The following is a 230,686-nucleotide window of genomic DNA, read 5'->3' as shown; positions in this document are numbered from 1 at the left end:
AGCTTCTGGCGGTGATTATCCTCCGGCAGCATGTCGAGGGTTAGCACGTCGGGCAGGCCGTCGTTGTTAAAATCGGCCACGTCGGCACCCATCGAGAACTTGGAAACGTGGGTAAAAGACTTTCGCAGCGACTCCGTGAATGTGCCGTTGCGGTTATTGACATAGTAGCAATCCACCTCCGTGTAATCGCTCGTCGTGTAAAGGTCCGGCCAGCCGTCCTGGTTGATATCCGCCACGATCACGCTCAGCCCGAAATTCAGCGCATTGTTGATAATCCCCGATTGCTTCGTCACGTCCCGGAATTTCAGCTTGCCCTTTTCACTCACATTTTCGAACAGCCTGTTGCCGAAATACGGGTTCGGCGTCGCGCGCATTTCCCTTGTATTGAGGAACGGGTTGACGGTGTGGTTGGAATGGTTCAACAGGAACATATCCAGGTCGCCGTCTTTGTCATAATCAAAAAAAGCAGCCTGCGTCGATTGCGAACCGATCGCATTCAGGCCTGCTTCCACGGCCATTTCTTTGAAAACCGGCACGCCGTTCTTAACGCCTTGATTAATAAAAAGCTCATTATTCTTGTCCGAAAGCTTGCGGTAGAACCCCGAGTGGCAAACGTAAATGTCCACCAGGCCATCGCCATTCACATCCGCGACGCTCACGCCCGTGGCCCATTTGCCGTTCCCCTCGACTTTCGCCTTCCGGCTCACATCCTCGAAAGCGATCTGCGTGTCTTTGGAGCGATTGAGATACAATTTGTTAGGAACCGTATTGCCGGAAATGAACAGGTCGGGCTTGCCGTCCCCGTCAAAATCGCCCACGCCGATCCCGTTTCCGTTGTACAGATACTCATACCGGAAAATGTGCAGCGAATCGTTCTCCTCGATCCTGTTCACAAAGCCGGCACCGGTTTCGCGGGCGGGCAGTTTTTTGAAAACGGTTTGAGAAAAAACGGGAAATGGCAGCAAAAACAACAGATAATAGAGTTTACCCATGCAATTCCTTTTATGGACCAGTCAATATCAATTCCACTTGAAAACAAGCTCGTCGTCGCCGGGAAGCCTGTCGACGTACATCAGGATGAGCGTCATCATCTCCTGATCGCTCCGCATATTACCCGTCGACATTACCAGTTGCGGCGGATTATGGGGGTTGGCCGGGTTACTGGCGGTATTGTCATAAGTAGCCTCCACCGTTACCACGGCGCCTTTGGGCAGCAATACCGGTTTTTTGTACTTATAAATCTCCTGCCAGCGGAAATCCCACGCGGGCACATGCACAAGGCGGATCGTATCACCTGCGGCCGTGGTCGCGTACGCCTTGAACTCCTTGCCCAGGTAATGCATATGCGGCCATGCGTACAGCAGCGAAACGTCGGGCTGATTATTACCGATGCGCAGTTTGAAACTGTTTACCTCGTTGGCAAAAATCATCAGCGGCGGCGTGATTTCCTTCTCGCCGATTCCGCCCGAACCCAGGCTGATTACCTTTACTTTTCGTTTGATAGGGGTGTTTTTGAAGAAAATATTGATCCCGTCGATACTCTGCGCGTCCACCGAGCTAGGTCCGAAATGCACCGTGAGCAGTACCACGCCCCGTTTAGGCATCACCCAGCCCATGTCTTCGGGGTAAGCCTCGACCGTCGTGCCGGGGATCCAGCCGCCGTAATAGGTCATTTCCTTTTTGTACTTGACCCACTCATAATACTTGTCGCCATCCGGCCCGCTGAGGTCGGCAAAATCGACGGTGTTGTGCAAATCGACCGACGGATCAGGTACGGGGTGGATCGCGAAATTGGCGTGGTGGATAAGCTTTTTATTATTGGAAGTAAACTCAATGGCCTCGACATTAGCCTCCTGCGCCATTTCGAACGGGATTTTGAACATGACGAAGCGTTCTTTTGCGTCACCTTTCAGTGTGAACGCTTCCTTCATGCTCAGGCGGAGGTCGGGTTTGCGTTTATAAGAAGTACCGGCGTCGAGGCGCGACTGCAACTCCTGCTCGGCCTTGGTGTTGGCCTTGCCTTTGGGCGTGCCGCCGTCGATCCATGCGACGATCGTTTTAATATCCTTATCGCTCAGCGAGCGGTCGTTTGCGAATGAATTGTAGTGATTATCGGCCTTCCAGGGCGGCATATACCGTGAACTGACGACCTGTTTAATGAACTTGGAACGCTTGGTTACGTCTTCGAAAGTGACGAGCGGAAAAGGGGCTGCTTCGCCCGCGCGGTGGCACGGCACGCAATTGGCGTGAATAATGGGTTGCACATCCTTATAGAACTCGGGAGCCTGGCCTGCACACCAATCACACAAAAGCAAAAAAACCAGAACGAGGCCTTTTCGAAACAGCATGGTAATGAGTGGGTTTAACTCATGCAATTTAATAACTTTAAATTAAATTTTAAGAAAATTTAATAATTAGACAATAAAATTACATGTGTACGCCAGTCACATCACTGTTAACCTGTATTTCCAGGAACTGACTTTCCAATCTTACATCGTTAAGCCATTACAATCGCCGTCCCTGCGCCGCCTGAAACCGCATTCGCCAACTCGTCGGCGTGGCAGATTGTCACCTGCTTAACGCCCGCATTTAATGCCGCGAATGCATTGTCCAGTTTGGGGATCATTCCCTTATTAATAACACCCGTCGATTTGTATTCTTCATAAGTAGCCGGTACGAGTTTGGCGATTACCGCGTCGTCGTTGTCGGGGTCGGAAAGCACGCCTTTCTTTTCGAAACAATAAATGAGGTTTACTTCAAATGCTTCCGACATGGCCACAGCAGTCGCGGAGGCCATCGTATCGGCATTCGTATTGAGGAGCAGGCCTTCGGCGCTGTATGTCAATGGGGCGATGATCGGCGTGAGACCGCTGGACAGGATCGCGTCGATTTGATCGCCGTTTACAGCCTCGATGTCGCCCACGAAACCGTAGTCGATCGTTTTGACGGGGCGTTTGACGGAGCGGATAATGCCGCCGTCGGCGCCGGTAAGACCGATGGCGTTGCAATTTTCCGCTTGGAGCTGCGCCACGAGGTTTTTGTTAACAAGTCCGCCATATACCATCGTCACCACGTCGAGCATGGGCTTGTCGGTAATGCGGCGGCCGTCGACCATCTGCGTTTCGATCTGCAACTTCGCGGCGATTTGGGTAGCTACTTTTCCGCCGCCGTGGACGAGGATTTTGGGGGCATCGAGCTGCGCAAAGGCTTTGAGAAAACGGGAACAGGCTTCGGGATTATCGATCACATTACCGCCGATCTTGACAACGTATAAGGTCTGGGACATGTTAATAACTGTTAACTGGACTGAATTTGAGGCGACAAAGGTAGCCAAAACGCGAATCGGTCGAAAGGGAATTTCAAATGATGAATTTTTTTGTGAAAATTACGTTCGATAAGAAAGCTCTATCAAAATTATAGATTGATCGCCCACCTTAATACACTGGCCAGGCAGATTACCCCAAACAGCATCATGAAACGCGGTATCATACTCATTGTCAGCATTTGCCTCTTCATAACCGGCTTCGCGCAGGCACAGGTCCAGAAGGCCAAGGCCCATTGGACTTATTCTTTCTCCAAACCCGAGGTCAAAAAAGGTGAGACCGTCGACCTGGTTTTTACCGCGATCATCGACAAGGACTGGTACATGTATTCTTCCGACTTCGACCCGGACCTGGGGCCGATGCTGACCACATTTACTTTCGAAAAAAACAACACTTTCGAAATAGTCGGCAAGCTGAAACCGCAGAACCCGAAGACTAAATTTGAAGAAGTATGGCAGGGGAATGTTCGTTATTTTGAAGGAAAAGGGGTTTTTAAACAAACCGTCAAAATCCTGGCCGACAATCCGGTGATCAAGGGCGCTTCCGAATATCAGACTTGCAGCCACATCAACGGACTTTGCATTCCCGGAGGCGAAGATTTTGAGTTTAAAGGGTTGAAAGTTGCCGCAGCCGCCTCTTCCGTGAGCGCACAGCCGGCAGTAGGCGCAACTACGCCCGCATCTACCCCCGCGACTTCGCCTGCCGAAGCGAATGAAACTTCCGCAGCTGCCACGCAATCCACCGACACGACTGCTGCATTGACCGCCACCCCGAACCCGGATACCGGTTCAACAACCGCCGCGAAAACTGCGGAAATCGCCGCCCCATCTACTACCGAAGACCCGGCTGCCGATAAATCGCTGCTTGGCTTTGCATTGGCAGCATTCCTATCCGGCCTGGTCGCATTGCTTACCCCATGCGTTTTTCCCATCATCCCGATGACCGTGAGCTTTTTCACGAACCAGGAAAAGGGCAAATTCAAGGCATTTGTATATGGTATCTCCATTATCCTGATCTACACATTAATAGGTACCCTGGTTTCACGACTGAACGGACCGGCATTTGCTAACTTCCTCAGCACGCACTGGCTCCCGAACCTGCTGTTTTTTGCGATTTTCATCACATTCGGGCTTTCGTTCCTGGGCCTTTTCGAAATCGTGTTACCAAGTGGTTTTGTAAATAAAATGGACCAGAAAGCCGATCAGGGCGGCTATGCGGGTGTTTTCTTTATGGCATTCACATTAGTACTCGTCTCCTTCTCCTGCACCGGCCCGATCGTCGGCAGCTTGCTCGTTGCATCTGCGGGTGGTGAAGTAGTGAAGCCTATTGTGGGTATGGCGGCCTTTTCGGCGGCATTTGCCATTCCATTCACCTCATTTGCATTGTTCCCGCAATGGTTGAAATCGCTGCCCAAATCCGGCGGCTGGCTGAACACCGTGAAAGTGGTGCTGGGCTTCCTGGAATTGGCGTTGGCGTTGAAGTTTTTCAGCATTGCCGATCAGGTTTACCACTGGCATTTGCTCGACCGCGAAGTTTACCTGGCATTCTGGATCGTCATTTTCGCATTGCTGGGTTTCTACCTGCTGGGCAAAATCCGCACGCCGCACGATTCACCCATTGAAAAAATAAGCGTTCCGCGCCTGCTGCTCGCCATTATCACCTTTACATTCGTCGTATACATGCTCCCGGGCATGTGGGGCGCGCCGCTGAAAGCATTGGCCGGTTACCTGCCTCCCCAATCGACATTGGATTTTGATCTAAATAAAAGAAGCGCGGCAGCAGCGCCAAACGCCGTTTCAGGCGAGACCCGCAAGTATGCCGATCTTTTCCATTTACCCCACGAACTGGAAGGCTTCTTCGACTACCAGGAAGCACTGGCCTACGCCAAAAAAGTCAACAAACCGGTTTTCATCGATTTTACCGGCCACGGCTGCGTCAACTGCCGCGAAATGGAAGCCCGCGTGTGGGTCGATCCGGCGGTATTGCAGCGTTTGAACAATGACTACGTGATCGTCGCATTGTACGTCGATGACAAAACCGAATTGCCGGAAGCGCAATGGTACACTTCGAAATACGATAACAAAGTAAAGAAAACCATCGGCGCACAGAATGCGGATCTGCAAATCGTGAAATACAACAACAATGCACAGCCGCATTACTGCCTCGTAGATCACGAAGGCAAGCTGCTGGTGGCTCCCAAAAACTACGATCTGGATCCGGCGAAGTTCGCGGCGTTCCTGGATAGCGGGAAGGCAGCGTTTGGGAAGAAATAAGTGTCAGACTGTTCATTACTGAACTTATCCCCTATCATTACAGGGATTTTGTAACACTATTTCCGTAAAACCGACCGAAACTATGCTCAAACGCTGCCTTACCGCGCTGATGCTATTTACCACCTCAACGATTTTTGCCCAGTCCATCCGTCCGCCGGCCACGCCGCTGGTGACTATCGATCCCTATACAAGCGTTTGGTCCTTTGGCGACCAGCTGGCTGGCTCCATCACCAAACATTGGACCGGCAAGCCGCATCCGATGGACGGCCTCATCCGCGTCGACGGCAAAGCTTACCGCTTCATGGGTGCCGCTACGGCCGACATGAAGACCATCCTGCCGACGGCCAAGCAGGAGGCCTATACCGCAAAATTTACCACCACAAAGCCCGATCCGAAATGGTGGTTCAAAGACGGCTACAATATCAGCACCTGGAAACAGGGCCCCGCGCCGTTCGGCACGCACGAACGCAACGACGCCATGCTCAAAGGCGGCACGGAGTTCGCTCAGGAGCTCTGGTACCGGCGTGATTTCAACCTTACCAATGTCGATTTTGAAAAACCTGTATTGAATATCTTCCATGACGACGACGTGCAGGTGTTTATCAACGGCGTGCCCGCCTATGACTGCGCGCCTTGCTTTACGAGCGATTATGAGTTCAAACCGATTAGTCCGGCCGCTGCGAAGGCATTGAAAAAAGGCAAAAACACGCTGGCCGCTTATGTCAAAAACGGCGCCGGGCCGGGTTATATTGATGTGGGTCTGGCCGACGAAATCGCGCCGAAAGGGGCTGATGCGGTGGCGCCAGCGAAGCAAACCGGCTTTGAAATGACGGCTACGCAATCCATTTACCAATTCGAAGCGGGCCCTGTCCAGCTGACGGTCCAGTTTGTGGCCCCGCTGATCATGAAAGACCTCGACCTGATTTCCCGGCCGGTAAATTACATGGTATATGAAGTGAAATCCGCCGACGGTAAGCAGCATGATGTGAGCATTCTGAACACGGTTTCCGGGCTTTGGGCCACCCATGACGCCAGCCAGTCCGTGACCGGCAAGGAGGCGAACCAGGATGGTTTGACCACTTTATCACTCGGCAATACGGTTCAAAACCTCCTGGCCAGAAAAGGCGACGATGTCCGTATCGACTGGGGCCAGGCCTACCTCGCCGCTCCGCAGGGCATGGTGAAAGCCTCCGCCATCGGCGTTCCGACGGATATTTTGAAAGAATTCGCGTCCAAAGGCACGCTCAGTGTCGACCAGGCCGGCGCGGCGTTGGCAGACGCCAAGTCAATGGGATTGATATTGAATGCAGGAAAAGTAGGCGCCGAGAGCAAGCAGCTGCATGCATTGGTGGGTTATGACGATGGTTATTCGGTTCAATATTTTAGTCAAAACCTGCGCCCCTGGTGGAACCGGGAAGGCAATAAAACGATTGCCGGAGAGCTGAAAAGCGCAGAAACCGATTTTACCAAAATCCTGCAAACCTGCGAAGAAACCGACAAAACCATTTACGACGACGCATTCAAAGCGGGCGGCAAGCAATACGCCGAGCTTTGTGTGCTGGCCTACCGTCAGGCTATTTCCGCGCACAAACTGGTAGCCGATCCCACCGGCACGCCATTGTTTTTCTCCAAAGAGAATTTCAGCAATGGCTCCATCGGAACGGTCGATATCACTTACCCATCGGCGCCATTGTTTCTCCTCTACAATCCGACATTGCTCAAAGGCATGATGGAACCCATTTTCTATTATTCGGAGAGTGGCAAATGGACCAAACCTTTCGCCGCGCACGATGTAGGTACCTACCCCCTCGCGAACGGGCAGACGTACGGCGAGGACATGCCTGTGGAAGAAGCCGGTAACATGCTCATTCTCACCTACGCCATCACCAAAGCCGAAGGCAATACGGATTTCGCCAAAAAGCATTGGAAAACGCTCAGCGTCTGGGCCAACTACCTGAAAAAAGAAGGTTTCGACCCCGCAAACCAGCTCTGTACCGACGATTTCGCGGGGCATTTGGCACGTAACACCAACCTGTCCATCAAAGCCATTATGGGCCTGGCATCCTACGCCAAACTCGCCGAACAACTTGGCAACACCCAGGAAGCCACCGAAGTGAATGCATTAACCAAAGACTTCGCCCAGAAATGGATGCAAATGGCCGCCGACGGCGATCATTACGCATTGACTTTCGACAAAAAAGCCACGTGGAGCCAGAAATACAACCTCGTGTGGGACAAGCTCCTCGGTCTGAATGTGTTTCCGAAAACGGTAGCCCAAAAAGAAATCGCTTACTACCTCACCAAACAGCAGCCTTTCGGTCTTCCGCTGGACAGCCGTAAAACTTATACGAAATCCGATTGGATCGTCTGGACTGCCACCCTCGCCGAGAAGCCGGAGGATTTCCAGGCGTTGATCCAGCCGATTTACAAATATGCCAACGGCACTACGGACCGCATTCCACTATCGGACTGGCATGAGACTACTAATGGAAAGTCCGTCGGTTTCCGCGCACGGTCGGTGGTTGGGGGATATTGGATGAAGGTGCTTGGGGAGAAGTGGAAGTAGGCTGTCAGGTATAGTCATTGAGTCATGGGGTCAGGATTGCTACTGAGGCAGTTTCTGACCTCTTCTCTTGTTGTCCCTAATATGGCTCAAAAATCATAGCTAACTCCCTCTGGCAGCGCCTCCACGGCCACTTTCATCCATTTTCCTTTGATTTTGATCACCACAATGTCACGGTCTTTATCGTAAAAGATCGTCCCGTCGCCACCATTTTTCAGTTCCTTGTAATTGACATATTTCGCATCCTTTTCTGCATTTTGCTCGTCGTCACCGTCAGGTTTCGTAGTTGAAATATCCTCCTTACCAACAGCACCGAGGGTCAATGCATTTGTCAGTTTGAGCGAGCCGTAAAACAACGCCTTATCACGCCCGAACATAAATGAATGCTGCCGAACGTCCGACCCGATTTTAAACCAGTTATAGGCCGTCTCGTCGTGGTTATAAACCGTGGAGTAATAGTAAAGCTCTGCCACCGGTCGCTCAGCCTCGATATGTTTGTTGACAAGCATGGTGATGCGCGACTTATCGTCTTTGGCATACCCCTCGAATACATGATAACCCCAGCGTTTCTTGTTCCGCTCCTCTGCATTACCGCGTACCTGGATCATGTACGGCGTGCTCAGAATACCATCCACCGTCGTGTACATTGGCGTTTTACCAGGTGCAAACCCGAAGCTATACCCCCTCTCCTTCCACCGGAACCAGGTGGTGTCGATATCCGACCGCAGCTCTACCCGTTTGAAAGCCGACTGTTGGCTTCCGTTCACAAGCTGGATGTAGGAGTTTGGGGAACCGGCTTCCTGCCGTTGCTGGGCCTGGGCGAACATGCCGGGAAACAGGATCAGGATTGAGAAAATGTGGTTTTTCATATTTATATATAAGTCATTAGCTGAACCTCCGCGATTTCTGGTCACCGTGCAGGCATGCAGGCATAACACCCGCTGACCGAAGACTGTTTCAGGTGCGCGGTCCTTGTAAATTTAACGCTCGATGTTAAATGTGCAAGGATGATTTCCGTTCGCTCAATGAAATGAACCCAATGCTGGTTGGGTGTAAAAAGAAGATTATGTCGGAGTTGAGCAGGTCTTTTCTTAAAACTGGTCACTATTGAGCCGGAAAATTGAAAGACTAAAACAATGCTCATGAAAGAACGCGAACAACTCCTGAGAAGCCCAATTTATTGGTTGACCCACCTGCAAATTGAAATTTTCAATCTGCTGAATACATACATGGAAGAAAATAATCTGACCCCGGAGCAGGTATCAGAGAAGTTAGATGTACCGCCGTTTTATGTGTCTCAAATTCTGAATGGAAATTTCAATTTCAAACTGTCCAAACTGGTAGAACTATCTCTGTTAGTTGGCAAGGCACCTATTATTCGGTTTGAAACAATTGAACACATTATGGAGAACGAGAAAAAAATCAGACGCGATGAACTTGCCCGGAACGTATTGGATTGCAGCGAGGCATTTGATTCAGACCCACTAGAATAGACTTAACTGAGCCTCCGGCTTGGGGTGGAAAGTACCGATGATTACAAATGGATTCGGTGCCATTAAGTGGAACTCCCGGGTAGTTCCCAGAAACAAGTAAAGATCTTTGGTCCTTGCAAAGTCATCGAAATATTTCTTTCGCACATCTTCACAAGCTTTGAACTCGTCACCTTCGTGTCGTTTGAGGCAATTCCAATAAAGCGCCCCGATCTCCCAATCCTCAATCATCAATGTACGTTCGAGGCCGTCTTCGCTGGTAAACCTGTAAGAAAACTTATAGGGTAATTTATCCACCACTTCAAACGGGTTCTCCGAATTTTTGAAAAGATCCATTTGAAGTGCCTGCGCTTTTAATGTAGCTAACTTCTTCGCATCCCATTTACGGTCAACCTGCTCGATGAGGAAATCCAGGATCTGTCTGGGTTTGAATACGGCGAGAGAAATCAGTTTCTTAGGATCTTTTGCTGAGGCGATTAGCTCCGCCATATTCGTATGAACATTTTTCAGTACAATCTCCTTTCTTTTCCGCCAAGTTCCGCCTTCCGTGTCGATGTTACCCAACCGGACCATCGGGCAATCAATAGATTTCGGCTTGTAGCTCTCTTTGCGAGGATCTGATGTATTCCTTACAAGGTCGATCTCAATCCAGTCATACTTACTGAACTGCTTGTCGTATTCTAATTTCCGGAAGGGGATCGGGTATATTCTGATCCAACTCCCATCTTCGAGAAAACCTGCCGTACAAACTAGCTCATTATACTTAATTGAAAGAGTTGGGTAGGTTTTTACTGCAATTAAAACCTTTGTCAGGGCCACATTAAATATGTTTTAGTTCATATTCCCATTCCGGTATGTTTGCAATTGCCTCTGCCAAATGTTTGCGGTGGCATTGACATATATTTGCTTCGAAGCAAGTCAATGCAATTCTATTTTTACTCTTTAAAATGTCAAGAATTATTTGCTGGTAATTTTTCGTGTTTTTTAGGTTAACATTCTTATATACATCAAAAAGCCTATCGTAATCTTCCTGATCCAGAAGCTCCTTACGCTGATCCGATTGAATGCCGACTTCCGGAATGTGTAAATATTCTATTCCCAACCCTTCTACAAATTCCTTCAATTGTTTTTTGGAAAAACCATACTTCATACTAATTGGGTTATTACGCACATCAATCAGCACTTTAACGTCGTTTCTGATGAGTCGGTTTAAATACTCCTCCAACGATATACCCTCATAACCAATAGTATATAAAGTGGTATGATTCTTTATCGGCCTCGCAGCCACAACATCCGCGTACTGCTCGGGCGATAAAACATCAAATGCTTTCACACTATTAATGGCGTAGTACTTATAGTTCAGGTACGTTAATTTCATCAACGAGCTGGCTGATAAACTCGCGTAGGAATTTCTAACGCCCACAAGAATTTTCTTATCCCCTTCGTTTAGCATTTTCGCATAATCATTCATATCGACCTTTGAATAATTAGTTTGATCCTCTGATAACTGGCCGTGTTTTACCATTGCAGATAAATCAGCACTTGCAGAAAATGAATAACAACCATATTTATAGGGCACGAAATCGTATTCCGGCTTCGATTGCCTTTGTGTAAAAAGAAAAAGCAGCTTTTGCAGGGAAGTTTTAGACACCTCCCCACCGAAAGTCTGCAATAATGCCAGTATTATTTTTCTTCTGTAAAACATATTGCAAAGATACACAATTCAGAAAGGCGCATTCAGCCTTCTTGCATTTCCGACTTCATTTCCGCAACTTACGCCTTCCTACAAAACAGTAAAACACATGAAAAATCTCAGACGATCTGCCCTGTTATGGTGCGGGAGCGGCGAAAGCCACCCGGATGCCTTTACTGTGCATTAGGACACCTAAAACAGGGCTTTTTTTACATCCTAAACAAACAGTAAAATGACAACTTCATCACACACTACCGAATCCGAGGATTCGGTATGCCTCGCTTACGGCAGGCAAGTAAAAGAACTATTAAACGCAGGCAGCCCCGCTGAAATGCTCGACCATCTTTGGTGCATTTACAGCGATGCCATGGCATTTCAGCAGGAAGCGGGCTACAACCCGCGCGTTAGTGACATTTTTATGACTTTCAGAGAGCTGGTCTTCTTTATTCAGCGGATTGACTGTGTGAAAGCATGATTGTAAGTAAAAGGACCAGAGGTTGCGAGATTCGCGATTTCTGGCCCTTTTAATAGTTGATTTCTAGCCTTCTGCTCATTCAGGGCATTATATCTCGCTGGATTTGGTTAAATTGTAATTACAACTGACGACGCGATTATGAAAATCGAAAGACAAAACGAGGACATCGTCATACGGCTCAACGCTTCTCTCATCAATATGGAGGAAGTACAAAAGCTTACCAGCTATTTCCGCTTCATCGAATCCAATTCCCGAAATACAGGGAATGAGGAAGAGGCCGCGGAACTCGCACGTGAAGTGCATAGTGCATGGTGGGCGGAGAACCGTAGCCGTTTTATCACGTGATCATAGTTGTAGACGTAAACATCATTTTCAGTGCCCTCGTCACGCCAGATGGTAAACTGGCGAAAATTCTCACCCATCCCGATTTGCCTGCGAGACGCATAAGCTGCTATTATGCGATCGTAGAACTCTTTAAGCACCAATCTAAAATTGTAAAGTATTCAAAGAAGTCGGTGAATGAAGTCATCGATGACCTGTTCGATGTGCTAACCAGCATGCACCTTTACAATGAAACATTGATCGAGCCAGAGCATTGGAAAAAAGCGGAGCGGCTTACGGCGGATATTGATTCATTTGACATTAGTTATGTGGCACTTGCTTTGCAAACGGGCGGCGTGCTTTGGACCGGCGACAAAAAGCTGGTCGAGCACCTTCATAAAATGGGTTTCACACGAACGATCACTACCGCCGAATTGTACGAAGCATTAAAATAACAACGCCCCGCTATCAACTGACAGCGGGGCGTTGCTTTTATTCAAAAACCCATCAGAGTATTGTTTCAAAGCGCTTTCATGCCTCCAAAAGCTCCGCTTCCTTCACCTTCCGCTTCTTACGCTTCGCAAACCGCTCCTTAATCCTATCCACCACATAATATGCACTAGGCACCAGGAACAGCGTCAGCAGCAATGAGCTCGTGAGGCCACCAATAATCACCCACGCCATGCCATTCTTCACCTCAGCCCCGTCGCCGGATGCGAGGGCGATGGGGAGCATACCGGCTACCATCGCGATGGTCGTCATCAGGATTGGACGGAGACGTTCTTTGCCGGCTTCGATAAGGGCTTCTTTCAGGCCGTGGCCTTCCTCTTTGAGCTGGTTGGCGAAGTCGACGATCAGGATCGCGTTTTTAGCCACCAGGCCCAGGAGCATGATCATACCGACGATCGAGAAGATCGTGAGGCTTTCCATCGTGAGCGCGAGGGCGGTGAGGGCACCTACCAATGCGACCGGGATCGAGAAGAGTACCACAAATGGGTAAATGGTACTTTCGTAGAGCGCGACCATGATCAGGTAAATGAGCACGATACCGAGCAACAGCGCGGCGCCGAGGCTGCCGAATGCATCGGCCTGGTTTTTCAGGTCACCGCGGTATTCGATGCTGATGCCTTCGGGGAGCTTCACGTTCGCCATTTTGGCCTGAATGTCGGCACCAATGGAGCCCGATGGGCGGCCTACCACCTGTGAGTTAATGGTGATTGACGACAGGCGGTCGATGCGTTGCAACACGCTTTCACCCATTCCTTCTTTCACCGTCGCGAATTGGGAGAGCTCGAAGGTCTGGCCCTGATTGTTCACGAAAGTTAGCTGGCGGATGTCGTCGGCTTTCGAGCGGTCGAACTGGTCGAGGTTGACCATAATGTCATACTCTTTGCCATTCTGCTTGAACTTCGAACGGTCGTCGCCGCGGAATGCGGTTTGCAATGTGGCACCTACTTCGGCTGCATTAATGCCGAGTTGCGCCATTTTCTCACGATCGAGGGTTACGCCTACCTCCGGTTTCGGGTCGTCCACGGAATAATCGACGTTGGACGTACCAGGGACGGAGGAAACGATGTCCTTCACCTGCTCGGCGGTTTTACGGATCACAGCCATGTCGGTACCTTTTACGGCCACCTGGATCGGCGCCTGGTTGGCATTACCCGTGATCGAGGTCGGTGCGACGGTTACTTTCACGCCCGGGATTTGCAGGATCTCTTTTTGAATACCCTGACCAAATTCCTCGGACGATACCGTACGCTCTTTCTTATCAACCAATTGAACAGTCAAATCGGCAATATTGCTATTCGAAGTCGTTCCCAAACCGGTGCTGCTGTAACCGACGTTGGTAAATACCTTGGTTACTTCCGGTTTGCCCAAAAGGATTTTCTCCACCCGCTGCGCTACCTGGTTGGTCTGGTACACCGATGCCGTAGGCGCCAGCTCAATGGATACATTCAGCTCCCCGCGGTCGCTTTGCTGCATGAATGCGGCCCCTACGAATCCGCCCGGCACCAATGCGATGGAACCGACGATCAATACAATCGAAAGCAGGAAAATGTAGCGTTTGTGGCCTAGTACCCACGTCAGGATACGACCGTATTCTTCTTTTACATTATCCAGAAACTTTTCAAAACCTAGGTTCAGACGGCCCCAAAGGCTCCTCTTATCCAAAACTTCCACTTTACCGAAACGCGATGCAAGCAATGGGGTCAGGGTAAATGACACGAGCAAACTCATCAATGTCGAGAACACGACCACGAGCGAGAACTCACGGAGGATGTTACCGATCAAACCCTGCGTCAATGCGAGCGGCACGAATACCACGACGTCCACGAGTGTAATCGCCAATGCAGTGAAACCGATCTCGGCCCGACCGTCCAATGCGGCCTGCCAGCGGCTTTTGCCCATTTCCATGTGGCGGTTGATGTTTTCCAACACCACAATCGAGTCATCGACGAGGATACCCACCACGAGCGAGAGCGCCATGAGGGTCATCAGGTTCAGCGAGAAGCCCATTACGCTCATTAATATGAATGTCGGGATCATCGACGATGGCAATGCCACGAGGATGAACATCGAGCTCCGGAAGCTGTGGAGGAACAAAAGCATGACCACGGATACGATCAGTACCGCGAGGCCCAGGTCAAATACCACTGCATCCGCGGAAGCCAATGTGTAAATGGATTGGTCGGAAGCGATGTTGAATTTCAGCCCTTTCGACTCGTATTGCTTTTCGAGGCTCGTTAAACGCTCGCGGGTGAGCTTGCTCACGTCCACCGCATTCGCGTCGGATTGTTTTTGTATTTGCAAGGCCACCGACGGACGGCCATTGATGTGGTTCACCGCCGTAGCGTCCGCCACACCGTCGTATACTTCGGCAATGTCTTTCAAAAAGATCTGACCGCCGTTGGAGGATTTACCAATAATCACATTCCGAAGGTTCGCAACGGTGGTCAGTTTCGCATCGAAACGAATGGACAACTGGTCGCCCTGGGTTTTCACCTGACCGGCCGGGTACGATGTATTCGCATTGTTGATCGCAGCCGAAACCTGGCTGATCGACAAATGATAAGCCTTCAATTTATCCTGACTGATATTGACCTGGATCTGGCGCTCGGTACCACCGATAATGGTCACCTGGCCCACGCCGGCCACGTTCGAAAGCTGCGGTTTCAGCTTGTCGTCGATCAAATCGTACAGTTCGGACGGCGACAGGTTCGCGGTTACACCCATTCTCAAAACCGGGATTTCGTCGGTCGAGAACTTATTGATCACCGGACGGTCCGCATCATCGGGCAGGAGCGAAATCACCTGTTCCACTTTCCGTTGTGCCTCCTGCTGCGCCAGATCGACGCTGATGCCTTGTTTCAGCTGGATAATCACGGACGACACGCCTTCCTGCGAAGTCGAGTTGATCTGGTCCAGCCCTTCAATGGCCGATACCGCGTCCTCGATATGCTTCGTCACGTTCGTTTCGACTTCGTCCGCGGACGCTCCGCGGTAAGTCGTCATGACGCTCACAACATTCGCCTCGAATTTGGGCAACAAGTTGTAAGACAATTGGTTGTAGCTGATCAACCCGAATAGTACCAGTACTACGAATACTACGGTGATGAAGAGCGGTCTCTTTACGGCTACTTCGGTAATTGACATAATTCTTTCAGTTTGCTGATGAAACTTATTTTGTAACGGTAACCGCCGCGCCTTCGCTCAGGTTGATCTGCCCGGTCGTAACCACCGTCTCGCCTGCTTTCAGGCCGCCGAGGACTTCTACATTGTCTCCCACTTCGCGGCCTACTTCGATTTTACGTTGCTTTGCCACGCCGCCTTCGATTACGTACACATACGGGTTACGCACGCTTTCTACGAGTGCGCTACGCGGGATCAGCAACGATTGCGTGCTGCTTTTTTGCTGGAATTCCACGGTTACGAAGGTACCGGCTTTCAGTTCGGTCGAATTCTTCACGGTAATTTCCACCGGGTAGTTGTGCGACTCGTCGCCTTGCGGGGCGATGTAGGAAATCACGCCGTCGATCTTTTTACCTGGGAAAATGCTGGTGCTCACCTGCACGTGCTGGCCTTCTTTAAGTTTATACACATCATTTTCGTTGATCATCACCTGCACTTTCAGGCGAGATACGTCGAGGATCGTCCCCAGCGAAGTACCCACGTTCACAAACTCGCCCGGCTCGATGTTCTTCTTCACAATCCGGCCGCTGATCGGCGCCTGAATGGACGCGTCGCTGATCTGCTGTTTGATCTGCTCGGCCTGGTTCAATGCATTGTCGTAGTTGTATTTGGTATCGTTCACCTGAACCTCGGTGGCCGCATTGCCGGCCAGCAGCTTCGAGTAGCGGTCCGTGTCTTTTTTCAGCTTGTTGATATTCAATTCGGTAGCTTCGAGCGAGAGCTCTTTGAGCTTGCTGTCCACTTTCACGATCGTCGCGCCTTGCGATACGTGCGTGCCGAGTTCGTATTTAACAGACAATACCTTACCCGCCGCAGTTGCCATAATTTCCGCTTCCCTGTAAGGAATGAGACTACCGGTGCGGATCAGTTGCTGATCAGCGCTTCCTTCGGCAACCGGCACCGCTGTTACCGGAATGGTCACGTTTTTATTGTCCGGCATTTTCTTCTTTTCGTCGATCTTGGCCTTATTGGCGACCAATCTTACGCCGATCAAAACGCCGATGATGACGATGGAACCGATGATAATGAGTTTTCTTTTCATGGGAATTCAATGAGTGAATAAGTCAATGAGTGAATGTTGATGAAGTATATTATGGTAATGCAGTGTAAAAATCATTGAGGCTGCCGGTCGACTGTTCGAGGCCGAGTTTTGCCTGATAGTAGCTCAGCATGGAGTTGATATAGTTGCTTTGCGATTCTTTGTATGAAGTTTCTGCATTAAGCAAATCGGTCAGGGGCACGGTACCTTCGCGGTATTGAAGCGTCGTCACGTCGTAGACTTCTTTCGCCAATGCCACATTATTTTCGTCGCTCGCCAGGCTCGATTTCGCTTTTTGGAGCTGGGTCAATGCATTGCTGTTTTGCAATTCGTAGTTCTGCACATTGAGTTTCAGCTGCTCTTTCTGCGTCATCAGGTTCAGGTCGGCCTGTTTGTATTGCGCGTCGCGGCGGAAGCTGTCGAAAATGGGGATATTCAGTTTCAAACCGATGGCCCCGTAGCTGAACCAGTTGCCCCACGAAGTACCAAGGTCGTTACCCAATGCCTGTACGCCATATCGGCCGTAAACCGACACTTTGGGCAGATAACCTGCCTTAATGCGTGCCTTTTCAAGCTGTTGCAGTTCCATATTCAGGTTCTGGATTTTGAAATCCGTCAGGTTCGACGCGTCAAACTTGCCTGGCTCTACCAATTTGAATGGCTGTTCCAACGGATTGTCCGCCAAAACCAGTTGCTCCGTGAGCGGCATGCCCATCTGGAACTTCAATTGGTTTTCAGAAAGTGTCAGGTTACTCTCGGCCAATGTGAGCTGCGATTTGATATTGTTCAGATTCACCTGTGTGCGGTCGTAATCCACCTTTTTGATTACGCCATTATCGAGTTGCAGCTTCAATGTGCTCAATATCTGGCTGGTTTTGTCCAGGTTATCCTTCAAAAGCGCGATCTGCTGCTGGGTCACAAACACCTGGTAATAGGCATTCGCCACATTATAAATGATGTTCTCCTTCGTCTTGCGCGAGTTCAGCACCGAGTTTTCCTGGTTCGGCTTGTTGGCCTTGATACCGATCAGCATTGCCTGGTCGAAAACCACCTGATCCACCTGGGCCGAAGCATTGCTCTGGTATTTGGTACCTAATGCTACCCGGCGATCTTCCCCGCCGAACAACGCGCCCGGCAAAACCGTCGACTGCAGTTTGAGGTTATCGTCGAGCGAGCCCGTTCCCGCCACCTGCGGCAGGTAACCCGCCAGCGCCTCGCGCCCTTGCTGCACAGCGGTACTTTCCTTATACTGTGCTATTTTCACATTCCCGTTATTCTTGATCCCGTAGGCAATGCAATCTTTCAGCGTAAGGGTCGTCTGAGCCCAGCCCGGCGCCACCGAGGCGGCCGCTAGCACGATTGCTGTGATCCATTTACTTTTCATTTGACCTGTTGTTGATTATTTGTGGCTAATGGTAGATAGTTGACACCTCTACTGGTGATATATCAACTATTTATTGAAAAAAAATTATTTGTCTACTACTTTGACGACGCGGTCCAGATATCCCAGGAAAGTCGTCCATTCCTGCTCTGTAAAATGCTCCATAATCTGGTTATTGAAAGCAATCGCAAGCGACTGGATTTGCTCGCACACGAACTTCCCGCTCGGTGTAAGCGAAATGAGGTTCTTTCTTTTGTCCTCAATGTCACTTTCAATTTTCAGGAATCCATCCTTGTGCAATGTCTGCACAGAACGCTGGATACCTGCTTTATCTTTTTGCAAAATATTGGCAATGTCCTGCTGCGTGCGTGCCTGTTCCTGGAAATATACAACCATCAGGATCGGCAGCTGCTCGGCCAGAACGGGAATGCCCTCATTGACCAGCTCCGCATTCATTTTCTTAAAAACGGTTTTCGTCACTGCCCCCAGCTTAAACTGCAAGGAGTTCTTCAACTCGTCCCGAAGATTTTGCCAACTGTCTATATTCGTGCTCATGGTGTTACAAAAGTAAATTGTGTTGATATGTCAACCAAATTTTAAAGTAAAAAGTTTCTGATCTGGGGGATCAATGGCCGCAAGGCCGTGATGAACGGTTAGCAAAAAGAGCGGCGACACCGATCCGTGCCGCCGCTCTCCTAATTTTCGAAGTAAGTTACTTACCGAATGTTTTGAAAAGCATGCCCTTGGTCACCTTGTCTGTCAACGCCATGCCGTTCAGGATCGCCAGGTCGTCCAGCTTGTTGTCAGGCTGGTTGGCATCTTTCAGCGCGTCACGCAAAGTCGCGTCGCGCTGCGCAGTTTTGATACGGATACGTTCCGGCTGGCGGTTGAGGATATTCGGGTCAGAAACTGATTTGAAACCCTGCGCCACCGAGCGAAACTGGCCAGCATTGGCTGCATAGTTGCCTGCCGCTGCCACGCCGTGAATCGCGTAAATATTGCCGCCATACTGGATCAGCCACGTGCCCACCTGAATCGTATTTGCCGTTGCAGCCGCAGCCTGGCCATTTGCCCCCTGCTCTACTTGTTGCGACACCATTACCAATGCCGGGTTGCCGTTAATGGTCGCCTTTTCATTTTCCACCACTTTCAGGCCATACGCCTTCACCACCGCTTGTGCGGCCTCGTCCAATGTTTTCCCCTGCGCTAATGTGAACAGCATCATCGATTTGCCGTCCTTGGCCGCCATCTGGAATTGCGCGGGCGAGTTTTCGTACTGCCAGCCACTCGGTACCGGGAACTGGAATTTCAGCGACGGGTGGTAAAAATTGTTGTTTTCTACAAAGCCTTGCTGCGGATCGTTACCATATATAATGCCGTCGATTTTGCGCAGGTACGCGTCGCGATTTACATTATATTTACCCGGATGCGCGGTCTGGTATTCGGTTGCGAGCTTGCCCACTTTTGTCATACGGTCGCCCGGATCGGGGTGCGTGGATTGAAATGTCGGGATCGATTGTCCTGCTTTCTCGCTGATCTTTTTCAGTGTGCCAAAAAAATCGGCCATCTCTTTAGCATCATAGCCTATTTTGCTGGAATAATCGACCCCAATTTTATCAGATTCGGTTTCGTGATCGCGGCTGTAACTTAAAAACAGCAAGCCCAACGCCTGCTGCGCCTGCTCGCCCATCGCGCGCACCTGCGGGGAAAGGATCATCCCCGCCGCCAAACCTACTTGTCCAAAGATCTGCGAAGTCTGCTGCCGGGCCGAGTGACGAGCCGTAATGTGCCCGATTTCGTGGCCCAGTACCCCGGCGAATTCGGCCTCATTATTGAAATGCGCCATAATTCCCCTTGTAAAATATACGTAACCACCAGGCACCGCAAAAGCATTCACGACTGGCGAGTCGACGATGAAGAACTTGTAGGGCAAATCGGGTCTGTGGGAGATTTTCGCCATGGCCATACCCTTTTCGTTGATGAAGGATTGCAGGTTCTTATCGTCATAAATGCCCATTGTGGCCACAATAGACGGGTGCGATTCAGCCCCGAGCGCGATCTCTTTTTCCTGCGACATGAAGACGATCTCTTTCTTGCCCGTCACCGGATTTTTAGAACAACCTGCGAGCATTCCAGCCGCCACAACCGCCGGCAGAATGCGAAATGCGTATTTCATTTTCATAAAATTCGAAAAATGACTTGTTAGAAGGAGTTGTCAAAATTAACGTTGTTGGGAAATTTAAGCAAAGAATCATGCCAAAAGTGACTTCTGCCCGCCGACCGCTGACCGCCGCTACGTACCGGCATCAGCTATCGGCGGCCTGCGGACGGCAGTCGGCCGGCATAAAAAAATTTTCCTTAACCCCGCCATATTCTCTAAATTACCACTTCGTCCGGAAGCGGCATTGCCCCCTGGAACAACCTTTGAATATAACCAGCTCTGAGCCAGCCCCGTATGCCGCTATTTACATTACTATGAGTTTTAAGAAAATCACATACAGCGCCCTCCCCTCCTGGCTCGCCCGGCTGGATTTTCTCGGGCTGTTCGAGAAGGATCCGTTCGGCAATTATCTGGTTATCAAACGGATATTGATATTTATCCTCGGCTGGTTTACCTATTATCGCTATACGGCGGTGAATAAGATCCGCATTACCGGCACCGAACACCTGGCCGATCTGCCGGACCAGGGCGTGCTTTTTCTTTCCAACCATCAGACTTATTTCGCGGACGTCATCGCATTTTTCCACATTTTTTGTGCCGTTAAATGGGGCTATAAGGACACTATTTCGCCACCGTTTTACCTCTTTTCCCCGCGCGCGCGGATGTATTACGTGGCCGCCGCCGAGACGATGAAAGGGGGACTTTTACCCAAAATATTCAGCATGGGTGGTGCGATTACCATCGAACGTTCCTGGCGGGCCAACGGCGAGGACGTCAAACGCCAGCTCGACACTTCCGCGCAAGACCGGATCGGTGAGGGCCTGCACCACGGCTGGGTGGTGAGCTTTCCGCAGGGGACCACCAAACCGTACGCCCCTGTACGCAAAGGCACGGCACATTTGATCAACGACCAGCATCCGATCGTGATACCGGTCGTCATCAACGGTTTCCGGCGCGCATTCGACAAAAAAGGGCTGCGGTTTAAAAAACGGAACACCAAACTCACCGTACAGTTCAAGCCGCCAATGCATTTCGGGCAGGACGAGTCCGTCGAAGAAATGGTCGCACGCGTCACGCGGGCGATCGAACAGGAAGCGCCCGGCGTGGATACGCCCGGCGTGGATACGCCCGGCGTGGATACGCCCCGCGTGGATACGCCCCGCGTGGATACGCCCCGCGTGGATACGCCCCGCGTGGATACGCCCCGCGTGGATACGCCCCGCGTGGATACGCCCCGCGTGGATACGCCCGGCGTGGATACGCCCGGCGAATCCATTAACCCCGAAATCTGACGTGGTATGCTTTTTTCAAACCGTTATTTATGGAAAAAAAAGTATTGATCACCGGCGGTACGGGCCTGATCGGCAAGCGCCTGACTGAAATGCTGCTCGAAAAAGGTTACACGGTAGCTTATCTAAGCCGGAAGAAAGTTAATATTCCGTCCGTACAGGTTTTTGAATGGGATATTCAAAAAGGGTACATCGAAGACGGCGCCCTCGATAACCTGCATTTCCTCGTGCACCTGGCCGGCACCAATGTAGGCGAAGGCCGCTGGACGGAGGAACGCAAAAAATCCATTCTCGCAAGCCGCACGGAATCTATCCGGCTTATTGCCCGCAAACTGTCGGAACGCAACGAAAAGCCCGTCGCATTTGCTTCGGCGTCCGGCATCAGCTATTATGGCCAGGACACGGGCGACCAGCAAAACACCGAAACTACGCCAGCCGGTCACGATTTCCTCTCGCAAGTCAGCATTGAATGGGAAAAAGCGGCCGATACAATCGCCGCATTGGGTATCCGGACCGTAAAGCTCCGTACTGGCATTGTGATCAGTAAAACAGGCGGCGCCATCCCCAAAATGGCATTACCCGCGCGCTTCGGCGTAGGCGCGCCGCTGGGCTCGGGACAGCAGTGGATTTCCTGGATCCACCTCGACGATATGTGCAGAATGTACCTCGAAGCACTGGAAAATGAAGCCTGGCGAGGCGCCTACAATGCCGTAGCGGCTCCGCCAGTTACGAACGAAGGTCTTACAAAAGCCATTTGTACAGTCCTCCGCCGCCCGCAATGGTTCCCGAATGTGCCCGCGTTCGCATTAAAACTCGTCTTAGGAGAAATGGCAGCCGTGGTACTCGGCGGCAATTATGTGATCAATGAAAGGATTGAACGCGAAACGGCATTCCGTTACCAGTATGGGGATTTGGAAAGTGCATTGAAAGCGGAGCTTGTCTGAGTTGAGGGCCGACCCCGGACCGCCGGTCAAGTCGCATTATCGATTACCAATCACGAAACACCTGTCGGCGGTCAGCCGACGGCGGTCCCTATTCCTCCTCCTCCCCTTCCAGCTCTTCTTCCTCGATCGTCAGAACCTGCACCGTTTCGAGCCATTTTTCCCGCTGCATTTGCGCCTTAAAATCATCCAGGACGTTAAGCTGCACATTACCATTGCTGAAAACCGACATTTGCATGCCTACAAATGCGAGCGCTTCGTTCAGTCGTTCTTCCAGCGGGGTGACACTGAAAATACATTCGTTCCAGTACCATCCGAGCGATTCGCCGGCCACTTCTTCTACTATATTGATATAGTCTTGAAGCGTATATCCGACAAACGGCTTGCCGAAACGCACCCATAGCAACTTCATCACGTCGTCCAGCGACTGCGCGTGATTGGTTTTCTTCCTCAGATACAAATCGAGGATCAGCGCTACCAGGGCACCTTTGTGGTAGACCGACACTTTCCGGTTAGGGATGCCCTTTTCATAGCCATCCAGCCAGAGATCGAACGAGGATTCCGCCAGCGACTGCGCGGCATGTGCGCTGCTTTCGAAATGCCGCTTCATATATACCTGCAATTCTTTGGCGTAGGTTTCGTCGTTGAAAACGCCGGCGCGCCGCAGGAAAAGATCGCCGTAGTAGGTCGTGCAGCCCTCCGCTACGAAGCAGGTTTGGAAGTAATTTTCTTTGGTAAAATCATAGGGCAGCAGTTCCGTCGGGCGGATTCGGATGATATTCCAGGCATGAAAAAGCTCGTGTGAGCTCACACCCAGGAGGTCCGAATAAAGCCCTTCCCCTTCATCGTCGGGACCGAGGACGATCATCGTCGAGTTCTGGTGCTCTACACCGTGGTAGAATGCGGTGGGCAGGATCAGGTTAAGGAAATGGTAGTCTTTTTCGGGAAATTCCTGCATCATCGCGATCTGCTCGCGTGAGAACCGGCGGAAATCGCGCTCGATGCGCCGCCAATTGGGTTTCAGGTTACCATGCATCCAGATTTTGAAATGCACCCCTCGCACCTCGTATTCGCATTTTTGCAGACTTTCCGAGGCAAGCATCGGGCTATCCACCAATTGATAAAAGTCCCTTGCCGATAATACATTCTTACCCGCCAATGGCAATCCGCAGGCGATCTGGTAACCTTCGGGCAATGCGAGTTCCACATGATACGGTTCCGTGATGCGCCCTTCCGTATACATACAGAAGTTGATAAAATTCAGGTACCACAGCTCCTCGTCCACATAGCTGCTCCCCGCATTCTGAATGGAGGCATAATAGGTATAATGTATCCGCACCTTCGTTTCGCCCGCAGTTCCAACCCGCCAGCGGTCTTTTGTTACCTTATTCAGCGGCAGTTTGTGACCAGCGGCTGATATCGCTTCGATAAATTGAATATTTTTGGCAAAATTTTGAAGCTCGTATCTCCCGGGCCGCCAAGCGGGCAGCTGGATCTCGATTTGATCGCTGTTGATTTCGGGGATGGTGTAGGTGATGTCGAGAAAACGGGATTGTGGGTCAGGTACGGAAACGTAATAATGCATAGACAAAACGCGTGGGTGTTAAGAGGGGCCGGAAGCGCAGTTTGGAAGCAGACCAAAAACAGAAGTTCCTACGTTACCAGTTACAATATTATAAAATAAACGATTTTCAGATGAAAAGTAAAATCCTCCTGCCAGTCGTGCTCCTGCTGGCGGTTTTGACCGGTCCTTCACTCCTGGCCCAAGACGAATACTACCGCCCGGATTCGCTTCGGAAGGAACAGCCGGAAAGGAAGGAAGTGCCTCCTGTCGAAAGAAACCCGCAGCAGAAACCCGTCCTGGCAGAGAAAAAGAAGCTGTCCGATTTTAAAAACAAATCGTTTATCGATCGTTTGCGGCTCGGTGGAAGCTTCGGATTGAGCCTTGGGACTTATACGAATGTGAACCTTTCGCCGATGGCCGGATATGAATTGGCCGAAAACCTCGTGGCAGGTGTGGGCGTGACGGGGATGTATTTTAAATCGAACCTCGCAGGTGTCAATTCCATCTATTATGGCGGCCGGGCATTTCTGATGTACGCCGTGATCCCGGAGATCAATATCATCGGCGAAGTGGAAGCATTGAACGTGGAAGCCGATACCTATAAGAAATATGATGCCCGGAAATGGATCACTTCGCCCATGCTCGGAGCTGCTTACAGCCAGCCTTTGGGCGGCAAGTTCATCAAGGCCGTGCATTTGACGGCATTATATAATTTTAATTACGACAACCAGGTCGACGATTACGGGAACAACATTTCCCCATACGGCCTGTTTTGGGGGCAGCCGATCGTCATCCGCGTGACGTTCCTGTAAACGCGGCCCCTTGGCCAGGTTTTTGAGTCTTCATTTGAACTAACTGCTCGAATGAAGACTTTTTATTCAATACCAATAGCAACTATGGAAAACCCCGTATTAATTTTTGGAGCCGGCGACCTCGGGATGCAGGCCCTCGATATTTTCAGAAGAAATAATGTACTCGTGTATGGCTTCCTCGACGACCACGCGGAGCTGCACGGCAAAGAATTTGGCGAGGTAACCGTACTCGGCAACACCGACGACACAAGCTACCTCAGCATCATCGGTTCCAAATGCGAGGTGTTTATCGCTATCGGTGAGAAATCGGTGCGGGAGCGGCTCGTGGAAACGATCAACGAAGAGTATAAGAATATGCCTGTGAATGCAGTCCACGATACTGCGGTCATTTCAGGCATGGCGGCAATCGGCCACGGCAACCTCATTGCGGCGCGGGCTGCGATCGGAGCGCGCACCGTGATCGGCCATCATTGCCTGGTGCAAACCGGCGCGATCATCGATACCTCGGCCATCGTAGGCGATTTCGTGACCATCGGCGCAGGCGCCATCGTGAACGACCGCGTGAAACTGGCCGACGGTGTTTTTATCGGTTCCGGCGCGGTGATCGTCGCGGGAATTGAGGTGGGTAAGAATGCGCGCATTGGCGCAGGCTCGGTGGTGGTAGAGAATGTTCCCGCCGGCGCGACCTATTTCGGCAATCCGGCGCGGAAAATCTGACGAAGCACAGCATTAGTGCCGGATGGTCAACAAATTTCCGGCCCAATGTTTTTTATTAAACTGAAACACATTACCTTTGCACTCCTTTTGACAGAAAAAGTGAAAGAGCTAAGTAAATACAACATAGACATTTACGGTTTGGAAGACAAACAGTATGACTATGATATGGAGTCTGGCGACGCTTTTTTTGAGGAAATGGAACAGGATCTGATCGAGCAGGGGCACTTCAAAACGCACGTTGTGCTGAACAAATCGGCGACGATGATCCAGCTCCGTTTTCAAACGAAAGGAAGCGTAACCCTGACTTGCGACCGCAGCCTGGAAACGTTCGAGGAGCCGATTGATTCCGACGAGCGCATTATCCTGAAATTCGGCGATCACAACGAGGAACTGACGGATGAGATCGAGATCATCAACCGTAATACCAACAGGATCAACGTAGCGCGTTACGTTTTCGATTTTATCGCGCTGTCATTGCCTGTAAAGAAGCTCCACCCGAGCCTGCGCACTGAGGAAGATGATTTCGACCTCGAAAATGATGAGGAGGAAGGAACGTTGGTTTATACCTCGGGGGGAAAAACGGAGGAAGGGGACGAAAGGGAGGATGAAGAGAAAATCGATCCTCGCTGGGAAGCCTTGAAGAATTTGAAAAAGTAACAACAGCCAGGGATTTGAACCCCTGGGACATAAATAGTAAATAACAATAGACCAAAAATATCATGGCACATCCTAAGCGGAGACATTCCAGCACCCGTCGCGATTCACGCAGAGCGCACGATTTCCTTACCGGAAAGCAGTTGGGAACTGATGCTACAACCGGAGAAATCCACCAATTGCACCGTGCACACGTACACGAAGGCAACCTGGTTTACAGAGGAAAGGTTGTAGTTGAAAACTATACTAAAACGGTTTAGTTTCAGTCGATGAGCAATTCAATTTCGCAGCAGCCCTATAAAAGTTGTTGCGAAATTCTTTTTTACTGCGGCACATCTGCTAAATTTACACCTTCGGTTTCTAACTTATTTGTCAAAATAACAGCGTGTAAATGAAAATTGCGGTAGATGCTATGGGGGGAGATTTAGCTCCGCAAGCAATTGTTGAAGGGGTGATCCAAGCCTCTTCTGAGCTACCATCCGAGGCGAGAATCGTTTTAATTGGCCGTGAAAACGTGATCTGGGATATTTTCAACCAGCACAGCTTCACGCCTACTAATGTTGACGTCGTTCACGCAGAAGATGTGATCGAGATGGGGGAACATCCTACCAAAGCCCTTTCTCAAAAACCCAATTCCAGCATTGGCGTGGGTTTCAAACTTCTGAAAGAAAAAGAGGTAGACATATTCTGCAGTGCAGGAAACACTGGTGCCATGCACGTGGGCGCCCTTTTCAGCATTAAGGCTATCGAAGGCATCCTGCGCCCCGCCATCGCCGGGCTCGTTCCGCAGGTAGGCGGGGGCTACGCGGTCATGCTCGATATCGGTGCCAATGCCGATTGTAAGCCGGAAGTCCTTTCCCAATTCGGTGAGATAGGCTCCATCTTCGCCCAGCACACGTTTCAGATCGAAAAACCGCGGGTTGCATTGATGAATATCGGGGAAGAAGAGCAAAAAGGCTCCCTCACTTCACAAGCCACCTACCCGCTCCTGAAACAAAACAAGCGCATCAATTTCATCGGAAATATCGAAGGGAAAGATCTCTTCACCAATAAGGCCGACGTCATCGTAACCGACGGTTTTACGGGTAATATTTTGTTTAAACTTGGGGAGTCGTTGTACGAAATCTCCAAGAAGAGAGGTTTTCAGGACGATTTTATCGACCAGACAAACTACGAGTCCATCGGAGGCAGTCCCATTATCGGGGTGAATGGAAATGTGATGATCGCACACGGGGTGTCAACGCCTCTGGCTATCAAAAATATGGTAGGTTGGGCCTATAAGCAGGTAAAATCCAAAGCTTATCAGCACATCGCGCAGGCATTGAACTAACAACGGATGCTGACAACCACATGACTATGAAAAAACAGAAACTGTCCTATTTTACCAAATCTATTCGGATTTTGAATAGTTGATTTATCATGACCCATATTAAAGCCTCTATAACAGGAATACAAGGGTATGTGCCTGATTACGTTTTGACGAATGCAGAGTTGGAAACAATGGTTGCAACGAATGACGAGTGGATCGTCAGCCGTACAGGTATCAAGGAAAGGCGTATTCTCAAAGGCGAAGGTTTAGGAAGTTCACATATGGGTGCGGAGGCGGTAAAAGGATTGCTGGCCAAAACCAATACACGTCCCGAAGAGATCGATCTGCTGATCTGCGCTACTACCACACCCGATTTTGTTTTCCCCTGCACAGCCAACCTTATCTGCGACATGGCAGGCATCCGCAATATCGGAAGCTTCGATATCCAGGCGGCTTGTTCAGGCTTTATTTACGCATTGACGCTCGGCTCGCAGTTTATCGAGACCGGAAAATATAAAAAAATCATCGTCGTAGGTTCGGATAAAATGTCCGCGATTGTCGATTATACCGACCGCAAGACCTGCGTACTCTTCGGAGACGGCGCCGGCGCCGTACTGCTCGAACCCGACACCGAAGGCAACGGAATTCTCGACTCGATCATCAAATCGGATGGCGCCGGGTATCCTTACCTCAACCAGAAAGCCGGTGGAAGCCGCTACCCGCCTACCCACGAAACGGTAGAAAACAGGCTGCATTACGTTTACCAGGATGGTGCGCAGGTATTCAAGTTTGCCGTGACCAACATGGCCGACATTGCGGCCGATATCATGGATCGCAACGGGCTTACCAGCGAAAACACAGCGTGGCTCGTCCCTCACCAGGCCAACCGCCGGATCATCGAGGCAACCGCCAACCGGATGGGCGTAGGCATGGAAAAGGTGATGATGAATATTCACAAATACGGAAACACCACGGCAGCAACCATCCCCTTGTGCCTGTGGGATTACGAATCACAACTCAAAAAAGGGGATAACCTGATACTCGCCGCATTCGGCGGAGGCTTTACCTGGGGCGCCATGTACCTCAAATGGGCATACGACGCGCAAGTGTGATTTCATTAAAGCATTATTATACAATTCATTAGCATAAAAATGGCAACTACTGCAGATTTGCGTAACGGTTTGGTAATCCATTTCAACCATGATCTTTTTCAGGTGATTGAATTCCAGCACGTGAAACCCGGAAAAGGCAATGCGTTCGTACGTACCAAACTGAAAAGCCTCACAAGCGGTAAAGTTCTGGACAACACGTTCTCGTCAGGCGCCGGCATTACGCCCGTGCGTGTGGAAAGACACAAATTCCAATTCCTATATAAAGACGAAGTTGGCTACAACTTCATGAACTCCGAGACGTTCGACCAGGTGTTGATCGACGAAAAACTGGTGACAGCCGCCGACCTGATGAAAGAAGGCCAGGAAGTTGAGATCCTGATCAATACCGAAACGGAAGCTCCTTTGACCTGCGAACTCCCTCCTTTCGTAGAATTAACCGTAACTTACTCCGAGCCGGGCTTGAAAGGCGATACCGCCAACTCTCCTAAAAAGGCGATCGAGGTGGAAACCGGTGCGCGCATTATGGTGCCTCTTTTTATCGACGAAGGTGAAAAAATCAAAGTAGACACACGCACATACGAATACGTAGAAAGAGTTAAATCTTAATTAAATGGAAACCAAAGAAATCCAAAAACTGATTGACTTCATTGCCCAGTCGGGACTTGATGAAGTGAATATCGAAACGACCGATCTGAAAATCAAGGTAAAACGCTACGGCGCTGCACCGGTGGTATCCTACACCGCGGCACCTGTTGCGGCACCAGCACCTGCAATCGCTCCTGCGGCTCCGGCAGCAGCGGCACCGGCAGCTTCGGCAGAACCAGCGGTTTCCAAAGAACCGGCTTCATCCAACCTGATCACCATTAAATCGCCGATGATCGGTACATTCTACCGCGCATCCAGCCCCGAAACACCCGCTTTCGCGAACATTGGTGACGAAATCAAGCCTGGAAAAGTTGTTTGCGTAATCGAGGCGATGAAACTGTTCAACGAAATTGAATCCGAAGTATCAGGTAAAATCGTAAAAATCCTCGTTGAAAACGCAACTCCGGTGGAATTTGACCAGCCATTGTTCCTGGTTGAACCTGCATAAGCAGCGGACAAAAACTCACTGAATTACATGTTTAAAAAGATACTCATTGCTAACCGGGGCGAGATCGCCCTGCGTGTGATCAGGACCTGTCGTGAAATGGGCATCAAGACTGTCGCGGTTTACTCGACAGCCGATCGCGACAGCCTTCACGTACGGTTTGCCGACGAGGCCGTTTGTATCGGTCCTCCGCCCAGCAGGCAATCCTACCTGAGCATCCAGAATATCATTTCGGCAGCGGAAGTAACCGGCGCGGATGCGATCCACCCGGGTTACGGATTCTTGTCCGAAAACGCCGAATTCTCACAAATCTGTGCAGATTACGGCATCAAATTCATTGGAGCCACCGCCGCTCAGATCAACGGAATGGGCGACAAGGCTACCGCGAAAGCGACGATGATCGCAGCCGGCGTGCCGGTTGTACCAGGCTCGGAAGGTTTGCTCGAATCATTGGAGCAAGGCAAAGAACTCGCAGAAGGCATCGGCTACCCCGTGATCGTGAAAGCGACGGCAGGTGGTGGCGGACGCGGAATGCGGGTGATCAACAAACCCGAAGAGTTCGAAAAAGCATGGAACGATGCCCGTACGGAGTCTGCCGCTGCATTCGGAAACGACGGTTTGTACCTCGAAAAATTCGTGGAAGAGCCCCGTCACATCGAAATCCAGATCATCGGCGACCAGTTCGGTAAGGTATGCCACCTTTCGGAACGCGACTGCTCGATCCAGCGTCGTCACCAGAAGCTGGTAGAAGAAACGCCCTCCCCGATCATCACGCCCGAATTGCGGGAGAAAATGGGTGCGGCGGCCATCAAAGGTGCGCAGGCGATCGGCTATGAAGGAGCTGGTACCATCGAGTTCCTCGTCGACAAGCACGGCGATTTCTACTTCATGGAAATGAACACGCGGATCCAGGTAGAGCACCCGATTACCGAAGAAGTTACTGATTTTGACCTGATTAAGGAGCAGATCAAAGTAGCGGCGGGCGAGCCTATCACCGGAACGAACTATACGCCGAAGCTTTACGCCATGGAATGCCGCATCAATGCGGAAGATCCGGCAAACGGCTTCCGTCCTGCACCAGGAAAAATTACCAACCTGCATTTCCCCGGTGGTCACGGCGTGCGCATCGACAGCCACGTGTACAGCGGCTACACCATCCCGCCAAACTACGACTCCATGATTGCGAAACTGATCGTAAGCGGCCAGTCACGCGAGGAGGTGCTCACGCGTATGAAGCGGGCATTGCAGGAGTTTGTGATCGAAGGTATCAAAACTACGATCCCATTCCACATTAAGCTGATGGATGATCCGGGCTTCAAATCCGGTAATTTCACTACCAAATATTTGGAGTCATTTGATTTCTCTGCGTTGAAATAATTCAGAAGTCAGGTGATCTCTCATTTCTCCGAAGAGAAAGGGGATAGATACGCAAACGGCCGGCGGTTAAACTGCCGGCCGTTTTTTTGTTTGAATTCAATTCTAATTAAGGATCAATGCAAGCATTTTTTGTGTGGCTTCCATTCCTTGCTTGATTGTTCCAACAGAAGGAGTGCCATGGTAGTACCCGGCGAGGTGCAGCATATCATAAGCTTTGTTCAAATAGGCCATCAAAGTCTTGTTATGCCGGTTAAGACGAATCCGATATTCGTCAATACTATTAGGTTTTGTAAATTTTGCGCCCTCTTTCTTCCTCAAATACTCATCAGCAATCATCAATGCTGCGCTGTAAGCTGTTCCCGAGGCCATTTGGACATATTTGATATCCTTATAGACTTGTCCTTGCTTATTTGCCTTGGTACTGAGAATTTCCCGCGCGTTGTCGAGATAGCGTGTGATTTCCTGGTAGTTGTTCATAAAAAGTGTGGTTAATGTGATTACAATCTTACGGCTACGAAAGTACAGTCTCCGGTACTACGGCATCCTCCTCTTCCTCCATCATTCTTTCACCTTCTAAACGGTAAGGCCGGTTGAACGCCTCCTGCCGCATCGCAAAACGCGTGGCCAGTTTGCGGATCACCTCTTTCGACATTCCTTTTTTGTAGTTTAAAATTTCGGATACATAGCTTTTACTGACGTTCAGCAGCCCGGCAATATCCTTCGCCTTCATCTTATGATCCTTCATGAGTGATTTGAGCAGCTCCACGGGATCAAACTCGCCCTGAAAAATGCTATGCTCAGCGTCGTAATGTTCGATCAGGACCGTAAGCAGGTCAATTTCCTCTTCATATTGGTCAGAGTTCGCCGACTCCAACATCTGGATGAGCTCATTACAGTAATTGTTGTACTGCTCCGAATTCCTGATCACCTTATACCTCAACGTTTCCATACTAGTATATGTAAATTGAATATTGCAGCCCTCGCTTGCATAAATGTGTGTACTCTGCATGCGTTCCAATCCAGCATATCGACAAATGCACGCGGTTGGGTCCGAAATAATACTTGCAGATCATACGGTAGTTATTTCCACCGATATCATATACAACCCGCTCGGAACCATTGCCTAGAAAATCGGTGGTCGGATAGCTTTCCCTTATATCAATAGGCGATTGCCATCTGGCTGTTTTCAACTTTTTCAGCCATTCATCAAAGGATGATTTACTTCTGGCATGATCCGACACAAACCTTTCGATCGTGGATTCTTTAATCAGATGTACCCTCACTAAAGTGTGTGAATATAAGAAAAGTTCTCATAAAGAGAACTTTTCAGTTAACAATTTACATCAACTATTCTTGCAGCCCTACACCACCTGCGGCAGCGCATAAGGCGAACGATACTTCCTCGCCAGCAGTTTGTTAGCCTCCTCGTCCCCCACAAACTTTTCTGTCTTGTTATCAAATGTCAACGCACGACCTACCCGGTAGGCGATATTACCCAAATGCGCCAGGCCCGATGACAAATGCGCCGTTTCGACCGGGCCGTTGAGCATCTTCGGGTCTTTGGCGATAACCGCATCGATGAAGTTCTTATAGTGGTCACCGCCGGCTTTGCGGGATGGCCCGGCCTTTTTGTCCTTTCCAAGGAAAGTCTCGTAGTAGTCATACCCTTTTACCACCATATAGCCTTCCGAGCCGTAGAAGATGTTGCCGATGCCTACGCCGCCTTCGTCGTTGGTCATCCACGGGCGTACCTCGAACTCAATGATCTTCTTTTCTTTGGTATACACATAAGAAGAACTGAGCACTTCCGGAGTTTCCTTGGCGTCGTTCCAGAGGAATTTACCGCCGGAAGATGTGATTTTGTCCGGAAACGTGTCCACGCCGAGACCCCACATACACATATCGGTTTCGTGAATGCCCTGGTTGCCGATGTCGCCGTTGCCGTAGTTCCAATGCCAGTGCCAGTCGTAATGCACGTAATTGCGGGAGAATGGCTTCATTTCCGCCGGACCCGTCCACAGATCGTAATTGAGGCCTGCGGGAATGGGTTCGGTACCTTTGTCGCCGATATCGGGGCGCCATTTGTACACGAGCCCGCGCGCCATGTACACGTTTCCGATAAGACCGTCGCGGAGATGTTTCACGGCTTCTTTCAATGCCTCCGAACTGCGTAGCTGTACGCCGTGCTGCACCACTCTTTTGTATTTTTGCGCGGCTTCCACGAGTTTGCGGCCTTCGTGGAGGTTGTGTGAGCCGGGCTTTTCAACATACACATCTTTACCGGCCTGGCAAGCCCAGATCGCCGCTAGTGCGTGCCAGTGGTTGGGCGTGGCGATACTCACGGCGTCGATCGTTTTGTCATCAAAAACTTTACGCAGGTCGTTTTCGGTTTTGACCTTCTTGCCGGTCTTCTGCTCGAACTCCTGTGCACGCTTTTGCAGGATATTGTTGTCGGGATCGCAGAGCGTGGCTACTTCCACGTTACTCAGCGCATTAAAGCCTGAAATATGGCTCTGCCCGCGCCCGTTCACACCCAGCACGGCCACACGCACGCGATCGTTCGCGCCGAATGCGCTCGCGGGGATTACCGTCGGGATGGAAAGCGCCACAGCGGCGCCTGTCGTATTCCGGATAAAATTTCTTCTCGATAATTCGGCTGATTTGTACATAGGAAAGATTTTAGGATTTCGGAAAGCATATGGGCCCAAACGGAACTGACCCGCAACCAGTTAGACGAGTTTAAGAAGTAACTCCCTTATTCGTTGTCTATGAAAAAGTACTACGCATTTCGATGTAAGTACTATTCAACGCTACATAATTTGAACGATCCCGTAGCCGCTCACAAACAGGATCGACAGCACGCTGATCCAGAAGAATACATCATAAGCCGTAGAGGGCTTCAAGGTAACCGGCAGCTCGCGGTACCGGAACACCAGCGACACATATACTACCAGCAACAGCAATACGGAAGTGGCAATGCCACCCAGAATGACCATCATCACCGGGGCTTGAAAAAACAAAAACAACAGGCACCATGCAATCGGCAGCACCCATGAGAAGATAGCAATGCTTTTCCGCTGCGCCGCCGACGAGTCGAATGGCACCCAGCCGATCTGCCCGAATGCGTCCGCCCAGACCCGCGCCCAGCTGGCCGCCGCCGTAAATAAAGTGGAATACAACACGAAGAATGCGCCGATCAGGAAGATGTTTTTTGCCCAGGGGCCTAATGAGGCCGTGAATATCCGTGACAGCGTCTCCACCATCTCATATCCTTCCGGCACCGTACCGCCGGAATGCAGTACCGCCGCCCCAAGCAGATAAAATGCGGCTGTAACGATCGTGTACACGACCATCGACAACACCGCGTCGAGGTACATTACCCGGAACCAGCCTTTCGCCCGCTCAGACCATTCTTCCGAACCGTCGTTGGGGCCCGTGTAGGCCGCATAACCCTTTTCAATGCACCAGTAATTGTAGTACATGATTTCATCCCCGCCTACACCCGTGATGCCGAACGCCCCGAATGCCGTCGCTACCAGCGCCGTCGGCAGCGAAAATTGCAAGCCGCTTTCGATTTGCGGCCAATGAATGGCGTAAGGCGTCCATTGCAGGGAAAACAGGGATATGAGAATGACAACCGTGAATAAAATGATCATTACCAGCGAGCCTTTTTCAACGGGGCCATAATTGCCTTTATACACCCAGAAAGAAGTGATCAGCACGGAAATTATCGCCCAGAAATTGACCGAGATAATCGGGAACGCCATATTGAGCACAATGGCCACACCGCCTACTATGCCGCCAACCTGCAACAGTTTCAGGCCCTGCAGCGAAAGCCACAGCCAGATGCTCCAATGCGCCTTGCCCAGCCTGAGGCCGGGCAGATGATTGAAGTTATGCATGATGAATGTGCCCGTGTAAATGGCATTCTTCCCGAATTCCAGCTGTAACGCTACCTTGACCAGGCAACTCAGAATGATCAGCCAGAACACGACAAACCCCGCTTTGGCACCTAATGCCGTGGTAGCGATGAGCTCGCCGGAGCCGACGATGGCGGCGGAGAGAATAAAACCGGGACCGAGGTATTTGAGCCTGCCGAAGAAAGTAGTTGGCGGGGATAAAAGTTTGGACATAAACGAGAATTTATGTCCAAAAGCTAAGATTAGTCGTTATTTAATGCTGTACCTACAAATTCCCGACAGCCTGGTGAATCTGCTTCACCGTATCGACGTAATTATTCTCGCTCGGAAGCCCGAAAAGTGATTTTTCCTTGATAATCTGAGCTACATTCTCCGGCACCAGCTTCTCCCAACCCGGCTCGCCCCGCTTGATCATTTCAAGCACGAAATCCGTGGTGATATGCATATGCTCGGTGTTGTAGTTCTTGATGTCCTCGATCTTATCGTTCACGATCAGGTACTGGAACAATGGCCGCAAATGTTCGGGAACACGGAAATTCTCGCAGCTGTACACCGAGCCGTCGGGCTGTAATGTCGGGTAGATGTACAACTTCACCTTCCGGCTGAACAGCGTCGCGAAAGATTCCAGAATGCCCCCTTGCAGGAACTGATAATGCTTTTCCTCGAAAATATCCTGCAAGTTCGGGCTACCGAGCAGCAAGCCTGATTTCAGTTTCGTCAGTCGCGACAGATAGGCTACCAGGCGGTAATATTCATGGTGGTTCGAAATCATCACCATATGCCCCAGCGAGCAGAGAATGTCCACGCGGTCGAGGAAATCTTTCTCGTCGATATCGCGGTCGCCGGCTTTGAGGTTATGCAGCGTGAGCTCGGAAATGAGTACCACTTTCGATTCATCCACATCTTCTTCGGCCAGAAATTGCTTCTGACCATTGCTGATCAGGTCGATATGCACATTTGTAATCGGGCGCAGGCGGCCGCGCATCATAAGGATATGCTTTTTATACAACGCTTCCGAAGGCTGCAATACCCCGCCGTCGCTGCCGAACAACGCCGCATCGGTAAAGCCATTCTTCACCAGCCGAAGGCTCATCAGCCGGTTATCGACCTTGGCAAAATCGGGCCCGCTGAAACGCACCATGTCGATCTCGATCCGGTCGGTCGTGAGGTCGTCCATAAGCGACATCAGGAGGATTTCCGGCGATTTGTAATAGTAATAACAACCGTAAATCAGGTTCACACCGATAATGCCGAGTGCCTGCTGTTGCAGGATATTCTCATCGTCGCGCATGCGCACGTGGATCACGACGTAGTTTGTCGGACCCATGGGCGTGAGCTGAAATTGCAGGCCGATCCAGCCGTGCGATTCGTTCGTTTTCTGAAAGTTAAGGGCAACTACCGTATTGGCAAAGGCAAAAAACGTACTGTCTACACCCCGCTTTTCCGACAAGCGCTTTTCCACGAGATTATACTCGCGGTTGAGCATTTTCATCAGGCGCGATTCCACCACATATCGTCCGCCTTCCTCTGTCCCATATATTGCGTCGCTGAAAGTCATGTCGTAGGCCGACATTGTTTTCGCGATGGTTCCGGATGCGCCGCCGGCTTTGAAGAAGTAAGCCGCCGTTTCCTGACCCGCCCCGATTTCCGCAAATGAACCATAAATCCGGCGGTCGAGGTTGATCCTTAGTGCTTTTTGTTTTGTACCAAGATTCTTTTCGTACATAACGGTATATTAGTATAATGAAGAAGCTTACATGTAAATATAAGAAAAATACAGTTCAGGACTAAGCCGAATTTCTGATCTTCTGGCAGCAGAATGGAAAAGTTATATAATTTATTCACTTACGGCACTTTGATGCAGGCATTCGACAACCCCTTTGCGCGCAGGCTCAGGTTGTCATCCGACTATATAGGAAAAGGCTATTTCAGCGGTAAATTGTTCCGTGTGGAGTGGTACCCGGGCGCGCTGTACGAGCCCGACGCGCCTACGCGTGTACACGGGGAAATTTACCAGCTCAAAACACTAGAAATATTGAAGGAACTCGATGAATATGAGGATGTTCTCGAAGACGAGGCGGCAAGTTTGTATGTAAGGAAAGTTATTCCTGTCAGGGATAGCCGGGAAGTGGTCAGGGATTGTTGGGTGTATTTGTACAACCGATCCGTAGAAGAGCTGCCATTGCTCCCGGATGGCTGTTTCAAACACTAAGCCCTGAGACTCTCACCGATCACGCGGAGGCCGTCCAGTGTTAAGTTTCTGTCAATTTCCGCAAACTCGTCGCGGAGGGTGTCGATAATGGACGACAGCCCACCCGTGGCAACGGCAATGCATTCACCGCCCAGCTCCGCGCGAATGCGGCCCAGCAGCGACTTTACCAGCCCTTCATAACCCAGCAGAATGCCCGCCTGAATGGCTTCAACCGTATTTTTACCGATGGCCGACGGCGGCAATTGCAGCGGTACCTCGGGCAGCTGCGCCGTGTTGGCAAACAACGCCTTCACAGCAGTAACAAGCCCCGGCAGAATAGCCACACCCAGGATTTTGCTGTCCTTGGAAACAGTCGTAAACGTTAGCGCCGTACCGAAATCCACCACCACGCAATTCTCCCGGTAGCGCGTCGAAACCGCTACGGCATTGGCAATGAGGTCCGCGCCGATTTCGTGCGGGTGGTCGATTTCGATGGATAATGCAGGGTAAATGTCCGGGCCGACGACAATCACGGCATCGCCGAACAGCGAACGCAGCATGCGCAATATCGTGGGTGTCAAAGCTGGCACCACGCTGCTCAGCACCACCGTTTCCACATCCCCGAACCACAGGCCGGCTTCCAGGAAATGCAGCCGCAGCTTCGACTCGTAATGCGCTTCATTCTCCTGCACCAGCGATCGCATGCGCCAGATGTGCTCCCAGTTTTCGTATTCGTAGAGCCCGAAAACGGTGTCGGTATTACCAAGGTCGACGGCTAAAAGCATAGCAGAGAATTTACATGTGAGGGCAAAATAAGGGCATTCTTCAAATAAAACTTCATGGTGACCCGCTTTTGCCTCCGTTTCTTTTTGATTATACCTAATTTTAACCCCCGAAATAAAACGCGTGCTTTCCCTCGTGTAATCGAAGCACCGTCAGAATGTTACCACAGGAAGTGATATGCAATTTTTTACTCGCCGCGGATTTCCGGTACTGCTTTTTTTAACACAAATACTGAACCACGCCGTTCACGCACAAACCATTCCCGAATGGCAGGATCCGCAGGTTACCAGCATTAATACCGAGAAGCCGAGGGCCGATTTCTTCCCCTATCCTACCGAAAAGGCCGCATTGGCGATGGACAAAAAAAGCCCGTTCGTGCAATCGCTGAATGGCAGCTGGAAGTTCAAATGGGCGCAGCACCCTTCCAAAGCGCAGCTGAACTTTTACGACCCCAAAGTATCGGATGCCGGCTGGGACAATATCCCCGTGCCGTCCAACTGGCAGGTGGTAGGCGCCCGCGAAGGCCGCAAATACGACCGTCCCATTTTTAGCAATATCAAACACCCTTTCAAAGCCACGCCGCCGCGCATTACCGCCGATACCAACGCGGTGGGCATGTATCGTACCACGTTCACGGTGGCGGATGTGAAGGATAAGCAGGTGTTCCTGCATTTCGGCGGGGTGCAATCGGCCTGCTATGTATGGCTGAACGGCGTCGCGATCGGTTACCATGAGGACGGTATGACGCCTTTCGAATTCGATGTGACGGAAGATGTGAAGGCCGGCGTGAACAACCTCGCCGTGGAGGTGATCAACTGGTCGGATGGCAGCTACCTCGAAGACCAGGATTACTGGCGGCTTTCGGGCATTTTCCGGGATGTGAACCTGCTGCTTTTACCCAAAGTGGTCCTCACCGATTACGCCGTGCGCACCGTGCTCGACGCCGGTCACGAGCATGCGACATTGAAGCTCAATGCGTATGTCAAAAACTACGGCGAGCAGCCCATTCATGCGCACCAGGTGCTTTTTACCTTGTATGATGCTTCCAAAAACGTAGTCACCACACCCGTCAGCCAAATGGTCGGTACGCTCGAAACGGGCCGGGAAGGTGCCATCCGCGCTGAAATGCCTGTGCCTAACCCCGCCAAATGGAGCGCAGAAACGCCGCATTTGTACACATTGAGCGTGCAATTAATGAACTCAGACGGCAAAGTGCTCGAAGCGACGAGCCAGCGGATAGGTTTCAGGGATGTAAAAATCAAAGGCGGGCAGTTGCTCGTCAATGGCAAAGCCGTCACAATCAAGGGTGTAAACCGCCACGAGTTCGACCCGGAAACAGGCCGTGTGATCAGCCGCGAGTCGATGATCAGGGATATTACCCTCATGAAGCAGCATAATATCAATGCCGTGCGGACGTCGCATTACCCCAATGCGCCGGAATGGTACGACCTGTGCGACCAGTACGGCCTGTACGTCATGGACGAGGCCAATATCGAAAGCCATGAATTGTGGGGTAAAAATATCATCCTTGCCGATAATCCCCAATGGCGCGCCGCATTTCTCGCACGCGGCAATGCAATGGTGGAGCGCGACAAAAACCATCCGTCGGTGATCATCTGGTCGCTGGGCAACGAGTCGGGAATGGGGCAGAATTTCGTGGATATGAGCGATTTCATCAAGCTGGCCGACCCTACCCGGCCGATCCACTACGAGGGCAGAAAAGATTACAAACCCACAACGCTGAGCAGTTTCGACATCATATCCGTCATGTACCCCTCTACGCAGGATATGATCGACCTGGTCAAAAAAGACAGGTCCCGCCCGCTGATCGTCTGTGAATACGCGCACGGAATGGGCAACAGCATTGGTAACCTCAAAGAATACTGGGACCTGATCGAAAAATACCCGACGATGCAGGGCGGCTTCATTTGGGACTGGGTTGACCAGGGCCTGAAACTGAAACGTCCCGACGGTACGGATTACTGGGATTATTTCAACTACCTCGACGGCGCTAATGCCGGCGACGGCCTCGTCAACCCTGACGGCACGCCCCAGCCCGAGCTGAACGAGGTCAAAAAGGTATATCAATCCGTCAAGTTTGAAATGCCGGATACGCTGAAAGCCGGCGAAAGGACCGTTATCCTGCACAATACCTACGATTTCCAGCCGCTGAATGCATACGAGCTCGTGTGGTCGGTGATCGAGAACGGAAAAGTGGTAGGCAAAGGCGGCAACATTACCAACTTGCAGGCATTGCCCCGCCAGAAGCAGCAAATCAGCATTCCTTACGAGCTGCCCGCTGCCGCCAAACCCAACGCGGAGTACTTCCTGAACCTGAGCCTGCGCTTGAAAGAAGCGACATTGTGGGCACCCAAAGGTCATGAAGTAGCCTGGCACCAGGTACCGGTTGTGAAACCCGCCGCACCAAGGCCCAATCTCAGCCTGTACGGCGAACGACCGCTCCGCATTGCCCAGATTACAGCCGCAAGGGTGCAGGTTTCAGGCCAGGACTTTACGGTGGTTTTCGACAAGAACGAAGGCCGGATGATTTCTTTCAAAAACAAAAGGGAAGAAATGCTCGAAAGCGGCCCGTACGCCAATCTCTGGCGCGTGCCGACGGATAACGACGAAGGCGGCGGGGCCAAAAGCTATGCTTCGCACTGGCGGAGTTTTGGTCTGGATACGTTGGAACGCATTTCGTCCGACATGAAAACCCAAAAGCTGACTGCGCAGATTTACAAGGTCACATTAACGCAGACCTTGAAACAATCCAAAGGCGAAATGGATGTACAATCGGTGTACATGGTTTACGCATCGGGCGATATTCATGTACAAAACACATTCACTCCCCGCGGCGAATGGCCCCCGCTCGCAAAAGTAGGCATGCAGCTACGAATGCCCGCCACTTTTACCAAAACACAGTGGTACGGCAACGGCCCGCACGAAACCTATGCCGACCGTAAAACCAGCGGAAAAGTAGGTATTTACGCCGGAACGGTGGCAGAACAGCATTTTCCATACATTACCCCCCAGGAAAACGGCAACAAAACCCAAGTTCGCTGGGCAGCCGTCACCAACGCGGAAGGCGTCGGCATCCTGGTGGTAAGCGATACGGCATTCAATTTCAACGTGCATGATTATACGGACAAAGACCTGCTCGCTGCCAAACGCCGCGCCGCAGTCCTGAACCGCGGATCTGCCACGGTCGTCCATATCGACCTCGCGCAAATGGGCCTCGGCGGGGACGATAGCTGGTCGCCGCGTGTGCATGAGGCATACCTGCTGCCCGCAAAAAACTACGCCTATTCGTACCGGATGAGACCGATCGAAAACAATGCGAATGTCGATCAGATCGCCGCGGTACGTTTGCCTTACATTGACAAGAAAGAAACCAATGAAGCCGTATCGGCTGCTGAAACCGAAACCGCTGCCGCTAACACGGACCCGTCGGTAGGCGAAGATGAGGAAGAGGACGAAGAGGAAGTTGCCGCCGCGCCTGTACTTAAGACGAGCGTGCGCAAAGCGCCCGTACGGAAGAAAGTCGTTCGGAAAAAGAAACCCGCCCGCCGGCGCCGGAGAAGATAAAAATAAAAAGACTTGGCAAGTTCAAGAAAGGCCTGCCAAGTCTGCAATACCCCACAGTTAATAATAAAGACCCGGTGTTCCGGCGCCCCGGCGTTCCGGCGTTCCGGCGTCCCGGCGGTTGGAAATTCCGTTTGGCCCGCCGGGTCTTTATCACTTCTTAGGTGCCAGTACATATTGCGCTTTCACTTTGATGACCTGCGCGATTTTTACAAAAACCACCTGCGGCACTTCGATTTTATGGTCGACCAGCGCTACCTCGAAATCGGAATTGATCGTGATCTTACCTCCCTCGATCTTCATCTTTCCCTTGATCGTCCGTTCCTTGGTAACGCCGTGAACCGTAAACTTCCCGGTGGCCGACACATCGTAATCCCCGTCTTTGGCAAAATCCGGCCCCTTATCGACCTTCCCGGAGAAGGTTGCCGTCGGATATTTTTCCGATTCGATGTAGTTTTCGTTGAAATGCTCCTGCATGAGCTTGTTCGGGAAAGCAAACTCCCGCATGGTCATCCGGATTGCGATATCGCCGGTGGCCGTATTCAGGATCGCCTGCGACTTTTTATTCTCCGCTTCGATATTTTCCAAAGGGGTCGTCGCCGAGAACTTCGTGTTGCCGGCCGCCGTCGAGAACATTTGCGCAAATGCGTTCACGGAAAACAATGCGGTACTGAACATGGCCAGGCAGGCCACGCGAAAAAATTGCAGTTTCATAGTTTGGATCAGTTTGGCTGCCTTTTGTTCTTCTTGTCGAAACTGAATGTACGGGAAATGTTGAATCCGTAATGGATATCTCCTTTGCCCCAGCTACCGGCGGTTTCGCCGATAAACTGCTTCTCGATCATGCCCAGGGAATTGGTAAAATGCAGCTGAAAAACGTGGCCACCGGTTTCGATATCCACACCGAACGACATCGAATCGTGATAGGGCGCGGTAACCGTGTTTTTTTCGCGGGCGGTGTAAAAATACTCTCCGTTCAGCGACACCCGTTTCGAGAGCTTGAAACGACCGCCGATACCCAGCGCCAGCACGATTTTTTCGTCGCCCGTTATATCCGGCATGGTGCGGTACAGGTAAGTGGGTGATAATTGCAGCGATAACCGCTCCCCGAACTTCCGCGCTACCAGCACCTGGGCCGTGTAGTACAGCTTATCCTGAAACTCGCGCTCCTTGTCCACCGTAGCCACGCCCGTTCCGCCGAACAATGTGATCGAAACCGGGATATTCCGCGCGCCGGAGGTTTGTTTCAGCACTTTATATTTGGCGAAAAAATCATACACTTTCTGCGACGTGCTGCGCCCGACACCGATTTCGAGATCGTCCGTGAGCCCGTACTCGAAACCCAGCCGCATGGTCGCCTGATCGAGCCCGAAGAACTGGTAGGCACCCGAATTCAGCTTCCCGAAACGGTGCGAAATGCGGAAATCGAGGTGCTTCTTTTTCATCGTTTCCACCGACTGGCCATTCACCACCCGGGTCGATTTGAAGGTAGCAGTTACCGGGACCGTCTGTGCGCTATCCTGTTTGGAGAGCTCATTCAGCAGGTCGTCCTGTGCATATAACACTGTTGATGCAGACATCAACATCACGAGTAGGCGGAGTACTTTCATGTTTTAAACGGGTTAAGCTTTCACGGTTAAAGTGTTGCCGTCAGTAGAAACGGTCACTGTATACGTTTTGAGCGCCGAGACGGCTGGTCCGTTCGTCACGGCACCGGCAATGCTGAATGTGGAGCCGTGCGACTGGCAAAAGATATCGTTGGACGACGACCTGTATTGAACCGGGTTACCTTCGTGTGTACAGATTTTGCTCAAAGCGACATAAGCGCCCGCAGTGGTCCTTGCTACCAGTACATCCCCAGTGATAATGTAATTGCCGTTGGTTTTCAGCTTTGTATTGTTCGAATTGGCCATATCTACGGTAAAATTGATCGCCGTGCCGGTTGTTGTACCTGTTATTCCGGTACCAGATCCGCTGCCGGGGTTCGGGTCTGGGTCCGGTGTAGGATCGTCGTCACTGGAACCGCAGGCTGTCATGGCAGTGCCCAGGCACCAGTAAGCCATCAACGTTGAGGTGCTAAGCCCGAGGCTTTTCAGGAATTCGCCTCTCTTCATGTTTCCTTGGTCAATTGAGTTCATAGTGAATAAATTAATTAGTAGATATAATTCAATGATAATGTGGGCATAGTGCTCACTTGAAAACGGGGGTGTAGCGCACCGATAGCCAGAGGCCGGTAGTAATGAGGTTCACTTTTCCATAGCCGACGCGTTTGAGCGGCACCCGGATGGATGGTTCGGCAAGCAGGGATAGCTTCCGGGAAATTCTGTATTCGTAGCCGGCTGAAACGTTGGCGTGGCTGAACAAATACCAACCGGTGTTCCCCTTCCAGCCACGATATTTGATATTAGGGTCGTTTTCGTTCACGAAATAATATTTATATCGCTCGCTATTCATGTGGTAAGAGGAAAAACCACCGCTTGCAAACCAACGCGACCGCTCGCCCTGGGCGACGTCGTAGCGCAGGTTTAAAGGCACTTCCAGCACATTACAAATGCCATCCACACCTGTCATTTCAGGCGGGTAGTAATGTGGAATTTTCGGCAATTCGTAGGCATCGGCGGCGGCATAATAGTCTTTCCTGCTCCAAACAGCGCCGCTCTGCAAGTAAAACCTCGGCAAAAACGAATACTCTGCCAACAGCGAAACCGCCGTCCCCGGCTTAGAAAAATTCTTTAATCCTACCGTACTCAAATCCGGCGAATACCCGAAGCGGAATGCGACCAGCGGCTTGTCGTCGGCAGATCTGTTCGATTGCTTCGACGGGCGCGTCTCTTCGGGCTCTTCCAGTGGCGCGATCTGCACGGGTGCGAAGATTCCGGGCAGTTGCAATGCATTCCATTTCAGCCCTTCGCTGCTCAATGCGGAAGCAGAAATCAACGTGCGGCCCTGCTCGCCAGCCGTTGTCAATGGTTCGCCGGCAGATACGGGTTCCTGGCTGGTTGTTTGCGGCAGAGGCCTCTCGTTACCCGACGCATTTTTATTGGTTTTAAAAGAAAATGCCCCGTCGCCTCCTTCCACTTTTGAGCGGATCGGCTCTAAGTACACTCCGCCTGCCTTAGATCGGCTCCGGGGCAATGTTTTGCTGCTTTTGGCCGAAGCAGCATTCAAATCTGATATGGAGGAAGATTTACCAGCCTCTTTTTCACTGGCTTTCAGTTTATTCCCAATCTCTTTTTTGGTATCGGCATTCTTGATTTTTTCGGCAACAGGCTCAGCTCCAACAGCCGCAACCTCCGCAGTACCCGCTTTTTCACCTATTTTCTCAGCATGCTCACGAGGCTCCCGGACAACAGCCGCTTTGCCCGCAACACCTGGCTCCTGGCCAACAGCCTCTTTGCCCGCAACAGCTGGCTCGCCGACCACACCTGACGAATCTGGAATGGCATTCCGCAAAGCGCCCCTTCCTCCTTCCTCCGTTTCGCCACTATCCTTCACGCCAACCGTTACCTTGCCTACCGCCGCCTCTTTGCTGCCATACCACGAATACAGGGCAATTCCCGCCGGTATCAGCAGCGCCAGTATGCCCAGCGGCCACCATTTCCGCCACCATCCGGCCGGAGTTCTTCCATCCTGCTGATCGAGTCGCTTCCGCAGGTCGTTCCAGTCATCGGGTTCGTATGTCGGATCAAGCTCTTCTGATGACTTTCTGAAGAGCTTGTCCAGTTCGTCATCTGGTAACTCTATCATAATCGTCAATATTAATCTTGGATAACATCTCTCTCAACTTTTCCCTTGCACGCGACAAATTCGACTTTGACGCCCCAACCGAAATATTCAGCTGATCTGCAATTTCTTCGTGTGTATAGCCGTCTATGACCGACAAGCTGAAAACCAGCCGGTACGCGGGCGTCAGGCGCTGGATCAGTCCGACCAGCTCGTCGTGGGAAAGCTTGCTGATAACCGTTTCGTCGACGGACACCTGTTCCGCCACCTCCACGTCGTCAAAAACATCTCTGCGAACTTCCTGCCTGTAATGATCGAGGGCTGTATTAATCATGATTCTGCTCAACCAGGTTTTAAATGGCCGGCTCGCATCGAAACTTTCCAGCTTCGTGAAAACCTTTAAGAATCCGTCGTTGAGTATTTCTTTCGCCTCTTCCCGGCTGCGTGTATAGCGTAAACATATGCTCATAGCATAGCCGTAAAACTGCTTGTACAACAGCTCCTGACTGCGGCGGTTTCTTTTTAAACAGCCGTCGAGTAGTTCTTGAAGAACGGCGGAGTTATACTCGGGCATGCTATTCGCTTTTTTCAACCTATACGTGGAAACCGGAAACAGGGTTGCCTGGGGTTTGCCAATTTTTTTGCATTTAATCACCGGCAAAAGGACGAAATGCCCGTTCGTCGAAAAAATATGCCCTTTTTGCCGCCGCTACTCGTTAAATTGACCGTCTGACAGTTTCAAAATGCCTTTTGAATTATTGCTTAATTTTGTGGCCTGACTGTCAATTTTCTATCACGCCGGGTCAGCAATAGCCCGGTGTACCTAATCAAATCTAATGGCCAAAGATGAAAACAGCAAGGAGCTGACAGATAAAGACATACCTTCTCCTTTTGCGGTAAAAAAAATCAAATGGGAAGGGCTTAAAATTACGCTCGCGCTGCTGCGCTACCTGCGGCCATACCGGCTCACATTTGCGGCCGGGATGCTGTTCCTCGCATTATCGACGGGGACCTCGCTGGCATTCCCGAAGCTCGTCGGAAGCATTATCGAGGTCATCGAGGGAAAGTCGTCTTTCACGATCAATCAAATTACATTGCTACTGTTCGTAGTGCTGCTGGGGCAGGCCATCTTCTCGTTTTTCCGCATTTATTTGTTTTCAAAAGTCAGTGAGAAGGCCGTGAACAATATCCGGCTGGATGTTTTCAGCAAGATCATCACATTACCCGTGCCATTTCTCGAAGAACGCCGCGTGGGAGAGCTCACAAGCCGCATTACCTCGGATGTATCGCAGCTGGCCGGTTTGTTATCATTCACATTGGCCGAGCTATTCCGGCAGGCGGCGACGCTGATCGTCGGCATGTCCATCCTGTTTTATACCTCCTGGAAACTGACGCTTTTCATGCTGGCCACCGTGCCGGTACTGGGCGTGGCGTCGGTTTTTTTCGGGCGGCACACGCGCAGGCTCTCGCGTAAGGCGCAGGACCAGCTCGCGGCTGCGAATGTGGTCGTGGAAGAAACACTGCAATCGGTCAATGTGGTGAAGGCATTTACGAACGAGCCGCTGGAAATCAACCGGTACCGCACCATTCTCGGTCGCGTGGTGGATCTTACCCTGTATGCGGCCCGGTTCCGGGGCGGCTTTGCCTCGTTCATCATTTTCGCCATGTTCGGCGGGATCGTGGGCGTGATCTGGTACGGCGCGGCGCTCGTGCAGGCGGGCGAGTTCGGGCTGTCGGATTTGTTTACCTTCATTCTCTATACCACATTCATCGGCGCGTCGATCAGCGGAATGGGCGATTTGTACGCGCAGATAAACAGGACGGTCGGTGCTTCGGAACGCATTTTCGAAATCCTCGGCGAAACGGCCGAAGTGAGCGTGGAAGACGCACAAACGGCCGCCGCCGGTCATATCGAAGGCCGAGTTACTTACCAGGATGTGCATTTCGCTTATCCATCGCGGGCAGACTTGCCGGTGCTGAAAGGCGTATCACTGGATGTGCAGGCGGGCGAGAAAATAGCATTGGTAGGATACAGCGGCGCCGGGAAATCGACCATTGTGCAGCTGCTCATGCGTTTTTACGACCATCAATCGGGCGAAATCCTCGTCGACGGCAAGCCTGTGCGTGATTACGGCATTTCGGCATTACGGAAAAACATTGCGATCGTTCCACAGGAAGTGATGCTTTTCGGCGGGACTATTTATGAAAATATCGCTTACGGAAAGCCCTCGGCGTCCCGGGAGGCCATTATCGATGCGGCTCGTCGCGCACACGCGCTGGAATTCATCGAATCGTTCCCGGAAAGTTTTGAAACCATCGTCGGCGAAAGGGGCATTAAGCTTTCCGGCGGGCAGCGCCAGCGCATTGCCATCGCACGGGCCATTTTGAAAGACCCTAAAATCCTCATCCTCGACGAGGCCACCAGCTCGCTCGACGCGGAATCCGAAAAACTGGTGCAGATTGCACTGGACGAGCTGATGCAGAACCGCACGACGATCGTCATCGCACACCGGCTCGCCACGATCCGCAAGGTGGATATGATTTACGTCCTGCGCGACGGGCGCATTGCCGAGTCGGGCACGCACCAGGCATTGAGCACCGTGCCCAACGGCGTGTATGCCAATCTCATCAAATTACAATTTGAAACCGCTGAAAACCTTTCATGAAAAACGCTGAGCCAAATATCACCGCCTTGCGCGAATATTTTCAAACGGAAAAAAACAAAGCGGCTGCCGCGGAACAACGGGAGCATGAACGGTTCAAAAGCATTGCATTGCTGCGGCTCGCGACGTTCACCGGAATGGTGGTACTCGCGGTGATTTGGAACAAAACGGGCGTCGGTTACTGGGGCATCGGCATTCTCGTGCTGCTCGCCGTGTTCCTGATCCTCATGCGCAGGCAGCAGGATGCACGCCGCAGCAGGGATTACGAGAAAAACCTCGGCAGGATCAACGAAGACGAGCTCGCGCGGCTGAACCTCCAATTCAAACGCCCGGAAACCGGCACCGAATTCCGCGAAAGGGACCACGCCTATTCCGACGATCTCGACGTCTTCGGAGAATATTCGCTTTTCAAGCTCCTGAACCGCACCCGCACCGCCGAGGGCGCACGCCGGCTGGGCAACTGGCTCAAAAACCCTGCAAATGTCGAAGAAGTAAACCTCCGGCAGGCTGCTTCTGCCGATTTCAGCCGCCATCCTGAACGCATTCAGCAATGGGAGGCGACGGCATTGCTCCACGAACACGCGGCCAAACACGTGGGAGAGATCCAGGCGTGGTCTGCCGAAGCATTTCCCGCGCCGATGCGCTCTGCATTACCATTGCGCTGGTATCCTTTGATCACATTGTTAATTGCCATTTTGTATGCGGCGAGCGTCGTACCGGGCATTGTGCTCGTCGGCAGCCTCGCGGTGCATTTGTTCATATTAGGTCGCTACAACGAATTCGTACAGGTGCTCGCCAACCGCACGACGGCGATGGGTCAGACGCTCACCGCCTATGCCGAACTGCTGAAACTGGCGGAAACGGCACCTTACCAATCGCGTTGGTGGGCGGCGCGCAAGGAGCGGATCGATGGGTCTGCCACCGCGCTGGCGCAGCTGGGTAACTTGTTCGAGAAACTGGATTACCGTACCAATGCATATTTCGCCCTCTTCGTGGGCATTCCTACGCTTTGGGACATGCACATTCTGAACAGCCTGGAAAACTGGAAAGCGACGCATCGCGAACACCTCACCGACTGGCTCGACGTCCTTGCCGATACCGAAGCGATGAACAGTCTGGCCGGCCACGCATTGGCCAACCCGCATTATGTAGCGCCTCAGTTCAGCGATGCCGCCGAAGTAACCATAACGGCTACGGCCCTCGGCCACCCGCTGATACCGGTAGAGAAGCGCATCAGCAACGATTTCGCGATGGAAGGCACAGGCAAAACAATACTGGTTACCGGATCGAACATGTCGGGAAAAAGTACATTCCTGCGCACCATCGGCCTGAATCTCGTACTCGCGCAAACGGGCGCGGTCGTGAGCGCGGGTGCTTTCGCATGCTCGCCCGTGCGGGTGTTCAGCAGCATGCGTACGCAGGATTCGCTCGAAGAAAGTACTTCGTCGTTCTACGCCGAGCTCAAACGCCTTCGGAAACTACTCGAACTGGCGGATGAACAGGCCCATGCGCCGGTATTTTACCTGCTCGACGAGATATTGAAAGGCACGAACTCGGCCGACCGCCACAAAGGCGCCGAAGCGCTGATCCGCCAGCTGCATACCAAAAAAGCATCCGGTATGGTGTCCACCCACGACCTCGAACTCGGCGAATGGGGCGCGACTGAAAGCTACATCCACAACTTCCATTTCCGGTCGGATGTGGAGGACGGAAAGCTGCATTTCGACTACCGGCTGCACGAAGGAATATGCCGGAGTTTCAATGCATCGGAACTGATGCGAATGATGGGCATCGCGATCGGGCCGGACAAATCCCCGGTCGTACATCCATAAGGGGCATTTGCACGGTAATGCTGGGATTTACGTAACTTTACTGTTTACATTTACGTTTAGAGAACTGATCCGGCATCGGAGGCCGAACTTTTGATTTTAAAAAATTAACCCGTAACGATTACAAAACCTGAATGGAATTACAGAAAGCATTGGAAATACTGATCATGGCAGGGCAGCTTATTTTAGGCCTGTCGATCCTGGTGGGGTTACATGAGTGGGGGCATATGGCTGCCGCAAAATTGTTCGGAATGAGGGTAGAGAAATACTTTATAGGCTTTCCTCCTAAAATTTTCAGTTTTCAGAAAGGTGAAACAGAATACGGAATAGGTGCGATCCCGCTCGGCGGATTTGTCAAAATTTCCGGGATGATCGACGAGTCGATGGATACCGAAACAATGAGTCAGGAGCCGCAGCCGTGGGAATTCCGCTCGAAACCTGCCTGGCAGCGGCTGATTGTGATGCTCGGCGGTATTATCGTGAACGTGATCGTGGGTATTATCATTTTCATCGCCATCGCCTACCACGAAGGCAACCAGTTCCTTTCGATCGACGAAGTCAATAGATATGGTATCGTAGCAGGCGAGCTTGCGCAGGAAATCGGCTTGAAAACCGGCGATAAGGTGATCCGCATCAACGGCAAGCCATTCAAGGATTCCGACGACCTTATCAGCACCGACCTGTTCCTGGGCAGCAACAGCTCCTACACCGTTCTCCGGAACGGCCAGGAAGTCCAGATCGATATTCCGAACAACTTTATCGAAAAACTCTCAGATCCCGACGAGAAACGCAATTTCATTTACCCGTTGCAGCCATTCAAGGTCGCTGAGGTGATCCCCGGCATGCCGGCGGCGAAGTCGGGATTGCAGGCGGGTGACAAGATCGTGGCGCTTAATGGCAAGCCCATTCAGTTCTTCCACGAAATCCAGGAACAGCTCAGCACCCTCGCCAACAAACAGGCGTCGGTGGTCGTGGAACGTGACGGCGTGCGGAAGACGCTGGATATGAAAGTGAGCGAGGACGGTACCCTCGGTTTCTATCCTGAAATCCTGCTCAATTTCACCACCATTCAATATACGTTGGGTGAAGCGATGGCGATTGGCACGGAAAATGCGTTCAAGGTGGTGTACAACAATATCAAAGGTTTCGGTAAAATATTCCGCGGGGAAGTCTCCGCTTCCAAAGCATTAAGCGGCCCGATCGGCATTGCGCGTATGTTCGGCGGCGTTTGGGATTGGGGCCGTTTCTGGAAGCTGACCGGCCTTCTCTCGATGGTACTCGCGTTCATGAATGCACTGCCCATTCCGGCACTGGACGGGGGCCACGCCGTGATCCTTTCTTACGAGATCATTTCAGGCCGCAAGCCTTCCGACAAATTCCTCGAAAACGCACAGAAAGTGGGCATGGTGCTCCTGCTGGGCCTGATGGCATTCGCCATTTTCAACGACGTATGGAAAGCATTTTTCTGAAAAAAGGGAGGAAGGAGGAAGGGGAAGAAGGGGTTTTCTCCCGTTCCTCCCTCCTCCCCTTCCTCCTTTTCCTCCCCTTACTCCTTTCTTTCAAGCCGAAGCACGACTACCACGTTTCGGTTACACAAATGCAATACAATGCATCTTCACGTGTATTCGAAGTAAGCATCCGCATTTTCACCGACGACCTTGAAAAAGCATTGTCGCAAAGCCATTCCAAACAACGTTTTGTGATCAGGGACAATGATCAAAATGACCGCTTCGTTGAAGAATACATTCGTAAATCTTTTGTATTGACAGATAGTCAGAAAAATAATGCGGCTATCAAATACGTAGGAAAAGAACAGGAAGCGGACGCGACGTGGGTTTACCTCGAAATACCTTTTCAGGGCACTTTGAACGGCTGCAAGCTCCTTAATGTTACACTGATGGAAGCTTTTGACGATCAGGTGAATATGACCAATGTCAAATTCCAGTCCGAAAAAAAGACGTTTTTATTTAAAAAAGGCCAGACCACTCACCTCTTGTAATTACTTGGTGACCACTCATAAAATTGCATGACATAATGCGTAGTGGCACGGCTATTTTGTTTTTATAATGCCTTTCATATGAAAGTCATTATTTATATATTGGGAAAAGATTATCTGTCAATTTGACAGAATGCCTATGAAATTTGAACCTTCTGATCTATATAGCCGGCTGCTGATGTCCGACTCGGACATGGATAGCCTTGAAATCGTTCCACTTGGCGGCCCCGATGGCTCTGACGAGCCTTTTGAACTTCCCAACGAGTTAGCGATACTCCCGATCAGGCAAACGGTGCTGTTCCCCGGAATGGTTATCCCTGTTACCGTTGTGCGCCAGAAGGCGATCAGGCTTGTTAAGAAAATATACCGCAATTCCGACATCAATCAGCGTATTCTCGGTGCCGTTACGCAGGCAATCCCCAACAAGGAGGATCCCACGGCCGAGGACCTTTACAATATCGGTACCGTTGCACAGATTCTGAAAATGATCACCCTGCCCGACGGCAATGTGACGATCATCGTTCAGGGCAGGCAGCGTTTCGAGATCAAAGCGATTGTCAACGAAGAGCCCTACCTGACGGCGGAAGTACGGGCAATCGAGGATTCGTTTGTAGGACCTACCAAGAAAGAGGCTAAGGCACTGCTGCAATCCCTGCGTGACGGCGCGCATAAGATCATGCGCCTCAATCCCGAGATCCCTCAGGAAGCACGCATTGCGCTCGATAACATCGAAAGCCCGATTTTCCTCATTCATTTCCTGTCGTCGAATATCAATGTAGAGGTCGCCGACAAGCAGAAATTGCTCGAAGAGCGCAACGGCCATAAGCAGGCGACGCTTTTGCTGCAATACATGATGCGGGAAATTGAAATGCTGGAACTGAAACGCGAGATACAGACCAAGGCCAGCTCAGATATCGACCAGCAGCAGCGCGACTACTTCCTGCGCCAGCAGATTAAAGTATTGCACGACGAGCTGGGCATGGACAGCCCCGAGCGCGACCTGGACGAAATCCGTCTGAAAGCCAGCCAGAAAAAATGGGCAGGCTCGGTAAAAGCGCATTTCGACAAGGAACTGAGCAAGCTGCAACGCATTAACCCGATGGCGCCCGAATACCCGGTAACGATGAATTACCTGGAAACACTCGTGGATTTGCCGTGGGGACAGTATACCAAGGACAATTTCGACCTTGTAAGGGCGCAAAAAATCCTCGACGCCGATCATTTCGGCCTCGAAAAGGTGAAAGAACGCATTATCGAATACCTGGCGGTGCTGAAACTGAAAGGTAACCTGAAAGCACCGATCCTTTGCCTGTACGGCCCTCCGGGAGTGGGTAAAACCTCGCTTGGAAAGTCGATCGCCAAGGCGCTGAACCGGGAATATATCCGCATGGCGCTGGGTGGTGTGCACGACGAAGCCGAAATCCGCGGGCACCGCAAGACTTATATCGGCGCTATGCCTGGAAAAATCATTCAGAACATCAAAAAAGCGGGTTCCGCCAACCCGGTGTTCATTCTGGATGAAATCGACAAGGTGAGCTCCGACTACCGCGGCGATCCTTCTTCCGCATTGCTGGAAGTGCTCGACCCGGAACAAAACTCGTCGTTCACCGACAACTACCTCGAAGTAGAATATGACCTTTCGAAAGTACTGTTCGTAGCCACTGCCAACTCGCTTGATACCATTCACCCCGCCCTGCGCGACCGGATGGAGATCATCGAAATGACCGGCTACACGATCGAAGAGAAGTTGCAGATCGCAAAACGCTACCTGGTACCGAAGCAGCGCAAAGACCACGGCCTGAAAGCGACGGACGTAAAAGTGGACGATTCGGCATTGCTGAAACTGATCGAAGGCTATACCCGCGAATCGGGCGTACGTAACCTCGAACAAAAAGTAGGCACGGTGATACGGAAAATCGCAAAATCGGTAGCGATGGAGCAGGATTACCCAAAAACCGTTAAATCGGACCAGGTGGAGAAATACCTTGGTGCCGAGATCTTTGATAAAGATTTGTATCAGGGCAATGATTTCGCCGGCGTGGTAACGGGCCTTGCCTGGACTTCGGTAGGCGGTGAAATCCTGTTCATCGAAACGAGCCTCAGCCGCGGCAAAGGCGGATTGACCTTGTCGGGCCAGCTGGGCGATGTAATGAAGGAATCGGCCGTAGCCGCATTGTCATACCTCAAAGCCAACGCGGAACGCCTGGGAATCGATTACCGGATATTCAACCATTACGACCTGCACGTACACGTACCTGCGGGCGCGGTGCCCAAGGACGGGCCTAGCGCGGGCGTGACGATGGTCACTTCCATGGCTTCGATATTCACGCAGCGACGTGTGAAACCGTTCATCGCGATGACCGGCGAAATTACCCTGCGCGGAAAAGTGCTTCCGGTGGGTGGCGTGAAGGAAAAAATCCTCGCCGCGCGCCGTGCGGGCGTGAAGGAGATCATTCTTTGTGTCAAAAATCGCAAGGACGTGGAAGAGGTACCGGCGAATTACATCAAGGACCTCTCGTTCCATTATGTGGACCAGATCGATGAGGTGCTGAACATCGCCCTGCTTCCCGAGAAGGTCAACAACCCGATGAATTTCGTATTCCCCGATGAAAAGCGGGAAAGAGAAGAAAGCGGGTTCGCGACGATGACCGTTTAGTTTCAGGAAATTACTTTGAAAAAAATATGCATGAGAGGCATCCGAAAGGTGCCTCTTTTTGTTTAGGGGTTACGCTTTCCAAACGGCGTCATACAGTCGAACCATTTATTGTACCAGAAAATGTCGTTACCGCAGCTTTCCCCTCAACTGCTCGACCAGCAGCCCGAACTTCTCCACGATCACCGGAAACTTCTTGCATTGCCTGAAAAAATCATCCAGTTCGGCACCGGCGTGCTCCTGCGCGGCCTGCCCGATTATTTCGTCAACAAGGCCAATGCACAGGGTGTTTTCAACGGACGGATCGTGGTGGTGAAATCTACCAGCACCGGCGGGACCGACGCATTTTCGGAGCAGCAGAATGTATTTTCCCACAGCATCCGCGGGATCGAAAATGGCAACCAGATCGACGAGTCGGTCATCAACACGAGCATCAGCCGCACATTGGCTGCCGCTACCGAATGGGCCGACGTGCTCGAATGCGCCCATAATTCGGCACTCAATATTGTTATTTCCAACACGACGGAGGTAGGTATACAGCTTACCGACGACGATATTTTCGCCAATCCGCCGGCCTCTTTTCCCGGCAAACTGACCGCCTACCTGCTGGAACGCTACAAGGCTTACAACGGCACGCCAGAATCGGGCATGGTGATCGTGCCGACTGAACTGATCGTGGGCAACGGCCCGAAACTGAAAGCCATCGTGCTCGAACAGGCACGCCGGCACGACCTGGGCGACAGCTTCATCGAATGGATCGAAAAGCATAACCATTTTTGCAGCTCGCTCGTGGACCGCATTGTACCGGGCAAGCCGGACGCGGAGACGATCGAAGCATTGTCTCAAAAACAAGGTTTCCGCGACGATCTGCTGATCGTTTCAGAAGTGTACCGTCTCTGGGCCATCGAAGGCGGACAGCATGTGCGCGATGTGCTGAGCTTCGCTCAGGCCGACAAGGGGGTGGTCATCGAACCGAACATTGACCTTTTCCGGGAATTGAAACTGCGCTTGCTGAATGGCACCCATACGCTGTCTTCAGGGCTTGCATTCCTGCATGGCCTGGATACCGTGCGCGAGGCGATGGAAAACGCGGATACGGCACAATTTATCGAACGGCTAATGCTCAATGAGCTGGCGCCCGCCATACCGTACGATGTCGACCCCGCGCAGGCCCGGGAATTCGGTCGCCAGGTGCTCGATCGCTTCCGGAACCCGTTTATCCGCCACCAGTTGATCGACATTACGGTGCAATACACGGCGAAGATGAAAATGCGCAACATTCCCACGCTTTTGAGGCATTACGAGCAATCGGAAGAAGTACCCGCGCTGTTTGCCAAAGGATTTGCTGCATTCCTGAAATTCATGAAGCCGGTCGTGCACAAAGACGGCGCTTACTATGGCGAGCGCGACGGCCAGCCGTACTCCATCCGCTGCGATTCGGCGGCTTATTTCGATGAGAAATGGCAGAATGCGGCATCGCCGGTCGATCTGGCACAGCAGGTGCTGAGCGATGTGTCGCTTTGGGACACGGACCTTACATTGCTACCGGGTTTTGCGGATGCCGTGAAAGGCTACATGGCCGAGCCGGTCGCTACCGGGACTTCCACACTTTGAGCTGATTGTAAAGTTCCAAAGCCGATATTTTGTCGGAACTAAAATAGATCTCATCCCCGCCAGCATTTATTAAAAGGTAGGGATGAGTTTTTTTATTGATATACAATCTGACGTACCGGCCGTCATTTGTCCGGAACAATCCTTTCGAATATTCCCCGGCCGAAAAGCCGTTGGCCCGGCTGGCAATGTCGGGAATCGTATCGACGATGGTGAAATTCGTCAGCTCTTTTTTGCCGATCTTAATGCCATCCATTCCTTTGATTTCCAATGCATTATCAGTCAAAAAAACCTCGCTGCTGCGCATTCCCGAGAAGAGCATGAACCCTACTCCGAGCGTCACCACGAGCAGTATTGCCATCGCTACGTACGTCCCGACGCGCTGTCCGCTGGTTCCGGTGTAAAACCGGTTGCCGATCGCGAGCATATACACATACCCGAGCAGCGGGTACATGACGAGAAAGATCGTCGCCCAGTTGGCGCTGAACAAGTTTAGTATCAGCACACCTACCAGCAGGCTAATGCCCAAAAAGATGTGAAAACGGTTGAAAAACTTCAAATACGCCCCAATATCGAACTTGGCACGGTCGGCCTCGGACATCATATTGTACCCCGAAAGCAGGTACCGGGCGTTGTTGGGTGTTACGATAAAACCCAATGTCAAAGTGATCAACGAAAGCAATAATGCGGCGATAAGCATAATTTGTCACGGCTAAATGCCTTATAAGTTACAAAATTATGCGGGAGAAAGTCAATGGGTCAGGCGGATGGTGATCAAGTCCATCCGCCTGGCAATATGTCAGCTGTTCGCGCGGAACTCTTTCACGAGCGCGATGCTTTCGGCTACTTTTTGCTCGATCCAGGGGTAGTTACCTTCTGCAACGACGTCTTTCGGGAAGAGGTTGGAACCCAATCCTACGGCGTAAGCACCGGCACCGAACCATTCGTTAATGCTCTCTTTGGTGGGCTGCACACCGCCTGTTACCATGATTTTTACCTTTGGCATAGGCCCGCGGATGGCGCGCACGAATGCGGAGCCTACCACTTCGCCCGGGAAGAGTTTCACCACTTCCGCGCCAGCTTGCTGTGCATTGTAAATTTCGGTCAACGTGGAAACGCCGGGAATCCACGGGATGCCTGCTTTTACGCAAGCCGCGCCTACGGCCGGATTCAGACAGGGCGTCACGATGAAATCCGTGCCTGCATCAATGAACTTCTGAGCCGTTTCTGCATCGTAAATGGTGCCGATACCGAGCGAGAGGCCAGGCAGACTTTCCTTTGTATAAGCCAGCAGCTCCGTAAATACATTAAAAGCGTTATCGCCGCGGTTGGTAAACTCGAATGCGCGTGCACCTCCGCGGTAAGCGGCATTGATCACCTCTTTGGCTATTTCAATATCGGCATGATAGAACAGGGGCAATACGCCCACTTCGTTCAAAAGTATCAGTGTTGTTTCTTTATCCATGATTGTTGGCAGATGACTGCTTAGCGTTTGATTCTTCCTGAGGTCTCTCCCTGACGAATGGCTTCCACTTCTTCCACCGTCGAAATCAATGCGTCGCCTTCGATGGTATGTTTCAATGCGGATGCCGCCACGCCGAATTCGAGCGCCTTCTGCTGATCGTCGAAGCTGATAAGCCCGTGGATCAGGCCGGCGATGAATGCGTCGCCGCCACCTACGCGGTCGATGATCGGATTGATTTCTATGTCTTCCGTTTCCAGCACCTCGCTGCCGTTCCACAAAAATGCCCGGAGCAGGTTGTGCGAAGCGCTGATCGACGTTCTTTTCGTATCCACCACCGTTTTCACCTGCGGGAAAGCCTTCTGTAAATTGACGCAGGATTCGACAAAATCGTTTCCGTCAATGCCGAAAATCTCCTTGATATTGATGCTGTTGGCGATCACGATGTCCGTTCCGGCCGTGAGTTCAGGCAGAATGTCGGATGGCTTTTTACCATATTTCCACAAATTGGCGCGGTAGAAAATGTCCCCGGAAACGGTAATGTTGCGTCTGCGGGCCGCTTTAATGCCGTCGAGCAATGCGTCGGCGGCTTCCTGCGACAGGGCCGGCGTGATACCCGCCCAGTGAAACCATTTCGCGTCTTTCAGGATATTATCCCAATCCAGTTCCTTTGGATCGATCGTCGCGAGGGATGAATTGGCCCGGTCGTAGACGATCTGGCTGCCGCGCATCGCCGCGCCGGTTTCGAGAAAATAAACGGCCATCCGCGGACCGCCGTAAATGATGTGCGACGTGTCTACACCATGAAAATGCAGGTACTGAGCCGCTGCGCGTCCGATGGGCGAGTCAGGGAAACGGGTAACGTGCGCCGTGCTGTGCCCCCAATATGCCAGGGCGGTCGAAACATTCGCTTCGCCTCCGGCATACGTAACATTCATTTGACGGGCTTGTTCAAAACGGGAAAAACCAGGGGTGGAAAGCCGCATAAGGACTTCTCCGAAGGAAACAATCTGAGCCATATTTTAAGCTATTGCCCGTTTGCCAAAAAATGAGCTTCCTGACGGGCCATTGGAAAAATGATTACGGGCTAAAATTACGTATTAACATTAAAATAGCCCACAACAAATGTCTGGGCTATTCTTTTTATGAGTGTATTTAAATTCGAATTTTCGTCAAAAGCCAAAATATTTGTTGGCATTATGGTAAGAAATATCCTCCACCATTTTTCCCAGCCACGGAATATCGTTCGGCAGCTCGCCGTTTTCTACGTCCTGGCCGATAAGGTTGCAGAGAATTCGGCGGAAATATTCGTGGCGCGGGTACGAAAGGAAGCTGCGCGAATCGGTGAGCATTCCTACGAAACGGCTCAACAGGCCCATATTCGATAGCGCATTCATCTGCCGCTCCATCCCATCCTTCTGGTCGAGGAACCACCAGCCCGAGCCGAACTGCATTTTACCGGCCACGCTGCCGTCGTTATAATTACCGATCATCGTCGCGATCACCTCGTTGTCCGACGGGTTGAGGTTATACAAAATCGTTTTCGCCAGCTGGTCCGTCGAATCCAGTTTGTTCAGGAATTTCGAGAGCGCCTGCGCCTGGCTGTAATCGCCGATGGAATCCCAGCCGGTATCGGGGCCCAGCTCGCGGAGCATCCGCGCATTGTTGTTACGCAGCGCACCGAGGTGGAACTGCTGCGTCCAGCCCTTTGCGTGGTCCAGTTTCGCCAGATCATACAGCAGCACCGATTTGAACGCCAATGCCTGCCCGGCCGAAGGTTTTTCGCCTCTCAATGCCGCCGCAAATGCCTCGCGCGCCGCCGCTTCGTCAAATTCCGAATAAATATGCTCCAAACCATGATCAGACAATCGCCCGCCCATCGACGCGAAAAAGTCGTGGCGGTTCTGCATGGCAGCCAGCAATGCTTCATAGCTCGTAATCTCGCCGATACCCGCCGCCTTCGCCAGTTTAGACAAATATTGCTTAAAATCTTCCGGCGAATCGATCAGCAGCATGGCTTTATCGGGCCTGAATGTCGGCAGCACGCGGATATTGAAACCGCTGTCACTGATCTCGCTATGGTAATTCAGCGCGTCCGTTGGATCATCGGTAGTGCAAATTACCTTTACATTCATCCGGTTCAGCAGGCTTTTCACCGAGTAATCGGGTTGGCGCAGCTTAGCCGAGCATTCGTCGTAAATTTCCCTTGCCGTATCTTTATTTAAGAGAATGTCAATATCGAAATAGCGCAACAGTTCCAGGTGCGTCCAGTGGTAGAGCGGGTTACGCATCGTGTATGGTACGGTTGCGGCCCATTGCTCAAATTTCTCCCAGTCGCTCGCGTCGCCGGTACAGTATCTTTCATGGATACCGTTCGAGCGCATGGCGCGCCATTTGTAGTGGTCGCCATACAGCCATATCTGCGTCAGGTTCTCAAACTGCCTGTCCTCCGCGATCTGATCGGGCGGCAGGTGGCAGTGGTAATCGATGATCGGCATTTCCTTCGCATAATCATGATAAAGGATGCGCGCAGTTTCCGAACGGAGGAGGAAGTCTTCGGAAATGAAGGTTTTTTGTACGGCTGTGCTAATCGTTTCCATTCTTTCTTGTCTTACAATCACAAACTTCTTTCTATCCCGTATTCGAGCCCACGCAATTCCGCGAGCCCGCGCAGGCGGCCAATAGCCGTATAACCGGGGTTGGTCCGCTTCGTGGCCGACAGGTCGTCGAGCATACGGTGGCCATGATCAGGACGGAAAGGCATTCTCAAATCGGTTCTACCTTCATTTTCCCGCCTTTTCTGCTCGGTTATCAAAGCTTTCATGACGCCGTACATATCCACGTCCCCATCCAGGTGATCGGCCTCGAAAAAGCTGCCGTCGTGCTCGCGCTTGGTGGCGCGCAGGTGGATGAAATGGATGCGGGTTCCTAGCCTCTCTGCCATTCCGGCGAGATCGTTATCCGGCCTTACGCCGTAGGATCCTGTGCAAAAACAGATGCCGTTGGCCTGGTTATCGTAGGCTTTCAAAAGCATTTCCGCATCGTTTTCCGTGCTCACCACACGCGGCAGGCCCAGGATCGGATACGGAGGATCGTCCGGGTGGATCGCCAGCCTGATACCCACTTCTTCGGCCACCGGCCCGATGGCCTGGATAAACTGGTACAAATGCGTACGCAGTTCAAGGTCGCCGATATGCTCGTAGGTCTTTAAAACCTTCCTGAATTCTTCCACGGTAAAGCTTTCCTCGGAACCCGGCAGACCTGCGATGATATTGCGGACGAGTTTTTCCTTCTCTTGCTCCGACGCCATTTCGAGCCAGATTTTGGCAGCGCGTTTTTGTTCGTCGGTATACAGCTCGCCAGCCTCCGGCCTTTCTAAAAGATAAAGATCGAATGCCGCGAACTGCGTCGCGTCGAACCGCAGCCCGGTGGAACCATCCTTCATCGGCGCGTCCAGATCGGTGCGCGTCCAGTCGAGAATGGGCATGAAATTGTAGCAAACGGTATCGATACCGCATTGCCCCAGGTTTCGGAGCGACTGCTGATAATTGCGTATATGGCTTTCAAAATCGCCGGTCCGCGTTTTAATCGACTCGTGCACGGGTACGCTTTCCACGACCGACCATGTAAGGCCTGCGTCTTCGATCAACTGTTTACGCGCCTGAATTTCTGATACTTCCCAAACTTGCCCATTGGGAATGTGATGTAATGCGGTGACGATTCCGGTTGCCCCGGCCTGCCGGATATCCTGCAACGAAACAGGATCGTTAGGTCCGAACCAACGCCAGGTTTGTTCTAATGCCATTTGATAATGCCTTGCGGCGCGATAAGCTGTAAGCTGTAAGCATTAGGCGCCGGTTATTATTTTTATAATTAGTTCAGTTATGGTTTGTCGCAAACTTAAAGCATACAGCTTACAGCCTAATGCTTATAGCTTACAGCCCCTAAGCTACCAGCCGATGCTCCGGCACGCGCTCGCGCAGGACTTTTAATGCCCGGCTCATTTGGGTTTCCACCGTTTTAACCGAGATTTCGAGGCGTTCCGCAATGTCACGGTAACGCAGGCCCTCCTCGCGGCTGAGACGGAAAATGAGCTGGCACTGGCGCGGCAATGCCTGGATGCAATCTTCTATATGCGAATAAAATTCGTTGTACGACAACTCCTCCGCCGGTGAAAAGTGGTCGGCGTGGCTCATGTTCCACTGCACCGATTCCAGCGAATCGCGCTCATTCTGACGATGGATGCGCAATTTCAGGTAGTCGAGCGCCTGGTTGCGCACAGCCCTGTAAATGTAAGCCTGAAAGGAAGTATGCACTTCAATCTGCTCACGATTTTTCCAAAGTTTCACAAATACATCGGATACCACTTCCTCCGCGATCTCCCGCGTTACCACCACGCGCATCGCATAATTGCAAAGCGACCGGTAATGACGTGTGAACAACTCGCGGAAGGCATTATAATCACCGTTAGTCACCACTCTGCCAAACAGGGCTTCCAGAATGCTTTTCTGGGAACAGGCCGATGGTAATGCACTGGTAAGTGAGTTTGTCTCCATGTAAACTGAGCTAGGTTAATTATAGAAAATTTCCTGGAATTGTAGTGGTATTTAGCCCCTTGTATTCGTCGATGATTTACCTAGTTTACACACTCGCTCGTTGATACACAAAAATAAATCTTGAAAAAAAGCAATAAATTTACGCAACCGTTCCCGGAACCGTTCCCGTTCCCGCAATTTTTCCCGGAACTTTGTGCGCTATTCGCCGGTTTGCGCAACAATTGACCGCCGGTGTATTTCAGGGAATTTTAAGCAGGATTGTACTATTTCTATATAACCCTATGAAGAAGGTTTCTATCACCATCAAAGAGATTGCCAGGCAGCTCGGCATTTCCAAATCTACCGTGTCGCGGGCACTGCGCGACAGCAGTGAAATCAGTGAAGAAACCAAACAGAAGGTGATAGACCTCGCCGAGCAGCTCAACTATTACCCTAACCCGATCGCGATCAGCCTGCTTAAAAACCGCACGCAGACGATCGGCGTCATTGTGCCGGACATTGCCAACCGTTTTTACTCTTCGGCCATCGGCGGCGTCGAGGACATTGCGTACAGCCGCGGCTACCATACGATGATCTATCAGAGCCACGAGCTGCTCGAACGCGAGCGCTCCGCCACCCGGCACATTGCCTCCCGGCGTGTGGATGGCCTGGTAGTAGCCATTTCGAGCCAGTCGGAGAATATCGACCACTTCGCCTCATTGCAGGAGCAGGGCATTCCCGTCGTGTTTTTCGATCGCGTGAGCGACGCCATGCACACGCACAAGGTGCGCGTGGACGACTACAAGGGCGCCTTCGACGCCACGGAACATTTGATCAAGCGGGGTTGCCGGCGCATTGCGCATATTGCAGGCCCGAAACCGGTATCCATTACGCGGTTCCGCCTGGAAGGATATAAGGATGCATTGCGGAAATACGGGATCGATTTCCAGGAAGAATGGGTACTCCACAGCGAAATTACCCAGGCGGGCGGCACCGAGCGTACCTACCAGCTCATGGCGCTGCGCGAACGCCCCGATGCCATTTTCGGCGCCAGCGACCGCATTACCATGGGTATTCACTGGGCGCTGCGGCAACTCGGCTACAATATGCCGGAAGACGTGGCCGTGGTCGGCTTTTGCGACATCGCGATGTCGTCCCTTCTCGATCCTCCCGTGAGCTCCGTCACGCAGCCGTCGTTCGAGATGGGCCAGCAGGCTACTTCGCTTTTGCTGGATTTGATCGAAAGCAAAAATACCCCGGCCGAATTCGAGACCAGGGTATTGCAATCCAATTTGGTAATTAACAAGTCTTCTATGCGCTGAGCGTCAGGCGCTGAGCATCAGCCGGTAATCGCTTTCAGTTTTCTTTCGAATTCGATCAGGATGCGCTCTTTCATCTGAACTTTGCGTTTCTGGATGTTGATACGCCCTGCGGCTTGCTTGTCTATTTCAGGGTCACCGGTAGCGGTGCGGTCAAATTCCAGCTGGGCAAATTCCAGGTCGCTTTTCTCGCGTTTGGTAAGCCATTCGAGCTCGCGGTATTTGGTACGCAGCTGCTCTTCGGGGCTTTTCAGGTCGAAAGCCGGGTATTTCCGGCTGATCACGCGCGCCAGGTAGCTCAACTCGAAAATTTTGTCGCAAATCATCCGGAACCGTTCGGACAGCTCTTTGTCGGCCAGCTTGAACGGGATTTTGATCTCCTTCCATTTGCTGAGCAACGCTTTCGCTTCCTGCGATGCTTCGATAATGTCCGGCGATTTCAGCAAAGCTTCGGCCTGGGCCAGCAATTTTTGCTGCTCGAGCACGCGTGGGTCAACCCGTACTTTCGGTTCGATGCCCTTCGCTGCATTGTATTTGTCATAGAACAGTTTCAGGAAGTGACGGTACGCCTTGTTCACTTTGAAGAAGCGCTTCGGCGGAACCTCTCCGATATTGTTCCATGCATTGCGGACATCCCTTGCTTTCGCATAAGCCTCATCCAGATCTTTCGCATAACTAAGCGTTTTCGTGATCTTGATTAGCTTTTCGTATTCCTCAATACGGTGCTGGTTCAATTTGTTTTGCTCGTCGAAATAATCGCGACGGCGCTGGAAGAAGTCGTCCAGGATTTGCTGGAAAGTCGTTTCGATTTCTTCCTGGTATTCTTTGTCAACCGGCCCGGTACGAATCCATTTGGCTTTGATTTCCTGAATCTGGTCCGTAGCTGCGGCGTAATCGGTAACAGCGGCGGCAACTTTCACATCCTCGATCAGCGCGCGTTTAATTTCAAGGTTTTTCAGCTGGTTGACCTCGATCAGGCCTTTGAGATATTCCTCTTTCCCTTCCAGCCTGTTCAGCAGGGGAACGAAATCGCCCAATGCGTCAAAACCTTTCAATTTGCGCTGCAACTGGATCAGCTTGGTCAGATAGGAGCCCTTGTTAAGTGCTTCATCTATTTCACGTTCCAGCTGTTCTACTTTGTTCAGGACAATGTTAAAACGATTCTTGAAATAGTCAATCGCTTCCTGCTCAGTCCTTTTTACTTCTCCAATTTGCCGGTCGGGGAAATCCAGATACCCCTTTAAAAATACTTTGCTGTCCTTAACGTAGCCGTATTCATCATTCAATGTGGCATTTTCCATTCTTTCAATTTTTTTTATCTGCTAAGTGTAGGGATATATAACGATATTTGTTACGCACAAATTAAACAAAAAATGAGTAACGAAACCATTATTTTCTCAATGTCGGGGGTTAACAAAATCATTCCCCCCAACAGACATATTATTAAAAACATCTATTTATCCTTTTTCTATGGTGCTAAAATCGGCGTACTCGGTCTGAACGGCTCTGGTAAGTCGACGCTCCTCCGCGTCATCGCAGGCATCGACAAGGATATTCAGGGTGAGGTGGTTTTCTCTCCGGGCTACTCCGTGGGAATGCTCGAACAGGAACCTAAACTCGATCCTACCAAGACCGTCAGAGAGGTCGTAGAAGAAGGTGTACAAGAAATCGTGAACCTACTGAAAGAATTCGACGAAATCAATGAGGCTTTCGGTGCGGAAGACGCGGATTTCGACAAATTGCTCGAAAGACAAGGCGAAGTGCAGGAAAAACTCGACGCAGCGGATGCCTGGAATCTCGACAACCGCCTCGAAATTGCCATGGACGCGCTCCGTACCCCGCCTTCCGACGCATTGATATCAACACTTTCGGGTGGTGAAAAGCGCAGGGTCGCGTTGTGCCGCCTCCTGCTACGCCAGCCCGACGTGCTCCTGCTCGACGAACCTACCAACCACCTCGATGCCGAATCGGTACTTTGGCTCGAAGAACATTTGAGACAATATAAGGGAACCGTCATTGCCGTTACGCACGACCGCTACTTCCTCGACAACGTGGCCGGCTGGATTCTCGAACTCGACCGCGGAGAAGGTATTCCGTGGAAAGGCAACTATACGTCCTGGCTGGAACAAAAGCAGGAACGCCTGAAAAAAGAAGAAAAAACCGAATCCAAACGCCAGAAAACACTGCAGCGCGAGCTCGAATGGGTTCGTCTGGCACCGAAAGCGCGACAGGCCAAATCCAAAGCGAGGTTGGGTGCTTACGAGAAACTGCTCAGCGAGGAAGGCCGCGAGAAGGAAGAAAAACTGGAAATCTTCATCCCGTCGGGCCCGCGGCTCGGTAACAAGGTCATCGAGGCGCACGATGTGTCGATGGCTTTCGGGGACCGGTTGCTCTATGAAAACCTCAATTTCGCATTGCCTCCGAATGGCATTGTAGGCATTATCGGACCGAACGGTGCCGGTAAAACGACGCTTTTCAAACTCATTACCGGCCAGCTGAAACCGTTGGGCGGGCATTTCGAGGTCGGCGAAACCGTGCAGCTCGCCTACGTGGACCAGGAGCACGACAACCTCGATCCTGCCAAAACCGTTTACCAAAGCATCTCCGACGGCAACGACTGGGTTATGCTCGGCGGCAAGCAGGCGAATGCGCGTGCCTATGTGAGCCGGTTCAATTTCGGCGGCGGCGACCAGGAGAAAAAGGTCGGAACGCTGTCGGGTGGAGAACGTAACCGCGTGCATCTGGCCATGACATTGAAGGAAGGTGGTAACCTGCTCCTGCTCGATGAACCGACCAACGACCTTGACGTTAACACGCTCCGCGCATTGGAAGAAGGCCTCGAAAACTTCGCAGGCTGCGCGGTGATCATTTCCCACGACCGCTGGTTCCTCGACCGCGTCGCGACGCACATTCTGGCGTTTGAAGGCGATTCGCAGGTGTACTGGTTCGAGGGTAATTTCTCCGAATACGAAGAAAACCGACGCAAACGGCTCGGCGGCGACGCAACGCCCAAGCGTATCAAATACAAGAAGCTGGCATAGTTTCAATTAGCTATTGCAGGATCGGGCGCTCACCATACCAGGTGGGCGCTTTTTTTGTGACCGATTGTAGAATTTATTAACTAATTCGCTTGCATTGTAGTTTTAAAATTCTACCTTTCTATCAAATTCATACCATCCTTTATCAAGTATTCATTACAAAAAACCTTAGACTGAGGGCCATTAAGGCCGAAAATTAGAATTCCTCTTCTACCCAATCCCTATCCACATCCATAAATCGTCAAGCACTGCTTCATCAATGCAGCGACTCGACAGTAAACAAATTTCTATAATCATTATAGAACAAATTCGTGCTATATAATAGATTTTGAGAATTCCATAACCGCCCACTGAACCATAAGTATATGTATTCCAAACGTCTGTCGCCGTCGACCGTTCACTCACGTTTAGTAACCATCGCATTCTTCCTTTCCCTGCTGATTTGCCGGCCGGACGCCTCGCTGGCCCAGCGGGAATTGATCCTCAACACAACCGGCTACGGCTTCGACCGGACGGCACCCAACGGCATCAATACGGAACAATGGGCCTACATCCTGAAATTTGCCAATTTAAAATACAACGGAAAAGACGCCAGCCCGACGGCGATACGACTCCACGTACAATGGGAACATTACGAGCCGACATTAGGCAACTACCAGCGCCAGAAAATCGCGCAAGCGGTAAAAGCCATCCTGGACATTAACCCCAATATGAAGGTAGCACTGCACTTTTCCTACCTACGGCCGGGCTACTGGAACGACAGCTTCCTCTCCACCGTGGACGTAGCGCAGCTCTCGACCGGCGCCCTGATGCGCGACAACATTGCCCATACCTACCCGTCGGTGTTCTCGGAATATGCCACGGGGCGCTTCCTGGCATTCGTGGACGATGCATTGGCACAGGTACAGAACTATTCGTCACGGATTTTGTACGTGGCAATGGGCAACAATGGCTCGGAAGAGTTTTATATGCCCAACAAGAATGTCAATTCGGTCAATTATGCGGGTATGTTTGAAGGCAAGGCGTTGCAGGCCTGGCGCACGAAGTTTCTGCCCGCACGGTTTCCGGGGCAGACCAATGCTACCTGGGGCCGCAGCTCCTACCCGATCGCCACCGCACCGCAGCCGACCGATGGTAATTATAATTCCGAAATGGGCCGCGACCTGCACCGTTTTGCAGGATGGGGTTTGCTGAAACTTTTCAAAGGGTTTTACGAAACGGTCAAAAACCGCAACTCCTCTATTAAAGTCCTCCACTTCGTCTCCGACTTCGGATCGGTGCAGGGTAATAACTGGCACTTGCACAGCAGCACGCTGCTGCTCGCACTGGAATTGTCGGACGGCATTTACCATACCGACGGGACCAATCAGTGGGACCTTTGGAAGAAAATCATGGGGATAGACGTCATCAAAGGCACTTATCCCAACAAAATCGCCGGCGTGGAATTCGACCCGATCGACCTCGCCCAGCCCGACGGCGGATCGGGTATCAACGGCGGCATTCCCTACGAATGGTTTCCCCGCGCCTACAAGCATGGTGCCGATTACGTACACATTGCCATGCATTACAACGACATTGAAATGGCCCAGCTAGCGCCCACGCTCGCGTTATGCCGCGAGCAGTATGTGAAGCCTTCCTACCAGCCGCCGGCACGCGCAGAGGCGTCGACCATCAACATATTCCCGAATGTATTCACCGGCAACTTCCTCTTCGACGAATGGAACCGCATCGGCGGCCAGAACTTCGGGCAAACCGACCTGCAACCGAAATCTATCAGAATGACGGATACCGGCTATTGGGAAAACATCTGGGACGGCGGCAACTACCTGCCGTGCTCGTTTTCGGTGAATGTAAATACTTCGGAACCCAAGCCGGTCGTAGGCGCGACGGTCACCCTGAGCATCAACTGCTCCGGGCCGGAATGTAATACGGCCAATTACGTATGGAGCGGCGAGGGCGCCAACAACCGCACCGGCACGTCCGTTACATTCGCCGCGCCCAGCACGCCGGGCAACTACAACTATTCCGCCAAATCGACGCGCAGCGGCTGCGGTGCCAAGAGTACATCGCTCGTACTGCCCGTGGCGCGTGCATTACCGGTGAAGCTTATCGCATTCAATGCAGTCAAAGAAGGCCAGGAGGCACGGCTCACCTGGTCGACCTCGGAGGAAGTAAATAGCGAGAAATTCGATGTGGAAAGGAGCGCGGATGGTAAAAGATGGATTAAAATAGGGTCCGTCGCGGCCGCAGGCGATGTTTTGAACACGGTCACCCGCTATTCGTTCGACGATACCAATCCGCTCACGGGAGAGAACCTTTACCGTCTTAAAATGGTGGACCGCGACGAGACATTTACGTACAGCCGCATTGTCAGCCTCCATTTCAAGACTTCGGTCACGGCTACCATTTACCCAAACCCGACGGTGGATAAGGTGACGATCTCCGCAAAAAGCTGGGACAATGTAAAAGCGGTGACAATTATCAACCAGGCCGGGCAGGTGGTGTATAAATCAGAAAAACCACAGCGGGAAATCGACGTGCACGCACTGGCGGCGGGCTCCTACATTATCGGCCTGGTCCATGCCGACGGCGCGCAGGAAAATGTAAAATTCGTCAAGGATGCAGGGAAATAGGTATCGGGCAGGAGTTGCCCGAATATCAATTTTGGCTAACTTTCGAACGGAATCAGTTTTTTAGCATTGTCAATGAGTCAAACTTCGTCTTTACATAAAATACATTTCATATCGATCGGTGGCAGCGTGATGCACAATCTGGCCATTGAACTACATTTAAAGGGATATCTCGTCACGGGATCGGACGACGAGATCTACGAACCGTCATCGAGCCGCCTGGCGCAGTACGACCTGCTGCCGCCGGTTACGGGCTGGTTTCCCGAAAAGATCACGGCCGATCTGGACGCGGTGATACTTGGCATGCACGCCCGGCAGGACAATCCCGAACTCGCGAAAGCGAAAGAGCTGGGCATTAAGGTATATTCCTATCCCGAATACATTTTCGAGCAAAGCCAGAGCAAGCAACGCGTGGTAATCGCCGGCAGCCACGGCAAAACGACGATTACTTCCATGGTGCTCCATGTTTTGAAATACAATAACAGGAATTTCAACTACCTGGTGGGTGCGCAGATCGAGGGCTTCGACAACATGGTAAAGCTCTCGGAAAACGCCCCTCTGATCGTGATCGAAGGAGACGAGTATTTCACCTCTCCGCTTGATCCTACCCCGAAATTCATCCATTACCAGCCGCATATTGCACTGATCAGCGGCATTGCCTGGGATCATTTCAATGTATTCCCAACCTGGGAATCGTATGTGAAGCAGTTTGAACTGCTGGCGGATTCGTTACCGAAAGCAGGTGCCATCATATTTGACGAAACGGACGACATGCTCGACGTAATCGGCCAGAAAGGCCGTCCCGACGTCGCCAGCATTTCCTATAATGTACATCCGCACCGCATCGAGGACAACCAAACCGTGCTCATTACCGCCGAACAGGGCGAAGTGCCGGTACTCGTTTTCGGAAGCCACAACATGAAAAACATCAGCGGCGCGCGCGAGGTTTGCGAGCGCCTGGGCGTGACGGACGAGCAGTTCTACCAGGCCATTGCCACATTTAAAGGCGCTTCCAAACGGCTGGAATTGCTCGGCAGCAATGATTCGGTGAAAATTTACCGCGATTTTGCCCACGCGCCGTCCAAAGTGGAAGCCACGACGAACGCCTTGAAAGAGCAGTTTCCGGAGCGCTCGCTCGTAGCCGTCGCCGAACTGCACACATTCAGCAGCCTGAATAAAGGATTTTTGTCGCAATACCGGCGCAAAATGAAAGCCGCGGATGTGGCGGTCGTATATTACAATCCGCTCACGCTGGAACACAAGCGGTTGGAGAGCCTTTCGGAAGAAGAAATCCGCACGGCATTCAAGCGCGATGATTTGAAAATTTTCACCGATTCGGCCGAGCTGGAAGCTTTCCTGCGCTCGCTGACGTGGAAAGACGCCAATCTGCTGCTGATGAGCTCAGGTACATTCGGCGATATCGACTTGAAAAAACTGGCCCAGGACGTGTTGGCTTGAACACGTCCGGCCCAAATAGCAAATCCCATGCAATCCATCGTTGTTTACTGCGGCTCGAACCCGGGAAAGAAGACATTGTACGCCGAAGCCGCCTATGCGCTCGGTGCGGAACTCGCCAAACGGCATATCAAACTCATCTACGGCGGGGGCAATATGGGCTTGATGGGCCGTGTAGCCGACGGCGCCATGGACAATGCCGGGTTTGTAACGGGCATTATCCCCAACTTCCTGGCAAAACTGGAAGTGGCGCACAAGACATTGTCTGAGCTGCATTTTGTAGACACGATGCACGAGCGTAAGGCCAAAATGGTGTCGCTGTCCGACGGTGTTGTCGCATTGCCGGGCGGCTACGGCACTTTCGACGAGCTTTTTGAGATCCTGACATGGGCGCAGCTCCGCATTTTCCACGGACCGGTGGGGTTGTTGAACGTAAACGGATTTTACGATTTGCTGCTTCTGCAACTCGATAAAATGGTGGAAGAAGGCTTTTTACGGCCCGATAACCGCCGGCTGCTGGTCGTTGCCGCAGACCCCGCAACGCTCCTGGAAAAAATGGAAGCCTACCGTTTGGAAAATGCGGAAAATAAGCCGCTGGACGGGTCGTTGTATGTAGATAAAAACTAGCCATCCTGCTGAACAATGCGTGCTTTCTGCCTATTAGCTTTTACGGTCGCTACTTCCTTCTGTGCCCACGCTCAGCTGGAAAACCTCGGGAAATCGGTTAACACTGAATATAACGAGATCAGCCCGATCATCTCCCCCGATGGTAAAACGATCTATTTTTCCCGGGTAAGCCACCCGCAGAACACACATGGCCCGAAAGGCAGCCAGGATATCTGGTTTTCGGAGTTGAAAAGCGATAAATGGACGCCCGCCAGAAGGCTTCCCTCGCCGCTCAATAAGGAGGACTACAATAGTCTTTACAGCATTACGCCTGATGGCAACACCCTGTTAATCAAGGGTTCGTATAAAAATGGAACCTACGAAACAAGGGGTTTTTCCACCAGTAAAAAAACAGCGAGAGGCTGGTCGGCCCCCAACAAGCTCGACATTCCCGGTTATACCAAACTGAGCAAAGGCCAGTTCGACTGCGGGTATTTGTCCAATGACGGCAAGACGCTGGTCATGTCGTTCAGCGAGAAGAAAAACAGCAAAGTGGACGATTTGTACGTCAGCTTTAAACAAAAAGACGGCACCTGGACCAAGCCATTGAACCTCGGCCCGGAGATCAATACCGGCGATTTCACCGAAACAACGCCATTCCTCGCACCCGACGGCGTGACACTCTATTTTTCGAGCGACCGCAAGGGCGGGCAAGGCAGCAACGACATCTATTACAGCAAGCGCATCGACAAATCCTGGAAAAGATGGAGCCGGCCCGTCAACCTCGGCCCGGCCATCAATACCGACGGCTATGATGCCTATTATACCATCTCCGCATTAGGCGACTTCGCCTATATGGTTTCTTTCAAAGACACCGAGGGCAAGGGCGACATCGTACGCTATAATTTGCAGCCAAAACCGTCTCCGGCCGATTCAACGGCAGAAACGCCGATAGCCGCCGTTCCGCCGGCCGATCCGGTAGTGATGATCAGCGGCAAGGTGATCGATTCCAAAACCGGCAAGCCCGTCGAAGCGACCATTATTTACGAAGACCTGGCAACCGGCGAGGAAGTAGGGACCGCCACAACCAACCCCACCACCGGTGAATACAAACTGGTGCTACCTTACGGCCAGAAATACGCCATGCGTGCCGTAGCGCCCAATTTCATTGCCGAAGGCGAAAATATAGACCTCACCGACTCGACCGGAAACGGTAAGGAGAAAGGCTTCAAGGAAATTGCCAACAAATCCCTGAAACTCATCCCAATCGAAGAGGGCCAGATCGTGCGTTTGAACAACATTTTCTTCGCCACCGGAAAGGCCACGCTGCGCGACGAATCGTTTCCGGAGCTGAACCGCATTGCCATTTCTATGGATGAGAACAAAACCCTTTCCATTGAGCTCGGCGGGCACACCGACAACACCGGTAGCGCGGAATTCAACATCGATCTTTCACAGAAACGGGCCGACGCCGTTCGCGAATACCTGATCGGCAAAGGCATCGAACCCGACCGCATTGCCAGCAAGGGTTACGGTGAAACAAAGCCCGTGGCTAAAAACGACACGCCCGAAGGCCAGCAGCAAAACCGCCGCGTGGAATTCAAGATATTGAAGAAATAGGCTCCACCGAAGCGTTGATCCGCCGGCGCTTTTCGGTTTTCAAACCGAATAATACCCGCAACACATTACTCCGCCTGATCGCGAAATGGTACAGGCCGAGACAGATCACGAATGTGGCCACGCAGAGGTAAATGAATTTTACGAGCCAATGCGCGGAAGCATGGATAATCGGGTATGCCAGGCAAATGATCACGGTCTGATGCAAAATGTAAAAGGGGTACACCGCTTCATTGGCATATTTCAGAAACGGGTTGCTGAATTGCAAATAAGTATATGCATAGCCGAAGATCGATAGCAGTATACACCACGCATTCAACGTTTTGATCGTATCGTAGACGAACCATTCCGTCGCATTCATATCCCGCTCCACCGTCCAGTAGAATGCATACAGCGCGATCGTCAGCGTGATCCAGATGCCCAGCGACAGCCGGCGGTACTTTTGGAGTGTATCCCAAAAGCGCGTTTGCGTACACAGCACGAAGCCCGTTACGAACAATGTGAGATCGTGAAAATGCTCGTTCCAGTCGCGTACCAGGTTGTGTGTCGTAGGAAAATGCTCCGCAAGCAATGTGCTGCCACTCACATGCCACAGCACCGGCACGGCGATAAGCGTCCAGGGATTGGAAAAGAATACGGCTATACGTGCCGTGAGAAGGGTATTTCGACGCAAAAAAAGCAAGAGCGGAAGCGCCAGCAACGAATAGCAGAAAATATACACCAGGTACCACAAATGGTGCCAGCTGAAACTGCCCTGTGGGTAGGGGACGAATTGAAATACGGTTTTATAAAATTCCCCGTATCCATATGTGTGCCCTTGCGTGAGCCTTTCGAAAAAGATCTGCGGCGGCACAATCACGAACATCCCGAAAACAAGCGGTATGAAAATGCGGACCATGCGCTCTTGCAAAAAAGCTGCCGGTCCGCGGCTACCCAATGCGAAATACACGCCGGCTCCGGAAATCATGAACAGCAGCGACATCCGCCACTGGCTGCTGAACCGCATCGGCCATTCGACGGCCTGTGTGATGACGTTGTTTTTGATATGCCAGTCCCAATGGTTGAAGAACATGCCCACGTGGAAAAAGATGAGGATACCGAACGCGATGACGCGGAGCCAGTCGAGGTCGTAACGGCGGGAAATGGGTGATGTGGAATGTAATCGGCCGGATGTTGTTTCCATGACAAATAGTTTTGAGTGATACCCAAAACTAGGCCCTGGAATAGCGTCAAAACGACCGTTCTGATCCGTTCGAAGTTCTTCCCGATAAGTCAGTACTTCTGATTGACGCTTTTTTTACGGTATTCTGAGGGTGTCGAACCGGCAATTTTGCGAAAAGCGGTATTGAACGCCGACTTCGAGTTGTACCCGACCATCTGCCCGATCTCTTCGATTTTAATGTAGGCATTGCGCTCGTCGCCCAGCAGCCGCTGCGCTTCCTGAATGCGGTATGCGCCCAGGAAGTCGAAGAAGCTTTGTTTCAATTCTTCGTTCAGGATCTGGGACAGGTGGTGCGTGGAAACGCCCAGCCGTCTGGCGAGCAACGGCAATGAAAATCCGGGATCGAGAAACGGCTTTTCCGAAACCATCAGCGCTTGCAGTTTCCCCAGCGTCGCCGACTGTATTTCGGGTGTCAGCGACGACTTTTCATATTTCCGCACGGCTTTTTCACCCGATTCATGGAAAAACAATGACCTGCGCAACACCGCGAAACTGGTGAGGTAGATGATGAGGGCAATGAATGCGGCGATAATGTGATCGCCCAGGTCGTGCCGGAAACTGATCCGCACGATAAAGAATACCAGCACCAGGAAAGCCAATTGCAGGAAAAAGTCCCGGAACCATGTGAGCGAATTCTTTTCTCCCGTGAAAAAGGAAATGCCGCGCTTTTTGAATGCATTTTTCAGGAAAACAACGCTTGCCACCTGGTAGATCACCATGCTGATGAATGTGAGGTCGTTGATATGCCATTTGGTAAAAAACATCCATGCGCTTCCGTAGGCGGTGCCTGCAAGGCGCTGCATTTCCGGATGGAAGGAGCCGATATTGGCATTGTACTTGAATGCGAAGCCTTGCGGGTACACGAGCGCGCACATGTACAGGAAGTATACGATCGCGGGGAGGAAATGCAGCCAGCTCCGCTTTCCCGGTTGCTGGTTTACGCCGGCCTTAATGTATAAAAATGTCGCCGGGGCAATGAGCAGGTTCAGCGGCTCACTGAAATCGACCAGCCAAATCAGCCGGAACATGTAATTGGTGTATCCGAGCCACACATCGCCGATGATGAGCACCATCGACAGGATAATGATGCCCAGCAGTAAATTGGATTGCCGGTTACTCCCTTTGGCGTGCGAAAAGAATACGTAAGACAATATCAGCCCTTGCACACAGCCCAGGAGAATGAATAGGGAAAAGAGGTCAGCACGAATGGGAGGTGAAGCGGGGATCATGGTAGCATGGCTCGGATTTCAAATATACGAAATCCCGCATGTAACCCGGAAGGCCACATTGCGACGTCAGTAAAGTACGATCAGGAAAATGAACACCACCAGCCAGAGTGCGCCGGTGAAATGCCAGTAGCGGGTGAAAAGTTTGATCCGGAGCCGGTTCGGCGGATTGACGCTGTACACGAACGAATCGACGTAACTGCTGTTTTTAACGGCTTTTCTGAACAAGTAACTCAGGTACAGCACCCCGCCGATCATATGGAGAAGGTGTAGGCCGGTAAGGAGGTAAATGAACCCTTCGGAAGTATTAACCCCGCTGAAAACACCGGAATTGACCATCTCCATCCAGCCGCCCGCTTGCAGCAGAATGAATATGAACCCGAGCAGCAAAGTAGCCCCGAGAAATACCCGGTAATGTAGGAAGCGCTCGTTGGTGAATGCCAGATTGGCTTCGTGCAGCGTGATACTGCTGAAAAGGATAACCAGCGTGCTCAGCCAGAACATGTCGGGCAATGCTACCAGGTGCCCGGTTTCGTGATGTGCGCGCAGGAGAAAAATAACAAAGATCGATGTAAAGAGCACGGAGCTACCGGCAACGCCCAACCATAGCATAAAGCCAAGCGGCTCACGGCGTTTGGTGAACGGGTTTTCGGTTTGCTTAGTTGTGTGCTTCGGACTCATCTCCCAATCTTTGATTTCTAACAAAGCGCAATTCAAGGTGAATATAACGACTAATTTACACCTTAATACACATCATAATGGTTAATTTTATTTAAGAATACCCTGCCACAAGCGAAAATCCGGGAAATGCGGTTTGGCATTCAGCTCGCCTTCAAAAATCCCGAAAAGCGTCGATCCCGACCCGCTCATCGCCGCATATTCCGCTCCCAGCGAATACAGCTTTTCTTTTGTTTCTGCTAAGAGAGGATATTTTGCAAAAAGCGTTGCTTCAAAATCATTCTTCACATGACCTTTCCATTCAGAGATCGGCTGGCTAAGTATAGTACGTAAATCTTCCGCACTTCGTTTCGCGACTACGCCGGAATATGCTTCGACAGTCGAAATATGAATGCCGGGGTTCACGAGCACGATCCATTTGCCTGAAATGCTGATATCGATCGTGTCAAACTGATCGCCTTTTTCGAAGCAGTACACGGGTTTATTCCGGATAAAAAAAGCGCAGTCACTGCCGATCCGGCGGGCATATTGTTCCTGCTCATCCACGGAAATGCCGAGGTCAAAGAGCTGGTTCAATGCCTTGATCGTGAAAGCAGCATCCGCCGAACCGCCTCCGAGCCCGGCACCGATAGGTACCGTTTTCAGCAAATGTATTTTGACAGGCGACAGGTGATAATCCTTCGCCAGCATTTCATAGGCCCTGATGCAGAGGTTATCCGACGCGTTTCCAGGGATCGAGATGCCGTCTGCGTGAAAGGAAAATGTCTCTGCCAGTGTAACTTCCAATGCATCCGACCAGCCTACGGGATAGAAACATGATTCGATGTTATGGAAACCATCCGGGCGTTTCTCAACAATATTTAAACCGATATTGATCTTGGCGTTGGGGAATAGAAGCATTGTTACGGGATTTGCGGGTGCAAATATCAGCAATTTGCCCTTTGATCAGACATTTTTACCGACTGATAAATGATGATTTTGGCGGCGCAAATGCACCAGATATTCCGTCGCCGATTGTTTATATTTGAATATGACAAAAGCAGCCGCAACCATGGACATGGAAAGCATCATCCATTCACCATCCAAAAAGATCAAGCTTACGAGCACCCCATTTGTGTATGAGATTGATCTCACCGGAGAAGATTTCGGTATGAAAGAACTCTATATCCTCTGCCAGAACAATCCCGATCTGCGGATTGAGAAGGACATTCATAACACACTAACCATCATGACGCCTACCTTCACAAAAACCGGCTTAATCAACAGCGAGCTGGTGGTGCAACTTGGCATTTGGAATAAAGCATCCGGCCTAGGTTATGTTTTCGACTCCAGCACGGGTTACGAACCAATGCCCGGCACATTGTATTCTCCGGACGCCAGCTGGATTCAAAAGCACCGGTGGAATGCATTGTCGGAAGCTGACAAAATGAGTTTTGCGCCTATCTGTCCTGATTTTGTAATTGAGTTGAGGTCTAAATCCGATCGTCTCAAAAAGCTGCAAAGAAAAATGCAGGACTGGATTCTTCTGGGCGTGCAGCTCGCATGGCTGGTAGATCCATTTAAAGAAGAGTTTCGCATCTTTGCGCCGGGACAGGCTGAAATTACCCTTCCACTCCGCTCTGTGGTTTCGGGCGGCGATGTACTTCCGGGATTTACACTGGATCTGCGCGAATTGCAATAGTTATTGTTCCCAGCGCCACTCCTGGCCGATGATCAATTCTTCTTTCAATCCCTGAGAAATCAGAAATTCCTTTGTTTTCTGATCGGTCAGCTTCTTCACGGCGATCGATTCCGCATTGGACAATGCATACAGGTACATAGAGGCAATGCGTACCGTATTTTCCAGCTGTTCTTTGTTTACGAGGCTGAAATCGTCGCAATCTGCGTGGTAGCATTGCAATACGCCTGGGTCCAGATGCCCGGATAGTCCAGCGATGGGAATACCTTCAAGCATGAACGGCTGATGATCGCTGTGCAGACCGGCACGGTTCGCCGTTTCATTTTTGTACTCGCTATCCACGGAATGTATGGCCTGCCCGATAGTGGCAAAGAATTCACCCATTTCGTCGCGACCAAAGGTATTTGCACCTTTCGGATCGTTGGTCATATCGAGGTTCATCATGTATGAAACCTTGTCGATACCACCCGACTTTTTCAACTCATTCACAAAATGCTTCGAGCCCAGCAAGCCTTGTTCCTCTCCCATGAAGAGGATAAACTGCACGGTGCGCTCCGGCTTTATTTTCAGTGCCTTAAATGCCCGCGCCACGTCCATTACTGCAAACGAACCGATTCCATTGTCGATCGCCCCGGTAGCCAGGTCCCAGGAATCGAGGTGGCCGCCGATGATCACTTTCTCGTCCGATTTGCCTTTCAGCGTCGCGATCACATTCCGCGCCCGGATGGGTTTCGAAATGTTATGCATATCAATATGCGCCTCGAGTGGTCCTTCCTCTTTCATCCATTTACGGATTTCAAAACCGCTTTCATTGGATATACAAACCGCCGGGATGGAAATAATAGCGCCTGTGACCGACGCCGTACCGGTCAGCAAAATCTTACCCGGTGCGCCATTGACCATGATCACACCTTTGGCTCCATACTTGATCGCCAATGCGGTTTTTTCAGACCGGTGCAGGTTCTTTTTGCCAGTTACACCCACGAGGTTGATATTGGCGAGAACTACTTTACCTTTAACCTTATCTTTCAAGGCGACAAAATCCTCTTCCAGCCCGTTGCCTACATCGACGATTTCACCTTGCAAATTGGCTTCCACCGGCGAATGCGCGAGGGAAACTACCGGAACATCGCGGAAATTATCACTGCTACCGGGTGCTATGGATAATGTAACGGTATCCCGCATCCAGGCCTCTACTTCAAAGGGTTGGTATACTACATCCGTAAAACCATAGCTTTTTAACAGTTTGAAGGCGTACTCTTCGGCTTTTTCTCCATTCACACTTCCCGTGAGCCGGTGGCCGATAGACTTGGTAGCATCCCCCAGCGTTGTGTATGCTTTGCTATTCTCCCTCACTTCGCGATCGATGCGCGAGAAATGTTTCTCCCACCGCTTGTCGGCAGGGCGAAATTCCGAGAACAACAAAACCAACCCACCAATGAGAACGACTTGTACAACTTTCTTCATAATTCCCGATAAAGGATGTCCGCAACTTGAATTTTCTCTCAAATATCGCATAGATAATTGAGCTCTCGCAAGATAAACACAAAGGAGACTCCAAAATCCGCCCTTAAGTTTCATCTTTTGACCAATATACTGAATTTCAAGACCGATTTTTCCTCATGCCAATCGAGAACGTGTCGTCTCTAAATTTAAGTGTAAAAATTACACTTAATACATTTCTTTTCTTAGTGTAATTTGAACATTTTTGTATTTTTTAGCACTTATATTTAAACATCGAAGCTCTTTACGTCAAAATAATCATATTCCGCAATGTATTTCCTTGGATTCGATTTGGGCAGTTCGTCCGTTAAAGCTTGTTTAATTCATGCAGATACCGGGGCAGTTGCCGCCTCCGCATTCTATCCCGAAAGAGAAATGACCATTGCTGCCCCCAAACCCGGCTTTGCTGAACAGCAGCCGCAAATGTGGTGGGAAAATGCATGTCTGGCTTCTCAGGCTGTCATCAAAAAGGCAAATGTTTCCTCCGATGAGGTCGCCGCCATCGGTATATCATATCAAATGCACGGGCTTGTCGTGGTCGATGAGCACCTGAATGTCCTTCGTCCATCCATTATCTGGTGCGACAGCCGTGCCGTGGAAGTCGGTAACCAGGCAATGGAAGCATTAGGCGAGGAATACGTATTACCGCATTTGCTCAATTCGCCGGGCAATTTCACCGCATCGAAACTGGGCTGGGTGAAGCAGAACGAACCGGAAGTTTTTGCCAAAGTCCACAAATTCATGCTCCCGGGCGACTACCTGGCCGCGCGCATGACGGGCGAGGTCGTGACCACGCCATCCGGCTTGTCGGAAGGCATTTTCTGGGACTTCGTCAACCAGCGTCCGGCAGATTTCCTGTTCGACCATTTCGGTTTCAGTCATGAAATCCTGCCTACCGTGCTCCCTACCTTCGCGGAACAAGGACGCGTAATCGCCGCAGCTGCCGCCGAACTCGGGCTTCGTGCGGGAATACCTGTCACCTACCGTGCCGGTGATCAGCCGAATAATGCATTTTCGCTCAACGTACTCGAACCGGGCGAAGTGGCCGCTACGGCAGGCACTTCCGGCGTTGTATACGGTGTCAGCGATCAGATCAAATTCGACCCGAAATCGCGGGTGAACACATTTCTGCACGTCAACCCGGTGAGTTCCGCTTCCCGCTACGGCGTGCTCCTGTGTGTAAACGGAACCGGAAGCCTCAATGGCTGGCTCCGCAATGCATTATTCCAGGGTAGTATTTCCTATCCCGAAATGAATGCCCTCGCCGCGCAGGCTCCTGTTGGCTCGGATGGCTTGTTCTGTCTGCCGTTTGGGAATGGTGCCGAGCGGATGCTCGAAAACCAGGATCCTGGCAACACGTTCAAAGGACTCCAATTCAGCCGCCACGGCATCAGCCATTTCACACGCGCAGCGCAGGAAGGCATTGTTTTCGCGTTGTACTACGGCATGGAAATCATGGAAACCGTTGGCGTTTCACTGAAAAACATCCGCGCGGGCGAGGCCAATATGTTCCTCAGCCCTGTTTTCCGGGACACTTTCGCCAATGTGTCCGGCGCTACCGTTGAACTGTACAATACCGACGGCGCCCAGGGTGCAGCCCGCGCAGCAGGTTTTGGACTTGGCCACTACAACAGCCGTGACGAGGCATTTGTGGGTCTCACCGCATTGCGCACGATCGAGCCGGATCAGCAGCTGGCAGAAGCTACAAAAGATGCTTATGCCAACTGGAAAGCAGCACTTGAAAAGAGCCTTTCGTAACCTTCCGTAGTTCCGAAAAAATAGTATCCATCAAAGTGGCCTCGTTTCTTCCGGACCGAGGCCACTTTTATTCCTGCCCGACCGCCTCTTGTTTCCTGGCGATTTCCTCCACTTTATAAGCCGTCACCTCTGTTTTCCTGACCGTCTTATTGTCTTTGTTGATATACTGCCGGTATGACAGCCGCCCTTCAATCGACACCATCTTGCCCGTCGTGAGGAGAGTTTCGCAGCGCTCCGCCAACTCACGCCAGACGACGATTTGGTGCCAGACGGTGTTCTTCACTTCCTCGTTGTGTTTGTTTGTATAACCTTCGTCTGTCGCCAGGGAAAAGGTCAGCATTTTACCGCTTTCAAATTCCCGCATATTGATTTCGCGTCCCACGTTTCCAATCAGTTTTACCGAATTCATAATCTTGCTGTTTAAGTGATGGACAATTGTTTCAACGCCGCACCGGACTTGATCGGAGCGACCATGCAAAAGTGTGGTGGCGGGCAAAAATTAATCGGTTGGCAAGCGTTTATAGTCGGATGTAAGCGTTTGTAGTCGTTTGCAAACGGATAAACTAGGTCGCGGACAGGGCTGATGAATTTTACTATATTGCATTCAAAGTACATCTATGCACACAGACCGGGCTTTTGGAACCGGCGAACAGATAAGCTTATGATAAATTGCCAGGAATGCGGTATGCCCGTTGCAGGCAGGGTCGACAAGAAATTTTGCTGCGATATGTGCCGGAATGCTTTCAATAACCGGCTCAATGCGGATGGCTATAATATGGTACGGAGAATCAACAACACACTCCGCAAAAACCGCCGGATACTGGAAGAGCTTTGCCCGGAGGATAAATGCAAGACCACCAAAAAGGTCTTGTTAGCGAAAGGCTTCGACTTTAACTTCCTGACGAACATCCGCCCTACCCTCAAAGGAAGCGTTTACCACTTCGTTTACGATTACGGCTATCTGGAACTGGACCACGATTTTTATCTGATCGTAAGGGATAAACGATCCGAGAAATAAATATTTTTGCAGGAATTCAAACTACCACCGATGAAAAAAGTAAGCCTCAGCGACTCCGGCCCGAAAGTTTCGGAAGCAATTTATGGTTTCTGGAGATGGACCGACGAAGGAGCCGTTACCACCACACAAATCGAGAAAACGGTTAACCTTTGCCTCGACCTGGGCATCAATACCTTCGACCACGCGGATGTGTACGGCGACCATACCATCGAAGAACATTTCGGCAAGATCATCCGCAACAAATCTTTCAAACGGGAGGATATCGTGCTGTTCAGCAAATGCGGCATCCGGCGATCGGAGGATAAATACCTCACCTACTACGATAATTCCCGCGAGCACATTATCAACAGTGTGAATGCCTCGCTGAAAAGGCTTAAAACCGACTACCTGGATATTTTCCTGCTGAACCAGAGCGACCTGCTGGCCGATCCCGAGGAAACGGCGGGGGCACTGGCCGAAGTGGTGACGTCTGGCAAGGCAAAACACATCGGAGTAGCCAATTTCACGGTTTTTCAGCATCAGCTGCTGGCCTCATACCTGCGCATTCCGATCGTGACCAATCACATCGAACTCAACCTCATGAACACGACGGCGATCGAAGACGGGCGGATCGATTTCATCAAACAGAGTTTCAGCAAACCACTCGCCTGGGCGCCATTAGCCGGCGGCAAAATCCTGAATGGCACCGACGAAAAAGCTGTTCGCCTTCGTGCCAAACTGGACGAAGTAGGCAAAAAATACGACGCCAATATTGAACAAACGGCCGTTGCATGGCTCATGAAACTGGGTACTTTGCCCATCATCGGCTCGCTCTCGGAAGCACGTATCCGCAACGGCGCGAGCGCTTCGGATATCAAGCTCAGCCGCGAAGACTGGTACGATATCTACCAGGTGGTTGGGAAATAAAAGTAAAAGAGCATCGCTAGCATTAGCAATGCTCTTTTTTTGCGCGATAAAGACGACAAATCAATCCTTCAACTGCTTGGCATCCAGCTTCCTGATGATCTCTTTCTTGTTGAAGAGCAACCGCCAGACGGCGAATGCGGTGTCCTGACCGGTCATGCATTTTTTGCAAATGATGCTTTCGGGTGAGACAGGCGCATTGTAGACGAGCAGCGTGTCGTCGAGCTGCTGCAGATTGTCGCCGGCCAGCGTGCCGCTTTTGGCGCTGTACGCGTAGGCATCGAGCAATTCGCGTTCCTTGGGGTTGAGGGACGGGTTTTTCAGGTCCTTCGTACCTAACAGCTCCACTTTTACACCGTATTCCTTTTGCAATGCAGCCACTACCGGGATGCTGCCGACGTCGCTGCAATGCGCCTGGCCGATGCCCGGATTCTTTTCCAGCTCTCCCTTTAATGCTTTTTCCGCTATCTGGGCAATTTTCTTGCCCCATTCATCGGCCGATGACACGAGTTGCACGTTTGTGACGCGCTTGATTTGCGATGCCTTGATTTCGCGGTTTAATTCTTTCGTATTTTCTATACGGCCGCTTTTGAAGTCGCAGCCGGTGAAAATACCTGCCAGCATGGCGATGCATATGATGTTTTTCATTGTCCCAAGTGTTAATCTGATCCAACAAACGGTGACTCGCCCGAAAGCAGTCCTAGCGTCTTGAAACCATTCATTTAGCTAAAATGCGTATCTTTGTGCCCCGAATGCGTCGTGCCAAAGATATTCAATAAAGATGATCGATAAATTAGAAGCTATAAAAGAACGGTTTGAAGAGGTTTCTCAGCAAATCATTCAACCGGAAGTTGTTTCCGACTCTACCCGTTATTCCAAGATCAGCAAGGAGTATAAAGACCTTGGTAAAATCGTGGAGCAATATGCGCTTTACCAGAAGCTGCAAAAGGATATTGCCGGTACCAAAGAACTCATAGCGACTGAAAAAGATGAAGATCTGCGCGAAATGGCGAAAGAGGAGCTCGACGACCTCGTGCCGAAGCTCGAAGAGCTTGAACAGAACATTAAAGAGCTCCTGATCCCGAAAGATCCGAACGACAGCCGTAACATCATCCTCGAAATCCGGGGTGGAACAGGCGGCGACGAAGCAGCGATTTTCGCGGGCGACCTGTTCCGTATGTACCAGCGTTTCTTTGAAAAAATGGGCTGGCGCTCATCCGTGATGGATTATACCGAAGGCACCAATGGCGGTTATAAAGAGATCATTTGCAAGGTGGAAGGTGAGGATGCATACGGCAAAATGAAGTTCGAATCAGGTGTGCACCGTGTCCAGCGTGTACCTCAAACCGAATCGCAAGGCCGTATTCATACTTCTGCGGCTTCCGTGGCGGTACTTCCCGAGGCAGAAGAGGTCGATGTGCAGATCAATATGAATGATGTCCGTGTCGACACTTTCCAATCGTCCGGCGCGGGTGGACAATCGGTTAATACGACTTATTCCGCGGTACGTCTTACGCACATTCCTTCGGGGTTGGTGGTAAGCTGCCAGGACGAGCGTTCACAGTTGAAAAACAAGGACCGCGCATTGAGCGTACTGCGCTCACGCCTGTACGAAATCGAGCTGAAAAAGCATAACGACGCCATCAGTTCCCAGCGTAAATCCATGGTGGGAAGCGGCGACCGTTCCGATAAAATCCGCACCTACAACTACCCGCAAAGCCGCATTACCGATCACCGGATCGGCTATACCGTATATAACCTGCCCGCCGTCATGGAAGGCGACATCGCTGAACTGATTGAAAAACTGCGCATTGCAGAGAACGCGGAACGCATGCAGGAAGGAGAAGCGGTTTAAGCGCTGAATTGCAAGAAATTAGTGCAGGTTGCGTTCAGGTTTTACGTTCAAATGCCTTAGTTCGATCTCGTCCAAAGTATAGTTGTAACCATCCCCGGAGAAAGCCAGATTGACTGCTTCGAGGATGTTTTGTTTCAACTCGCCTTCCGTATCTCCCTGGATACCAATAAATTTGCCTGCAATATCACCCGTTGCGCTGTAACCCTCTTCTTCGGATATAATGTCCAATGCTATTTTCGGCTTATTCATTTCTTATTCGTTTTAATTTCCGCTGCTTTCAATAAAGCTGCTAACAACCCCTTTTTCACCTCTTTCGATCCGTGATTGGGGACCCCAACTGGCCTTTCTTAACTGGATGTCTCATCGTCACATGGCTTCCTTCCTGCCTTACTATAAACCACCCATCGCTTTTCAGCAGGCGCACGAATTCACTGGACTTCATATAAAGTAATTAATAATGCCGGAGACGCATTGATTGGCGCAATGCAAAGTCCTGACGGTAAATACTTTCAATATGGAAGTTGAGTGAACTGAAATATTACTTCGCCGGATACAACTCCGCGTAAGTTTTCGCTTTGAACGTTTCGAAATCCTGCTTTTTGTGGTAATCGTCGCCGAAGAAGGTGATGATCTGGTGGAATTCTTTGGCTTTCAGATAGCCCGGCAGGGGTTGGATCATATTGAAATGATCGTCCAGGAACACCGTGGTAGGGTAGCTGGGCTGGTTGTTTGTTAATGCCAATGCGATTTCGTTGATGCCCCGGCCGCCCTGGGCGAGGTATTTAAACTCTTTGTCGCCGAGTTTGATCGTTCCCTTTTGCTCCGCGTCGAGTTTAACGGCATAGTACTTCTTATTGATGTAGTCGGTGACGGCCTTGTCCTTGAACGTTTCGCGGTCCATGACCTTGCACCAGCCGCACCAGTCGGTGTAGACGTCGATCAGCACCTTGCGCGGTTCTTGCTGTATTTTGGCATATGCTTCCTCTATCGTCAGCCATTGGATTCCTTCCGCGGGCTTTTTATCCGAATCCGCTTTAAAACCGGTCAGGACAACCAGTAATACAGCCAATAGAGTGAGCGATGACAAAATTCGTTTCATAGCATTCGTTGATTTATTCCTGAACAAATCTGAAAACCAAATCATTACCGGAAGTACCTTCGAACGCAACATATTCCGGATTCAGTCACCCCAATTTAAGCATTTTTAGTTTTAGCCAGCGAAACCAATATCCCACCGGCAACGATCAGCAGCATGCCGGTAAGCATCGACAACGACGGAATTGCTTCTCCCATCAGAAACCCGATCAATACCGAAAAAAGTATATTGGAATAGCCCACAGCGGCCACGCGTCCCGCTTTATCGTAGGTAAAAGACTGCGTGAGCATTCGCTGACCCAGCAGCGCAGTTAGTCCCAATGCCAGAAAACCCAGCCATTGGAAAGCATTTTCCGGCCATTTGAAAGTTCCAATAAGAAAATCCAAATGGTCAATGGGATAATAGGTACCGACGAACATCGATAATATCGGCATCACAATCCCGCTCAGCATGAACGACAGGATGATCGCGCGCGTGTCGTACACGACGCCAAGCTGGCGGATCGACAGGTAGGAAATGGCCGTCAGCAATGCATTGCCCAGGCCTAGTGCATTGTCGCGCAGGGACGAGGACAAATCGGGCCGGAAAACGAATAATATCCCCGTAAATCCGACGAAAATGGCCATCCATTCCTTTGCATTCAGTGTTTCGCCGATCAGCAACCAGGAGAACAGCGCGAGGAAAATCGGGTAGGTATACTGGTAAGTGGATGCGCGTCCGAGGCCGAGCGTCTGTATGGCATAGAAGAGCATATACAACGACAATGTCCCCACTACCCCCCTGAAAATCAGCAATCCCAGCTTACCACCTTCCTGCCGCATCGGCCGCCGCCAGATGCTGCTGACGATAAAAACGACTCCGACAATATTTCTGAAAAACACCAGCTGTACGATGTGAAACTCTTTGCCGAGCCACTTGGAAATCGCGGAGGTGAGCGAGAAGAAAAATGCGGCCCCGAGCATGAGGTAAATGCCTTTCAGGGAAGATGCGGTCGGGAAATTTTCAGTTGAGGCAGCCAAAAGCGAACAAATTTGCCGCAAAGATAGCGGTTATCGCAAAGAACCGAAAGTCGGGCAAAATGCCTACCTTTGCGCCGCTTGGTGCTATAAGCTGCTTCTAGTCAGCTGTTAGGCTTAATAGGGAATTCCGTTGAACCGGAAGCTGTCCCCGCAACTGTAAGTCCGCCCACACGTGCCCGATCTCCCATGCCACTGTTTTCGAACGGGAAGGCGCCGGACACGCCAGACGAGCCAGGAGACCTGCCAGAGCATTTGATCGGAACGTTTTCGGAGGAAAAGCGGAAGATCGGCGCCAATTGTTGTGAAGAGGGTGGTAACCAACCAGGGATTTCTGATTAAACTGATCATAGGGGTAAGCCTGGCTTATGCTTTGCCGCTGCATGCCCAGCAAGATTCCGTAGCACTGGAACCCGTTTTGATCAAAGGCTTTGTTCCTCAGCGATTTATGAGCGGATTAAAGATACAAGCCATCGATTCAGCGACGCTCGTACAGACCCGTTTTCAGAACATCGGCGACATCCTTGCCGCATTCACGCCCATCGCATTCCGGAATTACGGCCCCGGACAGCTCAGTACCGCCTCGTTCCGCGGCACCTCGGCCAACCATACGGCCGTACTGTGGAACGGGCTTAATATCAATGCTCCTACGCTCGGACAAACGGACTTTTCGACTATCCCGGTGGCCGGTTTCGACCAGCTTTCGGTGCAATACGGCTCGGCGGCGAGCGTCATCGGGTCGGATGCCGTGGGCGGGAGTATCCTGCTCGACAGCCGTGCTGCGGTGCGGCCACTGCACGCGTCGGTGGGTATTCAGCGCGAGAGTTTTGATAATGACCAGAGCCGCGTGGACTTGCGCTATGCCGTGCCATTGAATGGGGAATGGTCTTTCGCAGGCAAAACAACCTTGTACGACGGCCGGATGAACAACCATTATCGCAAGCCTTACCGCCAGGGCTACCTGCTTTTACCGACTGAAACTTTCCAGCAAGGTGTTGCTCAGGACCTGTTTTTCAATTCCAACAAAGACCGGGAAATATCGGCGCACGTCTGGCTGACCGATAATAAGCTGACGTTGACGCCCGAAGACGCGCAAGGCCGTGAAATGACGCGTACCACCGCCTACCGCACGATGGTGCGCTACCGGGCGGGCACCCTGGCATTACGTACAGCCTGGGTGCGCGACATCATCGACTATGCCAAAGGCGACATCTCTGATCCTGACCATTCGGTAACTGACAAGGTCGCCACGAGAGTTGAGAAGGATTTTTCATTCAATATCGGAGCCAATCTCAATCCTGTTTCCATCAAAACCGGCGGCGAATGGACGCATTACCGCTCAAGTGTGCCGGGTTATGCCCAATCGCCGGTGAGCGAGAACCGTACGGATGTTTTCCTGCTCACACGCTGGCAGCCCGCCACGCGGCTGACGGTTTCCGCCAATCTGCGGCAGGGGCTGGTGACCGGATTCAATCCGCCATTTACGCCTTCGGTGGGTGCGGAATATGGATTGGTACAAAAGGCATATTACCATTTGACGCTCAAAGGCTCTTATGGCCGCAGCTATCGCGTGCCCACATTGAACGAACGCTACTGGAAAGACCTCGGCAACCCTACGATCCGGCCCGAAACAGGCTGGAACAAGGAAGCGGGCCTGGAACAGGTTCTCAAAAATGCGTTTGGCGGCACATGGCGCACCTCCGCAACCTTCTACCACAACCGCGTGAAAGACTGGACTTACTGGAACCCTTCGAGAAACTACCGGGTAGAAAATTTACAACAGGTATTGGCCAGGGGATTGGAGCTGCAAGTTGGTTTTCAAAAGCAAAGCGCTTCGTGGCGGAGCGGGCTCGACGCAGGTTACGCCTGGAACAAAAGCAGCCAGGAAAAGGCGTATGACAATTATTCCCAGGACATTGTGGGTAAACAACTGGTATTTGTCCCGGAGCATACCGTCAATGCCAATGCTTTCATTCAATACAAAGCGACGCGCATTACAAGCCAGTTCCAGGCGGCCAGCAAACGCTACACGACATTCGATAATACACAGTTCCTGGATGGTTACGGCCTGGTGAACCTCCTCGCCGAAACCACATTTTCCTTCTCAGGAATGCAGGCCCGGGTTCAGGGTCAGATCCGCAATCTGACCAACACGTTTTATTTAAATGTGAGAAATAATGCGATGCCGGGAAGAAGTTTTGCAGTAAGTTTAACCTTTAGTTATGATTCTCAATAAATCAATGGAAATGAAAAAACAGTTTGCCAGCTCAATAGCAGTAGCGATCTCAGCTGCATGGCTATGGTCGTGTAACCAGAGCGATCCGGCTCCCAAAGGCGATTATGTAAGCGGTGTTTTTGTCTCGAACGAAGGCAATTTCAACCAAAACAACGGCGCGGTATCCTTCTTCCCACGTGAAAGAACTACCGCCGACGCCGACATTTTCGCCGCTGTCAACGGGGCTGCCTTGAAAGGCGGGGTACAGGATTTCGTATCCGCAAACGGCAAAGGCATTATCCTCGTCGATAATTCGGCCGCGGGACAGGATAAAGTGGAATTTGTAGACAGCTATACTTTCAAAAGCGAAGGCTCCATCGGCGCGCCCGACATCGAAAATCCGCGCGAGGCATTGATCATCGGCAGCAGGGCTTACGTATCCTGCTGGGGAACCAATGCCGATTATAAATATACCACCGGCTACGTGGCGGTGATCGATATGAATACCAAAAAGGTAACGAAGAAAATCAACGTGGCCGACGGGCCTGAAAACCTGGCCAACGCTAATGGAAAGCTTTTCGTAGGAACCACCGCTTATGGTGCCGGCAACAAAGTGACCGTCATTAACCTCGCTACCGAGGAAGCAGGCTCGCCCATCGCTACACAAGGCGCCGCCAACCCGATCGGTATCGACGCAAATGGAAAGCTTTGGGTAAATGCAGGCAATAAAGTACTTCGCATTAATGCAGAAACGAGCGTAACCGAAGCGACGCTGACCATCGCTACCGACGGCTATAAATCCCCGGACAACTTCGCGCTCAGTGCGGACCTGAGATCGATCTTCTTCGTGCTCTCGTGGTACGATAATACCAACAAGGAACGCGGCGCCACGTACAAGTTCGGCATCGGCGACGCCCAAATCGCGACTACCCCATTGATCCCGCGGACCTTCTCCGGCCTCGCCGTAGACCCCGCGCAAGGATTGCTTTACGCGGGTGTAACGCCTTCCTACGCGCAGGCGGGCTACGCGGTGCGCTACCGCGCGGACGGCAGCCTGGTGGATTCCATCAAGGTAGGCGTCGCGCCGAAAGGGTTTTTCTTCCAGTAAAACAAAAAGGCCCCGGAAAAATCCGGGGCCTTTTTGTTTTAAATTCGTTAATGATGCCACTTACTTAAAGAACCCTTGCGGGTCGGGCATCTTGGCTTTTAACAACTCTACGAAATCGAGGTTCAGCTGGTTGAAATCCAGCGTCCGGCCTTTGTGCAAATGCTCCCACGACTTGTCGAGTTCGTTGAGATTATAATGCAGCAGCGCCAGGTTGTATTGCCCCAATGCATAGGTTGAATCAATGGAAACTGCATGTTTCAGCAACTCGCCCGCCTCGTCCAGCTCTTCTTTCCGGCTGGTAATCGCGTAGAGTTTGAGCTCTACCGTCGATAGGTCCACCAGCAATGGCACATTGTCGCCCTGCAAGCTTACGCCCTTGCTCAGCATTCGTTTGGCATCGACCCAGCTTTCGCGCTGGTAGGATACAACTCCCAGGCCCCAGTATGCTTCCACGTTCTTGTCGTTCAGGAGTTGGGCGAGGTTGAAGCGGTAGCAGGCCGTATCCAGAGAACCTTCCTGCAAATATTCCCAGGCGCGGGTTGCAAAGAAGCTGCTGGCCTCTGCACGCGTGGAAAACGATTTGTCACATTCACTCAGGAATTTGATCTCTTCGTCGATCTGCTCCGATGTCTTGCTCACTTCCCCGAAGAGCGGGAGAACGCGCCGCTCATTTAGTTCGAGGGGCTTTTTGGGTGCTAAGTTTGTATCTGTGCTTGTACCCGCGCTTGCCAGATGCGTGTTTTGAGCAAAGCTCATTACAGGTATCAACAGGGCAAGCCAAATTACAACAGACTCTTTCATAATTGACTTTAATAGAAGAACAGGTTTCTATTGTCCAAGTTAAACGGATTTATTGAAATTGTATTGTATCACCGGCGTTTACTTCTTCCGCCTGTTGCCCTGCGCGCCTTGCCTGCATTTCCGGTCGACTTCCTGGCCGGCGGGTACGAATGTTTCTTTTCGTGGAATGCGCCTCTGAACGTCGGATCTTCTTTACGCCGCTGGTTATCGATCTCCCGCAGCATATCCTGCCGCTCCTGGAATGGCGTTTCGGCCACGTACACCTCGTCGGGAAAAGCTGCGCGCGGGATCCCCATCCGGATCATTGCTTCTATTTTTCTAATGTGGTATTCGTCCGCGATGGTCATGAACGTGATCGCACTGCCTACGTTATTGGCCCGGCCAGTGCGGCCGATCCGGTGCACGTAATCTTCATAAATGAGCGGCACATCGAAATTGACGACGTGACTTACTTCGGTAATGTCGATCCCGCGGGCAACGACGTCGGTCGCTACCATCACGCGCACATTTCCCTCCCGGAATGCCTCCATCGCATTGATACGGGTGTTCTGCCCTTTGTTGGCATGGATCACGCGCAACTCCGCTTCGGGCACGACCCGGTTAAGCAAATTCTGGTGAACGAGCCCGGCCACCTCGCGGCTGCGCGTGAACACGAGCACGCGCGTGAGGTTCTCCTTGTCTTCCAATAAATAGGATAACAGATTGATTTTCGTGCGGAAATTCGGCACCTCGTAAATCGACTGGCTTACCATTTCGGCGGCGGTAGCCTGCGGCGTTACTTCAATACGGATAGGGAATTCGAGGAATTCGTAGGACAGGTTTTCCACTTTTCCCGAAAATGTAGCCGAGAAAAGCATATTCTGCCGCTTTCGCGGGATCACTTCGAGCAACTTGCGGATCTGGGGCATGAAACCCATATCCATCATTTTATCGGCCTCATCGAGCACCATGACATTCAGGTGCTTCACAACGATCTCCTCCTGGAAATACAAATCCATAAACCGCCCCGGTGTGGCCACGATAATGTCCACCCCCTTGCGCAATGCTTCGATCTGCGTCTTCGGACCGACCCCGCCGTAGAGTACCACGGTGCGGATATCGGTATATTTCGAAAGCTGCGCGATGGCCTCGGAAATTTGCATCGCCAGCTCGCGCGTAGGCGCCATGATCAACGCCCGGGGGTGCTCGCCCTGGGCGTATTTAATGCGCATTAATAAAGGTAATGTATAAGCGGCCGTCTTGCCGGTGCCTGTCTGCGCAATGCCCAGAATGTCCTGCCCGGCCAGTGCCACGGGGATCGCCTGTTCCTGAATAGGGGTTGGTTCGGTGTAACCTGCTTCCTCAATCGCATTGAGCAATTGGCGGTTGAGCTTGAACTGCTCGAATGTACTTTGCGTCTCTTGCATGACGCAAAGGTACGAAATCTAAAACGGTAGCCGGTTATCAGCCCTTTATAACATCGTCGACCAGCCCCGCAGAGCCGATGTAAAGCGGCGAACGCTGATGGAACGACTCCGGCACAATGTCCAGGATGCTTCCAAACCCGTCGCTGGCCTTCCCACCCGATTTCTCGGCGATAAAGGCCAGCGGATAGCATTCGTACAGCAGCCGCAGCTTGCCTTTCGGGTCCTTTTTAGTCGAAGGATATAGGTAAATGCCACCTTTGAGCATATTCCGGTGGAAATCTCCCACGAGTGAGCCAATGTACCGCGCACTGAAATTCCGCGACTTGCATTGCGCCACATATTGCTGCACAAACTTCGGATAGCTGTGGTAATGCCCTTCGTTCACAGAGTAAATCCTGCCCTCGGCCGGTGTACCTATGTTTTTGTGTGACAAAATGAATTCTCCCAGCGACTGATCGAATGTAAAGCCATTCACACCATCCCCGGTCGAGTACACGAGCATGGTCGAAGAACCGTACAAAATGTACCCCGCAGCCACCTGCTTGCGGCCGCCTTGCAGGAAATCTTCTATCGAAGCGGGGCCGTTAATGGGTGTAACCCTCCTGTAAATGGAGAAAATCGAGCCGATCGAGACATTCACGTCGATGTTCGAAGAGCCGTCGAGCGGGTCCATCGCTACCACGTATTTGCCGTGGTTGTTGCCTGTGTGTATAATGTCTTCTTCTTCCTCTGAAAGAATCGCGCAAACCTCTCCCCCATTTTTTAATGCACGGATAAAGCGGACATTGGCGACGATATCCAGCTTCTGCTGATTTTCACCCTGCACATTCTCCGTCCCGTTCTCACCCGCAATGTCGATCAGCCCGGCGCGGTTGATTTCACGGTTGATAATCTTCCCGGCCAATGCAATGTCGCGAAGCAACTGCGACAGCTCGCCCGTCGCGTACGGGAATGCACTTTGGCTGTGCATGATAAACCGGTCGAGCGTGACGCCCACCGGCACCACCAGATCCTGTACTGTTTTCGTCGCCATAGTCAATTGAATTACAATGAGATTGGCGGGAAATTTACGCCCGGTTTTTTCCTATTTCCAAACAGTTCGAGCTAATAAAATTTTTTAAAAATTAATATAATTTTATCTCCATTAATTCATTGATTAATCCTAAGGGTGAGCCATTTAGGTGGTCGTCCCGTTGCACTTTTTAAATGTCTTATCGACATGAAACCGTATTCCTGCATAACAAAAAAGCACATGGCGCTAACGCCCTGTGCTTTACAAAAGAGTTGTATTTATGACGCTTATCCGAGCCTGGCCAATGCTTCGGTCAGCGTAGCTATTTTCGCTTCGGCATCGGCCTGCTTGGCCCTTTCCTTCTCCACAATGTCGCCTTTCGCATTCGCCACGAAACGTTCGTTCGAGAGCTTTTTCATTACCGATTCGAGGAAGCCCTTGGTGTAATCCAATTCGCGCAAAAGGTTTTCGCGCTCGGCTTCCACATCCAGCTCGTCGGCCAGGTTTACAAAAAACTCGTCCGACTTCACCCGGAACGAATTACCGTCCGCTTCGCCCGTCACAAAGCTGATGCCCTCTACATTCGCCAGCTTTTCGATCAGCGGTGTCAATGTGGTGTAACGCTCGTTCGCGTCCGTGCGGATAGCCAGTGGTAATGCAGTTTTGGGGCTGATACCTTTCGAATTACGCAGGTTTCGGATGGAAGAAACGAGTTCGAACAAGACGTCGAAGTCGTTCAGCAGTGCCTGGTCAAATTCAGCGGCTTGCGGGAAATGCGCCACACAAATGGACTCCTTCTCACCTCTTTCAATGATATTCTGCCAGATTTCTTCCGAAATAAACGGCATGAACGGATGCAGAAGACGCATTAAACGGTCGAAGAAGTCGAGTGTCGAATCGTACGTCGACAAATCGATCGGCTGCTCGAAGCCAGGCTTGATCATTTCCAGGTATTGCGCACAGAAATCGTCCCAGATCAGCTTGTACACCGAATTCAACGCATCCGAAATCCGGAATTTGGAGAAGTGGTCCTGTACTTCGGCCAGGGTCTGGTTCAATTTGCTTTCAAACCATTGTACCGCCAGTTTCGAACCTCCGGGAACCGGCAGCTCGCTGTCCACGGTCCAGCCTTTTACGAGACGGAATGCATTCCATATTTTATTACCAAAATTCCGGCCCTGCTCGATCAGCTTTTCATCGTAGGGCAAGTCATTACCCGCCTGCGAGCTGAAAAGCATCCCGGTACGAATGCTGTCCGCCCCATATTGATCGATCAGATCGATCGGATCGGGCGAATTACCGAGCGATTTCGACATTTTGCGGCCTTGCTTGTCGCGAACGATCCCGGTCAGGTACACATTCTTGAACGGATACCGGCCGCGGTATTCGTAACCCGCGATGATCATCCGCGCCACCCAGAAGAAAAGGATCTCGGGTGCGGTCACGAGATCATTGGTAGGATAGTAGTAATTTACTTCCTCATTATCAGGCTCTTTAATCCCGTTGAAAACCGAGATGGGCCACAGCCACGACGAAAACCACGTATCAAGCACGTCGGGGTCCTGGGTAATGTCTTCTTCGGTCAATGCAAAAAGCTGGTATTCGTGCTGCGCTTTCCGCAATGCCTCCCGCTTCGACTTCGCCACGATCATCGTGCCGTCGTTGAGGTAATAGGCTGGAATGCGGTGGCCCCACCAGAGTTGCCGGCTGATGTTCCAGTCGCGCACATTCTCCATCCAGTGGCGGTAGGTATTCTTGAATTTGGCAGGGATCAGCTGCACGGTATCGTTCATCACGTTCTCGAACGCCGGCTTGCTGATCTCGCCCATTTTCAAAAACCACTGCTCCGAAAGCCGCGGCTCGATCACCGAGTTGGTCCGCTCCGAATGCCCGACGTTGGATTTATATTCCTCGACTTTCACGAGGTTGCCCGACTCTTCGAGCATCTTAATGATCTTCTTCCGCGCCACAAACCGCTCTTCGCCGATAAGGATCTGCGCCTTGTCGTTCAATGTACCGTCCTCGTTCAAAAGGTCGATGATAGGCAGGTTATGGCGTTTTCCAAGCTCGTAATCATTGGTGTCGTGCGCAGGCGTCACTTTCAGGCAGCCCGTTCCGAACTCCATCTCCACGTAGTCGTCCGCGATAATCGGTATGGCACGGTCGATCAAAGGGATCAACACTTTTTTACCAATCAAATGCTGGTAGCGCTCATCCGCAGGGTTCACACAAATCGCCACATCCGCCATAATAGTCTCCGGCCGGGTAGTCGCAATAGTAACCCCTTCCTCCATCCTCCCTTCTCCATCTTCCCCTACAAGAGGATACCGAAGATATACCAACTTCTGGTTCACCTCTTTCATGATCACCTCCTCGTCCGACACCGTCGTGCGCGCCTGCGGGTCCCAGTTCACCATCCGGTGGCCGCGGTATATCTGTCCTTTATTGTACAGGTCGATGAAAACGTCGATCACCGAATCGTACAAATCCGGCTCCATCGTGAAGCGGGTACGGTCCCAGTCGCAGGAAGCGCCGAGTTTGCGCAATTGTTTCAGGATAATGCCGCCATATTTGTGGGTCCATTCCCAGCAGTATTCGAGGAATTCGTCGCGGCTAAGGTCGCGCTTGCTGATGCCCCGCTCTTTGAGCATCGCTACTACTTTGGCCTCGGTAGCAATGGAAGCGTGGTCGGTACCGGGTACCCAGCAGGCCTCTTTGCCTTCCATCCGCGCCTTCCGGATCAGAATGTCCTGAATCGTATTATTGAGCATATGCCCCATGTGCAGCACGCCGGTGACGTTCGGCGGCGGGATCACGATGGTGTAAGGTTCTTTATCGGGATTGGGTTTCGACTGAAAGAACTTGTTCTCGATCCAGTAGGAGTACCATTTGTCCTCTATCTCCTGAGGGGCATAAGTTTTGGAAATCATTGTATAGTCGGAAATTTACCGTAACTGTCGGTTGGTCGTCTTAAAAAGACGGCAAGTTAGGGGTTACAGGCGATATTTCTAAACTATTACTCCTCTTTGCGGACCGGCAGCCAGATCGTAAATGTGCTTCCCTCACCCGGTTTGCTGTGCAGCCGCACCGTTCCTTCGTGCGCTTCCACCATCTTTTTAACATAACTCAACCCAAGCCCGAAGCCTTTCACGTCATGCACATTACCGGTAGGCACGCGGTAGAATGTATCGAACACCCGCTGCTGCTGCTCGCGGCTCATCCCGATGCCCTTGTCGGCGACTGAAATGGCTATGCCGTCGTTCTCGTTTTTAGTGGCAATGTTCAAATGCAGCTTCTCGGGCGAGTATTTGATCGCATTGTCGATGAGGTTATTCAAAATATTGGAAATATGCACCTCGTCGGCGGCCACCACGTCCTCTTCCGCATCGAAATTCAGGTCTACCTCGCCCTCCTTCTGCTCGATCTGCACGCTCTGGCCATTTAATGCGGCTCCGATGAGGTCATGGATGTTGGTTTCCGTGATTTTCAGTTTGACATGCCCCTTATCGAGCAATGCCATTTGCAATACCTTCTCCACGTGCGTCCCAAGCCGCTTGTTCTCCTCGCGGATAATGCCCAGGTAACGGTCGAGCCGCGCGCCTTTCGGATTATCCATGAACGAAGCCGAATTCTCATGCGCCATTTCCGCCGCCAATGCGATGGTCGAGATGGGCGTTTTGAACTCGTGGGTCATGTTATTAATGAAGTCGTTCTTAATGTCCGACAGTTTTTTCTGCCGCAAAATCGTCGTTACGGCCATGTAGAAGCAGGCCATGATCACCGTGATGAGAATGCCCGAGCCGCCGAACATCACGCCCATATTGCTGAGAATGTACCGCTGCTGGTCGGGGAAAAACACGTATAATGCATTCTGCGCGCCCAATGTCTCGTTCGGGAACAGCGATGCCTTGTAAGACCGTTCCTCCCACTCGCCCGGCCGCATGCTCACGGTCGAGAAAATGAGACTATCCGCCGACTGGCCGGTCACCGCCCCGCGAACGGCGAATTCGTAAGGTAATGTGACGCCATTCTGCACCAGCTGCTTTTTCAGCAAAGTATCCAGCAAAAAACGGTTCACGCGCTGCTCGATGGGTCTTTTGGTGTAAATAAAATCCTTCATCACCTCTTTCAGCAACTCCGCCCGGTCGGGTTCCGCGGAGCCGATAATGGCGCGTGATTTTTGTTTAGCACCTTTCGCGTGGTCGGGCAGAGCTACTTTCCGGTTAGCAATGCTTTTGGAAATGGAATCCTTTTTAGTCCAATGGTCGCCTTTTCGCCGGATTTCCGGGTCGCCCATATTACGCATGGCATTGCCCAAACGGCGCTCGTCGTCGAGCCTGCGGCGCATAAATTCGTCGATGCCGGCCATACCGTATTGCTGCGCCTGGAAAAACTCCTCGATAATGCGCTGCTGATGGTCCACCATCACCCTGAAATTGGGACTCAGCACATCGGTGGGCACGGCTTCGGTGATGATCTGGTAGTGGATTTCCTCTCCATTGGGCCCGATGGCCACTTCCATCCGCGGCTGAACGCGTGCGAGCTGCTCCTGCATAGGCACTTTGGGCGTCGTGGAGGGCGTGCGCTTCACGGGCATCTCGCGCAGCTGCGCAATGCGATCGAGCTTGCTTTTTTGTTGTTCAACCTCGATACGGCGTTGCAGCAAGTACATCATTTCCTGCTTTTCCAACCGGTGCACTACCTGCTGTACCGATTCGGATACCTTCTGGTTGAACTGGTCGTTCCGGATCGCGATCGCTTCCCTGATCCAGTACCATTGAAAGCCGATCAGGCCGATCAGGGCCAGGCACATCAGCCCCACGATAATTTGTATTTTCCGTTTGGTCATAATTTCCGCTTCCCGTGTGCAACGCGGGCCGTGCTTTGCCCGACATTTTGCCAGAAACAAATTTAACGTTTAGCCCCCGGCCAGAGGTGTTTTTAACATTATTTAACAACGCCAAAAGCAACATAGCCATGGTTTTGCAATTCATTCAGACTCAAAACAAACAAACGATTATGAAAACTGTTTCTATTCCAAAAATCGCTTGGGCCATCCTGCTGATCGCTGCCCCGGCTATGCTATCCATTGCACAGGCGCAGTCCGACAAAAAGCCTGAGAAAGACGGCGACGGCAAGAAGACGAGCATCCGCATCAGGGTGTCGGAGGACGACAATGGCAAAGTCCGCGACATCGAGAAGAGCTACCAGGTAGGCGCCATGACCGATTCCGACAGACAAAAATTCATCGACAAGGTGCTGGATTCATTGAATGTGGATAAAAAAAGCAAACAAACCATTTCCATTACAGTGGATGACGGTGCCGACGACGTAATTGCGGCTAAAAAGCGCAAGAAAATCGTCATCGACCATCGCGACCCGCGCGAGCCGATGGCATTTCACTGGGACGGCGATTTCAAGTACGACCTCGATTGGGACTCGGAGAAAATGACCGAGAACATGAAGAAAATCCAGAAAAATTTCAACCAGAATTTCCAACCCAAAGCCAGGATGATGCTCCGCGATATGGAGGATTTCAGCAAGGACCTGAGCCGGAACTTCGAATATGCCTGGGATAACAGCAACAATGCAAAAGCGGCGAGTATTCGGTCGCTGAATGCCTATACCAACAACCCGGCCGACGATGTGCTGAACCTGCGTTTCAGTGTGCCGGAAAAAGGGAATGTGACCGTAACGGTAACCGATACGAAAGGCAAGGAAGTTGGTAAAAAGGAAATCCACGAGTTCGAAGGCGAGTACGTGGGCCAGATCGAACTTAAGAAAAATACAAAAGGTACGCTGTTCGTAACGGTGGTCCAGAATGAAGATGGAGCGGTGAAAAGGGTAGTTATACCTTAATTGGAGCCACTTTTACGATAGCGAATCCCCTTTGCCCGAAATGGTAAAGGGGATTTTTCTTGTAAAAATTATGCAACAATTTCACTGACATATAGTAAGAGTTGTAAATTTGCGGCAAATTCACCAATCTACCGCGACATCAATTTTTGAAGCAACTATGCTGAATCTTATACTGTTTGGCCCTCCGGGAGCCGGTAAAGGTACCCAAAGTGAAAAAATAATTGCCAAGTACAATTTGATCCACCTTTCCACAGGAGATCTCCTCCGCTCTGAAATCCAGGCCGGAACCGAGCTGGGATTGAAAGCCAAAACATTGATGGACCAGGGAATCCTGGTGCCCGACGAGGTGGTGATCGGGATGATCGACAACAAGCTGAAAGAGCACCGCGACGCTGCAGGCTTCATTTTCGATGGTTTTCCAAGAACGGTGAAACAAGCAGAAGCATTGGACAACCTGCTTGCCAGCTATAATGAAGGCATTTCCGTCATGGTCGCATTGTCCGTGGACGACGACGAGCTGCTGGCGCGCCTGCTCAACCGCGGGAAAACATCCGGCCGCCCCGACGACCAGAACGAAGAGCTGATTGCGAAACGCATTCAGGAATATAACAGCAAAACCAAACCCGTTGCCGACTACTACCAGGAACAAGGTAAGTTTGTCGCTATCAACGGAATTGGCGAAATCGATTTCATTTTCGGAGAAATTTCGGGTGCTATCGAAGCAGCCTGATTTCCCCATTATTTTCACTATACTCACATGGCCTCCTCCAACTTCATCGACTACGTTAAAATCAATGCGCGCTCCGGTAACGGCGGTGCCGGCTCCATGCACTTCAGACGGGAAAAACACGTCGAGAAAGGCGGGCCGGACGGCGGCGACGGCGGGCGCGGAGGCCACGTGATATTGAAAGGCAATGCCCAGCTCTGGACATTGCTGCACTTGAAATACACCAAGCACGTCAAAGCATTCGACGGCAAAGGCGGCGAAGGCGGCCGGCGCACCGGGGCGATCGGAAAGGACATTATCCTGGAAGTGCCGCTGGGCACCATCGCCAAAAACGCCGAAACCGGGGAAGAACTCTTCGAAATTACCGAGGACGGACAGGAAAAAATCCTGTTGCGCGGCGGTCGGGGCGGCATGGGTAACGACCATTTCAAATCAGCTACCAACCAGACGCCCCAGTACGCCCAGCCCGGCGAGCCCGGCAGCGAGGAATGGTTCATTCTCGAACTGAAAGTATTGGCCGACGTCGGCCTGGTAGGTTTCCCGAATGCGGGCAAATCTACATTACTCTCGGTGGTATCGGCTGCCAAGCCTGAAATTGCCGATTATCCATTCACAACCCTGGTTCCCAACCTCGGCGTGGTCGCTTACCGCGATTACAAATCATTCGTAATGGCCGACATTCCGGGCATTATCGAGGGGGCTTCACAGGGCCGCGGGCTCGGTCTCCGCTTCCTCCGCCACATCGAACGCAACGCTATCCTGCTTTTCCTCGTACCAGCCGATAGCGAAGACATCGAAGCGGAATACCAGACCCTCGTACAGGAGCTGCGACTGTACAACCCATCACTCCTTGACAAGAGCCGTATTCTGGCCATTTCCAAAATGGATGTAATCGCTGACGAAGAGCGGGTTGCATTACTGAAAAATCTACCGAACGGTATCCCAACTCTTCTAATTTCTGCAATTACCCAAGAAGGAATTGAACAATTAAAAGACAAAATATGGGAACTGATCAATTCACCGTTTCCCGTACAATAATATTTTCTTGAACAAGGCAACCATTCGATGCAAATTGTGTGTCCGAGATGTTATTTCAAAGATTTTTCAGTCACCATGAGACACTATCTACCGTATTTGTATTGGGTAGTATTTAGCATTATTTCTTTCACTGCACACGGACAAATCACCCTCGATTTCCCTTCAGACCGCGCCGTTTTCCAGCGGGACAAAAGCAATAGAGCCAGCATTTTCATTTCAGGGACCTATACCAAGGTCGCCGACAAAGTCGAAGCCAAGCTTACCAGCCGCAATGGGACTGGCTCCAACAAGGATTGGACCCCCGTCAAAGAAAATTTGGCCGGCGGTTTCTTTTCCGGCACGCTCAACGACGTGCAGGGCGGCTGGTATAAGCTCGAAATCAGACTGATAAAAGGCGGCCAGGTGGTAGGCACCAGTTCGGTAGAGCACGTGGGGGTAGGCGAAGTGTTCATGGTCGCCGGGCAGTCCAACGGCGAAGGATACTTCAATGACGAGCCGGGCAAACCCTACTTCGATTGGGGAGTGCAAGGGGCCGGGGAAGACCAGGTCAGCGCAGTAGACCATATGAATGCGCAGCCGATAGAAGGCCTGCCAGCCATCGGGTCGGACTACCCGTATCCGTCTTTCCGGCACGTGGATTCACAGACCAACATCTCCCCACGCGGGCGATCAGCCTGGAACTGGGGACGAGTGGGCGACAAACTGAGCACAAAACTTGGCGTACCCGTACTTTTCTACAATGTAGCCTGGTACGGAACGCACATCGGCGCATGGCGCGAAAGCATTTCGGGCAATCTGGCCAAGTCTTATTACGCCGACAAATATTTCGAGCCCGCCGGGATGCCGTTCAGCAACATGCGCGAGGTAATTCGCCGCTACACTTCACTTACTGGATTGAGAGGAATACTATGGATTCAGGGCGAAGCGGATAATGACAGAAACACAGGCAGGGATGAATATTTCAACGACCTGAAAGCGGTCATCGAGGCTTCCAGAAATGAATCGGGTAAAAACATTTCATGGATGGTGTCCCAGACCTCCTACAATAACAGAAATCAGACTGATAACGAGGTGATCGAAGGTCAGGCACGGGTTATCAACAATGTCCCCAATGTATTCCAGGGCCCGCTTACGGACCTGATACAGATCCCGCGCACCGATTCTCCCAACAACATGCTGGAAGGCGTACACTTTATGAAGGATGGCCTCACCCAGCTTGCAGACGCCTGGTACGATCGCCTTAACGACGATTTTTTCAACCGCTCGGAACCTTACCAGGGAATGACACCGCTGAATGTTGTCGCTTCCTGTGCGGGTAATGGCAATGTGACCCTGAGCGTGCAAAATGGCGGATTGCGCGATTTCAGCTGGTCGAATGGAGGAAATTCCAGCAGCGTGCAGGTTGGCAACGGTACCTACCGCGTTACCGCCCGCGACGACCGCAACAACCTGATCTGGTCGCCGGAAATCCGGGTAAATGAACAGATTCAGCCGAACCAACCGACTATTACCATCGACGGAAGCAACCCGGTTTGCGTAGGGAATACGGCTACGTTGGTGTCGAGTATCGAGGACAATGCCACCTGGAATACTGGTGCCACAGGCGCACGCCTGCCTGTGACCGCGGGAGGGGAATATTTTGTAAAGGTTAAAAACATTTACGGCTGCGAATCGACGTCGGAAAAGGTGACTATGCGCGTAGTAACATCGCCATTGCCTGATACACCGAAAATTACCGCCTCGGGCGTAACCACTTTCTGCCAGGGCGGCGAGGTGACGCTTACTTCCGATTCGAAAGTTAAAAGTGTGTGGTCGAACGGCGTAACCAATGCTACGATTACCGCGGTGACGTCAGGCGATTTCCGCGTACGTGCACTGAACGACGAGGGCTGCTACTCGCCCGAATCCCAGGCTGTGGCGGTGAAGGTTAATCCATTGCCTGCCAAACCGCAGATCTCGCTGAGCGGCGAAACGACCTTCTGCGACGGCGGTAATGTAACTATGACTTCGAATTACGATTCAGGCAACATCTGGAGCACGACCGCTACTACCAAAACCATTTCAGTAACCACTACTGGTACATTCTCACTCACCCAGCGCGACGGCAACGGCTGCGAAGCCAAATCCGACGAAGTAGCCGTGAAAGTGAATCCGCTGCCGGCCACACCGACCGTCACCTCATTGCGCCCGACCACCTTCTGCGACCGCGATTACACTCGCTTGCGCAGCAGTGAGGCATATTCTTATCAATGGAGCAATGGCTCGACGGAGCGTGAAATCGAGATACGGACTTCCGGCAATTTTACTATTTCGGCCAAAGATGCAAATGGCTGCGTGTCGCCGGTATCGCCCGTGGTGCAAGTCGTAGCAAACCCGCTACCGCCCACCCCGACAATCACCGCCGACGGCCCGACCACTTTCTGCGCCGACCTGAGCGTAAACCTTACATCGACCAACGCCGCGGGCTTCCTGTGGAGCAATGGCGCTGCTACCCAGACCTTAAAAGTGACATTGGCCGGCACCTATTCGGTACAGACGATCAACGAGTTTCAATGCTACTCCGATCCGAGTAACCAGATCAGCACGCAAACACTCGCATTGCCGCCTTCACCGACCGTTACCGCACGCCAGGCTACGACTTTCTGCGACGGCGATACGATCTTCCTGAAAGCAGTCAACGGCAATGAATTCTTCTGGAACAACGGCCTGGCCGGCGACAGTATCGAAGTTTTCAAAACCGGCGATTACGCGGCGCGGATTATGGACGACAAGGGTTGTTATTCGCCTTATTCTTCTGCTGTGCCCGTGGATGTGAAGCCTTCACCCACGCCCCCGACGATCAAACAAGTCGGTGTATTTACGCTTTTCGCAGAAAATAACCTGAGCACCGGCGATCACGTCTGGAAATATAACGACGTGGAACTGACCGAAAACACCGCGACGTTGAAAGCAGTCCGTGCGGGCAATTATGTGGTGAACAATACCATCGTTTACAGTCCTACGCTCACGTGCGCGTCTGAGTTTTCGGCACCGTTCCTGTTCTATCTGGACACGGCAAACCCAGGTTTCGTAGCCTACCCGAACCCGAATGCGACCGAGCGCGTGACGATCGAAACATTGACCAACCTGGTCAATGCCGACGTTCAGATCATCGACAGCCGTGGCATTATCCATCGTACTTATAAAGTTGCCAAGTTCGACAGCAGGCAATACTTCAACCTCAACGGGCTTTCCAGCGGACTTTACGTCATCCGCATCACCTCTGCATCGTTCAATGCGACGCAAAAGCTGGTGATTGTAAGATAAGGGGGCATTCAAGTGCCCCCGCTTCAAAAAAACGGAATAGTGATATTTTAGCCAAAATAATCCCTTACATTTGTGACTGTTTTGTCTTTGAATAGATTAGCAAAATCAAAAACTCAATCTTTATAGCCTCTAGAACTTTACCTGTATCAGAATTACCAATGCGTTATAGAATTATTCTTCCGGTAGTGGCAAAGGCATTGCTGTTGGTTTGTCTCGTATCATCCACGGTTTTCTCCCAAATTAAAATCACATCTCCTACATTTCAGGCCGTCTATCAACGGGATATTTCTGGCCAACGGGAGCTGACGGTGTCGGGAACGTTCACCGCGCTGATGGATAAGATCGAGGCCAGGGCCGTACCTGTTGTACAGGGACAAGGCATTGAAACGCCATGGAAAGATTTGCAGGTAGCCCCTAAGGGAGGTGTCTTCATGGGTAAGATCACACTTTACGGTGGCTGGTACACGCTGGAAGTGCGAGGCATCGCAAACGGTAAGGTAGTAGGTCGCGACGTCTTATCCCGCGTGGGGATCGGAGAGGTATTCATTATCGCAGGACAGTCCAATGCGCAGGGCCTTAAAGGAAAGCCTACCCCTCCTGGGGCTGTCGACGACCGGGTGCTTTACATCGACAACTACGAGAACGATCCGTTGGGAACTTACAAGGACGTGCTCACAGATCCGGTGCCTCCTACATTCTCCAAAATTACAAGCAGCATTAAAACGATGTCGCCACGCGGCCAGACGGCCTGGTGCTGGGGTGCGCTGGGTGATTTGCTCGTTGAGAAACTGAATGTACCCATTCTTTTTATTAATGTGGCCTGGGAAGGGACGTCCGTTACCAACTGGTCGGAAAGTGCCTCAGGTCAAAAAACGGTGAGTTTTTACGGATACAACTATAACCCCGGAATGCCTTATGCCAACCTGCGCATTTCAGCGCGGAACTACGGCAACCAGTACGGTCTCCGTGCGGTTCTGTGGATGCAGGGCGAGACCGACGGTTTCTTCGGTACCACACAAGCGGTATACCGTTCGAGCCTGCAAACGGTGATCGACAAACTACAAGCCGACACGCAAAAGCGGATCACGTGGGTGATTGCTCGCACGAGCTTGTCATCGGGCGACGATAAAGTGGACCCGAAACCCTACCCAGGCATCATCGCCGCACAAAACGCGGTCATCAATACACCATTCAACCCGACTTACCCGGGACCACAAACCGACGTGCTCGTACCGGACCGCAAGGACGGCCTTCACTTCGAAGGGGAAGCCGAGCTTCGGATCCTGGCGAATGCATGGAACGAAAGCCTGGATATTAATTTCTTCGGTACCGTCACCCCTGCTGCACCAGTAGCATTGCCGGTGATCACCACCGCCTGTACTTCCGCAAACAATGCGGTGACGCTCTCGCTGCCGGCGGGATATTCTTCATACGAATGGAAGAGCTCCAACGAGCAGAACCCGATCGGTATCGGCAGCTCGGTGACGGTGAACAAAGCGGGAACTTACCGCGCTACCGTTCGCGACGCGGCTGGTAACTCCATTCTGACCCCGGTGGTAGTGCTCGACCACGATGCCAGACCGGCGCAGCCGAGCATTCTGCAAACCGGCGAGCAGCAGGCATGTGCGGATTCGTCGTTCCAATTCTCGGTGAATGATGAAGGGTATATTTATAACTGGTTCAAAGAAAACACCACCACGGCCATTGCTGCGGGTTCGATTGCCAAAATCGGCGAGAGCGGTAACTACTATGTGAAGGCCCAGAACATTTTCGGCTGCGTTTCGGATAATTCCAGCGCTTCGAAGCTCACGATCCGCGCCAAAATCAGCAAGCCGGTCATCGCGCCATCGGGGCCGTTCAGTATTTCGGCGAGCATTCCCGAAGGCGGCGAAGTGAATGAGAGTTTCCTATGGAGACGCCCGGGATCGGAAAGCGACACGACGGCAACACTCATCAAGATCCTGAAATCGGGCGTGTACTCTACCCGCGCGAAAGTTACTTACTCGATCGGTAGCAACAATCTTGTTTGCTATTCCGACACCGCTTCCCGTGAGTTCAAAACCAATGAGCAAAACGAGGTGGTAATCTATCCGAACCCCAGCCAGGGCACCTACATTTACATCGAATCGCGCGATAATATCAAGGATGCGACATTTACGCTGTACGATATCTACGGACGCATCATCAAAACCACCGCTCCGAAGCTTCTCGACGGCCGCGCACAGATCGACGTGGGCGTTCTGCCGACCGGGAAATACATTCTACGGGTTACCGGTCAGGGACAGAGCCTTACGAAGCAAATTGTGATCAGGTAAACATTCTTTCTTTGTTTAGTACTAAATAAGCCCCGCAATCACGGGGCTTATTTAGTATGATACTAATTAGACGAAAGAATTTGATTGATAAATTTGCAAAGCCTAATTTTGAGAAACGGGAAAGAATGTAACCCGCCAACAACCGTTTTGCGGCATTCCTGACCGGTTTTAAACCGACCCATTGAGATGAAAAACGAATATCTCCCTTCCGACTATTTGCCCATCATTGTGCAATTTTTGCTCGCTGCCGGTTTTATCGGTGGCACGATGATTGTCACACACCTCATCGGCCCAAGCCGCAGAAGCAAATTGAAAGATGACCCGTTTGAATGCGGTATCGAGTCGGTTGGTGACGCCAGAACGCCTATTTCCGTGAAGTACTTTCTGGTAGCGATCCTGTTTGTGTTGTTTGATGTAGAGGTGATTTTCATGTACCCCTGGGCCGTGAATTTCAAAGGTCTGGGATTGTTCGGTTTTGTAGAAATGCTGTTGTTCATGGCCCTGCTGCTTGCCGGTTTCTATTACGTGATCCGGAAAGGTGTGTTGAACTGGGAAGAATAGGCCGGAACGCTCAAAATTTTTGTCAATTATGAAAGAAGTAAAGATAGTTGAAGCTCCTGACGGGCACAGCGGAGCGGGTTTTTTCGCGACTTCGCTCGATCAGGCCATCGGTTTGGCACGGAGCTACTCCCTCTGGCCGCTCCCTTTTGCGACCTCTTGCTGCGGTATCGAGTTCATGGCTACCATGGGCGCGCATTACGACATTTCACGTTTCGGTTCCGAGCGCCCGAGCTTCTCGCCGCGCCAGGCCGATTTGCTGATGGTGATGGGCACCATTGCCAAGAAAATGGCGCCGGTAGTGAAGCAGGTATATCTCCAAATGGCCGAACCACGCTGGGTAATGGCCGTAGGCGCCTGCGCTTCCAGCGGCGGTATTTTCGATACGTACAGCGTTTTGCAGGGTATCGACCGCATTATCCCAGTGGATGTTTACGTCCCCGGATGCCCGCCGCGCCCTGAGCAGATCATCGACGGCCTCATGCAGATCCAGTATCTGGCTCAAAATGAAAGCCTTCGCCGCCGGAATACCGACGAATACCAGGAACTTTTGGCATCTTATCAAATTCAATAAACCCCTATGCTGACTAACCAGGAGGTAGCCGAAGGGCTTTTGGAAAAATTCGGTGATCAGGTTTTCGATTTCGAAGAACCTTACGGGCTCCTCACTCTTTCATCGACGCGCGAAGAAATCCTTCCGCTGCTGGAATACCTGAGAGATCACAAAACCTGGCAGGTTATCTTTCTCACCGACATTACCGGTGTGCAATATCCTGACAACAAAGGACAGGAGTTCGTGGTGGTCTATCACCTGCACAGCTTCGTCCATAACTTCCGCATTCGCATTAAAGTAGCCCTTTCGGAGGCTGACATTCATATCCCGACCGCCACCGGCCTATTCGCATCGGCCAACTGGATGGAGCGGGAAACGTTCGATTTTTTTGGTATATTGTTTGACGGGCACCCTAACCTTCGCCGCATTCTCAACATCGAGGAAATGGACTACCATCCCATGCGCAAGGAGTACCCGCTCGAAGACGCTACCCGCGAAGACAAAATTGATGCCCTATTCGGTCGCTGACCTTTTTTGAGCAAGACATGGCAGATATTGAATTATTACCGCATAACGTCCCTTCTCAAAGCGAGCTCCCCGAGCTGGTTGAAGAACTGACAACCCTTAACCTCGGTCCTACCCACCCCGCTACCCACGGTATTTTCCAGAACATCCTCAAAATGGATGGCGAAAAGATCGTTTCCGGGGAGCAGACCATCGGTTATATCCACCGTGCATTTGAGAAAATCGCCGAAAGAAGGCCTTTTTATCAAATCACCACCCTCACCGACCGTATGAACTACTGTTCGTCCCCGATCAACAATATGGGATGGCACATGACGGTCGAGAAGCTGCTCGGCATTGAAGTTCCGAAGAGAGCGCAATACATCCGCGTGATCATGATGGAGCTCGCCCGCATTACCGACCACATCATTTGTAACAGTATCCTCGGTGTGGATACCGGTGCATTCACCGGCTTCTTGTATGTAATGCAGAAGCGTGAGGAGGTTTACGAGATTTACGAGGAAGTCTGCGGCGCGCGCCTTACCACCAATATGGGCCGCGTAGGCGGTATGGAGAGAGACCTTTCCAGCACGGCCATCCGCAAGATCAACGAGTTCATCAAATCATTCCCGCCGGTGTTGCGCGAGTTGGAAAAGCTCCTCAACCGCAACCGGATTTTCATGGACCGGACCATAAACGTAGGTCCTATTTCCGCGGAAAGAGCATTGTCATACGGCTTTACCGGCCCTAACCTGCGCGCAGCGGGTGTGGACTACGACGTGCGGGTGATGAACCCCTATTCTTCTTACCAGGACTTCGATTTCGAAGTGCCTATCGGCCAGAGCGGCGATACTTTCGACCGTTATATGGTCCGTAACGAAGAAATGTGGCAAAGCCTTAAAATCGTCGAGCAGGCCATTAACAACCTGCCGGAAGGCCCATATTATGCGGATGCGCCCGAATTCTATTTGCCTCCGAAACAGGAAGTATATAAAAACATGGAAGCGCTGATTTACCATTTCAAGATCGTAATGGGTGAAATCGACGCGCCGGCCGGTGAAGTATACCACGCTGTGGAAGGCGGGAACGGCGAGCTGGGCTTCTACCTCATCAGCGATGGCGGCAGGGCTCCTTACCGACTGCATTTCCGCAGGCCGAGCTTTATTTATTATCAGGCATATCCTGAAATGTGCAAGGGCTCGTCCCTGTCGGACGCGATCCTGACAATGAGTAGCCTGAATGTCATCGCAGGTGAATTGGATGCTTAAAGTTTTGAAAAGACCCTATTAGAAATGACCGAATCACCTAATCTGGTTGCGTTCACACCCGAACGACTTGAACAAGTAAAAGAGATTATCGCACGATATCCGGAGGGCCGCCAAAAGTCGGCTCTTTTGCCCGTTTTGCACGTGGCCCAGGAACAATGGGGCTGGGTAAGCAGCGAGGTGATGGATTACGTGGCTGGTCTTCTGAATATACAGCCTGTCGAAGTGTATGAAGTGGCTACATTTTACACGATGTACCACCTCGACCCGGTGGGCAAGCACGTGATCGAATACTGCCGTACAGGACCTTGCTGCCTCATGGGCGGAGAAGATGTGTACGGTCATCTTAAGAAAAAACTGGGTATCGAAGCGGGTGAAACGACCGCCGACGGCCTGTTTACATTGAAAGAAGTAGAATGCCTTGCAGCCTGCGGCTGGGGGCCGGTTTTCCAGATCCGCGAGCAGTTCTACATGAACCTGACCAACGAGAAGGTCGACCAAATCATCGAAGATTTAAGTAAATAAGCTTTTAGCAGCTGAAAATATTATCCTCAAATGGCTAGAAAAATTTTAACGGAGCATATTAATGTCCCCGGTATCGAAACCTTCGATGTTTATCGCAAACAGGGAGGCTATACTGCCGTTGAAAAGGCTATCAAAACCATGACCCCGGAAGAGGTGGTGGAAGAAGCGAAGAAATCCGGCGTACGCGGCAGAGGTGGTGCGGGTTTCCCGATGGGTATGAAATGGGGCTTCCTGGCCAAGCCCGAGGGTGTTCCCCGTTACCTGGTGTGTAACGCCGATGAATCGGAGCCGGGTACGTTCAAGGACCACCATTTAATGAAATCCATCCCTCACCTGCTGATCGAGGGGATGATCATTTCCAGCTTCGCATTGGGTGCCAACAAGTCGTTCATCTACGTGCGCGGCGAGCTCATGTACGTCATCCGCATTCTCGAAAAAGCCATTGCAGAAGCGAAAGCACAAGGGTTTTTAGGTAAAAATATCCTCGGCTCGGGCTATGACCTCGAACTGGTGGTACAGCCCGGAGGCGGCGCTTATATCTGCGGCGAAGAAACCGCATTGCTCGAATCGCTTGAAGGAAAAAGAGGTAACCCGCGTAATAAGCCGCCATTCCCCGCGGTGAAAGGTCTTTACCAAAGCCCTACCGTGGTGAACAACGTCGAGTCTATCTCCAATATGCCTTGGATTATCAACAATGGCGGCGATGCTTATGCACAAATTGGAATTGGCAGAAGTACCGGTACCAAATTAATTTCGGCTTCGGGCCACATTCAAAAGCCGGGCGTTTACGAAATCGAGCTGGGCGTGAGTGTGGATGAATTTTTGAACTCCGACGAATATTGTGGCGGTATCCGCAAGGGCCACCATTTGAAAGCATTGGTAGCCGGCGGATCGTCCGTACCTATTTTGCCTGCCAATTTGATAACCAAAACCGCGGCCGGCGAGGATCGTCTGATGACATACGAATCGCTTTCCGATGGCGGTTTCGCAACAGGTACCATGCTGGGTTCGGGCGGGTTTATCGTTTTTGACGAAACGGCCTGTATCGTTCGCAACACCTGGAATTTCTCCCGCTTTTATCACCATGAATCATGCGGCCAATGCAGCCCGTGCCGCGAAGGAACGGGCTGGATGGAGAAAGTCCTCCACCGCATCGAGCACGGTCACGGCAGCATGCACGACATCGACCTGCTCGTAGATATTTCAAAGAAAATAGAAGGTAACACCATTTGTCCGCTCGGCGATGCCGCTGCCTGGCCCGTAGCCAGCGCGATCCGCCATTTCCGAGACGAATTTGTGTGGCACATCACCCACCCGCAGGAAGCTACGGCTCCGGGCGCGGTGTATATGGGTGAAATGGCCCTGGTGTAACAGATCTTAGAACATTGTACAGGATTGGACATGGAAGAAGTTAAACCCCAATTGTTGAAAATTACATTCGATGGCATCGAGGTCGAAGTTGAACCCGGTACTACTATCATGCAGGCGGCGCGCAAGATCGCCGAGGCGGATGAGAGCCAGGGCCACCTCGTTCCGCCGGCGATGTGCTACTATAAACCGCTTCCGGTTTCCGGAGGTAAATGCCGCGCTTGTCTCGTAAAAGTGACCGCTGGCTCAGCGAAAGACCCTCGTCCGATGCCGAAACTTGTTCCTTCGTGCATTACACAAGTGCAGGACGGCATGGTGGTAGAAAACACGACCAACGAGGCAGTACTCGACACCCGCAAAAGCATTGTGGAGTTCCTGCTCATCAACCACCCGCTCGACTGTCCTATCTGCGACCAGGCCGGTGAATGCCATTTGCAGGATTTCGCATTTGAGCATGGTTCGGTGAAAACGCGTTACGAGGAAGAAAGAAGGACTTTTGATAAAATCGATATCGGCCCGCATGTGCAGCTGCACATGACGCGATGCATTCTTTGCTACCGCTGCGTGTACACGGCAGACCAGATCACCGACGGACGCGTTCATGGTGTCATGAACCGCGGAGATGCTTCCGAAATCAGCACTTACATTGAAAAAGCGATCGATAACGATTTCTCCGGAAACGTGATCGACGTGTGCCCGGTAGGCGCATTGACCGATAAGACATTCCGTTTTAAAAACCGCGTGTGGTTCTCCAAACCGGAAGACGCGCACCGTGATTGCGACAAATGCTGCGGCAAGGTGACATTGTGGTACCGCGGCGACGAGGTAATCCGCGTAACTGCCCGCAAGAATACCTGGGGAGAGGTGAACGACTTCATTTGCAATACCTGCCGTTTTGAGACCAAACAAACCAGCTCATGGGTATTGGAAGGCCCTACCAAGGTAAAACGCAGCTCGGTCATTTCTGCCAACAAATACCGCAAAGATCTCGTTAAGAAGCCCGATTTCGCATTGAAACTGGCCGCAACCCAGTTCAAGGCGATCGACGATACGCGCCCTTACGTGACCGACGAAGACACGATCCGTCACCAGAGCATTGAGAATAACGACAAGGCCAACCACCGTTCATTGGCGGCCAACAATAATTAAGAGAATCAAGTCAAAGCAGCCGGATAAAATTGCTTTCAAATGGATTTAGTAGAATTTCTTGTTAAAACCGTCACCATCGTTGCCGTTTTCGGGCTTACGCTCGTGATCGCCATGTATTCGACCTGGGCCGAGCGTAAAGTAGCGGGTTTCATCCAGGACCGCAGCGGACCTAACCGGGCCGGTTGGGGCGGACTTTTGCAGCCGCTGGCCGATGCCGGTAAAATGTTCTTCAAAGAGGATTTTATCCCCGCATTAGCTAACAAATGGCTTTTTATCGCAGGCCCGAGTTTGGCGATGCTCACGGCATTGCTGGCCAGCGCGGTAATTCCATTCGGCAGCACATTCCGCATTGCAGGTCATGAAGTGCCGTTGCAGGGCGTGGAATCGAACATTGGTATTTTGTACGTTTTCGGCGTCGTGGCGCTGGGTGTGTATGGTATCATGGTAGGTGGCTGGGCTTCCAACAACAAGTTCTCACTCCTCGGAGCCATTCGTGCGGCTTCGCAGAACATTAGCTACGAGGTGGCCATGGGCCTGTCGCTCATCGCGATCCTGATGATGAGCAGTTCGCTTTCGCTGGGCGAAATCGTGGCGCAGCAGCACGGGATGAACTGGAATATCTTCTACCAGCCGCTGGGCTTCATCATTTTCATCACCTGCTCATTTGCTGAATGTAACCGCGTCCCTTTCGATCTTCCTGAATGCGAAACGGAGCTTGTAGGCGGCTATCACACGGAATACGGCAGTATGAAACTCGGTTTCTATCTGTTTGCGGAGTATATCAACATGTTCATTTCCTCGGCGATCATTTCAGTGCTCTACTTCGGCGGTTATAACTACCCCGGAATGGACTTTGTATATGAGCAACTGGTAAAATCGCTCGGAACAGAGGTAGGCCATAACATTGCGACACTGATCGGGACGGCTGTTTTCTTCGGGAAAGCGTTGTTCTTCGTGTTCTTCTACATGTGGGTGCGCTGGACGATCCCGCGCTTCCGCTACGACCAGCTGATGAACCTCGGCTGGAAGAAGCTGATCCCTCTTGCTATTATTAACATTCTCATCACCGGTGCAGCCGTGCTTTTCCTGAAGCCTGCCATTACCGCGTGGTTGAACTAATTCCAAAATCGTATTGCCATGCAATTGACAAATCGCTCAAAGCAAGTAAGCAATAAACAAATGACGCTGGCGGAGCGCGCCTACCTGCCTGCTATTGCAACCGGTCTGGCGATTACGATCAAGCACTTTTTTGCCAAGAAAGTAACGATCCAATACCCGGAAGTGAAACGGTACCTGGGACCGGTTTTCCGCGGACGACATATCCTGAAAAGAGACGCCGACGGCCGCGAGCGGTGTACAGCCTGCGGATTGTGCGCGGTAGCATGCCCTGCGGAAGCGATTTCCATGGTAGCGGCCGAGCGCGTAAAAGGGGAAGAAAACCTGTACCGTGAAGAAAAATACGCGGCGGTTTACGAAGTGAACATGCTGCGCTGCATCTTCTGCGGCCTTTGCGAGGAAGCATGCCCGAAACAGGCCGTTTATCTGCGCCACGACGAGTTCGTGCCGGTATTCACCGAGCGCGACCAGGTTATCTGGGGCAAGGATCTTCTCGTGGAAGATATGAACAACCGCTACACCCGCGAGGCCTGGACGAAGGAGGAGGCTCACTTGCTCGACGCAAAAAGAGCCAATGGAGAAGCAACCAATGTTGTCCCAAGAGCTATTCCCTGATCGGTAAACCAAGACTGTCAGCAGTTACAAACATTATGAATTCAGCAGTATCATTTTTTTACTTTCTCTCCTTCCTGACCATCCTGAGCGCGGTGATGGTCGTGGTATCGCGTAACCCTATTCACAGCGTGCTATACCTGATCCTGACGTTTTTCACGCTTTCAGGTCACTATATCCTGCTGAATGCGCAGTTCCTGGCGGCGGTGAACATCATCGTCTACGCCGGGGCGATTATGGTACTTTTTCTCTTTGTGATCATGTTTTTAAATATGAAGCAGGATCAGGAGGAAGCCAAAACCAATCTCACCAAAATAGCCGCCACGATTGTCGGCGGGACCGTATTCGTGATCCTTTTCGGTGCATACCGCAAAACGGCCATCGAGCCATTCAATCCGCAAACTTACGATTCACAGGTGGGTATGATCGAAAACCTCGGCCATATGCTTTTCCGAGAATACCTGCTGCCATTTGAATTAGCGTCCATTCTGCTGCTGGTAGCAATGGTAGGTGCTGTGTTGCTGGGTAAAAGAGAGATTGGCGAGCGCCACTTTTAGGAGTCCATGAGTTTAAAGTTTATGAGTTTTTAATTTAACTCTAAACAAACAGACATAAAAAATGGAGATGCCCTTTCGGACATCTCCATTTTTGTTTTATCCGCTTCCGGATTACGCTTCCTCCACTTCGGAGTAAGCTTCAACCGGGATACAAGAGCAAATCAGGTTGCGATCGCCGTAGGCGCTGTCCACGCGGCTTACACTTGGCCAGAACTTGTTGAAACGCAGGTATGGCAGTGGGAATGCGGCTTTTTCACGGCTGTAAGAACGTGTCCAGTTCTCGCTCAGCAATACGCGGGAAGTATGCGGTGCATTCTTCAAAACGTTGTCTGCACGGTCTGCAACGCCTTCTTCCACTTCACGGATTTCGTTACGGATCGAGATCATCGCATCGCAGAAACGATCCAGCTCCGCTTTTGATTCGGATTCGGTCGGCTCGATCATCAATGTACCGGCAACGGGGAATGAAAGCGTCGGTGCGTGGAAACCGTAATCCATCAGGCGTTTGGCCAGATCCTCCGCTTCTACACCCGCCGCTTTGAAGCCACGGCAGTCGACGATCATTTCGTGCGCACAGCGGCCATTTGTACCCGTGTAAAGCACTTCAAAATGCCCGCTCAGGCGTTCCTTAATATAGTTCGCATTCAGGATGGCGTATTTGGTCGCATTGGTCAATCCTTCTCCGCCCATCATCGCAATGTACGCGTAAGAGATCGTGAGAATGCTCGCGCTGCCGTAAGGTGCAGCGGAAACAGCTCCGGCCTGGCCGTTTGGCAGGTGATCAGGCTGCGTGCTGAAATTCACGTGGCCCGGCAGGAACGGCATGAGGTGCTCGGCCACGCCGATCGGTCCTACGCCAGGGCCGCCGCCGCCATGAGGGATACAGAATGTTTTATGCAAATTGAGGTGGCAAACGTCGGCGCCGATACTCGCGGGGCTGGTCAATCCAACCTGTGCATTCATATTCGCACCGTCCATATAAACTTGTCCGCCGAATGAATGGATCATTTCGCAGATCTCGATAATGCTTTCTTCGTAAACACCGTGCGTCGAAGGATAGGTTACCATCAAACACGACAGCTCGTTCGCATATTGCTCTGCCTTTGCGCGCAAGTCCGCTACGTCGATATTACCGCGCTCGTCGCATTTGGTAACCACCACCTTCATACCGGCCATTACCGCCGAAGCAGGGTTGGTACCGTGCGCCGAGGACGGGATGAGCGCCACATTGCGGTGCACATCGCCACGGCTTTCGTGGTAGGCACGGATCGCCATCAAACCGGCATATTCGCCTTGTGCACCTGAGTTAGGCTGGAATGACATCGCCGCAAAACCGGTGATTTCGCAAAGCCAGATATTCAGCTCGCTTACCAACTGGGCGTAACCGCCGACCTGGTTGGTTGGCGCAAACGGGTGCAAACCGCCAAATTCCGGCCATGTCAGCGGGATCATTTCGGCAGTCGCATTGAGTTTCATGGTGCAGCTGCCGAGCGAGATCATCGAATGGACCAATGAAAGGTCTTTGTTCTCCAATGATTTCAGGTAACGCAGCATTTCGTGCTCGGTGTGGTGCGTGTTGAAAACCGGGTGCGTCAGGTATTCCGACGTTCTTACCAGGTTCTCAGGAATCGAAATTTCGAGTTCCTCGTCGATCACCATCTCACCCTGGAAGCCGGAAATTTCGGCAAACACATTCAGCAATGCGATCACGTCGTCGAAAGTCTTGGCCTCGTCGAACGAAACGGAAAGGCTCTCGTCGCCGTGGTAAAGCAGGTTAATACCATATTTCAACGCCTGTTCGCGCAGCTTGCGCGTCAATGGCGTATTGATCGTCACCGTATCGAAAAAGTTTTCGGTGGTAACGTCGTAGTTGAATTTCTTTACCGTGTCCACGAAAAGGCGTGTGAGCCCATGCACGCGGGACGCAATATTTTTAATGCCTTCCGGCCCGTGGTATACAGAGTATGCCCCGGCGATCACTGCCAGCAAAACCTGTGCGGTACAAATATTCGAAGTCGCCTTCTCGCGGCGGATGTGCTGCTCGCGGGTCTGCAACGCCATGCGCAATGCGCGGTTGCCTTCGCCATCCACCGATACGCCGATAATGCGGCCCGGAATCTGACGTTTGTAAGCATCTTTCGTCGCGAAATACGCTGCGTGCGGGCCGCCATAGCCCATCGGCACGCCGAAGCGCTGCGACGAGCCTATTACCACATCGGCACCCATCTCGCCCGGCGATTTCAGGAGCGTCAATGCGAGCAGGTCCGCGGCCACGGCTACGGTAATGCCCAGTTCGTGGGCGGTAGAGATAAAATCGGTGTAGTCGATCACTTCGCCGTTGGTGGCGGGGTATTGTACCAGCGCGGCGTAAATATTTTCGTCGGAGAGGTCAGCCGTCGCGTGGTTGCCTACCACCACGTCGATGCCGATCGGCTTCGCGCGGGTATAAATGAGGTCGATCGTTTGCGGGTGGCAAAGTTCCGATACGAAAAAGGTATTCGCTTTTTTTCTCGATGGCCCTTTCAGCGCGTGCAGCATGGTCATCGCCTCGGCTGCCGCTGTTGCCTCATCGAGCAACGATGCGTTCGCGATTTCCATACCCGTCAGGTCTGTTACCACCGTCTGGAAGTTCAGGAGCATTTCAAGCCTTCCTTGCGCGATTTCTGCCTGGTAAGGGGTATACGCCGTGTACCAGGCCGGGTTTTCGAGGATATTCCTCAGGATGACGTTCGGTGTGATGGTGTCGTAATAGCCCGTGCCGATATAAGATTTCAGCACTGCGTTTTTCGAAGCCAGTCTTTTAATGTATTGTAAAAATTCCTGCTCCGATTTCGGTCTCGGCAAGTTGAGTGGTTTTTGTAGACGAATCGCAGAAGGCAGAGTCTGGTCGATCAGTTCATCCACTGATCCGGCTCCGATGGTCTTCAACATTTCCTGCAATTCCTGTTCATCTTTACCGTGGTGACGGTTTTCAAACTTGTCCTGGTTTCGAAGATTAACTTTCATTCAAGTTAGGCTGAGAATGCCGCTATTAGGTGATTTTAAAATACAAAAGTAAGCAAATCCAACCAAATCTCTCAGAGAATGATGGGTATGCTTACTCTTGAATATGTACAAAATGTATGAACGGGAAGTTCCTAGTGGTTAGGGCAGCCGCAGTCGGTTTTTCGCTTGAATATTCCGAGGAATTTCTTGGACCTCGGCTTTTTGTAACCTTTGTATTTCTTCTTTTTACCAAACAATTCCACCTTGGTGGCATCCGGCGCGGCTGCCGTGGCGACAGGCGACGCCGAAACTGCTTGTAAACCTGAAATACTGCAAATCAATGCGAGTACCAGCAGCCAGGGAGTAATTTTCTTCGTGAGTTTCATTCGATGGATCTTCAAAGGTTACTAAGGGAACGCCGCGCGCCCCGGTTTCGGTATGCGCAGCGCCGACCCGTTCACAATTTTGCGAAAATTTACGCCTTTACCAATTCCAGGATCGTGATTTCGGGCAGAATACCCACGCGACCGGGATAGCCCAGATAGCCGAAGCCCCGGTTGACATACAAATACTGCTCATTCTGCTCGTAAAGCCCGGCCCATTGTTTGTACCGATATTGTACCGGGCTCCATTTCAGTTTACCGATTTCCACTCCGAATTGCATTCCGTGCGTGTGGCCCGCGAGCGCGAGGTCAATGTCCTTATAACCAGGCAAAACCTGCGCTTCCCAATGGCTCGGATCATGCGAAAGCAATATTTTGACAGGGTAATCCTCCGTTCCGTCATATGCTTTTTCGAGGTTGCCGTATTTGGCAAAATTCCCGGCACCCCAGTTTTGAATACCGATTAACCCAATAGACTCGCCGTCCACAGTTATCGCACGGTTTTCGTCGAGCATCAGCTTCCAGCCCAGCAGTTCATGCGCTTTTTTCAAATCGGAGAGGTTACTGGTTTTCGATTGCGCATCGGCCCAGTGGAAATAGTCGCCGTAATCGTGGTTCCCCAGCACCGAATGCACGCCGAGCGGCGCTTTCACCTTGTCGAAAATGTTGATATAATCTTTCACTTCCAGCGCACGGTCATTCACGAGGTCGCCCGTGAAAAATGCAATGTCCGGTTTTTCCTTCATCAGCATTTCGACGCCACCTTTCACGGCTGTTTTATTGAAGAAACTGCCTGAGTGGATATCCGACAACTGGGCGATTTTCATCCCGTGAAATTGCCGCGGCAGGTTTTTCAAAGGCACTTTCACCCGCCGGATGCGGTAATCGTGTGCTCCGGAGAGGATTCCGTAGGCAAATGTGCCCAGAAGCCCCGTCCCCGCCACCACGGCAGTAGTCGCCAGAAACTGCGAACGCGGGATAGTCGGCTCGCCGGTTTCGGGAGAAGGAGTGGCCACCGAAGGAGCAAAAAAGCTGATGATCCATTGGAAAAAGCGGCGCACGTCGTCGATCAGCAGGATCACGACTGCCAGTAATTTCGAGAGATAGGGAATGGCGATGAATGCCACCACGAACGTGCGCGTCGTACTTTTGAAATAATCCGGGGGAAGGAGCTGCATGCCGATATAGGCACCGAGGGTCAGTAATGTGAGGGCCCAGTAAGCGCCTCCGATCCAGCGTTGCGTTATAGGTGCCAGGCCGCGGATGGCCAGTTTCAAGCCTTGCCAGACATACCAGTCGATGGCAAAAAGGATGAATGTAAGTATGATAAAAAAGAAGGTTCTATTCATTTTAAAATGATCGTTGTCATATCAACGACAAACACAGACCAGCAATTTCACGTTCAGTATGTGAATGGATTATTGATGAATGTACAGCAATGGATCAATGGATGTGCCGAAGGTTGATTTCTGTTGCTAAACGGTTTTCGGTACTTTTGCGAATTATCCTTTTTCAGTTATGCCTAAATACGACTTCAAACGATTCCACATTCGGTCTATGAATGCGGGAAGCGACCAGGAACGAGCAGCGATCAATCAGGAATTGAAAGATTTGTACACATCGCTGCCTGAGGACGAGCAAAAAGTTTTCAATGAGGAATTGCAGCATTTCCTGACACACGAAGTGGCGCGCATCAAATCCGATTACGAATCGGTGCGTGGTCTGAATCAGCCAAACTAAGGCTTAGTTTAAGCGCGGATCGATGGGGTAATGCGCGATGGAACGGTATTCGCCGCCCATGTTGCGCAGGATTTCACGCCAGAAATTGCCGGGAGGGGTGGAAAAAAGGAAGTCGGAAGTGGTGCTGGAAATGATCCAGGAGTCTTGCTTGATCTCCTCGTCGAGCTGCCCTCCGCTCCATCCCGAGTACCCGATGAAGAACATGACGTCCTCCTGTTTCAGCGTATTCAGGTTCAGGAGGGTTTTGACATTCTGAAAATCGCCTCCCCAGTACACATCTTTCATGATCTCGGTGCCCCCGGTAACGAGGTCGGGACGGCGGTGGATAAAATGCAGGGTATTCTTCTCGACAGGGCCTCCCAAATGCAGTGTAATATCCTGATAAATAGTCTCTTCCAGTACATCGCCCAGGAAAAGGTCGGTTGTCTGGTTTAGTACAAAACCGAAACTGCCCTGCTCATTATGCTCGCACATGAGGATCACTCCCCTTTCAAAATTGGGATCACCCAGAAAAGGCTTGGCAATGAGCAAGCCTCCTTTCGAAACTTTTGCGGCTGACGGCATACCCTGACAGATAGTTAATTCAAAAACGAAATATATTTATTTTTCGCACTGAAAACCTGATATTGCCCAAAATATAATAAAAATGAGATCATGGCATTGATAAAATCTGTCCGCGGACATCACCCAACCTATCCCGAGAGTTGCTGGTTTGCAGAAAATGCTACCATTGTCGGCGATGTGGTGTTAGGTGAAAATTGTACTGTTTGGTTCAATGCGGTGATCCGCGGGGATGTGAACAGCATCCGCATCGGGCACCATTCCAATGTACAGGACGGCGCCGTGATCCATTGTACGTACCAGCGCTTCGCGACCACGGTCGGGAATTACGTATCCATTGCGCATAATGCCATTGTGCACGGCTGCACGATCGAAGACCACGTGCTGATCGGCATGGGGGCCATTGTCATGGACGGCGCGGTGGTAGGCGAAGGCGCCATTATTGCGGCTGGCGCGATCGTCACCCAGGGCACAAAAGTCCCTCCCGGCACGATCTACGCCGGCAACCCCGCCAAGTTCCTCAAAAACGTCTCCCCGGAGCTCAACGCCGCCATCGACCGGACTGCAAACAACTATCTTCTTTATTCAGGCTGGTTCAAAGAAGACGAAGGCTCGAAATAACGATCACCTTGCGGCCCTACGCCCGGAGGGATGAGAATAACTACCTCGGGAACGCGGTTTTCGAAGAGTGATTTTCTTTTTCGCTTGATAGCCCGCAACATCGTAAAGTACACACCAATACCTGCAAGAGGCCCGGTAACAGGCCTGGTAAGCTGGAAAGCGATCGTCAACTCCCCAAGTACCAGCCCGGTTATGCACGATTGGAGCATTCCCCTTTTGATAAGCCTGATTTTGTCAATATTGACAATGTCCTCATAAAAGGCAAATCCGCCGCTGCCAGGAATAAAAGGATTTTCCCGAAGCTTCACCCCATCGTGCCGGATGTCTATGACTTCCCCAAAACAGAACTCCTCCTGTCCGAAAGAATTCTTCTGAATGCATTGTATAAAGTGCCCTTTTTTGACCTTGTCCGTTTTACTTGTCTTGACGGATTGGATGAGGAAAAAGGGTTTTTGGGCGACGCTCTCCGGCATTACAAGCCACAGCAACAAGCATAGCAGATATCGATTAAATAGATATATCAACATAGCTGGCATTGACTGTTTAAGTTTTTCCACTTAGATAGAGGAAACCAAACAAACATATCCGCCCTTCACGCACCGGTCTACCCCAGCTACAAGACCAAGAAAACCACCAAAACCAGCACCAAAAATTGCAGCAGGTACAGTTCCGATACCTGCAATAGGTGCGCCGAGTATCAAACCTGTAAGAGCGCCATAAACAGATTTCTCCACAACCTCTGTTACGATAGTCGCCGCGATGTTGATGATCTTCCGGATCACTTTTCCAAGTCCTCCGAATAAGTCGGCCTGATAGGAGCTGTCACCACCAGACCATATCGGATCCGGGAAACAGGATTTACCATCTGTTGCATAATAGTTAGTCGCCTCATCGAAATTGTCATAATAGGCTTGAATCGCCGCGTTCAGTACACCCTTTTCAATGGCTGTAAGGGTACCATTATTCGAAATATTGGTCTTGATAGGATTCAGGTACACGTCGATGGCATCTTTGAGATAAGAACTCCAAAAAATTTGCGCGTTACAACCGGGAGTATTGTCGATACAATAGCTATTGAAAAGGTCCTTGGCGCCTTTCTGAATTGCCTGTATTATCTGAGACTTGTAGTTAAATATCTTCGAATATGCGGGGTTAAACGCATATGCGTTGGGATTCGATTTGTACGAAGCGACCAGATTATCATACCAGGTTCCGCCTGCCGCTCCGTACTGCGCTACCGTCTTCGCGCGGTATTTGTTATTCAGGGCATTCTCATTTAATGTGGAGCAATCCAACGACCCGATATTATCGTTCGACAACTTCGCATACGCATCATTTGCAGCTTTCGGCGATTTAAACACTTGTGGAGGTGCTATTTCTTCATGACTCTTTTGGCAGGATGAAAAAATAATTGAGCCGATAACAAATGCGAATACGCTCAGCAACAGGCCAAAAGGATTTGTTTTTAAGCTTTCCATAAAAAATAAATTTTAAGTGTGTTTGATAAACATGTTTGACTCATCTCACAAGTCGCGCTCACCAATAGTGGCATGAAATAGGTATCCCCAAAAAGCACTTGGTCTAAGCTTGTTGATGAAGTACCCATGTCATTTACGCTTTGTGAAATTACCTCACAAAGCAAATGAACTAATTGCGAATTGATGTTGCGGAAACCGCACGAAATCACGCGGTTTCCGCACGAATTGATGCGAAGCTTTGAGCGACTCTTTTGATTTTAGTGCATAAGTGTGTGACCTTCATAATGCTAAATGGTTTTAAAAGTGATAAGACAGATTGATAGAATGGACTGGATAAAAATTGACTGAGAGTAGTCGGTTATCGTCCCATGCGGTGCCTTGGTTCGGCGCAAAACGCTGAACATTGTAAGCGAAATGAGCCTGGGCTTCAATGGAAACCGACAACCTGCCCAGGATCCGGTATTTGACTCCCACAAATGGGCCCAAGCCAATGGTACTTATCGAGCCTCTGCCGTTTGGCGGGTAGGTATAAGAACCAAAACTGAATTGATAGGTAATGTCAGAGCCGAAAAAGAGCTGATGACGTTTTATGCTTTTGTGGGCTTCGTAACCGAGTTGAAAGTCCAGGCTGGCTCCCTTATGCCTGTAATCCGGCACAGGAGTTTGGCCTCCTAATGTGTCAGGTTCAGATCCCACTTTTAAATCCGAATACCCGCCATTACCAAGGCAAAGCCGCCATGCACCTTTGTTCCAAGTACCATACCGTATCATGACAGACTGAGATTTCCCATAAGAAAGCCGGAAAAGATCAATGCTCACATCCCACCTCTGAGCCTGTATCATACTATCGGTCTTCGCGGTATTGCGCATAGCACTTTGCGCGTGTGAGACGTGAACCGCGAACGACGATAATGCGGCCGTCACCGAAATAAATAGCGCCCGCCACAAAGTCCTGGCATTTAATGCAAAAATGCCCCTGATGGTACCCCCAAGAGCATTTTTGTTAAAGTTTGTTGATGAATTACCCATCTCATTTACGCTTTGTGAAACTACCTCACAAGGTAAATGAACTACTTGCTAATTGATGTTGCGGAAAGCGCACGAGTTCATGCGGTTTCCGCACGAATTGTCGCGGAACGGGTGGGTCCTGTTTGGCAATTTCAAAAAGCGGCTAACTTTGCCAAGTCACTCAGATACAAGCACACTATGATCGATTTCGGAAGCAATTTCAGGAAACTGAGAGAATGGGCAGGCCTTTCCCAGGAAGCATTGGCGATGAGCCTGCACGTATCGGCCTCCGTCGTTAACAGAATTGAAAACAACAAACGAAAATTGGATGTACAAATACTTCACAAGCTCGCAATATCATTGCAGCTTGATATTCTCGTAGTGGTAACGGTGCTGTTTAAAGGTAACGGCGTATTGCCGGAACGACGGATCATTAAAAAGAGGAATGGGGTAGCCGTCCCCGCCTGATTTACTCCGCCATCCCTTTCCGGGCGTTCAGATAGCCCTTAATGACGGTGAATGTGGTGATTGCCAGGAAGAAAAGAATGATGTACTGCACGTAGTCCACGATCCACGGGAATTTCTCCCCGAATAGGTAGCCCCCGCCCGTCAGTGTGAAAATCCAGACGGCACCTCCTACCACATTATTGATCAGAAACGCCGGGAAAGACATTTTGACCAGACCCGCGAGAATCGGCGCGAATGTGCGCACAATCGGCAGAAAGCGACTGATAATCAACGTCCTGCTGCCATACTTTTCAAAATAGTTACGCGTAGTTTCAATGTGTTTCTTTTTGAAAAAGAAGGAATCCGGGCGGTTTTCGAACATATCGCCGAAGTATTTCCCGAAAATATACCCCACCAGTGATCCGAGCACCGCGGCCGTGAACATGCTGGTCAGCAAAATGAGGATCGGGACGTCCAGAATGCCGGTGCCGCAAAACACGCCGGCCAGGAATACGAGGTAATCGCCCGGAAGGAAGAAAGCGAAGAACAGGCCGTTTTCGGCAAAGACGATAAAGGTTATGACCAGGAGCCCGCCAGTACGGATGATTTCCTCTGAATTAAGAATGTACTGGAAAAACTCGACAATTGAATCCATAATCTGTAATCTTAAATCGGCCCATTCGCCGCCTCCGGGTTTGTTAATGTTCTAAAATTAAGCATTTTCCGACAGTTCCAGCCAGCGGAGTTCCTTCTCCTCCTGACTTTCATTGATTTCCTCGATCTGCTTCGACCATTTCGCAAGGTCTTCATGCGAACCACCACTGTTCAGATTTTCAACGAGTTGCGTCTTCGTTTTTTCCAATTTGGCGAGGTCTGCTTCCAGTTGTTCCATCTCCTTTTGTTCCTTGTAGCTTAATTTGCGCTTGGCAGAAACCGGTGCGGATGGAACTGGTGCCGCTTCCTTAGGCGCTGCCGGAGCCGGCGCTGGGGCCTTCGGCGCATTGTTCGCGGCCAGTTTCTTTTCTGCCTCCTGCTCGTCTTGATAGTCGCGGAGCTCGGTATAATTCCCCGGAAAATCACTGATCTTGCCCTCTCCGTCAAACACGAAAATGTGCTGCACGAGACGGTCCAGGAAGTAGCGGTCGTGGGAAACGATCATCAGGCAGCCTGGAAAGTTGAGCAGAAACTCTTCCAGTACATTCAGGCTATCGATGTCCAGGTCGTTCGTCGGCTCATCGAGGATCAGGAAGTTGGGCTGTTTGATCAGGATCAGTAAAAGCTGCAAACGCCGCCTTTCTCCCCCGCTCAACTTGGAAATAAAATCATATTGCTTCGACGGCGAAAACAGGAATGCCTGCAACAGATGGCTTACCGTAACGGTTTCGCCCGTTCCGAGCTGCACCACCTCCGCCACGTCCTTCACGATATCGATCACGCGCTGGTTTTCATTAAAAACGAGGTCGGTTTGCTTGTAATAGCCAAACTGGACCGTTTCGCCGGTGCTGATCCTGCCCTTATCGGGCTGCAATTCACCTGTGATCATGTTCAGCAGGGTCGATTTGCCCATCCCGTTCTTTCCTACCACACCAATGCGGTCGCCGCGGCGGAAGGTGTATTCGAAATTTTTGATCAGTTCGCGTTCGCCAAATCCCTTACTGATGTTTTCCAGCTCGATGATCTTGCTGCCGAGTCGCGAGGTGCGCACATTCAGCTCCATTTGCACATCGAACTTTTTCTGCGTCGCCTTTTCTTTCAGGTCTTCAAATGCATCAATGCGGTATTTGGCCTTGGTACCGCGCGCTTTCGGCTGTTTTCTGATCCATTCCAGCTCCTTGCGCATGAGGTTGCGCGCCTTGTCGATCGTAGCCGCTTCGAGTTCTTCGCGCTCGGCCTTCTTTTCGAGGAAGTATGAGTAATTACCTTTATAGGTGTACGCCGAACCGTGGTCCAGTTCGAGCATCTGGTTGCACACCGTATCGAGGAAATAGCGGTCGTGGGTTACCACCAGCAATGTCGTATTCGAGGTATTAAGGTATTCTTCGAGCCATTCGACGGTATCGAGGTCGAGGTGGTTGGTCGGTTCATCGAGAATGAGCAGGTCGGGATCTTCCAAAAGCACTTTGGCCAATGCTACCCGTTTACGCTGGCCGCCGGAGAGTGTTCCGTAGAGACTATCGGTATGATGAATTCCCAAACGGCCCAGTACTTCTTTGGTACGGTGTTCAAAATCCCATGCATTGTGCTTGTCCATGTCCTCCATGATTTCCGCAAGCTCGTCGTGATCGTCATTTTCGATCGCGTGCTCGTAGCGTTTCACTACCTGCGCCACGGGATTATTCGAAGAAAATATCACTTCCAGCACTGGCAGGCCCTCGTCGAATGCGGGGCTCTGGTCGAGGTACCCGACGCGGATGTCCTTCCGAATACTCACTTCGCCTTCATCGGCCGGGATTTTGCCTGTGAGGATATTCAGGAATGTCGTTTTTCCGGTACCGTTGGTCCCGATCAGCGCCATTTTGTCCCCTTTGCTTATACCAAAATTAATGTTCCTGAAAAGCCACCGGTCGCCGAACGACTTTGCAATATTTTCCGCCGAAAGATAATTCATGTTCAAATGTCAAATTCTGTATATGCAAAGTTAGGACAGATATTAAACAACGAAGAAAAAATTCGTTTTCATAGGGTAAATAGGCTAATATTGCCACTTATATTCTGTTAGATGGTTCCATTGAACACATTCATTATCATGTCCAAAAAATCCCTTTACCTAATCTTAACCGTTTTTCTTTGTTTTAAAGCAGTAGCGCAGGACAGTAATTTCAAAACCTATACGCAAAAAATCGGAGGCAGCCCTCAGGTGTACGACATGGTCGCGATACCGGGCGGTGAATACATGATGGGCAGCCCGGCCAGCGAAAAAGGCCGCAGAGCCGATGAAGGTCCCCAGCACAAGGTCAAAATCGAGCCTTTCTGGATGGGTAAAACCGAAGTTACCTGGGACATTTACGACTTGTACGCTTTCAAGAATATGGAGAAGGAAATGGGCGCACGCCATCCCGATCCCGACAAAAGCGTTCAGAAAACCGACGCCAGCACACGCCCCAGCCCTCCTTATGTAGATATGTCGTTCGGAATGGGCCGCTCGGGTTACCCGGCGATCAACATGACGCAATATGCCGCCATTTTCTTCTGCAAATGGCTGTATGAAAAAACCGGCATATTCTACCGCCTTCCCACCGAAGCCGAATGGGAATATGCTTGCCGCGCAGGCTCCAAAACAGCCTATTCTTTCGACGAGGCTAAAATCGACGAGTATGCCTGGTACCGCAAAAACAGCGACGCCGCATATAAAAAAGTAGGGACCAAGAAACCCAATGCCTGGGGATTGTACGATATGCACGGCAATGTTATGGAATGGACACTCGATCAGTACATTCCCGATTATTATGCCAAACAGCCCAAGGGTGAAGCATTCGCACCGGTTACCGAACTTTATCCGACTTCCGTTCGCGGTGGTTCATGGGACGACGAGGCGGCTGATCTCCGCAGCGCGGCCCGCGTAGCTTCCAAACCCGAGTGGAAAATCCTTGACCCGCAATTGCCGAAAAGCGAATGGTGGATGACCAGCGCTTCATTTGTAGGTTTCCGCGTTGTAAGACCGCTTAAAACGCCTTCACAGGAGGAAATCAATGCGTATTACAGCCCCAAGTTGATTGAAGACTACTGATCATATTTAAACTCTTAATTCGAAATGGAACAAAACAGACGTAATTTTTTGAAAGCATCGGGCCTCATCGCCGGCGGTGCCATCCTGAACCCCTTCACGGGCTACGGCTACAACAGCGCGGTAGGTGATACGATCAAAGTTGCGTTGATCGGCTGCGGCGGGCGTGGTACCGGTGCTGCCGCACAGGCATTGAGCACTACCCAAAACGTGCAGATCGTGGCTATGGCTGATGCTTTCAAGGACCGTCTCGACGATGCTTACAAAAACCTGACCGCTAAAAAGTACAAAGACGCCGCAGGAAAGCCGGTTGACACAAAAACGAAAGTGGACGTTCCCGAAGACCGGAAATTTGTAGGATTCGACGCATTTAAAAAGGCCATCGCATTGAAAGATGTGGATGTAGTGATCCTTGCAACGCCTCCGGGCTTCCGTCCTTCACATTTCGAAGAGGCTGTGAAAAACGACAAGCACATTTTCATGGAAAAACCGGTGGCAACCGACGCGCCGGGTATCCGGAAAGTACTTGAACTCGCAGAAGAGGCCAAAAAGAAGAAACTGAATGTGGTGGTGGGTCTGCAACGCCACTACCAGGCCAACTACCGCGAAGCCATCAAACGCATTCACGACGGCGCGATCGGCGATATCGTGGGCGGCCAGGTGTACTGGGTAGGAAGCAGCCCGTGGATGAAGGAACGCCAGGCTAACCAGACTGAAATGGAATACCAAATGAGAAACTGGTATTACTTCAACTGGCTTTGCGGAGACCACATTTCGGAGCAGCACGTACACAATATCGACGTAGCCAACTGGGTGAAAAAAGGCTATCCCGTATCCATCCAGGGAACCGGCGGCCGCCAGGTACGTACAGGAAAAGCTTATGGCGAAATTTACGATCACCACACGCTCGACCTCGTTTACGCCGACGGCACGACGATTTCCAGCCAATGCCGGCAGTTCGAAGGAACCTGGAACCGTGTCGACGAGGCATTCGTAGGTACCAAAGGCCGTATCGACAGCTTCGACGACAAGAAAACGATCCTGAAAGACTACAAAGGAGGCGTGATCTATCACCACGACAATGCTAATTACAGAAACCCATATCAGGTAGAGCACGACGAGCTTTTCGCTGCGATCGCCAAAGGTGAATACAAGTTTGCCGATGCTGAAAACGGCGCGAAAAGTACCATGACGGCGATCATGGGCCGTATGGCGACCTACTCGGGCAAGATGATCAAGTGGGAGGAAGCATTGAATTCCGATATCAACCTGTTCCCCGACAAGTTGGCGTGGGACGCATCTCCGAAAATCCTTCCTGGTCCGGACGGCCTCTATCCGGTGGCGATCCCGGGTAAAACTCAGGTGATATAATACAAGCTTATGAATGCAAAATGGCCCGCTGAGGGCCATTTTGCATTTTAATAGTATTTATAAAAGCGAATTCCTATATTCGGTAAGCGAATTCTTGACGATACTTATTGTAGAACGAAATATGTAGTCGGTGAAACTTAACCTGAGAAACGCTGTACTTATTCTTCTTGCCGGCATGATCGTGCTGGCAACCGGTTCTTTTTTAAATTCTTCCAAAACGCAATTCAGCGATCCCGTCATTCTGAGTGGCCTGGCCATCGAGTTTCTGGGGACCATCTGGCTCGTTTTGAGCCTCAACCAGCGGCGTCGGCGAAAGGCCTGATTACAGCTTCGCCGATCTGTTCCTGAGATAAAAATCCGCCAGTACCAAAGCCGTCATCGCCTCCACGATAGGCACCGCGCGCGGCACTACACAAGGGTCATGGCGCCCTTTTCCCTGTACAATGGCGACATTACCGTACTGATCCACGCTCTCCTGGTCCTGCATAATGGTAGCGACCGGCTTGAATGCCGTACGGAAATAGATGTCCTCTCCGTTTGAAATACCGCCCTGGATTCCGCCAGAGTGGTTTGTACGCGTGTGTACTCCACCATTTTCGTCCGTGTAGAATGCGTCGTTATGCTGTGAGCCGGGAAGCAGCACGCCGTCAAAGCCGCTGCCGTATTCAAAGCCTTTCACGGCGTTAATGCTCAGCATGGCTTTGCCGAGTTCAGCGTGAAGTTTATCAAATACAGGTTCTCCCCAGCCCGCCGGTGTTCCCTTTACGACGCAATTCACCACCCCGCCGATCGAGTCACCCTGCTTACGGATGCTATCGATGTAGTCAAACATTTGCTGGGCCATTTCAGGGTCCGGGCAACGCACCGCATTGTTTTCGGTTTCGGAAAGGTCGAGTTCCTGGTAGCTTTTTTCGAGCTTCATCGTTCCTACCTGCGACACGTACGCCTGAATGCGCACGCCCAGCTCCGCGAGCATCAGCTTCGCGAGCGCGCCCGCGGCTACGCGTGCGGCCGTTTCGCGTGCGGAACTGCGCCCTCCCCCGCGGTAATCGCGTACGCCGTATTTGACCTGGTAGGTATAATCTGCGTGCGAAGGCCTGAATTGCGCCGCTATATGCGAATAATCCTTGCTACGCTGGTCTTCGTTACGGATCACCATCGCAATGGGCGTCCCGGTCGTTTTTCCTTCGAATACGCCGGAAAGCACTTCGAATTCGTCAGCTTCCTTGCGCTGGGTAGTAATGCGCGATTGTCCGGGCTTTCTGCGCGTCAATTCGCTTTGAATGAAATCTGAATCAAATGTCACACCGGCGGGGCATCCCTCGATCACCACGCCAATCCCTACACCATGCGACTCGCCGAAAGTGGCTATTTTAAATATCTTACCGTATGTACTGCCCATCAAACTTACTTTCTAAATACCCAAATCATTGTTACCAACAACAACACAATAAGGATGTTGGTTAAATCCTTCAAAATTTTTTTATAATCAATCGTCTCGCGGCTGCTGTCGAGGCTTTCGAGGTTATCATACAAGCCCGAAGAGCCGGAAAGCGACAAATTGGTCAGCTTGTACTCGTCGCCCCGTACTTCCAGCGATGCCGCGGACCTTAATGTATCGTATTTCCCTTTTTCGATATCAAAATAAACCCAGTGAAAATACCGTCCCAGCGGAAACTCGCCGTCTTTTCTAGGCACTACAAAGTAATCGAACGTCTTTTCGCCCACCACATTCTGATAGCTCCGTTTTACGACCTGGCTCACTTCCGGCGGGTAAATGTCGAACGACGAGTTGGTTTGGATCACCGGCGCCGGAATGGCGGCGATATTACCCACACCCTCTATTTTGAACATATAACGCACGCTCTCGCCGGGATATACCAGGTCGCTCGACAGTGTTTCGCGTAAGCTGTACTGCCCTACGGCCACCTGGTCGCGCAAAGGGTGGTCGGGCAGCTGCCTTACCACCACCTGTACAGGCTTCGAACGGAACGCTTTTACCAGCTTGTTTTCCACATTCACGGCGGCGCCGTTTTCGGTTACAAGCATATCGAGCTTCACCGACGGCAGCCTGATATCCTCCGTGGTAATGGGAAAGAACCGCGCCTGGTACATATTGTACTCGGCATATTTCCTTCCGCGTATCGTCACCTTTCGTTTGATGATCTCCTCCACGCCCACATTCTCTTCCCAGCAAGTCACCGGCCTGATCGCCTTCAATATGCCTTGCAGCTGCTCGTTGAAACGGTAAAATTCCATTTGCACCGGCGCATTTTCGGCAATATAAAGAGAGATCCGTACCGAAAAGCCCTGACGGATGTAGACCTGTTTTTTATCCGTTTGTACCGACAAAAACACCGATTGCGAATTGTCATCAACCTCCGACACATCCAAATCCTCCGCCGCGAGTACATTTTCGCCTTCTTCCCCGGATTTCGCAAAGACCACCATCGTCTCTTCCGAATGCAGGCGCTGGTTATTCACGTTCAGGTTGAATTCGGGGATTAGGTAGTTGCCGGCTTTTGTCGCGTAATATTCCTGCGTAATCGTCTGAATGACCACCTTCCTCCCATCCACTGTGCTCACCGAGCTGGTCGCCGACTTACTTCTCTTTTCCAGGTCTTTGATTTCCGGGAAAATAACGGCCGGCCTTGTTTCCACATCCCGCAGCACAACCGAGATCAAAAACGGCTGATCCAATGTAAGATTCCGCGAACCAAACTCGATTGTGGCCGAACTTTCCGGGGACTGCGCGATGGCAATACCAGAAAAACACAAAAAAATATTTAATAACGCATATAATTTCATTTCAGTTTTTCGTTATCTTTATTAGGAATTGCTGAAAACGAAGCGTTTTAAGGATTTCTTTTTGTTTAACGTTGTCCCTAAACCACAAAACTACATAATCCTATGGCCTCGATGCTTGAATACATTAAAATTATTCTTCAAAAAGTCAGCTTCGACCGGAAATTATTTGAAAAAGAACTCAGAAAAGCGTTGAGAATGTTAATGCCCGCTGAGATTAAAAGGCTTAGGCAATGGTGTTATGACCATTATGCGACTGTTCACCTTCCTGTGTTGAACACATGTTTTGAGAGACTTTCCTCATTCAATTAGCAACAATATTACCATTTGATAATCGAGAGCTTTAAAAACGAGAAAGCCGCCCGGATTCGGGCGGCTTTCTTAGTTATAGCCTTTTTTGAACTTATTTCTTCTTAGGGGCCGGCTTTGCAGCAGCACCAGCCGCAGCAGGTTGTGCAGGCTGAGCAACCGCCAATCCAAGTGCTTCCTTAGCCGCAGCATTGTCCGGATCAACTTTCAACAGTTTCTCCCAATACTCCTTCGCTTTCGCCTCGTCTTTCAATGTAGACTGTGCATGGAACGCCAGGTAGCCGTAAGCCAGACGCAAATAAGATTTATATTTGCTTGGGTCCGGATCTTTCTCAGCTAGTTCGGTGAGTTTGAGGTAATAAGGCTGTGAAATACCCTTGTCTACGTTCTCTTGTCTGTCGTACGCATTGTAAAGCGTACTTGCACGCCAGTAGTATCCATATGGCCAATCCGGCAATTTTTTGGTTACAGTCGCGAAGATCGAGTCAGCTTTCAGGTACAGGTTACGCTTGTCAGTTGCGATTTTCACACTGTCTGCGAAGTTAGGGTCACCTGATTTAGGAACAATGTACGTCTGTGCAGTCTGGAAGTTAGCCAAACCTTCGTAGTAGTAATCGTTGGCAGTTGCTTTCGCAGTATCCAGGCCGTTACCTTTTTCATATGCAGCAGCAGCCTTAGGGAAATCTTTCGCAGCGTAGTACAAGCCGGCTACCTCTTTATAAGCGGCAGCAGCCTCTGCTTTGCTGGTATCCATCTCGGCGCCTTTTTTAATATACTCCATACCTAACGAATCGTAACCTTTGCCATCTGTCGATTTAGCGTTCAAGGCACGGCCGAGGTATTTGTAGTCATCACCGATTACTTTGTCGGGAGATCCTTTGATGAATTCGTCGAGGTTCTGGATGGCTTCGTCAGGCTTGTTCGTTTTGAAATAAGCCCAACCGTACATACGCTTGATGATCGGGTTGTTGATCTTTCCTTTTGCTTCTTCGAGGAATTGAAGTGATTTCGTGTAGTCGTCGGCAGTAAATGCAAACTGTGCGCCACGAAGTTTCATTTCAGGATCAGTACTACCGCTTTTTTGCAGGTACAGGTCGAAGTTTTCAGCCGCTTGCTTGTATTTCTGAGCGAAGAAGTAAAGCTCAGCGAGGTCTTTGTAAGCCGGAGCGAAGTTTGCGTCCGATTCAATGGCTTTCTTATAATTTTCCAAAGCGAGGTTATAGTTTTTACCACGGAGGTAAACTGAACCGATCGCGTTGTGTGCCACAGCGTAGTTTGGCTTTGCGGTCAATGCATATTCATAAGCCGTTACTGCATTACCACCTTCGTTGCGAAGCATCAATGCATCGCCTTTTGCCAAATAGGCGTCAGCAAGATTTTTGTCGCGGGCGATCGCGAGGTCGAGCAAACGGATCGCTTCGGCAGGGTCATTGTTTTTTTCGAACAATGTGTAAGCCTCACCTATTCTGAAAAGAACTTCTGCGTCTTTCTTCTTCTTCTTCTCAGCTTCATCGAACAATTCTTTCGCTTTCGCGCGGTCGCCTTTTGCAAGCGCTACCGTTCCTTGCCCTACCTTGTTCAGGTAAGATTTGTCGTCCAGCGAAACACCCTTGTCGAATGCTTTCTGCGCCTCGTCCAATTGGTTGGTTTTGATATAGTAATAACCAAGGTAATATTGGTTATCAGCAGAAGGGCTTCCTTCGGCGAGTTTCTTGAACACGTCGCCCGCTTCGTTGTAGCGTTCTCCGTGAATTAATGCCAAGCCATCCTGTACCGTCTGTGCGTGTAGGTTAACAAACGCTAATAAACCAAATACCAATGCTACTAATTTCATTCTCATGTTTCTGTTCATTTTTTACCCGGTTAAAATAATGATAAAAAACTTGGTTTTTCAATAACAAGCCCCAAATCTACTAATTGTTTACGTTCACTATAACTCTCTTTTAATTTCCAGTTCCCTGGGATAAACTACCGTTGGCAACAGACCCATTTTCTGGATAATCAGCCCTCCGACATCCCGGGCGATGTAGGTCATCAACCCACCGCCGAGCCCCGAGTAGCCTTCCCGGCTGATAATGTATACGTCTCTGTGCAGCGGATAACGTTTGAACTCCAATCCTTCCTGAAACGGTTGGATATAGTCGGCAACCGATGCGGGCTGGGCGTCTTTGGCCACACCCATTACCCGGATGCCATTAGAGAGTTCTTCGGAAGCCAGCGAATGCCCGTCGCTAATCCAGCTCACCCCGATAAAACCCAGGTGCGTCGGGTTTTCCCGCACATCCTTGATCACATTCTCGTTGGAACCGGCCGATATGATACGCAGCTTCTGAATGTCCTTAATTCCGAATTTATTCAGCACAAAGTTCAGGTTGCTGGCGTTGGCATTATCGAAAACCAGGGTAATCAATCCCTCCTGCGAACCCTTGATCGCCGTCCAGTCGGTAGTTTTACCTTCCAGAATAGCTTTGAGCTGCGGGACCGTAATGAGGCTGTCCGGGTTGTTCTTCGCCGTCACCAGCGCCAGGCCATCCGTAGCAATATGCTGGAATTTCTGGCTGCCTTTCTGCTTCTTGATGATTTCAAGCTCTTTCTCATTCAACTGGCGGGTCGTGAAAATGATCCGCGCACTGTCGTTCAGCAATTGCCTGATAGCCTCCTGCTCCGGTTTATAGTCGATATTGAAATGTGTATTGGGGTAAATTCCCTCATACCCATTCGTGAGCGACTTCACCAGCGGCTGGAAAGACTCGTCGGCCGCAATGGTAATCGTACCTTGCCGTGGATTGTCCAGATCGCTGTTTGACGAGGTACATCTCAGTAATCCTGCTACGCCCAGGGGTAGCAAAAGCAGCAGCGCCGCCAGTTTCGTTTTCATGACTCGTCCTGATTTCTTCTCAACACCCTGTACCCGCGGTAAAGTCCGTACACAATAAGTGTGCCAGCGAACAGATACCTCCAGAAGCTACCGATCGGTAACAATCTAAATGAGAAGGAGGAGAGGATCAAAAAGACCCCTCCTCCTACGTATGCCAGAGCCATTACCGAAGAGGTCAGATCACCGAGCTTTTCATGCAATGGTTTCTCCCTCATGCCTTACTCCAATTGGAAGTTGATTGGCAGGTTGTATTTTACACGAACTGCACGTCCTGACTGCTTTCCTGGCTTCCATTTCGGCATAGCTTTCACTACGCGGATCGCCTCTTCATCGCAACCAAAACCCAAGCCTTTCAAAACTGATACATCCTGGATACTTCCGTCGATGTTTACAACGAAAGACAAGAACACCCTTCCTGAAACGTTGGCACGGGATGCCGCGCTTGGGTATTTGATATTCTTCGAAAGGTATTTGTACATTTCTGTCGTACCTCCCGGGAATTCAGGCTGTTGCTCTACCACTGTAAATACCTTTTCAGGCTCAGGGGCTGCCTCTACTACTGTTCCTTTGCTAGGCGCTGCAACAGCTTCGGGCGCAACAATGATTTCATTCGCGTTGGGGTCCCCTTCGATGGTCTTGTCAGCAACAACAGCTTCCTTAATTTCTTCTACTGTTGGTGGTGGAACCTCTTCCGGAACCTCCTCATCTTTTTTCACCTCTGGCGGCAAGAACTTCACGGTATTCACCTTAGGCGCTTCCACGGGTGGTGGTGGCGGCGGTGGTGGTTCTGCCGGGTCAATTGGCGGCGGTGGGATCTTCATCAAATCCACTTCAACCATCGGCGCTTCTTCTTCCTTACCTGACGTCAAGCTGTTAATGATTGACGGCGTAAACATGGCAAGAACGAAAAGAGCAGCTCCGATTATAGTGGCCTTCGTCACATCTCTGCGATAACCCTGACGAAGTTCAAAAGCCCCATACGCCTTATTACGATCCGCAAACACTATGTCGTCCAGTGTTGCATTCGGGCTGATTTCTGCCATGGCGTTGTGATTAATTTTGATTTACAACTAGTTTTTTGGAATTATTTTATCACCCAGGACTTTCTTCTCTGCATCTGTCAGAGCGTCCACAAGTGCATAACGCTTGGTCTTTGTAATCGCCATTTCGTCGAGTACGTCTACCATATTCTTGTAAGTAGATACCGCCGTTGGCTTAATTACGACTACGAAAGCGTCGTTACCGTCTTTATCCTTTGGATTAGCCGCATTGATACGTTTCTGAGAAGCGAAAATCACGGTTCTGAGATCGTATCCGTAACGGGTTGTTTTCAATTCGGTAGGTGCTTTGTCGTCATCAGCAGCAATCCCATCCAAATAATATACGTCGTCGTTTGCTCCCATAAACAGGGTCAATACTTTCGACGCTTTCAAAGGTTCCGTCGGCTTTTCCTGATCTTCGGTTTTGTCAGGCACGGCGAGCGACATGGATGTCGGTTTCGACATGGTTGTCGCCAGCATGAAAAAGGTAATAAGCAAAAATCCAAGGTCCACCATCGGGGTCATATCCACACGGGTGGACATCTTCTTACCGCGAACCTTACCGCCACCTTTACCGTGCCCACCACCACCGGATTCTTCTATTGCTGCCATTTCTTCTAATTATTAAATGATAACATTAATCGTTTGTAAAACCGGCCGGTGCTTGCTCACTACCTGTGATCAGGTTGAACTTGTTGATGTTCTGCGATTGCAGGTTAGCCAATACGTCCTTGAACGCAGGAAACTTCGCGAGGTTATCTCCTTTCAATGCAATACGTAGGCCGCTATCTGCTTTACGAGCAGCATACACCCAGTCTGCCAATTCGCTGGCGCCCGTCGAGTCAACCGGAATACCCGGCTGCTTAACCTGGGCCATTTGCTCCTTCGGCATGTTCAACCAGGGCTTTAACTGATTCAGCGGAAAGCCAAAGCTCGACTGCAGTGCAAACTTCGCCTTCTCGGTATCAGTGAACGTGATGCCTTTGGCCTGGCCGATGTTATCCAGCATCGCAGCGCGAACTGGCTGTGCATCAACCCCAAAGAACACTTTCCCTGCTTTGTCAATGCTAATGACCATGATCTTATCATCTGGCACTTTGATCTGCGAAATCGATGTAGGTGTTGTAATCTCTGCATCGTTCGACTTGAAAGTCGCCGTCATAATGAAGAACGTCAAGAGCAAGAAGGCAACATCCGTCATGGCCGTCATATCAGTATGCGGCGCATGTTTCTTAGGCCTTACCTTTCCCATACAAATATATAAGTTTTTTTTATATTAACGAAACTTCACTATAAAATAGTTCAGCGAACTATTAATAATGTGCAGCAAAGTTCGACTGCAGGCTCATGCCAATTTCGTCGATGCTGTAAGTAAGATCGTCAACACGGCTGTTCAGGTAAGCGTAAGAAATAGTCGCGATAGCCGAAGTACCGATACCCAATGCGGTATTGATAAGGGCCTCAGAGATACCGGTTGCAAGAGCAGCAGAGTCAGGAGAACCTGATGTACCCAAAGCCGCGAACGCCTTGATCATACCGATTACCGTTCCCAAAAGCGCCAAGAGGGTAGATGCACCCGCGAGTGTAGCGATGATGGTCAGGTTTTTCTGAAGCATTGGAAGTTCAAGTGTAGTAGCTTCTTCGATTTCTTTCTGAAGAGCCGCCAGTTTCTGCTCTTTGTCAAGCGCAGTTTCAGTAGTCAATTGCTTGTATTTCAAAAGGCCTGCCTTGATAACGTTACCAACAGATCCTTTTTGCTTGTCGCACTCTTTGATAGCCTCTTCGATTTGGTTTTTGTCAAGCAGGCTTCTCACTTTACGAACGAAAGCATCGATGCTTCCTGTTCCGCTAGCTTTGCTCAAAGTGATCAGACGCTCGATTGTAAAGGTCAATACAACAAGGAAACACGTCATCAAGATCGGTACGATAGGACCTCCCTTGTAAACGATTCCGTAGTAATCACCATCGATAGGTCCTTTTTCGTGATCGCCATCTTTGAAGTGTTCCGGAGCGCCCAGAACGAAAATGTAAACGCACAATGCAATCGCAAAAAGGAGAGGGATTACCAATGCCGGGTTCAAACCGCCTTTGCCTTTAGTTGCTGCCGCAGCAGGCTTTGGAGCTGGTGCCGGACTTGTAGCTTTCTTTTCCATCAGACTTACTTTTAAAGGTTAAATTGAGATTTTGGTTGTGAATTAAATAAAACTTTTGGTTAAAACTGGTTTCTGTAAAATAAAATTTTGAATGCTTTTCGGATAAACGACATCTACAAAAGTATGAGTTTTCCTTTTAAAAAAAAGCAAGCGTTTCGGCAGATTTTTTCTCAGATTTTTCGCAGAAACCGCTCCGAATTGCATAATTTAAAGAATGCCCTCCCTTCTATTTTTAGTAATAATTCTCGTTTTAATACTGATCAGCAAGGATATACCGCATATCCGGACAACGCTATATAATTGTACTCTTTGCGTTCATATGTAGCAACATGTTTTTTAGTGAGGAGATTTGCGTTTCAAAATATTTCAAGATTACCTTAGAAAAGCAAATATTATTTTTCTCCTACTATGTGTCAAGACAACAATTTTAAATTTCAATGGCCGGGATTTCCCGTCGTACCCTGAAATTTGACTAAATCAATCCATCCGAGGTCGCGATATTTTTCCCTCGTCGCAGGCACCCACCGGCAATTTCCCGGAGCTTACCACTAGCGGAATGACAAAAATCCGGTAATTTTGGCTTTCCATGCATGGCGTGGCCGTTAACTTAACAAATTCTTAAAATACCATGAAGATCGATCAGGAGTCGCTCAAAAAGATCGCGCACCTCGCGAGGTTGGAGATCAGGCCCGGGGAAGAAGCGGCGCTCTTGCAAAGCATGGACTCCGTACTTACCTGGATGGACCAACTCAATGAGATCAATACGCAGGGAGTGGAGCCTTTGACGCACGTGCTCGACGAAGAAAACAACTGGCGCGAGGATAAAGGCGCTAATACGCTCTCCCGCGAGGAAGCGCTGTTCAATGCGCCGTCGAAAAATAGTACCTATATAATGGTACCCAAAGTGATTGAGTAAGTATAGGACACAATGTCCTATACCTCAACAATGATTTCAAAATCGTCGGCATCCGATAGCGCCGGAAAGTTCCGGCGATAAGTGAGCAGTTCATCCTTCGAAATGTGGACGATCTTTTCCGTCTCCTGGCTCGCGAGCATAGCCAGTGGTTCGCCCAGGTAATCGAGCGCGACGGAATCACCGCGGTACTCCAATCCGTTCCCGTCCGTCCCGACACGGTTCACGCCCATCACGTAACATTGATTTTCGATCGCGCGCGCCTGCAAGAGCGTGCTCCACGCATGTGCGCGGCGCGCCGGCCAGTTGGCTACATATAATAGGATGTCGTAAGGATCGCTTTGCAGGTTTCGCGCCCACACGGGGAAGCGCAGGTCGTAGCAAACGAGCGGGCAGAGCTTCCAGCCCTTCCATTCGACCGTCAGCCGGGTACTGCCCGCCGTGTAATGGTCGTTCTCCTCCCCCATTCTGAACAAATGCCGCTTGTCGCTTTGCGTGTATGTACCATCCGGGCGCACGCAGAGGAGGCGGTTGAAAAATTTTCCGCCTTCCTTCACCGCGAAGCTTCCGATCACCAGTGCATTGGTTTGCGCTGCGACCTGCTTCATCCAGCGCGTCGTCGTAAGGTTCATCGGCTCTGCGAGCGCGGTGTTCATCGTAAAACCGGTGTTGAACATTTCCGGCAACACGATCACATCCGCGGGTTCGGCCAATGCGGCGATCTTTTCTTCGAAAGTCGCGAGGTTGGCCGTCACATTTTCCCAATGCAGGTCGGCCTGTACCAATGCGATGGAAAGGGGTTCCTTGTGGTCCTGCATTCCCGGATGTTTGTCGGTTAAAATCTATCTGCGGCCCGGGAAGCGCATGCGGTAGTCGGCATCCACGTTTCCTTTCGAAATGTCGGTCAGTTTCTTTTTGATGAACTGCTTTTTGAGCGTAGGCAGGTAATCCACGAACAGCTTGCCGAGTAAATGGTCGTATTCGTGCTGAATAATGCGGGCAGCCATACCGGAATAGGTTTCCTCGTGCTCGTTCCAGTCGAGGTCGCGGTAGCGTATGCGGAGCGTTTCGGGCCGGTACACATCGCCGCGGATGCCCGGAATGCTCAGGCAACCCTCTTCGAACGCCCATTCTTCACCGGTTTCTTCCAATATCTCTGGATTAATGAAGGTCTTTTTAAAATCGACCAATGACAAATCCGGCTCATCGTCCTCATCATCCTCGTCCCGCTCGGCAAACGGCGTACCGTCCACGACGAAAATGCGGATGTTCAGACCAATCTGTGGAGCTGCAAGCCCCACGCCATTAGCACCGTGCATTGTTTCGAACATATCCTCCGAAAGTTTCTTCAAATCCACCTCGTCTTTTTCGATAAAACGGGTTGGCTTTCTCAGGATCGGGTCGCCGTATGCAACTATTGGATAAATCATGCTTATTAAAACTTTTGCTTCCTATATAATATGTACTTCTTTCAAATGCTACCTACTGCTTTCCATGAAGGACTGCAGGATAATGGTGGCGCTTACCTTATCGATATTGCCCTTGTCGCGCCGGTCGCTCTTCTTGGAACCCGCGGCGATCATCGATTGCAACGCCATGGACGACGTGAACCGCTCATCGTGCAGATGTACGGGAATGTCGGGAAATGCCTTTTGGAGGGTTTTGACAAATGCCGTAACCCGGGCCGCATTCTCGCTGTCGGTATTGTCGAGTTTTTTAGGCATACCTACCACAAATGCCTCTACCTGCTCGCCCGCCGTGTATTTTTTTAGAAAATCGGTCAGCTGATGCGTCGGCACGGTATCGAGTGCGGTCGCAATAATTTTCAACGGGTCGGTAACGGCTATTCCGCTGCGCTTGGCACCGTAATCGATCGCCAGGAGACGTGGCATGGGCTTAAAATATGTTAATAGTTTGCAAAGATAAGACCTTTCGGTTAGCTTTTCCCGATGGATCACCCGATTGCACATTTTGGCAGCGAGCATTCCGGAATCCGATTATCTTTGCTCTATGATTGAAAAGCGCTGGATACACTTCCCTCCCTTTACCTCTGAACAAGAACAGGTTGCGCAGAGACTTGCCGAATCCCTCAAAGTAAGTCCCTCGCTGGCAACGCTTTTGGTTCAGCGCGGCATCCTTGACTTCGACCAGTCCCGCGATTTTTTCAGGCCCGACATCCAACACCTCCACGACCCGTTCCTGATGAAGGACATGGAAGAGGCGGTGGAACGGCTGAGCAAAGCGATCGATTCCAACGAGAAAATATTGGTTTACGGCGACTACGATGTGGATGGTACCACTTCCGTCGCATTGTTTTACGGTTTTCTCAAAAGGATTTACCCCCATCTCGACTACTACATCCCCGATCGCTACGAGGAAGGCTACGGTGTTTCGTGGCAGGGCGTGGAATGGGCCCATGCGAATGGCTATACATTAATAGTAACCCTCGATTGCGGCGTCAAATCGGTGGACAAGGTGACGGTAGCCCTCGAAAAAGGCATCGACTTCATTATATGCGACCATCACCGCCCCGGCGACGAGCTTCCGCCCGCAGCAGCCGTACTTGACCCGAAACGCGAGGATTGTCTGTACCCGTACAAGGAGCTGACCGGCTGCGGCGTGGGTTTCAAGTTGTTACAGGCATTTTGTATCAAACAGGGCATCGATCCGGCAACGCTGTATGATTACCTTGACTTACTCGTGGTCAGTATCGCGTCCGACATCGTGCCCATTACCGGTGAAAACCGCGTGCTGGCGTTCTACGGCTTGCAGCGGCTCAATGCGCAACCGAGAACGGGCATCAAGGCATTGATACAAATCTCAGGCATGACCGGCGCGCTGGATATTACCAACGTTGTTTTCGGGCTTGGGCCGCGCATTAATGCCGCCGGGCGCATCAAGCACGCGAAGGAAGCGGTAAGGTTGCTGCTTTCAGAGATCGAGGAAGAGGCTATGGAGTTCGCCGAAGAAATCAATAAGCACAACAGCGAACGCCGCAATTTCGATTCGAGCATTACCGAGCAGGCACTTTTCATGATCGAAAACGACGAATGGTTTTCGAATGCAAAAAGTACCGTGTTATATAAGGAAGACTGGCACAAAGGCGTGATCGGCATTGTGGCCAGCCGGTGCATCGAAAAATACCACCGCCCGACCATTATTTTGACCCAGTCACATGGGAAAGCCGCCGGCTCCGCACGCTCGGTACCTGGTTTCGATGTGTACGAGGCGATCGAGGAGTGCGCCGACCTGCTGGAACAATACGGCGGCCACACATTCGCGGCGGGACTCACATTGCCGCTCGATAATGTGGATGCATTCCGAATGCGGTTCAATGAAATCGTCAGCAGCCGCATCCAGCCCGACCAGCTCGTGCCGATGATCAACGTCGATATGCTGCTCGATCTGGAAAACATTACGCCGAAATTCTACAATATCCTTCGCCAGATGGGCCCGTTCGGCCCGGGCAATATGACGCCGATCTTCGAGTCGAGGAATATGACGCTCGTCGGCCGGCCGACATTGATGAAGGAAAAGCATATCAAGTTCGAGGTAAAACAGAACGCCTCGGCGGTATTCACGGCAGTTGGCTTTGGAATGGGGCATTTTTATCCTGATATTATCAATGGCAGGCCGTTTTCGATCTGCTATTGCCTTGAAGAGAACAACTTCCGTGACAAGAAAACCTTACAGCTTTCGTTGAAAGACATCAAGCTGCATTGAGAAGCACTTAAACGAACGAATGATACTAAGAACTGAAAACCTCGTGAAGAAATACGGGGTTCGTCTTGTGAATAATAATGTCAGCTACCAGGTGGAGCAGGGCGAGATCGTCGGGCTGCTCGGGCCGAATGGCGCCGGTAAGACTACTTCGTTTTATATGGCGGTAGGCCTTGTAAAGCCGAATAGCGGCAAAGTGTACCTGGACGATAAGGACATTACGAGCCTGCCCATGTACAAGCGCGCGCGCCTCGGGCTGGGTTACCTGGCGCAGGAAGCATCGGTTTTCCGGACATTAACGGTGGAAGAAAACATCAAAGCCGTGCTTGAAATGACCGATCTACCCAAAGCCGACCAGAAACACAAGGTAGAAGAGCTGATCGAGGAATTTCACCTGGGGCACGTCCGTAAAAGCAAGGGAATGGTTCTTTCGGGAGGCGAGCGCCGCCGGACGGAAATTGCAAGGTCTTTGGCGGTGGACCCTAAATTCATTCTGCTCGATGAGCCGTTTGCCGGTGTCGACCCGATTGCCGTGGAAGATATTCAGAGCATCGTCGCTAAGCTGAAACATAAGAATATCGGCATTCTCATCACCGACCACAATGTAAACGAAACCCTATCGATTACCGACCGGGCATATCTGCTTTTCGAAGGAAAAATATTGAAACAAGGCACTGCCGAAGAACTGGCGGAGGACGAAGTGGTACGCCGTGTGTACCTGGGGCAGAATTTCGAGCTGAAAAGGAAGATCTGAAATGTCTCCAGCATAGAAAAGGGAACGCTCAGGCGGCACTCCCTCTCTTACAATTATTCACCATGAACTGTATTACTAGTCAAAAAGGGTAACAGCGAACGTTACTTCTTAGGGCACTTTTTACAATGCTTGCCCTTCTTTTTGTATTTCTCGCAACACTTCTTAAACACGCATTCGGTGCTGTCTTCGAAGGTTTTCATCCAGAAACACCCCTGCTCCACACCCGTATTGTCATCACTATAAGTCAAAGCGCTCATTCACATTGCTGTTTAAACTGAGGCAAATATATTATCTATTTAGAATCATTCAAATGTTTGATGAAAATTATTTTGAATAAATCTAAATAACTCAATCGGCGTTTAGGGTCACTTCAAATGGCCCTTACTTTTCAAAACCGCCAAAATCTGCTCCGGAGAGACCTTTTCTTTGTGATAGGATAGCGTTACGGCTTGTGCTTCCAGTGCAATACTTCCTTTTCGTACGCCATCAATCTTCCGCAAATCTGCCAGGAGATCGTTCGCCGTTTCCTGACTGGTCAGGTCGATGCGCAACTGCCGCTGAGATCTGAAACGCTCGAAATGCTGCTCGGCCATCACCTGGTCCTCCGTTTTAAACGGCTCCCACCGGTTGATAATCAGTCCCGACAATGCGATAAACCATCCGAAGAAATAGGACAATGTCTCCGCACGACCGTGAAAGTTTTTTTTCCAAAAAAGGAAAAATGCCAGCCGGGCCGTCAGCCATACGAACAGCGCCCACTGTAACGCAGTAAGCAAAAGCTGATGCCTGGCCAGAAAACCATTTGCGAAGAACGAAAAAGACGCCAGCGATAAGAGTGGAAGAATGCAGCAGCCGATATGTAAAAAAGTGATGATGAAGCTGATTGTCAGGGAATAAATGCTTCGCATATGAGAAGAAAATGGACGCAGTACTTGCGCGGTAAAAGTATTTAATTCATTTTTGCAACATTGTTGCATTTATTGAAGTTCCATTACCAAATGAATTTATCCATCCGTCTGATCGCCATTTGCCTGCTGACCGCTGCCTGCTCAAAGAAAAATGAGAACAGCCGCGAGCTGGTTGAAGCCAACCGTTTGCATTTAGAAGCCATTGAAATTTCGAAAGAACTGGAAGCGCGGCTAGACAGTATATCCGCCAATTCCAGTAACGATGTGGATCAGTCACAGATCGACAGCCTGAAGAGCCTGATCGAGGTTTGGGAAACAAATGTGATCGAAGTGCCGGGCTTCGCGCATGCCCACGACCATGCACATGGCGCACATTCGCACAAAGCCGCGCCCCCGATGACCGACGAGTCGATGCTCGATTACCAGCGGCAGTCGAAAGAAGCGATCCTCGAACTAAGGCACGCCATCAAAAGACTGGAAAAATGAGAAGATTAGCCATTTTTCTCGTCCCGCTGTTTGCATTCACAACGGCCTCGGACACATTGGAAATCAACTGGAAGCGCCTGGCCGACGTGAAATTTTCGCGCAAACTCAACAAGGAACTCAGCATGTATTTCCTTTACCCCACTTTCGGGCCCTCGGTGAATGTTTTGCAAGGGAAAGAGGTCCGCATTCGCGGCTACATGATCCCGGTCGACGAAGCGGACAACATTTACGTCATTTCCGCCAAACCCATGGCCGCGTGCTTCTTCTGCGGCGGCGCAGGGCCGGAATCTATCATCGAATTGCAGTTCAGAAAGAAAAAACAGCGATTCCGCACCGACGAAGTACTCACCGTACGCGGAAAACTCGCATTGAATGCGAATGACGTCGATCACCTCAACTACATTTTGAAAGACGCCGAGGTGATCGAGTAGGGTCAGGGGATTTTTTCCCAGATTTCGTGTACCGGCTTGCCGTCACTGCTCTTGCCGCTATGATCCCAGCGGCCATTGTCAAGTTTGAAATCGAATTTCAGCGAAGAACCGACGCGGTTGTTGTCTTTGGAAAAAAACTGGATGTTTTCCGTGTATTTGCCATCCTTCGCCGTGTAGGTACCGCCGCCGGTGGCGTAAAATCCTTTTACCGCCGGATCGATCGCGAACCATTGGAAACGGGTTTTAGAAAGCAACTTCAGTGTTTTACGGGTCCCCGTCTGGTGGATCTGCACCAGCGAACCCTGCCCGTTGTCGCGCTCGGTAATGTGCCATGCGCCGGCCATTGGCACGTTCGTGGCATCATCCACACGCATCCACACCATCGCTTCTTCATAGCGCAATGTCAGGATATCATCTTTCACCGTCACGGTAAACTCGATCGGAATTCCGATTTTCGCCGTGTCGGCCGAGTTGAATTCCGGGGTGTAGGTCATTTTATCGCCACTCATCGTGAACGGCCCGCCTTCCGAGCGCTCGAAATATTTATTACCAATACTATAAGAAGCAATCACAAGGTAATTATCGGCCACGATGAGCGTCGAAGCGCTGCCAGTAGGCTCCTGCGACTTCCATGCACCTTTGGGTACCTGGCTGAAAGAAAGGAATGAGATCAGTAAAAAGGCGGTCGTCAGTATATGTTTCATTGCATTCGGTTTAAATGGGGTTACCATATACGTTATCAAAATTATGCCAATTTTGAAATCGGGCAACTTTCAGCGCAAAACTTCCCGCAAAACATCGAGCGACTTGATCTCCCCCAGTCCCTCCATGTGGATTTTGTAAAAGAAGATCAGCTTTTCGAGAATGCCGATCCGCCTGGTCCTGTCCAACGGAATGGACAAACCGTAGCCATTTTCCAGCATTCGCTCCGTGGCCGCATGCTCCTGCGCGTCCGCTACGTGCGGGAAGTGGTTGCTTTTCAATTCATTTTCCAGGTCATCGACGGCCTCCACGCCAAAGCCCAGGTAATGTGCCAATTGCATGAGAAACTGGATGTGAAAATTCTCGAAACCGCTCTCCGCATCGTCCAGGTACAATACCGATTGTTCAATAAAATGGAACAATGGCTCGTTGTTCTCTTCCTCACGCAAAGTTTTACCGAGCATTTCGGTCATAAAAAGCGCGAGGCCCGATTTTATTACATCGTAGGGGATCGAGAAAAAGGGGGCATAGCATTTGATCTCCGAGATACGGTGAATGGTATCCTCCTTGTTTTTGTGGTACACTACCATATCGAGTAGTGTGAGGGGTTGGTAAAAGGCGATCCGGTTGGTTTTGGACTTGCTGCTTCGTACGCCGTTGACGATATAGGTCTGTATACCAAAGGCTTCCGTGTAAATCTTCGCAATGATGGAAGACTCCTTGTAGCGGATGTAGCTCAACGCGATGCCACGGGTTTTGTGAAGCATGGAAATTTTAATATCAGTTTGATCAAAAATAGTTATCTTTCTTGTAATGAGAATTTGCAATAATCTTTTGGTCCGGGAGTTGAAACTGCCGGCAATTGGATTCTGCAGTGCAAGCATTCCAATAAGAAAAATCATCCATACCCGTCGGTTTCAACCGACGGAAAGATTTGTATCTTTGCAAGAAATAACGAACTAAACGGGAATCGAAATTCGTTACGCTAATATTCAGGGAATACGCTTTGCATACCAGCAAACACCAATATCTCTAAAGCATTACTCTTCTTATGAGCGACGCCATTAAGCATGAGTGCGGCATAGCACTTATCCGTCTTAGAAAGCCTTATCAATACTACATCGACAAGTACGAAACGCCGCTGTACGCAGTTCATAAGCTTTCGGTCATGATGGAAAAACAGGTCAACCGGGGCCAGGATGGAGCCGGGGTAGCCAATATCAAGATCGACGTCCCGCCCGGGAAACGGTATATCAGCCGGTACAGATCCGTAGAACCTCAGCCACTTACGGATATTTTCTCCAAAATCCACAAAAAATTCCGCAAGGGTCTCAAAAACAACCGGGACCACGCCAACGACGCGAAATGGTTGCAGGAAAACCTGGCATTCACAGGAGAAGTATGGCTGGGACATCTTCGTTACGGCACGCATGGTTCCAATGAAGTGGAAAACTGTCACCCGATGCTGCGCCAAAGTAACTGGCGGAGCCGGAACCTGGTGATGGCGGGTAACTTCAACATGACCAATGTGGATGAACTTTTCGGCAAACTGGTGTCACTAGGCCAGCATCCGAAAGAGAAAGTGGACACCGTAACGGTAATGGAAAAAATTGGACATTTCCTAGATGAAGAAAACCAGCGGGTATTCGAACGCTTCAAGGGAGTTTACGAAAATCCGACGTTGTCCGACGTCATCGAAGACAATATCGACCTGCCGCGCCTGCTCTACCGCTCTTGCCGCGATTTCGACGGCGGCTACGCTATGTGCGGGTTGACAGGCTACGGCGCATCGTTCGTGATCCGCGACCCTGCCGGAATTCGTCCGGCATTCTATTATGCTGATGATGAGGTGGTTGTAGTGGCATCAGAAAAGCAGGCTATCAAAGCTGCATTTAATGTAGATTACGATCAGATCACTGAAATCACTCCCGGATCTGCGCTGATTGTAGATAAGAACGGTGAGTATAACGAGTTCCCGATCCTGCCACGCCTGGAAAAACGTTCATGCAGCTTCGAGCGCATTTACTTCTCCCGCGGCACCGACCCGGATATCTACAACGAGCGCAAGCAGCTGGGCAAACTGCTTATCCCGCAGATTCTCAAAGAAGTTAATTACGACCTCGAAAACACCATTTTCTCCTACATTCCGAATACCGCGGAAACGGCGTTCCTGGGAATGATCGAAGGTCTGGAAGAGTATCTGGCTAAAAAGCGCAAGCAGGCCATTATGGAAGGCATTCTTTTCGAAGAAGACCTTGAAAAAGTGCTCTCGTTCCGGCCGCGGATCGAAAAATTGGTAACGAAAGATGTCAAGTCCCGCACGTTCATCACCGCCGACGCATTGCGTGACGACATGGTGTCGAGCGTGTATGACACGACATTCGAGGTGGTGCGCAAGAATGTGGACACCGTCGTGATCATCGACGACTCGATCGTGCGCGGTACCACGCTTGAAAAGAGCATTCTTACCATGCTCGACCGGCTGAAACCGAAGAAAATCGTTGTAGCATCGTCCGCGCCGCAGATCCGCTTCCCGGACTGCTACGGTATCGACATGTCGAGAATGAAGGACTTCGTCGCTTACCGGGCCGTGCTGAAATTGCTCGAAGAACGCGATATGGAATACAAATTGGAAGATGCCTACACACAAAGTGTGACTGCATTGGCGACTAAGAATCCATATCATACCAACTACGTAAAAGCATTGTACGATCCGTTCACCGACGAGGAAATCTCTCAGAAAATCGCCGAGATTATTCGTCCGAAAGGCCTCAACGCGGAACTTGCAGTGGTATTCCAAACAGTAGAAAACCTGCATAAAGCCTGCCCAGGCCATTTAGGAGACTGGTATTTCACCGGAAACTATCCAACCCAGGGCGGTAATAAAGTCGTAAACAAAGCTTTCACGAACTCTTACGAGGGTAAACTGGAAAGGGCTTACTGATAAAGTTTGAAGTTACCATAGCCGGTCTGGAAACAGGCCGGCTATTTTTTTGTACGACATTTCTGTTAATTTGCCTTCTCAATTCACAACCTAAATCTCAATGACCCAATTCAACACAATTCAAAAGACCTTTCTGGCATTTGCCCTGGTATTGACGGCTACTTTTGCGCAGGCGCAAGGCACCCTGAACGACATCGCATTCCTCGACGGCCGCTGGCTCGGGACTTATAATGGCGGGCCTATCGAAGCTTCGTGGACGGCTCCGAAGGGCAACAACATTGTCGGGTTTATCCGTATGATCAAGGACGACAAGCCTGCACTGTATGAGATTTTCGCATTCGAGCAGACTGACAATGGTCCGGTGGCGATGGTGAAACACTTCAAACCGGGCATGATTTCGCTGGAAGAAAAAGAGGTTGCCGACCGCTACAAGTTTATCGAAGCCAAAAAGAACCAGGCGTTGTTTGAGAAAGACGACGCATCGGTGCGGATCATTTACGAAAGACGGTCCCCTACTCAGCTGGTCATTCAGCGCGGGAAGAAAGAAAATGACAAATGGAGCTTTGTTGATCTGTTTATTTTCAACAAAATCCCCTGATTTTACATCTATATCCCATCCACAGCAATCCATCGGGTTGCTGTTTTTTTGTGCCTAATTTTTAAGGATCAGGTAAACGCCCGCTACGAGCAGGATGGTTCCCAAAATGCGGGGCAAATTCAAATGATGTACTGCAAACCCCTGTAAACCAAAGTGATCAATCGTCATGACAGTTACCATCTGGCCGGCGATGATCAGGCACATCATATTGGAAGGCCCGATATTCCGAACAATAAAAATAACCGTGATCACGTAGAATGCACCCAAAACGCCGCCCATGAAGCGCGTCCACGAAACCTGTTTGAAATCGGCAAGGGAGGGAACGGGATTCTGATTGAAACAGGCGAATGCAATGCTCAGTACGAGCAATCCCACAAAAAAAGAGGTCATTGCCGCGAGAATGGGGTTATTGATCGACTCGCGGAGCTGCGTGTTCACGCCCGATTGCACGGCGTTGCTGATACCAATGAGAAAGGCAAAGATCAGGAAAATCCAGTTCATGCGGGAAATGATAATTTTGAGACGAAGTTACTTGTTTCCCGCCGATCGTGCTACTGCTTTAAATCGCTAACCTTGTCGGGATCGACGGTTTTGAAACGGCCGTACACCCGCAGGATAATTGCCAGCGCGACCGTCACCTCGGCAGCAGCGACCACGATCACAAAAAGTGCAAAAAGTTGGCCGCTCAAACGTTCAGGATCGTGCCGGCTGAATGCCACGAGATTGATATTCACTGCATTGAGCATTAACTCAATACCCAGCAACATTCCGATAAAGTGCCGTTTGGTAACCGAGATAGCCAAGCCAATACAGAACAGCGCCGCCGCGACGATCAGGTAATATTGTACAGGAATGACGGTCATGGCGTTGGGTTTCGGTTTAATGCAAGATAAGCCGCGCCAATCAGCGCGACCAGCAGCAGGACAGCCGCTATTTCAAATGGCAGCAAATGACTTGTCATTAACTCCACACCGATCGTTTTGATGGTAGATTTGCTGCTCATTTCATCCCCGGCCAATTTGAAATCCGAGGTGAGAATGACCTTTACCAGCAGCCCAAACAGTCCGGCGCCGATCAGGAACCCCCATAATTGCCGCGTAATCGGCACTTCTATCCTGTTATGCCGCGTAGAATCGTCGCTTTGCTCCTTCTTTTGCGTAAGCATAATCCCGAATATGAGCAACACCAGGATGCCGCCTACATAAATCATGATTTGCGAAACAGCCAAAAAATCTGCGCCCGCGAGCACATACAACGCGGCCACGCCGAGGAACGCGAGGAATAACGCGAATGCCCCGTAAATCAGGTTTTTGGAAAACAATATCAACAGTCCCGCAGCGAGGGTCAATGCCGAAAACAGGTAAAATATGAGCGCCTCCATTAACTACTCTTTGGGTTTAGGTTTCATGGTCGGACGGAACGGCGCTTTTGCCGCCGGCTTTTCAACCGGTTCGGCCGGTTTTTCAACATGCTCGGATGGTGTTTCAGCAACCGGCTTTTCCACATTTTCGTCTGACACCACCTTCGGCTTCATCGTCGGACGGAACGGCGCTTTTGCCACTGGCTTTTCAACCGGTTCGGCCGGTTTTTCAACAGGCTCGGTTTGCGTCCCAGAAACAGGCTTCTCAATATTTTCATCCGGCACAACCTTCGGCTTTTGCGTCGGGCGGAAAATCGGCTTCGCAGCGGCAGGCTTTTCGGTCGGTTCGGTTTCGGTTGGTGCGTTTTCAGCCGGTGCTTTTGGCTTCATTACCGGTTTAAATGCCGGCTTAGGCGCTGGTCTGGTTGGCTCCGCTGCTTCTGTTGGTTCTGCTTTTGCGACAGCTTCTTCCGTAGTTTTAGGCTTGATCGTCGGTTTGAAAACAGGTCGGGCCGGAGCAACGGCTCCCGGAGCGGCGGCTCCCGGAGCGGCGGCTCCCGGAGCGGCATTACCTGGTACTGCCGATGCGGAAGTGGGAGAAGTTGCTGTTGCGCCAGCCGCTTTTGCCGCTTTCAATGCTTCCTTTTCTCGCTGGAATTGTTCCAGCAATGCGCGTTTTTCGTCCGCTTGCTCGGTCGTGAGGTTGGAATAATTGTAAACCATATCCCGGACGTCGAGCTCGCTGTAATCGAAAGTCTTCGTCATAGTGAGGCACTCCGTCGGGCAAACGGTCGTGCAAAGGCCGCAATAGCAGCATTTGGCCATATCGATATCGAACCTGGCTGCATACAAACGGATCGGCGACCCGTCGGAAGCGCGCCCGACGTCCTCCACAGCCTTGATCGGCTCGATGTCAATGCAATCTACCGGGCAAACTTTGGCGCATTTGTCGCACACGATGCAGTCGTCCATTTCATTATGGAGACGGTAGCGGCCATTGTCGGGAATGGGTATAGTTTCCAGCGGATACTGGATCGTGACGATGCCATCCTGCTGGTCGTAGAAATCGGAAGAACGAATATCCGCAGGTTTACGGCTTTTCCGCGCATTCCAGAGGTGTCGTAGCGTCAGCCGCATACCCGTGAGGGTGGTACTGATGCCGTCGGATATATTTTTAAAGTATTCTGACAAAATCCCTGTTCGTTGGTATTACGTTTACCCTATGACAAATATAGAGTAAACGGTTCAAAAACTCACTTTTCCGCGTACACTGCTTCCAAAAGCGCCTGCAATTCCTGCTGAATGGACTCCGTTTTGTCGGCAATGTACCAGCGCTGGATGTCCTCGGAAAACTCCGCGTAAGTCTTCACCGGATTCGCTTTATACTCTTTTAACAGCGCCTGAGCACCTGCCGGACGCGGCCCCCACGTGAAAACTTCGTTATAATTCTCATCCACCGCGATCAGTTTCGGAATAGACCTGCCGCCATTAGTCAGGTATTCGTCCATCAATGCCGGGTGTTCGTCGCGAAGCAGCAACCTGATGTTTATCAATGGGTTACTCAGCGAAGCCGCAACTATCGTCGGGATATTCTGCGCCGCGTCACCGCACCAGGCTTCTGTGAGAATGTACCAGGTCTGCGGAACGTCGATTTGCATCACTGCGTCTTTCAGCGGGTCATGAATAACCGATTTTTTATTCAGCCGCTGCATTCGGGCCAGGTTCAGCCGGGTATAGTGGCTGAGCGATTCGGATTGTTTCGGGCCGGTCGTCCGGTTTTCGAGGACTACCTGCTCCATCAAATGCATATATTCAGAATATGTGAAAGCCTCGTTTCTGATGGATTCGGGGAACAAATGTGCTACATTTCTCATCGGATTGTCATTTGTTTAGAAACCCTCCGTGGACACTTTCAGTTCACTTTTTGTCCTCCTTACAAAGGCACGTCCGGTCCTTTTTTTCAGGATAATTTTCAAGTATATCCAGCAAATTTCTCGCTAAAATTGTCCGGTCAAAATGCCTTCTCGCAAAACGGTATCCATTCTCCCCATGCGCCTGTGCGAGCCGCGGGTTTTGCATATACAATGCTATTTTTCCCGCCAGGTCAGCCGCATTCCCAGGCTCCGCAAACATTCCGGCATTCGCTTCTTCTATCAGCTCCCGCGAAATCCCGTCGATCGCCACCAGTACGGGCTTTTTACAGGAGAAATAATCAAAAGTTTTGTTGCTGTAAACGGTTTTAAAAATCGCCGCATTCTTCAAAACCGCCACACCCGCATCGGCCATTACGATGTAATTAAAAACCCTTTCCTTGGATACCGGAGCTAAAAACGATACATTCGGCAATGCCCGCGCCATCACTTCTTCGACCAGCATTTGCTTTTGCATTCCGTCGCCCATCAACAGAAAGTGCACACGGGTATGCGCCAGCAGCGTAGCAGTTTCAATGAGTTGCATCAAATCATTCGCCAGCCCGTGCGCACCTACATAGATGACCACAAACTTTCCTTCCAGCCCAAGCTCCGCGCGCAACGCACAGGCAGGCGCATGACGCAGAGCCTCTTCGCTCCATCGAAAATCGGCTGCATTCGGTATCATGCAGATTTTACGCGCATCAACCTGCTTCACAGCAATAAGCTTTTCCTGAAAAGCAGGTGTTAATACATTAATGAGACCGGCATGCCGGTAAAGCAGCTTTTCAAGCCGATAAGAAAGCCAGATCAGCCATTTGTTTTGCAAAACATCCGTTTCGATCGCGGACTCCGGCCAGAGATCCCTGATTTCAAGTACAAGCGGAATACGCTTGCATTTCGACAAAATCACGCCCGGAATCCCCACCAAAAGCGGCGGTGACGTGACGGTAACAAAATCATATGCACCATTTGCAAACCGAAAACCCGCATACACCGCAGCAAATGCAAACGAAGTATATTCCCAAAACCGGCTCACAAAACTCCGCTGACCATTCCCCGAAACCCGGCAGCGGATCACCCGGACACCATCCAGGTTCTCTCCGCAAACAAACCGCCCCCTGGATTTCTCATTCAATTTCCCCTTCATGTAATGCGCATCTCCCGCAATAACCGTCACCGAATGCCCTAGCGAAACCCAAATACGCGCTATCTCATTCCAACGCGAACCGCCGCCGGCATGATCTTCCAGGAAGTACTGGTGAATCAAAAGAATATGCATAACTGACCCAGATTTTTCTCTTGATACGTGGCAATCACATTTTGGTCACTTACAACTTTCAATGATCGTACGGATACGGCGCCCATAACTCTCGAATACAAGCATGTCGCAAGCCACTTTTACACCATACTGGTCAGAATGCCAGCCGGTTTCCGTACGCTCCATGAGCGCGCAGCCTTTTTCATCCACGGCAGAAATCTGGTAATCCTCACGAAATTTTTCATCCGGGTGCCATAGCTGGCGAATGCGCAAGCCCTTCGGAACATTCAAAACATGATCTTCAACCAGCCAATGCAACCGGCCTTTCGCTTTGACGACCCGGCGCCGATGGATAATCCCTCTTCCCAAATGCCGGAATCCTTCAAATTCCGATTCGATCCAGAACTCCCTGTCGGCAGATCCTGATTTCCCTTCGGCGTTTCTGATCCAATACATCCAGATGAACCGGTTGGCCTTCTGCATTTGATCAAAATCTTCGATCATCACGGTATTATGCGAGCGGGTGCCCGAAAAATAGCGGGTGAATGCCTCGTCGGTGTTATAAAGCCACGTGCCCGCATCGCGCAGGATGTTTCGCCCGCCGACCCAAATGTCCAGATGATTATGATCGGCTTGAAACGGGCGACTGTAATAGCTGCCGCAACGGAGAAAGGTAAGCGAGTTTGCGTCGCGTATGATGTGGTAACCGCCTGTCGGGAAGTTGGAAACGCCGACGGTAACTACATTAACAGGAATTGCAGGAGAATGCGGATTACCCGTCAGCCATTCGCATTCTTCCTCCCATTCTCCCTTTTGATAATCCAGACAGGCCTGCAACACATTGGCAAGCGCCGCCAGTTGAGGACGGAAGTCGCGGTGATGACATTCGGTTAATGGAAAAAACAATGCGCCGTCATTATGGCCGTAGTTGGGAAGCCGACCATGAGTTTCAATCTGGGAGTTTTTGAGAAACGTGATTGATGCCATTGCACGATCGTAAACCGCTTCACACATCCGGTCTTCATGTAGCTCGGCGAGTCGAATTCCCCAGGAGAGTAGTTGAACTACTGCGCGGTGATAGTTCATCGAAAATTGCAGATAGGTACCGTCGCTTGCGATTTGCCTTGTGATCTCAATTTCGAAAATACGCTTGCCTTCAATGCGCCACCGACCGCTTTCCGGGAAGTATGGAAACATCAGGCCTGACACGAAAAGACCCAACGCTTCCGTCAGCACATGATTATTCCGGACGGCGATTTGCGAAAAGCGGATGTTAGCCGCCACATGCCGCATTTGATCGTAAATGCTGCACAGGATTTTATCCAGCAATGGCTGGCTCAAAGCTTTGGAACGTCGGTAGTAATGCAAAGCAAATGTCCAGTTCAGCACACGCAGAGCTATTTCCTGGCTGCATTTCCAGTTCGGGCCGCAGTTGACGGGATTGTAATCGATCCAATCAGTAATCAGACCAAAAACGGTTTCCGACTGGTCCTCCCCGCAATGGTGATCATAGCGGATCAGGTCATACAAAAAGGTAAACCTCGACTTTTCCCAAACATATTTGATATCGCCCGCCTCTGCCGAAAAATCATCCACATCCGACCAATGCACATTTGGATTGTAGCTGTAACCCGTCAGCGGATGGGTATGCCAATCCGCTATTTCAAACCACTCCCCGCTGAAATACTGAAATCTGCCTGCTCCAATCTGCGCCACACGCCATGCCAACCGTTTTAATGCTGGGTATTTTTGCACACGCAGGTTTTCAGGGTCAAACAGAAAAGTTAGCTGGGAGCCACGCCAATTTTCCAGACTTATGAAAACGCGATGGGTCGCTGTCCGGGAAAAACGCCATTTCAGGATGCTTAACCGGCCTTGCAGCCAGTATCCCGCCCGGAAAAGTACATATTTCCAGCCCATCTGCCGGCTCACATGCCAGCCGATCTGTAAGTATCGGAGCATTTTCATAGCACTTTCACCCAGCCTCCCGTCCACATGCTATCCCGGGCAGCCAATGTCGCCCGACTTGTATTCCAGATATCTTCCAGGGGCATCAGCGAACCGTTTTGATTCGCTATGCATTCAAAAAGCTTGTCAAACTGTGCCTGGTGCCCTTTATCAGCCGCGGTTTTCATTTTGTCGAATCCATCGAAACCATACCCCCGCAGTTCCCTGAAATCATCCAGCACCAGCGTCCTGCCGAGTGAATGCACCTCGATCCTTTCCTTTGGATAATTAATTGCTCCATTTGAAAAGTAATGCACGACACCCGTCGAACCGTTGGCTAACCGCAACAGCACACTAGCATTGTCAGAACTCATCGTTCGGTCCGTACAAAGTGCATTCGAGCAAACCTCCGTAATCCGGCTCTGCGCGATCCAGGCGACCAGATCGATAAAATGACACGCCTCACCTAACAGACGGCCTCCCCCGCGTGCACAGTCGTGGACCCAAGCATGCCCGGGAATGTGGCCCGCATTGACGGTTATGACCACATTCATTGGCGCATCGCCCAATAATTCACGCATTTTAACGATATGCGGGGCATGCCGACGGTTAAAACCAACGCTTAGCAAAATAGGCGAAGCAAGCTTTTCGACACTGCGTTGCACGTTTTCCAACCCCGGCGCGTCGATACTCAAAGGCTTTTCCACAAATACATGCTTGCCCGCTGCCAATGCGTCCGCGGCAATCGCGGCATGGCTGTCGTGGCGGGTAGCGATGATAACCAAATTGACCTCCTCATCATCGAGAACAGCCTTATAATCACTTGCAGCATAAGGAATACCATACTTTTGGGCCAGCTCCGCCGCCCGCAACCCACTCGAACTGGCCATGTATTTAATGTATTTTCCCCGGAGACAAGGCAGCAAGGTCACCCGCACGAAATTGCCGGCACCGATGATCCCCCCAACAACTTTCTGTCGCACAAGCGGACCGTCGGAATGCGCGACTTTCCTTTCAATCACATTTTCCCCCGAATAATCAATCAAAACCCCCAGCAGCGACTTCCTGCGTGCATACAGGAGCGCATATCCGTGCAGGGAAATCGTTTCACTGATCAGCGGCCGCACCGCCAATGCGCCGGAAGCCATCAAACGGAGGACTTCCTGAAAATTGCGGTTTTCCGTCCAGCGTACGTAAGGCAATGGATAGTCGATGCCGCGCTCCTCATACTGATCGTCGTAGCGGCCGGGACCGTAGGAGCATGAAACCTGAAAAGTCAATTCTTTTTCATAAAAATCTGCCCGGTTCAAATGCAATGGCACCTCACCGATCAGCACGATTTTCCCGCGTTTCCGGCATATGGCCGATGCCATCTCGATGATCGCGCGCGAGCGGGACGACGCCGTTATAATCACACCATCGACCTCGCCGAACCGTTCGGTGAATTGTTTACCGGTATATTCATCTGGACTAACGGTAGTAATGTCTTTTTCTCCGGCTAGTTGCCGCCGATTCGCTTCCGGTTCCACGCCTATCACCTCGCAGCCCTGTGCACGCAGCAAGTCCACCACCATTAACCCGGCTAACCCCAAGCCGAATACGGTAACCCGTTCGCCCAGGGAAGGCGCCAGCAGTCGCACGCCATGCAGGCCTACCGCTCCCAAAACGGCAAAAGCCGCCTCTTCATCCGGCACGTTGGGTGGGACCTTGGCTACCAGGTTGACCGGAACGCAGACCATTTCCGCGTGCGGACCGTTGCTTATCACGCGGTCGCCCAGCTTGAAATGCCGAACGCCCTCACCGATGGCCACAATCTCGCCCATGTTGCAATACCCGAGCGGCATCAGCTGGTCGAGGCGGCGGAGCACGGAGCGGGCCGTTTTGCGGAAGCCTTCGGTTTTGATTTTTTCCAGCACGAGCCGCAGTTTATCGGGTTGGCGGCGGGCTTTTTGAAGGAAATTTGCCTTGCTGAATTCGATCAGCATACGTTCGGTACCGGCCGAAACAAGGCTTTTACGTGTGCGTATGAGCACGCATCCCTTGCGCGCCAGCGGCGTGGGAACGTCCAACAGTACCGTTTCCCCCGTGCGCAGGTTCTGTACAAGTTGTTTCATAAAATATAGTGTGCTGGTTAACTAAATATCGGTCGCCTGGCTTCCGCGAAATAACTGTAATGAACAACATTTGATATTTTTGGCAAAACCTGTTTAGCGTAGTATCCTTAACAATGAATATTCGAATGAAAAAGCAGATCAATGTCGGCATCGTAGGTTACAAGTTTATGGGCCGCGCGCATAGTAATGCCTGGAAGAAAGCCCCGCTGTTTTTCGATACACCGTCGGTCCCGGCGCTGAAAGTGGCCTGCGGGCGGCATCAGGAATCGCTGTCGGAGTTTGCCGAAAACTGGGGATGGGAGGAAACGGAAACCGATTGGCCAAAGCTCGTCAACCGGCCGGATATCGACATTATTGATATCGCCTTGCCGCAAAACCTGCATTACGAGGTCGCATTGGCGGCGGCAAAAGCCGGCAAGCACATTTTCTGCGAAAAACCGCTTTCGATGAACAGCGAACAAGCCGCCGAAATGCTGAAAGTTTGCCAGGAAAATGGCGTGAAGCATTACCTCAACCACAATTACCGCCGCACACCGGCCGTAGCGCTCGCTAAAAAGATGATTGAAGAAGGCAAGATCGGCCGCATTTTCCACTGGCGCTGCGCTTACCAGCAGGACTGGATCGTCGATCCTGCGTTTCCGCTCACCTGGCAGCTCAAAAAAGAAACTGCCAAAGCCGGTCCGCAATGGGACCTCAACTCGCACGCCGTCGACCTGGCACATTTCCTCGTCGGGGATATTGCTTCTGTGTCTGCATTGACTTCGAATTTCATTAAGGAGCGCCCTATTGCCGACGAAGCGGCTACGGGCAGCCTCACCGGCGCTTCGAAAGGCGATGAAATGGGCGAAGTGACAGTCGAAGACGCCGCACTGATGATGGTGCGCTTTCAAAATGGAGCCATTGGCTCATTCGAAGCGACACGTTTCGCCACCGGCCGCAAAAACCGGCTTACTTTCGAAATTTACGGCAGCAAGGGAAGCCTTGTCTTCGACCTGGAACGGATGAACGAGCTGCAATACTATTCCAACGAAGATGCCACAGGCGAACACGGCTTCCGCACGATCCTCGCGACGGAATCCGTTCACCCGTACGCCGGCAACTGGTGGCCAGCAGGGCACATTATCGGCTACGAGCACGCATTCGTGCACGCGGTAGTCGACTTTTTGAAGGCGATCGAAGAAGGAACGGAGATCAAACCGGACTTCGCGGATGGTTTGAAGATCATCCAGGTACTGGAAGCAGGTCTTCGCTCGGCAGAGAGCGGAACGGAGGTAAAGCTATGATGAATAAACACCTGGCCTGTCAGAGCGGGCCAGGTGTTTATATCGATGCGGTTTGGAAAGGCGATCGGCCTATTCGATGACCGCGTATGAAATGTATGGATCGAACATCGTACGCTGTAAACGTGCATTTTTAATGCCGTATGTATCCAGCAACGCCAATGTTTCGCCGGGGAAAACCTTCGTATTCAGCTCGTCGAAAGCGATGATCCCGCCTTTCGGAATGCGCGGCAGGAACGTTTCGAGCGCCACTTTGGTCGGTTCATAAATGTCAAAATCGAAATAAATGAGGCTGATGATCAAATGCGGATTTGATTCCAGGTACTTCGGGATTTCCTCGCACGCATCTCCTTTCACGAGCTCCACCTTGTGAATATGGCTCACGGGGCGGTTTTTGTCCAGCAACGTAGCCGAATTCCTGATCTCGTCTTCAATGCCATTGTAAACGGCCAGGTCGCCCGCCTTGTATTCTCTGGCGGAATTGGCATCTTTTTCCGACAAACCCGGGAAACCCGAGAAAGTGTCGAATGAAATAATCTTCCGCGTATGGTTGAACGGCTCGTAAATAGCGGATAACTGGGCAAATGCCATCGTCCCGCCGCCCTGAAAACAGCCGCATTCGACAATGCTCCCCGCTACATTCAATTGCAGCTTGAACAATTCATTTTTTGCGAGAAAACGGGAAATATCCTGTCTTCTCACATACTTGGTAAAGTTCTGCAACTTACCGGACGTCGTGATCGGCGAATTATCGAAGTAATCGCCGTACTCGCTGAAAAGTGACTTTTCCTTTTCCGAATGGTTAGCCAGGTTGGCCTGAATGTGGTGTTCATTTGAGACAGTAGCTTCCAAGATCTTTCGAGATTTAGTTGTGAACAATAATAGGACAATCAGAATACCTTCGGTCGTCAGCTAAGACAAACCAGAACTTTTTAAAGGTAGAGGACCCAAACCGATCACGGCAGATAAGTTATTGTTAGGTACAGATAAGTTACTTTAAGGTCACATTTACTTGAAAATATCGGAGAAGAGTGCGGCAGGTTTTTCAATGTCCCTTACGATTTAAAAATAACAGTTCAACAATCTGCTCGTCGACGGCGTCCTTTCCCTCGTCATAGCCCGTATGGCGCCTGACTAATTTCCCATCGATATCCAGCAGTACCCAAACGGGAATCGCGGAGAGGTCGTATGCCCTGTCCAGCACACTCATGGATGACTGGTCGGCCACGAGCAGCTGCTCCCAAAAACAAGGCCTTCAAAAGTTCGACCGAAGCAGGGTGACTTGCGATCATGGATTTGTTGTATTTCATATCCTCCGCCGTATCGCCGGTCCTGAATTCGAAATGTCGGAATGCGACGGCCGTTTGCTTACCCCGGAACTATCGGTCGCCTGCTCAAAGCTGAATTTTCCGCCGGTAACCCTAGCCGAATCGACGAACAGCCGTGTATCCCAATTTTTTAGGTAGACTTTCCGGCCTTCCAAAAATGTGCGGTCGCTTTTGAGATCGCCGACGATGGTCTTTCCCTGATCTTTTGAACAACCGCAAAACAGGAATAGCGCCGCCATCATGCGCAGCATCAGCAGCAGGAAGATTTTCATAGCCCTAAAGTTTTAGTAAAACATTGTTCACTAAAATAGAGCAATATTTATATATAATTTAATTTTATATATTAATTCTTCTTTTCCAGCAAATCCATCAGCCCCGCCAGTTTCAGCATCTCACCCGATAATGCCGACCAGCTTTCCATATCCAGCCTGGTATTGGCCTCGACGCGCTGAATATGCGCTTCGATCGTGTCGACGATCCCGGTGCCGTTGCCGGTAGAGATGTGCGATAATGTCGTCATGACGCTGTTAACCGCTGAGCCGAGGTTCAGGTTTTGGCGGATGATGTGGTTATTCTGCTGGATAATGAGCCATTGGCTTTTGACAAGAAACATTTCGAGATCAGTCATGTGCGAGCAGATTATGGTGATATGAAGCGTTAAATATAATTCCGGACAATGGAAAGACGGCGGCGGGAAGATACGCGCGAAGAGCAACGACAGATCGGGATAAAACGAAAAAAGCACCGATTGCTCGATGCTTTTTGTGGGAGTTGAGGGATTCGAACCGCAGCGGCGGACCGTCCCCGACCCTCTGCTTGTAAGCCGAAGCCGCGCAGGCAGATGCCGCATCATAGGCGTAAAACGAAAAAAGCACCGATTGCTCGATGCTTTTTGTGGGAGTTGAGGGATTCGAACCCCCGACCCTCTGCTTGTAAGGCAGATGCTCTGAACCAACTGAGCTAAACTCCCTTTCTTTTTCTTTTTGTTTTCCCGTCGTTTGGGAGTGCAAATATGTGCGACTAAATTGAACTCTGCAAATATTCTTGAAAAAAAATTTAAAATATTTTTTAACCGCCTGATAACCAGTATACGCTATTCGAAATTCAAATAGAGCGTTACCGTGTGTGTCCGCAGTCGGCTGATGCCGTTACCAACTGAATTTTTTCCGGGGACCATCATATTCGTCAATCCATGTGAAAAACGCAGCTCCGGGGCGAATTTGAAGAACTCGAAGAATTGCTCGTAACCGATCCCGTAATCGATGGACAAGTCGCTCGACTTTGTGTCCAGGGCCCCGGCTCCCCCGCCGCGGTTGCGCTTCACGTTGGTTTCAATACCCAGCGTCATACCTGCTACCATGTACATGCGCGAGTTCACGCGCCTTACTGATTTGTATTTTAACAAGAGCGGCACTTCGATCCACGTCGATTCGCGCTTCTCGGTGCGGTCGGTACCATTGGGATAACTGAATTTCACGTGCCGCTCGTAAAGGGAAACCGACGGCGTCGTGCGCAGGTCGAAATGCTCGTTCAGGAATGCATTAATGGTAAATCCCATGCGGAATGCAGCATTCGTGGGCGACTGGATCACAAATGCCGAATCCTTCGAAACGAAGTCGTTGCTGTGCTTGATATTGAACCGCGTAAACGGCACGGCAAACAGGATACCGTAATGGATCGGCTTGTCGTCGTAGTATTCGAGGTGCTTACGACGGTACCCGATGCCCTGTGCCTGCGCTTCCTGCACCGCCATGAGCAATGCGAGAATGCCAATAATTACTTGTGTCCGACGTAAATTGAACAGATCCCGAAGGTGAGTGATATGCATTTGGTATTGATGAAACCTGCTTTTTTATAAATATCAAGAAAAGCTTCCCCATCCGGAAAGGCCTGCACAGACTCGGGCAAATAAGTGTATGCCGCGCTGTCTTTCGAGACCGTCTTCCCGATTATCGGCAAAATGTATTTGAAATAAAAATTGTAAATCTGCTTGAACGGAAAGCTTTTAGGCTTCGAAAACTCGACCACCACGCAAGTACCACCCGGCTTCATCACGCGGTTCATCTCAGTCAGTCCGGCCAGCAAATTCTGAAAATTGCGTACTCCAAACGAAACGATAATCGCGTCAAAATAATTGTTTGTGAAAGCCAAACTTTCGGAATCGCCGCTTTGGAGCGTAATCACGTCCTGCTTGCCCAGTTTCGCGATTTTCTCGCGTCCCACGGCCAGCATTCCTTCCGAAATATCCACACCGATGACCTTTTCGGGGTTGAGCGCGAGCGCCTCGATCGCGAAGTCGCCGGTACCCGTCGCAATGTCGAGAATCACCTTCGGCTGCTGCTTTTTCAGGAGTTTAATGGCCCTTTTGCGCCAGTATATATCCACACCTGCACTTAGCACGTGGTTCAACAAATCGTATTTGGGCGAAATGTTGTCGAACATCTCCGCCACCTGCTCCCGCTTGGTCCCTTCTTTATCCTTATAGGGTACTACACTCATCTTCTTATTGTATTTTTCAACTACAAGCAAAACTAACAGATATTTACGGTTATCACACGGCGCGCGATCATCTAATTGGCTTCTGAAAATGTGACCGAAACGAAAACCATACGTATCAATGGCTGAACACACAATTTGTCCTGATCATTACCGGCCATGCGTTACATTTTGCTCTTTGTCCTCTGCGCCGCCACCTCGGCGGCTGCCGCGCAGACAACCCGTTACCGTTCGAACAATGGAATCAGCGAACGGAAAAATCACAACCGCCGTATGGAAAGTCCCTGGTTCACTACTTCGGGATGCGGCCTTACCCAATTCTACGGCGAACTGAACAGCCAGGCGATGCACGGAACGCTTGGACTGGGGGCCGGACGTGCATTCAATAAACAGCTGGCGGTCGAGGTCGATTATCAGGCGGGAAGTATCGGCGGAGAAAAGCGTCCCTTTTTCAATTCCTATTTTGTAAATGAATACAATGCCGTGGAATGCATTGTGCGGTGGGACCTTTCGGAGCAGTTCGGCAGCCGCGAGCCTGGGCCGGCACATATGGTCGTTTATGGAGGTTTCGGGCAAATATGGTTCAGCGCGCACGCCTTCGACCTCAATACCAATGCATTACAACGCTTTACCAACAGTTCCCAAAGCGCGCGCAACCCGCTGTTCCTCCGCTGGGGACCGCCGAAGGGCCCAAGGGGCATTAAAAAAACGCGGGAGGGAATGCTCCCGCTCGGCACTTCTGTGCAATATGCATTGTTAGAAAAGTGGAAAATCGCACTCGACTACCGCATTCATTTTGTCCGCACCGATAAACTGGATGCCACTTCGGGGCGGCGGCTGATCAACCCGGAAGAAAGCGACTCTTACAGCGACACCCCGAATGACGCGTTCAGTTTCATTTCCGTATCATTGCAGTACCATTTCGGCCAAAAACACGGTAAAAATGCCCGTTAACATCGTTAAATAATGATTTCTACCACTGTTAAATACAAACTTTACCCCTCATTACTAAGCTGCTTCGATCGATTCGAACGCGGGTATATCGGCGAACAGGACCTGCTCGACCGCATTAACCGCGTGCCCGTGCCCCAAACCGAGGCGCAGTTCCGGGGCGTGTCGTTTGAAGATGCGGTGATCAAAGGCATTGGGGAGGAGTCGTTCGATGCCGATATTCTTTCCCGCGTGCGGTCGTACCTGCCGCGGCCAATGGTGAAAACACAGGTCTATTGCGAATACCAGCTGAACGATAGCCTGATTTACGGCTATGTGGATGTGATCGGCAAAATGCTGGCCGTCGACATTAAAACGACCGGCAACTACCGGGCTGGCTGTTTTGCGAAAAGCCATCAGAACTTTTACCTGCCCGCATTGCGCACGAAAGGTATCCGGAGTCTGCGGTACGTGATCACGGATTTCAAGGACGTGTACCTCGAAGAATATGATCAAATGGCCGATCTGAGTTATCAGGAGGATCAGATTTCACGTTTCTGCCAATTCCTGGAAACCTACCGCGACCGTATTACCGATCTTCGCGTTTTTGCACGCATTTAGCAGCAATAATGTGCCTAGAAATCGAGTAACTGATGTTTTACGGCGAAAATTGCCAGGCTTACCGAGTTGCTGGCGCCTGTTTTTTCCAACAGGTTTTTTCGATGCCCTTCCACCGTCCGGTAACTGATAAACAGCTCCTCGGCAATGCGGGCGGTGTTGTAACCTTTGCAAATCAGTGCCAAAACATCCATTTCACGATCGGTAAGGCCGATATTTAATGAAGGAATGGACACCTTGCTCCGCGATGGCTTGATATCCCGCGCTTGCAGGCCCTGCCGCATTACCTGCGCAACGTCGTCATTAATATAAAAGCCCTTTGAAACCACCTGCTCGATGGCTTCGCTCAGGATCATTTGATCGATATCCTTGGGAAGGTACCCGTGCACGCCTACGCGCATGAGCTGCAAGATGTGCTCGGGAGAGTAATTCATGGATAAAATGATGATTTTCAAGGCCGGATGCTGTTTCAGCAACAATTCAGCCACTTCCTTTCCATTCATTCCTTTCATAAAAAGATCGAGCAATATCACATCCGGCATCGTGGATGCAACTTTTTCCAAAAGCTCCTCGCCCGATTCCGCTTCCAACACAATCGAAAAATGCGCATTCCGGCCCAAAATCTGGCCTAACCCCTGGCGGAAAAGTTTATGATCGTCCGCAATCGCTATTTTGACGGGTTCCAATTCGTTTTTGAGTAAAAGTTAAATAGGTATATCAATTTTAATACGCGTACCCGCCCCCGGCGCGGAGTCGAGCAGCAGGGTGGCACCGAGGAGGTCTGTGCGGGTGCGGATCGTGCTCATCCCCATCCCTGCCGACTTCCGGTCCGACGCCGGATCGAATCCCCGGCCGTTATCGGCCATCTGGAGAGTGAGATGCGTGCCATGCTGCTGCAAATCGAATGTAATCTCGCTGGCCCCGGCGTGTTTGACCACATTCCCGATCACTTCCTGGATAATGCGGTACAGGATCGTCTGCTGGTAGGGTGAAAGCACCTCCGCGGGATCGTCGATGTAACAATGAATGTCCATCCCCGAATCTTCCATCCGGTCGAGCACGATTTTCACCGCGCCGGCAAAGCCGAAGGTTTCGATAATTACCGGCGAAAGGTTATGCGCAATTTGCCGGACATCCTTTACCACATCGCCCAAAATCTGTCCCGAGCGCGCCGCCAGGCCCTTCATTTCGTCCGGCGACGATTCATACTGGATCTGGTTGACAAACAGCCGTACGGCCGACAGCGACGCGCCCACCTCGTCGTGCAGGTCGCGCGCAATGCGCTCGCGCTCGTTTTCCTGCGAGGCCACGATCGATTCCAGTATCTTTTTCTGGTGCACCATTTCCATCTGGTGGAGGTGCCGCTGCTGAAAATGCAGTTTCCGCTGGTATAACAGCACGAAAATGACGATCGCGAGCGCCAGCATCAGCATAATGCCGATCCCCCCAAACAGCAACTGCGCAAACTCTACTTCTTCCGGCCTACCCATAATGCGATCGCATAAGTAATGTACAGCATGTAATTCATCAGTGCGTGTATTACCCAGATCTGGTCATTCAGGTTTTTGGAATACAACAGAATAAAATTCATGAATACGAAAATCAAAAAGTTGCCCGAAAAGAAAAGCAGCAAACCGGCCGATACCCAGAAGAAAGGTTCGAGCAGCAGATTTTGCACCTTTAATTCCTGGAAAACTTTGTAGAAATAGGCCAGGGCCAGAAAGATCACCATCGCACTCTCGAGAGAGCGGCCTGCATTATCAATCCACACCGACTGCCCCTTTTGCCCGAATTCCCGGATCAAAACAACACACACAAAAAAAACCAAAACCCATATTCTGGCCCGATTGAGCCATTTTTGCTCCAATACCAGGCTAAACATCCAGAGCAGCAGCCCGAACTCGACGACGATGTACACCGGCCACAGAAACAGGTTGGATGTTTTGAAAAACCACAACACCCGCGAAATGCTTTCGATGAACAGGGCAAAGAAGATCAGCCAGCAGAGCAACTTGACCGGCGGCCGGGCCTTTCGGTAACGCATAAAAGCCATTACTGCTGCCAAAAGCACCGGCAGATAAGTAAAAAGTACGATCAATTGCTCCCTGGAATAATGCATGGTTCCCCTGGGTTGCCGAAGCGTTTAAACACAGATAGGCCGCGCAGGTACTTCCTGGCGGTGAGGTTACGAATATCAGGTGCTTGAATGACGACGGCTAAACGCCTGTGAATTTTCTGAGAGGGAGGCAATCGCGCCGCAGGCAAATTACGTGATCGTCCGGAAAGAAAAAAGCCGCACGATAAAGCGCGGCTTCCTTTGAAAATTGGTCCGGTAATGGTCAGTATCGATTACTTATCGGCCATCACCAGTGAAGGATAGTCAATGTAACCTGCTTCACCGGGCGTGTAAAACGTATTGTAATCCGGTGCATTCAATGCGGCACCGGTTTCGATACGGGTTACCAGGTCCGGGTTAGCCAGGAACGGCTGGCCGAATGCGATGAGATCGGCAATTCCTTCGCCCAGCGCGGTTTCGGCGGTATCGGGCGTGAAGCCGTTACACAGGATAATGGTACCCGAAAACTGCCGGCGGATAATCTGCAACGTCCCGGCATCGAGGTCCGGCGTGAGGGAAATGTGGATGTAGGCAATGCCCAGCGAGTTAAGCCGGGTGGCCAGGTATTCGTACGTCCTGCGCACTTCGGCAGCGTCGTAAGGCTGCAAATCATTGTAGGTGCCAAAAGGCGAAAAACGAATGCCGACCTTCTCTTTGCCAATGGCCGCGGAGGTCTTTTCAACAATTTCCAGCACAGCCCGTGAGCGGTTTTCAACGGAACCGCCATACTCATCCGTCCGGTTATTCACATTTGGGTTCAAAAACTGTTCAAGCAGGTAGCCGTTGGCATTATGCAGCTCAATGCCATCAAAACCAGCCTTAACAGCATTTTCTGCCGCTTTTACGAATTCATCGATGACCGTTTTCACACCTTGGGTCGTGAGAGCTTCCGGCGCGGAATGGTCCAGCATGCCTTCCTGGTCCGTCCACATTTGCCCCGCGGCCGTCATATCCGACACGCCGATCACGCGGGTATCCGCAGGCAGGTTATGTACGTGCGCGATGCGCCCTGTGTGCATGAGCTGCATGAAAATGCGGCTTCCCTGCGCATGAACCACCTCTGCGATCTGCCGCCAGGCTTCCGTTTGGGCATCGCTGAAAATGCCGGGGATTCGCGCGTAACCCAGTCCTTCCGGCGCTGGGGCAGTCCCCTCGGTGACGATCAGCCCGGCACCGGCGCGCTGTGCGTAATATTGCACCATCAGCTCATTGGGAAGGTTGCCGATGGCCCTCGAACGCGTCATAGGCGCCATCACGAGATGGTTCTTTAATTTGAAAGTATCTTTCTGATATTCAGACAGTAATTTGCTCATTTTATTTTTCAGATTATATGGATAGAGCAAAGCTACTTTCCTGACCAGGAATAAAATATTCGAAAATGGCAAATTATTAGTCCTATCCGACAGACTGGTATCTTTTCGGGGCTTTACCGTGATGTTTGGCGAACAAGCGGCTGAAATGGCTGAGATTCGAGAAGCCCAGCTGATAACCCACCTGCGATACCGAAACGCCCGGGTGCCGCAGCATCGTCGCGGCTTCCTCCATGCGTACCGTTTGATAATAGTTATAAATGCTGTCGCCGAAGATCTGGCGGAAAAGCTGCTTCAATTTAGTTTCGCTCATATTGGCAAGTTTGGCGAGGTCGCGCAGCTGCGGCGGCTCCGAAAGATCGGCCAACAGGGCATCCCGAACGGTCATGAGCATACCCACATCCTGGTTGTTGAGGCCGCATTGCTTCTTGTTTTCGCGTTTGGCAAGGCTGGAAAAAACGTGGTAGAGCAGCTCCTGGGTCTTCACTTTGTAGAAAAACCGATTTAACGGATCGTTTTCGTGGGTTTCAGCGAGGTTTTTAAGCGTCTTTTCAAATTCGGGGATCATCAGCAAATGGTACAAAAAAGTGCTGCTCCCGTTGGTAACCCGGTCGATGAGCTCGTTCGGCTCGGTAGGCCCGAGCAGTTCGGCCAATAACGCGGCCTTGATGCCCACCACCGTAAAATAAATCTCCCGGCCACCTGGAAAATGGATCTCGGAATTGAGATCATTCGACGAAACTTCCACCGAAGCGGTATTCACCTTGGTACAAGTAAAGCTCCGCTCGCGGTTCGAAAGCTGGTTATTCGGCAATGAAGAATTGTAAAAAATGATCGTGATCAAATCGCTCACCGTCTCCGGTGCCTTCCGCCGCAGCACAAAGTCGTCACGCAAAGTATATTGATGGATGAGCAGTTTAAAACTATCGCTGAAATCGATCCGCCTGATACTCCCCTGCCCCATATGCCCGGGTATCTGCAACTGATTCCCGATCACGGGCGCGCCGAACTGTTGGGAGAAACCCGTCAAAAAATCAAAGCCGGCACCGGCGGTAAATTCGAATGTCATGGCGATTGCAGGTAGTGTGCCGGATCCGGCTTTTTTATGCCTAAATAAACAAAAACTATCCGAATCCGTTCAATTAACCTACCATTTCCCGTTATGCAACAAGGAGTTAAAACAAAAACGCCTTGACAGCGCGGCTATCAAGGCGTAATGCATTTGGGGGTGGTGATGGACGGAATCGAACCTTTGATTTCTACTTTCATGATCTTTTCGTTAAAATATTCTGATTATGAGCTGTTAATGGCAAATATATAAAATTGAACCAAGTAACATGCAACCTTAAAAAGTAATTTTGTTGTAAACCATTTTGTAAACCAATTCAGTTAAGATAGATTTGTGTAAATCAAGTCGTCGGCTGCATGGCTACTACAAAATACTATCTCAAAAAGCCAAAACCAAATGGCAATTGCCTGATCTCCTTGTACTTCCGCTATGGAACCGAGCAGGTTGTTGTTTCTACAAATCAGTTTATCAAGCCCAAATCCTGGGACGCTAAAAATCAGAAGGCAAAAGCCAGCCATGAGGCCTATTTGGAGCTCAACGCCAACCTGGATCGATGGCGAAATGAAGTGCAGAAGATATATCAGCAGCGACTTTACCAGAAGCTGTCAATTACTCCCGCCGATCTGAAACCGCTATTTGAGCGCGAGATAAGGACTGATAAATATGAAGCAGCTCCGGAGAAAGGTAAGCCTGGCCTGATCGAGTTCGTCACTAAATACATCAAGTCCGTCGAGGGATTCAAGAATGCCAACACGATTAAGACTTACCGCTCCCATTTGAAGATGTTGACAGCGTATCAGACCGATACGAAGAAGAAGACTATTGCCTTCAACGACATCACGTTGGATTTCTACCATGATTTCAAGCGGTTTATGGTCGAAGTCAAGAAATACAACGAGAACACCCAGAATAAGCACACCGGCCTCTTAAAATTCTTCCTGAACGAGGCGACTGAGCGGAAGGAGAATGACAACATTGAGTTCAAGAGTCGGCGGTTTTCGACACCTCGGAAGGAAGTAGATTCGATTTATCTGAATGAAGATGAAATTAAGCTCCTGCTGAAACTTGACCTTTCAGCCGAGCCCAGGCTGGAAAAGGTACGGGATCTCTTTATCGTCGGCTGCTTCACCGGTCTACGCTTTTCTGACCTTACAGCCATACAAGCCGAAAACATATCGCCCGACTTCAAATATTTGAAGACCAAGACGATAAAGACAGACGAATACCTGGAAATCCCGATTCACCCAATCGTCAGGAAGGTGATGGAGAAGTATAAGGGCAAGACTCCGAATCACTTACCGCCGGTCATTTCCAACCAGAAGATGAATGAGTACCTTAAGGAAATCGGCGAAAAAGCTAATCTGAGCGATGACGTGGCTTTATTCGAGAAGAAAGGAAAAGTCCGGACGCAGAAAAAGGTAAGTAAGTTTTCGTTAATTACTTCTCACACCGCCAGGCGATCATTTGCAACCAATGAGTATCTTGCCGGCACCCCCTCCTACGCCATCATGGCAATCACCGGCCACCGGACCGAAAAAGCATTTTTGACATACATCAAGGTTACTAAAAAACAGTACGCGCGGCAGCTTTCAGAGATCTGGAAGGAGCGTTTTAAAGATGAGTGATTATGGAGGAAAGTAAGAAACCAGTCGGGAGATATTCGACAGCAAAGAGACTAGGAGAAACGTTTCTAGGAATCAAAGGAGACGACATACCCCTTGTTCCATATTTTAAGTACGATGTAATTGACCAGCTTAATGAATTTCATCTGGTCTTTCCCTCGGAACCAAGTACAACCCTATATGAGAACACCATCTTCTCGAAACTAGTAAGACTAGCTACTTTCAGTCAATCTCTCCGATGCTTCCGGTATCATTATGAAGCCTACCCGGACAAGGTCGAGTTTCTGGATTTCTTCGTAAATGAAATTCCCATTCGCCTGACACAGCCTTATTCTGCACAAGAAAAAACCATACTTGAAGGCCTGCTTGTCGAAGTCAAGCGACAGCTGGAGGAAAGCACAGTCACTGCGAAGTGCGAAGAAGAAGTTGATATTTACACCTACTTACCTCCAGGAAAGGTTATCGCGCTATTCAAGACGATCTTCTATAGCACGAATGCTGACAAACCTTTCGAAGCGACACAAGATGATGTTGTTGCACTTCTAAAAAACTTTACGCCCTTCAAAAAAATGAAACGTAGTTACATTGCGAGGAAGGTAACAGAGAGTGTGCCGGAGGATTACTTTCCTGATTCACTTATCGTTGAGCTAAGAAAATTTCTGTCAAGTAAACTTTAGGTAAGCGAGACATCGTCAGTGAGATTACGCACCCGAGGAAATTATTTGATGGAGAGGAAGCTGAGTTGTAGTTGTCATAGACCAGAGACAACTATGGAACATATCGGAATACAAATCTGCTTAAAAATTTGAGTATGTTGAAAACGCGCCTTAGTCAAAAAGCAGCTAAAAAGTCTGACAGATTATAAAGACTCGCTAAAAAATTCTCAAATAACTACGAAAATGCTGAATAACAACCACTTGTACTTAAACAAATGTATTGAGCTGCGCAATTGATGCGTATATGCTGTCTCTACCTGGTTGAAGGAGGCATGCAAGTATTGGCTCACAAACTGTCAAGGATTGCTTGACAGTTCAGGCACTATGAACTATGGTGTAAGGAGCGTTACATACCTCGAGAAACATCGCAACCGTAGATGAGAACTTTGCAATTTTGTTATCAAGCTGTCGAAAAGATGACCGCTAAAATAAACGTCAAAGTTGAAAATATCGAGACCTAAATTCCTTATTCAACACAAACAAACATCGAGTATAAGTTCCCAATTATCTTCTTTCTCCCAATAATCTGTTTGAAAAATAATCATTCGCGTTCCCTCATCTAAACTTACGAGCAATACATGTCCATCATCGCCCTCACAACAAAAGCAGAGAAAAAAGCAGAATATGCCGAAAATCTAGGAGCATTCCGAGGCATAAAACTGCTGCATATAAAAGATCAAATCGCCTCGATACTTAGCCACATAGGTCGGGATGGCATATTCGACGAATATACCAAACATGACATAAGTCATATAGATCATATGCTCAATTCCCTGGAATGGATTATTCCAGAAGAGACACAAGATTCCATGACCTCGGCGGATTGGCTGATCATAGTATTAGCTATATATTTTCATGACCTTGGCATGCTCGTTACCAGAGATGAATTTGAAAAACGGGATAAATCTGCATTTCCTAATTTTAAAAAGGATATTCTTGAAGGACACCTTGGAGTAAACTTCAAGGATAAGATTACAAATATTAAAGATTCTCAAAAGCAGGACAGATTTGTTTATCAAGAATTTGTACGAAAAACGCATGCAGAAAGAATCAAGTACTGGATACTGGACGAGTCAAATCCCAATTTCGAGACAGCGGATCAAGTTGCCGAAGAGATAAAGCGGCTAATCGGCTCACTCAGCTATATGTTTCGCAGGGACCTCGCCTTCGTCTGCGAAAGTCACCACCTCTCAGATTTAGATAATTTCGAGAAATACAAATTAAATCAGCCGTATGGTTCTTTGCCCGATGAGGAAGCGAATTTACACTATGCCGCTCTGATTCTCAGAACCGCCGACCTGCTACACATTACATCTGATCGAACTCCTTCGATAGAATATCGCCTAATTAACCCCGTGGATCCAATAAGCCAGGACGAGTGGGCAAAACAAAAGGCAGTAACAAAGGTAAGGCCACAGATTAAAAAAAACAAAGAGGGCAAAACAGATCCTACAATCGAAAAAGACACCCTTGAAGTCATTGCCTTATTCGAGAAAGAAAATGGCTTTTTCGGCTTAATTGCATATTTGAACTATGCCGATTCGGAATTAAAACTAAATTATAAATATCACGAACAAGCCTGCGAACTACTCCCATCGAACTATAAATACCCGTGGAGAAAAATAGACGACTCAAACATAGAAACAAAGGATTTCGAAAAAAAGCAATTTGAGTTTACGCTAGATCAAACAAAAATCCTTGATCTTCTGGTTGGACATACTCTATACAATAATCAGTCTGTAGTATTGCGAGAGCTAATTCAAAATTCAATAGATGCTTGCCGACTAGAAGAAATTAATAAAAAATCTTCAACTATTTTCTACGAACCCTTAATCCAAGTCAATTGGAACTCAACGGATCGGCAACTATCCTTTGTTGATAATGGCACAGGGATGGACATTCAAATCATTCAAAACCACTTACTCAAAGTTGGTTCCTCTCGTTATCAAGATGAAAACTTCAAAAAGGAATTCCCAAAATTCTCGCCAATTAGTCGATTTGGAATAGGCCTACTAACATGCTTTCTTATCGCCGACGACATTGACATCGTAACTCGAACTCAGAAGGCAGAGAAAGCAATATTGCTGAAAATTCGAAAGGTTCATGGAAAATATCTACTAAAATATCTAGATGTAGCAACTTCGAAAGTTGAAATTCCCAGTCATGGAACAAAAATAAATTTGCATGTCAGGCCAGATGTAGATCTTACAAACATCGAATCAGAAATTCGAAAATGGATTATTATCCCATCATGTAATTTAATCCTTAACAATGATGGAGAAACTACTTCAATAGGATACAAGACACCTGAGGACGTTTTGAGAAATTTCCTATTAAGTAATGATTACCAATTAGATGAAAAAAAAATCAAGATTGTTCAAAAAGAGCGAAATGGCCTCCAGCTAGCTTACGCGCTTCGGTACATAGAACACTTTAAAGAGTGGACATTCTTTGATTTCCGTGAGAGATACACTGAGGCTTTTGTCCCGACTGGCATCTGTGTTGAAGGGATTCGAATCGACTTCAATACGCCCGGCTTCAATGGGCGAAACTTTCTCGCTATTGCTAATAGTTGTGGCGCAAATGCACCAAAGACCAATGTAGCGAGGTCTAACATTGAAACAACAACTGAAAGTGACTTAATGCTGAAAGCCATCTATGAAATCTATCTCGATCATATACAAGAAGAATTATCTAATCTCAGGAAGCTAGGCTTTTCGATTTCATGGGCAGCGAAGGAAGCAAACTATTTACTAAATAGTTTCGTGCAGGGATATCGCTACTCAAACAATCGAGAAGCAAAGCTACAAAATCAGCAATCATTCGAAACTGCCTTATCACTGACCAATCTCATTTTAACAGAAAGAGAAAAAATTCGTGATATTGTTAATTTAAATCAACTCAAGGAGCAAGGTAGTTTCTGGACAATTGATTGCGCGTCATATACTTCGGCCGACAATCTCGTGAAAGAGGTCAAGGGATCAAACACTTCTGCACTTTCGCTCATGAAGACTTTGTTTGGCGACGGCGACGCAAAAATTGATCACATTGACAATTTACTCTGCGGAATTGATGATGGAAATGTATTAGACGAAATAATATTAGATCAATTTCAAGTTGATACCATTATGATTATTCCTGAACAAAGACGCCTTGATCTTCGTTGGTCGTCTAGTAGTGATAAAATATGGGAAAAGGTTCGAATTGAAAGCGATAGATCTGGAGCAATTTGTTTCATACAGTTACTCGATATTAATCTACCAAATAATATCGACCAAATAGCTATAAATTCTAGTAGTTCATTTTTTATACTTAAAAATTCAGAATTAAATACATATCTTGTTAATTTGATTGAAAAATTAAGCCCACTAACTGGTTTAAACAAGTCTATCTTCTCTAGAATTTGTGGATTAGTGAACAATTTTTTCAATCATCAAGACCTTGACAAATCAAAAGTTGAAGAAATTATCGCCTACCGATTCGAGCGAAATGAAAACAGAGGACTTGATAGACTTATTTGGGACCAAGTAGATAAGCGCGAATTGATAAACGTTATTCTAAAAACCAACTTCGTAAAATACGATACGACCATCTGGTCACGAAGAGTCTCATTAAATCCCCCTTTTTAACTAACGTCTAAAATAAGAATTACCTATAGATATCACAATTCCCGCAGGTACTACGAAATTGTTACTGTTAGAAGCAATTTACAATATTGATCGAACAAAATCATATTATGCAGACCTTGATTGCAAGATCAAACTTTGAAAAGTTTCCACGGTTGACTTGTGGCTAAAAATACTCCTGAGAATTTCGATTAACTGATCGGAGTTCTCAGCAGTATATTTTGAATCAATCAAGGGGGCATAGATGGTCGCCGGATAAGGAAGAAAACTCTCTTGAACTACCCTGACAAGATCGAAATCGTAATTCCCAAAAGCCGGAACAGCTACTTTCAGTGTGTTTAATATCCCAGGTTGAACATCGTCACCTTGATGTGTAGCGCCGATAGCAATTTTTTGTGTTGAAACATCACCCAGTAACACATTTCTTGTCATTTGACCAAGCTGCCTAGCCTGCTCATTTAGGATTGTTACCGGAAGCAAAACATGAGTAGCATCCAAAATATCATTTGGCCACAAACTAGGAATATCCTCCATAATTAAATTCGTTTTAATGTACAAGAAATAGGTAAATGATCAGAAATAGCGTCGTCGATTGTTTCATTAGGCTTTAATAATTTTTTCGCAACACCAAATTCAGTTATAATTTTAACGCCATCATCTTCCAAGTATGGTATTAAGTCAGGACGAATCAAAACTTGGTCAAAAATACTCCAAAAATAGTTGATTGGCTGCGATCTAGAGCTGTAGAAAGTCCCGTTGACATCTCCCTTTCCTTCGTCACCAAAAAAACTCCACATTGGATTATAAAAAAATGGGTATTCATGTCCATCTACAATCCGACTTTTCCTTTGAGCAATAGATTTTGACATTGTTGAATGAAATCCAGTCGTCTGAATCATGCCCGGTTCAAAAGGGTTCATATTGAAATCTCCAATGATAATAGAATTCGAAGATTTTGTTTTACCTTCAAATTCCTTAATTACAGTACTCATTGTGGCGGAATGAGCGGCTTGGCTCGGTGCATCCCAATTCTGCTTAGACTGAAAATGAAGACACATTAGATTAAAACTTGGGTACAACGGAATTTTAACATTTCTAACCGTATATCGAAGACTACCTGTGATGGGTTTTACAAACTTATCGCGGAATTTAGAGAACATGTGAATCTTCAGACAAATCGGATCATAATTAAAAAAGTAGCTCGTTCTTAATCGATTTAATGAGTTCAGGACATCTGCAACATTCATTGTACATTCTGCTAAAAATAGGATATCAGGATCTATCTCCTGGGCTAATATTGCAAGCTCGTTTGTCAAATCCTTTTTATAAACGTTCCAAAATACTATTTTCATGATTTGTAGTATCGAATGTGAGTTCATCCCGTAGCCATTACTCCATTGAAAGTGTCACTCGGAATGAACTCGTTCGACGAACCTATGAATATGGTTTGTAAGATACCTTGTTCCGTGCTATACCGTTATCTTCTGTTCATAAAATTTCACTTTTTTTTGATTGTTAGACAACAATATTTCAAGATTCTTCGCTGTAAATCCCACATCCTGCCCCTTAACATGCACTCCCTTATAGTGGTAGCTTGAATACTTTAGCCTTGCCGCATCAAATGTGAATTTACATTCGATACCGCTCTCTCTTAACCGACGTCTTAAATCCTCGAGAGTCCTACATTTCTGCTTTAACGTCTCTCTGATCGCTAAATTAACAATCTTCTGAGCTTCTTTCCGATCTTCCGCTACATGTCGCAACCTTCCTTTCTGCAGATTCTCCACCCGATCAAAACCCAGCTCCTGAGAAATCTCTTTACAAACTCGGACATTCCGCGCATAATTATGTGACGTCGCGAGAGCGTTGCCTCCTCCTATAGGCAAGCGATTCATATAGACATGAATGTGCTTATGCGGCCGATCATGATGCTGAAATATCACTATCTGATGATTCTCCGGACTTGCCCCCATCTTCTCACAATACCGATTAGCCGCCTCAATCATCTGCTCCTTACTCGGCTCCTCCCCCGGCTTCCAACTAAGCGAAGTATGCCACACCGGCTTCTTGCACCGGCTGAACTCCGCCTCCCGCTGCATTTCAAGTGCCATCCCCTTCGGATCATCTGAAACCAAGTTATGAGTCAAAAGCAGCTCCGACTTCCCTTCTATCTCTTTCCCACTTAGGCGTAAACCAGCCCCATAGCAAATCGCGCCCAGGAAGTTCGCGCCTATTTTTGTTTTCGCTATCATTTCACCAGGATCCGTTTAAGCTGCTCCAAAACTTCCATGATCGGCTTATGATAGAAGAAGCCGTTGTTGGCCTTTGCGGCCAGCTGGTTCAGGTTTCTGCCGATACCCACTAAGTTCCGTTTCTCGTCTTTGTCGAACCTGGCTTCGACGGGATGGCCAATGCCCAGCCTCCGTAAATATTCGGACACAGAATACCCCGCAAGCATTGCTTTCGATTTGATTGTCGCATACTGCTGCTGCGTAACGCGCAGCGGAATTGTCCGGTCTTTATTAACCTTTTTGCGTTGACGCGGCCGATCAGCCGCATTCTCGAAATGCTCTTTCATAGTTGTCGATAAGTTGATGGATTTTGGGGTTCGGGGTGACACCCCGACAAGACAAGGGAGGGACGACCGGTGTGTTTGTAACTGCAATTCGGAGCGAAGCGCAGAAATTGTAGTTACAAACACATGGCTTGCTTAATGAAAGCCAGTTGATAAGTTAGAACCCGGCCGAACACGGTCGAACTTGGTCGAAAGAAGTCGAAACCTGATAGTTAATCATTGATTGTCAACATCTAACGGAACTAGGACTACATTTTGTTTTTTGATATATTGGTACTCCTCACCAATCTTCATTGAAGAGATATTCGACGCTGGACGAAGTACTAGGTAAGTGGTATTTTTCTCCTCGTGGAGTGCTCCATTACGGATCAGCTGACGGAAGTGCTCGAAGTTAGGATAACTGTCTTCGAATCTGGCTATCTCCTGATACTTGTTCCCCTGGTTCACGAAATAGGCGATCAATAACACTCCCACCAAAGTGACCAATGACGGAGGTAAAAGCCGAGACATGCCATACCAAAATGCTTGTCGGTCATTTTTAAAATGCACCTGATTGATTTGCCCTTTGATCAACTGGGCTGCTTTTCCAATTTCGCTGTTTGACTGAGCAACGTTCTTGCCAAAGTCATGGAAGTGCTCGTGCAGCTCGGTCAGCATTACCGCCGTCCACTCGTCCATTTCAAAGCCGTACTTGGCCTGATATGCGCCCCTCATCCTTGTGATTGCGTCTTTACTGATTGTTGAGTTCATCTTTGAAATGGTCGTTAAGTTCTTTCTTCAATCTCAGCTTTGCACCGGTTTGATACTCGCCAATGCTGTAACCTTTCCTTATGCCGTCGAGTATATGGCTGCCCAAATTTGAACCGGGATCAAAATCGGCGAACTTCCGGAATCGTAACCCCAGGGCTTTGCAATTCCTTTCCAGCTCTTCGCCGAGCTGAGCAAAATTGTTGAACGTGGTAATGCTCTGCCAGACGGTCACTTCAAACTCATTCTGCAACGCCATGAGAAGCTTATGCAAATAATCGACGCTCGATTTATACATTCCGCCACCGCCAATAACGATGTGAAAGTTGGCTTCACAGCCCAATTCGTCGACGAAATCCTTAAATGGGATATCCCGTTCAATCAATGCGGGAAGCTGCTCTGATTCCGGTGCGCCGAGATCAAAATAGATACGGTCAAAAGGCGCCTCGGCGAGACTTTCGAGATACGATATAAGACTATCCCTTACCAGCACTTGTTTCTCATTGAGAAGCGAAACCGCCTCCGTCCGCAAATCGCCCAAAAATTTGAGCTGGCGGGTCGAGGTACCGGTTGAGCTGTCAAGATCAACAAATAGCGACTTTTCAAAATTTTGCTCTGCGATCGCGAGCAGATATGTTAGCAGGCTTTTACCCACTCCTCCCTTCGCTTGAAGGATAAAATTTAATTGTTTCATCTTTTTGTGAATTTTGATTTAATACCTTCCATTGCCACACTTATTTCGTCCACGTCCGTCCAATCAACTTCGTCGAGATCAGGTCGGATGGTTTTGACCTCCTTCCTTATGATTAGCGAATTCGAGTTATTCCGAGGGGGTATTTCTGCAATCAGCTTAGGCCTCTCGATCTCGGCCTGTCTTTTACCAAAATAATGGCGACAGTATTTGATATCGGCAGCATTGACGATCCCTCGCTTTCCCAATTCCTGATTGATCATTTCGACTACCGCATCGATCGAGATATCAAGTTTTATTTTGTCCATGAAAAGGGCGAAGAGCATTTTCCGGCGCTTTCGGTCCTTCCTCGCGTACAAGCGCAACAGCAAGTCTTTGGTCATTGAGGTGTTGGTTTTGAGTGAGAAAATCATTCAAGTCCTTGCAGCCATCATACATGACTGCCATGTCGATCACATTTGGGTAATTGTGCTTCATACAAGCCGCTGTTTCGAATCCGGCTTTATCATTATCGAGAAACAGGTACTTCGGACCAGGTGCTGCAAGAAATTCGTGGGCTCGCTTTAACTGTGAAGTGGAATTCAGGATCAGGAAATTTGCATCGGATATTTGGAACACGGGGAGCATCCAATACGAGAGAAAATCCATAAACCCTTCGAAAACGAATAGCTTATTGCCGGAGTTATCGATGTAGGAAACATCCTTCGGAGCAATGCATGATTTGAAATTCACGCTCCGCATTTCGATGCCTCCGGCCCTATTCCTGAAACCGATAGCGTTGTACTGGCGACCCATGTGCTTATAGCTGACCTGAAAGCAATACCTTCTTGCGACTTCCCCTGATATACCTCGACTTCTTAGATACCGCTGCAGGTAATCGCTTTCGAGCATACCTTCGGACATTATACGCAGCCCGGAGCTCACATCATGCCGCAACCTCATTTCTGTTTTTTGCGGGTGAAAAGAAGAAAGACCGTCGGTGATCAGCCTCATGACCTCCCTCACATCCGAATTTTGGAACAACCGGCAAGCCAGGTCGATCAGGTTGCCTCCCACACCAAGTGCGTGATCATACCAGAAATTTTTGCGACTATCAACTTTGAATGACGCCCGGCCCTCAGGCTCTCGTATCATGCTGATATACCAATAGTTATCACCTTTTACAGACGTTGGCCGGAAGCCATGCCGAGCCAAGAAGGCCACGATTTCATACGATTGATTGATCTGTTTTGCATTCATAGCTTTTCTTTTTTCACCCGCCGTTGTTCCGTTCCGTTCCATTTTCCACGCGTTCCACTTGTTCCATTTTGCCTAAAAAAATGACTATCTAATTGATTATTAGCACGTTCCATTTTTAGTCGAATTTTTGAGCGAAAAAAGTGGAACAAATGGAATTTTGGAACTTTCGGAACAATTGGAACGGAATAGAACGAGTGGAACAAATGGAACAAGATGGAATACCCGACGCCAAATGGAATTAGTGGAACGGATGGAACGAAACGGAACTTTGGAACAAATGGAATTTTTGGAACAAGTGGAACGAGATGGAACGTCCCAGACCAAAATGGAACCAGCGGAACGGATGGAACGAAATGGAATTTGGAACAAATGGAACTTCTGGAACAAATGGAACATGGCCAGACTAGCCAAGTTTAATGCCAGATGTTGCCATTTTCTTCGAGCATTTTTCTCGCAATCCCCTCTCAAAAATTAGGAGGGGTTGTGAGAAAAATGTGGGCCCATTCGAGCTCATTACTCGTTTAGCCAGCGATGAATAGTGCCTTTGCCCCTATTCAAAATCTTCGCGATCTGTTCAATAGTCTTTCCCTGATCACGAAGCTCGCGTGCTAAATCCTTCTGCTCCTCCTTGACAGGCATCACTTCGGCACCAATGTGCTGCGCTTCGTCGATGTTGTCCTGGACAAATTCAAACCATAGCGAATCCGGATTCAGGCGGATGAGCTTGGCACCGTCGGTCTCTTCGCAATGCCTTGATTTGGAGCGTTTGAAAATCCGATACTGAATGTCCTGCTTGCTCTTCCGGAGAAACATGTCGCTATCCGTCAAATCAGATTTCACGCCGGAGCCGCTTTGAAGGTCACTATCGGTCAGCAGATTCCGGGTATGCTTCCTCGTATGGTCGGTAATGATGATCGTAGTATCGAGCAAATCGCGAAGCGTCAGGATCAGGTGCATGGCCTTCGCGACTTCCTTACCATTGTTCGTATCAGAATTCAAGAAGGCAACTCTGAAATTGTCTAAGACGATCAAGACAGGCTTGTGCGTCTTCGACATTTCAATGATAGCCTGCGCTTCCTCATCCAGACCCTTCTTGGTAGTGTAGACATAGCTATGGTACTCCGAAAATTTGATCTCCTGAGGTGGCGCGTCAAACAGCTTCGCCAGCCGTCGACTAATCGTATCCTCGCTAAGTTCGCAATTGATGAACAAAGTGTTCCCATGGTACTCGATAGGCTCATTCCAAATCGACGGCCATTCCGCAGAAATGGCAATACAGGCTTGAAGGCCTAAAAGCGTTTTCCCGGTCCCACGCTCTGCCGCGAATATCACCGCAGAGTTTTCCAGCACATAATTTCCAAGTAAACGCCTGAGCGGAGCCAGCGTTCTCCCTTTGACCGCGAGATTTTCCATCTTGTTTAGTGAAGATTTGTGTAAAATCTTTCCTTCCGAATGGTTGGAGAAACCATTCAGGGCAGTTAAATTTGTCATACTTAGATTTTTAAGATTTTTGCAGGGGGTAATGCGGACGAGGCATTATCCCTTTTTCTTTGTTTTCTGATTTGAGTACATGTAATCCAGCACCTCGGACTTGATGAAGTAAATTCTCCGATGTAGCCTCCGATAGGGCAAGCCCGATCTTTGCCATTGGTGCAGCGTGACCAACGAAACGTTCAGCTCACGCGCCATTTCAGCTCGCGAGAGCAGCGGCTCTTCCTTCGAGCCTTTCAGACCCTGATTCGGGCTGAACGCATTTCTAAACTCCTCTTGAATCACCTCTCGGGTGAAGCTCTTGAACTCGTCGAATTCGATTAAAACCAGTTTTGACATGACACGTTTGTTTTCGGTTGATGTTGGTCAAAGGTTGGGGGAAGGCGGGCGAAAAATCAAGTATGAAAAAGTATGAACTTTGCTTCAACTGGTATTAAATGCATCCAGAAGCCGTTTAGGCGCATTTTGCCTTACCTCGCGATAAAGTAGCGAAAGTGAAAATTCCGGCTCGGAATTATGGGAAGCATAAAATGATTGGGCTGTTTTCGGGATTAATGCTGGTCGCGAAGTAGAAATTTCGTTGCCAGGTCGAGCGGCAAATGAAGATTTTTTGCCAGCAAGATTGAAGAGATTATCCGCCTTAGATGGGCGATTTCGGCGCAACTGTAAACCAGAATGTAAACCAAACAAAAAACCGCTCGATAATTCAAAGATTATCAAGCGGTTAGCTTTGCATTCTGTGGTGATGGACGGAATCGAACCGCCGACACATAGATTTTCAGTCTATTGCTCTACCGACTGAGCTACATCACCGTTTCAGTTGGTACCTTTTGGGACTGCAAAAATAGATGTCTGCTTTGGGTTTACAAATATTTTAGTCAAATATTTCTGAAATAGTTTTTCTATAAGTCGTATTTGCCTCATTATCTTTTACTTAATTTTTCCATTTATTAATTTATATCCAATCCATTTGCGCCGGAATACATTTTTATCCTACTTTGTTAGTATGCAAGCATACTAAACTCAACCCGCTCCGCTATGTCCATCATACAGCAAATCCTCTTTATAGCCGCACTCGGAGTGGTAGCCTGGCTGATGTACCGGCGTATCGGCATCATTGGGAAGACGATACGGCTTGGCAAAGAGGAAATCCGCACCGACCAGCCCGCAAAACGGCTTTCGATCATGATGCGGGTCGCGTTCGGGCAGAAGAAGATGTTCGACCGGCCGCTGATCGGCATATTGCATTTCGCCGTGTATGCCGGGTTTATATTAATCAATATTGAAATACTGGAAATCATACTCGACGGCATGCTGGGTACGCACCGGCTTTTTGTTGCGCCGCTGGGGAGTTTCTATCGTTTCCTGATCGGCTTTTTCGAACTGCTGGCATTGGGAGTGCTTATCGCCTGTTCCATTTTCCTGATCCGGCGGAGCGTTTTGAAAGTCGAGCGGTTCCAGCCGGTGCGCCACCGTGAAATGAACGGATGGCCGCAGCTGGATGGCAAGCTGATCCTCGTTTTTGAAATCGTACTCATGATCGCGATCCTTTGCATGAATGCGGCAGACAGTGCTTTGCAGGATCTCGGCAGTGCGCATTACCCTGCTACCGGCGATTTGCTCGTAAGCCAATGGCTAAAACCAATTTTCACAGGATGGAGCGAAAGTACATTGATCGTCTTCGAGCGGCTGGCCTGGTGGGCACATATTCTGGGGATTTTCGCATTTGCTATTTACCTCACCTATTCGAAGCATCTGCACATTGCTTTGGCATTTCCGAATACCTATTTCTCCCGCCTCGAACCAAAGGGCGAAATGAAAAATATGCCCGAGATCACGCAGGAGGTTAAAATTATGCTGGGACTGGAAACGCAAGCCGGCGATACCGCCGTTCCCGAACGTTTTGGGGCAAAAGATGTGGCCGATTTGAGCTGGAAAAACCTGATGGATGCCTATTCCTGCACCGAATGCGGGCGCTGTACAGCTGCTTGTCCGGCAAACATTACCGGCAAGAAATTGTCGCCGCGCAAGATCATGATGGACACGCGCGACCGCCTTGAAGATATGGGACGGAATATGCTGGCGAATAAAGGTGAATTTGTACCCGATAACAAATCCCTGCTGGGCGATTACATACTGGAAGAAGAAATCCTCGCGTGCACCACATGCAATGCGTGCGTGCAGGAATGCCCCGTGCTGATCAACCCGCTGGATATCATCCTGCAACTGCGCCGCCACAAAGTTATGGACGAGGCGCACGCGCCAGGCTCCTGGAATATGATGTTCCAGAACCTGGATACCAACCAGGCGCCGTGGAAGTTTTCTGCCAGCGACCGATTCAATTGGGCAGCGGCACTGGCAGATAGCGGCACGCAGGAAAATCAAACTGAATCATAAGTAGCAGAAATATGGCTGAATTCGCATACCAGGTGCCGACAATGGCCGACATGGCGGCGCGCGGCGAAACGCCCGAAGTGCTGTTCTGGGTGGGCTGTGCCGGCTCGTTCGACGACCGCTACAAGAAGGTAACGGTCGCATTTGTGAAGATCCTCAATGCTGCCGGGGTGAAATTCGCCGTGCTGGGCACGGAGGAAAGCTGCACGGGCGACCCGGCGCGGCGCGCGGGCAACGAATTTACTTTCCAGATGCTGGCCATGTCCAATATCCAGGTGCTGGACATGTACCATGTGAAGAAGATCGTGACAGCGTGCCCGCATTGTTTTAACACATTAAAAAACGAATATCCTGCATTAGGCGGCAATTACGAGGTTTTACACCATTCGGAATACCTGCAACAGCTCATCGATACAGGCCGTGTGCGCTTGCAGGGCGGTGAAGTTTTTAAGGGAAAAAAAATCACTTTCCACGACTCCTGCTACCTCGGCCGCGCGAACGACGTGTACGAGGCGCCCCGTCACGTGCTCGAAGCGCTGGACGCCGACCTGGTGGAGATGAAACGCTGCCGTACCAAAGGTCTGTGCTGCGGCGCGGGCGGCGGACAAATGTTCAAAGAGCCTGAGGCTGGCAAAAAGGATATCAACATCGAACGCATCGAGGAAGCATTGCAAACCGGCGCCGATACGATTGCCGTGGCTTGCCCATTTTGTATGGTAATGATGACCGACGGCGTCAAGAATAAAGAAAAAGAGCAGTCTGTAAAGGTTTACGACCTTGCCGAGCTGATCGCGCAGGCGAAAGGTTTGTAACCACACGCAGCCCGAACTATGCGGCTAGCATAGTTGTTTTACAGTACCCATATAGTTAACCGTTTGACCGGCATTTAACCCTTTTTAACCATGTACATCCCTTTTAGTGATATCGATTTTCAGGCCAGGGTCTGGGTTTATCAGGCCAACCGCGAGCTGACGCCCGAAGAAACGGGCATTATCACCGAAACGCTGAAAGCTTCGCTCGACACCTGGGAGGCACACGGAAAACCGCTTACCGCCTCCGGAAAAGTATTTGAACACCGCTTTGTCGTCATCGCCGTCGATGAGCGCGACGAGTTGCCGAGCGGCTGCTCCATCGACAAGTCGGTGCATTGGTTGCAGGAAATCGGGCAGCGCATGAATGTCGATTTCTTCGACCGCTCGCTCGCGTATTTCGACGAGCGCAATCACGTGCAGACTATTCCTGTACCGAAAATCAAACAGGCAGTAATCGAGGAAACGATCCTTCCGACGACCACGATTTTCGATAACCAGGTGAGTACAAAGGCTCAATGGATGAACCGCTGGAAAATTCCTGCGTCCAATTCGTGGCTGAACCGTTATTTTAGCGAACAAACCAGCTTATAAAAGCGGCAAAAAGGTAGTTTTGCATTTCAACATATCAGAGTCCTTCATGAAGTTCATCCGGCTGGCCGTCGTTGTATTTTTTGTGTGCCTTTTATCGGGTTGTGATAAAAATGTCGTCTATAAAGCGCACGAGGACATTGATGACGGGCTCTGGTATATCAAAAACAAACCTTCGTTTAAGGTTGAGATCACGGACACGGCGCAGGCCTATAACCTGTATTATGTGCTGCGCAATGCCTTGCAGTACCCCTATTACAATCTTTACATTACCCGCCATTTCGCCGGGCCGGACGGAAAAGTGATTTCCAATACGCTGGAAGAGGTCTTTATTTCCAATGAAGTTACCGGCAAGCCGTATGGTCACGGCCTGGGCGATTTGTTCGACCACAAAATTCCTTTCCTGAAAAATTACCATTTTCCACGCTCAGGCACTTACACATTCACCATTTCGCAGTCCATGCGCCAAAACCCGCTGCCATTCATCATCAGCGTCGGGGTAAGCGTGGAGAAAGTGGCCGTGAAAGAATAGCATCGGTTATACGCCTGGTGCAGGCGGCACATCGGGGCGTTTTTTGGGCTTGCGGTAGCGGCGGTAAGGCTTTTTCTGGAAGTCTTTGGTGACCGTTTGCTCGCGTACCATTTCCGCTTTTTCCTCTGCTACTTCGTGCACCGGCTCGCCCAGCAGGAAACCATATGGTTCAAGGCTCGGAATGGCATCAAATAATACCTTCAAAATGGCCGTCACGGGCAATGCGAGGATCAAACCGGAGAGGCCCCACAGCTGACCGCCCAAAAACAACGCGACGATAGCCGCCAGCGGGTTGACGCTCACTTTCGATCCCACAATGTTCGGGGTAATAAAATTTCCTTCCAGGAACTGCACAAAGCTCATTACCCCGATCACACCTACGGCATACCAGGGCGAATCCATCGTGACGATGCTCAGCAACGCCGGCAATACCGAACCGATGAGTATGCCGATATAGGGGATCAATATCAGGAAACCAGCCAGAAACCCGAAGAAAATCGCGTGCGGAATGCCCAGGATCAGCAATCCGATGCTGTTCAGCACACCTACGATGAGGATGACGAGGAACAAGCCGGAGAGGTAGCTCTGGATCACCTCGTAGATTTTTTTCAGCAAAATATTCAAATCCTCATTGGGAACGCTGTGGATGGCTTTATGCACAAACATCCTGAAAAAGTCGCGGTAAAGAAGGAAGAAGAATATGTACAAAGGAATGAGTACAAATGTGGAAATCGCGCCGGTAGTGGTCACCAGTGTGTTCAGCAGAAACGCGCGGCCTTCGCTCAATGCGTTGATCAGGTATTTCTGCGCTTCGCTCACCTGCTGCGTGCGACTGATGTTCAGGTACCGCTCGCCCATTGTAAGTGTCTGATCGAGAATCGCTTCCGCCTTTTCGGTAATGCGCGGTAGCTCTTCCGCGAAGCTGCCTATTTGTACCGAAACGACGTAAACAAGCACCACAATAGCCGTGAACAGCACGAGAATACTCAGCAGAATGGCACCGATCCGCGGCACTTTCCGCAATTCGAGCCAGGCACATACGGGGTGCAGTAAAATGGCCAGCAAAATGGAGAATGCAAGCGGGATTAGCGTTTCACGAAGTGTATAGAGAATGTACACTGTCGCGATCAGCGCTACCAGCGATGCCGCCAGTTTCAGGTACACAGGGGTTTCTCTATCTTTGTTTGGAAGAGGACGCAACGGTAAATTCATGAACAAACTGATATATCTGTGGTTAGCGGTCAAAACGGTGTTCTGTACCTGTCAGCCCGATCACAGAACCAATGATTTTAAGAAAGTTAAACGGCATTACAAAATTAGCAAAATAGGTAAGCTCCCGGCAGTAGCCTCGGAAAGTTCCGGACTGGCGATTGGAAACGAGCCCAGTACATTCTGGACGCATAACGACAGTGGCGGCAAACCGGAACTTTACCTCTTCGACCTGCAAGGACATTTACGCAACACAAAACCCGTTCCCGACGCTAAAAATACCGACTGGGAAGACCTGGCCCAGGACACGACCGGGCACATTTACATCGGCGATTTTGGCAATAATGCTTCCAAACGCAGCATTTTAAGCATTTATAAATTTAATCCCGCCGATAACCGTACCGAACAAATTACATTCCGGTACCAAAATACCGCTCAAACGGCCGATTGCGAGTCCTTTTTTTATCATCGGGGAAGTTTGTATCTTTTTTCGAAAAACCGGGGCAAGGACAAATCGGTGAGGATGTACCGCATTCCGGCAGAAAAAGGGGATTATACCATCTCCGCGTCGGACAGTATCCGCATTAACACCCAGGTAACTTCGGCCGCGGTCAGCCCGGATGGTAAAACTTTCGCCTTGCTGACTTATGGGAAAGTACTGCTCTTCGAAACAAGCGGTGACAATGTCGATTTCAGCAAACCAAAGGGCTGTTTTCGCTTTTCCAGAAAGCAATCCGAGGCCATTGAGTTTTTGAACAATACCGATATGCTGATGACCAATGAGCAGGGAAACATCTATCGAACTACTTTTCGGTGATGTTATGTTTATGTTAACAATAGATTTCCTGATGTAATCTGAACATCACATCTACTAATTTCGAATCGTGTTTTAATAACCAAAACAATGAGCACTGCTAAATCTGCAAACTCGGCTCCAAAGGTACTCGTAGTTGACGACGATTCCGATATAGTTGAACTTCTCGAATATAATTTAACCAAGGAAGGATATTCGGTACTAACTGCCTCCAACGGCAAAAAAGCGATCGACATAGCCCGGGCTTTCATCCCAGACCTCATCCTTCTCGATATTATGATGCCCCAGCTCGACGGCATCGAGACGGGCCGGATTCTCCGCCAAAATCCGGATATTAAAAACACCTACATTCTTTTCCTGACCGCGCGTTCCGAAGAATATTCGGAAGTGGCCGCATTTGAAGTGGGTGCCGACGATTATATCACCAAGCCGATCAAGCCGCGTGCCCTGATGAGCCGGATCAATGCATTGTTCCGCCGTGAAGCCCAAAAGGCCGAGTCGGGCGATACGATCGAAATCCTCGATTTGTCGATTAACCGCAAGAACTATACGGTGACGCAGGGCGGCGAAAAGTCGACTGTTTTGCCTAAAAAGGAATTTGAATTGCTGTTTTTCCTTGCTCAAACACCGAACAAGGTTTTCAGTCGCGACGAGCTCCTGCAAAAAATCTGGGGGGCTGATATTTACGTGCTGGAAAGGACCGTGGACGTGCATATCCGCAAATTGCGCGAAAAACTGGGCGACAGCTACATCAAAACCCTGAAAGGCGTAGGTTATATGTTCAGCAACGAGCGGGAATAGGGTTACCGATCCACATCTTCCAGCTTTTTCACCTCGGCATCTTCCTCTTTGGATTTGTCCTTTTTCTTGCGCCGGAACGCGAGTTTGATATTCACCTCGCCGTTTTCATCCACGGCGCGGAGGAAAATCTTCGACCCTTCCCGTTTTTCGGGATTATTCGGGTCGAGCACGTACGTCGAGTCGCGCTTTTTGAGGTTACTGAGGGGTATTTGAATGTTGATATCGGTTTTATTGCCAAAACTGTAAATCCCGTCGATAAAGAGCGTCATCACGTTTGACTCGATTTCCATCGGGGCGATCTCGATCTCCTGCCCGTGCAGGCGGAAGTCGTTGCGGATAGGCGCAAACCTCACCCGCTCGAAGTTACGCCGTTTGAAAATCAACTTTTTCATCTTCATAAACGGCTCGAAATTGATGATGTACGCATTTGTCAGATCGACCCGCAACAGCCCTTTCATGCTCGACGGCACGAGTTTTACATTGTTGTTCAATTCTGATTCGAAGCTGAAATCGGTATTGAGGATACCTTTCAGGTTCTGGTGCGTGAGTGTTTTTTGTCCAAAATCATCGAACGAGTAGAATACCGAATGCACATCCGCGTTCTCGATCTTCGCGCGGACGGCCATATGCGGCAATTTCCCCGAGCCGCTGTTATCCATTTCGCCCGATAACCTCACTTTTCCCCCGCCGAATGCCCTCAGCTGGAAGTACTCGATGCTGACGGCATTGTTGCTGATCGTGAGCTGGCCTTTCACATCGCGGCCATTGAAATGCTTGTAGCGCACCTTCTTTGCATCCAGCTTCGCTACGATCTCCATTTTGTCGATCGCGTTGTCCAGCAGCTCCGATAGTTTCAGCGAGTTTTTAGACCTCGGCTTGCTGTTTCCGCGTGCGGCAAGGAGCGGTTCGAGCCAGTTGAGCTGCCAGTCGGGGATGTTCACGTCTACGTTGGCCCGCAGCGGTTTGGGCGAACCAAACAGATAGGGAATAAGGTCGAGGAGCGTTCCACGCACGTAAAGCATGTTCTGGCTGTCGGAAAAACGCAGGTTAGGCAGCACCATCACCTTTTCGTTGAATGTGAGGTCGCCATTGATCTTGCTGATCCGCACCTTTTGCGGCAGGTAATCCATGGCAATGTTCCTGAGCGAAACTTTGCCTACCACCTTGCCGTCGAAGTTGTCTTTCTGCGCATTGTAAAACTTCCTCAGGTTACCGCTGAAATGGAAGTCGATCTTCGCCGAGCCGTGCTTGAAACGGTATCTGCCCGGATCGAGCAATGCGCCCATATTCGTGGAATCCGCTTCGATACGGCCGTCGATTTCCGCGCGCGGGTTGCGGAAGTTGTTCACCACCAGCTTGAATGCGAATGGAATGGTTTCGAAGAACCCGGTAATCTTCGGTGCGATAAGCCGGGAATTGAACACGTCGGCCAGCTTGGTGGTGTCGGCGCGGTTGGTGAATGTGCCGGATGCTTTCATATTCCGCAGCACGCCCACGGGCAATGCATATCGGAACGTATCGGTTTCGAATTGCACGTCCACCTTCGGTTTCAGGCCTGGCCGGCCGAGGATGCCGGCGATGCTCACGCGCGTATCCACGTTCGTCTGCACGCCGATCGAGTCGATCTGCTTTTGCAGTCTTTGGTTCAGTAAGGGCAATGCGTCCTTCACGGCGATGCCTTTGGCTTCGAAATTCAGGTGGAACACTTTAATGGTGTCCGAAAAGTCGAAAGCACCATTGATACCGATCTTGTTATGCGTGGCGCTTTCGAGGATGGAAGGGTAAATTTTCAGCGTTTTGCTATCCTCGTCGTACCCGAGCGCCAATGCGAGGTTGGTTTCCTGGTTGGTCAGGAAGCTTCCTTTTTCTACCCGGAATGTCAACCCATTGAAAAAAACGGCGCCGGTAAGGCTTGCATTCGTGCTGGAATCCGTCCGTTCGATTATGTTGGTAGCATCGTGGAAAAGCGCTCCGAAATATTTCTCCTTCACCGAATCGGAATAGGCGAGGCTGAAATTGACGAAACGAACATTTCCGAGCTTCTTGACGATGCTGTCGTCGGTTTTATCTTTATCCTTCTTCTTTTTCTGCTTGTCGGACTTGAAAATGGAGAGGTTGGAATAGCCGTCTTTCTGCACGAACAGTTTCACGCCCCCGTCTTCCAGCACGAGGTTTTTAATGCGCACATCGCCGGAGAAAATGCGTTTGAAATCGACCGCGACGTGGATTTGCCCGGCTTCCAGAAACGGTTTATGGTGAACGTTATAAAGTGTGTCCGTAAGTTTCACGTCGTACATCGTGAAGTTCAGCCCCAGGCCGCCGTAAAATGGCCTGAATTTGAAATCCCCGATGGCCAGGTTGCCGTTCAGATTTTCATTAATAAGCTCCTGCGCGCTGCGGAACAGCTTTTCCCTGTTTTTATAGACCCAAAATTCCACCGCCCCGAAGAGAAGGGCGCCAACCAATGCTACTATGCCAATGATTTTCAGAACTTTTGGATACATGAAACGAAGAGGTTTGGCGCTGTTGATGAAAAAGGGAACAGGTCGCTCCGGTTACAATATAAGGAAGACATTAATAGCGTGCCAGAAATAATGTCCTACCGGTCATTTCAGCATCTTACCGGCTGCTTTGCTCGTTATTGAGCGCAAAATGTAGTAGTTTTGCGCACTCTTTTGGAATACCTAGTTCCATTTACCAATCCATTGCTTTAAGATGCTACTGAGCGAACAGGAAATACTGCGCCGCCAAAAACGCGAAGAATTGATGCGGATGGGCATTGAGCCTTATCCGGCGGAAGAATTTGTCGTAAATGCCTATGCGGCCGACATTCTTAAAAACTACGAGAACAACAAGATCGACTATAAACACGTCACGATGGCCGGCCGGCTTATGGGCTTCCGCATTATGGGAAGCGCCGCATTTGCCGAGTTCCAGGACAGCACGGGACGTATTCAGTTGTACTTCCGCCGCGACGACCTGTGCCCCGGCGAAGACAAGACATTATATAACACCGTTTTCAAAAAATTGCTCGACATCGGCGATATGATCGCTGTGACGGGGTTTGTTTTTACCACGCAAACGGGCGAAATCTCCGTGCACGTGCAGGAATTCAAGATCCTGAACAAATCGCTGCGCCCGCTGCCGGTGGTTAAGCGCGACGAAGACGGCAATGTACACGACGGCTTCACCGATCCCGAGCTGCGCTACCGCCAGCGTTACGTGGATTTGATCGTGAACCCCGAAGTACGCGACATTTTCATCAAACGCGCCCGCATTATCACCACCATGCGTTCGTTCTTCGACGCGAGCGGCTGGCTGGAAGTGGAAACGCCGGTATTGCAATCTATTCACGGGGGCGCGGCCGCACGCCCGTTCACGACGCACCATAATGCACTCGACCTGGGCTTGTACCTGCGTATCGCGACGGAGCTGCATTTGAAACGCCTCATCGTGGGCGGTTTTGAAGGGGTATATGAATTCGGAAAACTGTTCCGAAACGAGGGAATGGACCGTACCCACAACCCCGAGTTCACGACCGTGGAGCTGTATGTGGCTTATAAGGACTATCTCTGGATGATGAAAATGACCGAGCAGGTGCTTGAAAAAGTGGCCCTGGCCGTGAATGGTACTACAAAAGCGGTGTTCGGGGATGTGGAGCTGGATTTTGCCGGCCCTTACCCGAGGCTGAGCATTACCGACGCGATCAAGCAATATACCGGCCTCGACGTGGAAACGCTGGACGAAGTGGCGATCCGCGAGCAATGCCGTGCATGGGGAATGGAAGTGAACGAGAGCATGGGCAAAGGCAAGCTGATCGACGAGATTTTTGGTGAGAAAGTGGAGGCAAACATTATCCAGCCTACATTCATTATCGACCACCCGGTGGAAATGTCGCCGCTGACAAAGAAGCACCGCACCAAAAAAGGTATGGTAGAGCGTTTCGAGCTGTTTGTGAACGGCCGCGAAGTAGCGAATGCCTACTCCGAGCTCAACGATCCGATCGAACAGAAAGAGCGTTTCGAAGACCAGCTGCGCCTGAAAGAAAAAGGTGACGACGAGGCGATGGAAATGGACGACGACTTTATCCGCTCACTGGAATACGGTATGCCGCCTACCGCGGGTATCGGTATCGGTATCGACCGTCTGACGATGCTTTTGACGAACAATGCCAGCATTCAGGAGGTGATTTTCTTCCCGCAAATGCGGCCTGAGAAGAAAGCGGTGATCGCGCAGGAGTCGGATTACGTGACTGCGGGTGTACCTGCGGTGTGGGTGCCAGCGTTGCAGAAGATGAATATCCTGACGATCGAGCAACTGAAAAGTGCAAACGCCAACAAGATCTTCAACGACCTGGGCGGAATGCGGAAGAAACTCAAAATTGACGAAAAAATGCCTCAACTGGACGATGTGAAGGCTTGGGTAGCATAGTGTATAAATTAAAAATGCCGCTAGATCAGCGGCATTTTTAATTTCTCTTGCAAAAAAAATACAATCTATATCTTTTTTACCTGCACAGCGTTAAGTCCTTTTTTTCCTTCAACGACTTCGTACTCTACTTGGTCATTTTCACGGATAGTAAGTCCTCCCAATCCTGTCACATGGACGAAGATGTCCTTTTTTGTGTCGTCTTCCACGATGAAGCCGTATCCCTTAGCTTCATTGAAAAATTTTACAGTACCTGTTGGCATAATAGTTGAAATAAAAAAATTGAAATAAGGTGAAAATACAGGAGAAATGTAAGGCGTTTCAGTTAAAAGTCAGAATGGCTCTACCAAATAATTGAGGGAGGCTCAACCCATTAGCAAAAGAAATTTTGGAAATTTTCCCGAAGACATCTTGATTATAATGAACAACTTACAAAATCTTCAATCACAAAGAAACAAAAATTGTTTGTAAAACAATTTATTTGATTAAAGAATTTGAAAATTTACGAGTTAGCGGTATTTTGCTGTTTTGGCATTCTTAATGCAAATTTCACAGGGTCAGAATTGCATATCCGGGCGAAAATCGCTAATTATGAGGCAATTATTCTAAAACAGGTATGAACAAGTTCAGGTATTTCGTTGAGAACCAAATATTTGGCGTATGCACCGAGTTGGGCGAAAAGCTCAATTTTCCGGCCAGCAGCATTCGGAAATACTTTATTTATGCCACCTTCATGACCTTCGGTTCGCCTATTATATTATACCTAGTGCTGGCGTTCTGGATGGATCTGCACCAGCATTGGCGCCGGCATAACAGCCCTACGATCTGGGAACTTTAACGGGTTCTATGCCCGTAAGCTGCCCAAAGCGGTGTTTTCCGAGCACAAAATACTCCCAAACTACACTTCTGTAATAGAGCGGAGCCCTGTATCGGGTCCTTTCGGTTTTTCGCGTTAGCTCGGGTATCATCCCGTAGAACGCGAAATGCGCCCGTAATATCGCCAAAACGTCGGGCCAGGCGCCCGTGGCCATAAACCGCACGCTGGAAATGCCGTCGAGGATCAGCCTGATCACTATCGTTTTCCACCGCCGGCCTTTCGGCAGGTTTTTGTAGAGCATGATCAGGTTGTTGCGGTAATTGAGGAAAGTCTTTTTCGGATTGGATTTGTGTAATGTGCCACCGCCGACGTGGTAAACGGTCGATTTGCCGCAGTAGGTAATCCGGTAGCGCATATTCAGCAGCCGCCAGCACAGGTCGATTTCCTCCATGTGCGCAAAAAACGACTCGTCGAAGCCCGAAGCCGCGTGGAATGCCGCCGAGCGGACAAACAGGCAAGCGCCCGTCGCCCAGAATACGTCCTTTTCGTCGTCGTATTGCCCTAAATCTTCTTCCCGCGTATCGAAAATGCGGCCGCGGCAGAACGGGTAACCGAGGTAATCCATGTATCCGCCCGCTGCTCCCGCGTACTCGAAGTGCGTTGGCAGGTCGTACGCGCGTATCTTCGGCTGGCACGCGGCGATGCGCTGGTCGGTTTCCATGAATGCGATCACCGGATCGATCCAGTTTTCCGTCACTTCGATATCGGAATTGAGCAGGATATAGTAATCCGACTGAATGCGGCGCAATGCGTCATTATAGCCGCCGGCATAACCCTTGTTTTCCGAGATTGCAAGCGTATTCAGCTCGGGATAATGCTCGGCAAGCCACTCCATCGAGTGGTCGGTAGAAGCATTATCGGCGATCCAGATAGCGTGGCCTTTGGAGTGCCCGATGATGTTGGGAAGGAATTTTTCGAGGTAATGCCGGCCGTTATAATTCAGGATTACAATCGCAACAGAGGGAGCCATTCGGATGTTGGGTTATTTCATAAAGCTGCCCAAATCCAGCCCTGGAATGTTGGGAAGCACTCCATCCGTTACCTTCTGCAGATGTTGTTGAATTTTGGATTCAATATTTTCATTGGCCTTGTTGACGGCCGCTACAATGAGGTCTTGCAGCATTTCCTTGTCGTCCCCATTGATAAGGTCCTTATCCACATCGAGGCTGATCAGCTTCCTTTTTCCATCGACAGTCGCCTTCACCATCCCCCCACCCGATTCGGCGGTTTCGGTGATGTGAACAAGCTGTTCCTGTGCCTCTTTCATACGCGACTGAATGTCCTTCATTTTACCCATGAGGCCCATCATGTCCGCCATATTTCCAAACATAGCTGTACTTATTAAGTTTAAAACTTGAGAAAACTTATTTCACAGAAATAGTTCCTCACCGTAAAAGCATAAAAGTACCGCTTTTTTCAACAGTTTGATCGATGTCGTCGACGAAAGTCATCTTGTAATAGTAGTAGCCGACGGGCGCATTGGTACCTTCCACGGTGCCGTCCCAGCCCTTGGCGATGTCGTCGGAATGGAACACCACCACGCCCCAGCGGTTCATCACCGACATATTGAACGACCGGAGTTGCTCGGATTTCGCTTCGAGCACGTCGTTGAAGCCGTCGCCATTGGGTGTAAATGCATCCGGCACGAACACCCCGGCATTTCTCCGGTAGTTGACGATGTTCGAAAGGCTTTCGAAATCGCCTGTTGCATCGGCCGCCCGGATCATGAAATTATATTCCAGATCGCTCTGATTATTGAGCTTGACTGTGTAGTTCGTAAGCTTGTTTACCGGAATCTCCTCCGCATTGCCGCTGGAACCGGTTTGAACGACGGTATAACCTTCAAAACCGCCCAAAATCGGCGCGTCGGCCGTCCAGTTTAGGGTTGTTAGGTTTTTATTTAACAAAATGCTGCAAATAGGCTCCGATACCGGTACTTTCTGTCCGCACGAGTTTTGATAACTCATTCGGTAGCAATATGATAGCTCGCTCGTTTTTACAGAATTATCAACATAATCGCTTTCATTATAAAGGGTAATGATTTTTTTGAAGACAGTCGTACCGGCCTCCGCGCGCTCGATCGAAAGCTCGTAGGAAGTATTAGGCCCCGCACCAGGAACATCCGCTTTAATGGCAATGCTTCCCGCATCCAGGACAGATACCGAACCGCCGTTCAATGGCTTCGCACTACCTGTTTCAACTTTCAAACCTACCGCGGCAGATGTCGAAGTGGCCGCTTTCAATCTTGCTACCACCTGGTATTCCACGAAGGTCCCACATTCTACGTCTTCGTCAGTGTAGGAGGTCTCACCTACGCCCGTGAAGGATTTAATGATCGTCCCGTCGCGAAGCAAGTCGTAGCCGTCGAATTGTGCCGCATCAGGATATTGGCTCCATTTCAATGAATTTGCCCCATTTGAAGTGTTACCTGTAAGTGTTACTGAGCTGATCGGCTGTGTTTCGGTAGTTCCTGCGCAAAGGTCTTCGGAAGAAAGGCGGACTTTGTAAACCTGCGCTATATTTAATCCTTTGATATCGTAAGGCTGCGTACCACCGGTCGTGCGCCGCCCGGAAGTAGCAAAAGTGGTACCGTCGGTGCTGAATTGAATGTCGGTTGGAATACCGGCCACGCCTTTATAAGTAAGGCGTAACGTTCCGTCATTGCGCATTTCGACGGCACTCATCTGGATTTCATTCAATTGCGGACGTTCGAATGTGACGGGAAGGCTGTTTACTCGGCCCGCTCGGCAAACCCCGGTTGAATACAGGCCCTGGAATGTGATGGTGGGCTTGTCGTTTACATTGGTATAACTGTGCCTGAATGTCAGCGGATCGCCTTTTTTCCATACTTCCGTTATTCCATCCCCCCATTTGATTTCCACCTGATCGTATGCTTTCAAAATGGCATTGTCGGTGAGCTCCATGCTCACCTGGCCGCCGCCGCAGGAGGAATAAGTAGCTGCGATGAGCCCGGTTTCAATGGCTTTTACACGCCGGCAAGCGTATACACGGCCCGTCGTAATAGCCGCCTGCTGCAAGAAAATGAACGACCCTGGATTGTTATAGGTAACGCTCGGAACATCAATGAAGCTGGGGTTCTGAGACACGCCATCGTAGTTACCATTATATCCGACCAAGATCGGATTTTGTACCTTGTTCGTAATTGTAACAGTCAGCGGCACACATCCTTCGTAGGTGCTCAACTCAAAATCACCGCCGCCGCGATCACAAAGTCCCTGGCCATACCCCGTTACGGCTGAGCATAAAATGAAGAATGAAGAGAAGGATAGTAGTGTTTTTCTCATAAGTGTGGCAATATTAATCCAATACCTTTTTTCAAAGACGATAGATAAAACAATAAGTTTTTAGGGAATCTTAACGAATTCAAAAACGCGATAGCAAAAATAAGCTATTTAGGGGTGGCAATAATGCGTACCTATTAAACGGGATTATTAAAAATGTATTATCCCGTGGGCAAGAGTATTGGAAAAATCCTATCTTATTAGCAGAAAGCTCCCATTTTTTACGACAGTCTCACCCGAAGTGTTGGTCGCTTCGATCTTGTAGAGGTAGTAGCCGCCCGGCGCCTTGCCGGTTTTGAAGTTGCCGTCCCAGCCTTCTGCAATGTCCTCAGAATGGAAAATCACTTCGCCCCACCGGCTGAAAACCGACATTTTGAATTCCTTGATGAAATATGCTTTTACCTCGAAACGCTCATTGTACGCATCGCCGTTGGGTGTGAATGCATCGGGGACGAGGATAATGGCCTCGCTTCTGAAATTGAGGACATTGGAAAGACTGGTAAAGTTGCCGTCCGAGGATTTCGCTTCAATGCGATACCCGAAATCGGATTGGGAGGCCAAATCCAGGGTATGGCTTGTTGAAAGACCTTTTGAAATGGTATTGATCAGACTTCCGCTTCCGTCTACCTGCTGCAAATTGTACGCCTCAATGGTGCTGATAAACGGTGCGTCGGGGTTCCAGACGATCTCCGGGCTCTTGGTACTCAGCAAAATGGAGCAAACAGGTGTGCTGAACGACGGCGATTTCATCTTGCAGGCATTCTCGTATTGAAAGCGATAGCAATAGGAACTTTGTGAAGTACTCACATTCGTGTCATCCCATTGCAGGCTCTGGTTATTTGCCGGAGAAACCAGTTCAAAGTTCGAGGTGCCGAGCACTGCGCGCTCCACGACGAGATTATATGCACTTGTAAGTCCCTCTCCCGACAGTTCCACTTTGGTACCGATCGTATTTTCGTCCTTCACGGTGACCGTCGCATTGGTGATATTGCCCGGAGGGGAAGTCTTAGGTTCCAGGCTGATCGGCGCGGAATAAGAGCGCACATCGTTCTCGATAATCGCCACGACTTCGTATTGATAAGTATTGCCGCATTTCACGTCGGTATCCTCGTACGAGCGCTTGTTGGGCGTGGTGAAAATCACGGCGCCGTTCCGTTTGATCTGATATTCCACCACGGGATCGGTGTTGGCGTCGTTCTCCCATTCGAGGGCGATGATTTCGTCGAGCGACAGCCCGCCCTGCTTGATCGCCATACTGCTCACGATCGGGCTTTTGATGATATTCCCGCAAATGTCCGTCGACCAGAGTTGAAAGCGGTACACCGTCTTAGGGTCGAGCAGCGGCACGGTTGCCGATTGCGGCCCGCCGGATTGGGTGCTTTTATTGGTATAAATAAAATTGTCGTCGCTTTTGGCAATGTACACCTTCGTTTCCACGCCTTCCATACCTTCGTAAATCACCTTGGCATCGCCGCTGGCGGGCATTTCTACGCTTCGGATACGAATGCTGGCCAGCGATGGCGGCGGGGTGTTGGCGGTAATGGTCGTGGCCTTCGTACTGGTAGAGCATTGTCCGCTGTTATAGCTGCCTTTGAGCGTGATGGCCGGGCGCGCGCCGGTTCCCGTGTATGTGTGATCGAAGTATGCGGCAGTGCTCGTCTTGATGTTCACCATTTGATTGACTCCGTCGCCCCAGCTGATTTCTATCGCGTCGTAAGCCTTGGAAATATCGTCGCTCACGATCGTGAGGCGCACTTTGCCGTTCTGGCAGGCAATGATCTCCGCATTCGGGCCGCGGGTTTCTTTTACCTGCACATCCTTGCACATGCTGAAACCGGTACCTCCGGCGCTTCCGTATTGCAAAATCGTATAAGTACCGGGCGTCTGGTAGGTAAAAGTGGAGTCCTGAGTCGTCTCGCTCGTGTTGGGCGGCGTATTCTGGTTACGGTCGAAACGGAATGCGTAGGTCAGGCTTTCGGCCTTGTGCATCAGGTTCTTGACATTCACCGTCATAGGCGCGCAGCCCTCCGTGGGTGTCACATTAAAGCCGCCTGTGTTTCCGCAAAAGCTTTGCGTCCTCGCAATACTACCCTGGCCTGACACTTCTATCCGAACCAGCGAAAGAAAGCTCAACAAAAACAGGATCAGTAGCTTATGTGTCATGGATGAGTAAAGTAGGTTCCCGCGGTGCGCGTCGTGCAGGTTCGTCCGGTTGAAACGGATCGTGCAAATCCTTTGTTACAACCTGTAACGGACGTTCAAAAATAGAACTTTCGACATTATCAACGTACCTTTGCAGAGTAAAAACGAGTTTTAGTTTAAAACTATTTTTTCATTAACCCGATTAATGAGTAACAATACCAACCCGATCGCGCTGGACTCTATCGAAGATGCCATCGAAGCGATCAAAAGAGGTGAATTGATCATCGTTGTCGATGACGAGGACCGTGAAAATGAAGGTGATTTTATCTGCGCTGCCGAACTGGTAACGCCGGAAATAGTCAATTTTATGGCGAGGGAAGGCCGCGGGCTTATCTGCGTGCCCATTACCGAAGAACGCTGCGCCGAACTGGAACTTGAAATGATGGTGGGCAACAACACCGCCCTGCATGAGACCGCATTTACCGTGTCGGTCGATTTGCTGGGCCACGGCTGTACCACCGGTATTTCCGCCAGCGACCGCTCCAAAACGATCCAGGCGCTGGTAAACAATGAGACAAAACCGACCGATCTGGGCCGTCCGGGACATATTTTCCCATTGAAAGCCAAACGCGGCGGCGTACTGCGCCGTACAGGCCATACCGAAGCCGCGATCGACTTCCCGCGTCTTGCAGGACTTTCGCCGGCAGGGGTTTTGGTTGAAATCCTCAATGAGGACGGATCGATGGCACGCCTGCCGCAGCTGCGCGAGATCGCCAACCGTTTCAACCTGAAACTGGTGAGTATCAAAGACCTGATTGAATACCGCTTGCGCGAGGAATCGCTCATCAAACGGGAAATCGGCGTAGATATGCCTACCAAATGGGGCCATTTCGACCTGATCGCCTACCGGCAGATCAATACGGGCGACCTGCACCTCGCATTGGTGAAAGGTACCTGGGAAAAAGACGAACCCGTGCTCGTGCGTGTGCACTCGTCGTGCGTAACGGGCGATATTTTCGGTTCCTGCCGCTGCGACTGCGGGCCCCAGCTGCACGCCGCCATGGGAATGGTCGACAAAGCCGGCAAAGGCGTGATCGTTTATATGAACCAGGAAGGACGGGGTATCGGCCTTTTGAACAAACTGAGAGCTTATAAATTGCAGGAAATGGGCCGCGACACCGTGGAAGCCAACCTGGAACTGGGTTTCCCGATGGACGACCGCGACTATGGCGTAGGCGCTCAAATCCTCCGTGACCTGGATTTGACAAAAATCAAACTCATTACCAATAATCCGAAAAAACGGGCAGGGCTGATCGGCTACGGCCTCGAAATCGTGGATTCGGTAGGGATCGAAATTCCTGCCAACCCCTACAATGAGAAATACCTGCTCACCAAGCGCGACAAAATGGGCCACAGTTTGAACAACCTGACCATTGTCGGACATAGCAAAGGGTTATGATCATCGAGACTGTCAAAACCGACGACGATATTCTCAAATGCCGCGGCGCCATCCAGGCGCTGCGGCCGTTATTGACCGACGAGCTTTATTTCGAGGCTGTTCGGCAAACACTGGCCGATAACCGGCAAATCATTTTCATCGAGGACGGCAGCCCCGATGCCGCCGCTGTGGCCGTTTTTGAAACCGGTTACAATCTTTTTCGTGGAAAATACATCTACATCGACGATCTTTCGACTTTGCCGACGCAACGCGGAAAAGGTTATGCGGGCATGTTGCTCGACTGGATCGCGGATTATGCGGAGAAAGAAAATTTCAACGAAATCCACCTCGATTCCGGTGTGAATGCGGCCCGTACCGATGCCCACCGGCTGTACCTCAACAAAAGATTTCAGGTGACCAGCCTGCATTTTGTGGCCAAAGTCTGATTTTTAGCGCAGGCTGCCCGGCACTTTTAGCAACATTACTACATGACAATCGATCAGGTTTTTGAAGCATTTGATACCCTGCGTGTACTGGTAATCGGCGATGTAATGCTCGATTCATATGTTTGGGGAAAGGTTGAAAGAATATCCCCCGAGGCGCCTGTGCCCGTGGTGAATGTACAAAAACGGGAATACCGGCTCGGCGGCGCGGGCAATGTGCTGCTAAATGTGCAGTCACTGGGCGCACAAGCCATTATCTGCTCGGTAATAGGCACCGACGCACCTGGCGACCTGCTTGAAAACAGCCTGAAAGAAAAAGGATTGAATTGCGAAGGCCTTATCCGCAGCGACGACCGCATTACCACCATCAAGGAGCGGATTATCGCCGGGTCCCAGCAGGTTGTGCGCATCGATACCGAAACGGATAAGCCTGTTTCCAAAGCAGAAACCGAAAAACTGGTCGCGAAAGCCAAGGAATTGATCCCTTCCTGCCAGGTCATTATATTTGAAGATTACGACAAAGGCGTGCTCACGCCGGAATCCATCGCTGACATCACGGCATTTGCCAACGAACACAACGTCCCTACCGTTGTGGACCCGAAAAAGCGCAATTTCCTCGCCTATAACCACGTCACGCTTTTTAAACCCAACCTCAAAGAGCTCCGCGAAGGTTTAAAAGTGGATTTCAATGTGGATAACCTAGATGAACTGAAAGCGACGGTGCGGCATTTGAAAGATGCGCTGCAAGCAAAAGGCGCATTGATCACCCTCTCGGAAAGAGGTGTTTTCATTGATTTTAATGAAGAAACCCACAAGTTACCCGCACACATCCGCCAGATTGCGGACGTATCGGGCGCGGGCGACACGGTGATCAGCATTGCCGCGTGCTGCGTGGCATTGCAGTTACCTGCCAAAAGCGTTGCCGCTATTTCGAATCTCGGCGGCGGACTGGTTTGTGAAATGGTCGGTGTGGTGCCTATCGACAAGGAATTGCTGAAATCGGAGGCGAAAAGGCTGGTTTAACTACCAAATCCCTCCTTCTCCCAGGCTCATCCTGCGCATGAATTTGGATGAAAACTTGGACCGGCTCGTGATGTAGCGGACGCTTGCGCCAATGTACGGCGTCGTCGCGGGTGTGTAGGAAGTGAGGTTTTCGCGGGCACTGTTGAATGTGCGCAGCTGGCGGAATGTCGTCACGCCCGCTTCCACCGATACATTCAGCACCGAGAACAAATGTGCATTAGCCGCCACACCGGTTTTGATCTGCCGGTAATTCTCACGCCGCAATGCTTTTTCCTCCGGCGTCTGCACCTGGAAGCCACCGCTGTAACCACTTAGTCCGGCCAGAAAATCGACATTGAACCATTTGGTAGCCTTGTAATTCGCATTCATCATAAAAGGCAGCAATGCGGACACGCGCCAGTGTTTTCCCAAACCTTTATTGACCCCAAACACGGGAATAAACCGCAGCTTCTGGTTATAAGCCAGCACCGATCCGTACATAAATTGCGTTCGGAGCCCGAGCACGTGCATCCGCGCGGCACCGCCCCAGAAGAATGGCTGCGGACTAAAAAACGTCTCGTTACTTTCCGTCATACCCAGCCCCCCGCCGTACACCCAAAGGCGGTCCTTGATGCTGGCCTGCATGCGCAGAATGCCTAAGGATAATGTTTTGTAGCCGTTGGATGGGTCATTCTTCCCGTCGAAAGTGGGCTGGATCTGCGTGTACTGCGCGAGCGCTACGGTATGCACGGCCCTTAAATCAAATTTTTTGCGTAAACTGTAACCGAGCTGTACTTCGCTTTGAAGCGGAATGATCCCGAAAAAGCCGGTCCTCGAAACGCCGTATTCCCTGTTACCGTCGAGGTTGGCAGGTACATTGTAATCGGCTTTGAGGGTCAGGTTGGGGTAAAAAAGGCGGCTTAGGGAGAAATGCTGGGCTTGCGCCGGAACGATCAGGCACAATAGCAGACAGGTTAACAGGTTGCGCGGGTTAGCCATGCAGGAATGTTAGGGGATGCGTTAAATGTTGGCAAATAACGCGAAAAGGACTGGCCTATTGTACGGTTTGCATGGCCGGGAGCATTTGGCGGCTCCGTTCTCCGTCAAAACTGATTACTTTGGGTTACTAGTACTAATCCGGCGTTGATCAGTATTAACAGGCAGCAGTTCAAGCCCTTAAATTTTTGCACTACTTATGAAAAAATTGTACTTACTGCTTCTCGCAGCCATTCCGATGATTACTTCCGCCCAAACCAGCGAACAGACTTATGCCGAACAACTCGGCTACCCAAAAGGCAAAAAGGTACTCATCATCCACGTCGACGACGTCGGGATGTCATATGAATCCAACCAGGGCGCTATTAAAGCCATTCGCGACGGCGTGGCCAACTCGCTGAGCGTGATGATGCCGTGCGGCTGGGTGCCGGGATTTGTCAGTTACTGGAAAGAAAACAAGGACATCGACGCCGGACTGCATTTGACGATGACGTCGGAATGGAAGGATTACCGCTGGGGGCCATTGGCCGGTAAAAACCAGGTAAAAGGCCTCACCGATCCCGAAGGCGCATTATGGCGTAGTGTTGCCGATGTGGTGAAGAATGCTTCGCCGGACGAAGTGGAAATGGAAATCCGCGCGCAGCTCGACCGCGCCCGCACGATGGGCTTCGAGCCCACGCACCTGGACTCGCATATGGGCACGCTCTTCGCCACGCCCGAGTTTCTTGAAAGGTATCTGAAGGTAGGCATGCAAGAGAAAATTCCCGTTATGTTCCCCGGCGGACATAACAGCGCGATCCGTGCGGAAGAAAAGATGATCGAGCAGCAGTTTGAAATGACGCAAAAAGTGGGCAAACAGCTCTGGGCAGCTGGCCTGCCCGTGCTCGACGACCTCGAAAACAGCAGCTATGGCTGGAAGGGCCCCGAAAACGGCGACAAATCGGAAAAAGCATTACAGCGATATAAAACCGCCAAATACATCGAAGCGATCGGCAAGCTGAAACCCGGCCTGACGATGGTGATCATGCATTGCACGATACACACCGAGGTTTTCCCCCACATCTCCGACTCCTGGCCCACCCGCGAAGGCGATTTCCTCGCCATGATCGACCCGGAATTGCGAAAGTATATCGAAAAAGAAGGGATTGTGCTGACGACGTGGCGGGAGGCGATGCAGCGGAGAGGGAAGGTGAAGTGATTATTGACGGCCGACGACTGACGGCCGACCGCTGATGCGGTTTTGCAGATCTGCGGTCAATGGTCGGTAGCGGGCGGTCGGTTTTCCTCCTCCCAAATACGTTGTAATTCTTCAACATCGGCTAGGTCTTTCTTCCTTGCCGTTGCTTTTTTTTCTTTGATAAGATCGTTTAAATGGATGACCCTGAATGGTACTCCGTCATAATCAGCAACCAGTGCGCGTTCGTAACAGGCTTCGAAGTCATTTTCGTTGAATGCTTTGAGCGAATGCCCCAGATCCAATTCAAAACCTGATTTTCCAAAACGAACCGATGTCCAGCCGAAGATTAGAGGCATCGTTCTTAACAGCTCTGCCCCGATCACCTCATTTTCCAGTAGTGCGCGCACAAACGCTTCGGTATTTTCATGGGTATTACCAATCCAAAGGTCCATGTCTAATGTCGTACGGATATGTCCATGTACTACGCCGGCCATTCCGCCTACCAACAGATATTTGACGTGGTGCAGATTTAAACTTTTCAAGAGCTGCAGAACATCCCCGCTGCTAATGTCCATCGATCGCTTGTTTTTTACGGTTGGGTTTCCACGATGCAATTTGTCCGCCACATGGAGCAAGCGCAGAAATTTTTCCAGGTTCTCGGAATGTTGCTTGGTTAATGTATGGGCAGACATAGGAAGTCGAGCAATAGTTTAGGCAAAAATAAACAATGCCCGGAATAACTCCCGGGCATTGTGCATGCAATATAGTGACGTTCAACCAGCAACCCCGCGCAATCGGCGGTCGGCCGTCGGCGGCCATTCTTACAAATCAATCGCCTCACCGTACGCCGCTTCGGTAGCGCCTTTCAAGGCTTCCGACATGGTTGGGTGCGGGTGGATCGCACGCATGATCTCGTGGGAAGTAGTTTCCAGCTTGCGGGCTACCACTACCTCGGCGATCATTTCGGTTACATTGGCGCCGATCATGTGGGCACCGAGGAATTCGCCGTATTTCGCGTCGAAGATCACTTTCACGAAACCGTCGGTAACGCCCGCTCCTACCGCCTTACCGGAAGCTTTGAATGGGAATTTACCTACTTTGATTTCGTAACCGGCTTCTTTCGCTTTTTTCTCGGTCAGACCTACCGACGCGATTTCAGGCTGGCAATAAGTACATCCCGGGATGTTGCCGTAGTCCAACGCTTCGGTTTTGTGACCTGCGATTTTTTCGGCGCAAATGATCCCTTCGGCAGTCGCTACGTGCGCCAATGCCTGGCCAGGCGTACAGTCACCGATGGCATAGAAGCCGGGAACGCTGGTTTCGTACCATTCGTTAACGACGATCTTGCCTTTTTCGGTTTTGATACCTGTTTCTTCCAGACCGATGTTTTCGATGTTAGCAACGATACCCGCTGCCGAAAGCACTACATCAACCTCGAAAGTCTTTTCGCCATCCGGCGTTTTCACAGTCACTTTGCAGCCTTTGCCGCTTGTATCCACTTTCTCAACGGAAGAGTTGACCAAAGTTTCGATACCGATCTTCTTGTATTGCTTCGCGATCTCTTTTGAAATCTCTTCGTCTTCAACCGGAACCAGGTTAGGCAGGAATTCCACCACGGTAACTTTGGTTCCCATTGAGTTATAGACATAGGCAAACTCCATACCGATCGCGCCGGAGCCGATCACGAGCAGGGAAGCAGGCTGTTTTTCAAGGCTCATCGCCTTGCGGTATTCGATAATTTTCTGGCCGTCCAGCTTGATGTTCGGCAACTCGCGAGCGCGTGCGCCGGTAGCGATGATTACCCCTTTCGAAGCGGTATAATCCGTCTTTTTGCCGTCCTTATCAGTTACTTCAACCGTTTTCTGGCCTTTCACCTTGCCGGCACCCATGATGACGTCGATCTTGTTCTTTTTCATCAGGAACGACACCCCTTTGCTCATGGTATCGGCCACGCCGCGGCTGCGTTTGATCACCGCGCCGAAGTCTGCCGAAGATTCGCTTACATTAATACCGTAATCTTTGGAATGCTTGATGTATTCAAAAACCTGGGCACTTTTCAACAGTGCTTTGGTAGGAATACAGCCCCAGTTAAGGCAAATTCCTCCTAAACTTTCTTTTTCAACAATCGCAACTTTAAGTCCTAATTGGGAAGCACGAATGGCTGCGGGATAACCCCCGGGGCCGCTACCAATTACAATCACATCATATGTTTGAGCCATTTTCCGGTATTTTTATTGTACGAAATGGGTTGACAAAATTTTGACGCAAAGGTAACAATTATCGCCAGAAATTGGTCAGGTACGATTCGGTATAGTCAGGTGTAGTCAGGAATTTGTCCAGTGTGGTCAGAAATGGTCAGGTGTAGTCAAGAGGTCATTTGTTGTGGAGTTGATGTGGCTATTCTACAAGTTGTTACCAAAAGGAGATCTGGTCGTATCAATGTGGTAACAAATGGCCTGCATGATGAAACTCGAAGAACTACAAGTATACCAGCTGGCAATGCGGATTGGCGACGAAATATGGCGAATTGTAGATGACCGGAGCTATTTTGTGAAAGATGCATTTGGCAAACAACTGATCCGCTCCGCCGACTCGATTGCCGCCAATATTGCCGAGGGTTTTGGAAGATATCATTACAAAGAGAATCTGAACTTCTGCTACTATTCCAGGGGTTCTTTAAAGGAAACGGTAACCTGGCTTACCAAAGCATTGAACAGGAATCTCATTTCTAAGGAAAAATTCACAGAATTGAACCAACTTTGTGAGTTGTTATCTGTTAAACTTAACAACTACATCAAAACAATAGGCAGCGGCTTGCGGTGATTCAAGACAAGGGACGGTCACAACAAATGACCTCATCTGACAATTCATGACTACTAATGACAACTCATGACCATACCTGACCACCCCTGCCCAAACCTGACAGCGAAGCATTATTTTTCAAACTTAAATTCAAAAAATTCAATGACTGCAGAGCAATTGAAAGACTTGAAAGCCCGTGTAGAGGCTTTGGGGAGGTATCTTTGACTACGCTAACCGGAAACAACAGCTAGGACAACTCGAACAGCAGACTGTTCAGCCCGAATTCTGGAATGACTCCACCCGCGCGGAGAAAGTCATGAAGGAGATCCGGGGATTGAAATTCTGGACCAACGGATACGAAGAGCTCGCCCGCCTGCGCGACGACCTCGATACGATCTGGGAATTCTACGAAGCCGACGAGGCTACCGAAGAAGAGGTAGACGAAGAAGGCAAAAAACTCGCCGACAAACTGGATGAAATCGAATTCAGGAAAATGATGGGCGAGGAAGGCGACGAACTGCCGGCCGTGATCGAGATCAATGCGGGAGCAGGCGGTACCGAATCGCAGGACTGGGCTTCGATGCTCATGCGGATGTACATTATGTGGGCGGAAAAGAATGGTTACAAGGTACGCCAGGTGGATTTGCAGGATGGCGATGTGGCCGGAGTCAAATCCGTGACCCTCGAAATCGACGGTGAATATGCCTATGGTAACCTGAAATCGGAGAACGGCGTACACCGCCTGGTCCGCATTTCCCCGTTCGACTCGAATGCGCGCCGCCATACGTCATTCACCTCCGTGTATGTGTACCCGCTCGCGGACGACAATATCGAAATCGAGGTGAACCTGGCAGACATTACCTGGGACACTTACCGCTCGGGCGGTGCCGGTGGACAGAACGTAAACAAGGTAGAAACCGCCGTACGTTTGCACCACAAGCCTTCGGGCATTATCATCGCCTGCCAGCAGGAACGTTCGCAGCTGATGAACAAAGAGGTAGCGATCCGATTGCTGAAATCGCGCCTTTACCAGATCGAGCTCGAAAAGCGTAACTCGGCCCGCGCCGAAGTGGAAGCTTCAAAACGCAAAATCGAATGGGGCTCGCAGATCCGCAGCTACGTCCTCGACGACCGCCGCGTGAAAGACCATCGCACCGACTACCAGACTTCAAACACGGAAGCGGTACTCAACGGTGATATTAATGCGTTCATCAAGGCGTATTTGATGGAAGCGTAAAATACCAAAAGACCTCTCAAACAAGCTGTTTCGATGTAGCAGGGCGTTTGGAGGTCTTTTTGTTTTGTTTTAAACGTAATCCGCATGTAGCTTTTGACACCCCCACTCCCATACACGAAACTCGGCTCCGGCCCGCGCATCCTCCTCGCTTTCCACGGGATAGGGCAAGATGGCGCTTCGTGTTTCGCGCCTGCGCTTAAATCGCTCGGGACGCATTATACCATTTACGCATTCGACCTGCCGTTTCACGGGCAGAACAGCCATTCGCCGTTTGAAGTCATTTCAAAAGCCGAATGGAGACAGCGCATTCAGCATTTCCTGAATACAAATAGCATTATCCGCTTCGACATCGCGGGGTTCAGCATCGGTGGGCGCTTTGCGTTGGCTACGCTGGAAGCGTTTCCCGAAAATATCGATTACGCATTTCTAATCGCGCCCGACGGCGTTTCGGAGCATCCTATGTACACGCTTGCCACGCGCATTCCGCCGGCGCGGTGGGTTTACGGCTGGCTCATGCGGCATCCGGGCGTATTTTTCCCCGGCGTGCATGTAGCGCGAACGCTGAAACTGGCAAGCAAAAGTCTCGTCCGGTTCACGCAGCAGGTGCTGAATACGCCTGAAAAACGGCAGACGACCTATCGTTCCTGGGTCGCATTCCGGCATTTGAAATTTGACATTCCGGCATTGGTCAAAACGGTGCATGCGCATGAGGTCAAGGTGTACCTCTTCGCCGGGGTATATGATAGCTTGCTCAAACCCAAAGCCGTAGGAAAGCTGGCCGAACTCCTTCCCCCAAATCAATACATTGAACTAAAAAGCGGCCATACCCGCCTGGTAGAACATGCGGCCGCATGGATTTGCACTTTATTTAAGTAAATTGGGAAAACCTAATCCCGATTTATGGAGCAAACTTTACACCAACACGACACCGGCTGGCGCCTCAAAGCCATTATCGGAGGCTCGGCAGGTAACCTCGTCGAGTGGTACGACTGGTATGCGTATTCTGCATTCTCTCTTTATTTTGCCAATACATTTTTCCCCCATTCGAACCCGACGGTGCAGCTGATCAACACGGCAGGCATTTTCGCCGTAGGCTTTCTGATGCGGCCGATCGGCGGTTTTGTGTTCGGAAAACTGGCCGACAACCGTGGTCGCAAGGTCGCGATGACGATTTCTGTCCTGCTGATGTCGCTCGGATCGCTGCTCATCGCATTCCTGCCCGGCTACAAAAGCATCGGCATCATGGCTCCCGTTCTTTTGCTCGTCGCACGCCTGCTGCAAGGATTGAGCGTAGGCGGCGAATACGGCACTTCGGCTACCTACCTCAGCGAAGTAGCGACCGAGGACAAGCGCGGTTTCTTTTCCAGCTTTCAATATGTGACGCTCATCGGCGGACAGCTCATCGCATTGGGTTTACAACTGATTTTACAAAAACTCTTCCTCACAGATCAGCAAATGCACGACTGGGGCTGGCGCATTCCGTTTGTGATTGGCGCATTGCTGTCGCTGGTAGCATTGTACCTCCGCGCGCACCTTAATGAAACGGAAGCATTCCAATCCAAAGACCTGAAAGTGAAAAAGGAAGGTTCGTTGAAAGAGCTCCTGAAACATCCACGCGCCGTTCTGGTCGTCATAGGCCTTACTTCGGGCGGTACGCTGGCGTTTTACACCTACACCACCTACATGCAGAAGTTCCTCGTGAACACGGTCGGGCTTACCAAAGACCAGTCTACCCTGCTGACATTCTGCTCGCTGTTTATATTTGCAGCGCTGCAACCGGCTTTCGGCGCTCTCAGCGACCGCATTGGCCGCCGTCCATTGCTGATCGGCTTCGGCGTGTCAGGAACCCTTTTTACGTACCCGCTGCTTACCACCCTCAGCCACACCACTGGCATGTGGCCCGCTTTCGCATTGCTGATGGCCGCATTGATTATCGTGAGCGGCTATACGTCCATCAATGCGGTCGTAAAAGCCGAACTCTTCCCGGTGGAAGTGCGCGCTTTGGGCGTGGGGCTGCCCTACTCCATTGCCGTGGCGGTGTTCGGCGGCACAGCCGAGTACCTGGCGTTATGGGCCAAAAATCTGGGGCACGAGAGCTGGTACTATTGGTACGTGACGGTCTGCATCTTCATTTCTTTGGTCGTGTATGTGAAAATGAAGGATACCAAGCACACTTCGCTGATCGAAAAGCATTGATTTTTTGACCTGAAAAGGCTTCCCGGAAAAAAAATATTTACTCTTGACACAGTCCATTTAAAGCGTTAACTTTCTTGAAACCAAAACATTGAAAGTTATGAACATGATGGATCGAATCGAGCATTGGGGCGATACGCATCATCCGGCATGGATGGACATAGTTCGTATTGCTTTGGGCGTTTTTTTGTTTGCCAAGGGTATCAGCTTCATCAGCGATACTACCAAGTTGTCTCATCTGGTAACCGGCCTGGACTTTCATCTGTACACCGTCACAGCCGTTCACTACGTCGCTTTTGCGCACATTTTCGGTGGTTTTCTCATTGCAATGGGCTGTCTGACCCGTATCGCATCCGTTATTCAGATTCCGATCCTGCTTACAGCCGTGTTCTTCGTCAATATCCGGTCAGGTTTTTCTTACCTTAATTCCGAATTATGGCTTTCGATGATCACGCTCATTCTGGTCGTGACGTTCGCCGTAATCGGCTCCGGACGTTTCTCGATGGACGAGTGGATGAAAAACCACAACAACTGATCAGGCCATTTCGGGTGCGGCTTTATAAAGGTATTTCCGCTTATATTCCAGTGGCGTCATGTCGGTAACCTTCTTGAAATGCCGGTAGAAGTTGGAAACATTGTTAAAACCGCACTCGAAACAAATTACCTCCGTCGCCATTTTATCCTCGATCAGGAACCGGCACGCCTGACTGATCCGTATCTCCACCAGGAAGTCGTTGTAGGTCTTTTTGGTCATCAATTTAAAATACCGGCAAAACGACGTAATGCCCAGGTTGGCAATCGAAGCCACATCGTGCAGCGAAATGTCGTTGCGGTAGTTGGAAAGCGTGTAGGCGTAAATTTTATTCAACCGCAGCGTCTCCGCGTCGTTGGATTTGTAGAATGCATGCGCCGAAGCGATCGTCTCGTACTCGCTCGTCTCCGCGAGGATTTTAAGAATGGATAGTAATGCAATGAGCCGGTCGAGGTTTTCCGCATCTACGGCCGCGTGCATCAGGCGGATCACCTTTTCCTTCGCTTCCCCCTGGATTAATAACCCTCTTTTAGCGCGCTCGTATAATTTCGGGATTTGATAGGCTTCGGGCAGCAACAGCAGCTCGCTTCCCAGGCAATGAGGTAAAAAGTGGATAATCACTACTTCCACGGAAGTATTGCTCGCGCCTTCTTCCACGCGCCAGGTATGCGGCAGATTTTCGCCGAGCAGGATCAGCTCGCCGTCAGAAAAGTTGCTGATATTATCACCAATGAACCGTACCCCCTTTCCTTTAACCAGATAATGCAGTTCAAGCTCCGGATGGTAGTGCCACACCGTTCCGAAGCCGGAATCCTTGTCATGGCGGATACTAAACGAAGTCCTTGACGGAATGGGGACTTTATGAAAATGCGGTTTCATTTCAATTCAACATTGGCAGGGGTTTAGTGGGCTGCCATTGCTCAATTTAAAAGAAAATTTTTTAATAATCCATCCTGTTCAATCCACAGGATTATAAAAAAATACTATTTAATAGTGTAATACTAATATTACCAATAGCATCACCGCCCGTTAACTTGCGCGGAATGAATGAATCCGGTCCATATACTGCTTGCGAGCGACCGGATCGTTGTATTTTTTCATTTCCCCGAAAATCTGGTCTTTCAGGCTACTGAACAGGTAAGCCTGGAAATTCCCTTCCGTACCCAGATCCAGCCGCTCGTTCCAGATCTTGTTGAAAACGGAGTCGATCACGTGCTCGGCTTCCGCTTCGTCTTTCAAAAGCACCGAACAGAATTTGAATGCAGGCAAATGAAAATATGAACGGAGTTGTATAAATGCCGCTTCATCCCCCTGGGTTACCCGATCCAGAATTTGTTGATTAGGAAAAGTCATAGCGCTAAATATTAGGGTTAGGTCCGATGGGTTATTTCAATGGCGCTTCGAGCGCTTTCCGGAACACGCTCGCAATGCCGAGCTCGGCTTGCAGGCGGTCCATTTCTTCCAGCAGCAAATCCGCACGCCGCTGCAAATCCGGGGTCAGCTCGCCCACATCGCGCCGTGTGTACATCGAGATCGGGAAGCCGCGTTTTTGCAGACAATATTTCGCGATCGTCGGATAAGCCGAATGTACAATGTCCATCGAATCAATAAAGAATTGCTGCAACGTCCGCACATCTTCCTGGCGGTCGGCATTGTTGTAGTTTTCGCAAATCCACACGATCAGTTCAGGGTAAATGTTCCCCTGAATGCACGAAAGTCCAGCCGCACCCGCCCGGAGCGATGCTACGGCATTCACCATGTAAGCATCGTACAACCCGAAGCGGTAACCCTCGCCGACCTTGATCCGCCGGATGACCTCGTCGAGGTCCAGACAGGTGTCTTTGTGATAAACGACGCGGTTAGATGGGATCAGTTGCGCCAGTACATCGCTGTTGATCAGCCGCTTGTAAGGTACCGGACACTCATAAAACCCGAGAGGAATATCGCCTGTCAGGCTGATCAGCTCCTTCGACCGTTGGATAAATGTTTCGTCCGTTTCGTCCTCGTCAGCCAGCAACCCGCTAATTACAATCACCGCCTGCACACCGGTATTATATATACGTTTCACGAATTGCGCCTGCTCCGCTACCGGCCCTCCGAACGTCCCGGTAGCGACCACGGGCACGCGGCCGGCAGCCTGTTCCACCACCGTCCGGGTCACGGCAAGCCGTTCTTCTTCCGACAGTTCGTACATTTCGCTCGAAAGGCAGTTGGCAAAGAGCCCGGCCGCACCCGCTTCCAGGTACAGCTCCGTCAACGCTTTCAGACCCTCGAAATCCACTTCCCCGGAATCCAGAAAAGGGGTGAGCATGACCGGAATGTAGCCTTGCGGCAACGACGTGGCAGAAGACGTTACAGATGACATCGTGTTGGTGTTATGATATGTATTTGAAAAAGTCCCACAAGGGCCCGGACCGGGCCGGAATATTACTTACTGTGCAAAAGCACCTCTTTTTCTACGGGTTCCCGGCGTTTCAGCCTGGTAAGGAGAACGCCAGCCAGAAAGATCGTCAGGGTACCCACCACCATGATCATGTTCTGGTGCAGCGGGTTGCGCAAAAATGAATAATTGTCAGGCAGTTGCGTCGAAAAAGTCATCCATACGATAACGACGATCCCGATCAGCGTAGCGGTAAGCGCCTCGGCATTCCGCGTGCTTTTTGAAATAATGCCCAGCAGAAAAAGGCCCAGCATACCGCCTGCGAAAATCCCGGAAAGCATCCACCAGACGTCCAGCACACTTTTTACGCCGATCATCGCAATGCCGGTAACCATCCCGAGCAGCCCGAAAACTGTGGTAGCGATGTAAAGCAGCCGAAGCGATTGCTTCGCAGTCAGGTCTGGTTTAACATATTTCTGATAAATATCGACGGAAAAAACGGTAGCAGAAGCGTTCATCCCCGAGCTGATCGTACTCATCGCCGCCGACATAATGGCCGCGATAATGAGCCCCAGCAGGCCCACAGGCACCTTCGTTACCATGAAATGCGGCATGACCTTGTCGCCATAATCGGCCGGGGTGAGCGTTGCCGCCAGGTTGGTAATCGCCTCCGACGTTGCGCCCGGCAGCTTTTCGGCTGCTACCTGCATTTTAATGGTTTGCAGCAGCTCCGGGTTACCCTGGTAATAGGCAAAAAGGCAGGTTCCGAGCAAAAAGAATATCAGCGAGACGGGCACGTACAGGTACACGCAAAGCCATACGGAGCTCGCCGCTTCTTTGACAGACGACGTGGTATGGTAGCGCTGTACGTAGTTCTGATCCATCCCGAAATTGTTCAGGTTCATAAAAAACCCGTAAAGCAGGATCACCCAAAACGATGCTTGCGTAAAATCCGGTGCCAGCGTTCCGAGACTGAATTTGTCATTGGCCTTACCAATGTCGATAATGCTCGGCATACCGCCGGAAACCCCGGTCACGACGAGGTAAAGGATCACGAGCGCACCGATCGTCTTGATCACGCCCTGTACTACTTCCGTCCAGATCACCGCCTCCATGCCGCCCATCACCGTGTACAGCACAATGCAAATGCCCACCACCACCATGATCGTAGACATCGGGTAGCCGGTCAGCGCCTGCAAGCTCAATGCAATGCCGAAGAAGATCGAGCCCATGCGTGCGAGCTGCGTGAGCAGGAAACAGATCACGGCATAAGTGCGCGCCCACGGCCCGAAACGGTGTTCGAGGTGCGTGTAGGCCGAAACCTCGCCAGTACTTCTGTAAAATGGTATGAAAAACTTTGTGGCAACCCACGCCGCGAACGGCATCGACAGGCTGAAAACGAAAGAACTCCAGTTGCTGCCGAATGCCTTGCCCGGCACGCCGAGGAAAGTATTGCTGCTCAAAAACGTTGCGTAGATGGAAATGCCGATGGCCCAGCCGGGAATGCGGCCCGAGGCTTTGGTAAACTGTTCGGCATTGGTATTCTTTCTCGAAAAGTAAACCCCTACGGCAACCATTCCCGCCAGATAGGCGATCACGATGAGGAGATCAATGAAAGGTAAGGATTTCATTCTACTTTTCGGGTAATTATAACTTTACCACAAAGAAACAGGATGAAGTTGATGGTTTTGTGGCGTTTTGTAGCTTATTATTGTACGATATTACCAAAGCAACCGGCAGATAGCCTTGTATCGCGCTCATGATTCTACCATACTCTTGTCTTTGAAGAAATAACCGATCCCCACGGTTGAAACGACGATCAGGGCGATCAGCACAATTTTGGTAGCTAATCCTTCATTCGGGTGTTCGAGCAGGTAACGGATATCCTGCGCCTCCTTACCCGCCCAGACGGCCAGCAACGTGCGCGGGATCATACCCAACGTTCCGCCCGTCAGCACCTGCTTGAACCGCGCGCCGGCCATCGCGAAAAACAAATTTGTAATGGCGAACGGCAGCACGGGCGACAGTTTCGCGAAGAAGATCAGCCGCAACTCATTCTTATAAAACCTTCTCAGCAATGTGCCCACCTGCGGATACACCTGAATGAGGTAATTCCGCACGGAAGCCGCATGCAGGAAATGCGCCGATACATATATAATGGCGATCGCGCCGATGTTCAAAGCAAAAAGCATCGGCACCGACGCCCAGCCGAGGAAATACCCGTAAACCAATGCAAGAAATGTAGGCGGCGTGAGCGCGGAAGCGGACGCCAGCGTGAGGATGAACGTAACGCCGAGCCACCATTCGATAGGAAGCTCGCGAAGGACTTTCTCTTGATTGATCGCCCAGGCCGTCAGGATAGAGGTCGTCACCAATGGTACGATCGTCATTAATATGCTTACGACGACCGGAAGTGAGAATCTTTTTGGTGTAGACGTTTCCAAGGCTAATCCGGTTTACTTTCCTATTTGAATAACCAGTTGTTTTGACAAAAGGTTTTTGTGAACTTGCTTTTCTGCATTAATATTTGCCACCACCAAAAAAATGAAATTCGCCACCAAAGCCATACATGCCGGCATCGAACCGGACCCGGGTACCGGCGCCATTATGACGCCGATTTACCAGACTTCCACCTACGTACAGGAAAGCCCCGGCAAGCACAAAGGCTATGAATATGCCCGCAGCAGCAACCCGACGCGCACCGCCTTGCAAACCGCACTGGCCGCATTGGAAAACGGCAAACACGGCCTCGCCTACGCCTCCGGCCTCGCCGCCACGGACGCGGTCCTGAAACTTTTCCATCCCGGCGACGAAATCATCGCACCTAGTGACATCTACGGCGGTACGTACCGCCTCATGAAACGCATTTTCGAGCCGCTGGGACTGGTATTCAGGTTCATCGATATTGATGAAACTGATAACATAGCGCAGTTAATAACGGACAAAACACGCCTGGTCTGGCTCGAAACACCGACCAACCCGCTGCTGAAAATCATCGATATTGAAAGCATTACCTGCGTTTGCCGCGAAAGAAATGTATTAACCTGCGTCGACAACACCTTCGCTTCCCCCTACCTGCAAAACCCGCTAGACCTTGGCGCGGATATCGTGATGCATTCGGTGACAAAATACCTTGGCGGCCATTCCGACACGGTGATGGGCGCATTGGTCACCAGCGACGACGACCTCGCGGGCCGGTTGAAATTCATTCAGAATGCGAGCGGTGCGGTACCAGGCCCGCAGGATTGCTTTCTGGTATTACGGGGAATCAAAACGCTCCACATCCGCATGCAGCGTCATTGCGAAAATGCCGTTCAGGTGGCCACGTGGCTCAATGCGCATCCCAAAGTAGGAAAAGTGTATTACCCCGGCCTGCCCGATCACCCCGGCCACGCACTCGCAGCGAAACAAATGCGCGGCTTCGGTGGCGTGGTGTCTTTCGAACTACAAGACGACAGCTATGAAAAAGCCGTGCGTACGATGGAAAACCTGCAAATTTTCGCACTCGGCGAATCGTTGGGCGGCGTGGAATCGCTTTGCACACATCCCGCGAGCATGTCGCACGGGGGCATGCCGCGCGAGGAACGACTGAAAATCGGGCTGAAAGACACGCTGATACGCCTCAGCGTAGGCATCGAAGACGTGGCGGACCTGATCGCCGATCTCGACCAGGCCATCGGTACGGATTAGCATTCCGCTTTGCAATCGACACCCAAAAGCCTTATTTTTGAAACCATTTTTGAACCAGACACTAAAACATATTTAATCAATGGAAGTATCAGGAACAGTCATTGCTTTGCTGCCTGAGGTCACAGGCCAGGGAAAAAACGGGATGTGGCGCAAACAGGAGTTCATTCTTGAAATCCCCTCACAGTACCCTAAAAAAGTATGTATTTCGCTTTGGGGTGATAAGATCGATCAGGCTAATCTGCAAGTGAACGATTCGGTAACCGCTTCCATTGATGTGGAAAGCCGCGAGTACAACTCCCGTTGGTACACCGAAGTGCGCGCCTGGAAAGTTGAGAAAGCCGGAGCAAGCGGCGGCAACGCAGGGCACAATGCCGGAGGCGCACCACTGCCCCCCGTAACCACTTTCACTGAAGACGAGTCGGACGACCTGCCTTTCTAAACTGTTTGAAACCGACAGCCAGCTTCCATGAATAACCTGATCATCGTTTTTGTAGGTGGAGGATTAGGCAGCCTGGCGCGTTACGGAATAGGAAAAGTATTTTCGCAATGGCCGTCAGTTTTCCCTTTCGGGACATTGACGGCCAATATTTTGGCCTGTCTGATACTTGGCGTGTTCGGCGGATGGGCCACATTCAAATCCACAGACCTCGTCGCCGCCTCACGACTTTTTGTAGTGGTCGGCTTCTGCGGCGGGTTCAGTACGTTTTCAAGTTTCAGCAATGAAACCATCCAGCTTTTCCTACACGATCACTGGTTCGAAGCCGGTACCAACATTCTGGTAAGCATCATAGCATGCTTCGCAGCTACATTTTTGGGAATATGGCTGGGAAAAACCTTTCTGGCAATATAACTCAGGTCAATTCGACTGATAAGCCATCGACATCGTAAACTTGTCGATCATCTCGTGCGGATGCACTTCGAGTATCCGGGCCAGTACCATCACTACCAATGTATTGGAAGCAATTTTGCGGGGAATACCGGCCACCGTGGCGAATAAATCCACCGTCACCGACTCCTTTTCGTCGAGGAGCTTCATCAGCTTTTCTTCCTTTTCACCATATTGAAACCTGATATCGTGCTCACCGCGGCCGCGTCGCATAATTTCCTTCATTTCGCGGCTGGCCTGGATGGATTTGTCTTCCACGCGGATGTACGCCTGGCGCGCGCCGGTATCGTCCACCACATAATGCGGCTTGTCGATGCTCCGCGGGATCGTCAGCACGAGCACGTCACGGTCGGGCGTGATGGCTACGCGCTCACGTTTGAAGCTGATTTTGGGATAAATGTACTTGTCGATGGCACGCGTGAGGGCAAATTCGTCCTCCTCCGCATCTTTGAGGCCTTTGATCGTCTTATCGTCACCTACCCCGACGAGCAGCTTGCCGCCGCCTGAATTTGCGAAGGCAACCACTTCGCGGACGATTTTCTCGGGATGGTTGGATTTCAGTTTGAATTCCAGATGCTCCCCTTCACCTTTCTTAACCAGCTCTTTCAACAATCGAAGCTCCATCGGGTTGGAATGGATAAATTGTGAGTTATGACAAATCACTTTCGGTAACTTACCTCGTCCTCCTCATTAGTTAACGCTAACAATTTACATTCCTTTTGTCAGATTTAAAAAATTATGGGGATCGAGTTACGTGAAAAAAGCGGACCATTTATCACAAAAAAAACGGCACCGATAGAGTGCCGTTTTCATTTAATATTCATCTTCATTGAAAAAGAAATCGTCTTTGGTGGGATAGTCGGGCCAAATCTCCTCAATGCTTTCATAAGGCTGACCATCATCTTCAAGCTCCTGAAGGTTTTCAACTACTTCTAACGGAGCGCCTGTTCTGATTGCAAAGTCAATTAGCTCGTCTTTGGTAGCTGGCCAGGGAGCATCTTCAAGGTACGATGCGAGTTCGAGAGTCCAGTACATAATATTTTCGCCTATTAAATGGTTACTTCACTTTTCTGCAAAAGTAAAAAATTTGCTATCTTTTAAAAGCTTAAAGCGAAAAAAAAGAAAAATAATTGTCAGGTTACAAAATATATTTTCTTTTTTAATTTAATTAATTGAAAATCAAATAATTAAAACTCAAACCGCCAATAAAGTTTCCACAGAAACTCCTAACCCCTTATGCTGCGCTTCATAGTTTTCGACTAAGATAGAAACCAGTTCCAGAAGCTCCTCCTCTTTAGTATTCCTCTGCACAATCCACTAGCCCGTCGATAATTCCTAAATACTCCCGGTAAGTGGCCTCCGAGCGTATTGGCCGCAGCTCACTCCTGATTCGTTCCGGCGTTTTCAGACCATTCACATATGCCTGATATCGGTAATCCGATCATACTGCTTGTGTGTGCCGGCTTCGGAAGATTGGTAATTTTCTTTTGAATTACAAAGTTTGTAACCGCGACATTTCCCCTCTCCCCGAAAAACCCTTAATTTCCCTCTTCATTACAAATACCAGATTATGACTATTGAAATTTGCGCTTATTCGCTGGAATCGTGTATCAATGCACAAGCCGGCGGGGCGGGCAGGATTGAACTATGCGGCGGCCTCGGGGAAGGTGGTACCACCCCCAGCGCGGGACTGATTGAAATCGTTAGAAAACACGTCGATATACCCGTTTATGTGATGATCCGGCCACGGGGCGGTGATTTTGTGTATGATTTTTTTGAAGAAGAAATCATGCGGAAAGACATTGATCTGGCCAAAAAACTGGGCGCCAACGGCGTCGTCCTGGGCATCCTCACGCCCGAAGGCCAGGTGGATGTAGCTCGTACCAAAGCATTGGTGGATTACGCGGCCCCGTTGAAAGTGACATTCCACCGCGCGTTCGACCTCACGCCCGATCCCATGAAAGCGCTGGCCGATGTGATCGCTACCGGCGCGGAGCGTATCCTGACGTCCGGTCAGAAACCTTCGGCTATTCAGGCTACGGATTTGCTGGCCAGACTTTCGCAGGCGGCCAACAGTAAAATCGAGATCATGGCCGGCGGGGGCGTCAACCACCAGAACGCCGCCGAGTTAAAAGCGGCGGGCGTGCATTCATTGCACTTGACCGCCAAGAAGTTCCGCCCCGCACGCCAGAAGTTTTTCCCCGACGGCATTTCAATGGCCGGCGAGATTCCCGACGAAAAATCAGTCATGTATGCTGATCTCGAACTGATCGAAGCCATGGTTCAGGCCGTTTCCGAATAGCCCGCCATTTATAACGCATCCATCAACATCCTCTCTATGAAGTTCTTAAAGGCAATTTTGTGCATCGCCATTACCGCAGGGCTCGTCTACGTGCTGGACAAGCCCTGGGGGCCTGCGCCCGCGATGGGGCCGTTCCTGAGCCCATATTGCGGCCTGTGGCAGAACAGCGAGCAGGTGATCGACCCGAAAACGCGGGTTACCTTACAGCTCGACAGCCTGCGCGAGGAAATCACCATTCGCTTCGACGACTATGGCGTGCCGCATATTTTTGCCAAAAACGACTTCGACCTTTTTTACGCGCAGGGCTACATTACGGCCAAAGACCGCCTCTGGCAAATGGACCTGCAAACCCGCGCCGCGGCTGGCAGGCTTTCCGAGATCCTCGGCCCGGCCACATTGGCGATGGACCAGCAGAGCCGTCGGCTGGGCATGGGCTACGGCGCCGAAGCCAACTTGAAATTCGCGATGACCGATCCGAAGACGCGGGAAGCGTTGCTGGGCTACACGGCGGGCGTGAATGCATTCATCCGCCAGCTCGCGCCGAAGGATTACCCGATCGAATTCAAGCTGCTGGGCTACAAGCCTGAGCCCTGGAAGCCGATCAACACCATGTACATGCTCGAACAGATGACGCTCACGCTAGCGGGACGGTCCAACGAGCTGGCTATGACCAATGCATTGAAAAAATACGGCCGCGAAACGATCGCAAAGCTCTTCCCCGACTACCCGATGTTGCAGGAAAGCCCGATTATCCCCTCCGGTACAGCCTGGGATTTCCCGAAACTGCCCATTCCACGTGTTATTCCGCCGATGATCCCCGGCGATAGCAATGCATTGTCCCGGCGGTCGGCACTATCGCTGCCCGAACGGACGCCCAAAGAGGAAGGCATTGGCAGTAACAATTGGGCGGTGGGCGCCGAAAAGTCGGTGACCGGCTACCCTATCCTCGCCAACGACCCCCACCTGGAATTGTCGCTGCCGTCGATCTGGTACCAGGTCCAGCTGCATTCGCCGGATATGAATGTATACGGCGTGTCGCTGCCCGGCGTGCCGAGCGTGATCATCGGTTTCAACCAGCAGGTAGCCTGGGGCGTTACCAACGTGGACGCCGATGTTTTTGATTTATACAAAATCAAATTCAAAAACGAATACCGCAATTTCTACTGGCACGACGACCAATGGAAGCCGACCCACAAACGCGAAGAGGTGATTCACATAAAAGGGCAAAAGCCTTATCATGAACAGGTTATTTACACGCACCACGGCCCGGTAACGGATACGGACGGCTCGTTCGGTGATTTGCCTAACCTGGCGATCAAATGGATCGGGCATGAGCCGGGCAACAGTTTCATGACGTTCTATGAGCTGAACAAATCCCGAAACTTCGCCGATTACCGTAAAGCGCTGACGCATTACGTGGGACCGGCTCAGAATTTTGTCTTTGCGGATAATGAAAAGAACATCGCCCTGACCGTCAACGGCAAGCTTCCATTGAAATATAAAGAACAAGGGAAGTTCCTGCTCGACGGCTCTACATCCGCGGACGATTGGCATGGCTGGATTCCCGCGGAGCAGAATCCGTTTGTCAAAAACCCGCCGAGAGGCTTTGTGAGCAGCGCCAACCAGTCGTCGGCCGATACAACTTATCCTTATTATATCAATTGGAGTTTCGCGCCTTCCGAACGCGGCATTCGCATTAACGAACGGCTGCAAGCGATGACCAATGCCAACGCCGACAGCCTGCGTATGCTGCAAAACGATAATTTCAGCGTGCTCGGACGGACGCTACTGCCCAAATTGCTGGGCATTCTGGAAAAAAGGCCCCTTACTCCGAAGCAAAAAGCCGCACGCATTCTTCTTTCGAACTGGAATTACCAGAATACCCCCGAATCGGTGGCTGCTTCCATATTCGAAACCTGGTTTCCGCTGCTCGGCCAGGCTATCTGGAACGACGACTTCGCCTCGCCGGAAGCGCCGATGGAGTATCCGTCCCGCGACCGGACATTATACCTGATATTGAAGCAACCCAACGAAAAGTGGTTCGACAATGTGAATACACCTGAAAAAGAAACGCTGCCGGACCTCGCTTATACCACTTTCAATGCGGCCCTCGACACGCTCACTGCCCGCAAAGGCGCCATGAGCCCGGAATGGCAATGGTCGAAGGTAAAGGCGGCGGAAATACGGCATTTGAGCAGGAGCATCAAGCCATTCAATGCACCGCCGCTGGTGACCGGCGGAGGGAGCAGCATCGTCAATGCGATGACCAAACGCAAAGGCCCTTCTTGGCGGATGGTGGTGGAGCTCGGGCCGACGCCGCGGGCTTACGGCATTTATCCTGGCGGGCAATCGGGCAATCCGGGGAGCCCTTACTACCTCAATCTGCTCAAAAAGTGGGAGAAAGGCGAGCTCAATGAGCTGATATTCCTGTCATCGCCCGACCAGAAGGTGCCGCATATGGCGTCGAGCCTTGTATTACAAAAACGTTAACCACGATTTTTATGAACTTCCTCATCGTCGCGATCCTGTCGGCCATACTGCAAATTTTCACGCCCTGGTGGGTGATCGCCATCGTGCCGTTCGTGATCCTTCTATGGCGGCCGGCCACCTCCCCGGGCGCTTTCTGGACGGGCTTCGGCGGCATTGCCGTACCCTGGCTGATTTATGGCTACTACCAGCACTTCATTTCCGACGGCGCATTATCCGACCGCGTCGCGAAGATTTTCATGCTGCCCAGCGGCCTGTTGCTGCTGCTGGTAACAGCCATGATAAGCGGGCTTGTTGGCGGTTTTTCGGGGCTTTCGGGCTATTGGGTGCGGCAAATCTTTCGCAGGAACCCTATACCGCTGTCCGCCCGCACGTCATGATGCATGCGACCGGCGCTCAGGCCCCACTTATTCATTGTACTTAAACACAAATCATTATCTTTGCGGCTCGTTCAAAAAAACAATAAACCTTAAAAACGTGAACAATAATACTTCATTGATCTGGAACGTCGTCCTTTCGCTTGCGGTGGCGGTGTTATTCTTCCTTCATTTTTCAAGCAAATCGTCGTCAGATTCAGGTGCAGCCGCAGATGGCGCAGTAGTGGCAGGCCGCCGTACTGTTTACGTTCAGGTGGATTCGCTTTTGAAAAACTACGATTTCTTCAAAGACACAAGAAAAGAGCTTGAAAACAAGAATTTCCAGCTTGAAAACGAGTTAACTACCAAAGGACGCTCGCTCCAAAATGAAGTGGCATTTTTCCAGCAACGCGCTCAGACGATGACCCCTGAGCAAGCCCGCTCAACCGAGGCGCAGCTCATGAAAAAGCAGCAGGACCTGATGGCCTACCGCGATCAGTCGGCTCAGGCGCTCGGCCAGGAAGAGGCTAAAAAGAACGAAGAGCTCTACAAAAACATCCGCTCTTACATCGATAAATACAACAAGGAAAACGGTTACGAATATGTACTCGGCTACTCGCTGGGCGGCGGTATCCTCTTCGCAAACCCATCTTTGGATGTTACGCAAAAGATCATCGACGGCCTGAACAAAGAATATAAAAACTCAGGCAAAGCAGCCGCACCGGCTGATACTACCAAGAAGAAGTAGTATTTCTGAAATATCCATTTAAGACAATAGCAGATGGTCGCACGATCATCTGCTATTATTTTTCTATACCCGCGCAAAAAACAAAAACAGGGCAGCCGGAAAACCGGCTGCCCTGCATTGGCATTTAATATATCCTTAAACCGCCGAAGACGAGAACTTCGCGCCGATGTATTCGCGGTTCATGCGGGCGATGTTTTCGAGGCTGATTTCCTTAGGGCATTCTGCCGAGCAGGCACCGGTGTTGGTGCAGGCGCCGAAGCCTTCTGCGTCCATTTGAGCGACCATTTTCTCGGCGCGGATGCTGCGTTCTGCCTGTCCCTGTGGCAACAATGCCAGCTGGGAGATTTTGGCTGATACGAAAAGCATCGCAGAAGCATTTTTACAAGCTGCTACGCAAGCGCCGCATCCGATACATGCCGCTGCCGCAAATGCGTCGTCGGCTGCTTCTTTGGCGATGGGCAATGCATTGGCATCCTGTGCGTTACCGGTATTTACAGATACGAAACCACCTGCGGAGATCACGCGGTCGAATGCGTCGCGGTCTACAACGAGGTCTTTAATCACCGGAAATGCCTGTGCTCTCCAGGGCTCTACCACGATGGTATCGCCGTCTTTGAACGAGCGCATATGCAGCTGGCAGGTAGTTACCCCGCGCAACGGTCCGTGCGGACGGCCATTGATATACATCGAACACATCCCGCAAATACCTTCGCGGCAGTCGTGATCGAATGCAACCGGCTCTTTTCCTTCTTCGATGAGCTGCTCATTGAGTACATCGAACATTTCAAGAAATGACATGTCGGGGGAAACGTGGTCCAGCTTGTAGTCCTCGAAACCTCCCGCGGCGTCTTTATCGCTTTGTCTCCAAACTTTCAGAGACAACCTCATATTTCCTTCCATACCTATATTCTTTATTTCTGATACAACTTTTAAGCGTGGCATAAATCCGTGCCACCGGAGGTTTTATTTATAGCTGCGTTGCGCGATCTTAATGTTTTCGTATACGAGCTCTTCCTTGTGAAGCTCCCAGTTTTCCGGGCCTTTGTGTTCCCAGGCCGATACGTACATGTAATTTTCGTCGTCGCGCAGTGCTTCGCCCTCTTCCGTCTGGTACTCTTCGCGGAAGTGGCCGCCGCAGGATTCGTTACGGTCGAGTGCATCGATACACATCAGCTCGCCGAGTTCGATGAAGTCGGCCACGCGGTTCGCCTTGTCGAGTTCGGGGTTGAAGTACGATGCCGTACCCATTACCTTCACGTCCGACCAGAAATCTCTTCTCAGCTGACGGATCTCTTCGATTGCCTGTTTCAAGCCCTCCGCATTACGCGCCATACCGCATTTGTCCCACATGATCTTGCCCAGACGGCGGTGGAAAAGCTCAGGAGAGGTTTTGCCCTGAATGCGAAGTAATGTGTCGATGCGCTCTTTTACTTCCGCTTCCGCTTTCACGAATGCTTCGTGGTCTGTCGAGATTTTTCCGGTGCGGATTTCGCTCGCGAGGTAGTTACCAATCGTGTAGGGAATTACAAAATAACCGTCGGCCAGGCCCTGCATCAGCGCCGAAGCACCGAGGCGGTTGGCGCCGTGGTCGGAGAAGTTGGCTTCGCCCAGCGAGTACAAGCCCGGTACGGTGGTCATCAGGTTATAATCCACCCAAAGACCGCCCATGGTGTAGTGCACCGCAGGATAGATACGCATAGGCACTTCGTACGGGTCCTCACCCGTGATCTGCTTATACATATCGAAAAGGTTACCATATTTTTCTTTCACAACTGCCTTACCCCATGTAATAATGTCGGCATCGGATGCATTGTGGATATTGTTCTTGTTGGCTTCGCCGCGTCCGTAACGCTCTACCGCCGCAGCGAAATCGAGGTAAACTGCCAGTTTGGAAGTTCCGACACCGTAACCGGCATCGCAACGCTCTTTCGCCGCACGCGACGCGATGTCACGCGGTACGAGGTTACCGAAGGCAGGGTAACGGCGTTCGAGGTAGTAATCGCGCTCGTCTTCGGGGATTTCGTTACCCGGGCGGTTGTCGTCTTTTTTCTTGGGAACCCAGATACGGCCGTCGTTACGCAACGATTCCGACATCAGGGTGAGTTTCGACTGGTGCTCGCCTGATACGGGGATACAAGTCGGGTGAATTTGGGTAAAACAAGGGTTACCGAAGAATGCACCGCGTTTGTGGGCTTTCCATGCGGCGGTAACGTTGCTGCCCATCGCATTGGTCGAAAGGTAGAACACGTTTCCGTAACCACCTGTACAAAGCAGTACCGCGTGACCTCCGTGTCTTTCGATCTCGCCGGTAATGAGGTTACGTGCGATGATACCGCGGCATTTGCCATCGATATTCACGACGTCGAGCATCTCGTGGCGGTTGTACATTTTAACGGTACCCATCCCTACCTGGCGCTGCAAGCCTGAATAGGCCCCGAGCAGGAGCTGCTGGCCCGTCTGGCCGGCTGCGTAGAAGGTACGCTGCACCTGCGTCCCACCGAACGAGCGGTTGGACAGCAGTCCGCCGTACTCGCGCGCGAAAGGCACGCCTGCGGCTACGCATTGGTCGATAATGTTACCCGAAACTTCGGCCAGGCGGTGTACGTTCGCTTCACGCGCGCGGTAGTCACCTCCTTTAATGGTATCATAAAAAAGACGGTAAACCGAGTCACCGTCGTTCTGGTAGTTCTTTGCGGCATTGATCCCTCCCTGCGCGGCGATGGAGTGTGCGCGGCGGGGAGAATCCTGAAAACAGAACGCTTTCACTTTGTAACCGAGCTCGGCCAGTGTAGCAGCTGCCGAAGCACCCGCGAGGCCGGTTCCAACGACGATCACTTCCAGGTTACGTTTGTTGGCAGGGTTTACAAGTGGTACTGAGGAGCGGTATTTGCTCCATTTAGTTTCAAGCGGTCCTTGTGGTATTTTGGCATCCAGACGAGATGACGTTGCCATATCAAATATTATTTAATCAGAAATTTGAAAATGAAACTTGCCGGGATTACTTCACCCAGCCCAGATAAATCGAAATCGGCATCAGCGCGAAGAGGATCGGCACGATAATCGAGAATGCAGTTCCTACAAATGAAATCGCTCCGTTGTACTTCACGTGGTTAAGCCCCAGCGACTGGAATGCGCTTTTGAAGCCGTGCAGCAAATGCCAGAAGAGCGACACACAGCCGAGCACGTAAATCAGCACGACGATCGGGTTCTGGAAGATATCGAGCATCATTTGATACAGGTTCAATTCCTCGCCTGTCGCGAACTGGTTGGAACGGTTGGGAATCCAGAAATGCGACGTGTGGATCACCAGGAAGATCAAAAGCAATGTTCCGAGCAAACCCATGCTACGGGAGTACCAGGTGCTGTTTGCAGCGGCGTTGTTGACGGCGTATTTCACCGGACGGGCATCGCGGTTACTTTTCCAGAGCATCAAACCATCGATAATATGGATCAGAAAGCCCGCTACGAGGCCGATTTCAAGCGTACGTATAATCGGGTTGGTACCCATGAAGTGCCCCCAATGGGAAAATGTCTCTCCGCCATCATTGTAAAAAATCATGGCATTGATGGTGGCATGAATCACCAGAAAGCTAATCAAAAATAGTCCGGTAAGAGCCATCAAAAGTTTTTTCCCGATAGAGCTCGTTAACGTTTGTGAAAACCACGACATAACAAAAACGAATGGTTTTAGTGCAAAAAATTGAGGTATATTTAGAACCTTTCAAAGGTATATCACAAACCTATGCGAGACAAAAAAACGCTTTCATTTTTGCCAGCCGCCCTGTTTATTTATAATCATTATGAAGAAATATTTAGACTGATTAGGCTTAATAAAAGCAAGACGCTCAGGGCGAAGGGCTCAGCTGTCGACCTCAACTTATTTTGTAACCGTTAAGGACACATTTTCTTACAGGAGTTTCGTTGAATTGTTACATAACTGGATGACCAACGAACCTACCCATGCGTATACCTCTATCTTCCCGGAGCCTGATCATGATCTTCGTGATGGCATTGTCATTCAGCAGCGCATTCGCAACCCATTTCAGGGCCGGGGAAATCACCGCCCGCCGGCTTGCGCTCAACACCCCTACCTACGAACTCAAACTGACCGGCTATTTCGATATGGCCACGGGAAAAGAGGCGGCGGACCGGCAGACATCCGTCGTTTTCATCATCAACAATGCCGAAGGGACGGGTACGCCCGTGCGGATAGAAGCGCCGCGCATCCCGCCCATCGTGGATATAGGCAACAGCACAACGCAAAATGTGTACATCGCCACCTACACCTTCACTTCCGTGGGCGCATACCGCATTTCCGTGGAAGAGGACGCGCGCAATCAAAGCGTGCTGAATATCGGCCCGAAACCTACCAGCAGCCTGAACTTTTTCGTCAATACCGTGCTGGAAATCAATGCGGCATTCGGGCTGAACCGCACGCCGGTGCTGCGGAATGCGCCGATCGACGTCGCGGCGGTGGGCCAGCGGTACATTCACAACCCGGCCGCATTCGACGCGGATGGTGACAGTCTGGCCTACCGCATGTTTGTACCGCAGCGGATCGGGCCGAATGGTACCGGCCTCAACCTCGAATACCAGGACCCGAACAGGGTAACGCCGCCCGGCCAAACCGAAACGGGCGCTTCGCCTGCCACATTCGGACTGAACCCCGTCACCGGTGACCTCACCTGGGACGCGCCGATGACGAAGGGCTATTATAATGTCGCGTTCGTCGTGGAAGAATGGCGCGACGGCGTGCTCATCGGGCAGATAGTCCGCGATATGCAGATCATCGTCGAAGATGCCAAAAACGACCGGCCGGTAATCCCACCCCTGCCCGATCTCTGCGTAGAAGCCGGCACGCTGATCAACCAGACAGTGGTCGCGACGGACAAAAACGGCAACAAACTGACGCTGACCTCCGCGAGCGGCGTATACGACGCGACACTGATCAAACCCGAATTAGCGCGGTTCACCGTAGCAAACCAGGGTGCGCAAAGCCGCGTTACGGGCACATTCACATGGCAAACTTCCTGCGACCACATCCGGCCCGAGCCCTACAATGTGCTTTTCAAGGTAGAAGACGGCCCGCCACCGGGCTATCCTAACCCGTCGCTGTTCCAGAAACTGGCCGATATGACGACGCTGAACATCCGGGTATACGCCCCCAGGGCGACCGGGCTGCGGGGCTTAGCGGCTGCCGACCCGGCGGGCGTTGCGTACCGGCTTACGTGGGACCCTTACAAATGCCAGATCCCCGGAGCCAAAATCGTCATTTACCGCGCCGAAAAATGCACCGACCTGCCCGATCCGGTTTGCACGACGGGCATTCCGGCCGGCTCGGGTTACGAGCAGATCGGCCGGGTGGATGTCAACCAGACTACATTTTTGGATAACAATGCCGGCGAGGGCCTCCGTGCAGGCGTTTCCTACTCTTACCGGCTGGTGGTGATCTTCCCGAGGCCCGGCGCCAACCCGTCGGACCCCGGTTACCTGACAGGCGGTGCAGAAAGCCTGGTTTCGGCGGAGTTCTGTCTGAACCTGCCGATGGTAATGCCGGTCATCACCAACGTGACGGTAGACTCGACCAGCACTACCCGCGGTGTCATCACCTTTAAATGGACCCGGCCTGCCGCTTCTGCCGGATCGCCTGCACAGTACCGCCTCTACCGCGCAATCGGCCAGAACGGCCCGACATTTACCCAGGTAGCCACCATCAACGCCAGCCTTACGCCAGGAACGGTCGACACCATCTTCGTAGACCGCGCATTGAACACCGAGGCCAACGCTTACAACTATAAACTCGAATACTGGACCACTCAAAACGGCCAGCTGACCAAGTTCGACGAAACCGAAACCGCCAGCTCCGTCAGGCTCGAACA

The 230,686-nt window shown here is 50.5% G+C and carries 216 protein-coding genes, 2 tRNA genes, 1 pseudogene and 1 riboswitch (1 of these 220 cut by a window edge); of the genes and pseudogenes, 98 read left to right on the top strand and 121 right to left on the bottom strand.

The window, feature by feature from the left end:
• The 3 genes from H144_RS0108190 to argB all read right to left on the bottom strand — a co-directional run.
• Positions 1 to 992 carry the 5' portion of a VCBS repeat-containing protein gene (locus H144_RS0108190; RefSeq protein WP_019941572.1) on the bottom strand. It extends 2,341 nt beyond the left edge of the window, so only the first 992 of its 3,333 coding nucleotides appear in the window; the start codon lies at positions 990 to 992; the stop codon falls past the left edge of the window.
• Between the two features lie 27 nt (positions 993 to 1,019).
• Entirely contained in the window at positions 1,020 to 2,348 is a 1,329-nt protein-coding gene (locus H144_RS0108185) for a cytochrome c (RefSeq protein ID WP_019941571.1), read from the bottom strand.
• 149 nt (positions 2,349 to 2,497) lie between these two features.
• On the bottom strand, positions 2,498 to 3,286 hold the full coding sequence (gene argB / locus H144_RS0108180; RefSeq protein WP_019941570.1) for an acetylglutamate kinase: 789 nt from the start codon (positions 3,284 to 3,286) through the stop codon (positions 2,498 to 2,500).
• Between the two features lie 186 nt (positions 3,287 to 3,472).
• Here argB and H144_RS0108175 point away from each other — a divergent pair, with 186 nt between their 5' ends.
• Together H144_RS0108175 and H144_RS0108170 are read left to right on the top strand one after the other, a co-directional pair.
• Positions 3,473 to 5,596 carry a protein-disulfide reductase DsbD family protein gene (locus tag H144_RS0108175; RefSeq protein ID WP_033402483.1) on the top strand — a complete coding sequence of 708 codons (2,124 nt, stop codon included), beginning with the start codon at positions 3,473 to 3,475 and terminating at the stop codon, positions 5,594 to 5,596.
• 82 nt (positions 5,597 to 5,678) lie between these two features.
• Positions 5,679 to 8,162 (top strand): glutaminase family protein, encoded by a 2,484-nt coding sequence (locus H144_RS0108170; protein WP_019941568.1) that lies wholly within the window; start codon positions 5,679 to 5,681, stop codon positions 8,160 to 8,162.
• Between the two features lie 86 nt (positions 8,163 to 8,248).
• On the opposite strand, the gene H144_RS0108165 is transcribed toward H144_RS0108170, so the two are convergent.
• On the bottom strand, positions 8,249 to 9,028 hold the full coding sequence (locus H144_RS0108165; RefSeq protein ID WP_019941567.1) for a hypothetical protein: 780 nt from the start codon (positions 9,026 to 9,028) through the stop codon (positions 8,249 to 8,251).
• Between the two features lie 273 nt (positions 9,029 to 9,301).
• Here H144_RS0108165 and H144_RS31605 point away from each other — a divergent pair, with 273 nt between their 5' ends.
• On the top strand, positions 9,302 to 9,652 hold the full coding sequence (locus tag H144_RS31605) for a helix-turn-helix domain-containing protein (RefSeq protein WP_169409382.1): 351 nt from the start codon (positions 9,302 to 9,304) through the stop codon (positions 9,650 to 9,652).
• Here the strand turns inward: H144_RS31605 and H144_RS0108155 are convergent.
• Together H144_RS0108155 and H144_RS0108150 are read right to left on the bottom strand one after the other, a co-directional pair.
• Positions 9,644 to 10,468 (bottom strand): DUF8758 domain-containing protein, encoded by an 825-nt coding sequence (locus H144_RS0108155; RefSeq protein ID WP_019941565.1) that lies wholly within the window; start codon positions 10,466 to 10,468, stop codon positions 9,644 to 9,646. The genes H144_RS31605 and H144_RS0108155 overlap by 9 nt on opposite strands.
• Position 10,469: 1 nt before the next feature.
• On the bottom strand, positions 10,470 to 11,354 hold the full coding sequence (locus H144_RS0108150) for a DUF488 domain-containing protein (RefSeq protein WP_019941564.1): 885 nt from the start codon (positions 11,352 to 11,354) through the stop codon (positions 10,470 to 10,472).
• A gap of 220 nt (positions 11,355 to 11,574) precedes the next feature.
• On the opposite strand from H144_RS0108150, the gene H144_RS0108145 reads away from it, so the two are divergent.
• From H144_RS0108145 to H144_RS0108135, 3 genes are all read left to right on the top strand, one after another.
• On the top strand, positions 11,575 to 11,817 hold the full coding sequence (locus H144_RS0108145; protein WP_019941563.1) for a hypothetical protein: 243 nt from the start codon (positions 11,575 to 11,577) through the stop codon (positions 11,815 to 11,817).
• A 138-nt stretch (positions 11,818 to 11,955) separates the two neighbouring features.
• Positions 11,956 to 12,162: a hypothetical protein gene (locus H144_RS0108140; RefSeq protein WP_019941562.1), complete on the top strand. Its 207-nt coding sequence runs from the start codon at positions 11,956 to 11,958 to the stop codon at positions 12,160 to 12,162.
• Positions 12,159 to 12,593, top strand: coding sequence for a PIN domain-containing protein (locus H144_RS0108135; protein ID WP_019941561.1), 435 nt, complete (start codon positions 12,159 to 12,161; stop codon positions 12,591 to 12,593). Before H144_RS0108140 ends, H144_RS0108135 begins: the two co-directional genes overlap by 4 nt.
• A 76-nt stretch (positions 12,594 to 12,669) precedes the next feature.
• Here H144_RS0108135 and H144_RS0108130 read toward each other — a convergent pair whose 3' ends face one another.
• The 5 genes from H144_RS0108130 to H144_RS0108110 all read right to left on the bottom strand — a co-directional run bounded on the left by H144_RS0108130 (position 12,670) and on the right by H144_RS0108110 (position 20,430).
• Positions 12,670 to 15,792, bottom strand: coding sequence for an efflux RND transporter permease subunit (locus H144_RS0108130; protein WP_019941560.1), 3,123 nt, complete (start codon positions 15,790 to 15,792; stop codon positions 12,670 to 12,672).
• A gap of 25 nt (positions 15,793 to 15,817) precedes the next feature.
• Positions 15,818 to 16,870 (bottom strand): efflux RND transporter periplasmic adaptor subunit, encoded by a 1,053-nt coding sequence (locus H144_RS0108125; RefSeq protein WP_019941559.1) that lies wholly within the window; start codon positions 16,868 to 16,870, stop codon positions 15,818 to 15,820.
• A gap of 49 nt (positions 16,871 to 16,919) precedes the next feature.
• A complete protein-coding gene (locus tag H144_RS0108120; RefSeq protein ID WP_019941558.1) occupies positions 16,920 to 18,251 on the bottom strand; it encodes a TolC family protein in 1,332 nt (443 codons plus the stop codon).
• Between the two features lie 84 nt (positions 18,252 to 18,335).
• Positions 18,336 to 18,803: a MarR family winged helix-turn-helix transcriptional regulator gene (locus H144_RS0108115; RefSeq protein WP_019941557.1), complete on the bottom strand. Its 468-nt coding sequence runs from the start codon at positions 18,801 to 18,803 to the stop codon at positions 18,336 to 18,338.
• 157 nt (positions 18,804 to 18,960) lie between these two features.
• Positions 18,961 to 20,430, bottom strand: a complete 1,470-nt coding sequence (locus tag H144_RS0108110; protein WP_019941556.1) for a M48 family metalloprotease — start codon at positions 20,428 to 20,430, stop codon at positions 18,961 to 18,963.
• 293 nt (positions 20,431 to 20,723) lie between these two features.
• Between H144_RS0108110 and H144_RS0108105 the strand changes: the two are divergent.
• A pseudogene (locus H144_RS0108105) lies at positions 20,724 to 21,509 on the top strand (lysophospholipid acyltransferase family protein); the annotation flags it as partial.
• A 221-nt stretch (positions 21,510 to 21,730) separates the two neighbouring features.
• Positions 21,731 to 22,642, top strand: coding sequence for a TIGR01777 family oxidoreductase (locus tag H144_RS0108100; protein ID WP_019941554.1), 912 nt, complete (start codon positions 21,731 to 21,733; stop codon positions 22,640 to 22,642).
• 88 nt (positions 22,643 to 22,730) lie between these two features.
• Here H144_RS0108100 and H144_RS0108095 read toward each other — a convergent pair whose 3' ends face one another.
• Complete coding sequence (locus H144_RS0108095) at positions 22,731 to 24,224, bottom strand: M61 family metallopeptidase (protein ID WP_019941553.1); 1,494 nt, start codon at positions 24,222 to 24,224, stop codon at positions 22,731 to 22,733.
• 110 nt (positions 24,225 to 24,334) lie between these two features.
• On the opposite strand from H144_RS0108095, the gene H144_RS0108090 reads away from it, so the two are divergent.
• The 9 genes from H144_RS0108090 (at position 24,335) to accC (ending at position 31,274) form a co-directional block, all read left to right on the top strand.
• Positions 24,335 to 25,015, top strand: a complete 681-nt coding sequence (locus H144_RS0108090) for a porin family protein (protein WP_019941552.1) — start codon at positions 24,335 to 24,337, stop codon at positions 25,013 to 25,015.
• Between the two features lie 84 nt (positions 25,016 to 25,099).
• On the top strand, positions 25,100 to 25,732 hold the full coding sequence (locus H144_RS0108085) for a NeuD/PglB/VioB family sugar acetyltransferase (protein ID WP_019941551.1): 633 nt from the start codon (positions 25,100 to 25,102) through the stop codon (positions 25,730 to 25,732).
• Between the two features lie 45 nt (positions 25,733 to 25,777).
• The gene (locus H144_RS0108080; RefSeq protein ID WP_019941550.1) at positions 25,778 to 26,389 is read left to right on the top strand and encodes a YceD family protein; all 612 of its coding nucleotides are present in this window, start codon (positions 25,778 to 25,780) and stop codon (positions 26,387 to 26,389) included.
• A 62-nt stretch (positions 26,390 to 26,451) separates the two neighbouring features.
• Positions 26,452 to 26,646, top strand: a complete 195-nt coding sequence (rpmF, locus tag H144_RS33820) for a 50S ribosomal protein L32 (RefSeq protein ID WP_015813599.1) — start codon at positions 26,452 to 26,454, stop codon at positions 26,644 to 26,646.
• 131 nt (positions 26,647 to 26,777) lie between these two features.
• Positions 26,778 to 27,716: a phosphate acyltransferase PlsX gene (gene plsX, locus H144_RS0108075; protein WP_019941549.1), complete on the top strand. Its 939-nt coding sequence runs from the start codon at positions 26,778 to 26,780 to the stop codon at positions 27,714 to 27,716.
• A gap of 89 nt (positions 27,717 to 27,805) precedes the next feature.
• Complete coding sequence (locus H144_RS0108070) at positions 27,806 to 28,807, top strand: beta-ketoacyl-ACP synthase III (protein WP_026350507.1); 1,002 nt, start codon at positions 27,806 to 27,808, stop codon at positions 28,805 to 28,807.
• Between the two features lie 39 nt (positions 28,808 to 28,846).
• Positions 28,847 to 29,413 carry an elongation factor P gene (efp, locus tag H144_RS0108065; RefSeq protein ID WP_019941547.1) on the top strand — a complete coding sequence of 189 codons (567 nt, stop codon included), beginning with the start codon at positions 28,847 to 28,849 and terminating at the stop codon, positions 29,411 to 29,413.
• A 4-nt stretch (positions 29,414 to 29,417) separates the two neighbouring features.
• Positions 29,418 to 29,900 (top strand): acetyl-CoA carboxylase biotin carboxyl carrier protein, encoded by a 483-nt coding sequence (accB, locus tag H144_RS0108060; protein ID WP_019941546.1) that lies wholly within the window; start codon positions 29,418 to 29,420, stop codon positions 29,898 to 29,900.
• 27 nt (positions 29,901 to 29,927) lie between these two features.
• Complete coding sequence (gene accC, locus H144_RS0108055) at positions 29,928 to 31,274, top strand: acetyl-CoA carboxylase biotin carboxylase subunit (protein ID WP_019941545.1); 1,347 nt, start codon at positions 29,928 to 29,930, stop codon at positions 31,272 to 31,274.
• A gap of 102 nt (positions 31,275 to 31,376) precedes the next feature.
• Here the strand turns inward: accC and H144_RS0108050 are convergent, their stop codons facing one another.
• The 6 genes from H144_RS0108050 to H144_RS0108030 form a co-directional block, all read right to left on the bottom strand.
• Positions 31,377 to 31,751 carry a DUF5618 family protein gene (locus H144_RS0108050; protein WP_019941544.1) on the bottom strand — a complete coding sequence of 125 codons (375 nt, stop codon included), beginning with the start codon at positions 31,749 to 31,751 and terminating at the stop codon, positions 31,377 to 31,379.
• Positions 31,752 to 31,785: 34 nt separating this feature from the next.
• Entirely contained in the window at positions 31,786 to 32,223 is a 438-nt protein-coding gene (locus H144_RS0108045; RefSeq protein ID WP_019941543.1) for a helix-turn-helix domain-containing protein, read from the bottom strand.
• Position 32,224: 1 nt separating this feature from the next.
• Complete coding sequence (locus H144_RS33815) at positions 32,225 to 32,515, bottom strand: type II toxin-antitoxin system HigB family toxin (RefSeq protein WP_229207897.1); 291 nt, start codon at positions 32,513 to 32,515, stop codon at positions 32,225 to 32,227.
• 120 nt (positions 32,516 to 32,635) lie between these two features.
• The gene (locus H144_RS0108040) at positions 32,636 to 33,943 is read right to left on the bottom strand and encodes a Gfo/Idh/MocA family protein (RefSeq protein WP_019941542.1); all 1,308 of its coding nucleotides are present in this window, start codon (positions 33,941 to 33,943) and stop codon (positions 32,636 to 32,638) included.
• 141 nt (positions 33,944 to 34,084) lie between these two features.
• Positions 34,085 to 35,407 carry an Nramp family divalent metal transporter gene (locus tag H144_RS0108035; RefSeq protein WP_019941541.1) on the bottom strand — a complete coding sequence of 441 codons (1,323 nt, stop codon included), beginning with the start codon at positions 35,405 to 35,407 and terminating at the stop codon, positions 34,085 to 34,087.
• A 52-nt stretch (positions 35,408 to 35,459) separates the two neighbouring features.
• On the bottom strand, positions 35,460 to 36,920 hold the full coding sequence (locus H144_RS0108030; protein WP_019941540.1) for a nicotinamide mononucleotide adenylyltransferase: 1,461 nt from the start codon (positions 36,918 to 36,920) through the stop codon (positions 35,460 to 35,462).
• Between the two features lie 93 nt (positions 36,921 to 37,013).
• Between H144_RS0108030 and H144_RS0108025 the strand changes: the two genes are divergently transcribed.
• Positions 37,014 to 37,406, top strand: coding sequence for a gamma-glutamylcyclotransferase family protein (locus H144_RS0108025; protein WP_019941539.1), 393 nt, complete (start codon positions 37,014 to 37,016; stop codon positions 37,404 to 37,406).
• On the opposite strand, the gene H144_RS0108020 is transcribed toward H144_RS0108025, so the two are convergent.
• On the bottom strand, positions 37,403 to 38,170 hold the full coding sequence (locus H144_RS0108020; RefSeq protein WP_019941538.1) for a type III pantothenate kinase: 768 nt from the start codon (positions 38,168 to 38,170) through the stop codon (positions 37,403 to 37,405). The genes H144_RS0108025 and H144_RS0108020 overlap by 4 nt on opposite strands.
• A 175-nt stretch (positions 38,171 to 38,345) precedes the next feature.
• On the opposite strand from H144_RS0108020, the gene lacZ reads away from it, so the two are divergent.
• Positions 38,346 to 41,753, top strand: coding sequence for a beta-galactosidase, LacZ type (gene lacZ / locus H144_RS0108015; RefSeq protein ID WP_019941537.1), 3,408 nt, complete (start codon positions 38,346 to 38,348; stop codon positions 41,751 to 41,753).
• Positions 41,754 to 41,903: 150 nt separating this feature from the next.
• Here the strand turns inward: lacZ and H144_RS0108010 are convergent, their stop codons facing one another.
• From H144_RS0108010 to H144_RS0107990, 5 genes are read right to left on the bottom strand one after another with little or no spacing between them, the layout of a single operon-like run.
• Entirely contained in the window at positions 41,904 to 42,464 is a 561-nt protein-coding gene (locus H144_RS0108010) for a YceI family protein (protein WP_026350506.1), read from the bottom strand.
• Positions 42,465 to 42,472: 8 nt separating this feature from the next.
• A complete protein-coding gene (locus H144_RS0108005) occupies positions 42,473 to 43,360 on the bottom strand; it encodes a DUF5777 family beta-barrel protein (protein ID WP_019941535.1) in 888 nt (295 codons plus the stop codon).
• A 12-nt stretch (positions 43,361 to 43,372) separates the two neighbouring features.
• Positions 43,373 to 43,888, bottom strand: a complete 516-nt coding sequence (locus tag H144_RS0108000; RefSeq protein WP_026350505.1) for a QcrA and Rieske domain-containing protein — start codon at positions 43,886 to 43,888, stop codon at positions 43,373 to 43,375.
• A gap of 52 nt (positions 43,889 to 43,940) precedes the next feature.
• Positions 43,941 to 45,497, bottom strand: a complete 1,557-nt coding sequence (locus H144_RS0107995) for a porin family protein (RefSeq protein WP_019941533.1) — start codon at positions 45,495 to 45,497, stop codon at positions 43,941 to 43,943.
• The gene (locus H144_RS0107990; RefSeq protein ID WP_026350504.1) at positions 45,478 to 46,047 is read right to left on the bottom strand and encodes an RNA polymerase sigma factor; all 570 of its coding nucleotides are present in this window, start codon (positions 46,045 to 46,047) and stop codon (positions 45,478 to 45,480) included. The genes H144_RS0107995 and H144_RS0107990 overlap by 20 nt, the downstream gene beginning before the upstream one ends.
• A gap of 262 nt (positions 46,048 to 46,309) precedes the next feature.
• Here H144_RS0107990 and H144_RS0107985 point away from each other — a divergent pair, with 262 nt between their 5' ends.
• The 6 genes from H144_RS0107985 to H144_RS0107960 all read left to right on the top strand — a co-directional run bounded on the left by H144_RS0107985 (position 46,310) and on the right by H144_RS0107960 (position 56,228).
• Entirely contained in the window at positions 46,310 to 48,139 is a 1,830-nt protein-coding gene (locus tag H144_RS0107985) for an ABC transporter ATP-binding protein (RefSeq protein ID WP_019941531.1), read from the top strand.
• Complete coding sequence (locus H144_RS0107980) at positions 48,136 to 49,968, top strand: MutS-related protein (RefSeq protein ID WP_019941530.1); 1,833 nt, start codon at positions 48,136 to 48,138, stop codon at positions 49,966 to 49,968. The genes H144_RS0107985 and H144_RS0107980 overlap by 4 nt, the downstream gene beginning before the upstream one ends.
• 149 nt (positions 49,969 to 50,117) lie before the next feature.
• Positions 50,118 to 51,434 carry an RIP metalloprotease RseP gene (rseP, locus tag H144_RS0107975; RefSeq protein ID WP_026350503.1) on the top strand — a complete coding sequence of 439 codons (1,317 nt, stop codon included), beginning with the start codon at positions 50,118 to 50,120 and terminating at the stop codon, positions 51,432 to 51,434.
• Positions 51,416 to 51,964 (top strand): DUF6702 family protein, encoded by a 549-nt coding sequence (locus H144_RS0107970; protein WP_019941528.1) that lies wholly within the window; start codon positions 51,416 to 51,418, stop codon positions 51,962 to 51,964. Before rseP ends, H144_RS0107970 begins: the two co-directional genes overlap by 19 nt.
• A gap of 136 nt (positions 51,965 to 52,100) precedes the next feature.
• Positions 52,101 to 54,617, top strand: a complete 2,517-nt coding sequence (lon, locus tag H144_RS0107965; RefSeq protein WP_026350502.1) for an endopeptidase La — start codon at positions 52,101 to 52,103, stop codon at positions 54,615 to 54,617.
• Between the two features lie 120 nt (positions 54,618 to 54,737).
• On the top strand, positions 54,738 to 56,228 hold the full coding sequence (locus H144_RS0107960) for a tagaturonate reductase (protein ID WP_019941526.1): 1,491 nt from the start codon (positions 54,738 to 54,740) through the stop codon (positions 56,226 to 56,228).
• Here H144_RS0107960 and H144_RS0107955 read toward each other — a convergent pair.
• From H144_RS0107955 to H144_RS0107930, 6 genes are all read right to left on the bottom strand, one after another.
• Positions 56,206 to 56,925, bottom strand: coding sequence for a DUF3784 domain-containing protein (locus H144_RS0107955; RefSeq protein WP_019941525.1), 720 nt, complete (start codon positions 56,923 to 56,925; stop codon positions 56,206 to 56,208). The genes H144_RS0107960 and H144_RS0107955 overlap by 23 nt on opposite strands.
• 99 nt (positions 56,926 to 57,024) lie before the next feature.
• On the bottom strand, positions 57,025 to 57,690 hold the full coding sequence (locus tag H144_RS0107950; protein ID WP_019941524.1) for a bifunctional 4-hydroxy-2-oxoglutarate aldolase/2-dehydro-3-deoxy-phosphogluconate aldolase: 666 nt from the start codon (positions 57,688 to 57,690) through the stop codon (positions 57,025 to 57,027).
• A 20-nt stretch (positions 57,691 to 57,710) separates the two neighbouring features.
• Positions 57,711 to 58,706 carry a sugar kinase gene (locus tag H144_RS0107945; protein ID WP_026350501.1) on the bottom strand — a complete coding sequence of 332 codons (996 nt, stop codon included), beginning with the start codon at positions 58,704 to 58,706 and terminating at the stop codon, positions 57,711 to 57,713.
• 153 nt (positions 58,707 to 58,859) lie between these two features.
• Positions 58,860 to 60,287, bottom strand: a complete 1,428-nt coding sequence (gene uxaC, locus H144_RS0107940) for a glucuronate isomerase (RefSeq protein ID WP_019941522.1) — start codon at positions 60,285 to 60,287, stop codon at positions 58,860 to 58,862.
• Positions 60,288 to 60,304: 17 nt separating this feature from the next.
• Positions 60,305 to 61,492, bottom strand: a complete 1,188-nt coding sequence (gene uxuA / locus H144_RS0107935; protein WP_019941521.1) for a mannonate dehydratase — start codon at positions 61,490 to 61,492, stop codon at positions 60,305 to 60,307.
• Positions 61,493 to 61,631: 139 nt separating this feature from the next.
• Entirely contained in the window at positions 61,632 to 62,243 is a 612-nt protein-coding gene (locus H144_RS0107930) for an RNA polymerase sigma-70 factor (RefSeq protein WP_019941520.1), read from the bottom strand.
• 281 nt (positions 62,244 to 62,524) lie between these two features.
• On the opposite strand from H144_RS0107930, the gene H144_RS0107920 reads away from it, so the two are divergent.
• Positions 62,525 to 63,544: a LacI family DNA-binding transcriptional regulator gene (locus H144_RS0107920; protein ID WP_019941518.1), complete on the top strand. Its 1,020-nt coding sequence runs from the start codon at positions 62,525 to 62,527 to the stop codon at positions 63,542 to 63,544.
• A 17-nt stretch (positions 63,545 to 63,561) separates the two neighbouring features.
• On the opposite strand, the gene H144_RS0107915 is transcribed toward H144_RS0107920, so the two are convergent.
• Positions 63,562 to 64,842 (bottom strand): DUF349 domain-containing protein, encoded by a 1,281-nt coding sequence (locus H144_RS0107915; RefSeq protein WP_019941517.1) that lies wholly within the window; start codon positions 64,840 to 64,842, stop codon positions 63,562 to 63,564.
• A gap of 72 nt (positions 64,843 to 64,914) precedes the next feature.
• On the opposite strand from H144_RS0107915, the gene ettA reads away from it, so the two are divergent.
• From ettA to H144_RS0107890, 5 genes are all read left to right on the top strand, one after another.
• Complete coding sequence (ettA, locus tag H144_RS0107910; RefSeq protein ID WP_019941516.1) at positions 64,915 to 66,582, top strand: energy-dependent translational throttle protein EttA; 1,668 nt, start codon at positions 64,915 to 64,917, stop codon at positions 66,580 to 66,582.
• 362 nt (positions 66,583 to 66,944) lie between these two features.
• Entirely contained in the window at positions 66,945 to 69,212 is a 2,268-nt protein-coding gene (locus tag H144_RS0107905; protein ID WP_019941515.1) for a T9SS type A sorting domain-containing protein, read from the top strand.
• 72 nt (positions 69,213 to 69,284) lie between these two features.
• Positions 69,285 to 70,667, top strand: a complete 1,383-nt coding sequence (locus tag H144_RS0107900) for a UDP-N-acetylmuramate--L-alanine ligase (RefSeq protein ID WP_033402482.1) — start codon at positions 69,285 to 69,287, stop codon at positions 70,665 to 70,667.
• Positions 70,668 to 70,694: 27 nt separating this feature from the next.
• Positions 70,695 to 71,291: an LOG family protein gene (locus H144_RS0107895; RefSeq protein ID WP_019941513.1), complete on the top strand. Its 597-nt coding sequence runs from the start codon at positions 70,695 to 70,697 to the stop codon at positions 71,289 to 71,291.
• A gap of 15 nt (positions 71,292 to 71,306) precedes the next feature.
• A complete protein-coding gene (locus H144_RS0107890) occupies positions 71,307 to 72,890 on the top strand; it encodes an OmpA family protein (protein ID WP_019941512.1) in 1,584 nt (527 codons plus the stop codon).
• Here H144_RS0107890 and H144_RS0107885 read toward each other — a convergent pair.
• The 4 genes from H144_RS0107885 to ispE all read right to left on the bottom strand — a co-directional run bounded on the left by H144_RS0107885 (position 72,871) and on the right by ispE (position 76,913).
• Positions 72,871 to 74,070, bottom strand: coding sequence for an acyltransferase family protein (locus tag H144_RS0107885; protein WP_019941511.1), 1,200 nt, complete (start codon positions 74,068 to 74,070; stop codon positions 72,871 to 72,873). The genes H144_RS0107890 and H144_RS0107885 overlap by 20 nt on opposite strands.
• Positions 74,071 to 74,159: 89 nt before the next feature.
• Entirely contained in the window at positions 74,160 to 75,338 is a 1,179-nt protein-coding gene (locus tag H144_RS0107880) for a helix-turn-helix domain-containing protein (protein ID WP_084599931.1), read from the bottom strand.
• Positions 75,339 to 75,404: 66 nt separating this feature from the next.
• Positions 75,405 to 76,040 (bottom strand): cytochrome c oxidase subunit 3, encoded by a 636-nt coding sequence (locus H144_RS0107875; RefSeq protein ID WP_229207863.1) that lies wholly within the window; start codon positions 76,038 to 76,040, stop codon positions 75,405 to 75,407.
• A 63-nt stretch (positions 76,041 to 76,103) separates the two neighbouring features.
• Entirely contained in the window at positions 76,104 to 76,913 is an 810-nt protein-coding gene (gene ispE, locus H144_RS0107870; RefSeq protein WP_019941508.1) for a 4-(cytidine 5'-diphospho)-2-C-methyl-D-erythritol kinase, read from the bottom strand.
• A gap of 130 nt (positions 76,914 to 77,043) precedes the next feature.
• Between ispE and H144_RS0107860 the strand changes: the two genes are divergently transcribed.
• Positions 77,044 to 77,694 (top strand): Uma2 family endonuclease, encoded by a 651-nt coding sequence (locus H144_RS0107860; protein WP_084599930.1) that lies wholly within the window; start codon positions 77,044 to 77,046, stop codon positions 77,692 to 77,694.
• Here H144_RS0107860 and H144_RS0107855 read toward each other — a convergent pair whose 3' ends face one another.
• The gene (locus H144_RS0107855) at positions 77,695 to 79,158 is read right to left on the bottom strand and encodes a M20/M25/M40 family metallo-hydrolase (RefSeq protein WP_019941505.1); all 1,464 of its coding nucleotides are present in this window, start codon (positions 79,156 to 79,158) and stop codon (positions 77,695 to 77,697) included. It abuts the gene before it with no gap.
• Between the two features lie 306 nt (positions 79,159 to 79,464).
• On the opposite strand from H144_RS0107855, the gene H144_RS0107850 reads away from it, so the two are divergent.
• Positions 79,465 to 80,952, top strand: coding sequence for a xylulokinase (locus H144_RS0107850; RefSeq protein ID WP_019941504.1), 1,488 nt, complete (start codon positions 79,465 to 79,467; stop codon positions 80,950 to 80,952).
• Positions 80,953 to 81,019: 67 nt separating this feature from the next.
• On the opposite strand, the gene H144_RS0107845 is transcribed toward H144_RS0107850, so the two are convergent.
• On the bottom strand, positions 81,020 to 81,361 hold the full coding sequence (locus H144_RS0107845; protein WP_019941503.1) for a single-stranded DNA-binding protein: 342 nt from the start codon (positions 81,359 to 81,361) through the stop codon (positions 81,020 to 81,022).
• 252 nt (positions 81,362 to 81,613) lie between these two features.
• Between H144_RS0107845 and H144_RS0107840 the strand changes: the two genes are divergently transcribed.
• Both H144_RS0107840 and H144_RS0107835 read left to right on the top strand, forming a co-directional pair.
• Positions 81,614 to 81,970, top strand: a complete 357-nt coding sequence (locus H144_RS0107840; RefSeq protein ID WP_019941502.1) for a hypothetical protein — start codon at positions 81,614 to 81,616, stop codon at positions 81,968 to 81,970.
• A 30-nt stretch (positions 81,971 to 82,000) separates the two neighbouring features.
• The gene (locus H144_RS0107835) at positions 82,001 to 82,876 is read left to right on the top strand and encodes an aldo/keto reductase (RefSeq protein ID WP_019941501.1); all 876 of its coding nucleotides are present in this window, start codon (positions 82,001 to 82,003) and stop codon (positions 82,874 to 82,876) included.
• A gap of 60 nt (positions 82,877 to 82,936) precedes the next feature.
• Here the strand turns inward: H144_RS0107835 and H144_RS0107830 are convergent, their stop codons facing one another.
• The gene (locus H144_RS0107830) at positions 82,937 to 83,521 is read right to left on the bottom strand and encodes a hypothetical protein (RefSeq protein ID WP_019941500.1); all 585 of its coding nucleotides are present in this window, start codon (positions 83,519 to 83,521) and stop codon (positions 82,937 to 82,939) included.
• 133 nt (positions 83,522 to 83,654) lie between these two features.
• Between H144_RS0107830 and prfA the strand changes: the two genes are divergently transcribed.
• Positions 83,655 to 84,728, top strand: a complete 1,074-nt coding sequence (gene prfA / locus H144_RS0107825; protein WP_019941499.1) for a peptide chain release factor 1 — start codon at positions 83,655 to 83,657, stop codon at positions 84,726 to 84,728.
• Positions 84,729 to 84,746: 18 nt separating this feature from the next.
• Here prfA and H144_RS0107820 read toward each other — a convergent pair whose 3' ends face one another.
• The 4 genes from H144_RS0107820 to H144_RS0107810 form a co-directional block, all read right to left on the bottom strand.
• A complete protein-coding gene (locus tag H144_RS0107820; RefSeq protein ID WP_019941498.1) occupies positions 84,747 to 84,977 on the bottom strand; it encodes a hypothetical protein in 231 nt (76 codons plus the stop codon).
• 55 nt (positions 84,978 to 85,032) lie between these two features.
• A complete protein-coding gene (locus H144_RS35080; RefSeq protein WP_084599929.1) occupies positions 85,033 to 85,170 on the bottom strand; it encodes a type II toxin-antitoxin system HicA family toxin in 138 nt (45 codons plus the stop codon).
• A 96-nt stretch (positions 85,171 to 85,266) separates the two neighbouring features.
• Positions 85,267 to 85,827, bottom strand: a complete 561-nt coding sequence (locus H144_RS0107815) for a thioredoxin family protein (RefSeq protein ID WP_026350497.1) — start codon at positions 85,825 to 85,827, stop codon at positions 85,267 to 85,269.
• Positions 85,828 to 85,922: 95 nt separating this feature from the next.
• Positions 85,923 to 86,843, bottom strand: coding sequence for a DMT family transporter (locus H144_RS0107810; RefSeq protein ID WP_019941496.1), 921 nt, complete (start codon positions 86,841 to 86,843; stop codon positions 85,923 to 85,925).
• A 62-nt stretch (positions 86,844 to 86,905) separates the two neighbouring features.
• A riboswitch (cobalamin riboswitch) is annotated at positions 86,906 to 87,105 on the top strand.
• Between the two features lie 39 nt (positions 87,106 to 87,144).
• Between H144_RS0107810 and H144_RS0107805 the strand changes: the two genes are divergently transcribed.
• Entirely contained in the window at positions 87,145 to 89,076 is a 1,932-nt protein-coding gene (locus H144_RS0107805) for a TonB-dependent receptor plug domain-containing protein (RefSeq protein WP_229207862.1), read from the top strand.
• 10 nt (positions 89,077 to 89,086) lie between these two features.
• The gene (locus H144_RS0107800) at positions 89,087 to 90,163 is read left to right on the top strand and encodes a DUF5074 domain-containing protein (RefSeq protein WP_026350495.1); all 1,077 of its coding nucleotides are present in this window, start codon (positions 89,087 to 89,089) and stop codon (positions 90,161 to 90,163) included.
• Positions 90,164 to 90,223: 60 nt separating this feature from the next.
• Here H144_RS0107800 and H144_RS0107795 read toward each other — a convergent pair whose 3' ends face one another.
• The 5 genes from H144_RS0107795 to H144_RS0107775 form a co-directional block, all read right to left on the bottom strand.
• Positions 90,224 to 90,919 (bottom strand): tetratricopeptide repeat protein, encoded by a 696-nt coding sequence (locus H144_RS0107795; RefSeq protein ID WP_019941493.1) that lies wholly within the window; start codon positions 90,917 to 90,919, stop codon positions 90,224 to 90,226.
• Between the two features lie 113 nt (positions 90,920 to 91,032).
• Positions 91,033 to 92,370 carry a DEAD/DEAH box helicase gene (locus tag H144_RS0107790; protein ID WP_019941492.1) on the bottom strand — a complete coding sequence of 446 codons (1,338 nt, stop codon included), beginning with the start codon at positions 92,368 to 92,370 and terminating at the stop codon, positions 91,033 to 91,035.
• 37 nt (positions 92,371 to 92,407) lie between these two features.
• Positions 92,408 to 93,403 carry a class 1 fructose-bisphosphatase gene (fbp, locus tag H144_RS0107785; RefSeq protein WP_019941491.1) on the bottom strand — a complete coding sequence of 332 codons (996 nt, stop codon included), beginning with the start codon at positions 93,401 to 93,403 and terminating at the stop codon, positions 92,408 to 92,410.
• A 266-nt stretch (positions 93,404 to 93,669) separates the two neighbouring features.
• A complete protein-coding gene (locus H144_RS0107780; RefSeq protein WP_019941490.1) occupies positions 93,670 to 96,312 on the bottom strand; it encodes a valine--tRNA ligase in 2,643 nt (880 codons plus the stop codon).
• A gap of 86 nt (positions 96,313 to 96,398) precedes the next feature.
• On the bottom strand, positions 96,399 to 98,231 hold the full coding sequence (locus H144_RS0107775; RefSeq protein WP_019941489.1) for a sensor histidine kinase: 1,833 nt from the start codon (positions 98,229 to 98,231) through the stop codon (positions 96,399 to 96,401).
• 170 nt (positions 98,232 to 98,401) lie between these two features.
• On the opposite strand from H144_RS0107775, the gene H144_RS0107770 reads away from it, so the two are divergent.
• From H144_RS0107770 to H144_RS0107700, 15 genes are all read left to right on the top strand, one after another.
• Complete coding sequence (locus H144_RS0107770) at positions 98,402 to 99,241, top strand: T9SS type A sorting domain-containing protein (RefSeq protein WP_229207861.1); 840 nt, start codon at positions 98,402 to 98,404, stop codon at positions 99,239 to 99,241.
• Between the two features lie 157 nt (positions 99,242 to 99,398).
• On the top strand, positions 99,399 to 99,971 hold the full coding sequence (locus H144_RS0107765; RefSeq protein WP_019941487.1) for an adenylate kinase: 573 nt from the start codon (positions 99,399 to 99,401) through the stop codon (positions 99,969 to 99,971).
• A gap of 27 nt (positions 99,972 to 99,998) precedes the next feature.
• Positions 99,999 to 101,006, top strand: a complete 1,008-nt coding sequence (gene obgE / locus H144_RS0107760) for a GTPase ObgE (protein WP_019941486.1) — start codon at positions 99,999 to 100,001, stop codon at positions 101,004 to 101,006.
• 75 nt (positions 101,007 to 101,081) lie between these two features.
• Positions 101,082 to 104,312, top strand: coding sequence for a T9SS type A sorting domain-containing protein (locus H144_RS0107755; RefSeq protein ID WP_033402481.1), 3,231 nt, complete (start codon positions 101,082 to 101,084; stop codon positions 104,310 to 104,312).
• Between the two features lie 158 nt (positions 104,313 to 104,470).
• On the top strand, positions 104,471 to 106,627 hold the full coding sequence (locus tag H144_RS0107750; RefSeq protein ID WP_033402480.1) for a T9SS type A sorting domain-containing protein: 2,157 nt from the start codon (positions 104,471 to 104,473) through the stop codon (positions 106,625 to 106,627).
• Positions 106,628 to 106,813: 186 nt separating this feature from the next.
• Positions 106,814 to 107,188 (top strand): NADH-quinone oxidoreductase subunit A, encoded by a 375-nt coding sequence (locus H144_RS0107745; RefSeq protein WP_019941483.1) that lies wholly within the window; start codon positions 106,814 to 106,816, stop codon positions 107,186 to 107,188.
• Positions 107,189 to 107,216: 28 nt separating this feature from the next.
• Positions 107,217 to 107,759 carry an NADH-quinone oxidoreductase subunit B gene (locus H144_RS0107740; RefSeq protein ID WP_019941482.1) on the top strand — a complete coding sequence of 181 codons (543 nt, stop codon included), beginning with the start codon at positions 107,217 to 107,219 and terminating at the stop codon, positions 107,757 to 107,759.
• Between the two features lie 6 nt (positions 107,760 to 107,765).
• Positions 107,766 to 108,266 carry an NADH-quinone oxidoreductase subunit C gene (locus H144_RS0107735; protein WP_019941481.1) on the top strand — a complete coding sequence of 167 codons (501 nt, stop codon included), beginning with the start codon at positions 107,766 to 107,768 and terminating at the stop codon, positions 108,264 to 108,266.
• A 17-nt stretch (positions 108,267 to 108,283) separates the two neighbouring features.
• Positions 108,284 to 109,510 carry an NADH dehydrogenase (quinone) subunit D gene (gene nuoD / locus H144_RS0107730; RefSeq protein ID WP_019941480.1) on the top strand — a complete coding sequence of 409 codons (1,227 nt, stop codon included), beginning with the start codon at positions 108,284 to 108,286 and terminating at the stop codon, positions 109,508 to 109,510.
• A gap of 24 nt (positions 109,511 to 109,534) precedes the next feature.
• Positions 109,535 to 110,032, top strand: a complete 498-nt coding sequence (gene nuoE, locus H144_RS0107725; protein WP_026350494.1) for an NADH-quinone oxidoreductase subunit NuoE — start codon at positions 109,535 to 109,537, stop codon at positions 110,030 to 110,032.
• Between the two features lie 30 nt (positions 110,033 to 110,062).
• Complete coding sequence (nuoF, locus tag H144_RS0107720; protein ID WP_019941478.1) at positions 110,063 to 111,403, top strand: NADH-quinone oxidoreductase subunit NuoF; 1,341 nt, start codon at positions 110,063 to 110,065, stop codon at positions 111,401 to 111,403.
• 30 nt (positions 111,404 to 111,433) lie between these two features.
• Positions 111,434 to 112,549: an NADH-quinone oxidoreductase subunit G gene (locus tag H144_RS0107715; RefSeq protein WP_019941477.1), complete on the top strand. Its 1,116-nt coding sequence runs from the start codon at positions 111,434 to 111,436 to the stop codon at positions 112,547 to 112,549.
• Positions 112,550 to 112,588: 39 nt separating this feature from the next.
• Entirely contained in the window at positions 112,589 to 113,668 is a 1,080-nt protein-coding gene (gene nuoH, locus H144_RS0107710) for an NADH-quinone oxidoreductase subunit NuoH (protein WP_019941476.1), read from the top strand.
• Positions 113,669 to 113,686: 18 nt separating this feature from the next.
• Complete coding sequence (locus H144_RS0107705) at positions 113,687 to 114,280, top strand: NuoI/complex I 23 kDa subunit family protein (RefSeq protein ID WP_026350493.1); 594 nt, start codon at positions 113,687 to 113,689, stop codon at positions 114,278 to 114,280.
• Between the two features lie 35 nt (positions 114,281 to 114,315).
• A complete protein-coding gene (locus H144_RS0107700) occupies positions 114,316 to 114,834 on the top strand; it encodes an NADH-quinone oxidoreductase subunit J family protein (RefSeq protein ID WP_019941474.1) in 519 nt (172 codons plus the stop codon).
• Positions 114,835 to 114,945: 111 nt separating this feature from the next.
• On the opposite strand, the gene gcvP is transcribed toward H144_RS0107700, so the two are convergent.
• The 3 genes from gcvP to H144_RS0107685 form a co-directional block, all read right to left on the bottom strand.
• Positions 114,946 to 117,840 carry an aminomethyl-transferring glycine dehydrogenase gene (gcvP, locus tag H144_RS0107695; RefSeq protein ID WP_019941473.1) on the bottom strand — a complete coding sequence of 965 codons (2,895 nt, stop codon included), beginning with the start codon at positions 117,838 to 117,840 and terminating at the stop codon, positions 114,946 to 114,948.
• Positions 117,841 to 117,971: 131 nt separating this feature from the next.
• Positions 117,972 to 118,205 (bottom strand): hypothetical protein, encoded by a 234-nt coding sequence (locus H144_RS0107690; protein ID WP_019941472.1) that lies wholly within the window; start codon positions 118,203 to 118,205, stop codon positions 117,972 to 117,974.
• 89 nt (positions 118,206 to 118,294) lie between these two features.
• On the bottom strand, positions 118,295 to 119,551 hold the full coding sequence (locus tag H144_RS0107685; RefSeq protein WP_019941471.1) for a metallophosphoesterase: 1,257 nt from the start codon (positions 119,549 to 119,551) through the stop codon (positions 118,295 to 118,297).
• A gap of 169 nt (positions 119,552 to 119,720) precedes the next feature.
• On the opposite strand from H144_RS0107685, the gene H144_RS0107680 reads away from it, so the two are divergent.
• Positions 119,721 to 119,942 (top strand): hypothetical protein, encoded by a 222-nt coding sequence (locus H144_RS0107680; protein WP_229207860.1) that lies wholly within the window; start codon positions 119,721 to 119,723, stop codon positions 119,940 to 119,942.
• A gap of 3 nt (positions 119,943 to 119,945) precedes the next feature.
• Here H144_RS0107680 and H144_RS0107675 read toward each other — a convergent pair whose 3' ends face one another.
• Positions 119,946 to 120,506 carry a YqgE/AlgH family protein gene (locus H144_RS0107675; RefSeq protein ID WP_019941469.1) on the bottom strand — a complete coding sequence of 187 codons (561 nt, stop codon included), beginning with the start codon at positions 120,504 to 120,506 and terminating at the stop codon, positions 119,946 to 119,948.
• Between the two features lie 90 nt (positions 120,507 to 120,596).
• Here H144_RS0107675 and H144_RS0107670 point away from each other — a divergent pair, with 90 nt between their 5' ends.
• Complete coding sequence (locus tag H144_RS0107670; protein ID WP_019941468.1) at positions 120,597 to 121,124, top strand: gamma carbonic anhydrase family protein; 528 nt, start codon at positions 120,597 to 120,599, stop codon at positions 121,122 to 121,124.
• Here the strand turns inward: H144_RS0107670 and H144_RS0107665 are convergent.
• The 3 genes from H144_RS0107665 to H144_RS0107655 all read right to left on the bottom strand — a co-directional run bounded on the left by H144_RS0107665 (position 121,085) and on the right by H144_RS0107655 (position 123,631).
• Positions 121,085 to 121,681 (bottom strand): hypothetical protein, encoded by a 597-nt coding sequence (locus H144_RS0107665; protein WP_019941467.1) that lies wholly within the window; start codon positions 121,679 to 121,681, stop codon positions 121,085 to 121,087. The two genes, H144_RS0107670 and H144_RS0107665, sit on opposite strands and share 40 nt — an antisense overlap.
• Positions 121,682 to 122,602 carry a hypothetical protein gene (locus H144_RS0107660; RefSeq protein ID WP_019941466.1) on the bottom strand — a complete coding sequence of 307 codons (921 nt, stop codon included), beginning with the start codon at positions 122,600 to 122,602 and terminating at the stop codon, positions 121,682 to 121,684.
• A 297-nt stretch (positions 122,603 to 122,899) separates the two neighbouring features.
• Complete coding sequence (locus tag H144_RS0107655) at positions 122,900 to 123,631, bottom strand: hypothetical protein (protein ID WP_019941465.1); 732 nt, start codon at positions 123,629 to 123,631, stop codon at positions 122,900 to 122,902.
• A 177-nt stretch (positions 123,632 to 123,808) separates the two neighbouring features.
• On the opposite strand from H144_RS0107655, the gene H144_RS0107650 reads away from it, so the two are divergent.
• On the top strand, positions 123,809 to 124,078 hold the full coding sequence (locus H144_RS0107650) for a helix-turn-helix domain-containing protein (RefSeq protein WP_229207859.1): 270 nt from the start codon (positions 123,809 to 123,811) through the stop codon (positions 124,076 to 124,078).
• A gap of 1 nt (position 124,079) precedes the next feature.
• Here the strand turns inward: H144_RS0107650 and H144_RS0107645 are convergent, their stop codons facing one another.
• Together H144_RS0107645 and H144_RS0107640 are read right to left on the bottom strand one after the other, a co-directional pair.
• On the bottom strand, positions 124,080 to 124,712 hold the full coding sequence (locus H144_RS0107645) for a DedA family protein (RefSeq protein ID WP_019941463.1): 633 nt from the start codon (positions 124,710 to 124,712) through the stop codon (positions 124,080 to 124,082).
• Between the two features lie 57 nt (positions 124,713 to 124,769).
• A complete protein-coding gene (locus H144_RS0107640) occupies positions 124,770 to 126,665 on the bottom strand; it encodes an ABC-F family ATP-binding cassette domain-containing protein (RefSeq protein ID WP_019941462.1) in 1,896 nt (631 codons plus the stop codon).
• Between the two features lie 111 nt (positions 126,666 to 126,776).
• Here H144_RS0107640 and H144_RS0107635 point away from each other — a divergent pair, with 111 nt between their 5' ends.
• The 3 genes from H144_RS0107635 to H144_RS34255 all read left to right on the top strand — a co-directional run bounded on the left by H144_RS0107635 (position 126,777) and on the right by H144_RS34255 (position 129,474).
• A complete protein-coding gene (locus H144_RS0107635) occupies positions 126,777 to 127,784 on the top strand; it encodes a formylglycine-generating enzyme family protein (protein WP_019941461.1) in 1,008 nt (335 codons plus the stop codon).
• A gap of 24 nt (positions 127,785 to 127,808) precedes the next feature.
• Complete coding sequence (locus H144_RS0107630) at positions 127,809 to 129,152, top strand: Gfo/Idh/MocA family protein (RefSeq protein WP_019941460.1); 1,344 nt, start codon at positions 127,809 to 127,811, stop codon at positions 129,150 to 129,152.
• A 130-nt stretch (positions 129,153 to 129,282) separates the two neighbouring features.
• Positions 129,283 to 129,474 (top strand): hypothetical protein, encoded by a 192-nt coding sequence (locus H144_RS34255; RefSeq protein ID WP_157504589.1) that lies wholly within the window; start codon positions 129,283 to 129,285, stop codon positions 129,472 to 129,474.
• Here H144_RS34255 and aroC read toward each other — a convergent pair whose 3' ends face one another.
• Both aroC and H144_RS0107615 read right to left on the bottom strand, forming a co-directional pair.
• Positions 129,475 to 130,554, bottom strand: a complete 1,080-nt coding sequence (gene aroC / locus H144_RS0107620) for a chorismate synthase (RefSeq protein ID WP_019941458.1) — start codon at positions 130,552 to 130,554, stop codon at positions 129,475 to 129,477.
• A gap of 5 nt (positions 130,555 to 130,559) precedes the next feature.
• Entirely contained in the window at positions 130,560 to 131,960 is a 1,401-nt protein-coding gene (locus H144_RS0107615) for a BatD family protein (RefSeq protein WP_019941457.1), read from the bottom strand.
• Positions 131,961 to 132,062: 102 nt separating this feature from the next.
• Here H144_RS0107615 and H144_RS35075 point away from each other — a divergent pair, with 102 nt between their 5' ends.
• Positions 132,063 to 132,269, top strand: a complete 207-nt coding sequence (locus H144_RS35075) for a hypothetical protein (protein WP_019941456.1) — start codon at positions 132,063 to 132,065, stop codon at positions 132,267 to 132,269.
• Between the two features lie 91 nt (positions 132,270 to 132,360).
• Here the strand turns inward: H144_RS35075 and H144_RS0107605 are convergent, their stop codons facing one another.
• From H144_RS0107605 to H144_RS0107575, 6 genes are all read right to left on the bottom strand, one after another.
• Positions 132,361 to 134,106 (bottom strand): tetratricopeptide repeat protein, encoded by a 1,746-nt coding sequence (locus tag H144_RS0107605; protein ID WP_229207857.1) that lies wholly within the window; start codon positions 134,104 to 134,106, stop codon positions 132,361 to 132,363.
• Positions 134,107 to 134,196: 90 nt separating this feature from the next.
• Entirely contained in the window at positions 134,197 to 135,144 is a 948-nt protein-coding gene (locus tag H144_RS0107600) for a substrate-binding domain-containing protein (protein ID WP_019941454.1), read from the bottom strand.
• A gap of 218 nt (positions 135,145 to 135,362) precedes the next feature.
• A complete protein-coding gene (locus tag H144_RS0107590) occupies positions 135,363 to 136,187 on the bottom strand; it encodes an energy transducer TonB (protein ID WP_019941452.1) in 825 nt (274 codons plus the stop codon).
• A 27-nt stretch (positions 136,188 to 136,214) separates the two neighbouring features.
• Positions 136,215 to 136,796 carry an ExbD/TolR family protein gene (locus H144_RS0107585; RefSeq protein ID WP_019941451.1) on the bottom strand — a complete coding sequence of 194 codons (582 nt, stop codon included), beginning with the start codon at positions 136,794 to 136,796 and terminating at the stop codon, positions 136,215 to 136,217.
• Between the two features lie 25 nt (positions 136,797 to 136,821).
• Complete coding sequence (locus H144_RS0107580) at positions 136,822 to 137,436, bottom strand: ExbD/TolR family protein (protein ID WP_019941450.1); 615 nt, start codon at positions 137,434 to 137,436, stop codon at positions 136,822 to 136,824.
• 61 nt (positions 137,437 to 137,497) lie between these two features.
• Positions 137,498 to 138,337 carry a MotA/TolQ/ExbB proton channel family protein gene (locus H144_RS0107575; RefSeq protein WP_019941449.1) on the bottom strand — a complete coding sequence of 280 codons (840 nt, stop codon included), beginning with the start codon at positions 138,335 to 138,337 and terminating at the stop codon, positions 137,498 to 137,500.
• A gap of 628 nt (positions 138,338 to 138,965) precedes the next feature.
• On the opposite strand from H144_RS0107575, the gene gatC reads away from it, so the two are divergent.
• The gene (gene gatC, locus H144_RS0107565; protein ID WP_019941447.1) at positions 138,966 to 139,253 is read left to right on the top strand and encodes an Asp-tRNA(Asn)/Glu-tRNA(Gln) amidotransferase subunit GatC; all 288 of its coding nucleotides are present in this window, start codon (positions 138,966 to 138,968) and stop codon (positions 139,251 to 139,253) included.
• Between the two features lie 17 nt (positions 139,254 to 139,270).
• Here the strand turns inward: gatC and H144_RS0107560 are convergent, their stop codons facing one another.
• The 3 genes from H144_RS0107560 to ruvX are packed head-to-tail and all read right to left on the bottom strand — an operon-like array spanning position 139,271 to position 141,142.
• A complete protein-coding gene (locus H144_RS0107560) occupies positions 139,271 to 140,068 on the bottom strand; it encodes an amidohydrolase (protein WP_019941446.1) in 798 nt (265 codons plus the stop codon).
• A 24-nt stretch (positions 140,069 to 140,092) separates the two neighbouring features.
• Positions 140,093 to 140,680 (bottom strand): peptide deformylase, encoded by a 588-nt coding sequence (def, locus tag H144_RS0107555; RefSeq protein ID WP_019941445.1) that lies wholly within the window; start codon positions 140,678 to 140,680, stop codon positions 140,093 to 140,095.
• A 48-nt stretch (positions 140,681 to 140,728) separates the two neighbouring features.
• Complete coding sequence (ruvX, locus tag H144_RS0107550) at positions 140,729 to 141,142, bottom strand: Holliday junction resolvase RuvX (RefSeq protein ID WP_019941444.1); 414 nt, start codon at positions 141,140 to 141,142, stop codon at positions 140,729 to 140,731.
• A 118-nt stretch (positions 141,143 to 141,260) separates the two neighbouring features.
• Between ruvX and recJ the strand changes: the two genes are divergently transcribed.
• A complete protein-coding gene (gene recJ / locus H144_RS0107545; protein ID WP_019941443.1) occupies positions 141,261 to 142,973 on the top strand; it encodes a single-stranded-DNA-specific exonuclease RecJ in 1,713 nt (570 codons plus the stop codon).
• A 19-nt stretch (positions 142,974 to 142,992) separates the two neighbouring features.
• Entirely contained in the window at positions 142,993 to 143,724 is a 732-nt protein-coding gene (gene lptB / locus H144_RS0107540; RefSeq protein ID WP_019941442.1) for an LPS export ABC transporter ATP-binding protein, read from the top strand.
• A gap of 101 nt (positions 143,725 to 143,825) precedes the next feature.
• On the opposite strand, the gene H144_RS34570 is transcribed toward lptB, so the two are convergent.
• Both H144_RS34570 and H144_RS0107530 read right to left on the bottom strand, forming a co-directional pair.
• Positions 143,826 to 143,981: a hypothetical protein gene (locus H144_RS34570; protein WP_019941441.1), complete on the bottom strand. Its 156-nt coding sequence runs from the start codon at positions 143,979 to 143,981 to the stop codon at positions 143,826 to 143,828.
• Positions 143,982 to 144,089: 108 nt separating this feature from the next.
• A complete protein-coding gene (locus H144_RS0107530) occupies positions 144,090 to 144,632 on the bottom strand; it encodes a heavy-metal-associated domain-containing protein (RefSeq protein WP_019941440.1) in 543 nt (180 codons plus the stop codon).
• A gap of 90 nt (positions 144,633 to 144,722) precedes the next feature.
• On the opposite strand from H144_RS0107530, the gene H144_RS0107525 reads away from it, so the two are divergent.
• Complete coding sequence (locus H144_RS0107525) at positions 144,723 to 145,118, top strand: hypothetical protein (RefSeq protein WP_019941439.1); 396 nt, start codon at positions 144,723 to 144,725, stop codon at positions 145,116 to 145,118.
• A complete protein-coding gene (locus H144_RS0107520; RefSeq protein WP_019941438.1) occupies positions 145,115 to 145,549 on the top strand; it encodes a hypothetical protein in 435 nt (144 codons plus the stop codon). Before H144_RS0107525 ends, H144_RS0107520 begins: the two co-directional genes overlap by 4 nt.
• A gap of 2 nt (positions 145,550 to 145,551) precedes the next feature.
• On the opposite strand, the gene H144_RS0107515 is transcribed toward H144_RS0107520, so the two are convergent.
• On the bottom strand, positions 145,552 to 146,253 hold the full coding sequence (locus H144_RS0107515) for a DUF4488 domain-containing protein (protein ID WP_019941437.1): 702 nt from the start codon (positions 146,251 to 146,253) through the stop codon (positions 145,552 to 145,554).
• A 69-nt stretch (positions 146,254 to 146,322) separates the two neighbouring features.
• Complete coding sequence (recO, locus tag H144_RS0107510; RefSeq protein WP_026350490.1) at positions 146,323 to 147,018, bottom strand: DNA repair protein RecO; 696 nt, start codon at positions 147,016 to 147,018, stop codon at positions 146,323 to 146,325.
• A 284-nt stretch (positions 147,019 to 147,302) separates the two neighbouring features.
• Here recO and H144_RS0107505 point away from each other — a divergent pair, with 284 nt between their 5' ends.
• Together H144_RS0107505 and H144_RS0107500 are read left to right on the top strand one after the other, a co-directional pair.
• Positions 147,303 to 149,195 (top strand): amidophosphoribosyltransferase, encoded by a 1,893-nt coding sequence (locus tag H144_RS0107505; RefSeq protein ID WP_019941435.1) that lies wholly within the window; start codon positions 147,303 to 147,305, stop codon positions 149,193 to 149,195.
• A 100-nt stretch (positions 149,196 to 149,295) separates the two neighbouring features.
• Positions 149,296 to 149,793, top strand: coding sequence for a DUF6265 family protein (locus tag H144_RS0107500; RefSeq protein WP_019941434.1), 498 nt, complete (start codon positions 149,296 to 149,298; stop codon positions 149,791 to 149,793).
• Positions 149,794 to 149,847: 54 nt separating this feature from the next.
• On the opposite strand, the gene H144_RS0107495 is transcribed toward H144_RS0107500, so the two are convergent.
• The 8 genes from H144_RS0107495 to H144_RS0107460 form a co-directional block, all read right to left on the bottom strand.
• Positions 149,848 to 150,294, bottom strand: a complete 447-nt coding sequence (locus tag H144_RS0107495; RefSeq protein WP_019941433.1) for a DMT family transporter — start codon at positions 150,292 to 150,294, stop codon at positions 149,848 to 149,850.
• A gap of 50 nt (positions 150,295 to 150,344) precedes the next feature.
• Positions 150,345 to 150,656 carry an NADH-quinone oxidoreductase subunit NuoK gene (gene nuoK, locus H144_RS0107490; RefSeq protein WP_019941432.1) on the bottom strand — a complete coding sequence of 104 codons (312 nt, stop codon included), beginning with the start codon at positions 150,654 to 150,656 and terminating at the stop codon, positions 150,345 to 150,347.
• Positions 150,653 to 151,174, bottom strand: a complete 522-nt coding sequence (locus tag H144_RS0107485) for an NADH-quinone oxidoreductase subunit J family protein (protein WP_019941431.1) — start codon at positions 151,172 to 151,174, stop codon at positions 150,653 to 150,655. The genes nuoK and H144_RS0107485 overlap by 4 nt, the downstream gene beginning before the upstream one ends.
• A gap of 3 nt (positions 151,175 to 151,177) precedes the next feature.
• Positions 151,178 to 152,344, bottom strand: a complete 1,167-nt coding sequence (locus H144_RS33705; protein ID WP_019941430.1) for a 4Fe-4S binding protein — start codon at positions 152,342 to 152,344, stop codon at positions 151,178 to 151,180.
• 62 nt (positions 152,345 to 152,406) lie between these two features.
• On the bottom strand, positions 152,407 to 153,027 hold the full coding sequence (locus H144_RS0107475) for a thioredoxin family protein (RefSeq protein ID WP_019941429.1): 621 nt from the start codon (positions 153,025 to 153,027) through the stop codon (positions 152,407 to 152,409).
• A gap of 43 nt (positions 153,028 to 153,070) precedes the next feature.
• Positions 153,071 to 154,345 carry a glycosyltransferase family 4 protein gene (locus H144_RS0107470; protein ID WP_019941428.1) on the bottom strand — a complete coding sequence of 425 codons (1,275 nt, stop codon included), beginning with the start codon at positions 154,343 to 154,345 and terminating at the stop codon, positions 153,071 to 153,073.
• Between the two features lie 45 nt (positions 154,346 to 154,390).
• Positions 154,391 to 156,286 carry a heparinase II/III family protein gene (locus tag H144_RS0107465; protein ID WP_229207856.1) on the bottom strand — a complete coding sequence of 632 codons (1,896 nt, stop codon included), beginning with the start codon at positions 156,284 to 156,286 and terminating at the stop codon, positions 154,391 to 154,393.
• Between the two features lie 2 nt (positions 156,287 to 156,288).
• Positions 156,289 to 158,385, bottom strand: coding sequence for a bi-domain-containing oxidoreductase (locus tag H144_RS0107460; protein WP_019941426.1), 2,097 nt, complete (start codon positions 158,383 to 158,385; stop codon positions 156,289 to 156,291).
• A gap of 125 nt (positions 158,386 to 158,510) precedes the next feature.
• Between H144_RS0107460 and H144_RS0107455 the strand changes: the two genes are divergently transcribed.
• The gene (locus tag H144_RS0107455; protein ID WP_033402514.1) at positions 158,511 to 159,668 is read left to right on the top strand and encodes a Gfo/Idh/MocA family protein; all 1,158 of its coding nucleotides are present in this window, start codon (positions 158,511 to 158,513) and stop codon (positions 159,666 to 159,668) included.
• 69 nt (positions 159,669 to 159,737) lie between these two features.
• Here the strand turns inward: H144_RS0107455 and H144_RS0107450 are convergent, their stop codons facing one another.
• From H144_RS0107450 to ubiE, 6 genes are all read right to left on the bottom strand, one after another.
• Positions 159,738 to 160,517, bottom strand: a complete 780-nt coding sequence (locus H144_RS0107450; protein WP_019941424.1) for a class I SAM-dependent methyltransferase — start codon at positions 160,515 to 160,517, stop codon at positions 159,738 to 159,740.
• 454 nt (positions 160,518 to 160,971) lie between these two features.
• Complete coding sequence (locus H144_RS0107440) at positions 160,972 to 161,265, bottom strand: DUF4369 domain-containing protein (RefSeq protein ID WP_019941422.1); 294 nt, start codon at positions 161,263 to 161,265, stop codon at positions 160,972 to 160,974.
• Between the two features lie 71 nt (positions 161,266 to 161,336).
• Positions 161,337 to 161,621: a hypothetical protein gene (locus H144_RS0107435; RefSeq protein ID WP_019941421.1), complete on the bottom strand. Its 285-nt coding sequence runs from the start codon at positions 161,619 to 161,621 to the stop codon at positions 161,337 to 161,339.
• 267 nt (positions 161,622 to 161,888) lie between these two features.
• Positions 161,889 to 161,963, bottom strand: a tRNA-Val gene (locus H144_RS0107430).
• Between the two features lie 123 nt (positions 161,964 to 162,086).
• A complete protein-coding gene (gene porT / locus H144_RS0107425) occupies positions 162,087 to 162,821 on the bottom strand; it encodes a type IX secretion/gliding motility protein PorT/SprT (RefSeq protein ID WP_051100077.1) in 735 nt (244 codons plus the stop codon).
• Positions 162,770 to 163,492 (bottom strand): bifunctional demethylmenaquinone methyltransferase/2-methoxy-6-polyprenyl-1,4-benzoquinol methylase UbiE, encoded by a 723-nt coding sequence (gene ubiE, locus H144_RS0107420; protein WP_019941419.1) that lies wholly within the window; start codon positions 163,490 to 163,492, stop codon positions 162,770 to 162,772. The genes porT and ubiE overlap by 52 nt, the downstream gene beginning before the upstream one ends.
• A gap of 156 nt (positions 163,493 to 163,648) precedes the next feature.
• On the opposite strand from ubiE, the gene H144_RS0107415 reads away from it, so the two are divergent.
• The gene (locus H144_RS0107415; RefSeq protein WP_019941418.1) at positions 163,649 to 164,443 is read left to right on the top strand and encodes a hypothetical protein; all 795 of its coding nucleotides are present in this window, start codon (positions 163,649 to 163,651) and stop codon (positions 164,441 to 164,443) included.
• A gap of 12 nt (positions 164,444 to 164,455) precedes the next feature.
• Complete coding sequence (locus H144_RS0107410; protein ID WP_019941417.1) at positions 164,456 to 165,040, top strand: hypothetical protein; 585 nt, start codon at positions 164,456 to 164,458, stop codon at positions 165,038 to 165,040.
• Between the two features lie 14 nt (positions 165,041 to 165,054).
• On the opposite strand, the gene H144_RS0107405 is transcribed toward H144_RS0107410, so the two are convergent.
• The 5 genes from H144_RS0107405 to H144_RS0107385 form a co-directional block, all read right to left on the bottom strand.
• A complete protein-coding gene (locus tag H144_RS0107405) occupies positions 165,055 to 165,723 on the bottom strand; it encodes a response regulator transcription factor (RefSeq protein WP_019941416.1) in 669 nt (222 codons plus the stop codon).
• Positions 165,724 to 165,741: 18 nt separating this feature from the next.
• Positions 165,742 to 166,527 carry a sensor histidine kinase gene (locus H144_RS0107400; RefSeq protein ID WP_019941415.1) on the bottom strand — a complete coding sequence of 262 codons (786 nt, stop codon included), beginning with the start codon at positions 166,525 to 166,527 and terminating at the stop codon, positions 165,742 to 165,744.
• Positions 166,506 to 167,156 carry a hypothetical protein gene (locus H144_RS0107395; protein ID WP_019941414.1) on the bottom strand — a complete coding sequence of 217 codons (651 nt, stop codon included), beginning with the start codon at positions 167,154 to 167,156 and terminating at the stop codon, positions 166,506 to 166,508. The genes H144_RS0107400 and H144_RS0107395 overlap by 22 nt, the downstream gene beginning before the upstream one ends.
• Positions 167,157 to 167,386: 230 nt before the next feature.
• Entirely contained in the window at positions 167,387 to 168,466 is a 1,080-nt protein-coding gene (locus tag H144_RS0107390; RefSeq protein ID WP_033402512.1) for an alkene reductase, read from the bottom strand.
• 82 nt (positions 168,467 to 168,548) lie between these two features.
• Positions 168,549 to 169,532: a helix-turn-helix domain-containing protein gene (locus H144_RS0107385; protein ID WP_019941412.1), complete on the bottom strand. Its 984-nt coding sequence runs from the start codon at positions 169,530 to 169,532 to the stop codon at positions 168,549 to 168,551.
• A 356-nt stretch (positions 169,533 to 169,888) separates the two neighbouring features.
• On the opposite strand from H144_RS0107385, the gene H144_RS31595 reads away from it, so the two are divergent.
• From H144_RS31595 to H144_RS0107370, 3 genes are all read left to right on the top strand, one after another.
• A complete protein-coding gene (locus H144_RS31595) occupies positions 169,889 to 171,157 on the top strand; it encodes a site-specific integrase (RefSeq protein WP_019941411.1) in 1,269 nt (422 codons plus the stop codon).
• A 2-nt stretch (positions 171,158 to 171,159) separates the two neighbouring features.
• Complete coding sequence (locus tag H144_RS0107375) at positions 171,160 to 171,831, top strand: hypothetical protein (RefSeq protein ID WP_019941410.1); 672 nt, start codon at positions 171,160 to 171,162, stop codon at positions 171,829 to 171,831.
• Between the two features lie 617 nt (positions 171,832 to 172,448).
• The gene (locus H144_RS0107370; RefSeq protein WP_019941409.1) at positions 172,449 to 175,499 is read left to right on the top strand and encodes an HD domain-containing protein; all 3,051 of its coding nucleotides are present in this window, start codon (positions 172,449 to 172,451) and stop codon (positions 175,497 to 175,499) included.
• A gap of 105 nt (positions 175,500 to 175,604) precedes the next feature.
• Here H144_RS0107370 and H144_RS0107365 read toward each other — a convergent pair whose 3' ends face one another.
• From H144_RS0107365 to H144_RS0107305, 11 genes are all read right to left on the bottom strand, one after another.
• Positions 175,605 to 176,030 (bottom strand): hypothetical protein, encoded by a 426-nt coding sequence (locus H144_RS0107365; protein WP_019941408.1) that lies wholly within the window; start codon positions 176,028 to 176,030, stop codon positions 175,605 to 175,607.
• A 2-nt stretch (positions 176,031 to 176,032) separates the two neighbouring features.
• Positions 176,033 to 176,848, bottom strand: coding sequence for an endonuclease/exonuclease/phosphatase family protein (locus H144_RS33805; RefSeq protein WP_157504585.1), 816 nt, complete (start codon positions 176,846 to 176,848; stop codon positions 176,033 to 176,035).
• Positions 176,849 to 176,965: 117 nt separating this feature from the next.
• Positions 176,966 to 177,748 carry a relaxase/mobilization nuclease domain-containing protein gene (locus H144_RS31580; protein WP_019941406.1) on the bottom strand — a complete coding sequence of 261 codons (783 nt, stop codon included), beginning with the start codon at positions 177,746 to 177,748 and terminating at the stop codon, positions 176,966 to 176,968.
• Positions 177,745 to 178,074, bottom strand: coding sequence for a plasmid mobilization protein (locus tag H144_RS0107345; protein ID WP_019941405.1), 330 nt, complete (start codon positions 178,072 to 178,074; stop codon positions 177,745 to 177,747). The genes H144_RS31580 and H144_RS0107345 overlap by 4 nt, the downstream gene beginning before the upstream one ends.
• 213 nt (positions 178,075 to 178,287) lie before the next feature.
• The gene (locus H144_RS0107340) at positions 178,288 to 178,821 is read right to left on the bottom strand and encodes a hypothetical protein (RefSeq protein ID WP_019941404.1); all 534 of its coding nucleotides are present in this window, start codon (positions 178,819 to 178,821) and stop codon (positions 178,288 to 178,290) included.
• Positions 178,802 to 179,512 carry a P-loop NTPase family protein gene (locus H144_RS0107335; RefSeq protein ID WP_019941403.1) on the bottom strand — a complete coding sequence of 237 codons (711 nt, stop codon included), beginning with the start codon at positions 179,510 to 179,512 and terminating at the stop codon, positions 178,802 to 178,804. Before H144_RS0107335 ends, H144_RS0107340 begins: the two co-directional genes overlap by 20 nt.
• Entirely contained in the window at positions 179,509 to 179,817 is a 309-nt protein-coding gene (locus H144_RS0107330) for a hypothetical protein (protein ID WP_019941402.1), read from the bottom strand. The genes H144_RS0107335 and H144_RS0107330 overlap by 4 nt, the downstream gene beginning before the upstream one ends.
• The gene (locus tag H144_RS0107325; RefSeq protein WP_019941401.1) at positions 179,798 to 180,790 is read right to left on the bottom strand and encodes a DUF8464 domain-containing protein; all 993 of its coding nucleotides are present in this window, start codon (positions 180,788 to 180,790) and stop codon (positions 179,798 to 179,800) included. Before H144_RS0107325 ends, H144_RS0107330 begins: the two co-directional genes overlap by 20 nt.
• A 471-nt stretch (positions 180,791 to 181,261) precedes the next feature.
• The gene (locus H144_RS0107315) at positions 181,262 to 182,239 is read right to left on the bottom strand and encodes an AAA family ATPase (protein WP_084599928.1); all 978 of its coding nucleotides are present in this window, start codon (positions 182,237 to 182,239) and stop codon (positions 181,262 to 181,264) included.
• Positions 182,240 to 182,284: 45 nt separating this feature from the next.
• Positions 182,285 to 182,578 carry a helix-turn-helix domain-containing protein gene (locus H144_RS0107310; RefSeq protein ID WP_019941397.1) on the bottom strand — a complete coding sequence of 98 codons (294 nt, stop codon included), beginning with the start codon at positions 182,576 to 182,578 and terminating at the stop codon, positions 182,285 to 182,287.
• Positions 182,579 to 182,979: 401 nt separating this feature from the next.
• Positions 182,980 to 183,052: transfer RNA gene (locus H144_RS0107305), tRNA-Phe, on the bottom strand.
• A gap of 225 nt (positions 183,053 to 183,277) precedes the next feature.
• Here H144_RS0107305 and H144_RS0107300 point away from each other — a divergent pair.
• The 4 genes from H144_RS0107300 (at position 183,278) to H144_RS0107285 (ending at position 186,565) form a co-directional block, all read left to right on the top strand.
• Positions 183,278 to 184,636, top strand: a complete 1,359-nt coding sequence (locus H144_RS0107300; protein WP_033402479.1) for a 4Fe-4S dicluster domain-containing protein — start codon at positions 183,278 to 183,280, stop codon at positions 184,634 to 184,636.
• Between the two features lie 11 nt (positions 184,637 to 184,647).
• The gene (locus tag H144_RS0107295; RefSeq protein WP_019941395.1) at positions 184,648 to 185,445 is read left to right on the top strand and encodes a (Fe-S)-binding protein; all 798 of its coding nucleotides are present in this window, start codon (positions 184,648 to 184,650) and stop codon (positions 185,443 to 185,445) included.
• A gap of 90 nt (positions 185,446 to 185,535) precedes the next feature.
• Entirely contained in the window at positions 185,536 to 186,036 is a 501-nt protein-coding gene (locus tag H144_RS0107290; RefSeq protein ID WP_019941394.1) for a hypothetical protein, read from the top strand.
• A 46-nt stretch (positions 186,037 to 186,082) separates the two neighbouring features.
• On the top strand, positions 186,083 to 186,565 hold the full coding sequence (locus H144_RS0107285; RefSeq protein ID WP_019941393.1) for a gliding motility lipoprotein GldH: 483 nt from the start codon (positions 186,083 to 186,085) through the stop codon (positions 186,563 to 186,565).
• 6 nt (positions 186,566 to 186,571) lie between these two features.
• Here the strand turns inward: H144_RS0107285 and H144_RS31575 are convergent, their stop codons facing one another.
• Entirely contained in the window at positions 186,572 to 187,777 is a 1,206-nt protein-coding gene (locus H144_RS31575) for an AI-2E family transporter (RefSeq protein ID WP_229207855.1), read from the bottom strand.
• On the opposite strand from H144_RS31575, the gene H144_RS0107275 reads away from it, so the two are divergent.
• Both H144_RS0107275 and H144_RS0107270 read left to right on the top strand, forming a co-directional pair.
• Positions 187,776 to 188,591 (top strand): YjiK family protein, encoded by an 816-nt coding sequence (locus tag H144_RS0107275; RefSeq protein WP_019941391.1) that lies wholly within the window; start codon positions 187,776 to 187,778, stop codon positions 188,589 to 188,591. The genes H144_RS31575 and H144_RS0107275 overlap by 2 nt on opposite strands.
• A gap of 87 nt (positions 188,592 to 188,678) precedes the next feature.
• A complete protein-coding gene (locus H144_RS0107270; protein WP_019941390.1) occupies positions 188,679 to 189,389 on the top strand; it encodes a response regulator transcription factor in 711 nt (236 codons plus the stop codon).
• A 2-nt stretch (positions 189,390 to 189,391) separates the two neighbouring features.
• Here the strand turns inward: H144_RS0107270 and H144_RS0107265 are convergent, their stop codons facing one another.
• Positions 189,392 to 191,893, bottom strand: a complete 2,502-nt coding sequence (locus H144_RS0107265) for an AsmA-like C-terminal region-containing protein (RefSeq protein ID WP_019941389.1) — start codon at positions 191,891 to 191,893, stop codon at positions 189,392 to 189,394.
• 211 nt (positions 191,894 to 192,104) lie between these two features.
• Between H144_RS0107265 and lysS the strand changes: the two genes are divergently transcribed.
• Complete coding sequence (lysS, locus tag H144_RS0107260) at positions 192,105 to 193,820, top strand: lysine--tRNA ligase (protein ID WP_019941388.1); 1,716 nt, start codon at positions 192,105 to 192,107, stop codon at positions 193,818 to 193,820.
• A 65-nt stretch (positions 193,821 to 193,885) separates the two neighbouring features.
• Here the strand turns inward: lysS and H144_RS0107255 are convergent, their stop codons facing one another.
• Positions 193,886 to 194,080, bottom strand: a complete 195-nt coding sequence (locus H144_RS0107255; protein WP_015813455.1) for a cold-shock protein — start codon at positions 194,078 to 194,080, stop codon at positions 193,886 to 193,888.
• Positions 194,081 to 194,433: 353 nt separating this feature from the next.
• Between H144_RS0107255 and H144_RS0107250 the strand changes: the two genes are divergently transcribed.
• A complete protein-coding gene (locus H144_RS0107250) occupies positions 194,434 to 194,655 on the top strand; it encodes a PspC domain-containing protein (RefSeq protein WP_019941387.1) in 222 nt (73 codons plus the stop codon).
• Here H144_RS0107250 and H144_RS0107245 read toward each other — a convergent pair.
• The 4 genes from H144_RS0107245 to H144_RS0107230 form a co-directional block, all read right to left on the bottom strand.
• On the bottom strand, positions 194,636 to 195,664 hold the full coding sequence (locus H144_RS0107245; RefSeq protein WP_019941386.1) for a glycosyltransferase family 2 protein: 1,029 nt from the start codon (positions 195,662 to 195,664) through the stop codon (positions 194,636 to 194,638). The two genes, H144_RS0107250 and H144_RS0107245, sit on opposite strands and share 20 nt — an antisense overlap.
• Positions 195,665 to 195,676: 12 nt before the next feature.
• The gene (locus tag H144_RS0107240; RefSeq protein WP_019941385.1) at positions 195,677 to 196,024 is read right to left on the bottom strand and encodes a YbaB/EbfC family nucleoid-associated protein; all 348 of its coding nucleotides are present in this window, start codon (positions 196,022 to 196,024) and stop codon (positions 195,677 to 195,679) included.
• A gap of 55 nt (positions 196,025 to 196,079) precedes the next feature.
• Positions 196,080 to 197,999: a T9SS type B sorting domain-containing protein gene (locus tag H144_RS0107235; RefSeq protein ID WP_229207854.1), complete on the bottom strand. Its 1,920-nt coding sequence runs from the start codon at positions 197,997 to 197,999 to the stop codon at positions 196,080 to 196,082.
• A gap of 189 nt (positions 198,000 to 198,188) precedes the next feature.
• A complete protein-coding gene (locus H144_RS0107230) occupies positions 198,189 to 200,159 on the bottom strand; it encodes a T9SS type B sorting domain-containing protein (protein WP_033402478.1) in 1,971 nt (656 codons plus the stop codon).
• A 184-nt stretch (positions 200,160 to 200,343) separates the two neighbouring features.
• Between H144_RS0107230 and H144_RS0107225 the strand changes: the two genes are divergently transcribed.
• The 3 genes from H144_RS0107225 to H144_RS0107215 are packed head-to-tail and all read left to right on the top strand — an operon-like array spanning position 200,344 to position 203,042.
• The gene (locus H144_RS0107225; RefSeq protein ID WP_019941382.1) at positions 200,344 to 201,597 is read left to right on the top strand and encodes a bifunctional 3,4-dihydroxy-2-butanone-4-phosphate synthase/GTP cyclohydrolase II; all 1,254 of its coding nucleotides are present in this window, start codon (positions 200,344 to 200,346) and stop codon (positions 201,595 to 201,597) included.
• Positions 201,594 to 202,022 (top strand): GNAT family N-acetyltransferase, encoded by a 429-nt coding sequence (locus H144_RS0107220; RefSeq protein WP_019941381.1) that lies wholly within the window; start codon positions 201,594 to 201,596, stop codon positions 202,020 to 202,022. The genes H144_RS0107225 and H144_RS0107220 overlap by 4 nt, the downstream gene beginning before the upstream one ends.
• A 42-nt stretch (positions 202,023 to 202,064) precedes the next feature.
• Positions 202,065 to 203,042, top strand: coding sequence for a bifunctional heptose 7-phosphate kinase/heptose 1-phosphate adenyltransferase (locus H144_RS0107215; protein WP_019941380.1), 978 nt, complete (start codon positions 202,065 to 202,067; stop codon positions 203,040 to 203,042).
• On the opposite strand, the gene H144_RS0107210 is transcribed toward H144_RS0107215, so the two are convergent.
• Positions 203,043 to 204,020 (bottom strand): hypothetical protein, encoded by a 978-nt coding sequence (locus H144_RS0107210; RefSeq protein WP_019941379.1) that lies wholly within the window; start codon positions 204,018 to 204,020, stop codon positions 203,043 to 203,045.
• Positions 204,021 to 204,216: 196 nt separating this feature from the next.
• On the opposite strand from H144_RS0107210, the gene H144_RS0107205 reads away from it, so the two are divergent.
• Positions 204,217 to 205,215: a polysaccharide deacetylase family protein gene (locus H144_RS0107205; protein WP_019941378.1), complete on the top strand. Its 999-nt coding sequence runs from the start codon at positions 204,217 to 204,219 to the stop codon at positions 205,213 to 205,215.
• 56 nt (positions 205,216 to 205,271) lie between these two features.
• Here the strand turns inward: H144_RS0107205 and H144_RS0107200 are convergent, their stop codons facing one another.
• Positions 205,272 to 205,886, bottom strand: coding sequence for a nucleotidyltransferase (locus H144_RS0107200; protein ID WP_019941377.1), 615 nt, complete (start codon positions 205,884 to 205,886; stop codon positions 205,272 to 205,274).
• Between the two features lie 129 nt (positions 205,887 to 206,015).
• Complete coding sequence (lpdA, locus tag H144_RS0107195) at positions 206,016 to 207,413, bottom strand: dihydrolipoyl dehydrogenase (protein ID WP_026350486.1); 1,398 nt, start codon at positions 207,411 to 207,413, stop codon at positions 206,016 to 206,018.
• 241 nt (positions 207,414 to 207,654) lie between these two features.
• Here lpdA and H144_RS0107190 point away from each other — a divergent pair, with 241 nt between their 5' ends.
• The 5 genes from H144_RS0107190 (at position 207,655) to H144_RS0107170 (ending at position 211,961) form a co-directional block, all read left to right on the top strand.
• The gene (locus tag H144_RS0107190) at positions 207,655 to 208,017 is read left to right on the top strand and encodes a four helix bundle protein (protein WP_157504583.1); all 363 of its coding nucleotides are present in this window, start codon (positions 207,655 to 207,657) and stop codon (positions 208,015 to 208,017) included.
• 141 nt (positions 208,018 to 208,158) lie between these two features.
• Positions 208,159 to 209,233, top strand: a protein-coding gene (gene prfB / locus H144_RS0107185; protein WP_157504581.1) for a peptide chain release factor 2 whose coding sequence is annotated in 2 segments (ribosomal slippage) — positions 208,159 to 208,218 and positions 208,220 to 209,233 — 1,074 coding nt in all. Because the reading frame shifts where the segments join, the coding sequence is not laid out codon by codon here.
• Positions 209,234 to 209,326: 93 nt separating this feature from the next.
• Positions 209,327 to 210,109 (top strand): alpha/beta fold hydrolase, encoded by a 783-nt coding sequence (locus H144_RS0107180; RefSeq protein WP_019941373.1) that lies wholly within the window; start codon positions 209,327 to 209,329, stop codon positions 210,107 to 210,109.
• A 24-nt stretch (positions 210,110 to 210,133) separates the two neighbouring features.
• Positions 210,134 to 211,429, top strand: coding sequence for an MFS transporter (locus H144_RS0107175; protein ID WP_019941372.1), 1,296 nt, complete (start codon positions 210,134 to 210,136; stop codon positions 211,427 to 211,429).
• Positions 211,430 to 211,526: 97 nt separating this feature from the next.
• The gene (locus H144_RS0107170; RefSeq protein WP_019941371.1) at positions 211,527 to 211,961 is read left to right on the top strand and encodes a DoxX family protein; all 435 of its coding nucleotides are present in this window, start codon (positions 211,527 to 211,529) and stop codon (positions 211,959 to 211,961) included.
• On the opposite strand, the gene H144_RS0107165 is transcribed toward H144_RS0107170, so the two are convergent.
• The 5 genes from H144_RS0107165 to H144_RS0107145 form a co-directional block, all read right to left on the bottom strand.
• On the bottom strand, positions 211,962 to 212,837 hold the full coding sequence (locus H144_RS0107165) for an AraC family transcriptional regulator (protein ID WP_019941370.1): 876 nt from the start codon (positions 212,835 to 212,837) through the stop codon (positions 211,962 to 211,964).
• Between the two features lie 150 nt (positions 212,838 to 212,987).
• Positions 212,988 to 213,311, bottom strand: a complete 324-nt coding sequence (locus H144_RS0107160) for an RNA polymerase sigma factor (protein WP_019941369.1) — start codon at positions 213,309 to 213,311, stop codon at positions 212,988 to 212,990.
• Between the two features lie 31 nt (positions 213,312 to 213,342).
• On the bottom strand, positions 213,343 to 214,323 hold the full coding sequence (locus tag H144_RS0107155) for a dihydrodipicolinate synthase family protein (protein WP_019941368.1): 981 nt from the start codon (positions 214,321 to 214,323) through the stop codon (positions 213,343 to 213,345).
• 62 nt (positions 214,324 to 214,385) lie between these two features.
• Complete coding sequence (locus H144_RS0107150) at positions 214,386 to 215,969, bottom strand: sodium:solute symporter family protein (protein WP_019941367.1); 1,584 nt, start codon at positions 215,967 to 215,969, stop codon at positions 214,386 to 214,388.
• 126 nt (positions 215,970 to 216,095) lie between these two features.
• Complete coding sequence (locus H144_RS0107145; protein ID WP_026350485.1) at positions 216,096 to 216,782, bottom strand: TVP38/TMEM64 family protein; 687 nt, start codon at positions 216,780 to 216,782, stop codon at positions 216,096 to 216,098.
• Between the two features lie 100 nt (positions 216,783 to 216,882).
• Between H144_RS0107145 and H144_RS0107140 the strand changes: the two genes are divergently transcribed.
• From H144_RS0107140 to crcB, 3 genes are all read left to right on the top strand, one after another.
• Positions 216,883 to 218,028: a cystathionine gamma-synthase gene (locus H144_RS0107140; RefSeq protein WP_019941365.1), complete on the top strand. Its 1,146-nt coding sequence runs from the start codon at positions 216,883 to 216,885 to the stop codon at positions 218,026 to 218,028.
• A 79-nt stretch (positions 218,029 to 218,107) separates the two neighbouring features.
• The gene (locus H144_RS0107135) at positions 218,108 to 218,467 is read left to right on the top strand and encodes a DUF3127 domain-containing protein (RefSeq protein WP_019941364.1); all 360 of its coding nucleotides are present in this window, start codon (positions 218,108 to 218,110) and stop codon (positions 218,465 to 218,467) included.
• Positions 218,468 to 218,494: 27 nt separating this feature from the next.
• Positions 218,495 to 218,878 (top strand): fluoride efflux transporter CrcB, encoded by a 384-nt coding sequence (gene crcB, locus H144_RS0107130; protein ID WP_019941363.1) that lies wholly within the window; start codon positions 218,495 to 218,497, stop codon positions 218,876 to 218,878.
• Positions 218,879 to 218,884: 6 nt separating this feature from the next.
• Here crcB and H144_RS0107125 read toward each other — a convergent pair whose 3' ends face one another.
• Both H144_RS0107125 and H144_RS0107120 read right to left on the bottom strand, forming a co-directional pair.
• Complete coding sequence (locus tag H144_RS0107125; protein ID WP_084599927.1) at positions 218,885 to 219,538, bottom strand: AlbA family DNA-binding domain-containing protein; 654 nt, start codon at positions 219,536 to 219,538, stop codon at positions 218,885 to 218,887.
• 189 nt (positions 219,539 to 219,727) lie between these two features.
• Positions 219,728 to 219,949 carry a DUF2795 domain-containing protein gene (locus H144_RS0107120; protein ID WP_013927448.1) on the bottom strand — a complete coding sequence of 74 codons (222 nt, stop codon included), beginning with the start codon at positions 219,947 to 219,949 and terminating at the stop codon, positions 219,728 to 219,730.
• Positions 219,950 to 220,484: 535 nt separating this feature from the next.
• Here H144_RS0107120 and H144_RS0107115 point away from each other — a divergent pair.
• The 4 genes from H144_RS0107115 (at position 220,485) to H144_RS0107100 (ending at position 224,807) form a co-directional block, all read left to right on the top strand.
• Positions 220,485 to 221,216: a copper homeostasis protein CutC gene (locus tag H144_RS0107115; RefSeq protein WP_019941361.1), complete on the top strand. Its 732-nt coding sequence runs from the start codon at positions 220,485 to 220,487 to the stop codon at positions 221,214 to 221,216.
• Positions 221,217 to 221,252: 36 nt separating this feature from the next.
• A complete protein-coding gene (locus H144_RS0107110; RefSeq protein ID WP_019941360.1) occupies positions 221,253 to 223,706 on the top strand; it encodes a penicillin acylase family protein in 2,454 nt (817 codons plus the stop codon).
• 11 nt (positions 223,707 to 223,717) lie between these two features.
• The gene (locus H144_RS0107105) at positions 223,718 to 224,083 is read left to right on the top strand and encodes a hypothetical protein (RefSeq protein ID WP_019941359.1); all 366 of its coding nucleotides are present in this window, start codon (positions 223,718 to 223,720) and stop codon (positions 224,081 to 224,083) included.
• 97 nt (positions 224,084 to 224,180) lie between these two features.
• The gene (locus H144_RS0107100) at positions 224,181 to 224,807 is read left to right on the top strand and encodes an OmpH/Skp family outer membrane protein (RefSeq protein WP_019941358.1); all 627 of its coding nucleotides are present in this window, start codon (positions 224,181 to 224,183) and stop codon (positions 224,805 to 224,807) included.
• A 135-nt stretch (positions 224,808 to 224,942) separates the two neighbouring features.
• Here the strand turns inward: H144_RS0107100 and H144_RS0107095 are convergent, their stop codons facing one another.
• The 3 genes from H144_RS0107095 to H144_RS0107085 all read right to left on the bottom strand — a co-directional run bounded on the left by H144_RS0107095 (position 224,943) and on the right by H144_RS0107085 (position 228,477).
• Positions 224,943 to 225,695, bottom strand: a complete 753-nt coding sequence (locus H144_RS0107095; RefSeq protein ID WP_211220688.1) for a succinate dehydrogenase/fumarate reductase iron-sulfur subunit — start codon at positions 225,693 to 225,695, stop codon at positions 224,943 to 224,945.
• A gap of 75 nt (positions 225,696 to 225,770) precedes the next feature.
• Positions 225,771 to 227,759 (bottom strand): fumarate reductase/succinate dehydrogenase flavoprotein subunit, encoded by a 1,989-nt coding sequence (locus H144_RS0107090; RefSeq protein WP_019941356.1) that lies wholly within the window; start codon positions 227,757 to 227,759, stop codon positions 225,771 to 225,773.
• Positions 227,760 to 227,805: 46 nt separating this feature from the next.
• Positions 227,806 to 228,477: a succinate dehydrogenase cytochrome b subunit gene (locus H144_RS0107085; protein ID WP_019941355.1), complete on the bottom strand. Its 672-nt coding sequence runs from the start codon at positions 228,475 to 228,477 to the stop codon at positions 227,806 to 227,808.
• Between the two features lie 290 nt (positions 228,478 to 228,767).
• On the opposite strand from H144_RS0107085, the gene H144_RS0107080 reads away from it, so the two are divergent.
• Positions 228,768 to 230,686 (top strand): hypothetical protein (locus H144_RS0107080; protein ID WP_033402504.1); only part of this gene is annotated, 1,919 nt, incomplete at its 3' end.

The organism is Dyadobacter beijingensis DSM 21582 (genome assembly GCF_000382205.1).
GTDB lineage: Bacteria > Bacteroidota > Bacteroidia > Cytophagales > Spirosomataceae > Dyadobacter > Dyadobacter beijingensis.
This window is presented reverse-complemented; position numbering and strand designations above follow the sequence as displayed.

What these genes read in the sequence shown, in the direction of transcription:
- H144_RS0107125 (WP_084599927.1), bottom strand. Translation starts at nt 219,538, where the DNA reads ATGGAGCTTCGATTGTTGAAAGAGCTGGTTAAGAAAGGTGAAGGGGAG.
- H144_RS0107740 (WP_019941482.1), top strand. Translation starts at nt 107,217, where the DNA reads ATGAAAGAAGTAAAGATAGTTGAAGCTCCTGACGGGCACAGCGGAGCG.
- H144_RS0107530 (WP_019941440.1), bottom strand. Translation starts at nt 144,632, where the DNA reads ATGCGAAGCATTTATTCCCTGACAATCAGCTTCATCATCACTTTTTTA.
- H144_RS0107300 (WP_033402479.1), top strand. Translation starts at nt 183,278, where the DNA reads ATGTCCATCATACAGCAAATCCTCTTTATAGCCGCACTCGGAGTGGTA.
- H144_RS0107905 (WP_019941515.1), top strand. Translation starts at nt 66,945, where the DNA reads ATGTATTCCAAACGTCTGTCGCCGTCGACCGTTCACTCACGTTTAGTA.
- H144_RS0107945 (WP_026350501.1), bottom strand. Translation starts at nt 58,706, where the DNA reads ATGGCTCAGATTGTTTCCTTCGGAGAAGTCCTTATGCGGCTTTCCACC.
- H144_RS0107650 (WP_229207859.1), top strand. Translation starts at nt 123,809, where the DNA reads ATGATCGATTTCGGAAGCAATTTCAGGAAACTGAGAGAATGGGCAGGC.
- H144_RS0107245 (WP_019941386.1), bottom strand. Translation starts at nt 195,664, where the DNA reads ATGGCTCCCTCTGTTGCGATTGTAATCCTGAATTATAACGGCCGGCAT.
- H144_RS0107315 (WP_084599928.1), bottom strand. Translation starts at nt 182,239, where the DNA reads ATGACAAATTTAACTGCCCTGAATGGTTTCTCCAACCATTCGGAAGGA.
- H144_RS0107485 (WP_019941431.1), bottom strand. Translation starts at nt 151,174, where the DNA reads ATGGAGGCGCTCATATTTTACCTGTTTTCGGCATTGACCCTCGCTGCG.
- H144_RS0107400 (WP_019941415.1), bottom strand. Translation starts at nt 166,527, where the DNA reads ATGGGTAGGCCGGAAGAAGTAGAGTTTGCGCAGTTGCTGTTTGGGGGG.
- H144_RS0108035 (WP_019941541.1), bottom strand. Translation starts at nt 35,407, where the DNA reads ATGTCCAAACTTTTATCCCCGCCAACTACTTTCTTCGGCAGGCTCAAA.
- H144_RS0108120 (WP_019941558.1), bottom strand. Translation starts at nt 18,251, where the DNA reads ATGAAAAGTAAATGGATCACAGCAATCGTGCTAGCGGCCGCCTCGGTG.
- H144_RS0107120 (WP_013927448.1), bottom strand. Translation starts at nt 219,949, where the DNA reads ATGTACTGGACTCTCGAACTCGCATCGTACCTTGAAGATGCTCCCTGG.
- H144_RS0107105 (WP_019941359.1), top strand. Translation starts at nt 223,718, where the DNA reads ATGAACTTCCTCATCGTCGCGATCCTGTCGGCCATACTGCAAATTTTC.
- prfA (WP_019941499.1), top strand. Translation starts at nt 83,655, where the DNA reads ATGATCGATAAATTAGAAGCTATAAAAGAACGGTTTGAAGAGGTTTCT.
- H144_RS0107345 (WP_019941405.1), bottom strand. Translation starts at nt 178,074, where the DNA reads ATGAAAGAGCATTTCGAGAATGCGGCTGATCGGCCGCGTCAACGCAAA.
- H144_RS0108110 (WP_019941556.1), bottom strand. Translation starts at nt 20,430, where the DNA reads ATGAAAATGAAATACGCATTTCGCATTCTGCCGGCGGTTGTGGCGGCT.
- lptB (WP_019941442.1), top strand. Translation starts at nt 142,993, where the DNA reads ATGATACTAAGAACTGAAAACCTCGTGAAGAAATACGGGGTTCGTCTT.
- H144_RS0108080 (WP_019941550.1), top strand. Translation starts at nt 25,778, where the DNA reads ATGTTTTTTATTAAACTGAAACACATTACCTTTGCACTCCTTTTGACA.
- H144_RS0107690 (WP_019941472.1), bottom strand. Translation starts at nt 118,205, where the DNA reads ATGAAACTCACGAAGAAAATTACTCCCTGGCTGCTGGTACTCGCATTG.
- lysS (WP_019941388.1), top strand. Translation starts at nt 192,105, where the DNA reads ATGCTACTGAGCGAACAGGAAATACTGCGCCGCCAAAAACGCGAAGAA.
- H144_RS0107515 (WP_019941437.1), bottom strand. Translation starts at nt 146,253, where the DNA reads ATGAAACATATACTGACGACCGCCTTTTTACTGATCTCATTCCTTTCT.
- H144_RS34570 (WP_019941441.1), bottom strand. Translation starts at nt 143,981, where the DNA reads ATGAGCGCTTTGACTTATAGTGATGACAATACGGGTGTGGAGCAGGGG.
- H144_RS0107175 (WP_019941372.1), top strand. Translation starts at nt 210,134, where the DNA reads ATGGAGCAAACTTTACACCAACACGACACCGGCTGGCGCCTCAAAGCC.
- H144_RS0107140 (WP_019941365.1), top strand. Translation starts at nt 216,883, where the DNA reads ATGAAATTCGCCACCAAAGCCATACATGCCGGCATCGAACCGGACCCG.
- H144_RS0108030 (WP_019941540.1), bottom strand. Translation starts at nt 36,920, where the DNA reads ATGTACGAAAAGAATCTTGGTACAAAACAAAAAGCACTAAGGATCAAC.
- ispE (WP_019941508.1), bottom strand. Translation starts at nt 76,913, where the DNA reads ATGCTTCTATTCCCCAACGCCAAGATCAATATCGGTTTAAATATTGTT.
- H144_RS0107790 (WP_019941492.1), bottom strand. Translation starts at nt 92,370, where the DNA reads ATGCAAGAGACGCAAAGTACATTCGAGCAGTTCAAGCTCAACCGCCAA.
- H144_RS0107705 (WP_026350493.1), top strand. Translation starts at nt 113,687, where the DNA reads ATGCAATTGACAAATCGCTCAAAGCAAGTAAGCAATAAACAAATGACG.
- obgE (WP_019941486.1), top strand. Translation starts at nt 99,999, where the DNA reads ATGGCCTCCTCCAACTTCATCGACTACGTTAAAATCAATGCGCGCTCC.
- H144_RS0107520 (WP_019941438.1), top strand. Translation starts at nt 145,115, where the DNA reads ATGAGAAGATTAGCCATTTTTCTCGTCCCGCTGTTTGCATTCACAACG.
- H144_RS0107385 (WP_019941412.1), bottom strand. Translation starts at nt 169,532, where the DNA reads ATGACATTCGAATTTACCGCCGGTGCCGGCTTTGATTTTTTGACGGGT.
- H144_RS0107365 (WP_019941408.1), bottom strand. Translation starts at nt 176,030, where the DNA reads ATGGAGGATATTCCTAGTTTGTGGCCAAATGATATTTTGGATGCTACT.
- H144_RS0107955 (WP_019941525.1), bottom strand. Translation starts at nt 56,925, where the DNA reads ATGCTTATCGCCGCATTATTGCTTTCGTTGATCACTTTGACATTGGGT.
- H144_RS0107390 (WP_033402512.1), bottom strand. Translation starts at nt 168,466, where the DNA reads ATGAGCAAATTACTGTCTGAATATCAGAAAGATACTTTCAAATTAAAG.
- H144_RS0107110 (WP_019941360.1), top strand. Translation starts at nt 221,253, where the DNA reads ATGAAGTTCTTAAAGGCAATTTTGTGCATCGCCATTACCGCAGGGCTC.
- H144_RS0107880 (WP_084599931.1), bottom strand. Translation starts at nt 75,338, where the DNA reads ATGATCCCCGCTTCACCTCCCATTCGTGCTGACCTCTTTTCCCTATTC.
- H144_RS0107845 (WP_019941503.1), bottom strand. Translation starts at nt 81,361, where the DNA reads ATGAATTCGGTAAAACTGATTGGAAACGTGGGACGCGAAATCAATATG.
- H144_RS0107815 (WP_026350497.1), bottom strand. Translation starts at nt 85,827, where the DNA reads ATGAAACGAATTTTGTCATCGCTCACTCTATTGGCTGTATTACTGGTT.
- H144_RS0107735 (WP_019941481.1), top strand. Translation starts at nt 107,766, where the DNA reads ATGCTGACTAACCAGGAGGTAGCCGAAGGGCTTTTGGAAAAATTCGGT.
- H144_RS0107590 (WP_019941452.1), bottom strand. Translation starts at nt 136,187, where the DNA reads ATGGCAGAAATCAGCCCGAATGCAACACTGGACGACATAGTGTTTGCG.
- H144_RS0107655 (WP_019941465.1), bottom strand. Translation starts at nt 123,631, where the DNA reads ATGGGTAATTCATCAACAAACTTTAACAAAAATGCTCTTGGGGGTACC.
- H144_RS0108100 (WP_019941554.1), top strand. Translation starts at nt 21,731, where the DNA reads ATGGAAAAAAAAGTATTGATCACCGGCGGTACGGGCCTGATCGGCAAG.
- recJ (WP_019941443.1), top strand. Translation starts at nt 141,261, where the DNA reads ATGATTGAAAAGCGCTGGATACACTTCCCTCCCTTTACCTCTGAACAA.
- H144_RS0107580 (WP_019941450.1), bottom strand. Translation starts at nt 137,436, where the DNA reads ATGGGAAAGGTAAGGCCTAAGAAACATGCGCCGCATACTGATATGACG.
- H144_RS0107435 (WP_019941421.1), bottom strand. Translation starts at nt 161,621, where the DNA reads ATGACTGATCTCGAAATGTTTCTTGTCAAAAGCCAATGGCTCATTATC.
- H144_RS0107765 (WP_019941487.1), top strand. Translation starts at nt 99,399, where the DNA reads ATGCTGAATCTTATACTGTTTGGCCCTCCGGGAGCCGGTAAAGGTACC.
- H144_RS35080 (WP_084599929.1), bottom strand. Translation starts at nt 85,170, where the DNA reads ATGAAGTCCAGTGAATTCGTGCGCCTGCTGAAAAGCGATGGGTGGTTT.
- H144_RS0107135 (WP_019941364.1), top strand. Translation starts at nt 218,108, where the DNA reads ATGGAAGTATCAGGAACAGTCATTGCTTTGCTGCCTGAGGTCACAGGC.
- ettA (WP_019941516.1), top strand. Translation starts at nt 64,915, where the DNA reads ATGAGTAACGAAACCATTATTTTCTCAATGTCGGGGGTTAACAAAATC.
- lon (WP_026350502.1), top strand. Translation starts at nt 52,101, where the DNA reads ATGAAATTTGAACCTTCTGATCTATATAGCCGGCTGCTGATGTCCGAC.
- argB (WP_019941570.1), bottom strand. Translation starts at nt 3,286, where the DNA reads ATGTCCCAGACCTTATACGTTGTCAAGATCGGCGGTAATGTGATCGAT.
- H144_RS0107675 (WP_019941469.1), bottom strand. Translation starts at nt 120,506, where the DNA reads ATGCCGTCAGCCGCAAAAGTTTCGAAAGGAGGCTTGCTCATTGCCAAG.
- H144_RS0107775 (WP_019941489.1), bottom strand. Translation starts at nt 98,231, where the DNA reads ATGACCAAACGGAAAATACAAATTATCGTGGGGCTGATGTGCCTGGCC.
- H144_RS0107205 (WP_019941378.1), top strand. Translation starts at nt 204,217, where the DNA reads ATGAAAAAATTGTACTTACTGCTTCTCGCAGCCATTCCGATGATTACT.
- H144_RS0107495 (WP_019941433.1), bottom strand. Translation starts at nt 150,294, where the DNA reads ATGAACTGGATTTTCCTGATCTTTGCCTTTCTCATTGGTATCAGCAAC.
- H144_RS0107795 (WP_019941493.1), bottom strand. Translation starts at nt 90,919, where the DNA reads ATGAGCTTTGCTCAAAACACGCATCTGGCAAGCGCGGGTACAAGCACA.
- H144_RS0108010 (WP_026350506.1), bottom strand. Translation starts at nt 42,464, where the DNA reads ATGAAACTGCAATTTTTTCGCGTGGCCTGCCTGGCCATGTTCAGTACC.
- H144_RS0107605 (WP_229207857.1), bottom strand. Translation starts at nt 134,106, where the DNA reads ATGAGAATGAAATTAGTAGCATTGGTATTTGGTTTATTAGCGTTTGTT.
- H144_RS0107850 (WP_019941504.1), top strand. Translation starts at nt 79,465, where the DNA reads ATGTATTTCCTTGGATTCGATTTGGGCAGTTCGTCCGTTAAAGCTTGT.
- H144_RS0108085 (WP_019941551.1), top strand. Translation starts at nt 25,100, where the DNA reads ATGGAAAACCCCGTATTAATTTTTGGAGCCGGCGACCTCGGGATGCAG.
- H144_RS0107525 (WP_019941439.1), top strand. Translation starts at nt 144,723, where the DNA reads ATGAATTTATCCATCCGTCTGATCGCCATTTGCCTGCTGACCGCTGCC.
- H144_RS0107630 (WP_019941460.1), top strand. Translation starts at nt 127,809, where the DNA reads ATGGAACAAAACAGACGTAATTTTTTGAAAGCATCGGGCCTCATCGCC.
- H144_RS0107250 (WP_019941387.1), top strand. Translation starts at nt 194,434, where the DNA reads ATGAACAAGTTCAGGTATTTCGTTGAGAACCAAATATTTGGCGTATGC.
- fbp (WP_019941491.1), bottom strand. Translation starts at nt 93,403, where the DNA reads ATGGCGACGAAAACAGTACAGGATCTGGTGGTGCCGGTGGGCGTCACG.
- H144_RS0107715 (WP_019941477.1), top strand. Translation starts at nt 111,434, where the DNA reads ATGGAAGAAGTTAAACCCCAATTGTTGAAAATTACATTCGATGGCATC.
- H144_RS0107220 (WP_019941381.1), top strand. Translation starts at nt 201,594, where the DNA reads ATGATCATCGAGACTGTCAAAACCGACGACGATATTCTCAAATGCCGC.
- H144_RS0108145 (WP_019941563.1), top strand. Translation starts at nt 11,575, where the DNA reads ATGACAACTTCATCACACACTACCGAATCCGAGGATTCGGTATGCCTC.
- H144_RS31580 (WP_019941406.1), bottom strand. Translation starts at nt 177,748, where the DNA reads ATGATAGCGAAAACAAAAATAGGCGCGAACTTCCTGGGCGCGATTTGC.
- H144_RS0107395 (WP_019941414.1), bottom strand. Translation starts at nt 167,156, where the DNA reads ATGCATTATTCCAGGGAGCAATTGATCGTACTTTTTACTTATCTGCCG.
- H144_RS31605 (WP_169409382.1), top strand. Translation starts at nt 9,302, where the DNA reads ATGAAAGAACGCGAACAACTCCTGAGAAGCCCAATTTATTGGTTGACC.
- H144_RS0108070 (WP_026350507.1), top strand. Translation starts at nt 27,806, where the DNA reads ATGACCCATATTAAAGCCTCTATAACAGGAATACAAGGGTATGTGCCT.
- H144_RS0107455 (WP_033402514.1), top strand. Translation starts at nt 158,511, where the DNA reads ATGAAAAAGCAGATCAATGTCGGCATCGTAGGTTACAAGTTTATGGGC.
- H144_RS0107375 (WP_019941410.1), top strand. Translation starts at nt 171,160, where the DNA reads ATGGAGGAAAGTAAGAAACCAGTCGGGAGATATTCGACAGCAAAGAGA.
- H144_RS0107335 (WP_019941403.1), bottom strand. Translation starts at nt 179,512, where the DNA reads ATGAAACAATTAAATTTTATCCTTCAAGCGAAGGGAGGAGTGGGTAAA.
- H144_RS0107295 (WP_019941395.1), top strand. Translation starts at nt 184,648, where the DNA reads ATGGCTGAATTCGCATACCAGGTGCCGACAATGGCCGACATGGCGGCG.
- H144_RS0107150 (WP_019941367.1), bottom strand. Translation starts at nt 215,969, where the DNA reads ATGAAATCCTTACCTTTCATTGATCTCCTCATCGTGATCGCCTATCTG.
- H144_RS35075 (WP_019941456.1), top strand. Translation starts at nt 132,063, where the DNA reads ATGGCCTCGATGCTTGAATACATTAAAATTATTCTTCAAAAAGTCAGC.
- H144_RS0107585 (WP_019941451.1), bottom strand. Translation starts at nt 136,796, where the DNA reads ATGGCAGCAATAGAAGAATCCGGTGGTGGTGGGCACGGTAAAGGTGGC.
- H144_RS0108025 (WP_019941539.1), top strand. Translation starts at nt 37,014, where the DNA reads ATGGAAAAGTTATATAATTTATTCACTTACGGCACTTTGATGCAGGCA.
- H144_RS0107230 (WP_033402478.1), bottom strand. Translation starts at nt 200,159, where the DNA reads ATGACACATAAGCTACTGATCCTGTTTTTGTTGAGCTTTCTTTCGCTG.
- H144_RS0108090 (WP_019941552.1), top strand. Translation starts at nt 24,335, where the DNA reads ATGAAAAGTAAAATCCTCCTGCCAGTCGTGCTCCTGCTGGCGGTTTTG.
- H144_RS0107970 (WP_019941528.1), top strand. Translation starts at nt 51,416, where the DNA reads ATGGAAAGCATTTTTCTGAAAAAAGGGAGGAAGGAGGAAGGGGAAGAA.
- H144_RS0107770 (WP_229207861.1), top strand. Translation starts at nt 98,402, where the DNA reads ATGAAAACTGTTTCTATTCCAAAAATCGCTTGGGCCATCCTGCTGATC.
- H144_RS0107210 (WP_019941379.1), bottom strand. Translation starts at nt 204,020, where the DNA reads ATGGCTAACCCGCGCAACCTGTTAACCTGTCTGCTATTGTGCCTGATC.
- H144_RS0107950 (WP_019941524.1), bottom strand. Translation starts at nt 57,690, where the DNA reads ATGGATAAAGAAACAACACTGATACTTTTGAACGAAGTGGGCGTATTG.
- H144_RS0107680 (WP_229207860.1), top strand. Translation starts at nt 119,721, where the DNA reads ATGCCTAAATACGACTTCAAACGATTCCACATTCGGTCTATGAATGCG.
- crcB (WP_019941363.1), top strand. Translation starts at nt 218,495, where the DNA reads ATGAATAACCTGATCATCGTTTTTGTAGGTGGAGGATTAGGCAGCCTG.
- H144_RS0107310 (WP_019941397.1), bottom strand. Translation starts at nt 182,578, where the DNA reads ATGTCAAAACTGGTTTTAATCGAATTCGACGAGTTCAAGAGCTTCACC.
- H144_RS0108000 (WP_026350505.1), bottom strand. Translation starts at nt 43,888, where the DNA reads ATGAACTCAATTGACCAAGGAAACATGAAGAGAGGCGAATTCCTGAAA.
- H144_RS0107085 (WP_019941355.1), bottom strand. Translation starts at nt 228,477, where the DNA reads ATGTCGTGGTTTTCACAAACGTTAACGAGCTCTATCGGGAAAAAACTT.
- H144_RS0107670 (WP_019941468.1), top strand. Translation starts at nt 120,597, where the DNA reads ATGGCATTGATAAAATCTGTCCGCGGACATCACCCAACCTATCCCGAG.
- H144_RS0107920 (WP_019941518.1), top strand. Translation starts at nt 62,525, where the DNA reads ATGAAGAAGGTTTCTATCACCATCAAAGAGATTGCCAGGCAGCTCGGC.
- gatC (WP_019941447.1), top strand. Translation starts at nt 138,966, where the DNA reads ATGAAGATCGATCAGGAGTCGCTCAAAAAGATCGCGCACCTCGCGAGG.
- H144_RS0107410 (WP_019941417.1), top strand. Translation starts at nt 164,456, where the DNA reads ATGATTTCTACCACTGTTAAATACAAACTTTACCCCTCATTACTAAGC.
- H144_RS0107190 (WP_157504583.1), top strand. Translation starts at nt 207,655, where the DNA reads ATGATGAAACTCGAAGAACTACAAGTATACCAGCTGGCAATGCGGATT.
- H144_RS0108115 (WP_019941557.1), bottom strand. Translation starts at nt 18,803, where the DNA reads ATGAGCACGAATATAGACAGTTGGCAAAATCTTCGGGACGAGTTGAAG.
- H144_RS0107575 (WP_019941449.1), bottom strand. Translation starts at nt 138,337, where the DNA reads ATGGAAAAGAAAGCTACAAGTCCGGCACCAGCTCCAAAGCCTGCTGCG.
- uxaC (WP_019941522.1), bottom strand. Translation starts at nt 60,287, where the DNA reads ATGGAAACGATTAGCACAGCCGTACAAAAAACCTTCATTTCCGAAGAC.
- H144_RS0107470 (WP_019941428.1), bottom strand. Translation starts at nt 154,345, where the DNA reads ATGCATATTCTTTTGATTCACCAGTACTTCCTGGAAGATCATGCCGGC.
- H144_RS0107460 (WP_019941426.1), bottom strand. Translation starts at nt 158,385, where the DNA reads ATGAAACAACTTGTACAGAACCTGCGCACGGGGGAAACGGTACTGTTG.
- lpdA (WP_026350486.1), bottom strand. Translation starts at nt 207,413, where the DNA reads ATGGCTCAAACATATGATGTGATTGTAATTGGTAGCGGCCCCGGGGGT.
- H144_RS0107200 (WP_019941377.1), bottom strand. Translation starts at nt 205,886, where the DNA reads ATGTCTGCCCATACATTAACCAAGCAACATTCCGAGAACCTGGAAAAA.
- H144_RS0107215 (WP_019941380.1), top strand. Translation starts at nt 202,065, where the DNA reads ATGACAATCGATCAGGTTTTTGAAGCATTTGATACCCTGCGTGTACTG.
- H144_RS0107660 (WP_019941466.1), bottom strand. Translation starts at nt 122,602, where the DNA reads ATGGAAAGCTTAAAAACAAATCCTTTTGGCCTGTTGCTGAGCGTATTC.
- H144_RS0107090 (WP_019941356.1), bottom strand. Translation starts at nt 227,759, where the DNA reads ATGGCAACGTCATCTCGTCTGGATGCCAAAATACCACAAGGACCGCTT.
- H144_RS0107165 (WP_019941370.1), bottom strand. Translation starts at nt 212,837, where the DNA reads ATGAAACCGCATTTTCATAAAGTCCCCATTCCGTCAAGGACTTCGTTT.
- H144_RS31595 (WP_019941411.1), top strand. Translation starts at nt 169,889, where the DNA reads ATGGCTACTACAAAATACTATCTCAAAAAGCCAAAACCAAATGGCAAT.
- H144_RS0107170 (WP_019941371.1), top strand. Translation starts at nt 211,527, where the DNA reads ATGAACATGATGGATCGAATCGAGCATTGGGGCGATACGCATCATCCG.
- H144_RS0107330 (WP_019941402.1), bottom strand. Translation starts at nt 179,817, where the DNA reads ATGGACAAAATAAAACTTGATATCTCGATCGATGCGGTAGTCGAAATG.
- H144_RS0107225 (WP_019941382.1), top strand. Translation starts at nt 200,344, where the DNA reads ATGAGTAACAATACCAACCCGATCGCGCTGGACTCTATCGAAGATGCC.
- uxuA (WP_019941521.1), bottom strand. Translation starts at nt 61,492, where the DNA reads ATGGCATTAGAACAAACCTGGCGTTGGTTCGGACCTAACGATCCTGTT.
- H144_RS0107240 (WP_019941385.1), bottom strand. Translation starts at nt 196,024, where the DNA reads ATGTTTGGAAATATGGCGGACATGATGGGCCTCATGGGTAAAATGAAG.
- gcvP (WP_019941473.1), bottom strand. Translation starts at nt 117,840, where the DNA reads ATGAAAGTTAATCTTCGAAACCAGGACAAGTTTGAAAACCGTCACCAC.
- H144_RS0107440 (WP_019941422.1), bottom strand. Translation starts at nt 161,265, where the DNA reads ATGAAAATCTTCCTGCTGCTGATGCTGCGCATGATGGCGGCGCTATTC.
- H144_RS0107615 (WP_019941457.1), bottom strand. Translation starts at nt 131,960, where the DNA reads ATGAAATTATATGCGTTATTAAATATTTTTTTGTGTTTTTCTGGTATT.
- H144_RS0108005 (WP_019941535.1), bottom strand. Translation starts at nt 43,360, where the DNA reads ATGAAAGTACTCCGCCTACTCGTGATGTTGATGTCTGCATCAACAGTG.
- H144_RS0107270 (WP_019941390.1), top strand. Translation starts at nt 188,679, where the DNA reads ATGAGCACTGCTAAATCTGCAAACTCGGCTCCAAAGGTACTCGTAGTT.
- H144_RS0107095 (WP_211220688.1), bottom strand. Translation starts at nt 225,695, where the DNA reads ATGAGGTTGTCTCTGAAAGTTTGGAGACAAAGCGATAAAGACGCCGCG.
- H144_RS0107235 (WP_229207854.1), bottom strand. Translation starts at nt 197,999, where the DNA reads ATGAGAAAAACACTACTATCCTTCTCTTCATTCTTCATTTTATGCTCA.
- H144_RS0107600 (WP_019941454.1), bottom strand. Translation starts at nt 135,144, where the DNA reads ATGAAAACGAAACTGGCGGCGCTGCTGCTTTTGCTACCCCTGGGCGTA.
- H144_RS0107800 (WP_026350495.1), top strand. Translation starts at nt 89,087, where the DNA reads ATGAAAAAACAGTTTGCCAGCTCAATAGCAGTAGCGATCTCAGCTGCA.
- efp (WP_019941547.1), top strand. Translation starts at nt 28,847, where the DNA reads ATGGCAACTACTGCAGATTTGCGTAACGGTTTGGTAATCCATTTCAAC.
- H144_RS0107290 (WP_019941394.1), top strand. Translation starts at nt 185,536, where the DNA reads ATGTACATCCCTTTTAGTGATATCGATTTTCAGGCCAGGGTCTGGGTT.
- H144_RS0108185 (WP_019941571.1), bottom strand. Translation starts at nt 2,348, where the DNA reads ATGCTGTTTCGAAAAGGCCTCGTTCTGGTTTTTTTGCTTTTGTGTGAT.
- H144_RS0108140 (WP_019941562.1), top strand. Translation starts at nt 11,956, where the DNA reads ATGAAAATCGAAAGACAAAACGAGGACATCGTCATACGGCTCAACGCT.
- plsX (WP_019941549.1), top strand. Translation starts at nt 26,778, where the DNA reads ATGAAAATTGCGGTAGATGCTATGGGGGGAGATTTAGCTCCGCAAGCA.
- H144_RS0107115 (WP_019941361.1), top strand. Translation starts at nt 220,485, where the DNA reads ATGACTATTGAAATTTGCGCTTATTCGCTGGAATCGTGTATCAATGCA.
- H144_RS0107830 (WP_019941500.1), bottom strand. Translation starts at nt 83,521, where the DNA reads ATGAAAAACATCATATGCATCGCCATGCTGGCAGGTATTTTCACCGGC.
- H144_RS0107985 (WP_019941531.1), top strand. Translation starts at nt 46,310, where the DNA reads ATGGCCAAAGATGAAAACAGCAAGGAGCTGACAGATAAAGACATACCT.
- H144_RS0107640 (WP_019941462.1), bottom strand. Translation starts at nt 126,665, where the DNA reads ATGAATTATCTTTCGGCGGAAAATATTGCAAAGTCGTTCGGCGACCGG.
- H144_RS0107885 (WP_019941511.1), bottom strand. Translation starts at nt 74,070, where the DNA reads ATGGAAACAACATCCGGCCGATTACATTCCACATCACCCATTTCCCGC.
- H144_RS0107500 (WP_019941434.1), top strand. Translation starts at nt 149,296, where the DNA reads ATGACCCAATTCAACACAATTCAAAAGACCTTTCTGGCATTTGCCCTG.
- recO (WP_026350490.1), bottom strand. Translation starts at nt 147,018, where the DNA reads ATGCTTCACAAAACCCGTGGCATCGCGTTGAGCTACATCCGCTACAAG.
- H144_RS0107265 (WP_019941389.1), bottom strand. Translation starts at nt 191,893, where the DNA reads ATGTATCCAAAAGTTCTGAAAATCATTGGCATAGTAGCATTGGTTGGC.
- H144_RS0107980 (WP_019941530.1), top strand. Translation starts at nt 48,136, where the DNA reads ATGAAAAACGCTGAGCCAAATATCACCGCCTTGCGCGAATATTTTCAA.
- ruvX (WP_019941444.1), bottom strand. Translation starts at nt 141,142, where the DNA reads ATGCCACGTCTCCTGGCGATCGATTACGGTGCCAAGCGCAGCGGAATA.
- H144_RS0107645 (WP_019941463.1), bottom strand. Translation starts at nt 124,712, where the DNA reads ATGGATTCAATTGTCGAGTTTTTCCAGTACATTCTTAATTCAGAGGAA.
- H144_RS0107915 (WP_019941517.1), bottom strand. Translation starts at nt 64,842, where the DNA reads ATGGAAAATGCCACATTGAATGATGAATACGGCTACGTTAAGGACAGC.
- porT (WP_051100077.1), bottom strand. Translation starts at nt 162,821, where the DNA reads ATGCATATCACTCACCTTCGGGATCTGTTCAATTTACGTCGGACACAA.
- rpmF (WP_015813599.1), top strand. Translation starts at nt 26,452, where the DNA reads ATGGCACATCCTAAGCGGAGACATTCCAGCACCCGTCGCGATTCACGC.
- H144_RS0108175 (WP_033402483.1), top strand. Translation starts at nt 3,473, where the DNA reads ATGAAACGCGGTATCATACTCATTGTCAGCATTTGCCTCTTCATAACC.
- H144_RS0107750 (WP_033402480.1), top strand. Translation starts at nt 104,471, where the DNA reads ATGCGTTATAGAATTATTCTTCCGGTAGTGGCAAAGGCATTGCTGTTG.
- H144_RS0108165 (WP_019941567.1), bottom strand. Translation starts at nt 9,028, where the DNA reads ATGAAAAACCACATTTTCTCAATCCTGATCCTGTTTCCCGGCATGTTC.
- H144_RS0108020 (WP_019941538.1), bottom strand. Translation starts at nt 38,170, where the DNA reads ATGCTTTTAGCCGTCGACCTTGGTAATACCGACACCGTTTTCGGGCTC.
- H144_RS0108125 (WP_019941559.1), bottom strand. Translation starts at nt 16,870, where the DNA reads ATGAAAAGAAAACTCATTATCATCGGTTCCATCGTCATCATCGGCGTT.
- H144_RS0107685 (WP_019941471.1), bottom strand. Translation starts at nt 119,551, where the DNA reads ATGAATAGAACCTTCTTTTTTATCATACTTACATTCATCCTTTTTGCC.
- H144_RS0107745 (WP_019941483.1), top strand. Translation starts at nt 106,814, where the DNA reads ATGAAAAACGAATATCTCCCTTCCGACTATTTGCCCATCATTGTGCAA.
- H144_RS0107890 (WP_019941512.1), top strand. Translation starts at nt 71,307, where the DNA reads ATGCGTGCTTTCTGCCTATTAGCTTTTACGGTCGCTACTTCCTTCTGT.
- H144_RS0107370 (WP_019941409.1), top strand. Translation starts at nt 172,449, where the DNA reads ATGTCCATCATCGCCCTCACAACAAAAGCAGAGAAAAAAGCAGAATAT.
- nuoF (WP_019941478.1), top strand. Translation starts at nt 110,063, where the DNA reads ATGGCTAGAAAAATTTTAACGGAGCATATTAATGTCCCCGGTATCGAA.
- H144_RS0108170 (WP_019941568.1), top strand. Translation starts at nt 5,679, where the DNA reads ATGCTCAAACGCTGCCTTACCGCGCTGATGCTATTTACCACCTCAACG.
- H144_RS0107340 (WP_019941404.1), bottom strand. Translation starts at nt 178,821, where the DNA reads ATGAACTCAACAATCAGTAAAGACGCAATCACAAGGATGAGGGGCGCA.
- H144_RS0107900 (WP_033402482.1), top strand. Translation starts at nt 69,285, where the DNA reads ATGAGTCAAACTTCGTCTTTACATAAAATACATTTCATATCGATCGGT.
- H144_RS0108130 (WP_019941560.1), bottom strand. Translation starts at nt 15,792, where the DNA reads ATGTCAATTACCGAAGTAGCCGTAAAGAGACCGCTCTTCATCACCGTA.
- H144_RS0107930 (WP_019941520.1), bottom strand. Translation starts at nt 62,243, where the DNA reads ATGGAGACAAACTCACTTACCAGTGCATTACCATCGGCCTGTTCCCAG.
- nuoD (WP_019941480.1), top strand. Translation starts at nt 108,284, where the DNA reads ATGGCAGATATTGAATTATTACCGCATAACGTCCCTTCTCAAAGCGAG.
- H144_RS0108040 (WP_019941542.1), bottom strand. Translation starts at nt 33,943, where the DNA reads ATGTACAAATCAGCCGAATTATCGAGAAGAAATTTTATCCGGAATACG.
- H144_RS0107820 (WP_019941498.1), bottom strand. Translation starts at nt 84,977, where the DNA reads ATGAATAAGCCGAAAATAGCATTGGACATTATATCCGAAGAAGAGGGT.
- H144_RS0108045 (WP_019941543.1), bottom strand. Translation starts at nt 32,223, where the DNA reads ATGGAAACGTTGAGGTATAAGGTGATCAGGAATTCGGAGCAGTACAAC.
- nuoE (WP_026350494.1), top strand. Translation starts at nt 109,535, where the DNA reads ATGACCGAATCACCTAATCTGGTTGCGTTCACACCCGAACGACTTGAA.
- H144_RS33805 (WP_157504585.1), bottom strand. Translation starts at nt 176,848, where the DNA reads ATGAAAATAGTATTTTGGAACGTTTATAAAAAGGATTTGACAAACGAG.
- H144_RS0108150 (WP_019941564.1), bottom strand. Translation starts at nt 11,354, where the DNA reads ATGTTTTACAGAAGAAAAATAATACTGGCATTATTGCAGACTTTCGGT.
- H144_RS0107855 (WP_019941505.1), bottom strand. Translation starts at nt 79,158, where the DNA reads ATGAAGAAAGTTGTACAAGTCGTTCTCATTGGTGGGTTGGTTTTGTTG.
- H144_RS0108095 (WP_019941553.1), bottom strand. Translation starts at nt 24,224, where the DNA reads ATGCATTATTACGTTTCCGTACCTGACCCACAATCCCGTTTTCTCGAC.
- H144_RS0107895 (WP_019941513.1), top strand. Translation starts at nt 70,695, where the DNA reads ATGCAATCCATCGTTGTTTACTGCGGCTCGAACCCGGGAAAGAAGACA.
- H144_RS0107960 (WP_019941526.1), top strand. Translation starts at nt 54,738, where the DNA reads ATGTCGTTACCGCAGCTTTCCCCTCAACTGCTCGACCAGCAGCCCGAA.
- nuoK (WP_019941432.1), bottom strand. Translation starts at nt 150,656, where the DNA reads ATGACCGTCATTCCTGTACAATATTACCTGATCGTCGCGGCGGCGCTG.
- H144_RS0107465 (WP_229207856.1), bottom strand. Translation starts at nt 156,286, where the DNA reads ATGCTCCGATACTTACAGATCGGCTGGCATGTGAGCCGGCAGATGGGC.
- H144_RS0107155 (WP_019941368.1), bottom strand. Translation starts at nt 214,323, where the DNA reads ATGTCATCTGTAACGTCTTCTGCCACGTCGTTGCCGCAAGGCTACATT.
- H144_RS0107275 (WP_019941391.1), top strand. Translation starts at nt 187,776, where the DNA reads ATGAACAAACTGATATATCTGTGGTTAGCGGTCAAAACGGTGTTCTGT.
- aroC (WP_019941458.1), bottom strand. Translation starts at nt 130,554, where the DNA reads ATGGGCAGTACATACGGTAAGATATTTAAAATAGCCACTTTCGGCGAG.
- H144_RS0107160 (WP_019941369.1), bottom strand. Translation starts at nt 213,311, where the DNA reads ATGACTTTTCCTAATCAACAAATTCTGGATCGGGTAACCCAGGGGGAT.
- H144_RS0107635 (WP_019941461.1), top strand. Translation starts at nt 126,777, where the DNA reads ATGGTTCCATTGAACACATTCATTATCATGTCCAAAAAATCCCTTTAC.
- H144_RS0107325 (WP_019941401.1), bottom strand. Translation starts at nt 180,790, where the DNA reads ATGGAACGGAACGGAACAACGGCGGGTGAAAAAAGAAAAGCTATGAAT.
- H144_RS31575 (WP_229207855.1), bottom strand. Translation starts at nt 187,777, where the DNA reads ATGAATTTACCGTTGCGTCCTCTTCCAAACAAAGATAGAGAAACCCCT.
- H144_RS0107990 (WP_026350504.1), bottom strand. Translation starts at nt 46,047, where the DNA reads ATGCCCGAGTATAACTCCGCCGTTCTTCAAGAACTACTCGACGGCTGT.
- H144_RS0107835 (WP_019941501.1), top strand. Translation starts at nt 82,001, where the DNA reads ATGAAAAAAGTAAGCCTCAGCGACTCCGGCCCGAAAGTTTCGGAAGCA.
- accC (WP_019941545.1), top strand. Translation starts at nt 29,928, where the DNA reads ATGTTTAAAAAGATACTCATTGCTAACCGGGGCGAGATCGCCCTGCGT.
- lacZ (WP_019941537.1), top strand. Translation starts at nt 38,346, where the DNA reads ATGCAATTTTTTACTCGCCGCGGATTTCCGGTACTGCTTTTTTTAACA.
- def (WP_019941445.1), bottom strand. Translation starts at nt 140,680, where the DNA reads ATGATTTATCCAATAGTTGCATACGGCGACCCGATCCTGAGAAAGCCA.
- H144_RS0107255 (WP_015813455.1), bottom strand. Translation starts at nt 194,080, where the DNA reads ATGCCAACAGGTACTGTAAAATTTTTCAATGAAGCTAAGGGATACGGC.
- H144_RS0107700 (WP_019941474.1), top strand. Translation starts at nt 114,316, where the DNA reads ATGAATTCAGCAGTATCATTTTTTTACTTTCTCTCCTTCCTGACCATC.
- H144_RS0107755 (WP_033402481.1), top strand. Translation starts at nt 101,082, where the DNA reads ATGAGACACTATCTACCGTATTTGTATTGGGTAGTATTTAGCATTATT.
- H144_RS0107995 (WP_019941533.1), bottom strand. Translation starts at nt 45,497, where the DNA reads ATGATAGAGTTACCAGATGACGAACTGGACAAGCTCTTCAGAAAGTCA.
- H144_RS0108050 (WP_019941544.1), bottom strand. Translation starts at nt 31,751, where the DNA reads ATGAACAACTACCAGGAAATCACACGCTATCTCGACAACGCGCGGGAA.
- H144_RS0107415 (WP_019941418.1), top strand. Translation starts at nt 163,649, where the DNA reads ATGCGTTACATTTTGCTCTTTGTCCTCTGCGCCGCCACCTCGGCGGCT.
- nuoH (WP_019941476.1), top strand. Translation starts at nt 112,589, where the DNA reads ATGGATTTAGTAGAATTTCTTGTTAAAACCGTCACCATCGTTGCCGTT.
- ubiE (WP_019941419.1), bottom strand. Translation starts at nt 163,492, where the DNA reads ATGAGTGTAGTACCCTATAAGGATAAAGAAGGGACCAAGCGGGAGCAG.
- H144_RS0107780 (WP_019941490.1), bottom strand. Translation starts at nt 96,312, where the DNA reads ATGATTTCCAAAACTTATGCCCCTCAGGAGATAGAGGACAAATGGTAC.
- accB (WP_019941546.1), top strand. Translation starts at nt 29,418, where the DNA reads ATGGAAACCAAAGAAATCCAAAAACTGATTGACTTCATTGCCCAGTCG.
- H144_RS0107860 (WP_084599930.1), top strand. Translation starts at nt 77,044, where the DNA reads ATGACAAAAGCAGCCGCAACCATGGACATGGAAAGCATCATCCATTCA.
- H144_RS0107505 (WP_019941435.1), top strand. Translation starts at nt 147,303, where the DNA reads ATGAGCGACGCCATTAAGCATGAGTGCGGCATAGCACTTATCCGTCTT.
- H144_RS0107475 (WP_019941429.1), bottom strand. Translation starts at nt 153,027, where the DNA reads ATGAGAAATGTAGCACATTTGTTCCCCGAATCCATCAGAAACGAGGCT.
- H144_RS0107840 (WP_019941502.1), top strand. Translation starts at nt 81,614, where the DNA reads ATGATAAATTGCCAGGAATGCGGTATGCCCGTTGCAGGCAGGGTCGAC.
- H144_RS0107285 (WP_019941393.1), top strand. Translation starts at nt 186,083, where the DNA reads ATGAAGTTCATCCGGCTGGCCGTCGTTGTATTTTTTGTGTGCCTTTTA.
- H144_RS0107560 (WP_019941446.1), bottom strand. Translation starts at nt 140,068, where the DNA reads ATGCAGGACCACAAGGAACCCCTTTCCATCGCATTGGTACAGGCCGAC.